The organism is Streptomyces exfoliatus (assembly GCF_000725545.1).
In the GTDB taxonomy this organism is placed as follows: Bacteria; Actinomycetota; Actinomycetes; order Streptomycetales; family Streptomycetaceae; genus Streptomyces; species Streptomyces exfoliatus.
The window spans coordinates 113,317-340,253 of the sequence record NZ_JNZP01000002.1 but is presented as its reverse complement, the minus strand read 5'-3'; the positions used below and the strand labels follow the sequence as shown (position 1 = coordinate 340,253).

The 226,937-nt window shown below is 73.0% G+C and carries 201 protein-coding genes, 5 pseudogenes and 1 riboswitch (2 of these 207 only partly in view); of the genes and pseudogenes, 93 read left to right on the top strand and 113 right to left on the bottom strand.

Annotated elements, in window-relative coordinates; translation table 11 throughout:
- The 4 genes in view from IO20_RS0104705 to IO20_RS0104690 are tightly spaced (at most 17 nt apart) and all read left to right on the top strand, a layout consistent with a single transcriptional unit that may run on beyond the window.
- Positions 1-360 carry the 3' end of an ABC transporter substrate-binding protein gene (locus IO20_RS0104705; RefSeq protein ID WP_030545807.1) on the top strand. It extends 948 nt beyond the left edge of the window, so only the last 360 of its 1,308 coding nucleotides appear in the window; the start codon falls outside the window, past its left edge; its stop codon occupies positions 358-360.
- A gap of 17 nt (positions 361-377) precedes the next feature.
- Positions 378-1,328 carry a carbohydrate ABC transporter permease gene (locus IO20_RS0104700; protein WP_030545809.1) on the top strand — a complete coding sequence of 317 codons (951 nt, stop codon included), beginning with the start codon at positions 378-380 and terminating at the stop codon, positions 1,326-1,328.
- Positions 1,328-2,146 (top strand): carbohydrate ABC transporter permease, encoded by an 819-nt coding sequence (locus IO20_RS0104695; protein WP_030545811.1) that lies wholly within the window; start codon positions 1,328-1,330, stop codon positions 2,144-2,146. The genes IO20_RS0104700 and IO20_RS0104695 overlap by 1 nt, the downstream gene beginning before the upstream one ends.
- Before the next feature lie 8 nt (positions 2,147-2,154).
- A complete protein-coding gene (locus tag IO20_RS0104690) occupies positions 2,155-4,533 on the top strand; it encodes a beta-xylosidase/alpha-l-arabinosidase (RefSeq protein WP_425423697.1) in 2,379 nt (792 codons plus the stop codon).
- A 103-nt stretch (positions 4,534-4,636) separates the two neighbouring features.
- On the opposite strand, the gene IO20_RS0104685 is transcribed toward IO20_RS0104690, so the two are convergent.
- On the bottom strand, positions 4,637-5,608 hold the full coding sequence (locus tag IO20_RS0104685) for a polysaccharide deacetylase family protein (RefSeq protein ID WP_030545816.1): 972 nt from the start codon (positions 5,606-5,608) through the stop codon (positions 4,637-4,639).
- Positions 5,609-6,071: 463 nt separating this feature from the next.
- On the opposite strand from IO20_RS0104685, the gene IO20_RS0104680 reads away from it, so the two are divergent.
- A complete protein-coding gene (locus tag IO20_RS0104680) occupies positions 6,072-7,655 on the top strand; it encodes a cellulase family glycosylhydrolase (RefSeq protein ID WP_245684868.1) in 1,584 nt (527 codons plus the stop codon).
- Between the two features lie 159 nt (positions 7,656-7,814).
- Positions 7,815-8,027 carry a hypothetical protein gene (locus tag IO20_RS0104675; protein ID WP_030545820.1) on the top strand — a complete coding sequence of 71 codons (213 nt, stop codon included), beginning with the start codon at positions 7,815-7,817 and terminating at the stop codon, positions 8,025-8,027.
- Positions 8,028-8,174: 147 nt separating this feature from the next.
- Here the strand turns inward: IO20_RS0104675 and IO20_RS0104670 are convergent, their stop codons facing one another.
- A complete protein-coding gene (locus tag IO20_RS0104670) occupies positions 8,175-9,056 on the bottom strand; it encodes an alpha/beta hydrolase (RefSeq protein WP_030545822.1) in 882 nt (293 codons plus the stop codon).
- A 157-nt stretch (positions 9,057-9,213) separates the two neighbouring features.
- Here IO20_RS0104670 and IO20_RS0104665 point away from each other — a divergent pair, with 157 nt between their 5' ends.
- Entirely contained in the window at positions 9,214-11,202 is a 1,989-nt protein-coding gene (locus IO20_RS0104665) for an AfsR/SARP family transcriptional regulator (protein ID WP_030545824.1), read from the top strand.
- A 350-nt stretch (positions 11,203-11,552) separates the two neighbouring features.
- The gene (locus IO20_RS0104660) at positions 11,553-12,884 is read left to right on the top strand and encodes a DUF1254 domain-containing protein (RefSeq protein ID WP_030545827.1); all 1,332 of its coding nucleotides are present in this window, start codon (positions 11,553-11,555) and stop codon (positions 12,882-12,884) included.
- Between the two features lie 91 nt (positions 12,885-12,975).
- On the opposite strand, the gene IO20_RS0104655 is transcribed toward IO20_RS0104660, so the two are convergent.
- The 5 genes from IO20_RS0104655 to IO20_RS0104635 form a co-directional block, all read right to left on the bottom strand.
- Positions 12,976-13,620 (bottom strand): GAP family protein, encoded by a 645-nt coding sequence (locus IO20_RS0104655; RefSeq protein ID WP_030545829.1) that lies wholly within the window; start codon positions 13,618-13,620, stop codon positions 12,976-12,978.
- A 560-nt stretch (positions 13,621-14,180) separates the two neighbouring features.
- Entirely contained in the window at positions 14,181-15,632 is a 1,452-nt protein-coding gene (locus IO20_RS0104650; protein WP_030545831.1) for a cellulose binding domain-containing protein, read from the bottom strand.
- Between the two features lie 171 nt (positions 15,633-15,803).
- Positions 15,804-16,703, bottom strand: a complete 900-nt coding sequence (locus IO20_RS0104645) for an alpha/beta hydrolase fold domain-containing protein (protein ID WP_030545834.1) — start codon at positions 16,701-16,703, stop codon at positions 15,804-15,806.
- A gap of 47 nt (positions 16,704-16,750) precedes the next feature.
- Positions 16,751-18,097 (bottom strand): MFS transporter, encoded by a 1,347-nt coding sequence (locus tag IO20_RS0104640; RefSeq protein WP_078945811.1) that lies wholly within the window; start codon positions 18,095-18,097, stop codon positions 16,751-16,753.
- A 66-nt stretch (positions 18,098-18,163) separates the two neighbouring features.
- Positions 18,164-19,375 (bottom strand): M20 metallopeptidase family protein, encoded by a 1,212-nt coding sequence (locus IO20_RS0104635; RefSeq protein ID WP_030545838.1) that lies wholly within the window; start codon positions 19,373-19,375, stop codon positions 18,164-18,166.
- A gap of 101 nt (positions 19,376-19,476) precedes the next feature.
- On the opposite strand from IO20_RS0104635, the gene IO20_RS0104630 reads away from it, so the two are divergent.
- Positions 19,477-20,517: an Lrp/AsnC family transcriptional regulator gene (locus tag IO20_RS0104630; protein ID WP_030545839.1), complete on the top strand. Its 1,041-nt coding sequence runs from the start codon at positions 19,477-19,479 to the stop codon at positions 20,515-20,517.
- A gap of 9 nt (positions 20,518-20,526) precedes the next feature.
- On the opposite strand, the gene IO20_RS0104625 is transcribed toward IO20_RS0104630, so the two are convergent.
- The 4 genes from IO20_RS0104625 to IO20_RS0104610 all read right to left on the bottom strand — a co-directional run bounded on the left by IO20_RS0104625 (position 20,527) and on the right by IO20_RS0104610 (position 26,255).
- The gene (locus tag IO20_RS0104625; RefSeq protein ID WP_030545841.1) at positions 20,527-21,315 is read right to left on the bottom strand and encodes an alpha/beta fold hydrolase; all 789 of its coding nucleotides are present in this window, start codon (positions 21,313-21,315) and stop codon (positions 20,527-20,529) included.
- 107 nt (positions 21,316-21,422) lie between these two features.
- Positions 21,423-22,769, bottom strand: coding sequence for an MFS transporter (locus tag IO20_RS38275; RefSeq protein WP_157850725.1), 1,347 nt, complete (start codon positions 22,767-22,769; stop codon positions 21,423-21,425).
- 115 nt (positions 22,770-22,884) lie between these two features.
- Positions 22,885-24,639: a sulfatase gene (locus IO20_RS0104615; protein ID WP_342668737.1), complete on the bottom strand. Its 1,755-nt coding sequence runs from the start codon at positions 24,637-24,639 to the stop codon at positions 22,885-22,887.
- A gap of 8 nt (positions 24,640-24,647) precedes the next feature.
- The gene (locus tag IO20_RS0104610) at positions 24,648-26,255 is read right to left on the bottom strand and encodes a sulfatase family protein (protein ID WP_078945812.1); all 1,608 of its coding nucleotides are present in this window, start codon (positions 26,253-26,255) and stop codon (positions 24,648-24,650) included.
- A 246-nt stretch (positions 26,256-26,501) separates the two neighbouring features.
- Here IO20_RS0104610 and IO20_RS0104605 point away from each other — a divergent pair, with 246 nt between their 5' ends.
- Both IO20_RS0104605 and IO20_RS37435 read left to right on the top strand, forming a co-directional pair.
- A complete protein-coding gene (locus IO20_RS0104605; RefSeq protein WP_425423696.1) occupies positions 26,502-27,569 on the top strand; it encodes a formylglycine-generating enzyme family protein in 1,068 nt (355 codons plus the stop codon).
- A 37-nt stretch (positions 27,570-27,606) separates the two neighbouring features.
- Positions 27,607-28,218 carry a PadR family transcriptional regulator gene (locus tag IO20_RS37435; protein WP_051874240.1) on the top strand — a complete coding sequence of 204 codons (612 nt, stop codon included), beginning with the start codon at positions 27,607-27,609 and terminating at the stop codon, positions 28,216-28,218.
- 145 nt (positions 28,219-28,363) lie between these two features.
- On the opposite strand, the gene IO20_RS0104595 is transcribed toward IO20_RS37435, so the two are convergent.
- Entirely contained in the window at positions 28,364-29,626 is a 1,263-nt protein-coding gene (locus tag IO20_RS0104595; protein ID WP_030545854.1) for a PP2C family protein-serine/threonine phosphatase, read from the bottom strand.
- A gap of 464 nt (positions 29,627-30,090) precedes the next feature.
- Here IO20_RS0104595 and IO20_RS0104590 point away from each other — a divergent pair, with 464 nt between their 5' ends.
- A complete protein-coding gene (locus IO20_RS0104590; protein ID WP_030545856.1) occupies positions 30,091-31,137 on the top strand; it encodes a fatty acid desaturase family protein in 1,047 nt (348 codons plus the stop codon).
- Positions 31,138-31,236: 99 nt separating this feature from the next.
- Here IO20_RS0104590 and IO20_RS0104585 read toward each other — a convergent pair whose 3' ends face one another.
- The gene (locus IO20_RS0104585; protein ID WP_030545858.1) at positions 31,237-31,611 is read right to left on the bottom strand and encodes a PxKF domain-containing protein; all 375 of its coding nucleotides are present in this window, start codon (positions 31,609-31,611) and stop codon (positions 31,237-31,239) included.
- A 7-nt stretch (positions 31,612-31,618) separates the two neighbouring features.
- Positions 31,619-31,959, bottom strand: a pseudogene (locus IO20_RS41200) (transposase family protein); the annotation flags it as partial.
- Between the two features lie 350 nt (positions 31,960-32,309).
- On the opposite strand from IO20_RS41200, the gene IO20_RS41195 reads away from it, so the two are divergent.
- The 8 genes from IO20_RS41195 to IO20_RS0104545 all read left to right on the top strand — a co-directional run bounded on the left by IO20_RS41195 (position 32,310) and on the right by IO20_RS0104545 (position 38,813).
- Complete coding sequence (locus IO20_RS41195) at positions 32,310-32,810, top strand: site-specific integrase (RefSeq protein WP_245684859.1); 501 nt, start codon at positions 32,310-32,312, stop codon at positions 32,808-32,810.
- Positions 32,804-33,649 carry a HipA family kinase gene (locus tag IO20_RS0104575; RefSeq protein WP_030545860.1) on the top strand — a complete coding sequence of 282 codons (846 nt, stop codon included), beginning with the start codon at positions 32,804-32,806 and terminating at the stop codon, positions 33,647-33,649. Before IO20_RS41195 ends, IO20_RS0104575 begins: the two co-directional genes overlap by 7 nt.
- Complete coding sequence (locus IO20_RS0104570; RefSeq protein ID WP_030545862.1) at positions 33,646-34,029, top strand: DUF3037 domain-containing protein; 384 nt, start codon at positions 33,646-33,648, stop codon at positions 34,027-34,029. The genes IO20_RS0104575 and IO20_RS0104570 overlap by 4 nt, the downstream gene beginning before the upstream one ends.
- Positions 34,030-34,210: 181 nt before the next feature.
- Positions 34,211-34,972, top strand: a complete 762-nt coding sequence (gene fabG, locus IO20_RS0104565) for a 3-oxoacyl-ACP reductase FabG (RefSeq protein WP_030545864.1) — start codon at positions 34,211-34,213, stop codon at positions 34,970-34,972.
- 28 nt (positions 34,973-35,000) lie between these two features.
- Complete coding sequence (locus IO20_RS0104560; RefSeq protein WP_030545866.1) at positions 35,001-35,768, top strand: SDR family oxidoreductase; 768 nt, start codon at positions 35,001-35,003, stop codon at positions 35,766-35,768.
- Positions 35,769-35,916: 148 nt separating this feature from the next.
- On the top strand, positions 35,917-37,494 hold the full coding sequence (locus IO20_RS0104555; RefSeq protein WP_030545868.1) for an ABC transporter substrate-binding protein: 1,578 nt from the start codon (positions 35,917-35,919) through the stop codon (positions 37,492-37,494).
- 91 nt (positions 37,495-37,585) lie between these two features.
- Positions 37,586-38,269 (top strand): uracil-DNA glycosylase, encoded by a 684-nt coding sequence (gene ung, locus IO20_RS0104550; RefSeq protein WP_030545869.1) that lies wholly within the window; start codon positions 37,586-37,588, stop codon positions 38,267-38,269.
- 70 nt (positions 38,270-38,339) lie between these two features.
- On the top strand, positions 38,340-38,813 hold the full coding sequence (locus tag IO20_RS0104545; protein WP_030545870.1) for a hypothetical protein: 474 nt from the start codon (positions 38,340-38,342) through the stop codon (positions 38,811-38,813).
- A gap of 53 nt (positions 38,814-38,866) precedes the next feature.
- On the opposite strand, the gene IO20_RS0104540 is transcribed toward IO20_RS0104545, so the two are convergent.
- From IO20_RS0104540 to IO20_RS0104530, 3 genes are all read right to left on the bottom strand, one after another.
- A complete protein-coding gene (locus tag IO20_RS0104540; RefSeq protein ID WP_030545871.1) occupies positions 38,867-39,364 on the bottom strand; it encodes a hypothetical protein in 498 nt (165 codons plus the stop codon).
- Positions 39,365-39,479: 115 nt separating this feature from the next.
- Complete coding sequence (locus IO20_RS0104535; RefSeq protein ID WP_030545872.1) at positions 39,480-40,007, bottom strand: DinB family protein; 528 nt, start codon at positions 40,005-40,007, stop codon at positions 39,480-39,482.
- Positions 40,008-40,049: 42 nt separating this feature from the next.
- Positions 40,050-40,745 carry a TetR/AcrR family transcriptional regulator gene (locus IO20_RS0104530; RefSeq protein WP_030545873.1) on the bottom strand — a complete coding sequence of 232 codons (696 nt, stop codon included), beginning with the start codon at positions 40,743-40,745 and terminating at the stop codon, positions 40,050-40,052.
- 91 nt (positions 40,746-40,836) lie between these two features.
- Here IO20_RS0104530 and IO20_RS0104525 point away from each other — a divergent pair, with 91 nt between their 5' ends.
- Positions 40,837-42,024: an FAD-dependent monooxygenase gene (locus IO20_RS0104525; protein ID WP_030545875.1), complete on the top strand. Its 1,188-nt coding sequence runs from the start codon at positions 40,837-40,839 to the stop codon at positions 42,022-42,024.
- A 59-nt stretch (positions 42,025-42,083) separates the two neighbouring features.
- A complete protein-coding gene (locus tag IO20_RS0104520; RefSeq protein ID WP_030545876.1) occupies positions 42,084-42,989 on the top strand; it encodes a Gfo/Idh/MocA family protein in 906 nt (301 codons plus the stop codon).
- Here IO20_RS0104520 and lnt read toward each other — a convergent pair.
- Both lnt and IO20_RS0104510 read right to left on the bottom strand, forming a co-directional pair.
- A complete protein-coding gene (gene lnt, locus IO20_RS0104515; protein WP_030545879.1) occupies positions 42,934-44,559 on the bottom strand; it encodes an apolipoprotein N-acyltransferase in 1,626 nt (541 codons plus the stop codon). The genes IO20_RS0104520 and lnt overlap by 56 nt on opposite strands.
- A gap of 90 nt (positions 44,560-44,649) precedes the next feature.
- The gene (locus IO20_RS0104510; RefSeq protein ID WP_030545881.1) at positions 44,650-45,096 is read right to left on the bottom strand and encodes a nuclear transport factor 2 family protein; all 447 of its coding nucleotides are present in this window, start codon (positions 45,094-45,096) and stop codon (positions 44,650-44,652) included.
- A gap of 131 nt (positions 45,097-45,227) precedes the next feature.
- On the opposite strand from IO20_RS0104510, the gene IO20_RS0104505 reads away from it, so the two are divergent.
- Complete coding sequence (locus IO20_RS0104505; protein WP_030545883.1) at positions 45,228-45,821, top strand: flavin reductase family protein; 594 nt, start codon at positions 45,228-45,230, stop codon at positions 45,819-45,821.
- A 64-nt stretch (positions 45,822-45,885) separates the two neighbouring features.
- On the opposite strand, the gene IO20_RS0104500 is transcribed toward IO20_RS0104505, so the two are convergent.
- Together IO20_RS0104500 and IO20_RS0104495 are read right to left on the bottom strand one after the other, a co-directional pair.
- Positions 45,886-46,758 carry an undecaprenyl-diphosphate phosphatase gene (locus tag IO20_RS0104500; RefSeq protein ID WP_030545884.1) on the bottom strand — a complete coding sequence of 291 codons (873 nt, stop codon included), beginning with the start codon at positions 46,756-46,758 and terminating at the stop codon, positions 45,886-45,888.
- A gap of 103 nt (positions 46,759-46,861) precedes the next feature.
- Positions 46,862-47,626 (bottom strand): TVP38/TMEM64 family protein, encoded by a 765-nt coding sequence (locus IO20_RS0104495; protein ID WP_030545886.1) that lies wholly within the window; start codon positions 47,624-47,626, stop codon positions 46,862-46,864.
- 95 nt (positions 47,627-47,721) lie between these two features.
- Here IO20_RS0104495 and IO20_RS0104490 point away from each other — a divergent pair, with 95 nt between their 5' ends.
- Complete coding sequence (locus IO20_RS0104490) at positions 47,722-48,453, top strand: DNA alkylation repair protein (RefSeq protein WP_051874241.1); 732 nt, start codon at positions 47,722-47,724, stop codon at positions 48,451-48,453.
- A gap of 36 nt (positions 48,454-48,489) precedes the next feature.
- Complete coding sequence (locus tag IO20_RS0104485; protein ID WP_030545890.1) at positions 48,490-49,335, top strand: spermidine synthase; 846 nt, start codon at positions 48,490-48,492, stop codon at positions 49,333-49,335.
- Here IO20_RS0104485 and IO20_RS0104480 read toward each other — a convergent pair.
- Entirely contained in the window at positions 49,297-50,649 is a 1,353-nt protein-coding gene (locus tag IO20_RS0104480) for an MFS transporter (protein WP_030545891.1), read from the bottom strand. The genes IO20_RS0104485 and IO20_RS0104480 overlap by 39 nt on opposite strands.
- 122 nt (positions 50,650-50,771) lie before the next feature.
- On the bottom strand, positions 50,772-51,884 hold the full coding sequence (locus tag IO20_RS0104475) for a DUF8017 domain-containing protein (protein ID WP_030545894.1): 1,113 nt from the start codon (positions 51,882-51,884) through the stop codon (positions 50,772-50,774).
- A gap of 122 nt (positions 51,885-52,006) precedes the next feature.
- On the opposite strand from IO20_RS0104475, the gene IO20_RS0104470 reads away from it, so the two are divergent.
- Both IO20_RS0104470 and IO20_RS0104465 read left to right on the top strand, forming a co-directional pair.
- Complete coding sequence (locus tag IO20_RS0104470) at positions 52,007-52,444, top strand: DUF4442 domain-containing protein (RefSeq protein WP_030209444.1); 438 nt, start codon at positions 52,007-52,009, stop codon at positions 52,442-52,444.
- Positions 52,445-52,649: 205 nt separating this feature from the next.
- Positions 52,650-53,309: a DedA family protein gene (locus IO20_RS0104465; RefSeq protein WP_030209441.1), complete on the top strand. Its 660-nt coding sequence runs from the start codon at positions 52,650-52,652 to the stop codon at positions 53,307-53,309.
- Positions 53,310-53,403: 94 nt separating this feature from the next.
- Here IO20_RS0104465 and IO20_RS0104460 read toward each other — a convergent pair whose 3' ends face one another.
- Positions 53,404-53,931 (bottom strand): gamma carbonic anhydrase family protein, encoded by a 528-nt coding sequence (locus IO20_RS0104460; RefSeq protein WP_030545896.1) that lies wholly within the window; start codon positions 53,929-53,931, stop codon positions 53,404-53,406.
- A 129-nt stretch (positions 53,932-54,060) separates the two neighbouring features.
- On the opposite strand from IO20_RS0104460, the gene IO20_RS0104455 reads away from it, so the two are divergent.
- Positions 54,061-54,828 (top strand): acyltransferase, encoded by a 768-nt coding sequence (locus IO20_RS0104455; RefSeq protein ID WP_030545897.1) that lies wholly within the window; start codon positions 54,061-54,063, stop codon positions 54,826-54,828.
- A gap of 15 nt (positions 54,829-54,843) precedes the next feature.
- Here the strand turns inward: IO20_RS0104455 and IO20_RS0104450 are convergent, their stop codons facing one another.
- Positions 54,844-55,707: a DMT family transporter gene (locus IO20_RS0104450; RefSeq protein WP_030545899.1), complete on the bottom strand. Its 864-nt coding sequence runs from the start codon at positions 55,705-55,707 to the stop codon at positions 54,844-54,846.
- Positions 55,708-55,811: 104 nt separating this feature from the next.
- Between IO20_RS0104450 and IO20_RS0104445 the strand changes: the two genes are divergently transcribed.
- Both IO20_RS0104445 and IO20_RS0104440 read left to right on the top strand, forming a co-directional pair.
- On the top strand, positions 55,812-56,384 hold the full coding sequence (locus tag IO20_RS0104445) for a helix-turn-helix domain-containing protein (RefSeq protein WP_030545901.1): 573 nt from the start codon (positions 55,812-55,814) through the stop codon (positions 56,382-56,384).
- Positions 56,385-56,427: 43 nt separating this feature from the next.
- Positions 56,428-56,991 carry a YbaK/EbsC family protein gene (locus IO20_RS0104440; RefSeq protein WP_030545903.1) on the top strand — a complete coding sequence of 188 codons (564 nt, stop codon included), beginning with the start codon at positions 56,428-56,430 and terminating at the stop codon, positions 56,989-56,991.
- Positions 56,992-57,040: 49 nt separating this feature from the next.
- On the opposite strand, the gene IO20_RS0104435 is transcribed toward IO20_RS0104440, so the two are convergent.
- From IO20_RS0104435 to IO20_RS0104420, 3 genes are all read right to left on the bottom strand, one after another.
- Positions 57,041-57,481 carry a CoA-binding protein gene (locus IO20_RS0104435; RefSeq protein WP_051874242.1) on the bottom strand — a complete coding sequence of 147 codons (441 nt, stop codon included), beginning with the start codon at positions 57,479-57,481 and terminating at the stop codon, positions 57,041-57,043.
- Between the two features lie 112 nt (positions 57,482-57,593).
- On the bottom strand, positions 57,594-59,075 hold the full coding sequence (locus tag IO20_RS0104425) for a carboxylesterase/lipase family protein (RefSeq protein ID WP_030545907.1): 1,482 nt from the start codon (positions 59,073-59,075) through the stop codon (positions 57,594-57,596).
- A gap of 28 nt (positions 59,076-59,103) precedes the next feature.
- A complete protein-coding gene (locus IO20_RS0104420; RefSeq protein ID WP_030545909.1) occupies positions 59,104-60,582 on the bottom strand; it encodes a long-chain-fatty-acid--CoA ligase in 1,479 nt (492 codons plus the stop codon).
- A 212-nt stretch (positions 60,583-60,794) separates the two neighbouring features.
- Here IO20_RS0104420 and IO20_RS0104415 point away from each other — a divergent pair, with 212 nt between their 5' ends.
- The 4 genes from IO20_RS0104415 (at position 60,795) to IO20_RS0104400 (ending at position 67,175) form a co-directional block, all read left to right on the top strand.
- Positions 60,795-62,147, top strand: a complete 1,353-nt coding sequence (locus tag IO20_RS0104415) for a PucR family transcriptional regulator (RefSeq protein WP_030545911.1) — start codon at positions 60,795-60,797, stop codon at positions 62,145-62,147.
- A gap of 9 nt (positions 62,148-62,156) precedes the next feature.
- Positions 62,157-62,783 carry a YigZ family protein gene (locus tag IO20_RS0104410; protein WP_030545913.1) on the top strand — a complete coding sequence of 209 codons (627 nt, stop codon included), beginning with the start codon at positions 62,157-62,159 and terminating at the stop codon, positions 62,781-62,783.
- 181 nt (positions 62,784-62,964) lie between these two features.
- Entirely contained in the window at positions 62,965-64,134 is a 1,170-nt protein-coding gene (locus tag IO20_RS0104405; protein ID WP_030545915.1) for an exonuclease SbcCD subunit D, read from the top strand.
- On the top strand, positions 64,131-67,175 hold the full coding sequence (locus IO20_RS0104400) for an AAA family ATPase (protein ID WP_030545916.1): 3,045 nt from the start codon (positions 64,131-64,133) through the stop codon (positions 67,173-67,175). Before IO20_RS0104405 ends, IO20_RS0104400 begins: the two co-directional genes overlap by 4 nt.
- Before the next feature lie 58 nt (positions 67,176-67,233).
- On the opposite strand, the gene IO20_RS0104395 is transcribed toward IO20_RS0104400, so the two are convergent.
- From IO20_RS0104395 to IO20_RS0104385, 3 genes are all read right to left on the bottom strand, one after another.
- Positions 67,234-67,683 carry an Lrp/AsnC family transcriptional regulator gene (locus tag IO20_RS0104395; RefSeq protein ID WP_037634568.1) on the bottom strand — a complete coding sequence of 150 codons (450 nt, stop codon included), beginning with the start codon at positions 67,681-67,683 and terminating at the stop codon, positions 67,234-67,236.
- Between the two features lie 80 nt (positions 67,684-67,763).
- Positions 67,764-69,467: a DUF885 domain-containing protein gene (locus tag IO20_RS0104390; protein ID WP_030545920.1), complete on the bottom strand. Its 1,704-nt coding sequence runs from the start codon at positions 69,465-69,467 to the stop codon at positions 67,764-67,766.
- A gap of 49 nt (positions 69,468-69,516) precedes the next feature.
- On the bottom strand, positions 69,517-70,014 hold the full coding sequence (locus tag IO20_RS0104385; RefSeq protein ID WP_030209403.1) for an Lrp/AsnC family transcriptional regulator: 498 nt from the start codon (positions 70,012-70,014) through the stop codon (positions 69,517-69,519).
- A 59-nt stretch (positions 70,015-70,073) separates the two neighbouring features.
- Between IO20_RS0104385 and IO20_RS0104380 the strand changes: the two genes are divergently transcribed.
- Positions 70,074-71,312, top strand: a complete 1,239-nt coding sequence (locus IO20_RS0104380) for a trans-sulfuration enzyme family protein (protein WP_030545922.1) — start codon at positions 70,074-70,076, stop codon at positions 71,310-71,312.
- On the opposite strand, the gene IO20_RS0104375 is transcribed toward IO20_RS0104380, so the two are convergent.
- From IO20_RS0104375 to IO20_RS0104350, 6 genes are all read right to left on the bottom strand, one after another.
- On the bottom strand, positions 71,212-72,675 hold the full coding sequence (locus tag IO20_RS0104375) for a GNAT family N-acetyltransferase (RefSeq protein WP_030545924.1): 1,464 nt from the start codon (positions 72,673-72,675) through the stop codon (positions 71,212-71,214). The genes IO20_RS0104380 and IO20_RS0104375 overlap by 101 nt on opposite strands.
- A gap of 88 nt (positions 72,676-72,763) precedes the next feature.
- On the bottom strand, positions 72,764-75,511 hold the full coding sequence (locus tag IO20_RS0104370; protein ID WP_078945815.1) for a DUF7824 domain-containing protein: 2,748 nt from the start codon (positions 75,509-75,511) through the stop codon (positions 72,764-72,766).
- Positions 75,512-75,621: 110 nt separating this feature from the next.
- The gene (locus tag IO20_RS0104365) at positions 75,622-76,998 is read right to left on the bottom strand and encodes an SWIM zinc finger domain-containing protein (protein ID WP_030545928.1); all 1,377 of its coding nucleotides are present in this window, start codon (positions 76,996-76,998) and stop codon (positions 75,622-75,624) included.
- 68 nt (positions 76,999-77,066) lie between these two features.
- A complete protein-coding gene (locus IO20_RS0104360; protein ID WP_030545929.1) occupies positions 77,067-78,659 on the bottom strand; it encodes an alkaline phosphatase D family protein in 1,593 nt (530 codons plus the stop codon).
- Positions 78,660-78,875: 216 nt separating this feature from the next.
- Complete coding sequence (pdxR, locus tag IO20_RS0104355; RefSeq protein ID WP_031126851.1) at positions 78,876-80,384, bottom strand: MocR-like pyridoxine biosynthesis transcription factor PdxR; 1,509 nt, start codon at positions 80,382-80,384, stop codon at positions 78,876-78,878.
- A 14-nt stretch (positions 80,385-80,398) separates the two neighbouring features.
- The gene (locus IO20_RS0104350) at positions 80,399-80,809 is read right to left on the bottom strand and encodes a RidA family protein (protein ID WP_030545933.1); all 411 of its coding nucleotides are present in this window, start codon (positions 80,807-80,809) and stop codon (positions 80,399-80,401) included.
- Between the two features lie 65 nt (positions 80,810-80,874).
- Between IO20_RS0104350 and IO20_RS0104345 the strand changes: the two are divergent.
- Positions 80,875-81,768: pseudogene (locus tag IO20_RS0104345) on the top strand (EamA family transporter); the annotation flags it as partial.
- Positions 81,769-81,816: 48 nt separating this feature from the next.
- Here IO20_RS0104345 and IO20_RS38260 read toward each other — a convergent pair.
- On the bottom strand, positions 81,817-82,647 hold the full coding sequence (locus IO20_RS38260) for an alpha/beta fold hydrolase (RefSeq protein ID WP_031126848.1): 831 nt from the start codon (positions 82,645-82,647) through the stop codon (positions 81,817-81,819).
- 134 nt (positions 82,648-82,781) lie between these two features.
- On the opposite strand from IO20_RS38260, the gene sigJ reads away from it, so the two are divergent.
- Entirely contained in the window at positions 82,782-83,675 is an 894-nt protein-coding gene (sigJ, locus tag IO20_RS0104335; RefSeq protein ID WP_106978514.1) for an RNA polymerase sigma factor SigJ, read from the top strand.
- Between the two features lie 279 nt (positions 83,676-83,954).
- Positions 83,955-84,695, top strand: a complete 741-nt coding sequence (locus tag IO20_RS0104330) for a GntR family transcriptional regulator (protein ID WP_030545941.1) — start codon at positions 83,955-83,957, stop codon at positions 84,693-84,695.
- 54 nt (positions 84,696-84,749) lie between these two features.
- On the opposite strand, the gene IO20_RS0104325 is transcribed toward IO20_RS0104330, so the two are convergent.
- Positions 84,750-85,907, bottom strand: a complete 1,158-nt coding sequence (locus IO20_RS0104325; RefSeq protein ID WP_030545943.1) for an ROK family transcriptional regulator — start codon at positions 85,905-85,907, stop codon at positions 84,750-84,752.
- Between the two features lie 151 nt (positions 85,908-86,058).
- Here IO20_RS0104325 and IO20_RS0104320 point away from each other — a divergent pair, with 151 nt between their 5' ends.
- Positions 86,059-86,496 (top strand): hypothetical protein, encoded by a 438-nt coding sequence (locus tag IO20_RS0104320; protein ID WP_030545945.1) that lies wholly within the window; start codon positions 86,059-86,061, stop codon positions 86,494-86,496.
- 33 nt (positions 86,497-86,529) lie between these two features.
- Here the strand turns inward: IO20_RS0104320 and mug are convergent, their stop codons facing one another.
- From mug to bioB, 11 genes are all read right to left on the bottom strand, one after another.
- Complete coding sequence (mug, locus tag IO20_RS0104315; protein ID WP_078945842.1) at positions 86,530-87,081, bottom strand: G/U mismatch-specific DNA glycosylase; 552 nt, start codon at positions 87,079-87,081, stop codon at positions 86,530-86,532.
- Complete coding sequence (gene purB / locus IO20_RS0104310; RefSeq protein ID WP_030545949.1) at positions 87,078-88,520, bottom strand: adenylosuccinate lyase; 1,443 nt, start codon at positions 88,518-88,520, stop codon at positions 87,078-87,080. The genes mug and purB overlap by 4 nt, the downstream gene beginning before the upstream one ends.
- A gap of 108 nt (positions 88,521-88,628) precedes the next feature.
- Entirely contained in the window at positions 88,629-89,411 is a 783-nt protein-coding gene (locus tag IO20_RS0104305) for an SGNH/GDSL hydrolase family protein (RefSeq protein ID WP_030545956.1), read from the bottom strand.
- A gap of 129 nt (positions 89,412-89,540) precedes the next feature.
- Positions 89,541-90,560 carry a hemolysin family protein gene (locus IO20_RS0104300; RefSeq protein WP_030545957.1) on the bottom strand — a complete coding sequence of 340 codons (1,020 nt, stop codon included), beginning with the start codon at positions 90,558-90,560 and terminating at the stop codon, positions 89,541-89,543.
- Positions 90,557-91,927 carry a hemolysin family protein gene (locus IO20_RS0104295; RefSeq protein ID WP_030545958.1) on the bottom strand — a complete coding sequence of 457 codons (1,371 nt, stop codon included), beginning with the start codon at positions 91,925-91,927 and terminating at the stop codon, positions 90,557-90,559. The genes IO20_RS0104300 and IO20_RS0104295 overlap by 4 nt, the downstream gene beginning before the upstream one ends.
- Positions 91,928-92,145: 218 nt before the next feature.
- On the bottom strand, positions 92,146-92,571 hold the full coding sequence (locus tag IO20_RS0104290) for a GNAT family N-acetyltransferase (protein ID WP_030545959.1): 426 nt from the start codon (positions 92,569-92,571) through the stop codon (positions 92,146-92,148).
- 99 nt (positions 92,572-92,670) lie between these two features.
- Positions 92,671-93,342, bottom strand: coding sequence for a class I SAM-dependent methyltransferase (locus tag IO20_RS0104285; protein WP_030545960.1), 672 nt, complete (start codon positions 93,340-93,342; stop codon positions 92,671-92,673).
- Between the two features lie 10 nt (positions 93,343-93,352).
- Positions 93,353-93,697, bottom strand: a complete 345-nt coding sequence (locus tag IO20_RS0104280) for a VOC family protein (protein WP_030545961.1) — start codon at positions 93,695-93,697, stop codon at positions 93,353-93,355.
- Positions 93,698-93,751: 54 nt separating this feature from the next.
- Positions 93,752-94,483, bottom strand: a complete 732-nt coding sequence (bioD, locus tag IO20_RS0104275; protein ID WP_030545963.1) for a dethiobiotin synthase — start codon at positions 94,481-94,483, stop codon at positions 93,752-93,754.
- Positions 94,484-94,511: 28 nt separating this feature from the next.
- On the bottom strand, positions 94,512-95,732 hold the full coding sequence (locus IO20_RS0104270) for an adenosylmethionine--8-amino-7-oxononanoate transaminase (RefSeq protein WP_245684866.1): 1,221 nt from the start codon (positions 95,730-95,732) through the stop codon (positions 94,512-94,514).
- 65 nt (positions 95,733-95,797) lie between these two features.
- The gene (gene bioB, locus IO20_RS0104265) at positions 95,798-97,081 is read right to left on the bottom strand and encodes a biotin synthase BioB (protein WP_030545966.1); all 1,284 of its coding nucleotides are present in this window, start codon (positions 97,079-97,081) and stop codon (positions 95,798-95,800) included.
- A gap of 143 nt (positions 97,082-97,224) precedes the next feature.
- Here bioB and IO20_RS0104260 point away from each other — a divergent pair, with 143 nt between their 5' ends.
- Positions 97,225-98,412 (top strand): 8-amino-7-oxononanoate synthase, encoded by a 1,188-nt coding sequence (locus tag IO20_RS0104260; protein WP_030545968.1) that lies wholly within the window; start codon positions 97,225-97,227, stop codon positions 98,410-98,412.
- A gap of 177 nt (positions 98,413-98,589) precedes the next feature.
- A complete protein-coding gene (locus IO20_RS0104255; RefSeq protein ID WP_030545970.1) occupies positions 98,590-99,027 on the top strand; it encodes an ATP-binding protein in 438 nt (145 codons plus the stop codon).
- Positions 99,028-99,112: 85 nt separating this feature from the next.
- Here IO20_RS0104255 and IO20_RS0104250 read toward each other — a convergent pair whose 3' ends face one another.
- From IO20_RS0104250 to IO20_RS0104240, 3 genes are all read right to left on the bottom strand, one after another.
- On the bottom strand, positions 99,113-99,589 hold the full coding sequence (locus tag IO20_RS0104250) for a C40 family peptidase (RefSeq protein WP_030206742.1): 477 nt from the start codon (positions 99,587-99,589) through the stop codon (positions 99,113-99,115).
- A gap of 3 nt (positions 99,590-99,592) precedes the next feature.
- Positions 99,593-99,723: riboswitch (cyclic di-AMP (ydaO/yuaA leader) on the bottom strand.
- A gap of 390 nt (positions 99,724-100,113) precedes the next feature.
- Positions 100,114-100,419 carry a hypothetical protein gene (locus IO20_RS41190; protein WP_030545972.1) on the bottom strand — a complete coding sequence of 102 codons (306 nt, stop codon included), beginning with the start codon at positions 100,417-100,419 and terminating at the stop codon, positions 100,114-100,116.
- A gap of 7 nt (positions 100,420-100,426) precedes the next feature.
- Entirely contained in the window at positions 100,427-101,068 is a 642-nt protein-coding gene (locus IO20_RS0104240; RefSeq protein WP_030545973.1) for an ATP-dependent Clp protease proteolytic subunit, read from the bottom strand.
- Positions 101,069-101,111: 43 nt separating this feature from the next.
- Between IO20_RS0104240 and IO20_RS0104235 the strand changes: the two genes are divergently transcribed.
- From IO20_RS0104235 to IO20_RS0104195, 8 genes are all read left to right on the top strand, one after another.
- The gene (locus IO20_RS0104235) at positions 101,112-101,390 is read left to right on the top strand and encodes a type II toxin-antitoxin system Phd/YefM family antitoxin (RefSeq protein WP_030545975.1); all 279 of its coding nucleotides are present in this window, start codon (positions 101,112-101,114) and stop codon (positions 101,388-101,390) included.
- 237 nt (positions 101,391-101,627) lie between these two features.
- Positions 101,628-101,930, top strand: coding sequence for an urease subunit gamma (locus IO20_RS0104225; RefSeq protein WP_030545977.1), 303 nt, complete (start codon positions 101,628-101,630; stop codon positions 101,928-101,930).
- An 11-nt stretch (positions 101,931-101,941) separates the two neighbouring features.
- Positions 101,942-102,301, top strand: a complete 360-nt coding sequence (locus tag IO20_RS0104220) for an urease subunit beta (protein ID WP_030545980.1) — start codon at positions 101,942-101,944, stop codon at positions 102,299-102,301.
- A complete protein-coding gene (locus tag IO20_RS0104215; protein WP_030545982.1) occupies positions 102,294-104,015 on the top strand; it encodes an urease subunit alpha in 1,722 nt (573 codons plus the stop codon). Before IO20_RS0104220 ends, IO20_RS0104215 begins: the two co-directional genes overlap by 8 nt.
- A 10-nt stretch (positions 104,016-104,025) precedes the next feature.
- Positions 104,026-104,691 carry an urease accessory protein UreF gene (locus IO20_RS0104210; RefSeq protein ID WP_030545984.1) on the top strand — a complete coding sequence of 222 codons (666 nt, stop codon included), beginning with the start codon at positions 104,026-104,028 and terminating at the stop codon, positions 104,689-104,691.
- Positions 104,692-104,780: 89 nt separating this feature from the next.
- Complete coding sequence (gene ureG / locus IO20_RS0104205; protein ID WP_030545986.1) at positions 104,781-105,458, top strand: urease accessory protein UreG; 678 nt, start codon at positions 104,781-104,783, stop codon at positions 105,456-105,458.
- Positions 105,455-106,198: an urease accessory protein UreD gene (locus IO20_RS0104200; RefSeq protein ID WP_030545988.1), complete on the top strand. Its 744-nt coding sequence runs from the start codon at positions 105,455-105,457 to the stop codon at positions 106,196-106,198. Before ureG ends, IO20_RS0104200 begins: the two co-directional genes overlap by 4 nt.
- Positions 106,199-106,341: 143 nt before the next feature.
- Positions 106,342-107,922: an alpha/beta hydrolase gene (locus IO20_RS0104195; RefSeq protein WP_078945818.1), complete on the top strand. Its 1,581-nt coding sequence runs from the start codon at positions 106,342-106,344 to the stop codon at positions 107,920-107,922.
- Between the two features lie 55 nt (positions 107,923-107,977).
- Here IO20_RS0104195 and IO20_RS0104190 read toward each other — a convergent pair whose 3' ends face one another.
- Positions 107,978-109,015 carry an NAD-dependent epimerase/dehydratase family protein gene (locus IO20_RS0104190; protein WP_030545992.1) on the bottom strand — a complete coding sequence of 346 codons (1,038 nt, stop codon included), beginning with the start codon at positions 109,013-109,015 and terminating at the stop codon, positions 107,978-107,980.
- A gap of 64 nt (positions 109,016-109,079) precedes the next feature.
- Positions 109,080-109,808 (bottom strand): lysophospholipid acyltransferase family protein, encoded by a 729-nt coding sequence (locus IO20_RS0104185; protein ID WP_030545994.1) that lies wholly within the window; start codon positions 109,806-109,808, stop codon positions 109,080-109,082.
- Between the two features lie 79 nt (positions 109,809-109,887).
- On the opposite strand from IO20_RS0104185, the gene IO20_RS0104180 reads away from it, so the two are divergent.
- The gene (locus IO20_RS0104180; protein ID WP_030545996.1) at positions 109,888-110,931 is read left to right on the top strand and encodes a DUF3048 domain-containing protein; all 1,044 of its coding nucleotides are present in this window, start codon (positions 109,888-109,890) and stop codon (positions 110,929-110,931) included.
- Positions 110,932-110,955: 24 nt separating this feature from the next.
- On the opposite strand, the gene IO20_RS36240 is transcribed toward IO20_RS0104180, so the two are convergent.
- The 5 genes from IO20_RS36240 to IO20_RS0104155 form a co-directional block, all read right to left on the bottom strand.
- Positions 110,956-111,162 carry a hypothetical protein gene (locus tag IO20_RS36240; protein WP_030545998.1) on the bottom strand — a complete coding sequence of 69 codons (207 nt, stop codon included), beginning with the start codon at positions 111,160-111,162 and terminating at the stop codon, positions 110,956-110,958.
- Positions 111,163-111,298: 136 nt separating this feature from the next.
- The gene (locus IO20_RS0104170; protein WP_030546000.1) at positions 111,299-112,246 is read right to left on the bottom strand and encodes a cytochrome c oxidase assembly protein; all 948 of its coding nucleotides are present in this window, start codon (positions 112,244-112,246) and stop codon (positions 111,299-111,301) included.
- Between the two features lie 104 nt (positions 112,247-112,350).
- Entirely contained in the window at positions 112,351-113,376 is a 1,026-nt protein-coding gene (locus tag IO20_RS0104165; RefSeq protein WP_030206780.1) for a 6-phosphofructokinase, read from the bottom strand.
- Between the two features lie 172 nt (positions 113,377-113,548).
- Complete coding sequence (locus IO20_RS0104160; protein ID WP_030206782.1) at positions 113,549-114,277, bottom strand: type 1 glutamine amidotransferase; 729 nt, start codon at positions 114,275-114,277, stop codon at positions 113,549-113,551.
- Between the two features lie 19 nt (positions 114,278-114,296).
- Positions 114,297-115,544 (bottom strand): Mur ligase family protein, encoded by a 1,248-nt coding sequence (locus IO20_RS0104155; RefSeq protein ID WP_030546002.1) that lies wholly within the window; start codon positions 115,542-115,544, stop codon positions 114,297-114,299.
- Between the two features lie 126 nt (positions 115,545-115,670).
- Between IO20_RS0104155 and def the strand changes: the two genes are divergently transcribed.
- Positions 115,671-116,231, top strand: a complete 561-nt coding sequence (def, locus tag IO20_RS0104150) for a peptide deformylase (RefSeq protein WP_030206786.1) — start codon at positions 115,671-115,673, stop codon at positions 116,229-116,231.
- A 215-nt stretch (positions 116,232-116,446) separates the two neighbouring features.
- Here def and IO20_RS0104145 read toward each other — a convergent pair whose 3' ends face one another.
- Positions 116,447-117,094, bottom strand: coding sequence for a TetR/AcrR family transcriptional regulator (locus IO20_RS0104145; protein WP_030546004.1), 648 nt, complete (start codon positions 117,092-117,094; stop codon positions 116,447-116,449).
- A 162-nt stretch (positions 117,095-117,256) separates the two neighbouring features.
- Here IO20_RS0104145 and IO20_RS0104140 point away from each other — a divergent pair, with 162 nt between their 5' ends.
- The gene (locus IO20_RS0104140) at positions 117,257-118,471 is read left to right on the top strand and encodes an acyl-CoA dehydrogenase family protein (RefSeq protein WP_030546006.1); all 1,215 of its coding nucleotides are present in this window, start codon (positions 117,257-117,259) and stop codon (positions 118,469-118,471) included.
- 7 nt (positions 118,472-118,478) lie between these two features.
- Here the strand turns inward: IO20_RS0104140 and IO20_RS0104135 are convergent, their stop codons facing one another.
- Positions 118,479-118,946, bottom strand: coding sequence for a VOC family protein (locus tag IO20_RS0104135; RefSeq protein ID WP_030546008.1), 468 nt, complete (start codon positions 118,944-118,946; stop codon positions 118,479-118,481).
- A 152-nt stretch (positions 118,947-119,098) separates the two neighbouring features.
- Between IO20_RS0104135 and IO20_RS0104130 the strand changes: the two genes are divergently transcribed.
- Positions 119,099-120,475 carry a cytochrome P450 gene (locus IO20_RS0104130; protein ID WP_030546010.1) on the top strand — a complete coding sequence of 459 codons (1,377 nt, stop codon included), beginning with the start codon at positions 119,099-119,101 and terminating at the stop codon, positions 120,473-120,475.
- 53 nt (positions 120,476-120,528) lie between these two features.
- On the opposite strand, the gene IO20_RS0104125 is transcribed toward IO20_RS0104130, so the two are convergent.
- On the bottom strand, positions 120,529-121,305 hold the full coding sequence (locus IO20_RS0104125) for a putative protein N(5)-glutamine methyltransferase (RefSeq protein ID WP_030546012.1): 777 nt from the start codon (positions 121,303-121,305) through the stop codon (positions 120,529-120,531).
- Complete coding sequence (locus IO20_RS0104120) at positions 121,298-121,780, bottom strand: glutathione peroxidase (protein WP_030546013.1); 483 nt, start codon at positions 121,778-121,780, stop codon at positions 121,298-121,300. Before IO20_RS0104120 ends, IO20_RS0104125 begins: the two co-directional genes overlap by 8 nt.
- Positions 121,781-121,816: 36 nt before the next feature.
- On the opposite strand from IO20_RS0104120, the gene IO20_RS0104115 reads away from it, so the two are divergent.
- Positions 121,817-122,044 (top strand): DUF6011 domain-containing protein, encoded by a 228-nt coding sequence (locus tag IO20_RS0104115; protein ID WP_030546015.1) that lies wholly within the window; start codon positions 121,817-121,819, stop codon positions 122,042-122,044.
- Between the two features lie 121 nt (positions 122,045-122,165).
- Positions 122,166-123,236 carry an RNA ligase (ATP) gene (locus IO20_RS0104110; protein ID WP_030546017.1) on the top strand — a complete coding sequence of 357 codons (1,071 nt, stop codon included), beginning with the start codon at positions 122,166-122,168 and terminating at the stop codon, positions 123,234-123,236.
- A gap of 9 nt (positions 123,237-123,245) precedes the next feature.
- Here the strand turns inward: IO20_RS0104110 and IO20_RS0104105 are convergent, their stop codons facing one another.
- Together IO20_RS0104105 and IO20_RS0104100 are read right to left on the bottom strand one after the other, a co-directional pair.
- Positions 123,246-124,109, bottom strand: coding sequence for an acyl-CoA thioesterase (locus tag IO20_RS0104105; protein WP_030206807.1), 864 nt, complete (start codon positions 124,107-124,109; stop codon positions 123,246-123,248).
- A 19-nt stretch (positions 124,110-124,128) separates the two neighbouring features.
- Positions 124,129-126,702: a DEAD/DEAH box helicase gene (locus IO20_RS0104100; protein ID WP_078945819.1), complete on the bottom strand. Its 2,574-nt coding sequence runs from the start codon at positions 126,700-126,702 to the stop codon at positions 124,129-124,131.
- A 70-nt stretch (positions 126,703-126,772) separates the two neighbouring features.
- Here IO20_RS0104100 and IO20_RS0104095 point away from each other — a divergent pair, with 70 nt between their 5' ends.
- Complete coding sequence (locus IO20_RS0104095) at positions 126,773-127,564, top strand: metal-dependent hydrolase (RefSeq protein ID WP_030546021.1); 792 nt, start codon at positions 126,773-126,775, stop codon at positions 127,562-127,564.
- Here IO20_RS0104095 and IO20_RS0104090 read toward each other — a convergent pair.
- A complete protein-coding gene (locus IO20_RS0104090) occupies positions 127,561-128,310 on the bottom strand; it encodes a TetR/AcrR family transcriptional regulator (protein ID WP_030546023.1) in 750 nt (249 codons plus the stop codon). The two genes, IO20_RS0104095 and IO20_RS0104090, sit on opposite strands and share 4 nt — an antisense overlap.
- A gap of 135 nt (positions 128,311-128,445) precedes the next feature.
- Here IO20_RS0104090 and IO20_RS0104085 point away from each other — a divergent pair, with 135 nt between their 5' ends.
- Positions 128,446-129,153, top strand: a complete 708-nt coding sequence (locus IO20_RS0104085) for an NAD(P)-dependent oxidoreductase (protein ID WP_030546025.1) — start codon at positions 128,446-128,448, stop codon at positions 129,151-129,153.
- A gap of 102 nt (positions 129,154-129,255) precedes the next feature.
- Here the strand turns inward: IO20_RS0104085 and IO20_RS0104080 are convergent, their stop codons facing one another.
- Both IO20_RS0104080 and IO20_RS0104075 read right to left on the bottom strand, forming a co-directional pair.
- On the bottom strand, positions 129,256-131,037 hold the full coding sequence (locus IO20_RS0104080) for an ABC transporter ATP-binding protein (RefSeq protein WP_030546027.1): 1,782 nt from the start codon (positions 131,035-131,037) through the stop codon (positions 129,256-129,258).
- A complete protein-coding gene (locus IO20_RS0104075) occupies positions 131,034-132,842 on the bottom strand; it encodes an ABC transporter transmembrane domain-containing protein (protein WP_030546029.1) in 1,809 nt (602 codons plus the stop codon). The genes IO20_RS0104080 and IO20_RS0104075 overlap by 4 nt, the downstream gene beginning before the upstream one ends.
- A 202-nt stretch (positions 132,843-133,044) precedes the next feature.
- Here IO20_RS0104075 and IO20_RS0104070 point away from each other — a divergent pair, with 202 nt between their 5' ends.
- Positions 133,045-134,652: a peptide-N4-asparagine amidase gene (locus IO20_RS0104070; RefSeq protein ID WP_030546031.1), complete on the top strand. Its 1,608-nt coding sequence runs from the start codon at positions 133,045-133,047 to the stop codon at positions 134,650-134,652.
- A 36-nt stretch (positions 134,653-134,688) separates the two neighbouring features.
- Here IO20_RS0104070 and IO20_RS0104065 read toward each other — a convergent pair whose 3' ends face one another.
- From IO20_RS0104065 to IO20_RS0104055, 3 genes are all read right to left on the bottom strand, one after another.
- A complete protein-coding gene (locus IO20_RS0104065; RefSeq protein ID WP_030546033.1) occupies positions 134,689-136,071 on the bottom strand; it encodes a Gfo/Idh/MocA family protein in 1,383 nt (460 codons plus the stop codon).
- A gap of 165 nt (positions 136,072-136,236) precedes the next feature.
- Positions 136,237-139,161, bottom strand: coding sequence for an FAD-binding and (Fe-S)-binding domain-containing protein (locus IO20_RS0104060; protein WP_030546035.1), 2,925 nt, complete (start codon positions 139,159-139,161; stop codon positions 136,237-136,239).
- A 39-nt stretch (positions 139,162-139,200) separates the two neighbouring features.
- Positions 139,201-139,662, bottom strand: a complete 462-nt coding sequence (locus IO20_RS0104055; RefSeq protein ID WP_030206833.1) for a MarR family winged helix-turn-helix transcriptional regulator — start codon at positions 139,660-139,662, stop codon at positions 139,201-139,203.
- An 88-nt stretch (positions 139,663-139,750) separates the two neighbouring features.
- Here IO20_RS0104055 and IO20_RS0104050 point away from each other — a divergent pair, with 88 nt between their 5' ends.
- Both IO20_RS0104050 and mltG read left to right on the top strand, forming a co-directional pair.
- Positions 139,751-141,649: an ABC transporter ATP-binding protein gene (locus IO20_RS0104050; protein ID WP_031126840.1), complete on the top strand. Its 1,899-nt coding sequence runs from the start codon at positions 139,751-139,753 to the stop codon at positions 141,647-141,649.
- 299 nt (positions 141,650-141,948) lie between these two features.
- Positions 141,949-142,848, top strand: a complete 900-nt coding sequence (gene mltG, locus IO20_RS0104045) for an endolytic transglycosylase MltG (protein WP_078945821.1) — start codon at positions 141,949-141,951, stop codon at positions 142,846-142,848.
- Between the two features lie 13 nt (positions 142,849-142,861).
- Here mltG and IO20_RS0104040 read toward each other — a convergent pair whose 3' ends face one another.
- From IO20_RS0104040 to IO20_RS0104020, 5 genes are all read right to left on the bottom strand, one after another.
- The gene (locus IO20_RS0104040; protein ID WP_030546041.1) at positions 142,862-143,935 is read right to left on the bottom strand and encodes an NAD(P)-binding domain-containing protein; all 1,074 of its coding nucleotides are present in this window, start codon (positions 143,933-143,935) and stop codon (positions 142,862-142,864) included.
- A gap of 135 nt (positions 143,936-144,070) precedes the next feature.
- Positions 144,071-145,282, bottom strand: coding sequence for an LLM class flavin-dependent oxidoreductase (locus IO20_RS0104035; protein ID WP_030546043.1), 1,212 nt, complete (start codon positions 145,280-145,282; stop codon positions 144,071-144,073).
- Positions 145,282-146,313 carry an ABC transporter substrate-binding protein gene (locus tag IO20_RS0104030; protein ID WP_030546045.1) on the bottom strand — a complete coding sequence of 344 codons (1,032 nt, stop codon included), beginning with the start codon at positions 146,311-146,313 and terminating at the stop codon, positions 145,282-145,284. Before IO20_RS0104030 ends, IO20_RS0104035 begins: the two co-directional genes overlap by 1 nt.
- A 31-nt stretch (positions 146,314-146,344) precedes the next feature.
- On the bottom strand, positions 146,345-147,082 hold the full coding sequence (locus tag IO20_RS0104025) for an ABC transporter ATP-binding protein (RefSeq protein ID WP_030546047.1): 738 nt from the start codon (positions 147,080-147,082) through the stop codon (positions 146,345-146,347).
- Positions 147,055-147,927 carry an ABC transporter permease gene (locus tag IO20_RS0104020; protein ID WP_030546049.1) on the bottom strand — a complete coding sequence of 291 codons (873 nt, stop codon included), beginning with the start codon at positions 147,925-147,927 and terminating at the stop codon, positions 147,055-147,057. The genes IO20_RS0104025 and IO20_RS0104020 overlap by 28 nt, the downstream gene beginning before the upstream one ends.
- 335 nt (positions 147,928-148,262) lie before the next feature.
- Here IO20_RS0104020 and IO20_RS0104015 point away from each other — a divergent pair, with 335 nt between their 5' ends.
- Complete coding sequence (locus IO20_RS0104015) at positions 148,263-149,255, top strand: hypothetical protein (RefSeq protein WP_169749495.1); 993 nt, start codon at positions 148,263-148,265, stop codon at positions 149,253-149,255.
- Positions 149,252-151,366 carry a prolyl oligopeptidase family serine peptidase gene (locus tag IO20_RS0104010; RefSeq protein WP_031126835.1) on the top strand — a complete coding sequence of 705 codons (2,115 nt, stop codon included), beginning with the start codon at positions 149,252-149,254 and terminating at the stop codon, positions 151,364-151,366. The genes IO20_RS0104015 and IO20_RS0104010 overlap by 4 nt, the downstream gene beginning before the upstream one ends.
- Here the strand turns inward: IO20_RS0104010 and IO20_RS0104005 are convergent.
- Positions 151,314-152,297 (bottom strand): helix-turn-helix domain-containing protein, encoded by a 984-nt coding sequence (locus IO20_RS0104005; protein WP_030546055.1) that lies wholly within the window; start codon positions 152,295-152,297, stop codon positions 151,314-151,316. The two genes, IO20_RS0104010 and IO20_RS0104005, sit on opposite strands and share 53 nt — an antisense overlap.
- A gap of 149 nt (positions 152,298-152,446) precedes the next feature.
- Here IO20_RS0104005 and IO20_RS0104000 point away from each other — a divergent pair, with 149 nt between their 5' ends.
- Both IO20_RS0104000 and IO20_RS0103995 read left to right on the top strand, forming a co-directional pair.
- Positions 152,447-153,859: an aminopeptidase P family protein gene (locus tag IO20_RS0104000; protein ID WP_030546057.1), complete on the top strand. Its 1,413-nt coding sequence runs from the start codon at positions 152,447-152,449 to the stop codon at positions 153,857-153,859.
- 202 nt (positions 153,860-154,061) lie between these two features.
- Positions 154,062-154,523, top strand: a complete 462-nt coding sequence (locus IO20_RS0103995) for an STAS domain-containing protein (RefSeq protein WP_078945843.1) — start codon at positions 154,062-154,064, stop codon at positions 154,521-154,523.
- A gap of 7 nt (positions 154,524-154,530) precedes the next feature.
- On the opposite strand, the gene IO20_RS36235 is transcribed toward IO20_RS0103995, so the two are convergent.
- Positions 154,531-154,842, bottom strand: coding sequence for an anthrone oxygenase family protein (locus tag IO20_RS36235; protein ID WP_030546061.1), 312 nt, complete (start codon positions 154,840-154,842; stop codon positions 154,531-154,533).
- Between IO20_RS36235 and IO20_RS40210 the strand changes: the two genes are divergently transcribed.
- Together IO20_RS40210 and IO20_RS0103980 are read left to right on the top strand one after the other, a co-directional pair.
- A complete protein-coding gene (locus IO20_RS40210) occupies positions 154,813-154,956 on the top strand; it encodes a hypothetical protein (protein WP_157850724.1) in 144 nt (47 codons plus the stop codon). The two genes, IO20_RS36235 and IO20_RS40210, sit on opposite strands and share 30 nt — an antisense overlap.
- A gap of 73 nt (positions 154,957-155,029) precedes the next feature.
- On the top strand, positions 155,030-155,656 hold the full coding sequence (locus IO20_RS0103980; RefSeq protein ID WP_051874244.1) for an isochorismatase family protein: 627 nt from the start codon (positions 155,030-155,032) through the stop codon (positions 155,654-155,656).
- Positions 155,657-155,717: 61 nt separating this feature from the next.
- Here the strand turns inward: IO20_RS0103980 and IO20_RS0103975 are convergent.
- Positions 155,718-156,386 (bottom strand): annotated as a pseudogene (locus IO20_RS0103975) (NADPH-dependent F420 reductase); the annotation flags it as partial.
- 182 nt (positions 156,387-156,568) lie between these two features.
- Between IO20_RS0103975 and IO20_RS0103970 the strand changes: the two are divergent.
- Together IO20_RS0103970 and IO20_RS0103965 are read left to right on the top strand one after the other, a co-directional pair.
- Positions 156,569-156,910, top strand: a complete 342-nt coding sequence (locus IO20_RS0103970; protein ID WP_030546067.1) for an ArsR/SmtB family transcription factor — start codon at positions 156,569-156,571, stop codon at positions 156,908-156,910.
- A 62-nt stretch (positions 156,911-156,972) separates the two neighbouring features.
- Positions 156,973-157,362, top strand: coding sequence for an STAS domain-containing protein (locus tag IO20_RS0103965; protein WP_037634553.1), 390 nt, complete (start codon positions 156,973-156,975; stop codon positions 157,360-157,362).
- A gap of 64 nt (positions 157,363-157,426) precedes the next feature.
- Here the strand turns inward: IO20_RS0103965 and IO20_RS0103960 are convergent, their stop codons facing one another.
- From IO20_RS0103960 to IO20_RS0103945, 4 genes are all read right to left on the bottom strand, one after another.
- Positions 157,427-157,873 (bottom strand): hypothetical protein, encoded by a 447-nt coding sequence (locus IO20_RS0103960; protein WP_030546071.1) that lies wholly within the window; start codon positions 157,871-157,873, stop codon positions 157,427-157,429.
- Complete coding sequence (locus IO20_RS0103955) at positions 157,870-158,352, bottom strand: MarR family winged helix-turn-helix transcriptional regulator (RefSeq protein ID WP_030546073.1); 483 nt, start codon at positions 158,350-158,352, stop codon at positions 157,870-157,872. Before IO20_RS0103955 ends, IO20_RS0103960 begins: the two co-directional genes overlap by 4 nt.
- 95 nt (positions 158,353-158,447) lie before the next feature.
- Positions 158,448-159,323, bottom strand: coding sequence for a carbon-nitrogen hydrolase family protein (locus IO20_RS0103950; RefSeq protein ID WP_030546075.1), 876 nt, complete (start codon positions 159,321-159,323; stop codon positions 158,448-158,450).
- A 54-nt stretch (positions 159,324-159,377) separates the two neighbouring features.
- A complete protein-coding gene (locus IO20_RS0103945; protein WP_030546076.1) occupies positions 159,378-160,853 on the bottom strand; it encodes an APC family permease in 1,476 nt (491 codons plus the stop codon).
- A gap of 125 nt (positions 160,854-160,978) precedes the next feature.
- Here IO20_RS0103945 and IO20_RS41185 point away from each other — a divergent pair, with 125 nt between their 5' ends.
- The 3 genes and pseudogenes from IO20_RS41185 to IO20_RS41960 all read left to right on the top strand — a co-directional run bounded on the left by IO20_RS41185 (position 160,979) and on the right by IO20_RS41960 (position 165,309).
- Complete coding sequence (locus IO20_RS41185) at positions 160,979-162,010, top strand: TetR/AcrR family transcriptional regulator (protein WP_245684858.1); 1,032 nt, start codon at positions 160,979-160,981, stop codon at positions 162,008-162,010.
- Positions 161,970-162,206 (top strand): annotated as a pseudogene (locus IO20_RS0103935) (DUF2000 family protein); the annotation flags it as partial. The gene IO20_RS41185 and the pseudogene IO20_RS0103935, both read left to right, overlap by 41 nt.
- A gap of 127 nt (positions 162,207-162,333) precedes the next feature.
- Positions 162,334-165,309: a helix-turn-helix transcriptional regulator gene (locus IO20_RS41960; protein WP_051874245.1), complete on the top strand. Its 2,976-nt coding sequence runs from the start codon at positions 162,334-162,336 to the stop codon at positions 165,307-165,309.
- On the opposite strand, the gene IO20_RS0103925 is transcribed toward IO20_RS41960, so the two are convergent.
- Together IO20_RS0103925 and IO20_RS0103920 are read right to left on the bottom strand one after the other, a co-directional pair.
- The gene (locus IO20_RS0103925) at positions 165,291-166,934 is read right to left on the bottom strand and encodes a serine/threonine-protein kinase (protein ID WP_245684864.1); all 1,644 of its coding nucleotides are present in this window, start codon (positions 166,932-166,934) and stop codon (positions 165,291-165,293) included. The two genes, IO20_RS41960 and IO20_RS0103925, sit on opposite strands and share 19 nt — an antisense overlap.
- A 53-nt stretch (positions 166,935-166,987) precedes the next feature.
- Positions 166,988-168,496 carry a hypothetical protein gene (locus IO20_RS0103920; RefSeq protein WP_030546085.1) on the bottom strand — a complete coding sequence of 503 codons (1,509 nt, stop codon included), beginning with the start codon at positions 168,494-168,496 and terminating at the stop codon, positions 166,988-166,990.
- 267 nt (positions 168,497-168,763) lie between these two features.
- On the opposite strand from IO20_RS0103920, the gene IO20_RS0103915 reads away from it, so the two are divergent.
- The gene (locus IO20_RS0103915; RefSeq protein ID WP_030546087.1) at positions 168,764-170,824 is read left to right on the top strand and encodes a SpoIIE family protein phosphatase; all 2,061 of its coding nucleotides are present in this window, start codon (positions 168,764-168,766) and stop codon (positions 170,822-170,824) included.
- A 27-nt stretch (positions 170,825-170,851) separates the two neighbouring features.
- On the opposite strand, the gene IO20_RS0103910 is transcribed toward IO20_RS0103915, so the two are convergent.
- The 7 genes from IO20_RS0103910 to IO20_RS0103880 all read right to left on the bottom strand — a co-directional run bounded on the left by IO20_RS0103910 (position 170,852) and on the right by IO20_RS0103880 (position 177,097).
- On the bottom strand, positions 170,852-172,837 hold the full coding sequence (locus IO20_RS0103910; protein WP_030546089.1) for an ABC transporter permease: 1,986 nt from the start codon (positions 172,835-172,837) through the stop codon (positions 170,852-170,854).
- Between the two features lie 54 nt (positions 172,838-172,891).
- Positions 172,892-173,701 (bottom strand): molybdate ABC transporter substrate-binding protein, encoded by an 810-nt coding sequence (gene modA, locus IO20_RS0103905; RefSeq protein WP_030546091.1) that lies wholly within the window; start codon positions 173,699-173,701, stop codon positions 172,892-172,894.
- Positions 173,702-173,769: 68 nt separating this feature from the next.
- Positions 173,770-174,165: a TOBE domain-containing protein gene (locus IO20_RS0103900; RefSeq protein ID WP_030546093.1), complete on the bottom strand. Its 396-nt coding sequence runs from the start codon at positions 174,163-174,165 to the stop codon at positions 173,770-173,772.
- Positions 174,166-174,261: 96 nt separating this feature from the next.
- The gene (locus IO20_RS0103895; protein ID WP_030546095.1) at positions 174,262-174,741 is read right to left on the bottom strand and encodes an Lrp/AsnC family transcriptional regulator; all 480 of its coding nucleotides are present in this window, start codon (positions 174,739-174,741) and stop codon (positions 174,262-174,264) included.
- A 108-nt stretch (positions 174,742-174,849) separates the two neighbouring features.
- Positions 174,850-175,881, bottom strand: coding sequence for an iron-containing redox enzyme family protein (locus IO20_RS0103890; protein WP_051874246.1), 1,032 nt, complete (start codon positions 175,879-175,881; stop codon positions 174,850-174,852).
- Positions 175,878-176,309 carry a CDGSH iron-sulfur domain-containing protein gene (locus tag IO20_RS41170; protein ID WP_078945823.1) on the bottom strand — a complete coding sequence of 144 codons (432 nt, stop codon included), beginning with the start codon at positions 176,307-176,309 and terminating at the stop codon, positions 175,878-175,880. Before IO20_RS41170 ends, IO20_RS0103890 begins: the two co-directional genes overlap by 4 nt.
- Positions 176,310-176,374: 65 nt before the next feature.
- The gene (locus IO20_RS0103880; protein WP_078945824.1) at positions 176,375-177,097 is read right to left on the bottom strand and encodes a HemK2/MTQ2 family protein methyltransferase; all 723 of its coding nucleotides are present in this window, start codon (positions 177,095-177,097) and stop codon (positions 176,375-176,377) included.
- A gap of 207 nt (positions 177,098-177,304) precedes the next feature.
- Here IO20_RS0103880 and IO20_RS0103875 point away from each other — a divergent pair, with 207 nt between their 5' ends.
- The 4 genes from IO20_RS0103875 to IO20_RS0103860 all read left to right on the top strand — a co-directional run bounded on the left by IO20_RS0103875 (position 177,305) and on the right by IO20_RS0103860 (position 180,699).
- The gene (locus tag IO20_RS0103875) at positions 177,305-177,976 is read left to right on the top strand and encodes an HAD family hydrolase (RefSeq protein WP_030546102.1); all 672 of its coding nucleotides are present in this window, start codon (positions 177,305-177,307) and stop codon (positions 177,974-177,976) included.
- An 88-nt stretch (positions 177,977-178,064) separates the two neighbouring features.
- Complete coding sequence (locus IO20_RS0103870; protein WP_030546104.1) at positions 178,065-179,474, top strand: FAD-dependent oxidoreductase; 1,410 nt, start codon at positions 178,065-178,067, stop codon at positions 179,472-179,474.
- 128 nt (positions 179,475-179,602) lie between these two features.
- A complete protein-coding gene (locus tag IO20_RS0103865) occupies positions 179,603-179,854 on the top strand; it encodes a BON domain-containing protein (protein ID WP_030546106.1) in 252 nt (83 codons plus the stop codon).
- 26 nt (positions 179,855-179,880) lie between these two features.
- Positions 179,881-180,699 (top strand): metallophosphoesterase family protein, encoded by an 819-nt coding sequence (locus IO20_RS0103860; protein WP_078945844.1) that lies wholly within the window; start codon positions 179,881-179,883, stop codon positions 180,697-180,699.
- Here IO20_RS0103860 and IO20_RS0103855 read toward each other — a convergent pair.
- The gene (locus IO20_RS0103855) at positions 180,668-181,591 is read right to left on the bottom strand and encodes a pirin family protein (RefSeq protein WP_030546109.1); all 924 of its coding nucleotides are present in this window, start codon (positions 181,589-181,591) and stop codon (positions 180,668-180,670) included. The genes IO20_RS0103860 and IO20_RS0103855 overlap by 32 nt on opposite strands.
- 120 nt (positions 181,592-181,711) lie before the next feature.
- Between IO20_RS0103855 and IO20_RS0103850 the strand changes: the two genes are divergently transcribed.
- On the top strand, positions 181,712-182,197 hold the full coding sequence (locus IO20_RS0103850) for a carboxymuconolactone decarboxylase family protein (protein WP_030546111.1): 486 nt from the start codon (positions 181,712-181,714) through the stop codon (positions 182,195-182,197).
- A 10-nt stretch (positions 182,198-182,207) separates the two neighbouring features.
- Here the strand turns inward: IO20_RS0103850 and IO20_RS0103845 are convergent, their stop codons facing one another.
- A complete protein-coding gene (locus IO20_RS0103845; protein WP_030546113.1) occupies positions 182,208-183,425 on the bottom strand; it encodes an MFS transporter in 1,218 nt (405 codons plus the stop codon).
- Positions 183,426-183,547: 122 nt separating this feature from the next.
- Here IO20_RS0103845 and IO20_RS0103840 point away from each other — a divergent pair, with 122 nt between their 5' ends.
- Positions 183,548-184,555: an NAD(P)/FAD-dependent oxidoreductase gene (locus IO20_RS0103840; RefSeq protein WP_031126824.1), complete on the top strand. Its 1,008-nt coding sequence runs from the start codon at positions 183,548-183,550 to the stop codon at positions 184,553-184,555.
- Between the two features lie 42 nt (positions 184,556-184,597).
- Here the strand turns inward: IO20_RS0103840 and IO20_RS0103835 are convergent, their stop codons facing one another.
- The 5 genes from IO20_RS0103835 to IO20_RS0103815 form a co-directional block, all read right to left on the bottom strand.
- Positions 184,598-185,200 (bottom strand): helix-turn-helix domain-containing protein, encoded by a 603-nt coding sequence (locus tag IO20_RS0103835; RefSeq protein ID WP_030546117.1) that lies wholly within the window; start codon positions 185,198-185,200, stop codon positions 184,598-184,600.
- Between the two features lie 154 nt (positions 185,201-185,354).
- Entirely contained in the window at positions 185,355-186,497 is a 1,143-nt protein-coding gene (locus tag IO20_RS0103830) for an acyl-CoA dehydrogenase family protein (protein ID WP_030546120.1), read from the bottom strand.
- 4 nt (positions 186,498-186,501) lie between these two features.
- The gene (locus tag IO20_RS0103825; RefSeq protein WP_051874247.1) at positions 186,502-187,251 is read right to left on the bottom strand and encodes a thioesterase II family protein; all 750 of its coding nucleotides are present in this window, start codon (positions 187,249-187,251) and stop codon (positions 186,502-186,504) included.
- Between the two features lie 2 nt (positions 187,252-187,253).
- A complete protein-coding gene (locus IO20_RS0103820; RefSeq protein ID WP_078945826.1) occupies positions 187,254-188,960 on the bottom strand; it encodes a GMC family oxidoreductase in 1,707 nt (568 codons plus the stop codon).
- On the bottom strand, positions 188,957-192,247 hold the full coding sequence (locus tag IO20_RS0103815) for a non-ribosomal peptide synthetase (RefSeq protein WP_030546126.1): 3,291 nt from the start codon (positions 192,245-192,247) through the stop codon (positions 188,957-188,959). Before IO20_RS0103815 ends, IO20_RS0103820 begins: the two co-directional genes overlap by 4 nt.
- Before the next feature lie 235 nt (positions 192,248-192,482).
- Between IO20_RS0103815 and IO20_RS0103810 the strand changes: the two genes are divergently transcribed.
- On the top strand, positions 192,483-193,067 hold the full coding sequence (locus tag IO20_RS0103810) for a flavoprotein (RefSeq protein WP_030546128.1): 585 nt from the start codon (positions 192,483-192,485) through the stop codon (positions 193,065-193,067).
- A gap of 69 nt (positions 193,068-193,136) precedes the next feature.
- Here IO20_RS0103810 and IO20_RS0103805 read toward each other — a convergent pair whose 3' ends face one another.
- The 8 genes from IO20_RS0103805 to IO20_RS0103765 form a co-directional block, all read right to left on the bottom strand.
- Positions 193,137-193,544, bottom strand: coding sequence for a RidA family protein (locus tag IO20_RS0103805; protein ID WP_030546130.1), 408 nt, complete (start codon positions 193,542-193,544; stop codon positions 193,137-193,139).
- A 39-nt stretch (positions 193,545-193,583) separates the two neighbouring features.
- Positions 193,584-195,047, bottom strand: a complete 1,464-nt coding sequence (locus IO20_RS0103800) for an NAD(P)/FAD-dependent oxidoreductase (protein WP_037634545.1) — start codon at positions 195,045-195,047, stop codon at positions 193,584-193,586.
- Positions 195,048-195,160: 113 nt separating this feature from the next.
- On the bottom strand, positions 195,161-195,910 hold the full coding sequence (locus IO20_RS0103795) for a methyltransferase (RefSeq protein WP_030546134.1): 750 nt from the start codon (positions 195,908-195,910) through the stop codon (positions 195,161-195,163).
- Between the two features lie 134 nt (positions 195,911-196,044).
- The gene (locus tag IO20_RS0103790) at positions 196,045-197,271 is read right to left on the bottom strand and encodes a Cmx/CmrA family chloramphenicol efflux MFS transporter (protein WP_031126819.1); all 1,227 of its coding nucleotides are present in this window, start codon (positions 197,269-197,271) and stop codon (positions 196,045-196,047) included.
- A 275-nt stretch (positions 197,272-197,546) separates the two neighbouring features.
- On the bottom strand, positions 197,547-198,011 hold the full coding sequence (locus IO20_RS0103780) for a group II truncated hemoglobin (protein WP_030546138.1): 465 nt from the start codon (positions 198,009-198,011) through the stop codon (positions 197,547-197,549).
- A 40-nt stretch (positions 198,012-198,051) separates the two neighbouring features.
- A complete protein-coding gene (locus IO20_RS0103775; protein ID WP_030546140.1) occupies positions 198,052-198,879 on the bottom strand; it encodes an AfsR/SARP family transcriptional regulator in 828 nt (275 codons plus the stop codon).
- Between the two features lie 290 nt (positions 198,880-199,169).
- On the bottom strand, positions 199,170-200,054 hold the full coding sequence (locus IO20_RS0103770; RefSeq protein ID WP_031126817.1) for a class I SAM-dependent methyltransferase: 885 nt from the start codon (positions 200,052-200,054) through the stop codon (positions 199,170-199,172).
- Between the two features lie 82 nt (positions 200,055-200,136).
- A complete protein-coding gene (locus IO20_RS0103765; protein WP_051874248.1) occupies positions 200,137-200,901 on the bottom strand; it encodes a thioesterase II family protein in 765 nt (254 codons plus the stop codon).
- Positions 200,902-201,394: 493 nt separating this feature from the next.
- On the opposite strand from IO20_RS0103765, the gene IO20_RS41955 reads away from it, so the two are divergent.
- Positions 201,395-204,199, top strand: coding sequence for a helix-turn-helix transcriptional regulator (locus tag IO20_RS41955; protein ID WP_051874249.1), 2,805 nt, complete (start codon positions 201,395-201,397; stop codon positions 204,197-204,199).
- Here the strand turns inward: IO20_RS41955 and IO20_RS37430 are convergent.
- Together IO20_RS37430 and IO20_RS0103750 are read right to left on the bottom strand one after the other, a co-directional pair.
- The gene (locus IO20_RS37430; protein WP_051874250.1) at positions 204,168-204,911 is read right to left on the bottom strand and encodes a TetR/AcrR family transcriptional regulator; all 744 of its coding nucleotides are present in this window, start codon (positions 204,909-204,911) and stop codon (positions 204,168-204,170) included. The two genes, IO20_RS41955 and IO20_RS37430, sit on opposite strands and share 32 nt — an antisense overlap.
- 159 nt (positions 204,912-205,070) lie before the next feature.
- Positions 205,071-206,270, bottom strand: coding sequence for a YncE family protein (locus tag IO20_RS0103750; protein WP_030546150.1), 1,200 nt, complete (start codon positions 206,268-206,270; stop codon positions 205,071-205,073).
- A 92-nt stretch (positions 206,271-206,362) separates the two neighbouring features.
- On the opposite strand from IO20_RS0103750, the gene IO20_RS0103745 reads away from it, so the two are divergent.
- The 11 genes and pseudogenes from IO20_RS0103745 (at position 206,363) to IO20_RS0103695 (ending at position 219,319) form a co-directional block, all read left to right on the top strand.
- Positions 206,363-207,340, top strand: coding sequence for an ABC transporter substrate-binding protein (locus IO20_RS0103745; protein WP_211270339.1), 978 nt, complete (start codon positions 206,363-206,365; stop codon positions 207,338-207,340).
- 128 nt (positions 207,341-207,468) lie between these two features.
- Complete coding sequence (locus IO20_RS0103740) at positions 207,469-208,437, top strand: FecCD family ABC transporter permease (RefSeq protein WP_211270342.1); 969 nt, start codon at positions 207,469-207,471, stop codon at positions 208,435-208,437.
- Positions 208,434-209,441: a FecCD family ABC transporter permease gene (locus tag IO20_RS0103735; protein WP_031126810.1), complete on the top strand. Its 1,008-nt coding sequence runs from the start codon at positions 208,434-208,436 to the stop codon at positions 209,439-209,441. Before IO20_RS0103740 ends, IO20_RS0103735 begins: the two co-directional genes overlap by 4 nt.
- A 73-nt stretch (positions 209,442-209,514) precedes the next feature.
- Positions 209,515-210,333, top strand: a complete 819-nt coding sequence (locus IO20_RS0103730; protein WP_030546158.1) for an ABC transporter ATP-binding protein — start codon at positions 209,515-209,517, stop codon at positions 210,331-210,333.
- 56 nt (positions 210,334-210,389) lie between these two features.
- Positions 210,390-210,503, top strand: a complete 114-nt coding sequence (amiA, locus tag IO20_RS41155; protein ID WP_243900507.1) for a streptamidine family RiPP — start codon at positions 210,390-210,392, stop codon at positions 210,501-210,503.
- A 92-nt stretch (positions 210,504-210,595) separates the two neighbouring features.
- Positions 210,596-211,438 (top strand): annotated as a pseudogene (locus IO20_RS0103720) (hypothetical protein); the annotation flags it as partial.
- Between the two features lie 224 nt (positions 211,439-211,662).
- Positions 211,663-213,150: a CocE/NonD family hydrolase gene (locus IO20_RS0103715; protein WP_030546162.1), complete on the top strand. Its 1,488-nt coding sequence runs from the start codon at positions 211,663-211,665 to the stop codon at positions 213,148-213,150.
- Positions 213,147-214,526: a YcaO-like family protein gene (locus IO20_RS0103710; RefSeq protein ID WP_030546164.1), complete on the top strand. Its 1,380-nt coding sequence runs from the start codon at positions 213,147-213,149 to the stop codon at positions 214,524-214,526. Before IO20_RS0103715 ends, IO20_RS0103710 begins: the two co-directional genes overlap by 4 nt.
- 8 nt (positions 214,527-214,534) lie before the next feature.
- A complete protein-coding gene (locus IO20_RS0103705; protein WP_051874270.1) occupies positions 214,535-215,695 on the top strand; it encodes a nitroreductase family protein in 1,161 nt (386 codons plus the stop codon).
- 67 nt (positions 215,696-215,762) lie between these two features.
- Positions 215,763-217,502 carry an ABC transporter ATP-binding protein/permease gene (locus IO20_RS0103700; RefSeq protein WP_030546168.1) on the top strand — a complete coding sequence of 580 codons (1,740 nt, stop codon included), beginning with the start codon at positions 215,763-215,765 and terminating at the stop codon, positions 217,500-217,502.
- On the top strand, positions 217,499-219,319 hold the full coding sequence (locus tag IO20_RS0103695; protein WP_078945829.1) for an ABC transporter ATP-binding protein: 1,821 nt from the start codon (positions 217,499-217,501) through the stop codon (positions 219,317-219,319). Before IO20_RS0103700 ends, IO20_RS0103695 begins: the two co-directional genes overlap by 4 nt.
- A gap of 3 nt (positions 219,320-219,322) precedes the next feature.
- Here IO20_RS0103695 and IO20_RS0103690 read toward each other — a convergent pair whose 3' ends face one another.
- Together IO20_RS0103690 and IO20_RS0103685 are read right to left on the bottom strand one after the other, a co-directional pair.
- A complete protein-coding gene (locus IO20_RS0103690; protein ID WP_030546172.1) occupies positions 219,323-220,522 on the bottom strand; it encodes a cysteine desulfurase-like protein in 1,200 nt (399 codons plus the stop codon).
- A 136-nt stretch (positions 220,523-220,658) separates the two neighbouring features.
- The gene (locus IO20_RS0103685; RefSeq protein WP_030546174.1) at positions 220,659-222,215 is read right to left on the bottom strand and encodes a M28 family peptidase; all 1,557 of its coding nucleotides are present in this window, start codon (positions 222,213-222,215) and stop codon (positions 220,659-220,661) included.
- Positions 222,216-223,525: 1,310 nt separating this feature from the next.
- Between IO20_RS0103685 and IO20_RS42280 the strand changes: the two genes are divergently transcribed.
- Complete coding sequence (locus tag IO20_RS42280; protein WP_425423695.1) at positions 223,526-224,518, top strand: helix-turn-helix transcriptional regulator; 993 nt, start codon at positions 223,526-223,528, stop codon at positions 224,516-224,518.
- Between the two features lie 136 nt (positions 224,519-224,654).
- On the top strand, positions 224,655-226,655 hold the full coding sequence (locus tag IO20_RS36215; RefSeq protein ID WP_078945846.1) for an AfsR/SARP family transcriptional regulator: 2,001 nt from the start codon (positions 224,655-224,657) through the stop codon (positions 226,653-226,655).
- Here the strand turns inward: IO20_RS36215 and IO20_RS0103670 are convergent.
- Positions 226,642-226,937 carry the 3' end of an MFS transporter gene (locus tag IO20_RS0103670; protein WP_030546180.1) on the bottom strand. The gene runs 1,024 nt beyond the window's last position, so the window shows 296 of its 1,320 coding nt (coding positions 1,025-1,320); its start codon lies beyond the right edge, outside the window — the gene reads right to left on this strand; it ends in the stop codon at positions 226,642-226,644. The genes IO20_RS36215 and IO20_RS0103670 overlap by 14 nt on opposite strands.

Sequence of the window (226,937 nt, the reverse complement as noted above, 5' to 3'; positions counted from 1 at the left end):
AACCTCGCGGGCAATACGAACAACTACTACTCGGTCCTGAAGAACACCGAGCACCCCGAGGCGGTGGCCGAGTTCCTGAAGCTCATGTACTCGGACGAGTTCGTGAAGGCGCAGCTCGGCATCGGCAACCTGCCCACCACCACCAACACCCCGAAGTTCCTGGACGGCTCGGCGAACCCGGCCTACTCCACGTACCAGTACGAACTCGTCAAGAAGGCCCCGGCGTTCCAGCTCTCCTGGGACCAGGCGTACCCGCCGGCCGCCACCACCACCATCCACCAGGCCGTCCAGCAGTTCTTCAACGGACAGATGGGGGCCGACGCCTTCATCGCCGCCATGCAGACCCTGCCCGCGGCCTGACCTCCGGGACGTCCGACATGACCACCGCCACAGCCCCCGCCGTGGACAGCGAGAAGACGCGACGCCGGGCGACACGGCCCGGCCGCGCCGCCGGAACCGGTGTGAGCCGCCCCGGCTTCGTCTGGGCGGCTCCCGCCGCCGTCTTCTTCGGCCTGTTCGCCATCGTGCCGCTCCTCCTCGTCGTCGTGCTCTCCTTCACGAGCTGGAACGGCCTCGGCTCACCCGAGTTCGCCGGCCTGGACAACTGGAGCAAGCTCCTCGACGACCCCGTCATGCTCAAGAGCCTCTGGCTGAGCCTGCTGCTCACCGTGCTCGGCGTCGTCGTCCAGACCCCGATCAGCATCCTGCTCGGTGTCTGGGCCGCCGGCCACCAGCGCAACCGGGCCGTCCTCTCCGCCATCTACTTCGTCCCGCTCCTGCTGTCCATCACCGCCGTCTCCGTGCTCTGGCGCGCCGTGCTCGACCCGAACTTCGGCGTGCCCTCGCAGGCCAGATGGCTGTTCGGCGACGGCAACCTCTTCGGCGTGCAGGCCGGTGCCATCGGCGTCCTCGTCTTCGTGAGCACCTGGCAGTTCACCCCGCTGCACACCCTCATCTACCAGGGCGCCGCGCGGGCCATCCCCCAGGTGCTCTACCAGGCCGCCCAGATCGACGGCGCCGGAAGGTTCCGGCAGTTCTTCCACATCACGCTGCCGCAGCTGCGGAACAGCATCGTGACCTCGATGGTCCTCATGGTGGTGGGCGGCCTCACGACCTTCGACACGGTGCTGATCCTCACCCAGGGCGGTCCGGGCACCGACACCACGAACAGTGCGTACTACATGTACCAGAAGGCCTTCAAGAGCTTCGAGTTCGGAACGGCGTCCGCGATCGCGCTGCTGCTCGTCCTCGTCGCCAGTTTCGTGTCGCTCGTCATGGTCCGTCTGACGGGCTACGACAAGATGCGCAGCACCATGGAGGGCGTGTGATGAGGCGCCGCCCCAACCACCTGGCCGGATTCGGCTCGCTGATCTGGCTGTTCGTGGTCGGCCTGCCGCTGTACGTCATGCTGGTCGCCACCTTCCAGAGCCGGGCGGACTACGCGGCGAACGGCCCGCTCGGCCTCCCCGAACGGTTCACCCTCGACAACTACGTCAACGACCTGAGCGACGGTTTCGCCCAGTACTTCCTCAACACGGTCATCGTCACGGTCTGCGTGGTGGGCATCGTCCTGCTGCTCGTACCACCGCTGGCGTACGCCATCGTCAGAAGCGACGGCAAGGCCACGGGCAGGGTCTTCCGGCTGTTCCTGCTCGGCCTGGCCATCCCCTCGCAGGCCGTCATCGTCCCGATGTTCTACCTGATCAACGAGGCCGGCCTCTACGACAACCTCATCGGCGTCATCCTGCCGACCGCCGCCTTCGCCATGCCGGTGTGCACCCTGATCCTCTCCGGCGTCATGCGGGACATCACGTCCGAGCTGTACGAGGCCATGACCGTCGACGGAGCCTCCTCCTGGCGCATCTTCCGCCAACTGGTGATGCCGCTGTCCAAGAGCGGCCTGTCGACCGTCATCGTGTTCTCCGCCCTCCAGGCCTGGAACGGCTTCCTCTTCCCGCTCGTGCTCACCCAGTCCTCCGAGAACAAGGTCATCACCATGGGTCTGTACGACTTCCAGACCGAACACGGCGTCGACATGCCGGGCCTCCTCGCGGCCGTCGTCCTGTCCATGCTCCCCATCCTGCTCGTCTACCTGTTCGCCCGTCGCGCCCTGGTCCAGGGCCTGATGGGAGTCGGAGGAAAGTGACCGACAACGTGGCCACCCAGCCCCAGACCCAGCACCCCGCCTGGCGCGACCCCGCGCTCAGCGCGCAGGCCCGGGCCGACGCCCTGATCCGCGAGATGACGCGCAAGGAGAAGATCGCCCAGCTCTTCGGCGTGTGGGTCGGAGCGTCCGCCGAAGGCGCCGAAGTCGCGCCGCACCAGCACGACATGGAAGAGCCGGTCCTCCTCGACGACCTGCTGCCCGACGGGCTCGGGCAGCTCACCCGCCCCTTCGGCACCGCCCCCGTCGACCCGGCGCTCGCCGCCCTCTCGCTCATGCGGACGCAAGGGCGCATAGCCGCCGCCAACCGCTTCGGCATCCCGGCCGTGGCACACGAGGAATGCCTCGCGGGCTTCGCCGCCTGGGGCGCCACCGCCTACCCCGTACCCCTGTCATGGGGAGCGACCTTCGACCCCGCCCTCGTACGGGAGATGGCGGCCGCCATCGGCCGCGACATGCGCGCGGTCGGCGTCCACCAGGGACTCGCACCCGTCCTCGACGTCGTACGCGACGCCCGCTGGGGACGCGTGGAGGAGACCATCGGCGAGGACCCGTACCTCGTGGGCACCATCGCCACCGCCTACGTCCAGGGCCTGGAATCCGCCGGCGTCGTCGCCACCCTCAAGCACTTCGCCGGCTACTCCGCCTCCCGCGCCGGCCGCAACCTCGCCCCCGTCGGCATGGGCGCGAGGGAGCTGGCCGACGTGATCCTGCCGCCGTTCGAGATGGCGGTCCGGGAGAGCGGCGTCCGGTCGGTGATGCACGCCTACACCGACACCGACGGCGTGCCCTCCGCCGCCGACGACGAACTGCTCACCGGACTGCTCAGGGACACCTGGGGCTTCACCGGCACCGTCGTCGCCGACTACTTCGGCATCGCGTTCCTCAAGACCCTGCACGGCGTCGTCGGCACCTTCGGCGAGGCTGCCGGGGCGGCCCTCGCCGCCGGGGTCGACGTGGAACTGCCCACCGTCAAGACCTTCGGCGAGCCCCTCCTCGACGCGATCGAGGCGGGCATCGTGCCCGAGGAACTCGTGGACCGCGCCGTACGGCGGGTCCTCGTCCAGAAGGCCGAGCTGGGCCTCCTCGACCACGACTGGACCCCCGTCCCGGCGGCCCTCGAAGGAGCCGACACCACAGCGGACCCCGCCGCCCTCCGCGGCACCATCGACCTCGACCCGGACGGCAACCGCGAGCTGGCGGGCCGCATCGCCCGGCAGGCCGTCGTCCTGCTCCGGAACGACGGCATCCTGCCGCTCGATCCGGGCGCCCCCCGCCGCATCGCCCTGATCGGCCCCAACGTCGAAGCCCCGACCGCGGTCCTCGGCTGCTACGCCTTCCCCGTCCACGTCGGAGGACAGCACCCCGACATCCCGCCGGGCATCGACCTGCCGACCCTCCGTGAGGCGCTCCAGGCGGAGTTCCCCACGGCCGAGATCGTCGTGGCGCGCGGTGCGGGCGTCGACGAGGCCGGCACCGAGGGCTTCGCCGAAGCCGTCGCACTCGCCCGGAGCGCGGACGTCGTGATCGCCGCCCTCGGCGACCGCGCCGGACTCTTCGGCCGCGGCACCAGCGGCGAGGGCTGCGACGCGGAGTCCCTCGCCCTGCCCGGCGTACAGCAGCAGCTCCTCGACGCCCTCCTCGACACCGGCACACCGGTCGTCACGACCCTGCTCGCCGGGCGGCCCTACGCGCTCGGCCGCGCGGCGGACGAGTCCGCCGCCGTCGTCCAGTCCTTCTTCCCCGGCGAGGCGGGAACGGCGGCCATCGCCGCCGTCCTGAGCGGACGGGTCAGCCCCAGCGGCCGCCTGCCCGTCAGCGTGCCCCGGCATCCCGGCGCCCAGCCCTCCACCTACCTGGCGGCCCGGCTCGGCCACGCCAGCGAGGTCTCCAGCATCGACCCGACACCCGCGTTCGGATTCGGACACGGCCTGACGTACACGACGTTCGAGTGGAGCGATCTCGTCGTCGAGACCGACAGCACCCCCACGGACGGCGCGTTCCGCCTCGCCCTCACCGTGCGGAACACCGGCGACCGCGCCGGCAGCGAACTCGTACAGCTCTATCTGCACGACCCCGTGGCGTCCGTGGTCCAGCCCCTCCAGAGGCTGATCGGCTACGTACGCCTCGACCTCGCCGCCGGACAGGAGGCCAGGATCGACGCGACCGTCCCCGCGGACCTCGCGTCCTTCACCGGACGCGACGGGACACGCGTCGTGGAACCCGGAGAGCTGGAACTGAGGTTCGGCGCGTCGAGCGCCGAGCCCCGGCTCACCGCCCGGGTCGTGCTCACCGGCTCCGCACGTCAGGTGGACCACCGTCGGCGCCTGCACGCCGACTTCGAGGTGCTCCCGCCCGCCGCCGACTGACGGGCGGGCGACTCGCGGGTACGTGCCCCCGCGGGCGTACGACACGGCCGAGCCCCGCCGCCCTGACGGGCAGCGGGGCCGGTGCCGTTCGGGGCGGCGGTGATCAGGACGGCCTGCACGTGACGGTCGGCCAGGTCCGGTTGCCGTTGTGCTGGATCGTCATGCCCCAGGTGCTGCCGCTCCCGTTCGGCCGGGCGACGAGGGTCTGGCCGTCCGGGTAGGAGGCGCTGACGTTCCAGGTGGCCAGGACCTTCGCGGGGGAGGGGACGTTCACCGTGACGGTCCAGGCCGTCGAGCCGCTGACCGCCACGCCGAGGTTGTACCGGTCGCTCCACGACTGGCCCGCCGTCAGGGTCGCCGCGCAGCTCTCCGTACCGCCGCTTCCGTCGGGGGCCACGGCGCGGCCCGTCGTCGGGGAGATCATCCCGGAGCACAGGCCCTTGGCCGCCAGTGTCCGCGCGATCCGCGGGATCGCGGCGAGGGTGTTGGCGGGCCAGTCGTGCATCAGGATGATCTGGCCGTCGGTGAGCCGGTTCGCGGCCTGGACGATCGCGTCCGTGCCGGCGTTGTTCCAGTCCTGCGAGTCGACGTCCCAGAGGACCTCCCGCAGACCGTGGGCGGCCTCGACCGCCTTCAGCGTCGCGTTCGTCTCGCCGTAGGGCGGCCGGAACAGTTTCGGCGTCCCGCCGCCGGCGGTGACGATGGCCTGCTGGGTGCGCGAGATCTCCGACTCCATCTGCGCCTGGCTCAGCTGGGTCATGTGCGGGTGGGTGTAGCTGTGGTTCGCGACCCACATGCCCGCGTCGACCTGGGCCTTGACCAGGGCGGGGTTGGCGGCGGCGTACTGCCCCTGGTTGAACATGGTGGCCCGCAGGCCGTTCTGCCGCAGGGAGTCGAGCAGGGCCCGGGTGGTGCCGGACGGGCCGTCGTCGAAGGCGAGTCCGACGTATCCGTTGGAACAGGCGGCGGCCTGCGCCGGAGCGGCGCCGGTGGTGAGGGTGGCCGCGGCAGCCAGGGCGACGGCGGCCTGGCCCACGAGCAGCGGCCGCAGGGCCGGGCGGATCTTTCGACGCATCGGGGTGGTCCTCCTCTTCGACGGGACTCGGGCGGTGCGGCGCCTCCTTGAGGTCCGCCACGGGCGAACAGTGGGCGGTTTGGTGCGCTCATGTCAATACTTTCGTCGGCCTGCGCGAAATGTTTGCGCTGCTGGATCCTCCGGGTCGGCGGCATCCTCCCTGGTGGGGCGCCCGTGGTTCGTTGGTCGCGGAGTCCAATGAGTGAACCGGTGACGCGATCGGGATGGCGCATCGCGAGTGAGGTTCGAAACTTTCGAAGGTGTGTCAATCCATGTCGTGGGGGTTGACGTGTCCTTGACGCCGATGGCTGTATGGGAGCGCTCCCACGCTCACCGGGCGGACCCCGCCCGGTTTCCGGCATGCACACCTTCTGGAGTCGAAGTGAGAACGAGAAGCACGGCACGCCCCCGCACGGCCGTCGCTCTGGTGACAGGGCTTGCGACCCTCCTCGGGCTCGCCCTCATGGGCGTCCTCGGTACGGCCACGGCGCACGCGCGGACGGCCGAGCCCCTGGCGACGGGCCTGCACGTCAGCGACGGGCGCCTGCTCGAAGCGAACGGCAACGACTTCGTGATGCGCGGCGTCAACCACGCCCACACCTGGTACCCGGGCGAGACGCAGTCACTGGCCGACGTCAAGGCACTGGGTGCCAACAGTGTCCGGGTCGTCCTCTCCGACGGTCACCGCTGGTCCGAGAACAGCCCCGCCGACGTCGCCGCCGTCGTCGCCGACTGCAAGACCCAGCGGCTGATCTGCGTCCTGGAGGTCCACGACACCACCGGCTACGGCGAGGACGCCGCCGCGGGCACCCTGGACCACGCCGCCGACTACTGGATCGGCCTCAAGGACGTAATCGCCGGGCAAGAGGACTACGTCATCGTCAACATCGGCAACGAGCCCTGGGGCAACACCGACCCCGCCGGCTGGACCGAGCCCACGACCGCCGCCGTCAAGAAGCTGAGGGCCGCCGGGTTCCAGCACACGATCATGGTCGACGCGCCCAACTGGGGCCAGGACTGGCAGGGCGTCATGAAGGCCAACGCCCGGTCCGTCTACGACGCCGACCCCACCGGCAACCTGATCTTCTCCATCCACATGTACAGCGTCTTCGACACCGCGCAGGAGATCACCGACTACCTGAACACCTTCGTCGCCGCCCGACTGCCCATCCTCATCGGCGAGTTCGGCGGCCCGGCCGACCAGTGGGGCGACCCCGACGAGGACACCATGATGGCCGCCGCCGAGCGGCTCGACCTCGGTTACCTCGCCTGGTCCTGGAGCGGCAACACCGACCCGATCCTCGACCTCGCCGTCGACTTCGACCCGAGCCGCCTCAGCGCCTGGGGCGAGCGCATCTTCCACGGCGCGAACGGAATCGCCCAGACGTCCCGGGAGGCCACGGTCTTCGGCGGCGCCCCGGGCGACACGGCACCGCCCACCGCCCCGGGCACGCCGACGGCCTCCGCGCTGACCTCCGACTCCGCGACCCTCACCTGGGCCGCCGCCACCGACGACGTCGGTGTCGCGGGATACGACGTCGTCCGCGTCAGCGGCGGCACCGACACGAAGGTCGCGTCCTCCACCACCACCCAGGTCACCGTGGCGGGGCTCGCCGCCGACACGGCGTACACCTTCGCCGTCTACGCCCGTGACGCGGCGGGCAACCGCTCGGCCCGTTCCGCGACGGTGGACGTCACCACCGAGGCGGGCGGCGGCACCCCCGGCGCCCGCTGCGCCGTCGGCTACCGCGTCGTCGGCGAATGGCCGGGCGGGTTCCAGGGCGAGATCATCATCCGCAACACCGGAACCGTTCCCGTCAACGGCTGGACGCTGGGCTTCTCCTACGGCGCGGGCCAGACCGTCGGCAGCATGTGGGGCGGCACCGCCGTCCAGACCGGCAGCACGGTCAGCGTCTCCGCCGTGCCCTACACCCACACGATCGCCCCGTCCGGCTCCGTCACGCTCGGCTTCATCGCCACCAAGGGCACGACGAACCCGGCCCCGGCATCCTTCACTCTCGACGGCGCGGCCTGCGCCACGGCCTGACCCCGCACGTGCCCGCCCTCTCCTCCGGTACGGCGTCGAGGCCCCACGCGCGACGTCGGTGCCGGCGGAGAGCGACCCGGGAGGTCATGCCTCCCGGGTCCCGGCAACGCCATCCTGGCCGGAACCGAGGGGCCGACCGAAGAGGACTCCGACCCGGCCGTGCGGCAGGTGCGCGAGCCGGCCGTACTGTCCCGCCCCGAGTTCGACTCGGCCGTACGTGACGCGCTGCGGGCCCTGCGTCGTCCCGACGCCCTCGCCGCGAGCCCGCTCAGCCGCAGCCGCCTCGTCCTGCAGAACGGCGGTGACCTCGAGGAAGTCCAGCACGAACTGAGCGGCACACCGCTTCCCGCGCGTGAGTCGACCGCGCTCTGAGCGGCACCAGGCACTCCTCGCGTGCCCCGTGCGGAGATGCCGGTCCCGTCAGTGCCTCGGGCCGTGCGTCCGGCCAGGAGGAAGTTCTTGTGAGCGGGGCTCACATCCCCCTGCCGTGCGGCGGACGGCATCTCCGCCCGCCCGCCGTCAGGAGCGGGTCAGCAGCTTCCGCAGCGCCCCGGCGATGTCCGCGGGGGCCTCCTCGGCCATGAAGTGGCCGGTGGAGACGGTGGAATGGTCCAGGTCCCGCGCCCAGGCGCCCCACAGGGCCGCGGCCTCGTAACCGAGGGCCGCCCCCCAGTCCTGCTGGAGCACCGAGACGGGCATGACGAGCTGGTGGCCCGCGGCGCGGTCGGCGCGGTCGTGGTCCACGTCGATGCCGGCGGACGCGCGGTAGTCGGCGACGATCGAGGGAACGGCGTCGCGGCACGCCGTGAGGTAGGCCTCCCGCACGTCGTCGGGCACCGCGTCCGGGTCTTCGGTCCAGACATCGAGGAAGTGGCCGAAGAACTCGTCCGAGCTCGCCCGGATCATCTTCTCGGGCAGGCCGGACGGCTGGGCCATGAGGTACAGGTGGAAGCCGACAGCCGCGGTGACGCCGTGCAGCGCCTCCCACGTGTCCAGGGTGGGCAGGACGTCCAGGCAGGCCAGGTGGCTGATGACGTCCGGGTGGTCGAGGCCGGCGCGGAAGGCGACCAGCGCGCCACGGTCGTGGCCCGCCAGGGCGAAGCTCTCGTGCCCGAGGTTCTTCGCGAGCGTGACGATGTCCCGGGCCATGGTCCGCTTGGAATAGGTGTCCGGGCCGTCCTCCAGCGGCTTGTCGCTGTCACCGTAGCCGCGGAGGTCGGGGACGATGACGGTGTGGTCGGCGGCGAGGTCGGCGGCGACGTGCCGCCACATGAGGTGGGTCTGCGGGAAACCGTGCAACAGGACGACCGGAGTGCCCGATCCGCCGACCGCCACGTGGAGGGACACGCCCTCGGCGACGGTGACGCGCCGGTACTCGAAGTCCGGAAGGGTGGGTGCCATGGTGCCGCTCGTTTCTGGGGGTCGTTTCTGATCCGTGGGGTGCGCGGCGGCCGCGGGCCGCTCGCGCCCCCGGTTCGAAGCCTGCGGGCGGCGAATGAGCAACCGATGAGCGCTGTACGTTTGAGCTGGTGGTTTCCCGGCAGAACGAACGGCGGCGATGGGGTTGAGACTGAGCGTCCTGGGACCTGTGTCCGCCTGGGACCCGCAGGGAGACCCGGTCGCGCTCAAGGGGCCCAGGCACCGCGCGGTGCTGGCCCGGCTCATCGTCGCTCGCCGCCGTGTCGTGCCCGTCGCACGGCTGGTGGAGGACCTCTGGGCGGAACCGCCCGCGGACGCGGTGAGCGCCGTACGCACCTTCGTCGCCGCACTGCGCCGCGCCCTCGAACCCGACCGGCCGCCCCGCGGCAGACCCCGGCTCCTCGTCACCGAGGGCCCTGGCTACGCCCTGAAGGCGGCGGAAGAGGACGTCGACGCCTGGCGCTTCGAGCACGCCGTCGCCTCCGCCGCCGAGCTGCCGCCCGCCGAGGCCGTCAGCCGGCTCACCCAGGCGCTCGGCTGGTGGCGGGGCCCCGCCTACGCCGGTCTCGACGAGGGCCCCTGGATCCGTACGGAGCGCTCCCGGCTGGTGGAGCTGAACTGCCAGGCCGTCGAACGCCGGGCCGCGGCACAACTGGCCCTGGGAGCCGCCGCGCAGGCGGTCCCCGACCTGGACGCGTACGTCACCGAGCACCCCTGGCGCGAGGACGCCTGGTACCTGCTGGTGCTGGCCCTCTACCGATCCGGGCGTCAGAGCGACGCGCTCTCCGTCGTACGGCGGGCCCGGCGCCTGCTCGGCGAGCAGATGGGCATCGACCCGGGACCGAGACTGCGCCGACTGGAGACCGACGTCCTGCGCCAGGCCGACCACCTCGATCCCGGCCCCGGCGGTACGGCCGCCCAGGTCTGGGCGGAGGCGACCGCGGCCTACGAGCGCGTGGTCCCCTCGTACGCGCGGGCCCGCCTGGAGTCCACTGCGGGGCTGATGCGCGACCTGGCGGTCACCGGCGGCGGAGGCCTTGAGGCGGCCCGCCGTCACCGGGTCGCCGCCGTCGCGGCCGCCGAGCAGCTCGGCGACGCGGAACTCACCGCCCGCGTCATCGGCACCTATGACGTGCCGGCGGTCTGGACCCGCTCCGACGACCCCGAGCAGGCGCGGTGGCTGGTCGACGCCGCCGAACGCACCCTGCGGCTGCTGCCCGCCGACGCCCACGACACGGCCAGGGCCCGGCTCCTCGCCACCATCGCCGTGGAGTCCCGCGGCGCGCTCCCCGTTGAACAGGCGGCCTCGGGGGAACGGGCCAGGGCCTACCAGGCGGCCCGGCAGGGCGAACAACTCGCACGCGGCCTCGGGGACGGACCGCTGCTGGCCTTCGCCCTGAACGGCGTGTTCATGCAGACCTTCCAGCGCGCGGGGCTGTCCCCCCGGCGGGACGCCATCGGCGCGGAGATCGTCTCCCTGGGGCAGCGCAACGACCTGGTGACGTACGAGGTCCTCGGGCACCTCGTCCGCCTCCAGTCGCGCTGCGCGGTGTCCGACCTCGCCGGGGCCGAGCAGCACGCGGTGGCCGCCGACCGGCTCTCCGAGCGGTACGGTCTGCCGCTCGTGGGCGTGTTCACCACGTGGTACCGCGCCCTGCGCACCGCCCTGACCCAGCCGCTCGCCGCGGCCGACGAGGCGTACCGGGAGGCCGACATCGCGCTGGAGGGCGCGGGAATGCCGGGACTGCGGCTCGGGCTGCTGCCCCTGGCCAGACTCGGGCTGCACCTCTCCCACGGCGTCGCGCCCGAGGAGGCCGAGGCCGACTGGGGACCCTACGAGAACTGGGTGCGCCCGTGGCTCCTGGTGGGCGCGGGGGACACGGAGGCCGCGCGCGCGGCGCTGAGGGACATCGCCCCGCCGCCGCGCGACCTCATGTTCGAGGCCTTGTGGTGCGTGGTGGGCAGGGCGGCCACGGCCGTCGGTGACCACGGCACGATGCGCCGGGCGCTCCGCGAACTCCAGCCGGCGGCCTCCGAGCTGGCCGGCGCGCAGAGCGGACTGATCACCTTCGGGCCGGTCTCGCGGTATCTGAGGGAGTTGTCCGACGGGCTCGGCGCCCACCCGTAGACCCTCCGCCCGACCCGGTCGGGGACATCGACGAGCGGGTGTCTCCGGCCGTTCCTCCGAGAGCCGGCGGCCCACGGGTTGTGGCCCACGACGCGGGGCGAAAGCGGGCTGCCGCAGGGGGGCGGCACGGGGGACTACGGCCGCGGGCGCGCCGGTCCGAGCCCCTGGGGAGGCGGAGCAGCCGCCGATACGGCTCCTCGGTCGTCGGCCGAGCGTGGACATGCGGCTTGCCGATCGGCTCCGCCGGTTCCGTCCGCATCACTCGTTCGGCGGACTCGCCGCGCGGGAGGCGGGCGGCACTCATAGCGTCGGGCCCGGATGGGATTCGCCGTGACACCTAGGAGAAGCTGATGACGGACGAGGCGATGGAGAAGCTGGCCACGGAGGCTTGGCTCTACGGGTATCCGCTGGTCACGGCGGCCCTGACGAAGGACTCCATGACGGCGGTCCCGGCCCGGGACGACGGGCGTCGGAAAGCCCCGGTCAACCAGTTCTGCTACTTGCGCGCCACTCCGGACGCCTCATTCACCGAGGTCGTCTCGCCGAACGCCGACACCCTGTACTCCAGTGCCTGGCTCGATCTGTCCGACCAACCTCTGGTGCTGGCCCTGCCCGACTTCGGTGACCGGTTCTGGATGGTCCCCATTCTGGACGCCTGGTCCGATGTCTGCGCGGTCGTCGGCCGGCGCGAGTACGGCCCGTCCGCCGGCCCGTTCCTGATCGTCGGGCCGTCCTGGTCAGGAGCGACCCCGCCCGGTCTGACCCTGTTGAAGTCGCCCACCGCCGTGAACTGGATCATCGCCCGTTACGCGACCAGCGGTCCGTCGGACTTCCCGGCCGTCAACAGGCTTCAGGACGCCACGCGGCTGATTCCGCTGTCGGAGTGGACCGGCAACCCGGACGACTACTCCCCTCCCACCGACGTCCCCGTCCCCGCCGGGGCCGACACCACGACGCCGCCGGTCGACCAGGCCCACGCGCTCAGCGGCCGCGACTACTTCACCCTCCTCAACCAGATGATGGTCGACAACCCTCCTGACCCCGCCGACGCACCGATCCTGGGCCGCCTCGCCAAACTCGGCATCGCACCCGGCGCGAGCCTGGACGACCTGGCCGCCGAGGAGCTCGCCGCCCTGGACGCGGGTGCACGGCGCGGCCCGGAGACCCTGCGCGATCTGCTCGCCCGGGCGGAGTCCGCGAATGCCGGTGGGTGGACCGTGCACCGAGGCTTGGGGGACTACGGCACCGACTACACCAAGCGCGCGGTCATCACCCGGTTCGGATACGGAGCCAACCTCGACGCCGACGCCCTGTACCCACACGCCACCACCGACGCCGACGGCCGGCCCCTCGACGGCGCCCACACCTACGTGCTGCACTTCGGCGCCGGTGAGACCCCGCCCGTCGACGGCTTCTGGTCCCTCACGATGATGAACGAGCGCCAGTTCTTCGCCGACAACCCGCTGAACCGGTACGCGATCGGCGACCGCAGCGGCATGCGGACCAACCCCGACGGCTCCCTGGACATCTACGTCCAGCACGACAGTCCCGGACCCGACCGCGAGAGCAACTGGCTCCCCGCACCCACGGGCAGCTTCAACGTCTTCCTGCGTCTGTACTGGCCCCAGCGGCCCGCACTCACCGGCGACTGGACCCCGCCGGCACTTCAACGCACCAGCTGAATCCCACACGCCCCGGTGCCTCCCCGAAGGGTTCCTCGTCGATCGGCGTCGAGTCGCACGAGCGCGGTGATCTCAGCGGGGGCCCGCCGTTTCAGGCGACCAACCCGTAGATGCTCGCGGCCGTCAGCCACAGGCCGGCGAGGAGGGAGAGCGTGACGATCAGCTGCTCCTGGTGCCGGCCCAGCCAGTCGCGCAGGGCGTTCAGTCGGGCTTCCGCGGCCGCAGGTGCCCAGACCGCGTACATCTCCATGACGATGAGGCTGAGGGTGGCCAGCAGGCAGTAGCCGGTCAGCGCGAGCCAGTCGTCGGCGGTGGAGAGGTTCGCCTCGAGGGCAGTCGCGGCCCCGGCGCCGACCAGTCCCCAGGGTTGCAGCAGCCACGCCAGACCGGCTGCCGTGACCCAGGAGGCGTTGTCGATCCGGGCGGCCCAGCGCGGTGGGCCGTGCGGGCGCGGCGGTCGGCGCCGCCGGTGCGCGCCGTACAGCACCAGCGCCAGACCGATGGCGAGCTTCGCAGCGAGCGCGGCGGTCGACGGCGCACTGTGCCGGGCCGGGGGCTGGCCGCCGGTCAGCAGCACCACGACGGCGATCACGGTGATCAGGTTGGCCAGCCACGACAACAGGAACGCCAGGCCCTGACGGACGCCGCGCCGCGAGGAGAGCAGCAGGATGAAGGCGCTGTTGTGCAAGGGCCCCAGGGTGATGGCCGTACCGATCACCACCAGGTCGAGGACCATCGGACCAGTCGCTCCTGGAGGTCGGTGCCGCCCGCCACCCATGGAACAGGGACAGGCCGGCAGAGGGACGCGGCGCTACCACGGTGCCGCATCCCGACTCTGCAGGCGGCGGCCTGGCCGGTCAAGCAAGCCACGCCCATGGAGCCCTGCCGGTCCGTTCGGGACATACATCGCCGGCTTACGCCTGCCCCGGCTTCGACGAGGCCCGACTACGCCGCGGTTTCGTGGTGCGTCACCCTGACGGGGTGGCCGCCCAGTGGGGCGGTGAGGCGGGCAACGCCCGGCACGGCCGACGCGACGTCGGCCAGCTCTCCGACCGGCCCCGCGGACCACGACGGCGTTCGGCCTCGCGGTGCTCGCCGTGTTCGGGGTGCCGTTCGGGGCGACGGTGCAGAGCGGCTACGAGAAGGTGTGTGATCTGCCCCGGCCCGCTGGGGGCCGGGTGGTGGCATCCCCGACGCACCGCGGGATCACACACGCCGGCACCTCAGACGGACCCTGTGGCCGGGGTCGGGCGCCGCGGGCGGTCGTACTGCCACGGCCCGCGGCGGCCGGGTCGTTCAGGAGCCGGGAACGGAGTCCTTGAAGGCCGTTCCGGATGCGCGGAAGCCGGTGACCTTCGCCGCCACTTGGGCGGGGGTGAGGACCTGGTCCTTCACGTGGAGCAGGTAGTCGATCCGCTCCTCGTAGGAGCGGGGGGTCGTGGAGGTCTGGCCGGCGAGGTCGATCAGCCACTGGTTGAAGTGGATCGACATGGGTCGCTCGGGCAGGTAGCGGGCGTCGTGCCGGGCGAACTGCTTGCCGTCGATGTAGTAGACGAGCGCCGTGTCGTCGATGGTCAGGACGAGGTCGTGCCAGCCGGCGTGGCTCGTGCGGGTCTCGGTGTGCTGGTTGACGGCCTCCCAGGGGTCGGGGCGGAAGGTCTCCCAGGAGGTGGTGTAGAGGACGTTCGCCGTCTCGCCCCAGCCGCCGTTGGGGAGGTACTCGAAGTCGTACTCGGCGTAGTCGTCCGCCATCGGCGCGGTGAGGTCGTTGATGGTGAAGAAGCTCTGGACGAGGTGGTCGCCGTCCGGGCCGCTGGTCGGGGTGTCCGCGAAGCGCACGCGGGCGGCGTAGGTGCCGTTCTTGAACTTCCGTGCCGCGGTGTGTATTTCGGTCTGCCGGGTCGACGTGCCGGTGCCCGCGGTCGACGTGCGCAGCGTCATGACGGAGTTCGTGCCCTCTTTGGCGAAGGTCACGTTCTCGGGGGCCCACGTCGCCGCGCCGACACCGGGGCCGCCTCCGCCGGAGCGGACGGTCCAGCCGTGCGCGGTGATCGCCGGATCGGTGTGGCCGGTGTAGTCGAAGTCGTCGAAGAGGACGCCCTGTTCGGCCGGGGGAGTGGTCGGAGGCGCGGGGGGCGGGTCGGTAGGTGTCGGGGTCGGCGTCGGGGTTGCCTCGTTGCCGGTGGGGGCGGTGCCCCAGACCGGGACTCCGGCGATGGTGGCGGTGACCTTGGTCCAGTTCCCGTACGTGGTCTGCGCGGGCCCGAAGGAGTAGTCGTCGGACTGGTCGAGCGGATGCCAGTCGGAGCGGTGGAAGCGCAGCTGTACGTCTCCGGTGTCGGCGCCCGGCGCCAAGGAGCCCGCCCCCGCCGTGAACCCGACCTCCAGGTACCGGTCCGCCGTGGCGGTGGGGCTGGCCGGCGTGCCGAACGTACCCGTCAGATGCGCGCAGCCCCTGACGGCCCAGTCGCACGCGTAGCTGTACGAGGCACCGGGGTCGGCCTTGAAGTAGTAGCGCAGCTTGACCTGGCTCAACAGGATGTTCGTCGTCCCGGTGTTGACCACGGTGAACCGGGGCGCCGCCTGGTCGCTGCCCGCGCCGCCCTGCCGGTAGCGGACGGCGACGCTCTCCTCCGCGGCGGCGGCAGGGACGGCGGTCAGCGTGGTGGCGCCGAGACCGATCACGGCGGTGGCGGCGGCGAGCGCGGTGCGCATGCCGCGCTTCCGGCGGCTGGTGCCGTTGCGCATGGGGTTCCTCTCGGGGAGGTGATGGGGGGAAGGCGGCATGGTGCCGAGGGTGAGGTTCGTTGCTTCAACACCCGTGTGGGGAACGGCTGATCATGCACCGAGGAGAAATTGGCATAGACCAATGCTGGCGTCAACCCCTCGCGCCGCGATCGGACACTCGCTGAGGGGGCGTCAGCTCCGCAGGGCGGTGCAGAGAGCGGCCCGGGCGGCTCTGCCCTCGGGGATCGGCAGGAGGGGGTAGACGTGCAGCATCTCCGGTGCCTCGTGGAAGTCCAGCTCGACGCCCGCGGCCGTGGCGCGGGCGGCCAGCCGTCGGGCGTCGGCGTTGACGATGTCCCGGGTTCCGCTGAACAGCGTGATCGGGTTCAGTCCGGTCAGGTCGGCGAGCAGAGGGCTGACGTGCGGGTGGTCGACGGGGAGCGTGCCGCGGTAGAGGTCCCCGGCGTAGCGCGCACCGGGGACGGCGAGCCAGGGGTCGCGGTCTTCGAGCAGGGCGATGCGCGGGTCGGTCAGGCTGATGTCGAGCCAGGGGGAGATGAGGATGGTGCGGGCGGGTGCGGGAAGTCCTCGGTCCCGCAGGTGGACGGCGACGGCGAGGGCCATTCCGCCGCCGGCGGAGTCCCCGATGAGGCTGAGGGTCGTGGTGGCCGCGTCGTCGAGCATCTCGGCGGCCAGGACGGTGACGGCCGGCACCACCTCGGACGCCGTCGCCAGGGGAGCGAGGGGGTAGATCGGCACCGTGACCCGGGTGCCGGTCTCGGCGGCCACGTGGGCGATCAGCTTCCAGTGCTGGGGTGCTATCTCGTTGATGTACGCGCCGCCGTGCAGATAGACCGCCCGCCGTCCGGCGTCGAGAGCACCGCGAGGGGTGACCGCGTAGACGGGCCATCCGGCCACCCGGCGTACGGCGAGGTCGACCGTGCGTTCCAGTCCGGCCGGTGGGGCGTATCCGGTCGGCCGCAGGGAACGGGCGAGGACCTGTTCCCGGACGGCCTCCGCCGAGCTGAACACCTTCTTGGCCCCACGGAGCCGCACCACGGTCGGCATCGCTCTGCTGGTCAGGCTCGGCACGGTACGGCTCCGTTCCCACAGTCCGTGTTCTTCGGCGTTCTCCGGTGTCACGTCAGGTCGGTGTTCTTCGTCTCCGGCATCCGGTGCACCACGGCCAGAGCGAGGAGCAGCAGGACCACCGTGTAGCCGAGGAAGAGGTCGCCGTTCCCGTTGCTGGTCAGCCATGTCTGAAGATACGGGGCGCTGCCACCACAGGCGGCCACGGCGATGGCGTAGGGAAAGCCCACCCCCGTCGTGCGCAGCCGGGTCGGGAACATCTCCGCGAACACCGCGGGGGTGATCGCCGCGCCGGCGGACATGAAGAGCATGGCCGTCGTCATGGACACGGCCAGCTGCCAGGCCTGGTCCTGGATGAACCAGTTCAGGGGGAAGGCCAGGACGGCTCCGCCGATGTAGGAGCCGTACAGGATGGGCTTGCGGCCCACGCGGTCGGAGAGGGCGCCGAACAGCGGCAGCGCCACGAGGAAGACCAGGTTGGCGAGGACTCCCGCCCACAGCGCGGAGGAGGCCTCGATGCCCTTGAGGGAGATGGCCTGGGCCGGGGCGGAGACGGCCCAGGTGTAGTAGACGACCGTGCCGCCCAGCGTGAGGCCGATCACGCGCAGGCACGCCGCCCGGTTCTCCCAGAAGCCGCGCCACACCGACGTGCCCGGTTCGGGGTCCGGGGTGTCGGCCTGCTTCTCGAACGCGTCGGTCTCCTCAAGGCGGAGCCGCATGATCAGCGCGTACAGGCCCAGAAGTCCACCGACGACGAACGGCACCCGCCAGCCCCACGCGTGGAGCTGGTCCTCGCTGAGGAAGGAGGAGAGGACCGCGGCGAGCACGGTGGCGACCATGATGCCGGAGGTGCCGGAGACGTAGATCAGGCTCGACCAGAGCCCTCGCCGTTCGCGGGGGGCCATCTCCGCCACGTACGTCTGGGCCGCGGGAAGCTCCCCGCCGTGGGCCAGGCCCTGGACGAGCCGTGCGAACACCAGCAGGGCCGAGGCGCCGACGCCGATCGTGGCGTAGGTCGGGGCGAGGCCGATCAGCAGGCTTCCGGCGGCGGCCAGCGCGATGGAGCCGACCATCGCCGCCCGCCGCCCCTTGCGGTCGCTGAGCCGCCCGAAGACCAGGCCGCCCAGGGGACGCATGAGGAAGCCCACGGCGAAGATCGCCAAGGTGCTCAGCAGGGCCGAGGTCGGATCGGCGGAGGGGAAGAACTGCGAGGCGAAGAACGGGGTGAAGATCGCGTAGACGTTCCAGTCGTACCACTCCAGGGCGTTGCCCACGCCGGTGCCGATGACGGTGCGCAGCCGGGACGGGGCGGGCGTGCCCTCCGGCGTGGCACTCGTGGCCGAGGCGTCGGGAGCGTCGGATCTGGTGGCCGGGGACGGGGATGCGTGGTCGGGCACGGGTTTCTCCTGGGGGACGGGACGCAGCCGGATGAACTGCGTCCGGCGGGGCTGCGGGCGGTGCGGTCAGGAGGCGGGGGCGGGTGTCGCCTTCGCCAGGCGGCGCAGGGCGAGTTCGGCGTAGAGCGCGGCTCCGTCACCGAGCACGCTGTCGTCGAAGACGGCCAAGGGCGAGTGGTTGTACGGGGCGCGCTGCACGTCCTGGTCCGGCGGGCAGGCACCCAGGACCACGAACGCGCCGGGGACCTCGTCCAGCACCCGGGAGAAGTCCTCCGATCCGGTGGCCGGCCGGGGCGCCCACGCGTAGCGCTCCTCTCCGTGCACCTCCGCCACCACGTCGGCGACGAACTCGGCCTCGGCCGGGTCGTTGACGGTGAGGGGGTACAGCTCGGCGAAGTCCACCTCGACGTCGAGACCATGGGCGGCCGCGATGCCCCGGCACACCTGCGCGGCGCCGTCCTTGATCCGGCCGTGCGACGAAGCGGAGAACGACCGCACGGTCGCCGTGAACCGGGCTTCGTCGGGAATGACGTTGCCCGCGGTGCCCGCGTGGAAGGCGCCCACGGTCAGCACCACGGGGTCGAAGGGATCGAACCTCCGGGTGATGAAGGTCTGCAGCGCGGTGACCATCTCGCACGCCGCCGGTACGGGGTCGTGGGCCAGGTGCGGCATCGAACCGTGGCCACCCGCACCGCGGACGGTCACGCGAAGGCTGTCGGAGGATGCCAGGACCGGGCCCCGGCGGGTCGCGAACATCCCGTTCGGATGTCCCGCCGACGTCACGTGCAGGGCGTACGCGGCCACCGGCCGTTCACCGGAGGCGTCCAGGACCCCTTCGGCGAGCATGTGGCCGGCGCCGTCCTGCCCCTCCTCGCCGGGCTGGAACATGAAGACCACATCGCCCGCGAGGTCGTCCCGGCGGGCGGAGAGGAGCTGTGCCGCGCCGGCGAGCATGGCCGTGTGCAGGTCGTGGCCGCAGGCGTGCATGATCCCGTCCGTGCGGGAGGCGTACGTGAGATCCGCGCGTTCGGTGACGGGCAGTGCGTCCATGTCGGCGCGCAGGAGCACCGTGGGGCCGGGACGAGCGCCCCGCAGGACCGCGGTGACCGAGGTCAGCCGGTTCCCCGTGGTGACCTCCAACGGCAGTCCGTCCAGGGCGGCCAGGACCTTGTCCCGCGTACGTGGCAACTCCAGGCCCAGTTCGGGCTCGGCATGCAGCGCCTGCCGCAGGCGGACCAGATCACCCTGCACGCTCCGTGCGTCCTCGCGCACCGACACCGGCATCCCCTTTCACTGACGTTCACCTCGCTGTCGCTCGGTTGCCAGTGATGATGGATACTCGGCACTCATGCCCACTGAAAACGCAGGATCTTTCTTCCATGCCTGATCGTTTGCAGGAATCTGCACACCTGGACGAGCTCGACCTCAGCCTGGTGAACACCCTGCAGATCGACCCCCGAGCCCCCTGGTCGCGCATCGGACGGGCACTCGACCTCGATCCCGTCACCGTGGCCAGGCGCTGGTCCCGGCTGACCGAAACGGGTGTCGCGTGGATCACGGCACAGCCCGGGCGCGCACAGATCTCCCAGGGCTGCCTGGCCTTCGTCGAAGTGGACTGCCAGGCCGGCCGTGCGTTCGACGTGGCCAACACCCTCGCGCAGTGGCCCCACGTCCTGACCGTGGATCACACCAGCGGCGGCCGGGACCTCCTGCTCACGGTGTCGATGCCCACGCTTCCCGCCCTCTCCGTATACGTGCTGGAACGTCTGGGAACGCTCCCCGGAATCAGCGCCACCCGCACCCAGCTCGGCACCCATGTCTTCACCCACGCCACCGACTGGCGCCTGCGCGCTCTCGACCCTCGCCAGCGGGCCCGCATCACCGCCGAGCGGCCGGTCAGGTCGCCGTCGACGCCCCAGACGCTCACCGCGAGAGACCGCCTCCTCGCCGTGCGCCTCGGGACCGAAGGACGTACCTCGCTCACGGACCTCGCGGAGGAGCTTGGCGTCGGGATCACCACCGTACGCAAGCGGCTCGCCCTCCTCATCGCCAACGAGGACCTGGAACTGCGCTGCGAGGTCGCCCAGCCTCTGTGCGGCTGGCCGATCTCCACCACGATCTGGGCCCAGGCCCAGATCGACGACCGCGACGCCCTGAACAGACTCCTGGCCGCCGTCCCCGAGATCCGGGCGTGCATCGGCCTCGCCGGAGGGAGGGCGAACCTCCTCATCAGCGTCTGGCTCCGCTCCCTTCCCGACATCCGCGGCCTCGAAGCCCGCCTCACCAGCGCACTGCCCCAGCTGAAGGTGCTCGACCAGGCGGTCTCCCTGCGCTTCGTGAAGCGCATGGGCCGCATCCTCGACCAGGCGGGCCGCAGCGTGAGCACCGTCCCCATGGACATCTGGTCCGAGCCCTCCTGAGGCGTCGGGTCAGGCGTGTGCGCGGCAGAACTCGCGGACGGCCCGGCTGAACCGCTCCGGCTGCTCCAGGTTGCTGACATGGCCTGTGCCGGGGAGCACGACGAGTGTGGCGTCCGGAATCGCCTCCTCGAAGGAGTGGGCGACGTACAGGGGTGACCGCGCGTCGAGCTCGCCCCAGACGAGCAAGGTGGGAACCGTGATCTCGGGCAGCAGGTCACGCTGGTCCGCCTCGGCCATGACGAAGAGCTGCGTCCCGAGGCTGTGCGGACGCACGTCGTCCGCCATCGCCGTGAGCAGCGGGACGAACTCGGCGGGCGGATCCCCGGCGAACAGCCCCGGCAGCGTCGGGTCGAAGTGCTCCGGGGGCGCCGCGAGCATCCGCCGTACGCCGTCGACGCGGGCCCGCACCTCCTCGGGCGGGAGCGAGCCCTTCCAACCGGCGTAGGTGTCGGTCAGGACCAGTGTCCTGACCAGCTCCGGACGGAGACGCCAGAGCTCAAGTACGACGGTCCCGCCCCAGGAGAGACCTGCGACGTGGGCGGGGCCGAGCCGCAGGTCGTCGATCACCGCCGCGAGGCACCGGGCGTAGTCCGCGAGGCCGAAACCGGAGGGCACGTCCGAGGAGCGGCCGGCGCCGGGCTCGTCCCAGGCGACCACCGTGAACTCGTCGGCCAGGCCCGCGAGCTGCGGCTGCCACATGCGACCGTCGAGACCCGCACCGTGCACGAACACCAGGGGCGGTCCCTGTCCCACCCGTTCGTAGGCGACCTCGACCCCGTTCACCCGCACCGTAGCCATACCACCACGCTAGCGCGGCCGTCGGACGTGTCGCGGCTCCCACTCCGGTCATCTCCGGAAGCGGCTCCCGCTCCGGAAGCGGACGGGAGCGTCCGCTCTGACCTGGGCTATTCGGCGAGAGCTGCCTGCCGTCGGCTCTCGAGTACCTGCTGGACGCGGGCCACATCGGTGGCGTAGGTGCGGTAGAGCAAGGTGAGGAAGGCGCCGTTGACGAGCACGAGTCCGACGAGAACCCACAGGAACACCGCGCGCAGTCCGAAGGCGTCGCCGAGGAAGCCGGCCCCGAGGCTGAACGCGGCGATGGCGACGGCCTCGAAGACGCTGAGGTAGATGGCGAAGGCCGCGCCGCGGAGTTCGGGAAGCGTCACGGCCATGATCATGGGCCGGTTGACCACCGGGTTGACGCCCTGGACGAGGCCCATGAGGGCGAAGAAGACAGCGAACACGCCGATCCCGCCCCAGTCGAGCTGGGTACCGAAGAAGGCCACGGTCGCGAAGGCGAACTGAGCGGTCTGGAGAATGACCACGAGGCCGTGGCGCGGGTTGCGGCGGACCGCCCAGTCGGCGAGGAAGCCGCCGAGCACGGTGCCGGTGAAGAAGCCGATGCCCATGGGGAAGAGGACGACGGAGGCGGCCTGGGTGCTGAATCCGTAGACGTCCACGAGGAAGATCACACCGAACATCGCGGCGAGAAGTTGCCCCGACAGGAGTCGGGAGACGAGCAGGACCACCAGGCTCGGGATCCGGAAGAGCACGGTCACCTGCTTCGCGGTGACCTTGGTGTGGGCCTCGCGGGTCCGTCGGTCGAGGCCGGCGAGCTGGTGCTCGGACGCGCCTCTGCCCGGGTCGCGCATCCAGATCAACAGGGCGACACCGCACAGGACGTTGACGGCGCCGATGCCCCACAGGCCCCAGCGCCAGCCGTCGTCGAACGCGGCGAGCTGTCCCTTGAGGGTGGCGAAGAGGGAGGCGGCGAGGTTGATGACGCCGTACAGCATGCCGACGGCGCGTCCTCGGGACTCGCTGTCGAAGAGGTCCCCCAGGATTTCCGTGGTGAGAGGTCCGGAGGCCGCGTACCCGGCGGCGAGGATGGTGATCAGGATCAGGAGCTGGGTGAAGTTCTGGGCGAAGCCGGCGGCTATGCCCCACACTCCCCAGAACCCGGTGGCCAGGACGAGGACGCCCTTGCGGGACCAGCGCTGGGCGACCCACACCCAGAACGGGCCGGCGAACACGCCGACGATCCGGCCCGCGGCGGTCAGGACGCCGAGCGCGCCGAGCGAGACTCCGAGCGAGTGGCGGATCACCGGGAACAGCCCGCTGATCAGACTCGCCTCGGTGTTCTCGACGAGCATGGTGCCGCCGAGCAGGGAAAGCTGGCGCCAGCGGCCCTTCACGGGGACGGCCCTTCTCTCCTTCGTCGTGCCGACGGGTGCCTCGGTAAGATCGGGCAAGACGCCACCTCTTCTTCGTCTCGTTCTTCGCTGGATGGGCGGGGGAGGAAAGGCGGGCCGGTGACGGGGTAGCCGCCCCGTCACCGGCGTTCATCTGTGGTCCGACGACCGGCTCTCAGAGTTTCGCGAGTTCCTCGGCGACCAGGCGCAGCCGGTGGGGCGGGATCATTCCGCCCGACATCGCGGCGATGTCGAGGAGCGGGGTCGGCCCCAGGAACTGCAGGAGTTCCGAGTCGGCGATCCCCGGCAGGTGCCGCTTGAGCACCTCCAGCGCCACCGGATCGCCGATCAGCGTCGCGACCGGCGTCCGCAGGGACAGCCGCCCCTCCGGGTAGTCCTCGGCGCGCGGCAACGGCACCGCGGCCCGCTGGGCCTGGTCGCGCTGGGCCCGTACGAGGAGGTGCGCGTCGGTCACCGGGCCCTCGGCGGGCAGGCCGAGACGTTCGTACTGACTGGGCGGAGCCTCCGTGTCCCGCATCAGATCCACCAGCAGCGTCGCGAGCCGCAGTTCCACCTCGTCGTCGACGAGCGGGTCCAGCTGCTCGGGATCGTTCTCCAGGTCGAAGAGCAGGCTGCCGTGGTGGTACGGATTGACGAAGGTGCGGCCCGGCATCCGAAGCGTGCGGACGCCTTTGGTGAAGCCGAACGGCTCGGCCAGCTCCACGTCGGCGAGTTCGGCGGGGGTGAAGCGGCCGCGCATGCGCGTCGGCATCAACGTGTGCTCGTGCAGGGGGCTGTTGCCTGGGGAGGCGGGCGCGCGCATGTAGACGTACCGGCCGTCGGTGATGTTCACGTGACCGCCGTGGATGCCGAAGAGGCCGGCCTCGCGTACGGGGTCGTCCGCGGCGGAGAGGGGCAGCGGTGCGCCCTGCATGTCGGCCGGGCGCTGGACGCCGAAGTACTCCAGGAGCGTGGGGGCGAGGTCGATGGTCTGCACGAGGGTGTCGCGCCGCTCGCCCGCGCCGCCGGAGCGCGGGTCCCAGACGAAGAGAGGCAGATGGACCAGCTCGTTGTACCAGGGCTGGACGCCCTTGCCCCACCAGCCCTTCTCGCCGAGCAGCAGACCGTGGTCGGTGTTGACGATCAGGAGCGTGTCGTCCCACAGCCCGTACTCGTCCATGGCGTCGAGGACCCGGCCCAGGGAGTGGTCGCACATGGAGAGCAGTGCGGCGTACTCGTAACCGGCGTGCGCGACCTGCTCGTCCGTCTCCACCACCTGCTTGTAGTCGGGCCAGTCGAAGTGCGGTCCGTCGTACGCGTGCGGGTAGAGGTCCTTGTAGCGCTGGTGGGAGAAGAACGGCTCGTGCGGGTCGAAGGTCTCGATCTGCACGAACCAGCGGTCCGCGTCCTTGTTGGTGCGGAGGAACTCCAGGCCGGCGTCGAAGGTGAGGGTCTGCGGATGCCGGTCCTCGGTCGCCATGTGCGGCCGGTTCACCCAGTCCTGCCGGTACGCGGCCGAGCGCATCCGCTTCAGGTCCTCGGGCATCTCCGGATCGGCCACCTGCCCCTTCCACGGATCTCCTTCCTGCCCGCGGAAGAACTCCCAGGAGTTGTAGCGGCCGTGGTAGGTGGCGCCGCCGTCCTCCCAGTAGTGCGGGTGGTCGCTGGCCAGATGGGCGTACACGCCGTTCTGCTTGAGCAGTTCGGGCATCGAGTCGTCGAAGGGCTCCAGCGGTCCCCAGCTGCGGTGCAGGAAGTTGTAGCGTCCCGTGTGCAGTTCGCGGCGGGCCGGCATGCACGGCATCGACCCCGCGTACGCCTTGTCGAAGGTCACCGTGCGCTCGGCGAGGCGCGCGAAGTTCGGGGCGTGCGCCCAGTCCCCTCCGTACGGCGGCAGCATGCGCCGGTTGAGACTGTCGAACATCACCATGATCGCCCTCATCGCACGGACTTCCCATCCGTCGTCTCTGCGGTCGCCTTCTTCGTGGCGCGTTCCTGGAAGATCTCCATCCACCGCCCGAAGAGCTCCGCGGAACGCGGTGGTGCCGGGGCGTGCCAGGGGACCGGCACCGAGGCGCGGGGTACGGCCAGACGCCGTTCCAGGTCCTCGGCCAGGTGGGACCGGCCGGTGTCGCGCAGATGCCTGGCATACCGGGTGGGGTCGGCGTAGTAGACGGGGCCGGCCTGGAGATTGCTCAGCATCGGGTCGGGCAGACAGCCGGGGCGGCCGGCGTGCTCGTGCCACCACTCGGCCAGGTGGGAGCGCATCGTCCCGGCGAGAGCGGGCTCCTCGTCCAGGAGGTCACGCGTCAGGTACGGATCGTCGGTGACGTCGTACAGCTGCTCCCAGGCCGTCCTGAAGCAGCCGGGGTGATAGGTGCGGATGTAGAGGTGGTCGCGCGTACGGACGGCCCGCTGGTAGGTGTGCGCGCCGTGGCCGAGGACCAGGTACGGGCGGGAGCCGGTCTCCTCGCCGCGTACCGCGCCCGCGAAGGAGGCGCCCTGCCAGCCCTCGGGCGCGTCGAGGCCGAGCAGGTCGCACAGGGTGGGCGCCAGGTCGATGTTGTACAGGAGATCGTCGTTGCGCCGGGCCTCGGCCGGAAGGCTGTCGGTGACCCCTGGCCAGTACACGACGAGGGGGATCCGCTGGACGGACTCCGTGGCCAGCCCGTGTTCCGCGTACATGCCGTGCTCGCCGAACGCCTCGCCGTGGTCGGCGCTGACGACGATCGCCGTCTCGTCCGCGATGCCCAGCTCCTCCAGCGTGGCCAGGAGTCGGCCGAAGTGGTGGTCCCAGTAGGCGATGGCCCCGTCGAAGCCGTTGATCAGGTGCTCGAAGTCGGCGCGGGAACGGATCGCGTCGGGCATGTTGTGCGGCACGGGCGAGGTGCCGCCGCCTCCGGTGAGCGAGTAGTGCAGGTCCAGGGCGCTGCGGGGGCCGTAGATCTCGGCGTGCTCCTGGATCGTCTGCTCGTCGGGCCAGGACTGTACGGGGGCGGAGGCCGCCATGCGTTCGGTCCACTCGGCGGGCTGGGTGTAGTCGGTGTGCGGGTCCCAGTAGGTGAGGTGGAGGTACCAGTCGTCGTCCTCGGCGTGCCTGCGGATCCAGTCGAGGGCGGCGCGGTTGACGTCGGCGGCGTCCTCGTCGCCCCAGTTGCCGGTGGCGCGGACGGACTCGCGGAAGTTGCCGTGGAACCAGTACGCGCGGTGACGTTCGGCGAAGACGGAGACGGCCGCGGTGTAGTAACCGTCGAGCTGGAGGCGTTGGCCGAGGAGCGGCCGGTCGGGCTCGGGGCCGTGGCCGGAGTCGAGCCGGAACTGGGCGTCGGCGCCGTAGTGGCCGATCACGCCGTTCGTGATCCCGAACTGTCCGCTGGTCAGGGCGGTCCGGGACGGCAGACAGGGCGAGTCGGAGCAGTAGTAGCGGTCGAAGACCACCGACTTGTCGGCGAGCTCCTGGAGGTGGGGCGTGGTGGGCCGGTGGTAGCCGTACGGCGTGGTGTGGTCGGCCCGCAGGGTGTCGACGTCCACATAGATGATGCGCAAGGGGAACTCCGGGGGACAGACGGGGCCGCAGGCGGGCGGCATTCGATGAGCGCTCAGGGCATATGTGCGTCAGCAGCTATGCGCCTCAGGTTTCAGGGCTGTTGCCGACGGTGTCAAGAGGTTGCGCATCAGTTCTCGGATTCGCAACACTCCTGCATTACTGCACTGATCGTGTCCCGTGAGGACGAGGGTGGCGACGCTCGATGATTGCCGGTCCAAGAGTTCTGGCGTACATATGAAGCCGTCTTGGAGTCACAACCGAGGAGCGAGGAGAAGTCCGCCGTGGACAGCTGTTGCACCCCGGGCCGCACGGCCGCTCGCGAGAACACGACGCTGCTGCCGGTGCCGTCCGTACCGGCCCCGCTCGCCGCGTCGCCGGATGGGCGGCCGGAGGGGCGGGACGAACCCGAGTTCGTGGACCTCCCCGGCGGCGAATTCCTGATGGGGGACCGATTCGGTGAGGGATACCCGTCGGACGGAGAGCAGCCGGTGCACCGGGTGGAACTGGCCCCCTTCGCCATCGCCACCACCACCGTCACCAACGCCCAGTTCGCCGCCTTCGCCGCCGCGACCGGCCACCGCACGGACGCCGAGCGCTACGGCTCGTCCGCCGTCTTCCACCTCGCCCTGCGCGCCCGCGCCCGGGACGTCAGAGGGCAAGCTCCCCGTACCCCCTGGTGGCTCGACGTCGCCGGCGCCGACTGGGCACACCCCGCCGGCTCCCTCTCCCACTGGGAGGAGGTTCCGGACCACCCTGTCGTGCACGTGTCCTGGGACGATGCCGTCGCCTACTGCCACTGGGCCGGCGCCCGCCTGCCCACCGAGGCCGAATGGGAGTACGCGGCCAGGGGCGGGCACCCCGGTCGCCGCTACCCCTGGGGCGACACCCTCACCCCCGACGGCGAGGACCGGTGCAACGTCTGGCACGGCACCTTCCCCACCCACAACACCCTGAGCGACGGCCATCTCACCACCGCGCCCGTACGCTCCTACCCGCCCAACGACCACGGCCTGTACGAGACCTCCGGCAACGTCTGGGAATGGTGCGCCGACTGGTTCTCCCCGGCGTACTACCGCCGCTCGCCCCGGAACAACCCGCTCGGCCCGCGCACCGGAACCGCCCGCGTCACCCGCGGAGGCTCCTACCTCTGCCACGACAGCTACTGCAACCGCTACCGGCTCGCCGCCCGCTCCGCCAACACCCCCGATTCCTCGGCCGGCAACTGCGGCTTCCGGATCGCCCGCGACCTCACCGAGGGCAAGCGGCTCGACCCGGCGGATGGACTACGGTGCCGCCCCCCGGCCGGCCCCTGAAACAATCCGTACCAACCCCGCTCTGTGAGGACCCGCCATGCGTCTGGAACACGTCATTCTCGGCCTGCTGGCCCTGCGCCCGCTCTCGGGCTACGACATGCGCAAATGGATGGACGGCCCGGGCAAGTACATCGGCTACGGCGTGCAGCTGCCCCAGATCTACCGGGTCCTGCCCCGCCTCGTCGCCAATGGCTGGGCGGAGTTCGCGGTCGATCCCCGAGACGGCAAACCCGACGCCAAGGTCTACCGGCTCACCGACGCGGGCCGCGACGAACTCCTGGCGTGGGCCCGTTCTCCGTACGAACCCTCTCCACGCCCCATGGACCCCGACTTCAGACTCCGGTTCCTCTTCGCCGGACAGCTCGGCCCCGAAGTCACCGTCCAGATCCTCCGCACCGAACTCGACTACCGAATCGCCCAACTCCACGAACCCGGCTGGATGGACTTCACCACCTTCGCGCTGGAGCCGGTCCCCGAGGTCGACCAGGCGTGGGCGCGCACCATCCAGCTCTCGGCCCACGAATTCGGCTACAGCAACACCGCCGCGTACATCGCCTGGCTCCAGCTCACCCTCGCCAAGGCAGAAGTCGCGGCAGGCCAGACCCTCGCTCACACCCCCTACCGGGGCCCCGGAACCACTGCCGACTAGGGTCACTCGGCCTGCGCGGACGACTTCGCGATCCGCTGTTCATGTGGCAGCGTGCGCGCGACCTGTCGCCGCACATGACGTCGGGCGACCACTGGTACCGGTACCACCGGGGCGCCTGAGGGCAGCTCCGCCGTGTCCCCTCCCCCTACGCTGTAGTCATCCGTCCGGGAGCAGGTGGTCCTGTGCTTGACGGCTGTGAGGCGTCGGTGAGATTGGCGCCGTGGGCGGCGTCGCGCTCGGAGTTGGCGACGCCGTGCCAGTCCAGGCACATGACGGTCGCGTCGTCGTCGAGGTGGCCGTGGCCGGCGTCGACGATCGCTTTGATGAGGGTGCGGGCGGTTTCGCGGGGGTGCAGGGCGCGGCTGCGGATGATCAGGTCCGACAGGTCGAGGTTCTCGGCGCTGCGCTCGAGCATGCCGTCGGTCAGCATGATCAGTCGGTCACCCGGGCGGAGGTCCAGCGTCTGCACGCGGTAGGTGTTGGCCCGCGATGTCTGGGTTCTGAGGCCGAAGGGGAGATCGACTTCCGGGACGATCTCCTGGACTTCTCCGTCGCGCATCCGCAGCGGCCAGGGATGCCCGGCGTTGACGAACTCCGTCTCGCCGTCGATCAGGCTGATGCGCAGCAGCTGGCCGGTGACGTAGCCAATGCGGCCGTGATCGCGCATGGCCCGGTCGGCCTGGCGGGCCTGTTCCGCGAGGTCGGCACCCGCCCGCCGCGCCCGACGTAGGGCGCCCACCACCAGGGTGGCCAGCAGCGCGGCGTCGACGTCGTGCCCCATGGCGTCGGTCACGGAGAGCTGGACCGTATCCCGGTCGATCACGTAGTCGAAGGTGTCGCCCCCCACGTGGTCGGCGGGTTCCAGAGCTCCGGCGACCGCGAACTGTGCCGCCTCGCACGCCAGCGACGCCGGGAGCAGCCGGTGCTGGATCTCCGCGGCCAGACTCAGCGGCTTGGTGCGCCGGCCCCACTGGTACACATCGGTGTGGGACCGGTTCGCGATGACGATGTACGCCAGGGCGTGCGCGGTCTCGCCGATCTCCCGCATCACCTGCGCGCTCGGTGCCCCGGGCAGGAACAGTTCGAGGAGCCCGACGGCATCCCCACGGTTGGTCACCGGGGCGACGACCCGCACCAGCTCTCTCCCGCCCCTGTCCTCCACCCTCGGCCGCTGGCTGCGGATCACGTCGTCGTACAGGGTGCCCCGCAGCGGAATGCGCTGGGCCGGCTCACCAGTCTCGACGCTGCCCGCAGCGCCCAGCCGCACGACCGAACTGCCGGAGAAGTCAGTGATCAGGAACGACACCGACGCGGCCCCGAGGCGCTCCCTGAGCATGCGCGCGACCACGTCGAGCGACTCCACAGGTGCCGCGGCCTCGGCCGCTTCCAACGCCCCCGCCAAAGTCATAGCCTCGCCCCGCTGACGTCCGCCCACGGGAGGACGAGAGGCTTGCCCGTCGTCCAGCTCTCCTGCGGTCATAGCGACCCCTTGCTGCTCGCTGCCGGCCGGGACTCCGTCCCGGACGCGAAGATCCGCGCCGACGCGGCACCGGACGAATCACATTGCACCACGCCCCCCCGGTGACTCCCAGCATGCACGGCAACAGCCCCCGGACAGGAGCCGGGTGCCGGTCAGCTGCTCGGCCGACCGCGGTGGACCCAGCCCGGTCGACCGAGCACGGCCGTGTCGGCCCGGCCGGCGTCCGGTCGCCGGGAGCGGGAGCGGGAGCGGAAAGGCGGATCGAGGCGTACGTCAATTCCGGGACTCCGGGTATGGGCAGTACTGGGAGTTCACCCACATGCCAAGTGAAGTCCGGATAGGGCATGCGTCATATCGTGCCGCCTGACGATTACGGAAAGCGACTTCTGATCATGAATTCCACGCAGACGGTGCGACCCCCTCCCGTACGGGCGAGTGCGGGCAGCGACTTCGCCCGGCTCTCCCGGAAGATCCAGGAGGCCGGGCTCATGGCCCGGCGCCCCGGATACTACGCACTGCGCATCGCGGCCGTGACGGCCCTGTACGCCGCCGGGTGGACGGCGTTCGTTTTGATCGGGGACAGCTGGTGGGCGCTGCTGTCAGCCGGTTTTCTGGCCTTCGTGTTCGGGCAGGTGGCGCTGCTCGCGCACGACCTGGCCCACCGGCAGGTCTTCCGGCTGCGCAAGGGCAGCGAGGTGTCGGGGCGCGTCGCCGGAAACCTTGGCATCGGCATGGGGTACGGCTGGTGGCAGGACAAGCACACCCGCCACCACGCCAATCCCAACCACGAGGACCTCGATCCCGACCTCGACCCGGACATCCTCGTCTGGACGCAGGACCAGGCCCGTGCGGCCAGGGGACTGCCGCGGCTGCTCGGCCGCTCGCAGGCGTTCCTCTTCTTCCCGCTGCTCACGTTGGAGGGGTTCAACCTGCACGTGTCCGGGGTGCGATCGCTGTTCGACCGCTCGCTCAAGCACCGCATGGGGGAAGGAGCCCTGCTACTTGCGCACCTCGCCGCCTACCTCGGCGCTCTGTTCCTGGTACTACCGCCCGGCAAGGCGGTCGTCTTCCTCCTCGTTCACCAGGGACTCTTCGGCGTCTACCTCGGCTCGATCTTCGCCCCGAACCACAAAGGCATGCCGATCCTGCGAGGCGCCGACCGTCCCGACTTCCTGAGGCGCCAGGTCCTGACTTCCCGCAACGTGCGCGGAGGCCGGTTGACCGACATCGTCCTCGGCGGTCTCAACTACCAGATCGAGCACCATCTCTTCCCGAGCATGCCCAGCCCGCACCTGCGCAGAGCCCGGACCATCGTCCGCGAGTACTGCCAGGAGATCGGGGTCGGCTACCTGGAGACCAGCCTTGTCGAGTCCTACCGGCAGACCCTCGCCAGTCTCCACACGGCGGGAGCCCCCCTGAGGAGGCCGAGCACCACCTGACGCCACGCCCGGCGGCCGCCACGCGGACGGTCCATCGGTACTCGGACACCGGCCCGCCTCATCGCGCCCGCAGGGGTGGTGGGCAGGCCGGGGGCGGTGTCAGCGGAACTGGAAGTGGGCGACGTGGTCGGTGCCGTCGCTCAGTTCCAGGTGGAAGGTGCGGCAGGTGCCGGCCCATGCCCTGTCGGTCTTCCAGACGTAGGTGTAGGTGTCGGTGGCCGCGTCGTAGGTCAGGCCGGAGGTGCTGACGGCGCCGGTGTCGACCGGGTCCGTGGCGGTGCCGTCACAGGCGGTCTGCCGGGACGACGGGGAGCCGTCTGCGAGGACGTCCAGGCCCTTGTCGCCGCCGAGGGAGAACTTGACGGGGATGCTGCGGCCGGCGTTGACCGAGTTGACGGCCGGTGCGTTGTGCACGGGCGCGTGGAAGCCGGTGAAGGGGAAGGCCGGGGTCGGGTTCTCGACCTGGGTGCTCACCTGGCGCGGGCTGTTCGCGCTGTTGGTAGTAGGGGGTTCGGGTGGTGGCGCCGGCGACCTGGTAGGCGCGGTCGGCGAGGACGAGGGTCTGTCGAGTGAGGCAGGCCTGGACGACGGCGGGGGACGCGGGCTGCTGTCAGGTCGTGGGTGCGGCCGGGTGTCGCGCGGGAGAACCACAGCGGTGTGCCTCGGGGCCGGCGATGACCTGCACGTCATGCCGTGCTTGCGGTGCTTCATCGAGTGGTACGGCTCGTCCGCACGGATCCCGTCGACGGGGATCAGGGCGCCGTCGACGATGACGTGGTCGCCTTCGCCGAGGTCAGCGAGAGCTTCGTGGGGACCGGGTGCCCGGCAGCGCCTCGCGCGCAACGCACATGCACGCGAGATCTGTGCGGTGGCCCAGTCGTCACGGGAGCGGCGCGACGCGTGGCCGATGGGTACGGCACTGCGGGTCCGCGATGATGCCATCAGAGAGCGGTGCGGTCTCCGTCAGGGTGAGGTGTTCGGGCTGAGTCCGGAGTGCATCGACTGTGAGCGCGGCACGCTTCACGTTCGGCGCCAAGTGCAGGCGCTTCACGGAAGGCTGTACTTCGCCCTGCCGAAGGGGAGGAAGGTCCGCACGGTGGATCTGCCCCCTCGGTAGCCGAGGGGCTGAAACGTCACATCGAAGCGTTCCCGCCGGTAGAGGTGGAGCCGCCGTGGGGGAAGCCGGAGGGGAGAGGAAGAAGTTCTCGCTGTTGCTCACCACGCGATTCGGCAACGCCCTCGCGGTGAACACATGGACACCTCCACCTGGGAAGCCGGCCTTGGCCAAGGCCGGCGTCATCCCGCCACGTGCCGAGGGGTCGAAAGCCCGGCAGTGGGCGGCGGCCCCGAAGGACGGTTTCCACGTGCTTCGGCACACCTACGCCTCGATCATGTCGGAAGCCGGAGAGGCTGTCGTGACCCTGGTTCGGTGGCTCGGACACTCCTCTCCGGCGATCACTCTCGGTTACTATGCTCACTTCATGCCGGAGGCTGGCAGCAAGGGGCGCGGCACCATCGACGGTCTGCTGGGGGAGCGCGGGGGATCGGCTGCCGGCCGACTCTCCCCGGATTCTCCCCAGCGCCGTCGACCGGTGATTCCCGCCCTCTACGCCCCGAAGGGGACCTCCGTTGATTGTAAGGCTGAAGAGATGGGTGGCCTGGGAAAGTGCTAAAAGAGGTTGTAGCGACCCGCTATGTCACGCCTCTGCGTGAGGGCGGCTCGCTCCCCGGGATCGTCGAGGCCGACGATCTCGGCACGTACGTCATGAAATTCACCGGCGCCGGCCAGGGCCGCAAGACCCTGGTCGCCGAGGTCATCTGCGGACAGCTCGCCCGCAGGCTCGGGCTGCGGGTGCCGGAACTCGTCTCCATCCAGCTCGACCCGGTCATCGGGCTCTCGGAACCCGACCAGGAGGTGCAGGAGCTGCTGAAGGCGAGCGGCGGGCTCAACCTGGGCATGGACTTCCTGCCGGGTTCCCTCGGCTTCGACCCATTGGCGTACGAGGTGGATCCGGCCGAGGCCGGGAAGGTCGTCTGGTTCGACGCGGTGATCAACAACGTCGACCGGTCCTGGCGCAACCCGAACATGCTGGTCTGGCACGGCGACCTGTGGCTCATCGACCACGGCGCCACCATGATCTGGCACCACAACTGGCCCGGCGCGCAGGCCTCCGCGGCCAAGCCGTACGACGCCTCCGACCACGCGCTCGCCCCCTTCGCGCCGGACGTCGCCGCCGCGGCCGCCGAGTTGGCGCCGCTCGTCACCCGTGAACTGCTCGACGAGGTCGCCGCCGACGTCCCCGACGAGTGGCTCGTCGACGAGCCCGGCTTCGACAGTACGGACGAGGTGCGCGCCGCGTACGTGGAGGCGCTCCTGCCGCGCGCCGCCACCATCCACGAGCGGATCACGCTCGGCCCGCGCAGCGAGAACCGGCCGCAGCAGCCGCCCGGCTGGCTGGCCGAACGTCTCGCACCCAGGCCGCACTCCACCGAGAAGGACAGCACCCCGTGACCGACCGCGATGTCTTCGAGTACGCGCTGCTGCGCGTGGTGCCGCGGGTCGAGCGCGGCGAGTGCTTCAACGCCGGGGTGGTCGTCTACTGCCGTGCCCGGTCCTTCGTGGCCGCCCGTACCCATCTGGACGAGGCGAAGCTGGCGGCGCTCGACCCGGCGGCGGACCTCGCCGGTGTCCGGGCGGCGCTGCGCGCGGTCGAGGGGGTCTGCCTCGGGGGTGACGCGGCGGGTCAGGCCGCGCGGGACGACGCCGGGCGGCGCTTCCGCTGGCTGATCGCGCCGCGCTCGACGGTCGTCCAGCCGGGGCCCGTGCACACGGGCCTCACGGCGGACCCCGAGGCCGAGGTGGGGCGGCTGCTCGACCTGCTCGTGCGCTGAGCGCGGCCAGCCGTGGACAGGGAGTGACCCGGCGCACCCGGTGGGCCGTTGACACCGGGTGCCAGGGCTTCTAGCGTCTCGTCTGCGGACGATACTAAGCGGTCGCTCATGTGCGGGACGCAGGAGCGCGCGACCGGTTCGGCCGCGACCATGGACGATCCAAGGGCGAGGAGAACCAAGCATGTCCACCACCGAGCAGCGCGTAGCCGTCGTCACGGGTGCCGCACGGGGCATCGGGGCCGCCACCGCGCTCCGCCTGGCGGCCGAGGGCCGCGCCGTCGCCGTACTCGACCTCGACGAGGCTGCCTGCAAGGACACCGTCGAGAAGATCACCGCCGCGGGCGGCACGGCCCTCGCGGTCGGCTGCGACGTCTCGGACAGCGCCCAGGTGGAGGCCGCCGTGGCGCGCGTCGCCGCCGAGCTCGGCCCGCCGACGATCCTCGTCAACAACGCGGGCGTGCTCCGCGACAACCTGCTCTTCAAGATGTCCGAGTCGGACTGGGACCTCGTCATGAACGTGCACCTCAAGGGTGCCTTCCTGATGGCGAAGGCCTGTCAGAAGCACATGGTGGACGCGGGCTTCGGCCGGATCGTCTCCCTCTCCTCCTCCTCGGCCCTCGGCAACCGCGGCCAGGCCAACTACGCGGCCGTGAAGGCCGGTCTGCAGGGCTTCACCAAGACCCTCGCCAAGGAGCTCGGCAAGTTCGGCATCACCGCGAACGCCGTCGCCCCCGGCTTCATCGTCACCGAGATGACCGCCCAGACCGCCGAGCGCGTCGGCATGGGCTTCGAGGACTTCCAGGCCGCCGCCGCGTCCATGATCCCGGTGCAGCGGGTCGGCCGCCCGGAGGACGTCGCCAACGCGATCGCGTTCTTCGCGGGTGACGACGCCGGCTTCGTCTCCGGCCAGGTCATGTACGTGGCCGGCGGCCCGCTCAACTGACGTCCGCAGCGAGAGGAGCGAGGCACACATGACCGCACAGGAACGGCCGGAGCTGTCCGGCAAGGTCGCCCTCGTCACCGGCGCGAGCCGGGGCATCGGGTACGGCGTCGCCGAGGCGCTCGTCGCCCGCGGCGACCGGGTCGTCATCACCGGACGCGGTGAGGAGGCCCTCAAGGAGGCCGTCGAGCGGCTCGGGGCCGACCGGGCCATCGGCGTCGCGGGCAAGGCCCACGACGAGGTCCACCAGGCCGCCGCCGTCGAGGCGGCGATGGACGGCTTCGGCCGGCTGGACTTTTTGATCAACAACGCAGGTACGAATCCTGTGTTCGGGCCGATCGCCGATCTTGACCTCGGGGTGGCCCGCAAGGTCTTCGAGACGAACGTGGTTTCCGCCCTCGGCTTCGCCCAGCGGAGCTGGCACGCCTGGCAGAAGGATCACGGCGGCGCGATCGTGAATATCGCGTCGGTCGCCGGAGTCTCCGCCTCGCCGTTTATCGGCGCGTACGGAATGAGCAAGGCGGCGATGATCAACCTGACCCTTCAGCTGGCGCATGAATTCGCGCCGCTCGTGCGGGTCAACGCCATCGCCCCTGCCGTCGTGAAGACGAAATTCGCGCAGGCGCTGTACGAGGGCCGGGAGGCGGAGGCGGCCGCCGCCTACCCGCTCGGCGTGCTCGGCGAGCCGGAGGACATCGGAGGAGCGGCAGCCTTCCTGACCTCGTCACAGTCCGAGTGGATCACTGGTCAGACGCTCGTCGTCGACGGCGGGATTTTTCTGAACGCCGGAGTCGGGTGACCGATATCCGGACACTTTCCGTAATCGGTGTCCGGATTGCGCCCGATTGTATGTCGAATGCCTCAAGTGCCCCGTCAGGCTCGAAGATTGACCTGACGGGGTGCTGCGGTATCGTCGGCCGACCCCTGGCTGAACGAGGAGCGTGCACGTGTTCAACCGGACCAGTCTGCAGGCGGCTGCAGCCCTTGTGTCCATATCCCTGGTATCCGGATGCAGTGTCTTCTCCGACAGTGAATCCCCCGGGGATCAGAGAATTGTCGTCGGTACGACGAGTTCTCCCACCACGCTTGATCCGGCCGCGGCCTGGGACAACTCCTGGGAGCTCTTCCGGAATGTATTCCAGACCCTGGTGAGTTTTCCGACGGGCAGCACGACGCCGAATTCCGATGCGGCCGACTGCAAGTTCACGGACACGTCCAGCCGGGTCTTCGAGTGCAAGCTCGTGGAGGGCCTCACGTTCTCCAACGGGCACAAGCTCGACGCGAAGGCCGTGCAGTACTCGATCGAGCGCATCCGCACGATCAACCACAAGGGCGGCCCCAACGGGATGCTCGGCTCGCTCGACAAGATCGAGACCGTCGGCGACCGGACCGTCGTCTTCCGGCTCAACAAGTCGGACGCCACCTTCCCGTTCGTCCTCGCCACCCCGGCGATGTCCCTCGTGGACCCGGCCGAGTACCCGGCCGACCAGCTTCGCAAGGACGGCAAGCTCGTCGGCTCGGGACCGTACGTCCTCGACTCGTACACCGAGCGCCAGACGGCGGAGCTGACCAAGAACCCCACCTACAAGGGCTTCGCCGACCGCAAGAACGGCGGCGTGACCATCCGGTACTTCGACCGGTCGGACGCGATGGTCGAGGCGCTCAAGAAGCACGAGATCGACGCCACCTACCGCGGCCTCACCGCCGAGGAGGTCGTCGCCTTCCAGGAGGACAAGCCCGAGAACCAGGGCCTCCAGCTCGTCGAGTCCACCGGCGCCGACATCCGCTACCTGGTCTTCAACACCCAGGACGCCTCGGTCGCCAAGCTCCCCGTCCGCAAGGCCATCGCCCAGCTCGTCGACCGCGACGAACTGGTCAACAGGGTCTACCAGGGCACCGCCGAGCCCCTGTACTCGATGGTTCCCAAGGGCATCGGGGCCCACACCACCAAGTTCTTCGACCGCTTCGGCACGCCGAGCGCCGCCAAGGCCAAGAAGATCCTCCGCGACGCCGGCATCACCGAGCCCGTCGGGCTGACCTTCTGGTACACGACGGACCGGTACGGCTCCTCCACGGCCGCCGAGTTCAACGAGCTCAAGCGGCAGCTGGAGAAGTCCGGCCTCTTCGAGGTCTCCGTCCAGGGCAAGCCCTGGAAGGAGTTCCAGGCGGGCTACCAGAAGGGCGAGTACCCGGTCTTCGGGCGCGGCTGGTTCCCCGACTTCCCGGACCCGGACAACTTCGTCGCGCCCTTCGTCGGTGAGGAGAACGTCCTCGGCACGCCCTACGTGAGCCCGAGGATCACCGGCGAGCTGCTCCCGAAGTCCCGCCGCGAGAGCGACCGCGCGACCGTCACGGCGGAGTTCGAGGAGGCCCAGGAGATCATGGTCCAGGACGTCCGGCTGCTCCCGCTGTGGCAGGGCAAGCTGTACATCGCGGCCCGTGAGGACATCGGCGGCGGCGAGGTCGCCCTCGACCCGCAGACGGTCATGCAGCTGTGGGAGCTGCACCGCCGGGCCAGCTGGTAGCAGAGCGCCGGAGGCCTGCGGGGGGCCACTGTCAGTGGCCCCCGGTAGGTTCGGGGACGTAGACAGGAACGTCCACCGGAGGTTGTAGACCGTGACCGACACCAGCATGCTGCCCGAGTCCTGGCGGGGTGTCCTCGGCGAGGAGCTGCGCAAGCCGTACTTCGCCCAGCTCACCGAGTTCGTCGAGGAGGAGCGCGCCAGGGGACCGGTCTTCCCGCCGAAGGACGAGGTCTTCGCCGCCCTCGACGCCACCCCGTACGACAAGGTGAAGGTCCTGATCCTCGGTCAGGACCCGTACCACGGCGAGGGGCAGGGCCACGGCCTCTGCTTCTCCGTCCGGCCCGGGGTGAAGACCCCGCCCTCCCTGCGGAACATCTACAAGGAGATGCAGGCCGAGCTCGGCCACCCGGTCCCGGACAACGGTTATCTGATGCCGTGGGCCGAGCAGGGCGTCCTCCTGCTCAACGCGGTCCTGACGGTCCGCTCCGGCGAGGCGAACTCGCACAAGGGCAAGGGCTGGGAGAAGTTCACGGACGCGGTGATCACCGCGGTCGCCTCGCGGCCCGACCCCGCCGTTTTCGTCCTCTGGGGCAACTACGCCCAGAAGAAGCTGCCGCTCATCGACGAGGAGAGGCACGTCGTGGTGAAGGGCGCCCACCCCTCGCCCCTCTCGGCGAAGAAGTTCTTCGGATCGCGGCCCTTCACCCAGATCGACGCGGCCGTCGCGGCCCAGGGACACGAGCCGATCGACTGGCGCATCCCCGACCTCGGCTGAGCCTCGGCCCGATCCGGGCCGGGTGCGGCTAGCGTCGGCTCTCCCAGTGGGTGAGCGGGTGGAGGTCGCGGTGACCGAGCAGCAGCAGGTGTCGGACGACGGGGTCATGACGAGGATCGGGCAGGCCATGATGCTGCTCCACGGCGGTGACCGCGAGGAGGCCCGCAATCGCTTCGGGGTGCTGTGGCAGCAGATCGGTCCCGACGGGGACCCCCTGCACCGCTGCACCCTGGCGCACTACATGGCGGACGCCCAGGACGACCCCGACACCGAGCTGGCCTGGGACCTCCGCGCGCTGAACGCGGCGGAGGGTCTCGCAGACGAGCGCCTCGCCGAGCACGGCTCCGCGGTGGCCCTCCGCGCGCTGTACCCCTCGCTCCACCTCAACCTGGCCGCGGACTACGTCAAGCTCCAGCAGCCCGACGCCGCGCGGGTCCATCTGGACCGGGCCCGCGCGGCGTCGGACCACCTCGACGACGACGGCTACGGGAACGGGGTGCGGGCCGCGATCGAGCGCCTGGAGGTACGGCTCCGCGCGGAGTGACCGACGCGGAGGGACGGAACCGGGGCGACGTGGGCGGCCGTGACCCGCGCCGGTCAGCGGCCCGACGCGCCGCGACAGATCCTGGACGGCTCGCTGCCGGGGGCCCAGCCGCCGTACCGCTCGCCCAGCTCGCACACGTCCGCCCGGGACACCGGAACCTTCGTCGGCACCCCGGTCGGTCTCGGCAGCTCCGGCATCTCGGGGAGCTCCCGCCGGGGCGCCGGGCGCGGTCGTTCACGCTGTTGCGGTACGGCCTCGGGGCGTCGTGTCTCCGGGCGGGGCGGGGTCACCGCCCGGCGGCGTACCTCGGACGACGGGGTGGTGCGGGGCTCGGCGGACGGCGGGGGAGCCGGCAGGGCCGCTTCGAGGGCCTCGCGGGCCGGGCCCTCGACGATCTGCGGGGCCACGTCCTGGCCGGGGCGTACGGTCTCCGCGACGGGCGCGGGCGCGGGGGCGGGCGCCGTCGGCGGGGTGTCCACCGAGACGCAGCCCGCGAGGGCGGCCACGGCCGCCCCGACCAGGATCTTCGCTGTGGTTCGGGTTCCATGCACCCGCGCAACTCTGCTGGTCCGGCGACGATCTTCGCGCCCCTACCCGTGGGGAATGCCCCGCACGGGTGAGCCGCTGCGGCGCCTGCCTTGACCCGGCTGAGTGCCCGGGACGCGCTCAGTCCCCGGTCGCGCCGTCGACGCGCTCCCGGAGGAGGTCCGCGTGGCCGTTGTGGCGGGCGTACTCCTCGATCATGTGGAGGTAGATCCAGCGGAGGTTGAAGGTCCGTCCGCTGCGGTGCTCGCCCACGCCGAGGTCGTCCAGTCCGCGCGTGGCGGCCAGGGTGCGGGCACGGGCGATCTCCGCCTGCCAGGTGGCGTGGGCCTCGTCGTAGGTGTCCTCGTCCGTGACGTGGATGTCCCCGTCGCGGTCCTCGTCGGTGCTGTAGATCCAGCCGACGTCCTCACCGGCGAGGACGCGGCGGAACCAGCCGCGCTCGACCTCGGCCATGTGCCGGACGAGACCCATCAGGTTGAGGTCGGACGGAGGGGCGGAGAGGGTGCGCAGCTGGGCGTCGTCCAGCCCCTCGCACTTCCTCGCGAGGGTCGCGCGGTGGAAGTCGAGCCACTGCTCCAGCGCCTCCCGCTCGCCCGAGGTGGTGGACGGGTCGACGCGGAGAGCGGCTTCAGTACGTTCGGTCGTCATGCGCGGCATCGTCCCCCATGATCATCGAGTGCGCCAGCGCTTTCACTCCCCGGGGGGAGGGTCGGCGAGCATGCCCCGCATCAACTCCTCGACTCCCGTGCGCAGTTCCGCGCGGCCGGGCACGGAGGCGTGGAAGGAACCGACGGCGCAGGAGAACAGCAGCCCCTCGCACCAGGCGACGAGGGAGAGCGCGTGACGCTCGGGCTCCGGTGAGCCGGCCGCCGCCATCGCCGCGATCAGCGGGCCGCGGAACACGGAGCCCGCGGCGTCGAAGAACGAGCGGAGCTCGGGGCGGCGGGTGGCCTCCAGGGCCAGTTCGTAGCGGGAGACGAGCAGCGCGCGGTGGTGGGTGAGGTAGCGGTGCACGGCGAGGGCGAGCATGTCGACGAGCTCGTCAGGGACGGCACCCGAGCCGCCGTCCCTGAGCGCGTGGGTGTCGACGGTCGAACCGCTTTCCCCGCCCGCGCCCGGCAGCTCGGCCGGGGTCAGGACCCGCGCCTCCAGCTCGACCTGCCGCCGCACGGCCGTCTCCAGGAGCGCCTGGCGTGTGCGCGCGTGGTTGGACGTCGATCCCTGCGGCAGCCCGGCCCGTTCGTCCACGGCGCGGTGCGTCAGGCCCCGCATGCCGCGCTCGACGAGAAGGTCGAGCGCCGCGTCCCCGATCCGCTCGGCGCGGGAGGCGCGGGCCTCCGGATCCGGGGCGGTGGCGGAGGCGGTGACGGGGTTCGATGCGGTCATGGGGACAACCTACTACCCGGCCGACTACACCTGTAGTACGGTGGCGGAACGGGAGGCACTACATCTGTAGTACCCGATCCGAGGAGCAGTCATGGAACAGCACCGGGCCATCGTCGTCGGAGGCGGAATCGGCGGACTCACCGCCGCCGTCGCCCTCCACCGCAACGGCTGGCAGGTCACCGTCCTGGAGCGGGCCGCGGACCTCGCCCCCGTCGGAGCGGGCATCGGCCTCGCCCCCAACGCCCAGCGCGCCCTCGACGTCCTCGGCCTCGGCGACCGCGTCCGCGAACTCGCCGCCTGGCAGGGCGACGGCGGCATGCGCGCACCCGACGGCCGCTGGCTCGCCCGCACGAACGCCGGTGCGGCCGCCGCCCGCTTCGGCGGGCCGCTCGTCCTCCTCCACCGGGCCACCCTCGTGGAGATCCTCACCTCCGCCCTCCCGGACGGAGCCGTCCGCACCGGCACGGCCGCCTCCCTCGCCGACCCCGGCGACGACCACCGCCCCGCCCGCCTCACCACCCCGCACGGCGAGACCGAGGCCGAACTCGTCGTGGCCGCCGACGGCATCCGCTCCGCGACGAGGCACGCGCTCTTCCCCGCGCACCCCGGCCTCCGGTACGCGGGCTGCACCACCTGGCGGGTCGTGATCCCCGCACCCGCGACGCCCTTCGCGCCCCACGAGACCTGGGGAGCCGGACGGCTCTGGGGCACCCAGCCCCTCAAGGACGGCCGGATCTACGCGTACGCCATGGCCACCGCTCCCGCCGGCGGCCGGGCGCCCGACGACGAGAAGGCCGAACTCCTGCGCCTCTTCGGCGGCTGGCACCACCCCGTCCCCGAGATCCTCGCCGCCGTCGACCCCGCCCAGGTCATGCGCCACGACGTCCACCACCTGTACGACCCGCTGCCCGCGTTCCACCAGGGCCGGGTCGCCCTCCTCGGCGACGCCGCGCACGCGATGATGCCGAGCCTCGGCCAGGGCGGGAACCAGGCCATCGAGGACGCCGTCGTCCTCGCCCACCACGCCCGCTCCGCGCCCGGCTTCCTCCCGGGCCGCGACCTGGCCGCGTACACCGCGGACCGCCTGCCGCGCACCACCGCCATCGTCCGCAAGGCCGCCCGTACCGGAGCGCTCACGATGCTCTCCGCCCGTCCCGCCGTCGCCCTGCGCTCCACGCTCGTCGGCGCCGTCTCCCGCTTCGGGCCCGGCCTCGTCCTGCGCGGCTTCGACGGCATCACCGACTGGCACCCCCCGGTGGCCCCGGCCCCGCCCGCGTAAGCTGACCCGCGCGAACGGCCCGGACGACCAGGGCGCGCGGACACGACAAGGGAGACCCCGTGAAGGTTGGCTGCATCGGACTCGGCGACATCGCGCAGAAGGCGTACCTCCCCGTCCTCGCCACCCTCCCCGGGGTCGAACTCCACCTCCAGACCCGCACCGCCGCCACCCTCGACCGGGTCGCCGACACCCTCCACCTGCCGGCCGCGCAGCGCCACCGCGACCTCGACTCGCTCCTCGCCGCCGGGCTCGACGCGGCCTTCGTCCACGCACCGACCTCCGTCCACGCCGAGATCGTCGGCCGTCTCCTCGAAGCGGGCGTCCCCACGTACGTCGACAAGCCCCTCGCGTACGAGTACGCCGACTCCGAGCGGCTCGTGGAACTCGCCGAGAAGCGTGCCGTCAGCCTCGCCGTCGGCTTCAACCGGCGGCTCGCGCCCTCCTACGCCCAGTGCGTCGAGCACCCGCGCGACCTGATCGTCCTGCAGAAGAACCGCGTGGGCCTGCCCGAGGACCCCCGCACGCTCGTCCTCGACGACTTCATCCACGTCGTGGACACCCTGCGGTTCCTGCTCCCCGGCGAGGTCGACCACGTCGACGTGAGGGCCAGGATCCGCGACGGCCTCATGCACCACGTCGTGCTCCAGCTCTCCGGCGACGGCTTCACCGCCATCGGCATGATGAACCGGATGAACGGTTCCACCGAGGAGATCCTCGAGGTGTCGGGGCAGGACACCAAGCGCCAGGTCCTCAACCTCTCCGACGTCGTCGACCACAAGGGCCAGCCGACCCTGCGCCGCCGCGGCGACTGGGTGCCGGTGGCCCGTCAGCGCGGGATCGAGCAGGCCGTGCTCGTCTTCCTCGACGCCGTACGCGACGGGCGGCTGCTCAGCGCCCGCGACGCCCTGCTCACCCACGAACTGTGCGAGCGCGTGGTCCGCGAGGCGCTGGCCCAGGCCTCCTGAGGGCTCCCGCGCCCTCGGCGGCGCACACCAGGCCCACCACGGCGAGCGCCGCGTACAGCGGCCAGTCGCCCCAGCGGACATAGGCCGTCGTCGTCGCGGAGAGCGGCAGCTCGCGGACGGCGACGGCGCTCGCGTCCGTGCCGAGGACGGGCCCGATCCGTCGCCCGTCGGGGCCGTACGCCGCACTGACCCCGGTGAGCGTCGCGTGCACGACAGGCCGGCCCGTCTCCGCCGCCCGCAGCGCGGCGAGGGACGCGTGCTGGGCCGGCGCCCAGCTCTCCTGGAAGGTGCTCGTCGCCGACTGCACCACCAGGAGCCCGGCACCGTCCCTGACGAGGCGCCGGCTCATGTCGGGGAAGGCGGACTCGAAGCAGATCAGCGGCCCGACCCGCGGCTCCCGGCCACCGTCCTGGCCGCTGTCGGGCAGCGTCATCACGACCGGCGCCGTACCCCGCCGCCGGTCCTCCTGGGCCGCCTTGCCGACGGACGTCACCCAGCCGAGCAGGTCGCGCGCGGGGATGTACTCGCCGAACGGCACGAGCCGCATCTTGTCGTAGCGGTCACCCGTGAGCCCGGCCGGACCGACGAGGACGGCGCTCTTGTAGATGCCGGGGCGGTCGGTCCGGCGCGCGTCCACGTTCACCAGGAGCGGCGCGTCGACCGCTCGGGCCAGAGCGGTGAGCCGGGCCGCGAGTTCGGGTCGGCCCGCAGGGTCGACGCCCACGCCGCTCTCGCCCCAGACCACCAGGTCGAGGTGCTGCCCGGCGAGCGAGCGGGTCAGCCGCTCGGCCGTGTCGAAGCGCCGCTGGGGCCCGTCGGGCCCACCGAACACCCCCGGCTGGACGAGCGCCACCCGCACGGTCCCGCGCTCGTCCGGTGCCCCGACGCCCCAGGCCGCCGTGCCCGCCACGAGGGCGCAGGCCGCGATCCCGGCGACACCGACGGTACGCAGTCCCGGCCCCGCCACCAGCAGGACGACGGCCGTGTTCGCCGCGACCACGAGCAGGGTCACCAGCCAGACCCCGCCGACCGAGGCGAGCCGCAGCGCCGCCGGAACCTCCCACTGGCTCGCCCCGAGCAGCCCCCACGGGCCGCCGAGCCCCTCCCAGGAGCGGACCGACTCGATGAGGAGCCAGCCGGAGGGGACGGCGAGGAGCGCCGCGCCGGCTCGGGCCGCTGACGGCGGCGCACCGCCGAGCAGCGACCGTACGAGCCACCCCCAGGGCAGCCACAGCAGGCCGAGCAGCGCGGCCACCGGCAGGAGGAACACATGCAGGCTGGGCAGCAGCCAGTGATGCACGGCGAGCACGAAACCGATGCCGCCCAGCCAGCCGTCCAGAGCGGCGCGGCGCGCCCCCGGAGCCGTACGGAGCAGGAGCAGCCAGGGGACGAGCGCCAGATACGCCCACCACCACAGGCCGGGTGCGGGGAAGGACAGCGCGGGCAGTGCCCCGCAGCAGACGGCGAGCAGCGAACGGACGGCACCGCGCCGCCGCGGCGCACCCCGGTCCTGGCCGGGGCCCCCGGCCTCGGCCCGGGGCCGCTCCCGTCTCGCGAACGCCCTCCGCATGGCATGCCTCCCGCCCTCGCCTTCAGTGTCGGGCGTGTCGGCTCCCGGCGCGGCCCGGCGGGCCGTCCGGGCCGGGGACCGTACGCCTTCTCACCGGTGCCGCCGCCACCGCTCGTCGACGACGACCGACCGCAGCCGCCAGCCCTCGGCGGTCCGTACGGCCGCGAACGCGTACCGGCCCCCGCAGACGAAGTCCTCGCCGGAGGCGAACCGCATCGGGTTGACGTAGTCGGCGCGTACGTCCGCCGTGTCGCCCGGTTCCGGATACCCCTCCCGCTCCCGGAAGAGGACCCGCCGGTTCACGATGAGGTGCTGGCGTACGGGGAAGAGCGTCATCGTCTCGGCGAGCCAGTCGGCCACTTCGGCCGCCGGGCCCTCGACGCCGCCCGCGCCCCGGTAGTCGGCCCGGCCCTCCGGCGCGAACAGGGCCAGGTAGGCGGCCCAGTCGGCGTCGTCCACGGCCGCCGCGTACCCGGTGATCAGGTCGTCGACGGCGAGTCGGTCCATCACGGTCGCGAGGTCCACGCGCTGCGTCATCGGATCAGTGTCGGGGCAGGCCAGGTCATGGGCCAAGGGGTGTGCGCGGGCGGAGTTCGGGGGCGCACCCGGGGAGTCGGCCGAGAGGCGTGCGCACGGAGAGTTCCGGCGAGGCGGTCATACTGTCCGGCATGCGCGTGAACATCGATCCCGAACTGAGCGACCGCACCTCCTTCTACCGGTTGCTCACCGCCACCGTCGTGCCCCGGCCGATCGCCTGGGTCTCCACGTCGTCGGCCGACGGGACGGACAACCTCGCCCCGCACTCCTTCTTCACCATCGCCTCGGTCTCGCCCCCGGTCGTGCAGTTCACGTCCGTCGGACGCAAGGACTCGCTGCGGAACGTCGAGGAGACGGGCGAGTTCGTGGTCAACCTCGCCCCCGAGGGCCTCTTCGAGCAGATCAACGCCACGGCGACCGACTTCCCGCGCGGGGTGAGCGAGTTCGAGGCCTGCGGCGTCGAGCGCGAGCCGAGCCTGCGGGTGAAGCCGCCGAGGGTGGCGCAGTCGCCGGTGGCGCTCGAGTGCGAGCTGCACAGCACGCTGCGGATCGGCGACTCGACGGTCGTCTTCGGCCGCGTCGTGCACGCCGCCGTCGACGAGTCCGTCATGGTCGAGGGCCACCCCGAGATGGCGCTGATGCGACCGCTGACCCGGCTCGGCAAGAACGAGTGGGGCACCCTGGGCGGCATCAAGGAGATCGCCCGCGTGCCCTACCAGGGCTGACCCGCACGACGAAGGGCGGGCCGGAGGTTCCGGCCCGCCCTTCGTCATGCGTCGTGCGCGGGCGTCAGTGCCCGGACTCGCCCGCGTGGGGGCTCAGTACGTCCGTGCCGACCAGGATGAACAGCAGGATGCCGAGCAGGATGCGGTAGATCACGAACGGCATGAACGACTTCGTGGTGATGAACTTCATGAACCAGGCGATCACCGCGTAGCCGACGATGAAGGCGATGATCGTGGCGAAGATCGTCGGACCCCAGGAGACGTGTCCCTCGCCCGCGTCCTTCAGCTCGTACGCGCCAGAGGCGAGCACGGCCGGGATGGCGAGGAGGAAGGAGTAGCGCGCGGCCGCCTCGCGGGTGTAGCCCATGAGCAGACCGCCGGAGATCGTCGCGCCCGAGCGGGAGACGCCCGGGATGAGGGCCATCGCCTGGCAGACGCCGAAGATCAGGCCGTCCTTCACGCCGAGGTCCTTGAGCGTCTTGCGGACGCGGACCGACCGGTGACGGCCGCCGATCTCGTCGCGGGCGGCCAGCCGGTCCGCGATGCCGAGGACGATGCCCATCACGATCAGGGTCGTGGCGATCAGCCGCAGGTCGCGGAACGGGCCCTCGATCTGGTCCTTGAGCGTGATGCCGAGGACACCGATCGGGATCGAGCCGACGATCACCAGCCAGCCCATCTGGGCGTCGTGGTCGGAGCGCATCGACTTGTCGGTGAGGGAACGGAACCACGCCGAGACGATCCGGGCGATGTCCTTGCGGAAGTAGATCAGGACCGCGGTCTCCGTGCCGATCTGGGTGATCGCGGTGAAGGCCGCACCCGGGTCTTCCCAGCCGGCGAACGCCGCCGTGAGACGGAGATGCGCGCTGGAGGAGATGGGAAGGAACTCCGTCAGCCCCTGGACGAGTCCGAGGATGAACGATTCAAACCAACTCATGGGGCTAGGGCCGTCCCGTATGTACGTGTGCGGTCAGAAGATCGTGCGCAGCGTACCGTCCCAAGATGACGGGCCCGTGCTCAGGCCTCCCACGGGACCTGCCCTAGGGGGTGCCCACCGGCTCCGGCTCCGGGGTGCTGTCCGGTGTGTTCTCCACGGCGGGAGCGGGGGCCCGCAGGCCGTGTCGTTTGCGCCAGGCCACCACCGCCGCGGCCAGGCCCGACAGGACGATGAACCCGGCCGAGAAGAGGAAGGCCGGCGAACCCGGCGAACCGGCCTGGGCGCCCGCCACGACGTACGCCGCCGTGTTGGGCACCGAGCCGAGCGCCGTCGCCAGGAGGAACGGCGCGTACCCCATCCGGGAGACCGCGGCGCAGTAGTTGGCCGCGGCGAACGGCACCCCGGGGAACAGCCGGATCGCCAGCATCGAACGGAACCCGTGCCGGCTCAGCTGCCCGTCCGCCGCCGTCAGCCAGCGCCCCCGCAGCAGCGGCCGCAGCGCGTCCTGCCCCAGGAACCGGCCGAGGGTGAAGGCGATCCCGGCTCCCAGGACCGTCCCCGCCACCGCCGCCGTCAGACCGGCGGCGGAACCGAACAGCGCGCCCGCCGCCAGATTGAGCACCGGCCGCGGTACGAACGCCGCCGTGCACACCCCGTACGCGAGACCGAAGAGCAGTACCGCCCCGGCGCCGCCCGTCTGCGGCGGCCAGCCGGACGAGAGCAGCCGCTGCGGCTCGTAGAGGAGTACGAGGGCCGCCGCCGTGGCCAGCAGGAGCGCGAGGAGCGAGAGCCGCGCGCGGGGCGCGAGCAGGGCCCGGGAGCAGCGGAAGGCGAGGGAGCCCGGCGGCCGGGGCGCGGGAGCGAGCATTCGGGGAGAGTAACGGACGCGTCCGTATGATCGCCGTAATGTGCGTCATGTCCGCCGGGGCCGGATCCAGGAGCCCCCCGCATCGGGAGGGCTCCTTGAACGACGTCGTACGGCCGGCCGGTGGCCCCGTTCAGGGCTCCCTCCCCGCCGGCGCCCTCGCCGACACCGTCCTCGACCGGCTCACCACGATCTACCCGGCCGCGGGGAACCCCTTCCGCGCCCAGGAGATGGTCGCGTACATGAAGGGCGTCGCCCCCTTCCTCGGCGTGCGCGCCCCGGAGCGCCGCGCCCTCTCCCGTACCGTCCTCGACGGCACGCCGCGCCCCACCGAGGCCGACTGCGTCGCCATCGCCCTGCGCTGCTTCGACCTGCCCGAGCGCGAGTACCACTACTTCGCCGTCGACTACCTCCGCCGCCATGTGAGGCGCTGCTCCTCCGGCTTCCTGCCCGTCGCCCGTCGGCTCGTCACCACCGTCCCGTGGTGGGACACCGTCGACCACCTCGCCGCCCATGTCGTCGGCGCCCTCGTCGCGGCCGATCCCTCCCTCGGCGACGAGATGGACCGGTGGATCGAGGACGAGGACCTGTGGGTGGCCCGCACCGCGCTCCTCCACCAGCTCCGCTTCAAGGAGGCCACGGACGCCGACCGGCTCTTCGCCCACTGCCTGCGCCGCGCTCCCGACACCGACTTCTTCCTCCGCAAGGCCATCGGCTGGGCCCTGCGCGAGTACGCCAGGACAGCTCCCGCCGAGGTACGGGCCTTCGTCGCCGCGAACTCCGGCCGCCTCTCGCCGCTCTCCGTCCGTGAGGCCCTCAAGCACCTCTGAGTCCGCTCCATGGCCCCGCCCCGGCACAATGAGCACGTGAACGAGCACATTCCCGTCCTCCGCGAGGTCGACCAGGGCACCGCGCGCCTCATGCCCGACGTGGACCGGGAGCGGGCCTGGCTCCTGACGGTCGACGGCGCGCCCCAGTCGTACGTCGACCTCGACGACCCGGCGTACCTGGAGTTCGAGTACGCGCGCCGGCTCGCCCACGTCGTCGACGGCGCGGCCGACGACGGCGAACCGCTGGACGTCCTGCACCTGGGCGGCGGCGCGCTCTCCCTGCCCCGGTACGTCGCCGTCACCCGGCCCGACTCGCGCCAGGACGTGGTCGAGGCGGACCGCGGGCTGCTCGCCCTGGTCACGGAGCACCTGCCGCTGCCCGACGACTCGGGGATCACCGTGCACGCCGCGGACGCCCGGCGGTGGCTGGAGGCGGCGCCCGACGCCTCGGCCGATCTCGTCGTCGGCGACGTCTTCGGCGGCTCGCGCGTGCCCGCCCACCTCACCTCCGTGGAGTACGCGCGCGAGGTCCGGCGCGTTCTGCGGCCCGACGGGATCTACGCCGCCAACCTGGCCGACGGGGCACCCTTCACCTTCCTCCGCTCCCAGCTCGCCACCCTCGCGACCGTCTTCCCCGAACTGGCGCTGATCGCCGAACCGCCCGTACTGCGCGGCCGCCGCTTCGGGAACGCCGTCCTGGTCGCCTCCGGCCGTGAGATCGACACCGCCCACCTCGCGCGACGGGCCGCGGCGGACGCCTTCCCCGCGCGCGTGGAGCACGGGGAGGCGCTCGACCGGTTCACCGGGAACGCGGAACCGGTCCTCGACGCCGGGGCCGTCCCCTCACCCGTTCCGCCGGACGGCGCCTTCGGCATCGGCTGAGGCCGGGCCGGCCGCGGTCGCCGGCGCCGGTACGGGCGCCGGGTCAGCGCCGCCCGCGATCTCCTTCGTGTGCGCACGCCGGGTCAGATTCCGTACGTCCGGCACCAGCAGGACGAGGGCGGTGACGAGCACCATGAGCGCCGCCGCGCCCCACAGCGCCTCGCTCCGGCCGAACGCGCTCTCCGTGGGGCCCGCGAGCGCCGTCGTCAGCGGCAGCAGGGCCGTCGAGCCGAACCAGTCGTAGGCCGAGACCCGGGACAGCTTCTCCTCCGGGATCTCCTGGTGCATGGCCGTCATCCAGGAGACGCCGAAGACCTCGATGGCCACGCCGCTCACGAACATCGCGGCCGTGAGCCCCACGGCGTCGAGGGGGACGGCGAGCGCGGCCGACGGCAGCGCGATCGGGAACACGAACAGGGTGCCGACGAACAGCATCCGGCGCGGTTTCCACCGGGTCATCAGGACGGCGCCCGCGAGCGTTCCCACGCCGTACGCGGCGAGCGCGATGCCCCAGGGGCGCGCGCCTCCCAGCTCGGCGCGGGCGACCAGCGGTCCGTACACCGACTCGACCGCGCCGATCAGGCCCACCACAACGGAGAACTGGGCGACGATCGACCACAGCCAGGGCCGGCCGACGAATTCGTGCCAGCCCTCCCGCAGATCGGCGAACAGGCCGCCGCCGGGGCCGCGTTCGGGGATACCGCTGACGTCGAGGAAGGCGCGCATCCCTCCCGCGACGGCGAAGGCGACCGCGTCGATCAGGAGCACCCAGCCCGGCCCGACGAAGGCCACCAGAGCGCCGCCGAGGGCGGCGCCGCCGATGGTCGCGCCGTGCATGGCCATCCGGTAGACGGCGAAGGCGCGGCTCGCCTGCTCGCCGCTGACGCTGGCCATCAGCATGCCCTCGGCCGCCGGGTTGAAGAAGGCCTGGCCGGTGCCGCAGAGCGCGGTGAGCACCATCATCTGCCAGATGCGGGGCTCTCCGGCGAGGACGAGGGCGGCGAACACGGCCTGCGAGACGCAGTTGAGCGTGTTGGCGGCGACCATCACCCGGTGCCGGGGCACCCGGTCGGCCAGGGCGCCGCCGATCAGCAGGAAGAGCACGAGCGGCAGGAAGCGCGCCATGGCCACGAGCCCGACGTCGCCCGCGTCGCCCCCGGCCTCGAACACGGCCCAGGTCGTGGCGATCAGGGCGCCGTGCGTGCCGAGGTTGGTCACGACCGTGGCGGCGGTGAGGAGGACGTAGTTGCGTCCGGCCCAGTCGGGGCGGCGGGAACCGAGCGGGGTGCGGAGGGCGGCGGCGGGTCTGGTCACCCCGGGACTATCCCTGTCGGCCCGCCCGGATGCCAAACCGATATCCGGACGGTCTGATCACGCGGCCGGAAGAGGCGGTGGCGGAGGGGGCGGGCCGAGACCGGCCCGTCCCCTCCGGGCCGTCAGGACTTCGGTACGAGGCGGACCGTGGAGAGGATCTGACGGATGGTGGCGTCCGGCAGCTCGTCGGCCACGCCGTCGGCCCCGTAGAGCACGAAGGTCGAGAAGTCGCCGGCGTTGTTCTTGAAGGTGAAGGCGATGGACTTGCCGTCCGACTCGCACTTGTTGCGCTTCTTCACGCCCGGCGCCGTGGCGGTCGCCATGCTCCCGGTGAGGCCGGACTTCGTCGTGTACGGCACGGGCTTGGAGATCTTGATGGTGCTCTGCGGCATGTGCTGCGCGTAGCCGCCCCACACCCAGGTACCCGCCTCGCCGCGCGCGGCGGACGCGGTGTCCTTGGCGCCCTGGCCGCCCTTGGTGCCGGCGGTGGCCAGGCCCCAGGTCTCCGCGGTGCCGTTCTTGTCGGTGTCGTAGGTGCACCACTCGCTCTTGAGGCGCGTCGGCCCCGACATCGTCACGAGGGCGCTGCCGTCGTTCTTCTTCTCGTCCTCGAAGAAGGTGATCGTGCCGGGCTTCAGCACCTGCCACTCCGGCGGTACGTCGAAGAGGGTGCCGTACTTCGGGTTGTGGACGACCTTCCAGCCGGGGATCGTCGGCTGCTGGGCCGCGCCGTCGCGCGGGTTGGCGAGCGACGGCGAGCTGCTGGGGTCCGTCGTCGGCGTCGCGGGTGCCGAGGCGGACCCCGTCGGCTTGCCGTCGGCGAGCGGCTTCTCGTCGTCGTCCCCGCCGAGCACCAGATAGCCGGTGACGCCCGCCGCGGCGACCACGGCGATCGCGGCGACGATCGCCACGAGGGTCGTCTGCTTCTTCTTGCCGCCGCCGGGGCCGCCGGGCTGCCCCGGGCCCGGCACCGCGTACTGCTGCGGCATGGTCGGCTGCTGGTACGGGTTCGGCTGGCCGTAACCGGGCTGCTGGGCGTACCCCTGCTGGGGGTATCCGGGCTGCGTGGGCGGCTGCTGCGGGTAGCCGGGCTGCGTCGGCGGCTGCGGGTACCCGGGCTGGGTCGGCGGCTGCTGATACGGGTTCGGCTGCTGGTACCCCGACTGCTGGTAGGGATTCTGACTCTGGTCCTGCGGGTTCTGCTCGCCCCCGGGCGGCTGCTGTCCTGGCCACATGGCCAGTAACCATAGAGGTGCGGAGGCGGCTCGACCACGCCCGCCCCCGGACCGCGGACGCGCGAGGGATGGCCAAGCTCGGCTACTCGTGGGTAACATCGCGGTCCATGAGCGCAGACCAGATGACCGTCGGCGAGATGCTCGCCGCCACGGTGCCCATGGCCGGAACCCTGAACCTGGAGTTCCTGGAGACCACCGCCGAGCGCGCCGTCGTGCGCCTGCCGGACCAGCCCGCCTACCACAACCACCTCGGCGGCCCCCACGCCGGAGCGATGTTCACGCTCGCCGAGTCCGCCAGCGGCGCCATCGTGCTCGCCGCCTTCGGCGACCAGCTGAGCCGCGCCGTACCGCTCGCCGTCAAGGCCGAGATCGGCTACAAGAAGCTCGCCATGGGCGTCGTCACGGCCACCGCCACGCTCGGCCGCCCGGCCGCCGAGATCGTCGCCGAACTCGACGCCGGGGAGCGGCCGGAGTTCCCGGTGCGGATCGACATCACCCGCGAGGACGGCGCCGTGACCGGCGAGATGACCGTCGTCTGGACCCTGCGTCCGAACAGCTGACCCTCGGACGCCACGGCCGCCCCCGCATCTCCTGGAGGACCTCCCGAAGGTGCGGGGGCGGCCGTGCTCCCGGGTGGCCGGCGGCGGGGCGCGTTCGCTGCGACCGGGTAGGCTGCCCCGGCGTGCCCGCCGCGGTGCGCGCCCGCGCCACGGCCCTCGACCAGGGGCCCGCGCGGCATCGCAGTCGAAACGGGAGGAAGCCGCGTTGCACGTCCAGGAGTGGCTGGAGACGATCCCGGCGGTCGCCGTCTACGTTCTCGTGGGAGTGGTGATCGGGCTGGAGAGCCTGGGCATCCCGCTCCCCGGCGAGATCGTGCTCGTGAGTTCGGCGCTGCTCGCCTCGCAGCACGGTGACATCAACCCGTGGGTGCTCGGTGGCTGCGCCACCGCCGGCGCGATCATCGGCGACTCGATCGGCTACGCGATCGGCCGCAAGGGCGGCCGGCCGCTGCTCGCCTGGCTGGGCAAGAAGTTCCCCAAGCACTTCAGCGAGGCGAACATCGGCCTCGCCGAGAGGTCCTTCGAGAAGTGGGGCATGTGGGCGGTCTTCTTCGGCCGTTTCATCGCCCTGCTCCGCATCTTCGCCGGGCCGCTCGCGGGCGTGCTGCACATGCCGTACTGGAAGTTCCTCATCGCCAACGTCTTCGGCGGCATCCTCTGGGCCGGCGGCACGACGGCCGTCATCTACTCGGTCGGCATCGTCGCCGAGGCATGGCTGAAGCGCTTCTCCTGGCTCGGCCTGGTCCTCGCCGTCCTGATCGGTCTCGCCTCCATGCTGATCATCAGGAACCGCGCCAAGAAGGCCGCGGCGGAGCGGGCCGACGCGCCCGAGCCGGAGCGGGAGCCGGTCGCGGTCGCGGACTGAGCCCCCTGCGTACGAGAAGAAGGGCGGCACCCTCCAGCGGGTGCCGCCCTTCTCCGTCCGCGTACGGGGCCGCTCGGTTCGCGTCCGGAGCCCGTCAGTCCGAGAAGGCCTCGGCGTGGCCCTTGGCGAGCAGCAGGTACATCTCGGCGTTGAGCTTGATGCCCGCCTGCTCCTCCTCGGTCAGCGGGCGGCGCACCTTCGCCGGGACGCCCGCCACGAGCGAGCCCGGCGGGATCTCCATCCCCTGCGGGACGAGCGCCTGCGCGGCGACGAGCGACCCGGCGCCGATCCGCGCCCCGTTGAGGACGGTCGCCCCCATGCCGACGAGGACGTCGTCCTCGATGACGCAGCCGTGCACGGTCGCGTTGTGACCGACGGTCACGCGGGCCCCGATCGAGACGGGGAAGCCCGGGTCGACGTGGACCGTGCTGTTGTCCTGGATGTTGGAGTCCTCGCCGATCGCGATGGGACCGCAGTCCGCGCGCAGCACCGTGTGGTACCAGACGCTGGCCCGGGCACCGAGCGTCACCTCGCCGAGGACCACGGAGGTCGGGGCGGTGAAGGCGGTCGGATCGATCCGCGGCTCCTTGCCGCCCACACCCTTGATCAACGCCTCTGTCATGGTTCGCTCCTGATCGTCAGCCGTCGTGTCGCGCCCGGGGGTTCCCCGGCGCACCCTATGCCGCGTCCATGACGGACATCACAGCGCACCGCACCGATCAGGCACGACGGCGCCGACTACGGTGTCCGGGTGCCCAGGAACAGAAACACGTTCTCATCCCTCGCCGCCTGGCGGCGCCGGGTCCTCGCCCGTGCCGTGCAGGGCGGCTGGCGCTGGGTGCAGGAGACCGGATCCGTCACCGCCGAGCACCCCGGCAGGCTGCGCTTCCGCCGTCTCGGCGCGGGCACCCGGCTGGCCTTCCCGCAGGGCACGGTCTTCGGCGAGCCGTGGATCGAGATCGGCGAGTGCTGCATCGTCGCCGAGCAGGTCACGCTGACGGCGGGGATGCTGCCGGGCCTCGACCTGGGACCGGACACCGTTCTGACGCTCGGTGACGGGGTCGTCCTCGGCCGGGGCAGCCACGTGATCGCCGACGCCAGGGTGACCATCGGCTCGGACACGTACTGCGGCCCGTACGTCTACATCACCTCGACCAATCACAGCTACGACGACCCGGACGAGCCGGTGGGCCGCCAGTGGCCCCGCTCGGAGCCGGTCACCATCGGCCCCGGCTGCTGGCTGGGCACCGGCGCCGTGATCCTTCCCGGTGCGAGGCTCGGCCGGAACGTGGTGGTCGCGGCGGGCGCGGTGGTACGCGGCGAGGTGCCGGACCACTCGGTCGTGGCGGGCGCCCCCGCGAAGGTCGTCCGCGGCTGGGACCCGGAGAAGGGCTGGCAGCCGCCGCTGCGGACCCCGGCCCCCGTCCCGATCCCGGAGCACGTCACCGCCGCGCAGCTCGCGGCCCTCGCGGCCTGGGAGGCCGGCCGCGCCGGCAGCTCCGAGGCCGTGCCTTCCTGATCGCCGCGACGGACTTCAGCCGGTGGCGAGCAGGACCGTGCCCACCAGGGCGAGGCCCGCGCCCGCGGCCTGGATCGCGCGGAGGCGTTCCTTGAGGAAGCCGCGGGCCGCGAGGGCCGTCACCACCGGGTAGAGGCTGGCCAGTACGGCGGCGACGGTGACCGGGCCCTGTTGGGCGGCGATCGCGTACGTGCCGTTGGCCGCGACGTCGGCGAGGCCGACGAAGGCCAGGGCCGGGAGCGCCGCGCGGATGACCTGGGGGCCGCCCTCGGGGAGGGCGCGGCCGCCGCGCCGCACCGAGGCGTACAGGGCTCCGCCGCCCACCAGGACGTTGGTGACGCGCTGGACGAAGAGGGCGAGGAACAGGCCGGTGATCGTGGTGGAGGCCTCGGCGATGAGCGCCATCACCGAGCCGAAGCCGAAGGCCGCGACGACGGTCAGGAGCACCGCCTGCCGCTGCACGGGTGCCCCGCGCAGCTCCGGTCCGCCGGCGAGGAGCACGCCGACGATCGCCACCGCGATCCCGGCGAACTGGAGCAGCCCCGGCCGGTCGCCCACGAGGAGGCCGACCGACACCGGGACGATGACACCGAGCGAGCCGAGCGGGGAGACGACGCCCATGGGGCCGAGGGCGAGCGCCTTGTAGAAGGCGAGCATGGCGGCCGGGCCGACGACGCCCGCCCCGACCGCGTACCAGAGCTCGGGTCCCGCCTCGGTCCACGCGCTGGTCGCGAGGACGACGGCGCCCAGGACGAGGACCGCGAGGATCTGCGAGACCACGACGACCGTGAGGGCCGGTATCCGGCGCGTGAGGAGCCCGCCGCCGAAGTCGGCGAAGCCCCACAGGACGCTGGTGGCCAGGGCGAACAGCACGGTCATGAGGCCTCGCAGTCAGGGACGGCAGTACAGTGCAGTGAACATTCGGGTGCACCTCACCGTAGTTCAGTACCTTGAACTCTGTCATGCAAAATATTGGACGGAATGTGTCGGACCTCGATCAGCTCACGCAGTCGCTCGCCCGGAACCTGAAGCGCTGGCGCAAGGAACGGGGCTTCACCCTGGACGCGCTCGCCGCACGGGCCGGAGTCAGCCGCGGCATGATCATCCAGATCGAGCAGGCCAGGACGAACCCCAGCGTCGGCACGACCGTGAAGCTGGCCGACGCCCTCGGCGTCTCCATCACGACCCTCCTCGACTACGAGCAGGGCCCCCAGGTCCGTCTCGTCCCGCCGGAGCAGGCCGTCCGCATGTGGTCCACCTCCACCGGCAGCCACACCACACTCCTCGTCGGCACCGAGGCCCGCGGTCCCCTGGAGCTCTGGGCGTGGACCCTCATGCCGGGCGACGGCAGCGCCTCGGACCCGCACCCGGAGGGCACGGTCGAGCTGCTCCACGTCACCTCGGGCGAGCTCACCCTCGTCGTGGACGGCGAGGAGCACCCGCTGCCCGCCGGCAGCTCCGCCGTCTTCGAGGCCCACAAGGCGCACGCGTACCGCAACGACGGAGCCGAGCCGGTCGAGATGACCATGGCGGTCTCCATCCCGCCCGTACGCTGAGACGAGCCGCCGGGCGCCGTACGGCGGTTGTTACCGTGCGGCCATGCGCGCACCCATCGGAGACTTCGACGACGCCACGCCCGCCCCCGACTGCCTCGACCTGCTGACCGGCCCCGTCGCCGCCGCCGTCCGCGCCTGGACCGGGCCCGTCCCGGCCGACCGGCTGCTGTACGTGGACACCGACCCGGCCATCGCCGACACCGCCGTCTTCGTGGAGCACTACGGGCCCGCGCTGCTGGACGAGTCCGCCAACTGCGTGGTCGTCGCGGGCAGGCGCGGCGAGACGACGACCCTGGCCGCGTGCGTGGTGAAGTCGGCGACCCGGGTCGACGTCAACGGCGTCGTACGCAAGCACCTCGGCGCCCGCAAGGCCTCGTTCGCGCCGATGGACACCGCGACCGGCGAGACCGGCATGGAGTACGGCGGCATCACCCCCGTCGGTCTGCCCGCCGCCTGGCCGCTCCTCGTGGACGCCGCCGTGGTGGACACCGAGTGGGTCCTGGTCGGCAGCGGCCGTCGCCGCGGCAAGCTGATCCTGCCGGGCAAGGCCTTCGCCCAGCTCCCGGGCGCGGTCGTGCTGGAAGGACTGGGCGTACCGCTCGGCTGAGCGCGGTGCGGTACGGCGTGAGCGGTACGCCGCACGCGGTGTGCAGGCGTCAGCCCAGCCGCGGGAACTCGATCGCGGGGCAGCGGTCCATGACCATGTCCAGGCCGGCCTCACGGGTACGGGCGAAGGCCGCCTCGTCGATCACGTCCAGCTGGAACCAGACCGCTTTGGCGCCGATGGCGACGGCCTCGTCGGCGATCCCGCCCGCCTGCTCGCTGTTGACGAACACGTCGACGACGTCGACGGGGAAGGGGATGTCGGCAAGGGAGGCGTAACCCCGCTCGCCGTGGACCGTCTCCGCCTTCGGGTGGACCGGGACGATCCGCTTGCCGTGGCGCTGGAGGACGGCAGCCACCGCGTACGCGGCCCGTGACCGGTTCGAGGAGAGCCCGACCACCGCCCAGGTGTCGCCCGTGGACGTCAGGATCCGCCGTACCGTCTCGGACGCGGAGTACCCGGTCGCTTCGGTGGTCGTGGTGTCGACGCTCATCTCGTCTGCTGCCTCTCCTCGGCGCGGTCCCGCTCCTTGTCCTCCGCGTCAACCAGCCGCCCCATGGCCTGATTCCCGTGCGGGAGGCCGTGCGCGAGGCCGCCCCGGAAGGTCAGCCGTCCCACGCCCGCCGTTCGGCCTCCCGCGGGGCCTCCACCACGGTGGGGGCGTCCGGGCCGAAGGTCATCACCGGGCGGGCCGGGTCCCACCGGCGCCAGCCCGGCTCGCCCGTCCTCGCGAAGGCCACCCAGGCCGCGTGCATCGCCGCCGCCAGGTCGCGGGGCGCGTCCGGGCCCGTCAGGGCACGGGTCTCCGGCAGGTCGAGCGTGTCGAAGACGAAGCCGAGTTCCAGCGCGTGACAGGCGCCGAGGCCGAGGACCGGCGAGCGCCAGCCGAACTCGTACAGATACGTTCCGCCCGGCGCGCCGGAGGCCAGACGGCTGTCCGCGAGCCTGTTCAGCGGGATCCGCAGCAGCTTGTCCGTGGCGAGCGCGCCCAGGACCTCGCCCGGCTTCTCCGACGGGCGGCCCGCCCGGTACACCCGGGCCGCCCGGGACGGCACCTTCGTCTTCCACAGCAGGATCCGCTGGAGCAGCGGGCCCACCCGGTCGACGACCCCGCCCGGCACGAACCACAGCCGGTACTCCTCCGTGGTGGTGCCCATCAGGAGGTCCACCCCGGCCGACGCCCCGTCCGCGAGCGCCTCCGCCGGATCGCGCGGCAGCACCTCACCGTCCACGACGATCTGGAACGCGTGCCCGCCGCTCAGGGGCGACCCCTTGCCGGTCACCTCCGTCTGCGCCGCGAGCAGCCGCTCCCGGTCCACGCGCGCGAACGCCTCCGCCGTGGCCGGCACCTTCAGCCGCGCGGCCACCGCCTCCGTGGTCGTCCGGGCCTCGGCGAGCGGCCGGGCGATCGGGGCGCCGCTCTGCACCACCGCCCGCCGGAACAGGCCCCGCGCGAGCGGCGAGGCGAGCAGCGCGGCGATCGAGATCGCGCCCGCCGACTCGCCGAACACCGTCACCCGGTCCGGGTCCCCGCCGAAGGCCGTGATGTTCTCCCGCACCCAGGTCAGCGCGGCGATCTGGTCGCGGAGGCCGAGGTTCGCGGGAGCGTCGGGGAAGACCCCGAAGCCCTCCACGCCGAGCCGGTAGTTGACCGAGACGAGGACCACCCCGTCCCGGGCGAAGGCGGTGCCGTCGTAGACCGGGACCGCCGAGGAGCCGTGGATCAGCGACCCGCCGTGGATCCAGACCATGACCGGGAGCCCACCCTCCGCAGGGTCCGGCGCGAGCGGCGCCGAACCCGCCCACGGCGCCCACACGTTCAGGTTCAGGCAGTCGTCACCCGCGATGTCCGGGTCCGGAAGGAGCGCGTCGAGCGGCGGGGCGTACGGGCGCTTCGGCGCCGTCGGGCCGAAGGCCCCGGCCTCCCGCACCCCGTGCCACGGTACGGCCGGTTCCGGCGCCCGGAACCTCAGCGGGCCCACCGGCGCCCCCGCGTAGGGCACTCCGAGGAAGGCGGCCACGCCGTCCTTCAGGACACCCCGCAGCGCCCCGGACCGGGTGCCGACCTCGGGAACCTGCTCAGCCATCGTTTCCGTCCCTCCCGCCGTCGTCGCTTCAGACCAGAGCCCGCTTCAGGACCTTGCCCGTCGGGCCCAGCGGCAGCTCCTCGACGAAGCGCACGAGCCGCGGGTACTTGTGGCGGCCGAGGCGCTCCCGTGACCAGTCCACGAGCTCCTCCGCGGAGAGGGGGGCCGCGCCCTCCCGGCGTACCACCACCGCGCACACCTCCTCGCCCTTCGCCTCGTCGGGGACGCCGATCACGGCGACCTCCGAGACCGAGGGGTGGCGCACCAGCACCTCCTCCACCTCGCGCGGGTAGATGTTGAAGCCGCCCCGGATGACCAGGTCCTTCTTCCGGTCGACGATCCGCAGGAAGCCGTCCTCGTCCCGTACGCCCAGGTCACCGGTACGGAACCAGCCGTCCACGACCGCCGCCGCCGTCGCCTCCGGGTCGTCGAGGTACCCGGCGAAGACGTTGTGCCCGCGCACCACGACCTCGCCGACCTCGCCGTCCGCGAGCAGCACGACCCGCCGGTCGACGGCCGCGTCGGCGACGCCCACCTCGACACCCCAGACCGGATGCCCGACCGTCCCCGGCCTGCGGCCCAGGTGCGGCTGGTTGAAGGTGGCGACCGGCGAGGTCTCCGTCAGGCCGTACCCCTCCAGGACCTGGGTGTCGAACGTCTCCTCGAAGCGCTCCAGGACCGCGACCGGCAGCGCCGCCCCGCCCGACACGGCGGCGCGCAGGGCCGCGGGACGCACCTCGGAGCCGGCCGCCGCCTCCACCAGGGCGTGGTACATCGTCGGCACCCCCATGAAGACGGTGACGCCCTCGTCGGCGAGCACCTGAAGGGCCGCGGGGCCGCTGAACCGGGGCATCAGGACCAGCGTCGCCCCCTTGCGGAGCGTCCCGTTCATCGCGCAGGTCTGGCCGTAGCTGTGGAAGAGCGGCAGACAGCCGAGGACCACGTCGCCCGTGCCGAGCCCGAGCAGGTCCTGCGCGGTCACGGAGGCGTTCATGACGATGTTGAGATGGGTGAGCAGGGCGCCCTTAGGACGGCCCGTCGTCCCGCTCGTGTAGAGGATCACCGCAGTGTCGGAGGGCTCGGCCGGCTCGGCCGCGGCCAGCGGCTCCCGCGCCGGGGGCGCCCCCTGGAACGCCCGCACGCCGGCCGCCCGGGCCGCCTCGTCGGCGACCGCCCACAGCGGTCCGCCGCTCACGATGCCCACCGCGCCGCTGTGCTCCAGGACGTACCGCACCTCGTCGGCGACGAGCAGGGCGTGAACGGGGACGACGGTCGCACCTGCCGCGAGCGCCCCGTAGTACACGCGCAGGAACTCGATCGTGTTCGGCAGCAGGACGGCCAGCCGGTCGCCCGGCTTCACCCCCGCCTCGCGCAGCCCCGCGGCGCAGCGCAGCGCCTCCGCCCACAGCTCCCCGTAGGTGAGCCGGGTGCCGCCCTCGACGACCGCGATCCGGTCGGGGAAGTGGCGGGCGGACTCGCCCAGCACGCCGGCGACGCTCAGTGACATGACACGCTCCAGGGACGCGGAGTCAACAGCTCTGTTGACGATCGGTGACACGGCACAGAATCCGTCGAGGCGCCGCCCGGATGCCATGTGCAGACGCCCACCATGTGGCCCGCCGAGGTGGGCAGCGGCCCCGCCCGCCCGTCCGTCCCGTGGCATTCGCCAAAATCCGGCGCTACGGTGCCAGCCATGACGCACAACCCGGGAGCCCGGCCATGACGCACCACCCGGCGGTGCCCGGTGGGCCCGCCGGGGCGCGCTCCGGCGCGAGCGGGAGGACCCGCACCCCCCTGGGCGGCGCAGGCGCCGGCGCGCTCCGCCGCTCCCTCGCCACGACGATGCTCGCCGACATCGACCGGCTCACCGACCGCGCCGTCGACGACATCCGCGCCCACTCCGGTACGTACGCCTCCGGCGCTCCCGTCACCCGCGACGACCTCTGGGAGATCTGCCGCGACAACCTGCTGCGCGCCCTGGAGGACTTCGGCGGCCTCGAAGCGACCGGCGGCGACTTCGAGTGGGCCGCCCGCGAGACCGGCCGCCGCCGTGCCGATCAGGGCGTGCCGCTCGACACCGTGCTGCAGGCCTACCGGCGCGGCGGCCGGGTGCTCTGGCAGGTCATGGCCGAGCACCTCCGGGTACGGGCGGGGCGGGAGTCGGACAGCCGGGACGTCGAACTGGACATGGCGAGCGGCGTCTGGGAGACCATCGACCGCTACTCGGTCGCGATGGCCGACGCGTACCGGATCGCCCAGCTGGAACTCCAGAGCCGCCAGGACACCCGGCGCGTCGCCCTCTTCGAGGCGCTGCTCGACGGCCGCGCCGACGACCCCGCCGTCGCCTCGGCAGCCGCCGCCGCGCTCGGCGTCCCCGCGGTCGACCGGTACGTCGTCGTGGTCGCCGCCCAGGACCCGGCCGCGCCGCCGCACCCCTCGCCCGTCCTGGAGGCCCAGGGCATGTGGTCGTTCTGGCGGCCCCGCTCGGGCCGGTACGCCGGCATCGTCCGGCTGCCCCGCCGCGACGCGCCCGCCGCCCCCGGCCGGGGAGACGACCCCGCCACGCGCGCGCTCCTCGCCGCCCTGCGCGAGCGGACCGGGGCCACCGCCGGGATCTCCCCGGAGTTCGAACGGCTCTCCCAGGCGGGGCGCGCCCTGCGGCTCGCCGAGCAGACCCTGCGTACCCTCCGCGCGGGCAGCGGCGAGGTCGCCGTCTTCGACGACCGGCTCGCGCAGGTGCTGCTCAGCGGGCGCACCGACATCGCCGAGCGGATCGTCACCGTCCACCTCGGGCCCGTGCTCGCGACCGGCGGCGAACGCGCCGCGCTCCTCACCACCCTCCGGGTCTGGCTGGATCACGGCTGCTCGGCCTCCCGGGCAGCCGAACAGCTCTACTGCCACCGCAACACCGTCCTCAACCGCATCGGCCGCATCGCCGAGCTCACCGGCCGCTCCAGCGAGTCGGGCGAGGCCCGCCTCGGCTGGGCCCTGGCCCTGCGCGCCCTCCCGTACGCCGGGCTCACGCACGCGGCGGAACCGGCCGCCGGGGAGCGCGAGGCGGCGGGAACGTAGGCTGGCCGGATGCAGGAGCAGTACCGAACGCCGGCCCGCGAGGGTGTGCACGAGACGGAGATCAACCGCTCGCGCTTCCTCTGCACGCTCGCGCCCGTCGCCGACGAGCGGGAGGCGCAGGAGTTCGTCGCGCGCGTCCGCCGGGAACACCCGACCGCCACCCACAACTGCTTCGCGTACGTCCTCGGCGCCGACGCCTCCGTCCAGCGGGCGAGCGACGACGGCGAACCCGGGGGCACGGCGGGCGCCCCGATGCTGCAGATGCTGCTGCGCCGCGAGATGCGGTACGTCGCCGCCGTCGTCACCCGCTACTACGGCGGTGTGAAGCTCGGCGCGGGCGGCCTCATCCGCGCGTACGGCGGTGTGGTCGGCGAGGCGCTCGACGCGCTCGGCACGGTGACCAGGCAGCGCTTCCGGCTCGCCACCCTGACCGTCGACCACCAGCGGGCGGGCAAGCTGGAGAACGACCTGCGGGCGACCGGCCGCGCCGTCCGTGACGTGCGGTACACCGACGCCGTCACGATCGAGATCGGCCTCCCGGACTCGGACGTCCCCGCCTTCCGCGCCTGGCTGGCCGACGCCACGGCGGGCACGGCCGCGTTCGAACTGGGCGGCGAGGCGTACGGCGACGCGTGAGGCGTGACACCCGACACCCCGCCCCGGCGCCCGACCGCCCGGCGCCCGAGGCCTGAACCCCCCGCGCCCGGACCGCATACCCGTACGGCCCCGACCACGCCCCCCGGCGGGATAGCGTGGAGGCCGCACACGACGGGAACCGGCGGCGAGGAGCGGCGCACATGCGGGGTGGGACGGCATCGTGAGGCTCCTGCACACCTCGGACTGGCATCTCGGCCGGTCCTTCCACCGCGTCGGCCTCCTCGACGCCCAGGCCGCCTTCCTCGAACACCTGGTGGCCACCGTCCACGAGCACCGCGTGGACGCCGTCCTCGTCGCAGGCGACGTCTACGACCGGGCCGTCCCCCCGCTGCCCGCCGTCGAACTCTTCGACACCGCGCTGCACCGCCTCGCCGACGCCGGCGTGCCCACCGTCATGATCTCCGGCAACCACGACTCGGCCCGCCGCCTCGGCGTCGGCGCCGGACTCATCGAGCGGGCCGGCATCCACCTCCGTACCGACCCCGCGGGCATCGGCACCCCCGTCGTCCTCACCGACGCCCACGGAGAGGTCGCCCTCTACGGCCTCCCCTACCTGGAACCCGCCCTCGTCCGGGACCAGCTCGGCGCCGCGAAGGCCGGCCACGAGGCCGTGCTCACTGCCGCCATGGACCGGGTGCGCGCCGACCTCGCCCGCCGGCCCGCCGGCACCCGGTCCGTCGTCCTCGCCCACGCCTTCGTCGCCGGCGGCGCGCCCAGCGACAGCGAGCGGGACATCACCGTCGGAGGTGTCGCCGCCGTCCCCACCGGGATCTTCGACGGCGTCGACTACGTCGCCCTCGGTCACCTGCACGGCAGCCAGACCCTCACCCCGCGCGTCCGCTACTCCGGATCACCCCTCGCGTACTCCTTCTCCGAGGCCGACCACCGCAAGACCATGTGGCTGATCGACCTGGGCCCCGACGGAGCCGTCGACACCGCCGAACGGCTCGACTGCCCCGTCCCGCGGCCCCTCGTCCGGATCAGGGGACGGCTCGACGACCTCCTCGACGACGCGGCGCTCACCCCCCACGAACAGTCCTGGGTCGAGGCCACGCTCACCGACCCGGTGCGCCCCGCCGAACCGATGGCCCGGCTCACCGCACGCTTCCCGCACGCCCTGAACCTGGTCTTCGACCCCGAGCGGACCGGCACCGACCCGGGCGCCTCCTACGCCCAGCGGCTCCGCAACCGCACCGACCAGCAGATCGCGGAGGACTTCGTGGCCCACGTACGCGGCGGAGCCACCCTCGACGGGCCCGAGCGGACGGTCCTGTACGGCGCCTTCGACGACGTACGCGTCGACACGGCCGAGCGGGAGGTGGGCCGGTGAGGCTGCACCGCCTGGAGATCACCGCCTTCGGCCCCTTCGGCGGCACGCAGACCGTCGACTTCGACGCCCTGTCCTCCGCCGGACTCTTCCTCCTCCACGGACCGACCGGCGCCGGCAAGACCTCCGTCCTCGACGCCGTCTGCTTCGCCCTGTACGGGAGCGTGCCCGGCGCCCGCCAGACCCCCGGCGCCTCCCTGCGCAGCGACCACGCCCCCGTCGGCACCACCACCGAGGTCGTCCTCGACCTGACCGTGGGGGAGCGGCGCCTGGAGATCACCCGGCGCCCCGCCCAGCAGCGCCCCAAGAAGCGCGGCGGCGGCTTCACCACCGAGAAGGCCCAGACCTGGCTGCGCGAGTACGACTCCGCCACCGGCACCTGGGCCGGCCTCAGCCGCTCCCACCAGGAGACGGGCGAGGAGATCACCCAGCTCGTCGGCATGAGCCGTGAGCAGTTCTGCCAGGTCGTCCTCCTCCCGCAGGGCGACTTCGCCCGCTTCCTGCGGGCCGACGCCGAGGCCCGGGGCAGGCTCCTCGGCCGCCTCTTCGACACCCGCCGCTTCGCCGCCGTCGAGGACCGCCTCGCCGAACTCCGGCGCACCGCACAGCAGCAGGTCGAGGAGGGGGACGAGCGGCTCCTCGCCCTCGCCCACCGGATGGGCCAGGCCGCCGGAGGCCTCGGCGTCGCCCGTACCTCCGTCGAGGGCAGGCCCGGCGATCCCGGGCTCGCCGAGGAGGTCCTGACCTGGGCCGCCATCGCCCGTACGGAGGCGCGAGAGGTCCTCGACATCGCGCGCGTACGGCTCGACGCCGCCGAGGCCCGACAGGGCGCCGCCCGCGCCGCCCTCGACGCAGAGAACGACCTCGCAGCCCGCCAGGCCCGGCACGCCGACGCGCTCCTGCGCCGCGAGCGGCTCGACGCCCGCGCCCCCGAGCGCGACCGGCTGCAGACCGCCCTCGACCGCAGCCTCAAGGCGGACCGGGTGGCGCCCGCGCTCGGGCTGCGCCAGGACGCCGAGCGCGAGCACGCCGCCGCGCGCACCGCCCGGGAACGCGCCCGCGCCCTGCTGCCGCCCGACCTCGCCGACGCCGGGGCCGAACAGCTCTCCGCCCGCGAGCACCGGTTCCGTGAGGAGCTCGGCGGCCTTGAGGCGGCCCGTCGCGCCGAGCATCGCGCCGTCGTGCTCACCGAGGAGCGTGCCGTCCTCGCGCGCGAGGCGCGCGCCGACGACGACGTCCTGCGCGACGCGGCCGACTGGCTCGCCGACTGGGAACCGCGCCGGGCCGCGCTCACCGAGCGCGTCGAAGCCGCCAGGGACGCCGCCGCCCGCGCCGAACACCTCGCGGGCCGCCTGGAGCCCGCCCGCCGTCGACTCGCGGCGGCCCGCCGCCGTGACGCCCTCGCCCAGGACACCGAGGCCGCCGAGGCGCGCCTCGCGGACGCCCGCGAGCGCCGGAACACCGCCCACGAGAGCTGGCTCGACGTCAAGTCCCGCCGCCTGGAGGGCATCGCCGCCGAACTGGCGGTCACCCTGAGCGCGGGCGACCCGTGCCAGGTCTGCGGCTCGACCGACCACCCGGCCCCCGCCCGTACCACCGCCGACCACGTCGACCGCGCCACCGAGGAAGCGGCCTACGCGGCCTACACCCGCGCGGAGGAGACCCGTACGGCCGCCGAACGCGAACTGGCCGTCACCCGCGAGTCCTGGTCCACGGCTCGCGCGGAGGTCCGCGCGGGCACGGCCGCGGAGGGCCCCACGGACGAGCCCTCCGTGCCGGCACTCACCCACGAAGTGGCGGAGTTGACCCGCCTTCACGCCGAGGCCCATGCCCTCGCCGGGCAGAACCACAGCGCGCGGGAGGCCCTCGCGCGGGCCGAGCGGGAGCACGAGGAGCGCGTCGGCGCCCAGCGCGAGGCCGAGCGGCGGGTCGCCGCGCGCACCTCCCGGCGCGAGGCCCTCGACCGGGAACAGGCCGCGCTCGACGAGGAGGTCGCCCGGGGCCGCGGCGCGTTCGCCAGCGTGGCCGAGCACGCCACCCGCCTGGAACGGCGGATCGCCCTCCTGGTCGACGCCCACGGCGCCGTACGCTCCGCCGAACTCGCCGCCCAGCGCCTCAAGGAGGCCGACGACCGGCTCGCCGACGCCGCCTACCGCGCCGGTTTCGCCACCCCGGCCGAGGCCGCCGCCGCGCTCCTCCGCGAGAGCGAACGCCGGGACCACCAGCACCGCGTGGACGCCTGGCAGGCCGAGTCCGCCGCCGTGGCCGACCGGCTCGCCGAGCCCGGAACCGCGGCCGCCGCCGCGCTCCCGCCCGCCGACCCCACCGCCGCCGCGGCCGCCCACACGGCGGCCGAACGCGCCCTCCGCGAGGCCGCCTCCGTCCTGGCCGCCGCCAGGGAACGCGTGACCGACCTCGCCGCGCTGTCCCGGCAGGCCGCGACCGAGGTGCGCCGCCTGGGTCCGCTCCGAGAGGAGTACGACCGGGTGGCCCGCCTCGCCGCCCTCACCGCCGGCACCTCCGCCGAGAACGAGCGCCGAATGCGCCTGGAGTCGTACGTCCTCGCGGCCCGCCTCGAACAGGTCGCCGCCGCCGCGACCGCCCGCCTCCAGCGGATGTCCTCCGGCCGCTACACCCTCGTCCACTCCGACGCGCGCGCCGGCGGCAAGCGGGCCGGGCTCGGTCTGCACGTCGTCGACGCCTGGACCGGCAGCGAGCGCGACACCGCCACCCTCTCCGGCGGCGAGACCTTCTTCGTCTCGCTCGCGCTCGCCCTCGGCCTCGCCGACGTCGTCACGGACGAGGCGGGCGGTGTACGGCTCGACACCCTGTTCATCGACGAGGGCTTCGGCAGCCTCGACGAGCAGACGCTCGACGAGGTCCTCGACGTCCTGGACTCGCTGCGCGAGCGCGACCGCAGCGTCGGCATCGTCAGCCACGTCGGCGACCTGCGCCGGCGCATCCCGGCCCAGCTGGAGGTCGTCAAGGCGCGGCACGGCTCGGCGGTGCGGCTGCGTACCGGCGCCGACGCGCTCAGCGGCTGACACCCACCGGCTCACTCCCACCGGCTGATCACCTGCGGCTGACTCCCGGCGGCTGACCTCAGCGGCCGAGCGAACGCCGGGGCAGCGGCGAGGAGTAGACGACGCTGGTGGTCACCGCGCCGAGCGTGGAGATCTTCCCGGTGATCTCCTCCAGGTGCCGCATGGAACGGGCGGCGACCTTCAGGACGAAGCAGTCGTCACCGGTGACGTGGTGCGCCTCCAGGACCTCCGGCGTCGTGTCGATCAGGTCGTGGAACGGCTTGTAGTTGCCGTGCGGGTAGCGCAGCCGTACGAAGGCGAGGATGGGCAGGCCCAGCCGGTCCTGGTCGACGATCGCCGTGTACCCGGTGATCACCCCGGCCTCCTCCAGGCGCCGCACCCGCTCGGTCACCGCGGACGGCGACATCGACACCGTACGGGCGAGCTCGGCGAAGCTGGCACGGCCCTCGGACTGGAGGGCCTCGATGATGCGCCAGTCGGTGGCGTCCGGGGTGTAGTCGGTGGTCATGGACGAGGAATAGCAGGGGATTCCCCGGTCGATCAAGTGATCGACCCGGGAATCCCGCCGAGGGTGCCCTGGGTCCCGTCTCAGAGGCGGGCGAGTTCCTCCACGAGGTCGTCGAGGCCCAGCGGGCCCTGCGAGAGGGCCGCCATGTGCCAGGCCTTCGCGTCGAAGGCGTCGCCGTGCGCCGCCCGCGCCTTGGTGCGGCCGAGCAGCCAGGCACGCTCGCCCAGCTTGTAGCCGATCGCCTGGCCCGGCATCGACAGGTAGCGGGTCATCTCGCTCTCCACGAAGGACGGCGGACGGCTGCTGTGCCGCTGGAAGAACTCCTGGGCGAGCTCCGGAGTCCACCGCTCGCCCGGGTGGAACGGCGATTCCGCCGGGATCTCCAGGCCCAGGTGCATGCCGATGTCCACGATCACCCGGCAGGCGCGCATCATCTGGCCGTCCAGGTAGCCGAGGCGCCGCTCGGCGTCGGGCAGGAAGCCGAGTTCGTCCATCAGGCGCTCCGCGTAGAGCGCCCAGCCCTCCATGTTGGCGCTGATCTTGCCGATGGTCGCCTGGTAGCGGGAGAGCCGGTCGGCGACGTGCACCCACTGGGCCATCTGGAGGTGATGCCCCGGAACACCCTCGTGGTACCAGGTCGACACCAGGTCGTACACCGGGAAACGGGTCGTGCCGTCCACCGGCAGCCAGGTCCGGCCGGGGCGCGCGAAGTCCTCGGACGGGCCGGTGTAGTACGGGGCCGCGGCGCCGCCCGGCGGGGCGATCCGGGATTCCACCCGACGTACCCGGCCGGCGAGTTCGAAGTGGGTGCCGTCGAGGGCCTCGATGGCCTCGTCCATCAGCTCCTGGAGCCAGACCCTGACCTCCTCGACGCCCTCGATGTGCGTGCCGTGCTCGTCGAGGTGGGCGAGCGCCTCCCAGGGGTCGGCGCCCGGCAGGATCCGCTCGGCCTCGGTCCGCATCTCGCCGAGCAGCCGGTGGTACTCGGTCCAGCCGTACGCGTACGCCTGGTCGAGGTCCAGATCGGTGCCGTTGAAGAAGCGGGTCCAGCGCTGGTAGCGCTCACGGCCGACCGTGTTCGGGGCGTCGGCGACGGCCGGGGCGTACACGTCCCGCATCCAGTCCCGCAGCGCCGTGACGGCTTCGGTGGCGTCCCGGCCCGCCTCCGCCAGTTCGACGCGCAGCTTCTCGGGCAGCGTGGCGGGCCCGGCGGCGGCGAACTCCTCGAACCAGCCCGGCCCTCCGCTCTCCGCGCCCGCCCACTCGGTGAGCTGGTCGACGAACGTGGCGGTGGGGCGCGGCCCGGCGAACAGCTTGCGCTCCAGGCCGAGGGTGAGCGACGCGCGGTAGCCCTCCAGGGCCGCCGGGACCGCCCGCAGCCGCGCGGCGACCGCCGTCCAGTCCTCCTCGGTCTCCGTCGGCATCACGGTGAAGACGATGCGGACGCTGTGCGCGGGCGACCGCATGTTGCTGACCGCGCACAGGCCCTCCTCCGCCTCGTGCACGGCGAGTTCCGCCGTCAGGCGCTCCCGCAACAGCCGGGCGCACCGCCGCTCCGCCTCGCTGTCCGCGCCCGGGGCGCGCTCCGCCACGTCGAGCCGGGCGAGCGTACGGCGGGCCAGGTCGGCCACGGCCCGCTGGCCGGCCGGCGAGAAGTCCGGCAGCAGTCCGGCACTCTCCTTGACTCCCAGATACGTACCGGTGATCGGGTCGAGGGCGATGAGTGCGTCGACGTGGTCGTCGGCGACCTGGCGGGGCAGCGGGCTGCTGGAAATCTCTGGCATGCGGGTCATCCTGGCGTCTCCGGAGGGGCCGCGTCACCCTCGTCAGGCCTCAGTCGGCTGACAAGGAAGGGCCCGCCGAGGGCGGCAGGAGAGGGCCGCACTCCCACTCCTGGAAGATCAGCCGGGTCTCGACGCGGGCCACCTCGCGGCGCGAGGTGAACTCGTCGAGGACGAGTCGCTGCAGGTCGGAGGGGTCCGCCACGGCCACGTGCACCAGGTAGTCGTCCGGTCCCGTCAGATGGAACAGTGCGCGGGACTCCGGCAGGGCGCGGATCCGGTCGACGAACGGACCGATCAGTTCACGCCGGTGCGGACGGACCTGGACGAGAAGGAGCGCTTCGAGACCACGGCCGAGTTTGGCCGGATCTAGTCGTAGCTGGTGTCCGAGGATCACACCGGTGCGGCGCAGTCGCGCCACCCGGTCGAGGCAGGTGGACGGCGCCACTCCGACCTCGGCGGCAAGCTCACGGTAGGTGGTCCGGGCGTCGTTCTGCAGGAGGCGAAGAATGTGCAGATCGACCGCGTCCAGTACGACAGAATCGGCCATCAGCCGAACGTAGCACGGCCGATTCCCCCTACTTCCCGGTATCCGTTCACAGTGCCGCCATGGACGCCATGGACTACGGCTCCTCGGTCACCCCGAGGGCCCTTGCCACCGAAGCCGTGCACGCCGGCCGCGAAGACCTCGCCTCGCTCGGGCTGCACGCCCCGCCGCTCGACCTGTCCACCACCTACCCCTCGTACGACGCGCGTGCCGAGGCCGCCCGGATCGACGAGTTCGCCACCACCGGCGCCCGGCTCGACGGGCCGCCCGTCTACGCCCGGCTCGACAACCCCACCGTCGCGCGCTTCGAGGAGGCCCTCGCCCGTCTGGAGGGCGCCGAGGCGGCCGTCGCCTTCGCCAGCGGCATGGCGGCCCTCACCGCCGTCCTCCTCGCCCGGGCGAGCCAGGGCCTGCGCCATGTGGTCGCGGTCCGCCCGCTGTACGGGTGCAGCGACCACCTGCTCGACGCGGGACTGCTCGGCACCGAGGTGACCTGGACCGATCCCGCGGGTGTCGCGGACGCGATCCGTCCCGACACCGGCCTGGTCATGGTGGAGTCACCCGCCAACCCGACCCTCGCAGAGGCGGACATCCGCGCCCTGGCGCACTCCTGCGGCTCCGTGCCGCTCCTGGTCGACAACACCTTCGCCACCCCGGTGCTCCAGCGGCCCGTGGCCCAGGGCGCCCGCATCGTGCTGCACAGCGCCACCAAGTACCTGGGCGGGCACGGGGACGTCATGGGCGGTGTCGTCGCGTGCGACGAGGAGTTCGCCCGTACGCTCCGCCAGGTGCGCTTCGCCACCGGCGGGGTGCTGCACCCGCTCGCCGGCTACCTGCTGCTGCGGGGTCTGTCCACCCTGCCGGTACGGGTGCGGGCGGCCTCCACGACCGCGGCCGAGCTGGTACGCCGACTGGCCACCGACCCCCGGATCGCGCGAGTCCACTATCCGCGGATCGGCGGCGCAATGATCGCCTTCGAGGTCTACGGCGAACCGCACGACGTCATCGCCGGCGTCCGGCTGATCACGCCGGCCGTCAGCCTCGGCAGCGTCGACACCCTCATCCAGCACCCGGCCTCCATCAGCCACCGCATCGTGGCCGAGGGAGACCGGCGCTCGTCGGGCGTCAGCGACCGGCTCCTTCGGATGTCGGTCGGCCTCGAGGACGTCGAGGACCTGTGGCGGGATCTGACCCAGGCGCTCAGCGCTCCGCCCGCCGCACCTCCTCGTGCCGCTGCTCCTGCGGGTGTCCCTGCTGCGGTCGGCCGGCCGGTCGCGGCGTCGAGGCCAAGCGGGCGGTGATCACCAGGGTGCCCTCCTCGATCTGGTAGTCGAGGGGCAGGTTCAGCGCCCGCATCGCGGCCACCATCCCGGTGTTGGACGACTGGGTCACGGCGTACACGCTCGCGCAGCCGGCCTCCTCGGCCATCGCCACCAGCCTGCCGAGGAGCTCGGAGCCGATGCCGCGCCGCTGCCAGTCGTCCTCCACCATCAGCGCGACCTCCGTCTCGTCGCCGTCCCAGAGCAGATGCCCGAGGGCGACCAGACGACCGGACGTCGTCTGCACGGCGAGGGTGCGCCCGAAGCGGGGGCTGAGCAGATGGTCGAGGTAGCGGTCGGCGTCGCCGACCGGGCCGTGGTAGCGCAGGCCCAGCGTGCGGGCCGAGCAGCGGTCGTGCATGGCGCGCGCGGCGGTCAGATCGCGCTGGTCGGCGCGGCGGACGGTGATCTCGTTGCCCTCGGGCAGGGTCAGGACGTCCTGGCTGCGCGGGACGCGCGGGCCGAGACGCGCGTCGAGCTCCACGAGGGCGCGGGCCCTGGCGAACTCGGTCGGGGTGAAGGGGAGGTAGGGCCGCTCCACGATGAGCGTGCCGCCGTCGGGGTCACGGAGCCGCATCACGGTCTCTTCCAGGACGCCTTCGACCGGGGCGTGTTCGCCGGTCGGACGGCCCGTGAGCGAGACGGCGGGCACGGTGTGGAGCGTGCAGCGGCCGAGGAGCTGGCGCAGCGCGAGCGGCAGTTCGGCCGCGTCGAGCGCGGTACGGGTGGCGAGGCCGAGGACCCGGGTGGGCGTGTCCACCAGGTCGTGGGCGTCGGCCCGCTCGGTCCAGGTGTCACGGCCGCCGGCGGCCGAGGTCTCACGGGCGAGCGCCTGGGCGGAGAGGTCGGCGGGCGCGCGCAGCAGGAACTCGTCGACCGTGCCGTCGGCGAGCGGATGCGTCTGGAGCGTGAGGATGTCCACGCCCAGGCGGGCCAGGACCGTGCACAGGGCGGCGAGGCTGCCCGGCGTGTCCGCGACCGTGGTCCGCATCCGCCACAGGGTGGTCTCGACGGGGACCCCGTTCTCCTCCTCGTGCTCCTGCCGCTCGCCCGTGGCGGCGGCCCCGGCCAGGGCCGCCGGGGCGGGGTGCCCGCCGGGATGGCCTGAGGGCGGGGCATGGCTCGCATGACTGTGCCTCCGTGCCCACCAGGTGTGGAAGGCGGCGGTGGCGACCAGCGCGATCGCCGAGAACACCAGCAGCGAGGGGCCCTCGGGTCCCTTGGCGATGGTCTTGGCGATCGTGTCGGCCACCACCACGGCGGTGAACAGGGCGGCGAGCTCGATCAGGTCGTGCCGCCAGTGGTGCGGACGGCGGGTGCTCTTCGAAGACGTCACATCGGTCATGACCTCACTGTGACCCAGTGGTGTTGCGTGATCACGAACGCTTTGTGACTGACGGGTTAAGCGCCCATCTAGCGGCTTAAAGAGCGATTCAGACCGTTTCTGTCATGCTCCGATCGGTCCCCTGACGCAGTGCGTTCAGCAGGCGTCCGGCCTGCACGACCAGCTGCGTGGACCCCCGCTTCGCGGCCAGTGGCGCGAGCCCGACGACGTCGCCGCCCGCCCCGCACCGCTCCACACAGTCGGCCGCGACCGCCAGCACCTCGCCGAGCCCCCGCACCGGCTTGGCGGCGGAGAGCAGGTCCGGCAGCATCGCCGACAGGACCGCCCACACCGTCCCGTACGCCCCGGTGAGCGCCGCCGTCCGGGCCGCGTCCGCCAGCCGGTTCGGCTTGACCGAGCCCTCCGCGACCAGCCAGGCCAGCTCGCTGCCGACCTGCCGGGCGTCCAACTCGCCCCGCGACGCCAGGACGAGCAGGGCGTCCACCGCGCGCAGCCGGTCGTCGGCGTCCGCGCAGCCGAGCCCGAACGCCAGGGTCAGCAGGACCGCCCGGCCCACCGGCCCCTGGGCCTCGGCCAGCGCCGTCAGAGGCTCGGTCGCCCCGCGTGAGTCCCCCTCGACGCAGTACGCCAGGGTCGGCAGGAGACAGGCCGCGAGGACCTCACGGTCGGTCGGCAGGACGGCGGCCCACTGCGCGCGGCCGTCCACCCAGTGGTAGCAGCGGCGTGGCGTCGCCTCCAGAGTGCCGCCCAACCAGTGGAAGGCGGGAGGGAACTCCTCCCGCACCGCCGGACGGTCGGCGACGTCGACCACGATCCGGTCGAACAGCCACCACCGCACCGTGGACCGGTCCTCGCCCCGCACGAGGAACCGCACGGACGCCGCCACGGCGTCCGCCTCCCGCAGCCACGCGGCGAGCCGGCGGCCGGGCGGCGTGCCGAGCGCCGCCGCCTCCTCGGCGGCCCGCCCCACCGACGGGTCGTCACGCAGCACCCGGAGCAGGGCCTGGGCGAGATCGGCCGGAGCGGGCTCCGCTCCCGCGTCCCGGTACTCCCGCAGCCGCGCCACCAGCACCAGCGGGTCGATCGCGCCGGTGTGCCAGGTCGGGGCGGCGAGGAGGAACGGAAGCGCGCCCGTGCCGACCAGGGCGGCCGCCTCCCACAGCCGGGCGTCGAGGATCCCCGAAAGCGCCTGGTGCAAACAGGAGTCCGAGCCGGTCTCCGTCGTCCGGCCGAGGTCGACCCGCGCCCGGTCGAGCAGACCGAGCAGCCCCGCGAGCACCACCTCGATCCCCTGGGTGTGGTGGGTGAAGTAGTGGGTCTCCCGCCATCCCGTCCGGGGGAACGCCTCCCGTACCGCCTCCACGACGGCCGCCCGGTCCCGGTGCGCGAGCCGCACGAGGCCGTCGAGCGCACGCTCGAACGCCACGGGCTCCTCCGAGAGCCCCTTCGTCACCAGCTCCGCCACCAGCGCCTCGACCGTCGACGCCGGAGGCGCGACGAGCAGCCGCTCGGGCACCGGCGGCAGGATCTCCTCGTACGGCGCCCCGGCCGGCTCCTCCAGCGCGCTGCCGAACAGCGCCTCGGCGGCCTGCCGGTGCATCGGGCTCAGCAGTCCGGCGGCCTCGGCCAGCTCATCCCGCACCCCCGGCCCGACCGCCGCCAGGTGACGGCCCACCAGCTTGAGAGCCCGCTCCTGGACGCTGGTGTCCTCGTTCCCGAAGGCCTCCGTCACGGCCGGCAGCAGCTCGCCCGCCGCGCCGGGCTCCCGCGCCAGCACCTTGCCGACCAGCGCCAACTGGGCCCGTACGAGCTTCTTCTCGGTCCGGAAGAGGACCCCGGCCGTCATCTCGGCGAGCGCTCCGACCGGCAGCGTCCCCGCCGACGCCAGCTCCGTCAGGACGTCCTGGGCGTATCCGGCGACGAGCGACGGCGCGTCGGCCGCGATTCCGACCCAGTCGGGGATCCGCTCCGCCAGCTCCTCCGTGTCCGGTTCGAGCAACCGCACCATCTCCAGCGGGAAACGCAGGTTCCGGATGGGGCCGCCGCGCAGCAGCCGGGAGACACACAGGTCCAGGACCTGGGCCCGGTCCAGGAGCCCCTCCGCGACGAGCGTCCGCAGCGCCGTGGGCCAGTGCCTCGGGGACCCGGGACGCAGCGTCGTCCGGGCGAACCGCTCGGGGGTCTCGGCCATCGCGAGCGCGTGGGCCACCAGGGTGGGCGTCTGGGGATCCTCACGGAGCCGCTCCAGGAGCCGGTCGTCGGTGATGTGCCAGACCCAGCCGTTGACGTAGCCGTCCGTCGGGGCGACCTTGTACCCGGAGCGGACCACGAGACCGTGCAGCAGCGGGTAGCTGTTCTCCGCCACGGCCTGCCGCTTGGCCAGCCGCCCCGCCAGGTCCGCCGCCCACTCCGGATCGCGCTCGCCGAGCGCGGCGAGAGCCATCGGGCCGTCCGTGTCCCACATCAGCAGATCGCGCGCGCCGAGCCAGCTCGCGGTCTCGGCGGCACCCGTCAGACACCCGGCGCCCGCCACGTACAGCGCGCTGCGGATGCGGTTCGCCAGGTACGGGGGCGACGCCCACTGCCCGGCGCGCACCTCGGCACGCAGCACCTTCAGCCGCGCGAGGGCCGCCTTGCGCTCGGCGGCGTCCAGCGGTTCCAGCAGCGCCGGCACGTCGGCGGTCACGCCCGCGCGTACCGCCGCGAGCAGCTTGTCGACCCCGGATTCGTCCCCGGATTCGCCCCTGGGTTCGTCCCCGGATTCGACCTCGGAGGCGTCCCCGACGCCGGCCCCCGTCACGCCCGCCTCGGCGGCACCCGTCCCACCGTCGCCCATTCCGCTCCCCACACCCTCACCCATCCCGGTCCCCACACCCTCACCCGTTCCGTTCTCCACGCCGGCCCCCATGGTGCCCGCCTCGTCCGGTCGCTCCGGCCGGGGTGTCGTCATCGCCCGGCCCCGACGGTGACCCCGGCGCCGCGCCGGACCATCCGCACCGCGAGCGCGTGCTTGCACGGGCCCCGGCGCCCCTGGTGGTCCGCCCACCACTGACAGGTGCAGCCGAGCACCCCGTCCGACCCCCGTACCCGGTAGCGCCGTTCGCCCGAGGCCACCGTCGCCAGATCCCCTTCGACCGTCACCGCCCCCTCCGCGACCAGCCGGCGGGCGCTCACCAGGCGCGGATTGTGCCGTTCGGCCCGGTCCGTGTCGTACGGCAGCTCCCGGTGGAAGTAACCCGCGTCCGCCACGTCGTACCCCACCCGGCCCGCCGTGCCGAGCCGGGTCAGTGCCGCCCGGACCCGGTCGACCGTCAGACCGGCCTGCGCCGCGAGGTCGGCCAGGTCGATCCGGGGCTCCCAGGCCAGCAGGACCGCGACCAGCTCCGCGTCCTGCGCGGCCTCCTCCGTCGCGAGCGCTTCCAGGACCCCGCCCTCACCGGAGAAGCCCCGCGCGGGATCGGGCGACAGCGTCAGCGTGAGCCGCATGCCCGGCAGGGTCAGCTCCCAGGCACTCGCCGTGGCCACACCCCCGTCCGGCACCGGCCCGTACACCCGCAGGCCCGTCGCGTGCCGCAGCACCCGCTCCAGGGCGACCAGCCGGTCAGGACCCGGCAGGCACACCGATCCGGCGCCCGGCCGGGTCGCCGGACGCAGCGACCGGCCGGACGGGGAGATCCACAAGGGCCCGCGCCCGCGGGCCTGCCCGCGCGGCAGGGACCGGAGGAAGCGGACGGCCTCCGCCCCGCTCACCTCGGCCCGCAGATCGAACCGGGCCGAGGCGACCTGCGCCTCGGCGAAGCCGCGCAGCCATCGGTCCGGCAGCGGGACCTTCTTCTCGACGACCGCCCCCGCGAGCGTGGTCACGGCCATCTCCTCCGGGCCCACCCGCAGATGCAGCGGATCGTCCCCGGTCATCCGGGACAGCGCCTCCCGCAGCGGGTCGTTGACGTCGACGTTGGTGGTGCCGTGCCCCGTCTGCGTGCCCCCGAGCCCCTCGTCGAGCACGTCCAGGCGCGCGTACACCCCGCCGCAGCCCGAGAACGACTCGAACCGCAGCCTGTCCCCGTTCCCCGTCACCACCGGATCCAGCGACCCGTTCCTCGTCCGCTGGTGGTAACGGGCCGCGGCCACGTCGGCGACCGCGAGCAGCCCTCGGGCGGCGACCTGCGGGGAGGCCAGGAAGCCGGAGAAGAAACGGGGATGGGCCTCGGCCCCCCGGGGCGTGAGGCCCCCCGCCGTCTCCAGACCGAGCCGCCGGCCGGAGCCCGTGGACTCCAGCGCGGACGGGCGGACGTAGGCGATTGCCTGCACGGATCGCGTCATGGGTACGACGGTAGGTCCCGCCACTGACAATCACCGCGCCAGGCCTCCGTCCCCGGCCTGACCAGGTGTTACTGCCCCACCCGCCCCGGCCGCAGGACCTTGCTGAACAGCACCGTCCCGCCCTCGGCGCGCAGCCGCACCGTCAGGTCCCCGCTGTGGCCGTCGATGTCGACCTCGCCGAAGTACTGGGGGCTCTCCATCGGCGACAGGTTCGCCCGCTCCGGAGCCCGTACGAACACCCGCTCGGGACCGAAGGTGGCGTCGAGGGCGTTCGCCGGGAAACCGCCGGCGGCCAGCGGCCCCGACACGAACTCCCAGAACGGCGCGAAGTCCGTGAACGCCGCCCGCTCCGGCGTGTAGTGCTGCGCCGAGGTGTAGTGCACGTCCGCCGTCAGCCACACCGTGCCGGTGATCCGCCGGTGCTTGACGAACCGCAGCAGCTCGGCGATCTGGAGCTCACGGCCGAGCGGCGCGCCCGGGTCGCCCTGCGCGATCGCCTCGAAGTTCGCCGAGCCGTCCGGGACGACCAGGCCGAGGGGCATGTCCGCCGCGAGCACCTTCCACACCGCCGTGGAGGCGGCCAGCTCCCGCTTGAGCCAGGCGAGCTGCTCGGCGCCGAGGATGCCGGTGGTGTCGTCGGCCTGCCTGCCGGGGGAGTTGGCGTTCCGGTACGAGCGCATGTCGAGCACGAACACGTCGAGCAGCGGCCCGTACCGCACCACCCGGTGCATCCGGCTCCCGCGCCCACCGCGCGCGTGGAGCGTGGAGACCGGCGTGTACTCGCCGAAGGCCCGCAGGGCCCGCGCGGCGAGGACGTCCACGTCCTTCTCCGTGTAGCGGGCGTCGTCCAGGATCTGGCCCGGGTACCAGTTGTTGCGCACTTCGTGGTCGTCCCACTGCACCACCGACGGCACCTGCGCGTTGAAGGCCCGGACGTTGTGGTCGAGCAGGTTGTAGCGGAAGTTGCCGCGGTACTCGTCGAGCGTCTCCGCGACCTTGGACTTCTCAGGGGTGGTGACGTTCCGCCAGATCCGGCCGTCGGGCAGCGTCACGCTGGGCTGGATCACCCCGTCGGCGTAGATCGAGTCGCCGCTGCACAGGAAGAAGTCGGGGTCGAGACGGCGCATCTCCTCGTAGGCGCGGAAGCCGCCGATGTCAGGGTTGATGCCCCAGCCCTGCCCGGCGATGTCCCCCGACCACAGGAAGCGGACCCCGTCACGGCGCCGCTCCGGGGCCGTACGGAAGGTCCCGGTGACCGGCTCGCCCGTCCGGCGCGGATCGTCCGGGTCGGCGAGGGTGACCCGGTAGTGGATCTGCTCGCCCGCCGGCAGACCGCGCAGCGCCGTGGTGCCGGTGAAGTCCGTGCCCGCGCCGATCAGCGGCCCCTGGTGGCGGCGGACCCGGCGGAACGACTCGCTCGCCGACGTCTCGACGAGCATCCGCGCAGGCCGGTCCGAGCGGACCCACACCAGACCGGAGGAGGCCGTGACGTCGCCCGTCTGGACGCCCCACCCGGCACCGGGCCGGCCCGACAGCGCGAACGCGGGGGCGGCGGCGAGACCGGTACCGCCGAGGGTCAGCGCCGCCGAGGCGGCCAGCGACCCGCGCAGCACGCTGCGACGGGCGGGGGAGGGGGAACTGCCGGGTACGGGCTGGGACATGGAAGGGCCTCCGAGGCGGGTCCGGGCGGGGGCGGTGCGTCGCCCCATGCCTAACGGCCGGGGACGGCGCCCACACGAACCCCGCGTGAACAGATCATCGGGCCCCGGCGCGCCCGTCGCCCGACCCGGCTCGCCCGTCGCCCGCGAAGCCTCGCCCGTCGCCTGCGAAGACGGGCGGCGCGGGCGCCCTCGACGGCCTCACTCCCGGCCATGGCCTCACCCCCGGCCGACCGCCTCCGCCACCAGCCGGATCCCGGCCGTCACGGCCGACGGCGCCAGGTGCGCGTACCCGATGACGAGCCGCACGTCCCCGTCGGCGGGCCGGGCGGTGCCGTAGTCCTCCAGGGGCCGCAGCGCCACCCCGGCCTCCGCCGCACGTGCGAGGAACCGTTCCGGCGGCCCGAAATCCGCCGGTACGCGCGCGATGACATGGAGCCCGGCCGCGATGCCGCTCACCCGCGTCCCGGGCAGGTGCTCGGCGAGAGCGCCGAGCAGCGCGTCCCGCCGCTCCCGGTAGGCGCGTTGGCAGCGGCGCAACTGCCGGTCGTACCCGCCCCGCGTCACGAACTCCGCCAGCACGGCCTGGTCGAGTACGGGGTTGCCGAGGTCCATCGTGCGCTTGCGCTCGACCACTTCGCCCAGCAGCGCCTCCGGGACGAGCGTCCAGCCGAGCCGCAGTCCGGGCGCCAGCGACTTGCTGACCGAGCCCGCGTAGACCACCCGCTCCGGGTCGAGCCCCTGAAGCGCGCCGACGGGCGCCCGGTCGTACCGGAAGTCACCGTCGTAGTCGTCCTCCAGGACGTAGCCGTCCACCGCACGCGCCCAGTCGAGGAGCGCGGCACGGCGCCGGGCCGACCAGCTGATCCCGGACGGGAACTGGTGCGAGGGGGTCACGACCACGGCCCGCACGCCCGATGCGGTGAGCGGCCCGGGCCGCAGTCCCTCCTCGTCCAGGGGCAGCCACACCGTGTCCAGGCCGGTCGAGGCGAACAGACGTCCGTGTTCGGGACTGCCGGGATCCTCGATGCCGACCGCGTCGAGCCCACGCGCCCGCAGGACGAAGCCGAGCAGCGTCGAGGCCTGCGCCACGCCCGAACAGACCACGAGCCGCTCCGGATCGGCCACCACGCCCCGCCGCCTGGCCAGCATCCCGGCCAGTGCCTCCCGCAGTTCGGGCAGCCCGCGCGGGTCCGGGTACCCGAGTGCCGGGTGGGGCAGCCGGGTGAGCACGGCACGCTGGGCGGCCGCCCACGCGGCCCTGGGGAAGAGCGACAGGTCGGGCGTCCCCGGACGGAAGTCCACGAGGACGCGGGCGGCCCCGCCGTCCGGGACCGGGTCCGGGGCACGCACCCCGCGCACCGGCGCGCCGCCGTCCGCCCCCGGCCCGAGGCGACCGGCCTGCGTCGACCCGAGGCCCCCGTCCACCGCTCCTGAGTGGCCCGTCCGCCGGGCCCTGGCCGCCTCACCGACCCAGGTGCCCGCGCCCCGGCCGCTGCGCAGGTACCCCTCGGCGGTGAGCTGCTCGTACGCCTCGGTGACGAGGCCCCGCGAGACGCCCAGGTCGGCCGCGAGCTCGCGCGTCGACGGCAGCCGGGTCCCGGCCGCGAGCCGCCCCGAGCGCACCGCCTCGCGCAGCGCCTCCTGCAGGGCGCGCCCCCGCTGCCGCGCCGGTGCGTCGACGAAGGGCAGGAGCAGCTCCCAGGCCGCCTGTCCGTGGCTCCTCATCCCTTGTACCCCCTTCAGCCGGGCAGGGCCACCGTGAGGTCCACCTCGATGAGCTGACCCGGGTAGCCGAGCTGCGCGACGCCCAGGAGCGTACTCGCCGTGGTGAACGCCGGTCCGAGGCCGGATTCGGTGAGCCGGCGCCACGCCGTCACCAGGGCGTCCCTGTCCTCGCTCCGCACGTAGATCACCGAGCGGACCACGTGCTGCGGCTCGGCGTCCACCGCCGTCAAGGCGGCGAGAGCGTTCTCGACGACCTGGTCGACCTGCGCCTCGAGGTTCCCCGGGCCGACCAGGGAACCGCTCCGGTCGAGCGGGCACTGCCCCGCCAGGTAGGCGGTGCGGCCGGCCTCCACCACGGTGACGTGGTGGTATCCGGGCGTCGGGTGCGACCCGTCGGGATTGATCCGGGTGATCCTCGTAGTCATGGCGGGAGTCTGACCGGCGGGCCGCAGACGCGCACGGGGTTTTCCCCGCCCCGAAGTGGTCCCCGATGACGCGAGGAAAGTGGACCTCAACAGGGGCCGCCCCGCTGCCTAGCGTCGGGGGCATGAACGCGAACGCCCTGCGCGGGGTCCTCCTGGTCACCCTCGCCTACGCCCTCGTCGGAGCCTCCTTCACCGCGAACAGCCTGCTCGGCGCCTACCCGTACGCGGGCGGCCAGGCACTGCGCTACGGAGCCGCCTGTCTGCTTCTGCTCCCGCTCCTCGGACGCGGCGGGCTCGCCCCGCTGCGCGAGCTGACCGCCCGTCACTGGCTGAGGCTCGCCGCCCTCGCGGGCGTCGGCATGGTCGGCTTCAACCTGGCGGTCCTCGCCGCCGAGCGGACGGCCGAGCCCGCCGTGCCCGGTGTGCTCGTCGGCTGCGCCCCGGTCGTCGTCGCCGTCCTGGTCCCGCTGATCGAGGGCCGCAGGCCCGCCCCCGCCGTGCTGTACGGGGCGCTGCTCGTCGCCGCGGGCGCCTTCACCGTGCAGGGCTGGGGGCGGACGGACCTGGCCGGGATCGGCTGGTCGGTGGCGGCGCTCGCGGGCGAGGTGGGGTTCACGGTCCTCGCCGTCCCGGTGCTCCGGCTGCTCGGGCCGAAACTGCTCACGGCCGCCGTCTGCGGGGTCGGCGCGGCCGAGGCGACGCTCATCGGCCTGCTGGTGGACGGCCCCGACTTCGTACGCCTGCCGACGGGCGTCGAGACGGGGGCCCTGATCTGGCAGGCGGCGCTCGCCACGGTGGTCGGATTCGTCCTCTTCTACATGGGCGTCCAGCGGGTCGGCATGGAGCGCGCCACCCTCTTCACCGGCGCGATCCCGGTCGCCGCCGCGCTGAGCGCCGCGCTGGTCGCGGGCGCCGCCTTCGGCCTCCCGCAGGCGGTCGGCGGTCTGCTCGTCGGGGCCGGCGCCGCCGTGGGCACCGGCCTGTTCACGCGGACGCGGCGGCGGACCTCAGCGGCTGCCGTCCAGGACGACGCGCGCGACGAGAGCCGGGTCGTCGCTCATGGGTACGTGGCCGCAGCCGGGCAGGCGGACGAGCCGCGCGCCGGGCAGGGTGTGCTTGGCCCGGAGGCCCTGGCGGGGAAGGAGCAGCCGGTCGCGGGTGCCCCAGGCGACGGTGACGGGCACCTCGGGCACGTCCTCGCGGAAGCGCACGGATCCGCCGGCCGCCAGGGTCTGCCGGAAACCGGTGGCGCCGCGCAGCGCGAGCGTCTCGGCGTAGACCGCCTCGGGTGAACGGCGGCCGGGGCGCGCGTAGATGCTGCTGGTGAGCGCGGTGCGCCCGACGGGCGTACGGGAGAGGCGCTCGATCAGCGGCAGGGGCATCGACCGGGCGGCGCCCCGCATCGCCCGGAGCGTCACGAAGGCGTACCGCCGCTCCCCCTCCGACCAGAACCCGGCGGGGGAGAGCGCGGTGACCGAGCGCACCCGCTTCTCCCGGCCGAGCTCCAGGGCGAGCAGTCCGCCGAGCGAGTTCCCCGCCACGTGCGGCCGTTCGACGCCGAGGGCCGCGCAGAAGCCGTCGAGCACGGCAGTGACGGTGGCCAGGTCGTAGGGACAGCCGTCGGGCAGCTCGTCGGAGGCGCCGAAGCCGGGCAGGTCGACGGCGATCACGTCCCGCTCGGTGGCCAGGACGTCGAGGACGGGCTCCCAGGCCTGCCAGTGGTGTCCGATGCCGTGCAGGAGCAGCAGCGGTTCGCCCGAGCCCCGGCGTTCGTACGTGAGGGACGCCGTGCGGGGCCCCGCCGGGGTCTGAAACGTGAACGCGATCCGTTCGGGCATGCGGACTCCCTGTCCTGAAGCTTCTTAGACGTCCCGTCAGGGAGAATTACCGATGAGTAGCCAGGAGTTCAAGACCCTGTCCGAAACTGGACAGGCCGACGCCGGTGGGCTGGGATGGAGAGGTGCCCACCGACATCGCGACCGACACCCTGACCGAACTCTTCGAGGAGCACCGCCCGATGCTCCTCGGCGTCGCCTACCGGATGCTCGGCCGAGCCGCCGACGCCGAGGACGTCGTCCAGGAGGCCTGGCTGCGCTGGACCGCCGAGGACCGGGCCGCCGTCCGCGAGCCCCGCGCCTTCCTCGTGCGGATCACGACGCGCCTCGCCATCGACCGCCTCCGGCAGGCCCAGTCGCGCCGAGAGGCCTACGTCGGCCCGTGGCTGCCCGAGCCCGTCGTCACCGACTTCGGCCCGGCCGCCCCCGACACTGCCGAGCGCGCCCTGCTCGCCGACTCCGTCTCCCTCGCCGTCCTGGTCGTCCTCGAGTCCCTCTCCCCGCTGGAGCGGGCCGTCTTCGTGCTGCGCGAGGCCTTCGGCTTCCCGTTCGGGGAGATCGCCACCGCCCTCGACCGCTCCGAGGCGGCCGTGCGCCAGCTCGCCGGGCGCGCCCGGCGCCATGTCGACGAGGGCAAGCCGCGCTACGACGTGGACCCGGTCGAGCGCCGCGACCTCACCGAGCGCTTCCTCGCCGCCGCGGCGGGCGGCGACCTCGGCGGACTCCTCGCCCTGCTCGCACCCGACGCGCGACTCGTCGGCGACAGCGGCGGCAAGGCCAAGACGCCACGCCGGATCCTCGAGAGCGCCGACAAGGTCGGGCGCTTCCTCGCCGCCGTGGCCCGGGACGCGGACACCCTGTACGAGATCCGCTTCGTCGAGATCAACGGCGCCCCCGCGGTCCTCACCCTCGCCGACGGGCGGCCCGACACCGTCACCCAGATCGAGGTGCGCGACGGGCGCGTCCAGTGCGTCTACGTCATCCGCAACCCCGACAAGCTCCAGGGCCTCGCCGACACCGGCGAGCACTGAGCCGCACCACGGCGCCGGAAACACGCGAGCGCGCCCTGACCGGAATCCGCCCCGTCTCCCATCCCGGGAGGCGGGGCCTCTTGCTGCGCGGGGCTCACGGGGGCGCGAACGTCCTGTGAACGATCTAGGTCAGAGGGTCACATTCGGGGGCGTTCGACGGAGGATTGGTCTTGACCAAGGGGGAGGCTCGCCTTATGGTCGCAGAGATAGTGCAGGAACCTTTAATAAACAAGGGCGCGGAAAACCGCCGCGGGACACGGCGAATTGCGGAGGATCAGGGTGGGGACCACGCAGCTGGCATCGGTACCGGAGCCGAAGTACCAGCACCTCAAGACGGTGATCGGCGAAGCACTCGACTCGGACTTCGCGGTCGGGGAGATCCTTCCCAACGAGCGCGAGCTCGCGGCCCGCTTCGGCGTCGCCCGGGCCACGCTCCGACAGGCCCTGGAACAGCTGGAGCTGGAGGGCCGGCTGCAGCGCCGCCGCGGCGTCGGCACCACGGTCGCCCCGCCGCGCGTGGGCGTCGACGTCTCCACCACCCAGCACACCTGGCCCGGTGTCGGCGACGAGGCCTGGCAGTCCCTGGACTCCGCCTCCGACGTGGCACCGGCCGCCGTCGCACGCCTCCTGGAGAGCGGCGCCGAGGAGCGGCTGCACATCGTCCGCCGCCTCCGCGTCAGCCAGGACCAGCCCGTCGCCGCCGAGCTGCTGTACGTGCCGGCCGGCTCCGTCCCGAATCTCAGTGCCGCCGACGCGCCCGCGGGACCTGCCCGCGCCGGCGAGGTGCTGCGGGAACTCCAGCACCTCGCCCTCGACGGCCAGGACCGCTCCGTGGAGCTCGGCTCCGCCCGCGCCGACGACGCCAAGGAGCTCGACCGCCTGCCGGGCGCGCCCGTCCTGGTGGTGACGACCCGCTACCTCTCCGGAGGACGTACCGCCGCCGTCTCCGTGGCCACCTACCGTGCCGACACCTGCCGGCTGACCTTCGGCGACTCCGTCGACCTGGTCATGGCCTCGTAACACGACACGCCCGTCCCACCCACGGCCCGTCGCCGGTCCCTCCTCGGACAGACCCTAGCGGCGGGCCGTCACCGTGCCCTCGACCGCGAACAGCTGCTCCTCGACGTGGTCGAGGGCCAGCCGCAGCGCGCCCGTCCCCACCGCGGCCTCGCCGAGCAGCGACAGCACAACCCGCGGCGGCCGCAGGCAGAACCGCGCCAGCTCGTCCCGGAGCGGCTGCAGTACGCCGTCCAGGCCGGCCGCCCAGCCGCCGACCACCACCAGCTCGGGGTCGATCGCGAGGACCAGCGCCGCCACGTCGTGCACCAGCCGCTGGATGAACCGCTCCTCCGCCGCCTGCGCCCGCGCGTCGCCCTTGCGGGCCAGCGCGAAGACCTCGGCGACCGCCTGCTCGTCCAGCGGGTGCAGCGGCTCGTCCGTGGTCGAGAGCAGGTGCTCGGGGGTGACGCCCTGGCCCAGCAGGTGCAGTGCGCCGATCTCCCCGGCCGCGCCGCCGAAACCCCGGTGCAGCCGGCCGCCGATCAGCGAACCGGCTCCCGGGCTCAGCCCGGCCAGGACGAACACGATGTCGTCGGAGTCGGTCGCGGCACCCTTCCAGTGCTCGGCGACGGCCGCCGCGTTCGCGTCGTTCTCCACGATCACCGGGCACCGGAACGACCGCCGCAGCCGCTCGCCGAGCGCGAGACCCGTCCAGCCCGGCAGGGCGGTGCCCAGGCGGACGGTCCCGTCGGCCTCCACGATGCCCGGGGTACCGACGCCGACCGCCCGCAGATTGGACCGGGCGACCCCGGCCCTGCGCAGCACGTCCGCCACGACCGTACGCACCCGGTCGAGGCGCTCGTCCTCGGGAGCCGTCTCCGCGACCTCGCGCGATCCGGCGCCGATGATCCGTCCGTCCAGACCGGACAGCAGCGCGGCCACCCGGTGCGGACCGATCTCGATGCCGAGCAGATGACCGGCCTCCGCGCGGAAGCGGAACCTCCGCGCCGGCCGCCCCTGCCGCCGGGTCTCGCGCTCCTCGGGTGCGGCCTCGACGACGAGACCGCCCTCCATGAGGCCCTCGACGACCCCTTCGACCGTGGGCCGCGAGAGGCCCGTGATCCGGGTCAGATCCGTGAGCGTGGGCGCGTCGGCGCCACGCAGCGCATGGAGTACCACCGCGGAGTTGATCCGCCGCAGCAGAGACGGATCCCCGCCGGTCAGCCGCCCCACAGTGTGTCCTCCCAGCTCGTGCACCTCTTCGGCGGATGGTACTCAATGGGTCGGGCCGCGGCGAGGGCCGCCCCCGGGGCCGGCCCGCGCCGGCCCCGGCCCGCCTTCTGACGGAACGCCAACTGTCAGTGCGGGCCGCTTTACTGGACTCATGACCACGGCACGGCACCTGGCGACGATCGACTTACTCCGCTCCCGCGATTTCCCCGCGCGACCGGAGCGGTCCGGACCCCTCGACAGCGGTCCGGGCTTCCATGTGGCGGAGCTCGCGACGAGCGAGGAGTTCTGGGAGGACGACGGCACGCGCCGCGTGCTCGTCGAGGAGCAGTACGAGGCGGAGCGGGACGGGCTCGCCGTCCTGCTCACCGCCCGCTGGGGGCCACCGGATGAGGTGGTCCTGTGGTCCGTCCTGGAGCGGAGCATGGAGGGCGAGGAGCTGCCCGAGCCGTGGTCCAGCCTCAGCTCGCACACCCCGAGCGTGCGGCTGTGGCGGGCGGACGGGCGGTGGATAGGGCTCGGCGTCTCCCAGTGGGACAAGGAGCTGCCCTTCCAGCTCCTCGCCGTGATCACCGACGTCGATCTGCCGTGAGGACCGGAAGACCGGCGGACCGGCGTCGATGCCCTACGGAGTCCTGGTCGCCGCCTCCCGGAGCCGGGCGTACTCCTCCGCCATCGTCGCCGCCGTCCAATGCGCGTTGAGGCCGCTCGGGTTGGGCAGCGCCCAGACCCGGGTGGATCCGATCACGCGCTCCTGCGGCCCGATCGCCGCCTTGGGCTCGTCGAAGGCCGTGCGGTACGCGGTGACGCCGACGATCGCGAGCCAGCGCGGCGCGAGCCGCTCCACCTTCTCGACGAGCAGCCGCCCGCCCGTCCGGTACTCCTCGCGGCTCAGCTCGTCGGCCCGCGCGGTCGGCCGCGCCACCACGTTCGTGATCCCCAGACCGTACGAGAGGAGTTCGCCCTGCTCGTCCGGCCGCAGCAGCCGCGGGGTGAACCCGGACAGATGGAGCACCGGCCAGAACCGGTTGCCGGGGCGGGCGAAGTGATGTCCCGTGGCAGCCGTCATCAGCCCCGGGTTGATCCCGCAGAACAGCACGGAAAGGCCGCCCGCCACCACGTCGGGAACGACGCGGTCGCGGGCGGCCTCCAGCTGCTCCGGGGTGAACCGGGTCAGAGGATCGCTCCGGGGGCGTAGGCGGCGGCCTCCGGGTGCTGCTTGAGGATCTCCTCGATGCGGGAGACCACGGAGGCGACCTGGTCGGCGGCGGCGCCGGTGAAGGACAGCTTGTCCGCCATCAGCTCGTCGAGCTGCGCCCGGTCCAGCGGGATGCGCTCGTCGGCGGCCAGCTTGTCGAGCAGCTCGTTGCGCTCGGCGCCCTGCTCGCGCATGGCGAGGGCGGAGGCGACGGCGTTCTCCTTGATGGCCTCGTGGGCGACCTCGCGGCCCACCCCGGCGCGCACGGCGCCCATGAGGACCTTGGTGGTCGCCAGGAAGGGCAGGTAGCGGTCGAGCTCGCGGGCGACGACGGCCGGGAAGGCGCCGAACTCGTCGAGCACGGTGAGGAAGGTCTCCAGGAGACCGTCGAGGGCGAAGAAGGCGTCCGGCAGCGCGACCCGGCGGACCACGGAGCAGGAGACGTCGCCCTCGTTCCACTGGTCGCCGGCCAGCTCGCCGGTCATCGAGGCGTAGCCGCGCAGGATGACCATGAGGCCGTTGACGCGCTCGCAGGAGCGGGTGTTCATCTTGTGCGGCATCGCCGAGGAGCCGACCTGGCCGGGCTTGAAGCCCTCGGTGACCAGCTCGTGGCCCGCCATCAGGCGGATCGTCTTGGCGATCGACGACGGCGCGGCGGCCAGCTGCACCAGCGAGGTGACCACGTCGTAGTCGAGCGAGCGCGGGTAGACCTGGCCGACCGAGGTGAAGGCGTGGGCGAAGCCGAGGTGACCGGCGATCCGCTGCTCCAGGTCGGCCAGCTTGCCGGCGTCACCGCCGAGCAGGTCCAGCATGTCCTGAGCGGTGCCGACCGGGCCCTTGATGCCGCGCAGCGGGTAGCGGCCGAGCAGCTCCTCCAGACGCGCGTAGGCCACGAGCAGCTCGTCGGCCGCGGTCGCGAAACGCTTGCCGAGGGTGGTCGCCTGGGCGGCCACGTTGTGCGAGCGGCCCGCCATGACCAGCTCCGCGTACTCGGCGGAGAGCTTGCCGAGACGGCCCAGGACGGCGACCGTACGGTCCCGCATCAGCTCCAGGGAGAGCCGGATCTGCAGCTGCTCGACGTTCTCGGTGAGGTCGCGCGAGGTCATGCCCTTGTGGACGTGCTCGTGGCCGGCGAGGGCGTTGAACTCCTCGATCCGGGCCTTCACGTCGTGCCGGGTGACCTTCTCGCGCTCGGCGATGGAACCGAGGTCGACCTGGTCGAGCACGCGCTCGTAGTCGGCGAGGGCGGCCTCCGGAACCTCGATCCCGAGGTCCTTCTGCGCACGGAGCACGGCGAGCCACAGCTGACGCTCCAGCTTCACCTTCTGCTCGGGGGACCAGAGGACGGCGAGCTCCGCGGAGGCGTAGCGGCCGGCCAGAACGTTGGGGATGCGGGGCTTCGCAGTCACAGCAGTCACGTGGACAGATTCTACTGGCGGTTTCTGCAGGCCAGCGCCACGGCCCCATGTGGAGCTTGCTACGAGACGCAGCTCACGCGCGGAGGGGTCGCGCGCCCGGAGCGCGGTTCACGGACCCGTCGGCGGTTCGTGGGGCGCCAGGTCGGGGCGCTTCGGCGCGCGGCCGTCGCCGGAGGAGCGGCCGGTCAGCCGACGGCCGATCCAGGGGCCCAGATGCTGCCGGGCGAAGCGGGCGTCGGCGAGCCGGCGGCTCGTCCAGCCCGGCGGCAGGGACGGCGGCAGCGGCGTCCGCCAGTCCTCCTCGGGGGCCAGGCCGAGGGCCTGCCACACGGCTTCGGCGACCCTTCGGTGCCCGTCGGCGGTGAGGTGGAGCCGGTCCACGTCCCACAGCCGGGGGTCACCGAGCGAGGGGGCGCCGTACAGGTCGACGACCAGGGCGCCGTGCCGGGCGGCCAGTTCGTCGATGTGGGTGAAGAGCTCCTCCATGCGGGGGCGGAAGCGCTCCATGACCGGGCCGTTCCGGCCGGGGCTGCGCATCAGGACCAGCTGCCCGCAGGAGGGCGCGAGCCGTTCGACGGCCTCGGTGAGCAGCCCGCGCACCCGCCCCATGTCGACCTTGGGGCGCAGGGTGTCGTTGAGTCCGCCGACGAGGGTCACGAGGTCCGCCTTCATGGCGGCGGCCGTGTCGACCTGCTCGTCGACGATCTGGCCGATGAGCTTGCCGCGGACGGCGAGGTTGGCGTACCGGAAGCCGGGGGTGCGGGTGGCCAGGCGGTCCGCGAGGACGTCGGCCCAGCCCCGGTAGGAACCGTCGGGCCTGAGGTCCGACATGCCCTCGGTGAAACTGTCGCCGAGCGCGACAAAACTGTTGTACGTGGCATTGATCTCCATGGCGGGAGAGATCATACCGCGCGGTATGCGAGGGGTGCCGACAGGAAGGGAGGGCCCCGGGAACACCCAGGACCCTCCCTCACGTACGACGCTGCCGTACGAGCCTGCCGTACGAGGTCCTCCAAACCGCTACGACGACGCCGGGCGGCCCACCAGCTCCCGCAGCACGTCCTCCATCGCCACGAGCCCGGACGGCTTGTCGTCCTCGTCGAGTACCGCCGCCAGGTGCGTCCGGCTGCGGCGCATCGCGGTCAGGACGTCGTCCAGCGGCGTGGCCGCCCGCACCCTGGCGATCGGCCGCAGCGCGGACACCGGGAACGGCACGTCGCGCGGCGAGACGTCCAGGGCGTCCTTGACGTGCAGATAGCCGAGGATCCGGCGCTCCGCGTCGAGCACGGGGAAACGCGAGAAGCCCGTCCGCGCCGACAGCGCCTCCAGCTCCTCGGGAGTGGTGCCCACCTGCGCGTACACCACCTTCTCCGCCGGCATCACGACGTCCCGTACGGGACGGCGGCCCAACTCCAGGGCGTCGTGCAGCCGCTCGGCCGCCCGGTCGTCCAGGAGTCCGGCGTCGCCCGCGTCGGTGACCATCCGGGCCAGCTCGTCGTCGGAGAAGGTCGCCGAGACCTCGTCCTTGACCTCCACCCGCAACAGCTTGAGCAGGGCGTTGGCGAAGGCGTTGATCGTGAAGATCACCGGCCGCAGCGCCCGCGCGAGCGTCACCAGGGGCGGGCCGAGCAGCAGCGCGGTGCGCGTCGGCTCGGCGAGCGCGATGTTCTTCGGCACCATCTCGCCGAGCAGCATGTGCAGGTACGTGGCCACGCTCAGCGCGATCACGAACGAGATCGGGTGGACCAGACCGTGCGGCACGCCGATCGCGTCGAAGACCGGCTCGAGCAGGTGCGCGATGGCCGGCTCGGCGACGATGCCGAGGACCAGGGTGCAGAGCGTGATGCCGAGCTGCGCCGCGGCGAGCAGCGCGGACACGTGCTCCAGGCCCCATATGACGCTGCGGGCCCGCCGGTCGCCGGACTCGGCCAGCGGCTCGATCTGGCTGCGGCGGACCGAGATCAGGGCGAACTCGGCGCCGACGAAGAAGGCGTTGACGATCAGGGTGAGAAAGCCGATCAACAGCTGGATCGCGGTCATCGGCCCGCCTGCCCGGTCTCGTCGGTCCCGGCGGTCCCGCCGGTCCCGTCATCGGTCTGGTGCGTCGCGGGGGCGTGCAGCAGCACGCGCGCGGCGCGCCGGCCCGAGGCGTCCACGACGTCGAGCCGCCAGTCGCCGAGCTCCACCCGGTCGCCGACGCCCGGGATGCGGCCCAGCTCATGGGCGACGACGCCCGCGAGCGTCTCGTACGGGCCGTCAGGCACCCGGAGGCCGATCACCTCGACCTGGTCGGTACGGGCCGCGCCGTCCGCGGACCAGAGCTCACGCCCGTCCGCGTCCTCGCCCGCCCGCGCCAGGTCCGGCGTCTCGTGCGGGTCGTGCTCGTCGCGTACCTCGCCGACGACCTCCTCCACGATGTCCTCCAGGGTGGCGACACCTGCGGTGCCGCCGTACTCGTCGATGACGACGGCCATCGTCTGCTTCCCGGACAGGCGGTCCAGGAGGCGGTCCACGGTCAGCGTCTCGGGGACGAGCAGGGGCTCGCGCAGCAGCTCGCCGATCCGGCGGTACGGTCGCTCGGCGGCCGGTATGGCGAGCACGTCCTTGATGTGCGCGATGCCGACGACCGCGTCGAGGCTGCCCCGGTAGACGGGGAAGCGGGACAGGCCGGTCGCGCGGGTCGCGTTGGCGACGTCCTCGGCGGTGGCCTGCACGTCGAGGGCGGTCACCTGCACGCGGGGCGTCATCACGTTCTCGGCGGTCAGCTCGGCCAGGTTGAGGGTACGGACGAACAGCTCCGCCGTGTCCGCGGGCAGCGCGCCCTCCTTCGCGGAGTGCCGGGCGAGCGCCACGAGCTCCTGGGGGGAACGCGCGGACGCCAGCTCTTCGGTCGGCTCCATGCCGATGCGGCGCAGGATCCGGTTCGCCGTGTTGTTGAGGTGGCTGATCAGCGGCTTGAAAGCGGCCGTGAAGATCCGCTGCGGGGTGGCGACGACCTTCGCGACGGCGAGCGGCGAGGAGATCGCCCAGTTCTTGGGGACCAGCTCGCCGACCACCATCAGGACCACGGTCGACAGGGCGGTGCCCAGGACGAGCGCCACCGAGGAGGCGACCGCGGGGGAGAGGCCGATGGCCTCGGCCGGGCCCCGGATCAGCTTGGCGATCGACGGCTCGGCGAGCATGCCGACCACCAGGTTGGTGACGGTGATGCCCAGCTGGGCGCCGGAGAGCTGGAAGGTCAGCGACCTGACGGCCTTGAGCGCCCCCGCCGCGCCGCGCTCGCCGCGCTCCACGGCGGCTTCGAGCTCGCCGCGCTCGACGGTGGTCAGCGAGAACTCGGCCGCGACGAAGGCGCCGCAGGCGACGGAGAGGAGGAGCGCAAGGAGGAGCAGAAGCACTTCGGTCATCGGTTCACCTCCGTCCCATGATCAGTCAGGGGATGGAGGACCGCTCGATGTCGGTCTGCGGAGCGGGTGCTGTCGGAACCAGTGCTACTGGGAGGCTCGCCCATGGGCGGACGCTCACACCTTTCGATCGTCGTGACGTAGGACATGATGGTGCGCAACCATGGTAAAGGACGGGCAAAGGGGCCTGGTGATCACCTTGCCGCCCGGCTCGCCGGGGCTCACTCCCCGAGCGGCTTCACCCAGCGCCGCCAGTGGTCCTGACGCCGGTAGCCGGCCGCCGTCCACAGGTGGTGCCCGGTTTCGTTCTCCTCCAGGACCATGGCGTCCACCCGCCGTCCGCCGAGCGCGGCGAAACGTTCCTCGGCCGCTCGCAGGAGGGCGGTGGAGATGCCCCGCCGACGGTGCGAGGGCAGCACGGCGAGCCGGTAGAGGGAGGCGCGCCAACCGTCCCAGCCCGCGATCACGGACCCCACGATCCGGTCGTCAGCCACGGCGAGGATGAGCGCTTCCGGGTCACGCTCGACGAGCCGGGTCACCCCCCGCACGTCGTCGGAGACGGACGTCCCCTTCGCGGACTCCTTCCAGAAGGCCAGCACGGCCTCGGCCTCGTCGGGGGCGGCGGTACGTATCTGAAGATCGCTCATGGCCGGATCCCACCATGGGGCGCCGGACCGTCGCCAGGCAGTTCCGGCTGACGGACGCCGCCGTACGCGAAGGGGTCCTGCCGATCGGCAGGACATCCCCTACCGCCGGGCCACGCCCAGCACACAGGGCGACGACGGCAGGCGCGGGCCCTTCTCCGGGACGTCGAAGGAGCGGTACGGGCCGAGGGTGAATCCGGCCGCCTCGATCGCCGCGAGCGGGGCGCGCGCGGTGTGGCAGCCGCCGAAGAGCAGCGGCCAGACCGTCCGGTCGAGCCCCCGCTGCACCCGGGCCAGACCGGGCGTCCCGGCCGCACCGTGCTCGAAGAAGCGGAGTTCGCCGCCCGGGCGCAGCACCCGGTGCAGCTCCGCGAGGACCTGTGGCACGCTCCGTACCGTGCACAGCACGAGCGAGGCCACCGCCGCGTCGAAGGAGGCGTCCTCGAGCGGCAGCGCCTCGGCCGTGTCCGGCAGTACGGCCACGGGGACGCCGGCCCGCCGGGCGTTCTCCTGGGCCAGCCGGCGCAGCCGGGGCTCCGGTTCGACGGCCACCACCTCGGTGACCCCGGCCGGGTAGTGCGCGAAGTTCAGCCCGTTCCCCGCCCCGATCTCCAGGACCCGGCCCGAGAGCCCGGCGAGCAGCTCCCGGCGCAGGTCCCCGAGCCCGCCCCTGGTGTCGGCGGACACGCTGAACCGGGCGTAGAAGCGGGCGAACAGCGGATGGTGGACGCGGGGAGAGACGTTTCCCGGCCCGACCGGGGGTGGCGGTGTCATGGGAACCACCTCAGCCCGTCACGAAGCAGAACTCGTTGCCCTCCGGGTCCCGCATCACCTGGAAGGCGCCCTGCTCGTCCTTCATCAGGTCACCGACCCGGGCCGCGCCGAGCGGCAGGGTCTCCTCGGCCGCCCGGTGCGGATCCTCCACCTGGAGGTCGAGATGGAGCCGGTTCTTCACCGACTTGCCCTCCGGCACCCGCTGGAAGGCGAGCCGCGTGAACCCCGGCGGGTCCACGTACGACCAGTCGCCGCTCCGGTCGACCGGAGCACCGCCGAGGAGCTCCGCCCAGAAGCGGACGAGTACGGCGGGGTCGGCACAATCGAAGACGATCTCCTGCACGGAAGCACGCATGCTTCCAGCCTACGGAGTCGCCACCCCGGGGACCACGGTTCCGGGCGCGACGCCTCAGGGGGCCACGGGCCCGGGTGCGAACCGCCCCCCGAACTCCGCCGCGTCCCAGGTACCGCCGAGCGCGGGACCCAGCCAGCCGCCCGCCGCCGCCCGGAACTCCGCCGGGTCGAGCGCCCCCGACCCCTCCGGTACGGCGCCGAGAAGCGGCGCGCCCGCCGCCTCCGGCAGATCGGCCAGATTGCAGCGCGCCGCCAGGTCCGGCGCCGTCGGCCAGCTGCCGACCACGACACCCAGCTGCTCGATACCGCGCGCCCGCAGCGCCTCGGCCGTCAGGGCCGTCGCGTTGAGCGTCCCGAGCCCGGCGGGGGCCACTACCAGGACCGGTGCGCCGAGCAGCGCGGCCGCGTCCGCGAGCGTGCCGCCCTCCGCGTCGAAGCGGACGAGCAGCCCGCCCGCGCCCTCCACGAGGACCAGGTCGTGCGAGGCGGCCAGCTTGCGCGCGGCCTCGGCGACCTCCAGGGCCCCGACCGGGGCGAGCCCTGCCCGCCGGGCGGCCGTCCCCGGAGCCAGCGGCTCCGGGAATCGGCCCAGCTCGGTGGAGGCCACGGCGCCCGAGAGCCGCACGACCTCGTCCGCGTCGCCGCGCTCGTCGGGACCGATCCCCGTCTGCGCGGGCTTCAGGACGGCGACCGACCGGCCCGCGGCGGTGGCCACGGCGGCCACCGCCGCCGTCACCACCGTCTTGCCGATCTCCGTGCCCGTCCCGCTGACGACGACGATTCCCACTGCCCTGCCCGTCCTTCCGTTCACATGGTCATCCCGCCGCTGCCGCCGCGTGTACCGCGGCGCAGATCCGGGCCAGGTCCTCGTCGCCCGTCACGTACGGCGGCATCGTGTAGATCAGGTCCCGGAACGGGCGCAGCCACACGCCCTCCCGGACCGCCGCGCGCGTCGCCGCGGCCATGTCGACCTCGTGGTCGAGCTGGACGACCCCGATCGCCCCGAGCACCCGCACCTCGCGGACCCCCGGCAGCTCGGCGGCGGGCGCGAGGCCCGCCCGCAGTCCGGCCTCGATCCGCTTGACCTCGACCTGCCAGTCCTGGGAGAGCAGCAGGTCGATCGAGGCGAGGGCCACCGCCGACGCCAGCGGGTTGCCCATGAAGGTCGGCCCGTGCGCCAGTACGGGGACCTCGCCCCGCGAGATCCCGTCGGCGACGCGGCTCGTGCAGAGCGTCGCGGCCATCGACAGATAGCCGCCGGTCAGGGCCTTGCCCAGGCACATCACATCGGGGGAGATCCCCACCTGGTCGGCGGCGAACAGCGTGCCCGTGCGCCCGAAGCCGGTGGCGATCTCGTCGAGGACGAGCAGGACGTCGTGCGCGTCGCAGGCCTCCCGCAGCACCCGCAGATACTCCGGGTCGTGGAAGCGCATCCCGCCCGCGCCCTGCACCACCGGCTCCACGATCACCGCGGCCACTTCGTGCGCGTGCTTCCCGATCTCGGTCCGAAGCAGCTCGGCGTACGACTCCTCGTACGCGGCGGGCGGGGCGTCCACGAAGACCTGCCGCTGGAGCACCCCCGTCCACAGCTCGTGCATTCCGCCGTCCGGGTCGCACACGGCCATCGGCTGCCAGGTGTCCCCGTGGTAGCCGCCGCGCCAGGTGAGCAGCCGCCGCTTCTCGGGGCGGCCGAGCGAACGCCAGTACTGCAGGCACATCTTGACCGCGACCTCGACGGACACGGAGCCCGAGTCGCTGAGGAAGACATGCCGCAGCGGCTCGGGGGTGATCTCGACGAGCCGGGCGGCGAGCCGCACGGCCGGCTCGTGCGTGAGCCCGCCGAACATGACGTGGCTCATGCGCTCCAGCTGGTCGCGCACCGCCGCGTTGAGCACCGGGTGGTTGTAGCCGTGGACGGCCGACCACCAGGAGGACATGCCGTCGACCAACTCGTCCCGGCCCTCGGAGGGTTCGGCGAGCCGGAGGCGTACCCCGGACGCGGACGCCACGACCAGCGGGTCCGTACGTCCCGGCATCGGTCCGTACGGGTGCCAGACGTGCGCCCGGTCCAGGGCGATGAGTTCGTCGTTGCGCACGGCCGTCACGCGTTCGGCGCGAGGTCCGTACCGGCGCCCCGGCGACGCACCGCGACCAGGTCGGTCCTGGCGCCGTTCGTGGCCGGCGCGCTCTCCGCCGCCCCGTTGGACGCGGGCGTGGTGGACGCGGGCTCGGCGTGCCCGCCGCAGGGACCGCAGCCGCCGCCGGAGTGCGAGCCGCAGCCCGCGCCCTCCTCCGTCTTCTCCGCGGCCGGGCCGCAGCCCGCGGCCCCGGCGGAACCGCAGCCGCCGGCCGCCGCGGCACCGGCCTCGGCGAGGGCGTCCGCGCGGTGCTTCGGCAGCGTGGTCGTGCCCGCGCCCTCCACCTCGAGGCCCGCGTCCGCGATCATGTCCAGGTCGGCCTGGCCGGCCTGGCCCTCGCTCGTCAGGTAGTCGCCGAGGAAGATCGAGTTCGCGATGTTGAGTGCCAGCGGCTGCATCGAGCGCAGGTGCACCTCACGGCCGCCCGCGATCCGGACCTCGACGTCGGGGCAGACGAACCGCACCATCGCGAGGATCCGCAGACAGCGCTGCGGCGTCAGGTTCCACTCCTTGGCGAGCGGCGTCCCCTCGAAGGGGATGAGGAAGTTGACCGGCACCGAGTCGGAGTCCAGCTCGCGCAGCGCGTACACGACGTCGACGAGGTCCTCGTCGCTCTCGCCCATGCCCGCGATCAGACCCGAGCAGGCCGACAGACCGGCGGCGTGCGCCTTCTGCACGGTGTCCACGCGGTCCGCGTAGGTGTGGGTCTTGGTGATGCCGCCGTACGTCGCCTCGGACGTGTTCAGGTTGTGGTTGTACGCGTCGGCGCCTGCGTCCTTCAGCCGCTCCGCCTGTCCGTCCGAGAGCAGACCGAGGCAGGCGCACACCTCGACGCCCTCGTTCTGCTCCTTGATCGCCTCGATGGTCCTGCCGACCCGCTCGACGTCCCGGTCCGTCGGACCGCGGCCGCTCGCCACCAGGCAGACGCGCTTGGCGCCGCCGGCGACCCCCGCCGCGGCGGCCTGGGACGCCTCGTCCGGCTTCAGCCACGTGTACTTGAGGATCTCGGCCTTGGAGCCGAGCCGCTGCGAACAGTACGAGCAGTCCTCGGGGCACAGGCCGGACTTCAGGTTCACCAGGTAGTTGAGCTTCACCCGGCGCCCGAACCACTGACGGCGCACCTTGCCGGCCGCCGCCACCACATCGAGCAGTTCGTCGTCGGAGGTCGCCAGGACGGCGAGCGCTTCTTCACGGGTCGGCAGCTCGCGCCGCAGCCCCTTCTCCACCAGCGTGTTCAGCAGGTCCATAAGGGTTGATCCTTGCCTACCGCCCACCCCCGGGCCAAGGAGGATCCGAACAAACGCCCCCGAACGAGGTGTGTGGATGACCACATCCCGGCCGCGGCATCCTGCGGTTAGGGTCTGTGCGCTGCCTACAAAAGGATCGCCGCATGCCACAGGCCGACGACGCACGGGCCGCGGGCCCGCGCCGTACCGCGTTCGACTGGACCGACGCCGAGGCGCGCCGCCGGGCCGACGCCGGTCTCGTCCGTACGCTGCGGCCCCGGGCGGCCGAATCCGACCTCCTCGACCTGGCGAGCAACGACTACCTCGGCCTCACCCGCAGGACCGAGGTCACCGAGGCCGCGGCGGAGGCCGCCAGGCGCTGGGGCGCCGGCTCGACCGGCTCGCGGCTCGTCACCGGCACGACCCGGCTGCACACCCGTCTGGAGCGCGAACTCGCCGACTTCTGCGGTTTCGAGGCGGCCCTCGTCTTCTCCTCCGGCTACACGGCCAACCTGGCCGCCCTGACCGCCCTCGGCGGCCGGGACTCCCTGATCGTCTCCGACGCCTCCAACCACGCCTCGATCGTGGACGGCTGTCGCCTCGCGCGCGCCGAGACGGCCGTCGTCCCGCACACCGACCCCGAGGCCGTCGCCAAGACCCTGGACGCGCACCCGGGGCGGCGTGCCCTGGTGGTCAGCGACTCCGTCTTCTCCGTCGACGGCGACAAGGCTCCGCTGACGCGGCTCGCCGCGGCCTGCCGGGAACACGGCGCGGGGCTCGTGGTGGACGACGCCCACGGCCTCGGCGTCCTCGGCGAAGGGGGCAGGGGCGCCCTGCACGAGGCCGGGCTCGCGGGCGACGAGGACGTCGTCGCCACCCTGACCCTCTCCAAGTCCCTCGGCAGCCAGGGTGGAGCCGTCCTCGGCCCGGCCCGGGTGATCGAGCACCTGGTGAACACGGCCCGTACCTTCATCTTCGACACCGGGCTCGCCCCGGCCGCCGCGGGCGGCGCGCTCGCCGGCCTCCGGCTGCTGGTCGCGGAGCCGGTCCTCGCCGGGCGGGCCCGTACCGTCGCCACCACGCTGTACCGGCTGCTCACGGAGGCGGGCCTCACCGCGGCCCGGCCCGACGCGGCCGTCGTCTCGGTGCGCGCCCCCTCCCCGGAGGCGGCGCTGCGTTGGGCGGCGGACTGCCGCGAACAGGGCCTGGTCGTCGGCTGCTTCCGCCCTCCCTCCGTACCAGACGGCATCTCGCGGCTGCGCCTCACGGCCCGCGCCGATCTGACGGACGCGCAGATCGAGCGCGCGGTGGCGACGATCCTGCGCACGGCGCCCGCGGTCCCGGAGGCCTGACGGCGGGCGATCCGGGAGAAGGCCCAAAAGCGTTCCGAGGCAGCAGAGTTCACCGCTTCGGGCGACAGATGGGGACATATCTTGGTGGAACGCGGCCCGGCGCGGCACGATCGGTGGCACTCTGACGCGAAGCGCGATCCGGGGCAGCGGCCCCGGCGGGAAAGGGACAGCGTCGCCATGGCAGATCACCAGGAAGCATCCGTCACGCTGCCGAGCGACCCCGCCTCGGTCCCCACGGCCCGGAGATACGTCGCGGACGTCCTCACCGGCTGGGGCCTCGACGGCGCCGCGGATCTCGCGGACTCGGTCCGTCTGATCGTCTCCGAACTCGCCACCAACGCCGTTCTGCACACCCTCGGCCAGTCGCCGACCTTCACGGTCGAGGTCCGCCTGGAGCGCGAGGAACGGCTCCACATCGGCGTCACCGACAGCCACCCCCGCCGTCCCAGGCGGCTTCCGGCGGCGGTCCAGCAGGACAACGGCCGGGGCCTGGTCATCATCCGTGTCCTCGCGGCGGAGGCGGGCGGCCGGCTCTCGGTCACGCCGACCGAGGACGGCGGCAAGACGGTCTGGATCACGGTCCCGTGGACCGTGTCGCCCGTCGCGAGGTGTTGACGGTTTTTCGTATACGGATCTCTCCCGCGAGGGGGTACGGCGGCGCCACCGCACCCCTCACGAACGGACCGCTATCGGCGCCGGATCACCGGACGCGGCCGTAGTAGACCTTCGACGACCAGATCTTGTCGAGCTTCACCCAGGAGCCCGTCTTGGGCGAGTGCCAGATCTTGCCGCTGCCGGCGTAGATGCCCACGTGGTACACCCTCCCGCCGGAGTGGAAGAAGACCAGGTCCCCCTGCTGCCTGCTGGAGGCGGAGATGTGCCGGGTGGTGTTGTACTGCTGCTGCGCGGTGCGGGGCAGCGACTTGCCCGCCTTCTTGTACGCGTAGAGCGTCAGCCCGGAGCAGTCGAACCTGGTGGGTCCGGTGCTCCCGTACCGGTACGGGGCTCCCTTCTTGGACGCGGCGACGCTCAGTGCCTTGTTCGCGTGCGTGGTGGCTGCCTGGGCCTCCGATGCCGCACCTGGTGCGAGCAGCGTGCCGCCGACGGCGGCGAGGGTGAGAGCCGAGACGGCTCCGGCCCGGGACAGCAGGGACGGGACGTGCATCTGCGCGGTCATGCGCAACCCTTCGTCAGCCGCCTGCGAAGGATGACCTGTCGGGTTCGGGCTGGCGAAGATGCCCGGCCGCTGACGCGGCTTCACCCCAAGGGACGGCCCCGCTGCCGGAACAGCGCGTACGCCCCGTAAAAATCGGGTCCTCCACTCCTGCCGATCCACTCCTGTCGACCAGACGTCCGGGACAGCGGCAGGACTCGGCGTCCGCCCGGACCGCCCCGCCGCGGTGGCGGGGGCTTGTCGTCGTCAGGGATCTTGACCCACACAGAGGTCGAAATCCGAGCTGAAACGGCGATATGTGAGGCTCCTCACGACTGATCCATACGGGTGGACAGGATGGTTTCGTGATCGTCGGAGGTTTGGCCGACGAGCCCCGCACCAGGGGTGGAACGCCCCGTTCGGCCAGATGCGTGCACGTGATGTGCAAGTCACCCGGCACATATGTCGACTCGTCGACTACGCCGAACGGGGGAGCGATTCTGCGGTGCGCGTCGGCCGTACGGCCCTCGACACGACGCGCCGGAATGTCAACTCGCCTGCGAGTCGCGGACAGTGACGCGGCCGGTCCTCCGCTCCCCGTCCAACACCCGCAGGGCGCGCGCCAATGTGTCCGCGTGAACCTCGTGCTCCCCTCGCATATGCATGAGCGTCAGAGCCTCGCGCAGAGCCTCCGCCCTTCCCACCAGGGCTTGCGCCGCTCGCAGCGCTCCATAGGTATGCGTACCCCTGGATGGATTGATCTTCCCGAGGAGGTCGGCGACTTCGAGGTACGCGTCGACGAGTTCCCCCTCGGCCCGCGTCAGGGCGGGCAGGGGCGGCAGTTCCGGAACCACGGCCGCCTCACCGCGCCGTGGCGCCGGCGGATGCCGCCCGCCTGCTGGTGACCACGTGGTCGACCAGGCCGTACGCGACCGCCGCCGGCGCGTCGAGGACGGTGAGGCGGTCGAGGTCGGCGTCGATCCGCCCCCGGTCCTGCCCCGTGTGCTCGGCGAGCATCCCGGCCATCAGCGAGCGCAGTCGGAGCAGTTCGCGCGCGTGGATGTCGAGGTCGCTGAGCTGCCCCCGCAGCGGCTCCTCCACGGCGGGCTGCCGGAGGGTGGCGCGGGCGCCCGCGAGCATCAGACGCCTGCCCGGAGTGCCGGCGGCGAGCAGGACCGCGGCGGTGGACTCGACCTGGCCGAGGCAGGTGGTCTCCACCTCGCAGTGCAGCGAGCGCATGGTGTCGTAGACCGCCGTCATGGCGCTGACGGAGCCGCCGGGGGAGTTGAGGTAGAGCGAGACGGCCTGGTCGGGCGCCGCGTGGTCCAGATGGAGGAGCTGGGCGATGACGTCGTTGGCCGCTGTCTCGTCGATCGGTGTGCCGAGGAAGACGATCCGGGACTCGAGGAGCTTGGAGTAGGGGTCGAGGGTCCGGGTGCCGTGGGCGGTCCGCTCCGTGAATTCGGGCAGGACGTGGCGGGCGTGCATGACGGGTACCTCCATCTGTAAAAAATGTACAGGACGTACAGACCGTAAGATGGGGAGCATGACCTACGAGATCCCGGTGACGCAAGCGCGGGCTGAGCTGGCCGACCTCATCAACCGCGTCGTGTACGGCGGTGAGCGCGTCGTCGTCACCCGCCACGGGAAGCCGCTCGTCGCCCTGGTCTCAGCCGCTGACCTGGAGGAACTCGAAGCGGCGGAGAAGCCGGCCGGCGAGCAGGTGGTCAGCTCGGTCTCCGGCCTCCACCCGGTCGACTCCGCCGCCGGCGAACAGCGCCGCTTCGGCATCGCCGCCCACCACCGCGAGCCGGGCTCCTCGTAACGACCGGTGATGGCCCATGGCAGCCATGGCCGCCATGGCGACCAAGGCGACCCGTGCGATCCGGACGGGTCCGATGATCATGGAAATGCAAAGCCGCAGTTAACGAGCCGGAAAAACTTCCGCCCTAACGTGCAATGTCTGACCGTGTGCCGCATCTCGGCACCTCAACGCCTTGTTGACGGTCGGTAGGGTCCACGGCTGTCCGGGTGTCCCGGTCGACGACTGTGAGGTGGAAGAGTGCAACTGAGCCCGCACGAGCAGGAACGCCTGCTCATCCATGTGGCGGCGGACGTGGCCGAGAAGCGCCGGGCCAGGGGAGTGCGGCTCAACCACCCCGAGGCCGTCGCGCTCCTCACCTCCCACATCCTGGAAGGCGCCCGCGACGGCCGTACCGTCGCCGAGCTGATGGCCTCCGGACGCAAGGTGCTCTCCCGCGAGGAGGTCATGGACGGCATCCCCGAGATGATCCACGACGTCCAGGTCGAGGCCACCTTCCCCGACGGCACCAAACTCGTCACCGTCCACGACCCCATCGTCTGAACGGGCCGCCGATGATCCCCGGAGAGATCCTGTACGCGGACGGCCCCGTCGCCCTCAACGAGGGACGCCCCGTCACCCGCCTGACCGTGCTCAATGCCGCCGACCGGCCCGTCCAGGTCGGCTCGCACTACCACTTCGCCGAGGTCAACCCCGGCCTGGAGTTCGACCGGGCCGCCGCGCGCGGGCAACGGCTCCACATCGCCGCCGGGACCGCCGTCCGCTTCGAACCCGGCATCCCCGTCGAGGTCGAGCTCGTCCCGATCGCCGGCCGCCGGGTCGTCCCGGGCCTGCGCGGCGAGACCGCGGGCCCCCTCGACCCCGACGCCACCGCCGCCGGGGTCACCGGTGCGAACGGAGAGTCCCGTGCCTGAGCTGCACCGTGCCGTCTACGCCGACCTCTTCGGCCCCACCACCGGCGACCGCGTCCGGCTCGCCGACACCGACCTCCTCGTCGAGATCGAGGAGGACCGCAGCGGCGGCCCCGGCCGGGCCGGTGACGAGGCCGTCTTCGGCGGCGGCAAGGTCATCCGCGAGTCGATGGGCCAGGCCCGCACCACCCGCGCCGAGGGCGCGCCCGACACCGTGATCACCGGCGCCCTGGTCATCGACCACTGGGGGATCGTCAAGGCCGACATCGGCATCAGGGACGGCCGGATCACCGCGCTCGGCAAGGCGGGGAACCCCGACACCATGGACGGCGTCCACCCCGACCTCGTCATCGGCCCCGAGACCGAGATCATCGTCGGCAACGGCAGGATCGTCACCGCGGGCGCCGTCGACGCCCACGTCCACTTCATCTCGCCCACCGTCGTCGAACAGGCCCTCGCCACCGGCGTCACCACCCTCGTCGGCGGCGGTACGGGACCGGCCGAGGGCACCAAGGCGACCACGGTCACGCCCGGCCCCTGGCACACGGCCCGGATGTTCGAGGCCCTCGACACCTTCCCCGTCAACATCGGCCTGCTCGGCAAGGGCAACACCACGTCCCGGGAGGCCATGCGCTCCCAACTCCGTGGCGGAGCACTCGGGTTCAAGATCCACGAGGACTGGGGAGCCACCCCCGCCGTCATCGACGCCTGCCTCAGCGTGTGCGAGGAGACCGGCGCCCAGCTCGCCATCCACACCGACACCCTCAACGAGGCGGGCTTCGTCGGCGACACCCTCGCCGCCATCGCCGGTCGCACCGTCCACGCGTACCACACCGAGGGAGCCGGCGGCGGGCACGCCCCCGACATCATCACGGTGGTCTCCGAGCCGTACATCCTGCCCAGCTCCACCAACCCGACCCGGCCGCACACCGTCAACACCATCGAGGAACACCTCGACATGCTGATGGTCTGCCACCACCTCAACCCGGCCGTCCCCGAGGACCTCGCCTTCGCGGAGTCCCGCATCCGGCCCTCCACCATCGCCGCGGAGGACGTCCTCCACGACCTGGGCGCCATCTCGATCATCTCCTCCGACTCCCAGGCCATGGGCAGGATCGGCGAGGTGATCATGCGGACCTGGCAGACCGCCCACGTCATGAAGAAGCGCCGCGGCGCCCTGCCGGGGGACGGTCGCGCCGACAACCACCGGGTGCGCCGGTACGTCGCCAAGTACACGATCAACCCGGCCGTCGCCCAGGGCATGGACCACCTCATCGGCTCGGTCGAACCCGGCAAGCTCGCCGACCTGGTCCTCTGGGAACCCGCCTTCTTCGGAGTGAAGCCGCTCGTCGTCATCAAGGGCGGCCAGATCGCGTACGCGCAGATGGGCGACGCCAACGCCTCCATCCCCACCCCCCAGCCGGTCCTGCCCCGCCCGATGTTCGGCGCCCTCGGCAAGGCCGCGGCGGCCGGTTCGGTCAACTTCGTCGCAGAGGCGGCGATCGAGGACGACCTGCCCCGAAGGCTGGGCGTGCACAAGGAGTTCGCCGCCATCGCCTCCACCCGGCGGGTCACCAAGGCCGACATGCGGGAGAACGACGCCCTGCCCCGGGTCGAGGTCGACGCCGACACCTTCTCCGTGACCATCGACGGCGAGCCGGTCGAACCCGCGCCCGCCGCCGAACTGCCCATGGCCCAGCGCTACTTCCTCTTCTGACAGAGATCCGATGACCTCACGCTCAGCCCTTCTCGTGCTCGCCGACGGACGCTTTCCCGCCGGCGGGCACGCTCACTCCGGCGGCGCCGAGGCCGCCGTCCGGGCCGGCCGCGTCAAGGACGCCGCCGGGCTCGAATCCTTCTGCCGGGGCCGGCTGCACACCACCGGCCTCACCTCCGCCGCGCTCGCCGCCGCGGCCGCGTACGGACTCGACCCGGCCGCACTCGACGCGGCGGCCGACGCCCGCACCCCCTCACCCGCCCTGCGCGCGGTCGCCCGCAGACTCGGCCGCCAGCTGATGCGGGCCGCCCGCGCCACCTGGCCGAGCGCGCGGCTCGACGCGCTTGCCGCGATGTACCCGCGCGGTGCCCACCAGCCCGTCGTCCTCGGCACCACCGCCCTGGCCGCCGGCCTCGACGCCGAGGACGCCGCGTACTGCGTCGCCTACGAGACGGTCGGCGGCCCCGCCACCGCGGTCGTACGCCTCCTCGGCCTCGACCCCTACCAGGCCACCGCCGTCCTCGCCCGCCTCGTACCCGAGATGGACCAGGTGGCCGAGCGGGCCGCGGCCGCCGCCCGCCAGGGGATCGACGCCCTGCCCGCCGCCTCCGCGCCGCTGCTCGACCTCACGGCCGAACAGCACGCTGCCTGGCCCGTCCGCCTCTTCGCCTCGTAGACCCCCCAGAACCCCCAGAACCGCCGGACCGCCGGAGCCGTCGGCCCGCAAGAACCGTCGGACCGTCAGAACCCGCTAGGAGCCGCCCCATGCATCTCGACCACGGCCACACCTCCCACGGCGCCATCTCCGCCGACGCCCGCCGCCCCGACGGCACCCGCCGCGCCCTGCGCATCGGACTCGGCGGCCCCGTCGGCTCAGGCAAGACCGCCACCGTCGCCGCGCTCTGCCGGGTCCTGCGCGACACGCTCTCCCTGGCCGTCGTCACCAACGACATCTACACCCGCGAGGACGCCGAGTTCCTGCTGCGCAACGCCGTCCTGCCGCCCGAGCGCATCCAGGCCGTGGAGACGGGCGCCTGCCCGCACACCGCCATCCGCGACGACATCTCCGCCAACCTCGAAGCGGTCGAGGACCTTGAGGACACGGTCGGACCGCTCGACCTGATCCTCGTCGAGTCCGGCGGCGACAACCTCACCGCCACCTTCTCCAAGGGGCTCGTCGACGCCCAGATCTTCGTCATCGACGTCGCCGGCGGCGACGACATCCCGCGCAAGGGCGGCCCAGGTGTCACCACGGCCGACCTGCTCGTGATCAACAAGACCGACCTCGCGCCGCACGTCGGCTCCGACCTGGCGCGGATGGCCCGCGACGCCGGAGAGCAGCGCGGCGAACTCCCCGTCGCCTTCACCTCGCTGCGCGCCGAGGACGGCATCGCCCCCGTCGCCGACTGGGTCCGCGCCCAGCTCGGGGCATGGACCGCGTGAGCCTGCGCGCCACGGCCCGGATCGTCGCCGACGCCGACGGCGGACTGCCGCTCCTGGTGAGCGACGGGCCCCTCGCCCTGCGTCGCACCAGGGCGTCAGGGCCGTACACCCGGGTCACCGTCGTCGGGGCGATGAGCGCCCCGCTCGGCGGCGACCGGCTCGCCGTCGAGACCGAGGTACGGGACGGGGCCCGGCTCCTGGTCGACTCGGCCGCCGCCACCCTCGCCCTGCCGGGGCGGAGCGCAGAGCCCGCCGCGTACGACGTCCGGATCACCGTCGGCGAGGCGGGCGTCCTGCGCTGGCTGCCCGAACAGCTGGTCTCCGTCCAGGGCTCTGACCTGCGGATGCGTACGGTCGTCGAACTCGCCCCCACCGCACGCCTGGTGCTCCGCGAGGAACAGATCCTCGGCCGCCACGGCGAACCGCCCGGCACCCTGGTCACCCGCCTCACCGTCCGCCGCGCCGGATGCCCCCTCCTCGACCAGGAGCTCGCCTTCGGTCCCGGCGCTCCCGGCGGCTGGGACGGTGGCGCCGTCCTCGGCGGCCACCGCGCCACCGGTCAACTCCTGGTCGTGGAGCCCGGGTTCGCGGAGAAGCCGGTGGAGCCCCGGCTGCTCGGCGAGAACGGCGCCGTCAGCCCGCTCGCCGGACCCGCCGCCCTCGTCTCCGCCGTCGCCCCCGACGCCCTCGCCGTGCGTCGCCTGCTCGACACCGCCCTCGCCGAACTCGCCCCGCTCTGACCGGACCCTCACGAGCGCACCGCTCAGCGGTGCACGGGCACCGGTTATGGGTTCGGCAAAGAAACACCTGTACGGGCTTACGCCGGACGGCCCCCTGACGAAAGGATCCCCCGGACAGAACGACACCTACAGGGGGAGGACTTGTGGCACGCACGGCAGTGCTCGGTTCGGCCGGCACTCTGATGGCCGGCGCGCTCGTCGTGGGCGCGCTCGCGGCCCCGGCGGCGAACGCCGACAGCGACCGGCAGCTGCGCGACGTGGAGGCGATCGGCGTCACCGTCGCCGCCGCGCGGGCGGCTCAGGCGGGCATCGACTGGCAGGACTGTCCGACCGGCTGGGGTCTGGAGAAGCCGATCCAGTGCGGCTGGGTCACCGTCCCGGTCGACTACGCCAGGCCCGACGGCAAGAAGATCAAGATAGCCGTGGACCGGATCAAGGCCACCGGTACCCCCTCCGAGCACCAGGGCGCGCTCCTCTACAACCCGGGCGGCCCCGGCGGCTCCGGCCTGCGTTTCCCGCGCCGGGTCACCACGAAGAACGCGATCTGGGCGAACACCGCCAAGGCCTACGACTTCGTGGGCTTCGACCCGCGCGGCGTCGGCAAGTCCGCGCCCATCTCCTGCGTCGACCCGGCCGAGTTCGTCAAGGGCCCCAAGGCCGACCCGGTCCCCGACAGCGAGGCCGACAAGCTCGCGCAGCGCAAGCTGGCCGCCGAGTACGCCGAGGGCTGCGCCGAGAAGAGCGGCGACCTGCTGCCCTTCATCAACACGCGCAACACCGCCCGCGACCTCGACGTCGTCCGCGCCGCACTCGGCGAGAAGAAGCTGAACTTCGTCGGCGTCTCGTACGGCACCTACCTCGGCGCGGTCTACGGCACCCTCTTCCCGACCCACGTCCGCCGCATGGTCCTCGACAGCGTCGTCAACCCGTCGAAGCAGAAGATCTGGTACGAGGCCAACCTCGACCAGGACATCGCCTTCGAGGGCAGGCTGAAGGACTGGATGACCTGGGTCGCCCGGCACGACGCCGCCTACCACCTCGGCGACACCTACGAGGAGGTCCGGCAGCAGTGGGAGACCCTGCGCGCCGCCGCCAAGAAGGCGCCCCTCGGCGGGAAGGTCGGCCCGGCCGAGCTCATCGGCTTCTTCCAGAACGCCCCCTACTACGACTCCATGTGGGCCCCGGTCGCCGAGGCCTGGAGCGCGTACGCGGCGGGCGACCCGCAGCCGCTGATCGACTCGGCCGCATCGGACCCGGCCGACACGGCCGGCAACGCGGCCTCGGAGAACGGCAACGCCGTCTACACCGCGGTCGAGTGCGCCGACGCGCCCTGGCCGACCAGCTGGAAGAAGTGGGACCGGGACAACAGCCGGCTCCACGAGCAGCACCCGTTCATGACCTGGGCCAACGCGTGGATGAACCTGCCCTGCGCCACCTGGTCCGCCCCGCGCCAGCGCCCGACCGAGGTGAGGACCGGCAAGGGCCTGCCGCCGGTGCTCATCACCCAGTCCGAGCGCGACGCCGCCACCCCGTACGCGGGCGCCGTCGAACTGCACAAGCGGTTCAAGGGCTCGCGCCTGATCACGGAGCGGGACGCCGGCTCGCACGGCATCACCAACGCCGTCAACCCGTGCGTCAACACCAGGGTCGAGGCCTATCTGCTGACCGGGAAGCTGGACGCCACGGACCAGACCTGCGCCCCGCACGCCACGCCGCAGCCGTGACGGCCCGCACCGCGTGACGAAGGAAGGGGCGGCCGTCCGACGGCCGCCCCTTCCTTCATGCCCGTGACGCCGACCAGGCGTCCTCCGCCGCGTAGTCGAAGAAGTCGACCCCGTACTTGGCGAGACCGGGGAAGGCCTCCCGCCAGTCCCGTCCCGACAGGTGCCCGGTCAGCCACGCCACCGTCTCCGGCAGCGATCCGGAGTACGACACCACGGGCCGGTACCCCAACTCCCTCTCGGCCGCCGTCATGTCGTAGACGATGGGGTGCGGGGCGGTCCACGGGGTGAGCCCGACGACGCCCTCCGGCGGCGCCCCCTCGATGAGCACCGTCTCGCTCTCGACGCCCATGACCGCGTCGATCGCCGCCCCGATCTCGGCCACCGTCGGCGCCTCCGGATCGGCGCCGTTGAGCACCCGGCTGCCCGGGTTCGCCGCCGCGAGCCGGACCAGCTCCGCGAGGTTGTCCACGTGCGCCGGGTGGAACCGTGACCTGCCGGCGTACGCGAGCGGACGCACCCTCCGGCCGTCGAGCACCCGCTTCACGAACCACAGCTCGCGCGGACCCGGACAGTACGGGCCGTGGATGGCGCCCGCCCGCAGCAGCGTCGTCGGCAGCGCGTCGCCCGCCGCGAGCAACTCCCGCTCCAGGGCCACCTTCCGGGTGCCGTACGTGGCGTCGCCCGGTGCGACCGTCCGCCAGTCCTCCGCGACCGGAACCGGGAAGGCGGGAAAGCCGTCCTGCTCGTCCTGGGTGTCGAAGCTGCGGCCCCGCTCGTCCTCGTAGACGGCGCCGCTCGACACCACCACCGCCGAACCGATCCGGTCGACGAGTCCGGTCAGCTGCCTGCCGTGCCCGCCGTCGAAGGCGACGATGTCCACGAGCACGTCACAGCTGTCGCCGAGCCCCGCCGCGAGCGCCCCCTCCTCGGTACGGTCGAGCCGCACCGACCGCACCTCCTCGGGCCACCTCTCGTCCCTGACACCGCCCCGCGAGGCGGCCGTCACCTCCCAGCCGTCCGCGAGGAGGGCCCGCACGGACGCCCGCCCCACCTGTCCCGACGCACCCAGCACGAACGCGTTTCCCTTGGTCATGGAGGCGACGGTACGGATGTCCGGAGGCCGGCCCCAGGGGATTGCGCCGTGCGCGGATCCGCCCTCAGCGTTCCCGGCCGGGGAACTTTCGCGGGGGCGCCCCGCCCGGGGCCTCCGATGCCTCCGCGGCCTTCACGACCGCCGCGTACTCGTCCACGTACTCCTGCCCGGACAGCCGCAGGATCTCGTACATGATCTCGTCGGTCACCGCGCGGACCACCGTCCTCTCACCCGCCGAGCCCGCGAACCGCGAGAAATCCAGCGGCTCCCCGAACCGGATGGTGACCCGCCGGATCCTCGGCACGACCTTCCCCGGCGGCTGGATCTCGAAGGTCCCCACCATCGCGCAGGGCACCACCGGCACCCCGGCCGTCAGCGCCATCACCGCCACGCCCACCTTCCCCTTGTAGAGCCGCCCGTCGTGCGACCGCGTCCCCTCCGGATAGATGCCGAGCAGCTCGCCCCGGTCGAGGACGCCGAGCCCCTCGCGGATCGCCGCCTTCCCGGCCTCCTTCCCCGACCGGTCGACCGGGATCTGCCCGGCCGCCCGGAAGAAGGCGGCCGTCAGCCGGCCCTTGATGCCCGGCCCGGTGAAGTACTCCTGCTTCGCGAGGAAGGTGATCCGCCGGTCGAGGACCGCCGGCATCAGGAAGTGGTCGGAGAAGGACAGGTGATTGCCCGCGACGATCGCCGCGCCCTCCTCCGGGATGTGTTCGAGCCCCTCGATCCGCGGCCGGAACAGCAGCCTCAGGAGCGGTCCGAGCAGTACGTGCTTCATCAGGTGGTAGAACACCAGCGACCCCCGTTTCGTCGTCCGTCAAGCCCGTTGTATCCGTGCGCGGGCCCGTGGTCCACTGATGGGGGAGCGTCACATGACGAGCGAGCGGCGAACCAGACGCCCCGGCCGCGTCCTCACCGCGCTGCTGTGCGCGCTGACGGCGGCCGGTCTGTACGGCTGCTCCGATCAGGGCAGGCCCGAACCCACACCGAGTCCCGCTACCACGGCACCCCCGCCCACCACGCCCGCTCCCACGACCCCGGCCCCCACGACGGCTGCGCCGACCGGGCGCTCACCCTTCACCGGGCTTCCCGCCCGCCCCGCACCGGTGCTCGCCGTCAAGATCGACAACGTGGGTCCCGCCCGTCCCCACACCGGCCTCGCCGCGGCCGACCTGGTCTACGTCGAACAGGTCGAGGCCGGCCAGACCCGACTCCTCGCCGTCTTCTCCTCCCGGCTCCCCGACCGGACGGGCCCCGTCCGCAGCGCCCGTGAGTCCGACGTCGAGCTGCTCGCGCAGTTCGACGACCCCGCGCTGGCCTACTCCGGCTCCCAGACCGCCCTGAAACCGCTGCTCAAGGCCGCTCCCCTGCACGCGCTGCCGCCGGAGGACGCCCCCCGGGCCTTCGTCCGCGGTGCGAGCCGGCCCGCGCCCCACAACCTGTACCTGCTGCCGGGCCGGGCCCTGGCGGCGGCCCCCGGCACCGGGCTCGCCCAGGACATCGGCTTCCGCTTCGGTACGGCTCCCGAGGGCGGCACCCCGGTCCGCGAGCGCACCGTGCGTTACCCCGCCGCCCGGTACACCTTCACGTGGTCCGCCCCCGACAAGGCCTGGCGGGTCGCGATGGACGGCAGGACCGCCGTGACCACGGACGCCGGACCGCTGAAACCGGCGACCGTCGTGGTCCAGTACGTCGACATCCGCCCGTCGCGCTTCCACGACTTCCTCGGCAGCGTCTCCCCGTACACCGAGACCGTCGGCAGCGGCACCGCGCTCGTCCTGCGCGACGGACGCGCCCACGAGGCCCGCTGGTCCCGTCCCACGGCGACGGCCGGCACCGCCTTCACCACTCCGGACGGACAGCGACTCGCCTTCGCACCGGGCCAGGTCTGGGTGGTCCTGGCCCCGAGGGGCTAGGGTCACCGTTCGGATCAGGCCGTGCTAGGGACGCGACGGGCCGGGCGGGGGTCGGCGGCGGGGGGCGGACGGGGGCGCGCTGTCCGAGGCGGCGAGGCCGATCGTCGCCACTCCGAGCACGATCCAGGCGAACCAGAGCCAGCCGCTGCTGCCGAGTGCCACCGTGTACGCCGTCGTCAGCACCAGCGCGGCACAGGTGAGCACCGTCATCGTCTTCGTGGAACCGGACATCAGTCCGCCCTCCTCCAGCCGAGGACACGGAAGCCGTCCAGGCCATGGTGACCCCCCGGGAGGGGCGCGCGCTACTCCCCGGACGCTCCGGCGTGCGCCGGGAACGCCGCAGGGTCCCTAGATCCGGCGAGGAGCGTCACCGCCGGGTCTGGAGGGAGGCCAGGTACGCGTTGTACGCCTCCAGCTCCTTGTCCCCGTTCCGGTCGGCGGCCCGGTCCTGGCGGACCGCCTGTCGCTGCTCGGAGTGGTACCACTGGTAGACCAGCGCGATCAGCACGAGCACGGACGGGATCTCGCTGAACGCCCACGCGATGCCGCCCGCCGCGTTCTGGTCGGTGAGCACGTCGATGCCCAGCGACGCCGGCGGATTCTCGTACGCCTTGACCATCGGCTCCGACGCCATCATCAGCGCGATGCCGAAGAAGGCGTGGAACGGCATGCCCGCGAACAGCTCCAGCATCCGCATCACATAGCCCGGCCGGTGCGGACCCGGGTCGACGCCCATGATCGGCCAGAAGAAGACCACGCCCACCATCAGGAAGTGCACCATCATCCCGATGTGCCCCGGCTTCGAGCCCATCAGGAAGTCGAAGAGCGGCGTGAAGTACAGCGCGTACAGGCTCGCGATGAACATCGGGATCGTGAAGCCGGGGTGCGTGATCACCTTGATGTACCGGCTGTGCAGCAGCTTCAGGAGCAGTTCGCGCGGCCCCGTCGACCCGCGGCCCGCCACCGGGAGCGCCCGCAGCGCCAGCGTCACCGGCGCGCCGAGCAGCAGCAGGATCGGCGACAGCATGGAGATCACCATGTGCTGCACCATGTGCACGCTGAACATGACCATGCCGTAGTCGTTGAGCTTGGTGCAGGTCACGAGCGCGACGGTCAGCACGCCGACCGTGAAGAACACCGTCCGGCTCACCGGCCACGCGTCCCCGCGCCGCCGCAGCCGCACCACGCCCACGCCGTACAGACCGAGCGCCGCGAGGCAGCCGATCAGGAAGAAGAGGTCGGGAGAGAACTCCAGGCCCCGCCCCAGCGTGAACGGCGGCAGATCCGTGGTCATGCCGTGCCCGCTGTGATCCATCGTGTGCACTCCTGGAGCCCGATTCGCGCTTGTTGTCCGCACCAGACTAGAACCGCCCCCGGCCGCGACTGCGACCGGGGGCGGATGTCACGTACGAGCACCGCTCAGAGCACGCACTCGGCCTCGGCGTACCGGTCGGCCGGGACCGTCTTGAGGGTCTCCACGGCCTGGGCCAGCGGAACCATCGTGATCTCGGTGCCGCGCAGCGCGGTCAGCATGCCGAACTCGCCGCGGTGCGCGGCCTCGACCGCGTGCCAGCCGAAGCGGGTGGCGAGGACCCGGTCGTACGCGGTCGGGGTGCCGCCGCGCTGGACGTGGCCCAGGATCACCGGGCGGGCCTCCTTGCCGAGCCGCCGCTCCAGCTCCACGGAGAGCTGGTTGGCGATCCCGGTGAAGCGCTCGTGACCGTAGATGTCGGTGCCGGCGGTCTTGAACTCCATCGAGCCCTCGCGCGGCTTCGCGCCCTCCGCCACGACCACGATCGCGAACCGCTTGCCGGCCTCGAAGCGCTCGCCGACCCGGGCGGTCAGCTCGTCCATGTCGAAGGGGCGCTCGGGGACGACCACGGCGTGCGCGCCGGCGGCCATGCCGGAGTGCAGCGCTATCCAGCCGGTGTGGCGGCCCATGACCTCGACGACGAGGACCCGCTGGTGGGACTCGGCGGTGGTCTTCAGCCGGTCGAGGGCCTCGGTGGCGACGGTCACGGCCGTGTCGAAGCCGAACGTGACGTCGGTGGAGGCGATGTCGTTGTCGATGGTCTTCGGGACACCGACGATGGGCAGACCCGCCTCGGAGAGCAGGTTCGCCGCCTTCAGGGTGCCTTCGCCACCGATCGGGATGATGGCGTCGAGGCCCAGGTCGGCAACGTGGCCGCGGGCGCGCTCGACGCCGCCGACCAGGTGCGCGGGCTGGACCCGCGAGGAGCCGAGGATGGTGCCGCCCCGGGCCAGGATGCCGCCCACCGCTTCGAGGTCGAGCTTGCGGTAGTCGCACTCCAGGAGGCCCTTCCACCCGTCGTGGAAGCCGATGACCTCGTCGCCGTGGTCGACGACGGCGCGGTGCACGACGGAACGGATGACAGCGTTCAGACCGGGGCAGTCTCCGCCGGAGGTGAGCACGCCAATGCGCATAGCCCAAAAACCTTTGCAACGTGGGCCGACTCCCGGACCACGTCGTCCGGCTGGATCCCCGCCACCCTATCGCCGCAGGGTGGCGGGGCCGAACCGGATGTCCGCACAGTGGACAACGTACGTTCGTACGAGGGGCCGACAGCGGCGCGCCGGCTGACTCGGGCGGGCTGACTCAGGCGGGCTGCGAGGCCGCCGTGATGCGCTCGGCGCGCAGCGCCTCGTACCAGCGGTCGTCGGTCGGCGGGAGCGCGTTCACGTCGAGGGCCAGCTTCAGGAGCAGGTCCGCGATCTGCGGGTTCCGGGCCATGACGGGGCCGTGCATGTACGTACCGAAGACGGTGTCGTTGTACGCGCCCTCGGTGCCGTCGCCGGTCCCGTTGCCGTTGCCGAAGACGGTCCGGGCGAACGGCCGGGCCGTCGGGCCGAGATGGGTGATGCCCTGGTGGTTCTCGAAGCCCGTCAGCTGGGGGAGGCCGAGCCGCGGGTCGATGTCCGCGAGGACGTCGCCGACGCACCGCGCGCCCTCGCCGCGGGTCGAGATCACGTCGATCAGACCCAGGCCGGCCTCGCGCTCGCCGAGGTCGTTGATGAACTCGTGGCCCAGGATCTGGTAGCCGGCGCAGACCGAGAAGATGATCGCGCCGTTGGACGCGGCCCGGCTCAGGCCGCCGTCCCGCCGGAGCCGCTCGGACGCGAGCCGCTGCGGCCGGTCCTCACCGCCGCCGATCAGGTAGATGTCGCCGGAGGTCGGCACCGGCTGGTCGCTGCGGACGTCGACGCGCTCGACGTGGAGGCCGCGCTGCTCCGCGCGGCGCTGGACGACGAGGACGTTGCCCTGGTCGCCGTAGGTGCTGAGCAGGTCCGGGTAGACCCAGACCAGGCGCAGGCTGCTGTCACTCATGCTGCAAGTCCTCTACGGGTCAGTTGCCGACGCGGCGGCGGACGTCCTGGAAGGCGGTGTAGTTGGCGATCAGCTCGATCTGCCCGGGAGGGGCCATCGCGACGGCCTCGTCGATCGTCTCGCAGACGCGGAAGTCCACGCCCGCGACCTCCAGGCGGACCGCGAGGTCCAGCTTCCGGTCGCCGATCACCATGATCGGGTGGCCGGCGAGCCGGCCGTAGTCCACGTCCCACAGCCAGGAGGTGTCCGTGCCGTCGGCGCCGCGCGCGTTGACGGAGAGGATCACCGGGGTCGGCGGCTGGTCGATGAGGGAAAACGTTTCGAGCCAGCCTGCCGGGTTCTTCGCGAGCAGCAGTCGCAGGTCGCGGCCCTGGAAGGAGACGACGTCGTAGCGTCCGGCGACGGCCTGCACCTGGTACATGCGCTCCAGGGCGACCTGCGGCGGCACGCCGAAGACGGCGGCGACGGCGGCCGAGGTGGCGGCGTTCGCCTTGTTGGCGCGGCCGGGCAGCTGGAGGCGGATCGGCCAGGCCGAACCGTGCGGGTCGAGCACGTGGTCGCCGCTGAGCGCCCAGCTCGGCGCGGGACGGCGGAAGCCGCACTCGCCGCAGAACCAGTCGTCGCCCGGACGCTGCATCACACCGCCGCAGGCGGGGCACGACCAGGCGTCGTCCTTCCACTCCTGGCCCGCGGCCACCCACACCACGTTGGGCGAGGAGGAGGCGGCCCAGACGATGAGCGGGTCGTCGGCGTTGGCGACGACGACGGCCTTGGTGCCGTTGAGCCCCTCGCGCCACTTCTCGGCGAGCATCCGGGTCTCGGCGGCGCGGTCGAGCTGGTCGCGGGAGAGGTTGAGCAGCGCGATCACCTTGGGCGTGGTGTCGCGGGCGACGCCGGCGAGGTACTTCTCGTCGACCTCGATGACGCCGTACTTGGAGTCCGAGCCGCCGGCGAGCGCCGAGGTGATGCCGGCGGGCATGTTGGCGCCGAGCGCGTTCGAGACGACGGGGCCCGCCGCACGCAGGGCCTCCGCGATGAGCCGGGTCGTCGTCGTCTTGCCGTTGGTCGCCGACACCAGGACGACGTCCAGGTGCTGTGCGAGCCGACCGAGGAGGTCCGGGTCGAGCCGCAGCGCCACCTTGCCGCCGATCACGGATCCACTGCCGCGCCCCGCCGCACGCGACACCGCGGCCGCGGCCTTGCCCGCCGTCACGGCCAGCTTGGCGCGCGGCGACAGCGGCTCTGGATTACCGGGGTGTCCTGACATCGTTCTTGTTCCTCCTTGCGTCGGTCCGGGCTCAGCCTATCGAGATCCGGCCAGGAGCCCGAACAGCGGCACCGTCTGCCGGCCGCGGGAAACAGCCAGGTCACGGCGGACCGTACCCTTACGGCCATGCGAAACCGCCCCATCCCCGGCAGTTCCGGCCTCGTCCGAGCGATGACTCTGCTCGGCGACCCCGTGCTGCACAGCCCCTGTGAGCCCGTCACCGACTTCGGGCCCGAACTGGCCCGGCTCGTCGAGGACATGTTCGCCACGATGTACGCGGCGAACGGCGTCGGCCTCGCGGCCAACCAGGTCGGCGTGGGCCTGCGTGTCTTCGTGTACGACTGCCCCGACGACGAGGAGATCCGTCACCTGGGCCATGTGGTGAACCCGCGCCTGGTGGAGGCGGACGGCGACGTGATCCGGGGCCCCGAGGGCTGTCTCTCGCTGCCGGGCCTGGAAGCCCCGACGCCCCGTTACGACCGCGCCGTGGTCGAGGGCGTACGGATCGACGGGACTCCGATACGCGTGGAGGGCACGGGGTTCTTCGCCCGCTGCCTCCAGCACGAGGCCGATCACCTGGAGGGCGGGGTCTACGCGGACCGGGTCACGGGGTGGCGCAAGTCACGTCTGATCCGGGCCGTCCGCAAGGAGCCGTGGGGGAGCGGGGCAGGGGTGCTGGAGGCGTAACGGCGCCCCGTGCTCCCAGGGACTGTCTTCCGGATCATGCCGGGCTCGCGGGGCCTGGCACGCACGCTCGCCGCGTTGTCGTCGGTCTCCCCCGAGCTCTCGGCTTCGCTCGAGCAGGGCGGTACCCCCACCGCTCCGCGTCGACTCCCTCCTCCGCCTTGCGATCGCACGCACCAGGCCCGCTCCCTGATCCGGCCTGATCCGGAAGGCAGGCCCTAGAAGCCGGGTCCGTCGGGGCGGTCGTCGGCCTCCGCGAGCCGGCCCCACAGCAGGTCGGCCAGGCTGCGGACGAGTTCCTCGCGGGAGCAGGGGCGCTCGCCGAGCCACCAGTCGCCGGCCGCGTGCATCATGCCGACGATGCCGTGGCCCCAGATCCGGGCCTGGGCCTCGGCGGACGGGCCCAGGTCGACGCGCTCGGCGATGACCTGGCCGAGCTCCTCGCCCATGCGGCGGAGCAGCGGCGCGGAGTGGCGGCCGACGTCGAAGCCCTGCTCGGTCTGGTGCGGTTCCTCCGCGGGGTGCATGAGGAAGCGGTAGACCTGCGGCATCGCCTCGATCGAGGCGAGGTAGGTGTCGAGGGTGGCCTCGACGCGGCGGCGCCGGTCGGCGGGCGCGTCGAGCGCGGCCCGCAGGGAGGAGAGGAGGGCGTCCGTGTGCCGGATGGCGAGGGCGCGGTACAGGCCGCCCTTGTCCCCGAAGTGGCGGTAGAGGATCGGCTTGGTGATGCCGGCCTCGGCCGCGATCGCGTTCATGGAAGCCTGGGGGCCGTCCCGGAGCACCACCCGGTCCGCCGCCTCCAGCAGTTCGCGGCGCCGCTGTTCGGCGGGCGTCTGCCGGTCGGTGGTCCGGTGTGCGATGTCCATAGCGTGTCTCCCCGCCCGTGCGATTCCGTGAGGCTGTCGCAACGTAACACCCGGCCGGTGCCCGGTGCTGGTCGGCCCGAACCGCTTCGCCGCTGGTTGACAGCCCGTACCAGCCGGTAACAGACTGGTGTTACCGCAAGTAACTTACCGCTGGGAGGGCACATGGGCGAGTTCACGCTCGAACTCAACGATGACCAGAAGCAGGTCCGCGACTGGCTCCACGGTTTCGCCGCCGACGTCATGCGCCCCGCGGCCGCCGAATGGGACGAGCGTGAGGAGACGCCCTGGCCGATCATCCAGGAAGCGGCCAAGATCGGCATCTACTCCCTCGACTTCTACGCCCAGCAGTTCTTCGACCCCACCGGTCTCGGCATCCCGGTGGCGATGGAGGAGCTCTTCTGGGGCGACGCCGGCATCGCCCTCTCCATCGTCGGCACGGGTCTCGCCGCCGTCGGCGTCCTCGCCAACGGCACCGAGGAGCAGATCGGCACCTGGGTCCCGCAGATGTACGGCGACGCGACCGACGTCAAGCTCGCCGCGTTCTGCTCCTCCGAGCCCGACGCCGGCTCGGACGTCGCCTCCATGCGCACCCGGGCCGTGTACGACGAGGCCAAGGACGAGTGGGTGCTCAACGGCACCAAGACCTGGGCGACCAACGGCGGCATCGCCAACGTCCACGTCGTCGTCGCCGTCGTCGACGCCGAACTCGGGTCCAAGGGCCACGCCTCCTTCATCGTCCCGCCGAACACGCACGGCCTCTCCCAGGGTCAGAAGTTCCAGAAGCACGGCATCCGCGCCTCCCACACCGCCGAGGTCGTCCTGGAGGACGTCCGGATCCCCGGCCACTGCCTCCTCGGCGGCAAGGAGAAGCTGGACGAGCGCCTCGCCCGCGCCCGGGAAAAGGCGAAGGCGGGCGGCGAGCGCGTGAAGAACGCGGCCATGGCCACCTTCGAGGCCTCCCGCCCGGCGGTCGGCGCCATGGCCGTCGGCACCGCCCGCGCCGCGTACGAGGTGGCCCTCGACTACGCGAAGACCCGCGTCCAGTTCGGCCGCCCGATCATCGAGAACCAGGGCGTCGCCTTCCAGCTCGCCGACATGGCCACCCAGATCGACGCGGCCCGCCTCCTCGTCTGGCGCGCCTCCTGGATGGCCACGGCGGGCAAGCCGTTCACGGCGGCCGAGGGGTCCATGTCCAAGCTGTACGCCAGCGAGGTCGCCAAGCAGGTCACCGCCCAGGCCATCCAGATCCTCGGCGGCAACGGCTACACCCGCGAGTACCCGGTGGAGCGCATGCACCGCGACGCCGCCATCTACACCATCTTCGAGGGCACCAGCGAGATCCAGCGCATGGTGATCAGCCGGGCGCTGGCGAAGTAGCGGCCCCTCACACCACGCAGAACTCGTTGCCCTCCGGGTCCTGGAGGACCACCGCGTAGTAGTCCATGCCGTTCGGCTCGTCCATCGCGTACAGGATCGTGGCGCCGATCGCCGTCAGCCGGGCCACCTCGCCGTCCACCCGCTCGCGGCGGAGGGCGAGGGGGACCTCGCGGCCGCCGCCGACCTTGAGGTCCAGGTGCACCCGGTTCTTGACGGTCTTCGGCTCCGGGACGCGCTGGAACCAGACCCGGGGGCCGACGCCCCTCGGGTCGACGATGGACTCCGGGAGCTCCCCGGCGTCCTCCTCCAGCTCCTCCTCGGGGACGCCGATCGCCTCCCAGTACGCCCGCCACGTGGGGTGTCCGCCGGGCGGCGGATCGGGAACGTAGCGCAGGGCCTCCAGCCAGAAGGGCACCAGGCGCTGGGGGTCGGCGCAGTCGATCGTCAGTTGAAGGGTCAGCTCGGGTCGCTCCATGGGACGAGCCTCCCAGACGCCACCGACAACGACGGGGCGCGGCGACATCAGGCCAACCGGCTCGATTCAGACGGGTGTTCGGCGGTTACTACCCGTGGGTCACGTCCTGGGGGACAATCACTCCGCAGGTGACGATCGAGGGGGAACCGTTCATGGCCATCACCACCGGTACCGAAGCGCCCGAACTCGCGGGACTTCCGCTGCTCGGCTCCATGTTCGACCTCAAGAACGACTCCCTGGGCACCTTCCTGAGGGCCCAGCGCGAGCACGGCGACGTCGTACGGATCACCGCGGGACCGCCCGGCATGCGCGCCGTCGTCTACGGCGTCTTCTCCGCCGAGGGCGCACAGCAGGTCCTCGCCGGGGAATCCGCCAACTTCCGCAAGGACAACCGGTTCTACCGGGAGCTGCGCGAGTCCTTCGGCAACGGACTCCTCACGAGCCAGGACGACGACTACCTCCGTCAGCGCCGGCTCGTCCAGCCCCTCTTCACCCGCCGCCGTGTCGACTCCTACGCCTCGGCCGTCGCCGCCGAGGTCACCACCCTCCTCGGCGAGTGGCAGGACGGCGGCGACTCCGTCGACGTCCTCCAGGAGATGACCCGCTTCGCCATGCGGGCCGTCGCCCGCATCCTCTTCGGCACGGACGTCGACGCCGCCGTCGAGATCGTCGAGCGCAGCTTCCCCGAACTCGGCGCCTACGTGCTGCGCCGCGGCTTCTCCCCGGTCAACGTCCCCCGCGAGTGGCCCACCCCGGGCAACCGCAAGGCCGCCGCCGTCCACCGGGCGCTGTACGAGGTCTGCGACCGCATCATCGCCGAACGCCGCGGCTCCGGGGCGGCCCCCGGCGACGGGCAGGACCTGCTCAGCCTCCTCGTCGAGACCGAGAGCGCGGAGGGCGACAGCTTCGACGCGACCGAACTCCGCGAGCAGGTCCTCGTGTTCCTGCTCGCCGGCCACGAGACGACCGCCAGCTCCCTCGGCTTCGCCCTGCACCTCCTCGCCCTCCACCCGGAGGCGCAGAAGCGCGCCCACGAGGAGGTCGACCGGGTCCTCGCCGGCCGTACCCCCGGGGCCGCCGACCTCGACGCGCTGCCGTACGTCACCCAGGTCCTCAAGGAGGCCATGCGGCTCTTCCCGGCCGCCGCGGCCATCGGCCGCCGTGCCGTCGCCGCCACCGAGATCGGCGGCGTCACCATCCCGGCGGGCTCGGACGTCATCGTCGCCCCCTGGGTCACCCACCGCCACCCGGACTACTGGGAGGACGCGGAGCGCTTCGACCCGGACCGCTTCACGCCCGAGGCGGAGGCCGCCCGCCCCCGGTACGCCTGGTTCCCCTTCGGCGGCGGCCCGCGCGCCTGCATAGGCCAGCACTTCTCGATGCTGGAGTCGGTGATCGCCCTGGCGATGTTCCTCCAGCGGTACGGCTTCGAGGCCGTGGACACCGAGGTCCCCGTCACGGCCGCGATCACCCTCCAGGCGGAGGGCCCGGCCCGCTGCCGCCTCAAGCCCAGGACGACGACGGAGTAGGGCGCCCCCGGGACACCGGCCCAGGCGTGAGCGCCTGTCCTTCGGGTCAGGTCCTAACGCCGGGTCGCGACCACGACCGTCGCCCACCACTCCTCCGAGGTGATCACCTCGGGGACCAGCAGATCGCCCGAGACCTTCCTGACGGTCTCAGCGGCCAGTTCGGCCTGCCGTTCGCTCGTCTCCACGAGGAGGTGCCCGCCCGGTGCCAGCCACTCCGGCGCCTCGGCGGCGACCCGCCGCAGCACGTCGAGACCGTCCGGGCCGCCGTCGAGCGTGACGTGCGGCTCGTGGTCCCGTGCCTCGGGCGGCAGCAGCCCGATCTCCTCGGTCGGCACGTAGGGCACGTTCGCGACGAGGATCTCGACCCGGCCCCGCAGCTCCGCCGGGAGCGGCGCGAACAGGTCGCCCTCGTACACCCGGCCGCCGCGCGGCTCGACGTTCCGCCGGGCGCAGCGCACCGCCGCCGGCTCGATGTCCGAGGCGTGCACCTCCGCGCCACGGACCCGTTCGCGCAGCACCGCGCCCGCCGCGCCGGAACCGCAGCACAGATCGACGCAGACGGCGCCCGGCCGGGCCAGCTCCACCGCGTGCCCGACCAGGAACTCCGTACGCCGCCGGGGCACGAACACCCCGCCGTCGACCTCGATCCGCAGCCCGTCGAACTCGGCCCAGCCCACGATGTGCTCCAGGGGCAGTCCCGCGGCCCGCCGCTCGACCATGAGGTCGAGCTCGGCGGCTCCGCTCGCCGCGGCGAGCAGCATCTCCGCCTCCTCCTCGGCGAAGACGCACCCGGCGGCCCGCAGCCGTTCGATGACGCTCGCGTCAGACAAGCTGCGCCTCGATCTCCGCGATGATCTCGGGGGCGTCGGGCTCGGTGCGCGGACGGAAGCGGGTCACCCGGCCGTCGCGGCCGATGAGGAACTTCTCGAAGTTCCACTGGACGTCGCCGGCCTCCCCGTCGGCGTCGGCGACCTTCACCAGCTCCGCGTAGAGCGGGTGGCGGGCCTCGCCGTTGACGTCCGTCTTCTCCAGGAGCGGGAAGGACACCCCGTACGAGGTCGAACAGAAGGTCTGGATCTCCTCGGCGCTGCCGGGCTCCTGGCCCGCGAACTGGTTGCAGGGCACGCCGAGCACGGTGAAGCCGCGGTCCCCGTACTCCTTCTGCAGCCGCTCCAGACCCGCGTACTGCGGGGTCAGACCGCACTTGGAGGCCACGTTCACGACCAGGACGGGGCGGTCCCGGTAGTCGGCGAGGGAGACCGGGTCGCCGGTCAGTGTCTTCAGCGGAATGTCGTACAGGCTCATGGACTGCTCCTCGTGGAAATAGGGTTTGATCACAGCATGGGAGACGAACCACTGGCAATCGCGATCGTTTCCGCCCCGGAGGAAGGACCGCGTCGGGTGCGCTGCCGACTCTGCGGCCGCCCCCTGACCGGCGCGGACTCGCGACGCACAGGCCTCGGCCCGACGTGCGACGCCAAACTCCACCCCCCGGCCCCCGACATCCGCACCCGCCGCCACGAGGTGGACCAGGACACCCTGCCGGGTCTGGACGCGCCGGCGGAGTGAGGCGATCGGCCGGAGCGAACCGCACGACGCTACCAGCCGTCAAAACCGCTGGCCCACGGGTTTCCCGCCCGGCAAGGTGTTCCGCGATGAGAGCGAAACCCGAGCGACCGGAGTCCTGAACATGTCGACCCTGCGCGTCACCGCCGAAGTCCTGACCGTCCATCCGCATCCCAACGCCGACGCCCTGGAACTCGCCCAGGTCGGGCTGTACCGGGCCGTCGTCGCCAAGGGTGCCTATCGGACCGGCGACGCCGCCGTGTACATCCCCGAGCAGGCGGTGCTGCCCGCCGCGCTCGTCGACGAGCTCGGGCTGACCGGGCGGCTCGCCGGGAAGGGATCGGACCGGGTCAAGGCGGTGCGGCTGCGCGGGGAGTTGTCGCAGGGGATCGTGTGCCGGCCCGGCGCCCTCGCGGACACCGACCTGATACAGGCGGCGGCCGACGGCACCGACTTCGCGGAGGCCCTGGGCATCACCAAGTGGGCACCGCCGGTCCCCACGACCATGGACGGCGACGTCGAGTCCGCCCCCGACCTGCTGCCCTGGGTCGACATCGAGAACCTCCAGCGCTATCCCGGCATCTTCGAGCCCGGCGAGCCCGTCGTCCTGACGGAGAAGCTCCACGGCACGGCCTGCCTGCTGACCCTGCATGCCGAGGACGGGCGCGCGCAGGTCTCCTCCAAGGGGTACGGGGCCAAGGGCCTCGCCCTCAAGGAGGACCCGCGCAACCTGTACTGGCGCGCCGTCCACGGCCACGGACTGCCCGCCGTCGCCGAGCGGCTCGCGAAGCGGCTCGGCGCCCGGCGCGTCGGGCTCTTCGGCGAGGTGTACGGCGCCGGGGTGCAGGACCTCGCGTACGGCGCCGACGGCCGGAGCGAGACGGTCGGGTACGCCCTGTTCGACGTGTCGGCCGACATCGACGGTCAGATCCACTGGCTGGACCCGGCCGAGGTCCTGGAACCCGGCGAGGTACCGCTCGTCCCGCGCTTGTACGCCGGCCCGTACGACCTGGACACCGTCCTCGCGCACGCGAGCGGCCGCGAGACCGTGTCCGGCCGCCAGACGCACCTGCGGGAGGGCGTCGTCATCAGGCCCGCGACCGAGCGGTACAGCCCGGTCGTCGGCGGCCGGGCCATCGCCAAGGCGGTCAGCCCGGCCTATCTGACCCGCAAGGGCGGCACCGAGTACGAGTGACCGGGAGGGTCACAGCTTCCTGAACAGGCCCTCCTGGACCACCGACACCAGGAGCCGGCCCTCGCGGTCGTAGATCCTGCCCCGGGCCAGGCCCCGGCCGCCCGTGGCGATCGGGGACTCCTGGTCGTACAGGAACCACTCGTCCGCGCGGAACGGCCGGTGGAACCACATCGCGTGGTCCAGCGACGCCATGTCGAAGCCGCGCGGGCCCCAGAGCGGCTCGACCGGGATGCGGACCGCGTCCAGGAGCGTCATGTCCGAGGCGTACGTCAGGGCGCAGGTGTGGACCAGCGGGTCGTCGCCCAGCGGGCCGACGGCCCGCATCCACACCGCGCTGCGCGGGTCCGCGTCGGTGATCTCCTCCTTGGTCCAGCGCAGCCGGTCCACGTACCGGATGTCGAACGGCTGCCGGCGGGCCATCCGCTCCAGGGCCTCCGGCAGCGCGCCCAGGTGCTGGCGGATCTCGTCCGCGAGGTTCGGCAGGGTCTCCGGGTCGGTCAGGTGCCTCGGCGGCAGCTGGTGCTCGAACGCGCCTTCCTCCGGCCGGTGGAAGGAGGCCGTCAGATTGAAGATCGTCCGCCCCTCCTGGATCGCCGTGACCCGGCGGGTCGTGAACGAGCGTCCGTCCCGCACCCGCTCCACCTGGTACACGATCGGCACGCCCGGCCGCCCCGGCCGCAGGAAGTAGGCGTGCAGCGAGTGCACCGGCCGGTCGCCCTCGGTGGTGCGGCCGGCCGCCACCAGGGCCTGCCCGGCGACCTGCCCGCCGAAGACCCGTTGCAGCGACTCCTGCGGGCTGCGCCCACGGAAGATGTTGATCTCGATCTGCTCCAGGTCGAGCAGATCCACGAGCCTCTCGGCGGGATTCGTCACCACGGGACTGAACTCTCCTCTACAGCTGTCCGACGGACGTGACACGGACGACCGCGCGGCCCTCCTCGTCGGAGGCCGCGAGATCCACCTCCGCGCCGATGCCCCAGTCATGGTCGCCGTTCGGGTCGGCGAAGGTCTGCCGGACGCGCCACAGGCCGTGCGCCGCGTCCTCCTCGATGGCGAGCAGCTTCGGGCCGCGCGCGTCCGGGCCCGTACCGAGGTCGTCGTACTCGTCCCAGTACGCGTCCATCGCCTCGCCCCAGGCGTCCGCGTCCCAGCCGGACTCGGCGTCGAGCTCGCCGAGCGCGGCCACGTTGTCGAGCGCGGCCAGCTCCACCCGGCGGAACATCGCGTTGCGCACCAGGACCCGGAAGGCGCGGGCGTTGGCCGTGACCGGCTTGACCTGGTCGGCCTTCTCCTGGGCCTCCTCGGCCGTCTGCACCTCGGGGTTGGCCAGCTGCTCCCACTCGTCGAGCAGCGAGGAGTCCACCTGGCGCACCATCTCGCCCAGCCAGGCGATCAGGTCCTCCAGGTCCTCGGTCTTCAGGTCGTCCGGGATGGTGTGGTCGAGCGCCTTGTACGCGCTCGCGAGGTAGCGCAGGACGATGCCCTCGGTCCGCGCCAGCTCGTACCAGGAGGTGAACTCGGTGAAGGTCAGGGCCCGTTCGTACATGTCACGGATGACCGACTTCGGCGACACCGGGTGGTCGCCGACCCACGGGTGCGACTTCCGGTAGACGTTGTACGCGTGCCAGAGGAGCTCCTCCAGCGGCTTCGGGTACGAGATGTCCTGGAGCCGCTCCATCCGCTCCTCGTACTCGACGCCGTCCGCCTTCATCTGCCCGACCGCCTCGCCGCGCGCCTTGTTCTGCATGGCGTGGAGGATCTGGCGGGGGTCGTCGAGCGTCGACTCCAGGACGGACACCATGTCCAGGGCGTACGAGGGGGACTCCGGGTCGAGCAGGTCGAAGGCGGCGAGCGCGAACGTCGACAGCGGCTGGTTGAGCGCGAAGTCCTGCTGGAGGTCGACCGTCAGCCGGATCGTGCGGCCTTCGGCGTCCGGCTCGGAGAGCTGCTCCACCACCCCGCCGTCCAGCAGCGAGCGGTAGATCGCGATGGCGCGCCGGATGTGTCGCAGCTGGGCCTTGCGCGGCTCGTGGTTGTCCTCCAGGAGCTTGCGCATCGCCTCGAAGGCGTTGCCCGGCCGGGCGATCACCGAGAGGAGCATGATGTTGGTGACCTTGAAGCGGGAGGTCAGCGGCTCGGGCTCGGCGGCGATCAGCTTCTCGAAGGTGGTGTCGCTCCAGGCGACGAAGCCCTCGGGGGCCTTCTTGCGGACCACCTTGCGGCGCTTCTTCGGGTCGTCGCCGGCCTTGGCGAGCGCCTTCTCGTTCTCGATGACGTGCTCGGGGGCCTGGGCGACCACGTAACCGGCCGTGTCGAAGCCGGCCCGGCCGGCCCGGCCCGCGATCTGGTGGAACTCACGGGCGCGCAGGGTGCGCACCCGGGTGCCGTCGTACTTGGTCAGGGCCGTGAAGAGCACGGTGCGGATCGGCACGTTCACGCCGACGCCGAGGGTGTCCGTCCCGCAGATCACCTTCAGGAGGCCCGCCTGGGCGAGCTTCTCGACGAGCCGCCGGTACTTCGGCAGCATGCCCGCGTGGTGCACGCCGATGCCGTGGCGGACGTAACGCGAGAGGTTCTGGCCGAATTTGGTGGTGAAGCGGAAGTTGCCGATCAGCTCGGCGATCTTGTCCTTCTCCTCGCGCGTGCACATGTTGATGCTCATCAGCGACTGCGCGCGCTCGACGGCCTGCGCCTGCGTGAAGTGCACGATGTAGACCGGCGCCTGCTTGGTCTCGAGCAGCTCGGTGAGGGTGTCCGTGATGGGCGTGAGCCGGTACTCGTACGAGAGCGGCACCGGCCGGGTCGCCGAGCGGACCACCGAGGTCGGCCGGCCCGTGCGCCGGGTCAGGTCCTTCTCGAACATCGACATGTCGCCGAGCGTCGCGGACATGAGCACGAACTGCGCCTGGGGGAGTTCCAGGAGCGGGATCTGCCAGGCCCAGCCGCGGTCCTGCTCGGCGTAGAAGTGGAACTCGTCCATCACGACCTGGCCGATGTCCGCGTACTTGCCGTCCCGCAGCGCGATCGAGGCCAGCACCTCCGCCGTGCAGCAGATGATCGGCGCGTCCGCGTTCACGGAGGCGTCGCCGGTCAGCATGCCGACGTTCTCGGTGCCGAAGAGCTTGCACAGGTCGAAGAACTTCTCCGACACCAGCGCCTTGATCGGCGCCGTGTAGAAGGTCACCTGGTCGTTCGCGAGCGCGGTGAAGTGCGCCCCGGCCGCGACCAGCGACTTTCCGGAGCCGGTGGGTGTGGACAAGATCACGTTGGCCCCGGAGACGACCTCGATCAGCGCCTCTTCCTGGGCCGGGTAGAGCGTGATGCCCCGGTCCTCGGCCCAGGAGGAGAAGGCCTCGAAGAGGGCGTCGGGGTCGGCGGTCGGCGGCAGCTGATCGATAAGGGTCACGCCCCCATCTTGCCTGGATTCCGCTCGGATGAGGGAACCGGCCACCGGAATGAAGATCACGAACGATAGGCTCGTCCGTCGACCGTGCGTCAACTGAGCGCCGGCAGGGGAGAAACGGGGCGGGTCAACCATGATGGGACCGGCGCACTCGCTGTCCGGAGCCTCGGCCTGGCTGGGGGTCGGAGCGGTCGCTGCGGCCTACGACCGGCCGATGCCGTGGCCGGTTCTCCTCGTCGGCGCGCTCATTTGCGCGGGCGCGGCCCTCGCCCCCGACCTCGACCACAAGTCCGCGACCATCTCGCGGGCCTTCGGACCGCTCTCCAAGGGCCTGTGCGAGATCGTCGACAAGCTGTCGTACGCGGTCTACAAGGCGACGCGTTCCTCCGCCGACCCGCGCAGGTCCGGCGGCCACCGGACCCTCACCCACACCTGGCTCTGGGCGGTCCTGACCGGCGGCGGCGCCTCCGTCGCGGCGGTCACCGGCGGCCGCTGGGCGGTCCTCGCCATCCTCTTCGTTCATCTGGTGCTCGCCGTGGAAGGCCTGCTGTGGCGGGCCGCCCGGATGTCCAGCGACGTCCTGGTGTGGCTGCTCGGCGCGACCAGCGCCTGGATCCTGGCGGGCGTGCTCGACAAGCCGGGCAACGGCTCGGACTGGTTCTTCACCGGCCCCGGCCAGGAGTACCTGTGGCTCGGCCTGCCCATCGTGCTGGGCGCCCTCGTCCACGACATCGGGGACGCCCTGACCGTCTCGGGCTGCCCGATCCTGTGGCCCATCCCGGTCGGCCGCAAGCGCTGGTACCCGATCGGCCCGCCGAAGGTCATGCGCTTCCGCGCCGGCAGCTGGGTCGAACTGAAGGTTCTGATGCCCGCCTTCATGCTCCTCGGGGGAGTGGGCGGGGCGTCGGCGCTCGGCTTCCTCTAGGAACCCGTACGGGGGAGGGGGACGCCCAGCGTCCTCACCAGCTGGGCCAGTTCCTCCTGGAAGAGCTTGTCCGGGCTCGCCGTCTGGCGCCCGAGATGGCCGTACACCTCCAGGGCCACCAGGCCGTGCAGGTGCCCCCAGATGCGCAGCGCGAGCGCGACGGCGGCGGGCGGCAGCTCGGGGAAGGCCGGGCGCACCTTGTCGAGCAGCCCGGCGTCGAAGTCGGACCAGGTGAACGCGGAGTCCCGGTAGAGGGCCTCGGCGTGCGGCCAGGCGGCCGCCGCGAGCGCGGTGAGCCCGGTGCACACCCGGCGGGCGGCGTCGGGCGCGGGGCCGCCGTCGGGGGCGCGGTAGCCGGGGACGGGGTCGCCGTAGACCAGCCGGAAGCCCTCGGGGTTGGCCAGGGCCCAGGCGCGGAAGGCGCGGGCCCAGGCCAGGACGCGGGCGGCGGGGTCTCCGGCGGGGGCCTTTGCCCAGGCCGCGTCCACGTCGTCGGCGAGCGCGGAGTAGACGTCGTCGATGAGTGTGGTGACCAGGTCGTCACGGGTGGCGAAGTAGCCGTAGATGGCGTTGGCCGTCATGCCCATCTCGCGGGCGATGGCCCGCAGGGTGATCGCGTCGGGCCCGCCCGAGGCCATCAGCCGCAGGGCGGTGTCCTTGATCTCGGCCGTCGTCTCGGCCCGTAGCCGCTCGCGGCGTCCCCGGCCGGCCGGCGGCGTTGTGCGTGCTTCCGATGTCCCGGTCATCCGTGAACCCTACCGCTCAGCTGCCTGGCGTACGGAAACTGCACGCCGTGCACTTCACGGCGTATAGTTTTCTCACGGCGTCACTCTCGTGATGTCGCGCTCACGTGTCGCAGCAGTGATCACAGGGGGAGAGCCATGCGCATCGGAGTCATCGGAGCCACCGGCACCATCGGCAGCCGCGTCGTCGCGGAGGGCCTGGCGCGCGGGCACCTCATCGACGCCTTCAGCCGCGACGCCGGCGAGGCGGCGGCGCGGGAGGGCCGCGCGAACATCACCTGGGCGAACCTCGACGTCCTCGACCCCGCGTCCATCGCCGCCGCCCTGCCCGGACTGGACGTCCTGATCAGCGCCTTCCAGCCCGGAAACGCGGCCCGGGACCTGGCGGACACCGTGCGGCGCTCCATCGCCGACGCCGGCGTGTACGCCACCGCGGCGCGGGCCCTGCTCAAGGCGCTGGAGAGCCACCCCAGGACGCGGCTGATCGTCATCGGCGGCGCCGGCAGCCTGGAGGTCGAGCCCGGGGTGGTGCTCGCCGACGCGGAGGAACGGCTCCACGCCACCCTCGACGGCGTCGGTCTTCCCCGTGCCTACGCGGCGGCGGTACGCGGCCACCGCGACGCCCTGAACGTGCTGCGCACCTCGAACCGGCGGTGGACCTACTTCAGCCCCGCCGAGGACATCACGCCCGGGGAGCGCACCGGCCGCTTCCGCATCGGCGAGGACCAGCCGGTCAGGGACGCCGAGGGGCGCAGCCGCGTCTCGGCGGAGGACGCGGCCGTGGCACTGATCGACGAGGCGGAGCTGCCCCGCTTCGTCCAGCGCCGCTTCACGGTCGGCTACTGAGCCGGGCCGGCGGGGGCCGTCGAGCGACGGCCGGGCCGGGCAAGGTGGTTCAACGACAGCCGGACAGGGCGGGGCCGTCGAACGACAGCCCCGCCCTGTCGGTCAGCCGTGCCAGGACCGCCACAGCGCCGCGTACGCCCCATTCGCCGCGACCAGTTCCGTGTGGCTGCCGAGTTCGCTGATCCGGCCCGACTCGACCACCGCGATCAGATCGGCGTCGTGCGCGGTGTGCAGCCGGTGCGCGATGGCCACGACCGTGCGGCCGTCCAGGACGCGGCCGAGGGAGCGCTCCAGGTGCCGGGCCGCCCGCGGGTCGAGCAGCGAGGTCGCCTCGTCGAGGACCAGCGTGTGCGGGTCCGCGAGGACGAGGCGGGCGAGGGCGATCTGCTGCGCCTGCGCGGGGGACAGGGACCTGCCTCCCGAGCCGACCTCGGTGTCCAGGCCCTCGTCGAGACCGCGCGCCCAGACCTCCGCGTCCACCGCCGTGAGCGCGGCCCACAGCTCGGTGTCCGACGCCCCCGTCCTGGCCAGCAGCAGATTGTCCCGGAGCGTGCCCACGAAGACGTGGTGCTCCTGGTTGACCAGGGCCACGTGCTCCCTGACCCGCTCGGCCGGCATCCGGGCCAGCTCGGCGGCGCCGAGCGTGACCGAGCCGGTCCGCGGGGCGTAGATCCCCGCGAGCAGCCGGCCGAGGGTGGACTTGCCCGCGCCCGACGGGCCCACCAGCGCGATCCGGGTGCCGGGGGCCACCGTCAGGGACACCTCGTGCAGCACGTCGACGCCCTCGCGGTAGCCGAAGCGGACCTCGTCGGCCCGGACGGCCCGGCCCTCCGGCCGTACCTCCTTGTCGCCCGCGTCCGGCTCGATGTCCCGGACGCCGACGAGCCGCGCCAGGGACACCTGCGCGACCTGGAGTTCGTCGTACCAGCGGAGCACCAGCCCGATCGGGTCCACCAGCATCTGCGCGAGCAGGGCGCCCGTCGTCAGCTGGCCCACGTCGATCCAGCCCTGCAGCACGAACACCCCGCCGAGCAGGAGCACGGAACAGAGCACCGTCATGTGGGTGACGTTGACGACGGGGAAGAGCACCGAACGCAGGAAGAGGGTGTACCGCTCCCACGCGACCCACTCGGTGATGCGCCGGTTCGACAGGGCGATCCGGCGGTCGCCGAGGCGGTGCGCCTCGACCGTGCGGCCCGCGTCGACCGTCTCGGCGAGGGCGGCGGCCACCGCCGCGTACCCCGCGGACTCCGAGCGGTACGCCGAGGGCGCCCGCTTGAAGTACCAGCGGCCGCCCACGACGAGCAGCGGCGCCGCGAGCAGCGCGGCCAGCGCGAGCGGCGGCGAGGTCACCGCGAGGCCGCCGAGCAGCAGCCCCGCCCACACGACGCCGATGGCCAGCTGGGGGACGGCCTCGCGCATCGCGTTGGAGAGCCGGTCGACGTCGGTGGTGATCCGGGACAGCAGGTCGCCGGTGCCGGCCCGTTCGAGCACGCCGGGCGGCAGGCCGACCGCGCGGACGAGGAAGTCCTCCCGGAGGTCGGCCAGCATCTCCTCGCCGAGCATCGCCCCGCGCAGCCGGACGAGCCGTACGAAGAACGTCTGGACGAGCAGCGCGACCGCGAACAGCGCGACCGTGCGCTCCAGATGCAGTTCGCGGGCTCCCGAGGCGAGCGCGTCCACCACCGAACCGAGCAGGTACGGGCCGGCCATCGAGGCGATCACGGCGACCGCGTTCACCCCGATGAGGAGCGCGAAGGCCCGGCGGTGACGGCGCAGCAGCTCGCGGACGTAGGTGCGGACGGTCGCGGTCGCGGCGACGGGCAGCGTCGTCGCCGTCGTCGGGGCCGCCGGGTCGTACTCCGGTGGCGCCAGGCCGATCATGCCGTTTCCCCTTCCAGTGCTTCGATGCCGTCGGGGCGGTGGACCGCCTCGGCGATCTCCTCTTCGGTCTCGCGGGTGACGACCGCGCGGTAGCGGGGCTCCCGCGCGAGCAGCTCGCGGTGGGTGCCGACGGCGACCGCCTGGCCGTCGTCGACCAGGACGACCCGGTCGGCGCGGTCCAGGAGCAGCGGCGAGGAGGCGAGGACCACGGTGGTCCCGCCCGCGCGCAGCCGGGCGATCCCGTCGGCCACCCGTGACTCGGTGTGCGAGTCGACCGCCGAGGTCGGCTCGTCCAGGACGAGCACCTCCGGGTCGGTCACCAGGGACCGGGCGAGCGCCAGCCGCTGCCGCTGGCCGCCGGAGAGCGACCGGCCCCGCTCGGTGATCCGGGTGCGCATCGGGTCCCCTTCGGTGTCCACGGAGGCCTGCGCGAGGGCGTCGAGGACGTCGCCGCACTGGGCGGCGGCGAGGGCGTCCTCGGGCAGGACCGCTCCCGACGAGGGCACGTCGAGGAGTTCTCTGAGGGTGCCCGACAGCAGCACCGGGTCCTTGTCCTGGACGAGGACGACCGTACGGGCGGTGGCGAGCGGCAGTTCGTCGAGCGGGACCCCGCCGAGCAGGACCGAGGTGTGCCGTTCGTCGGGTTCGGCCGGGTGTCCGCCGAGCCGGTCCGCGAGCCGTCCGGCCACGTCCGGGTCGCCGCAGACGACGGCGGTGAGGAGGCCCGCCGGGGCGCGCAGCCCCGTGAGCGGGTCGTACAGGTCACCGGTCGCCTTGCGGTCCTCGTCCCGCGCGGCGGTCGTGGTGGTCGTACGGGCCAGGGCGAGGACCCGGGCGGCCCGTTTCGCGGACGGCCGGGAGAAGGAGAAGGCCATGGCGATCTCCTCGAAGTTGCGCAGCGGGTGGTACGTGAGGGCGACGGCGCTGTACACGGTGACGAGTGCGCCGACCGTGATCCGCCCCTCGGACGCGAGCCGCGTCCCGTACGCCACCACGACGATGAGCAGGATGCCGGGCAGCACGACCTGGGTCGCCGAGATCAGCGCCCACATCCGCGCGCTGCGCACGGCGGCCTCGCGGACCTCCTGGGAGGCGGCCCGGTAGCGGCCGAGGAACAGGTCCTCGCCGCCGATGCCGCGCAGCACGCGGAGCCCGGCGACGGTGTCGGAGGCCAGCTCGGTGGCCTTGCCCGCCTTCTCGCGCTGGATGTCCGCCCGGCGCGTCGCGCGGGGGAGGAGCGGCAGCACGGACAGGGCGAGGACGGGGATGCCGACGGCCACCACGACGCCCAGGGAGGGCTCGTAGAAGAGGAGGCCGGCGCAGATGACGACCAGCACGACGGCGCCCGCGAGGAACCGGGAGAGGGCCTCGACGAACCAGCCGATCTTCTCGACGTCGCCGGTGGAGACGGCGACGACCTCGCCCGCGGCGACCCGCCGGGTCAGGACGGAGCCCAGTTCGGCGGTCTTGCGGGAGAGGAGCTGCTGGACCCGGGCACTGGCCGTGATCCAGTTGGTGACGGCGGTGCGGTGCAGCATCACGTCGCCGACCGCGATGGCGGCCCCGCAGAGCGCGAGCAGCGCACCGGCGAGAGCGAGCCGCCCGCCGTCGCGGTCCACGACGGACTGCACGGCGAGGCCGACACCGAACGGGAGACCGGCGATGCCGAGGTGGTGCAGGAGTCCCCAGAGCGTGGACCTCACCTGACCGCCGAGCTGTTGACGGCCGAGCCAGACGAGGAACCGGGTGCCCGAGCGGACATCGGGTACCCCTGGGTCGGCGTGGGGAAGATCTCGAATCTGCATGGCGTCCCAGGGTCTCCGGGTCTGTCTGGGGGGAAGAATGCCGGACGTGTTCGATCGGTCGTGCCCGGCTGCGGGAAACCGTGCAAGGTTCGCTTTTTCCCCGCCGGGGGGCAATCGATTTTCCCCAAGACGGAACAGATCGCGCCATGTCCGCTCATCGTCTTCTGGACGCACGGCGCTGACCACGCTTCACTTCCGCCTCATGAGATCACTCAAGATCATGAGCATGCTCAGCGGTCTGGTGCTCGCCGCCGGAGCCCTCCTCACCGCCCAGCCGGCCGCCGCCGACGGCCCGAACGGCCCGACGCCCCCCGCCGAGTTCACCAGCGACTGGCACGACCCGGTCACCGCCGCCCCGCCCGTCGACACCCCCGGCACCCGCAGCTGCGAGGTGACCCTCGCCGCCGCCCAGTTCCGGGACTTCACCCCCTACCAGGGGAGTTACGTTCCGCCGAAAGAGTGCGGCACCCGCTGGAACAAGGTCGTCCTGCGCCTCGATGGCAACGTGAAGGGCCGCCAGTACGACCGCCTCGGCCACCTCACCCTCGGCGGCGTGGAGATCTTCCGCACCTCCACGCCCCAGCCCTCGCCCGACGGCATCACCTGGTCCGTCGAGAAGGACGTCACCCGCTACCGGGACGTCCTCAGCCGCCCGGGGCCCGTCGAGATGCTCATCGGCAATGTCGTGAACGAGACGTACACCGGCGTCCTCGACGTCCGCGTCACCCTCACCTTCCACACCGCCGAGGGCCGTGTGAAGCCGGCCGCCGGAACGCCCGACCGGGTCCTCCCGCTCAACGGAGCCACCCTCACCACCCCGCGCAACACCGAACGCGTCCTCGCCGAGGTGTACGCCACCGGCTCCGGCGGCGGCTGCGAGGAGTACTGGTACCTCTCCGTCCCCGACGCCGCCCCCTACTCCTGCCGGGCGCCCGAAGGCCCGCACCGGGAGGTGCGCGTCTCCGTCGACGGACGCCTCGCGGGCATCGCCGCCCCCTTCCCCACGGTCTGGACCGGCGGCTGGTCCAACCCCTTCCTCTGGTACGTCACGCCCGCACCGCGCGCCTTCGACGTCCAGCCGGTCGTCTACGACCTGACGCCCTTCGCCGCCCTCCTCAACGACGGCCGCGCCCACCGCGTCGACGTCACGGTCGCCGGGGTACCGGCCGGGCAGGCGGGCTGGTCCGTCCCCACCAACGTGCTGCTCTGGCAGGACGAGGGCAGCCGGGTCGTCACCGGCGGCCTCGACCGCCACGAGGAGACCGCCCCGCGCAACTCCTCGGTCTACAGCGCCGCTTCCCCCCACCGCCTGGACACGGAGGCCGGCCACCGGCTCACCGTCGCCGGCCACCTGAACACCTCGCACGGCCGCGTCGACACCACCGTCACCCGGAGCGTCGCCCACACCTCCACCCACCGATGGGGCGAGGGGGAGAACCCGGACGCGCTCACCGCGCGCTGGACCGACCGGGAGACCGTCACCACCGGCGGGACCGCCACCCGCACCGACCGGACGTACACCATGGACGGGGAGACGACCGTCGGCGCGGGCGACCGGCTGCGCACGGTCCTCACCCTCGGGGACCGCGCCGACACGAGCGTGGTCCGCGACGGGCGGCGCCTGTCCTGGTCGCGGCTCGACGACACGTACACCGGGGACGCCACGTACACCACCGGCGTCCCGCGCGACCAGCGGCACGCGGTCGGCACCACGCACGAGCGCTACCGGCTGTACGGCTCCGCAGGCTGCTACGACCGCGGCCTGACCACCGTCCAGGGCACGCTCACCGAGGACCTGCGGCGCTGCTGAGCTCGGCGGTGCCCGGCCCCGCCGGGCACCGCGCCCTCACGCGGGCTTCACCGAGTCCACGCCCGGGCGGGCCCGCCGCCACTCGCCGCGGGTGAAGTCGGGGACCTCCTGCGGCACGCCCCCGGCCTTGATCGAGGCGTGGCTCAGTGGCAGCGGCGCCGTCCACGTGGCGGCGTCGTACACGTCGAAGTCCGGCGGCAGGCCGAGGCGCATGCACTGCATCAGGCGGTAGACCATCAGGTAGTCCATGCCGCCGTGGCCGCCCGGCGGGTTGGCGTGCTCCTTCCAGAGCCAGTGGTCGAACTCGGCCGCGTACGCCGAGAAGTCGCCCCACTCGTCGTCCTTGTGGTCCGGCTCCAGGTAGATCCGGGCCGGATAGTCCTCGAAGACCCCCCGCGTACCGCCCAGGCTGTTGATCCGGCTGTACGGGTGCGGGGTCGAGACGTCGTGCTCCAGGCGGATCACCCGGCCCAGGGCCGTCTGGAGCAGACTGACGGTCCGGTCGCTCGCGACGTACGACTCCTTCCAGCTCGGGTCGCCGGCCGGCACGTTCTCCTCGCGGTACTCGGCGAGACCGAGCGCCGGAGTGCCGAAGCTGCTGATGCTCACCACCCGGTCGCCCCGGTTGACGTCCAGGTAGTTCGCGACCGGGCCGATGCCGTGGTTCGGGTAGAGGTCGCCCTTCAGCCGGGTGTGCCAGAGCCGGCGCCAGGGGCCCTCGTAGTACGTGGGGGAGAACATCAGGCCGCGCAGGTCGTGGTTGTACGCCCCCGCGCCGTGCAGGAGACGGCCGAACTTGCCGGCGTGCGCCATCCGCAGCACCCGCATCTCGTTCCGGCCGTAACAGCAGTTCTCCAGCTGCATGCAGTGCCGGCGGGTCCGCTCCGACAGGTCGACGAGTTCCCACAGCTCGTCGAGCCGCATCGCGACCGGACACTCCACACCGACGTGCTTGCCGTTCAGGAGCGCCGCGCGGGCGATGGCGAAGTGGCTGTCCCAGGGGGTGGCCACGTACACGAGGTCGACGTCCGAACGGGCGCAGAGGTTCGCGTAGTCGTCCTCGCCGTTCGCGTACACGGCGGGGGCGGGCCGGCCGGCGGCGACGACCTTCGCGGCCGCCCGCTCGGCCTTGGCGCGTACCGGGTCGCAGACGGCGGTCACCCGGACCCAGGGGTGCGCGAGGAAGTGGGCGATCATGCCGCTGCCCCGGTTGCCGAAGCCGACGACGCCGACCCGGACCGTGGAGCGGCGCTCGAAGGGGACCCCGGCCATGGTCGACCCTTGCCGGCGCGGTGCGGTCCCGGGCCCGGCGGCCTGCGCGGGCGGGACGCCGACGGCGCCGACTCCCAGGACCGCCCCGGCGGCGGCGGTTCCGAGGACCTGGCGGCGGCTCGGGGCGTGCGGCGTCTGCTCGTTCATGGAACCTCCCGGGCCGCGTGCACGGCCGTCCCGACGGATGATCGGACATTACTGTTCCGGCTCTCGCGCCGAGCGGCACGGAACACCCGCCGTCACCCGAACATACGAAGGGCCCCTCACCGCTCGGGGTGAAGGGCCGTCCGGACGCGTGGCACTGACGGGCGGTCAGGGGCGTGTCGCGCGCTCCAGGGCCAGGAGCACCGAGCCGTATCCGCGGCCCGTCGCCCGGTCCATGCCGATCTCGCACATCCGGTTCGCCGAGAGGTGCGCGTCGAAGGGCCGCGCCGTCACCTCGGCCGCCTCACGGGCGGTCGCCGCGGCCGTCAGCTCCGGATGCAGCATGCCCCGGTCGCCCGCGAAGGCGCAGCAGCCCGCGTCGGCGGGGACGACGACCTCCTCCGCACAGGCCCGGGCGAGTTCCGTCAGTTTCTCCTCGTCGCCCAGGTGTCGCATCGAACACGTCGGATGCACCACGGCCGAGCCCACCCGGCGGCGCACGTCGAGCCGGGGGAGCAACTCGTCCGCCGCCCACACCAGGGAGTCGAGCACGGTCAGCTCCGCGTGCAGCGCCCGGTTGTCCTCCGTCAGGTACGGCACCACCTCCCGCGCGATGCCGAGCGTGCACGACGAGGCGTCCACCACCAGCGGCAGCGTCCCGCCCGCCGTCCACCCCCAGGCCGCCTCGACGATCCGGTTCGCCATCACCTCGTTGCCCCGCTCGTACCCCTTGGAGTGCCAGATCGTCGCGCAGCACGTACCCGCCACGTCGTCCGGGATCCACACCGGCCTCCCCGCCCGCGCGGACACCGCGACCACCGCCTCCGGCAGCGAGGGCCCCCGGTCCCCGTCCGGGTCGCCGAAGATCCGGTTCACACAGGCCGGGTAGTAGACGGCGACCGCCGCGGGACGGTGGGTGCGGGGCAGCCGCCGCGCCGCCGCGCCCGGGAGCTCCGGCAGCCACTCCGGCACGAGGTCGGTGCTGACCGCCCGGCGCGCCAGGCCCGTCACCGACGCGAGGACCCGGTCGCCGATCCGGTCCGCCGCGGCGACGGCGAGCCGCGCGGAGGCCTCCACCGCGCGGAAGTCCTTCGCGGCCAGGGCGGCGATCCGCTCCTCGCGCGGCGAGTGCCGCTCGTGCCGGAACTCCTTCATCAGGGCGCCCGTGTCGATGCCGACCGGGCAGGCCAGCTTGCAGGTGGAGTCCCCCGCGCACGTGTCGACGGCGTCGTAGCCGTACGACTCCAGGAGTCGGGTCTCGACCGGGGACCCGTCGGCCTGGCGCATCATCTCGCGGCGCAGCACGATCCGCTGGCGCGGAGTGGTCGTCAGGTCGTGACTGGGGCAGGTCGGTTCGCAGAAGCCGCACTCGATGCACGGATCGGCGATCCGCTCCACGGACGGGATCGTCTTGAGGCCGCGCAGATGGGCGTGCGGGTCGCGGTCCAGGACGATCCTCGGGGCCAGGACCCCGTCGGGGTCGACGGCCTCCTTGATCCGCCACATCAGGTCCGTCGCCTTCGTGCCCCACTCCAGTTCGAGGAAGGGCGCGATGTTGCGGCCGGTGGCGTGCTCCGCCTTCAGGGATCCGTCGAAGCGCTCCACGGTCAGCTTGCAGAACTCGGCCATGAAGCCCGCGTACCGCTCGACGTCGGAGGGGTCGGCCGCGTCGAAGGCGAGCAGGAAGTGGAGGTTGCCGTGGGCCGCGTGACCCGCGACGGCCGCGTCGAAACCGTGCCGGGCCTGGAGGTCGAGGAGCGCCGCGCAGGCCTCCGCGAGCCGGGACGGCGGCACCGCGAAGTCCTCGGTGATCAGGGTCGTGCCGGAGGGGCGTGAGCCGCCGACGGCCGTCACGAAGGCCTTGCGGGCCTTCCAGTAGCCGGAGATCCGCCCCGGGTCGCGGGTGAACGCGTTCGCCACGGAGGCCACAGGGGCCACCAGGTCGAGCCCGGCGAGCACCTCGCCCGCCGCCCGCTCGTACGCGTCGAGGGCCGCCGCGTCCGGCGCCCGGAACTCCACGAGGAGCGCCGCCGTCTCCCTGGGCAGTTCCGCCCAGTCGGCGGGGACGCCCGCCACGCTCACCGAGGCCCGCAGCGTGTTGCCGTCCATCAGCTCGACGGCCAGGGCCCCGGCCTCGGTGAACCGGGGCACGGCGGCGGCCGCCGCCGGCAGCGAGGGGAAGAAGAGCAGCGCCGTCGACACCGCGCGGTCCAGCGGAAGCGTGTCGAAGACGACCTCGGAGATGAAGCCGAACGTGCCCTCGGAACCGACCATGAGGCCCCGCAGGATCCGCACCGGGGTGTCGCCGTCGAGGAAGGCGTCGAGCCGGTAGCCGTTGGTGTTCTTGATGGCGTACTTGGCCCTGATCCGGGCCGTCAGCTCGGGGTCCGCCTCGATCTCGGCCTTGAGCGCGAGCAGTTCCGCGCAGAGCCGCGGCTCGGCGCGCGCCAGCTCCGCGTCGGCGTCCGGGTCGGCCGTGTCGACCACGGTCCCGCTCGGCAGCACGAAGGTGAGCGACGAGACGGTCCGGTACGAGTTCCGGGTCGTCCCGGCCGTCATGCCCGAGGCGTTGTTGGCGACGACCCCGCCGATCGTGCAGGCGATGGCACTGGCCGGGTCGGGCCCGAGGACCCGCCCGTGCGGGGCGAGCGCGGCATTGGCCCGTACGACGGTGGTGCCGGGGCGGATCCTGGCGCGGGCGCCGCCGTCGAGGACCTCCACGCCCGCCCAGTGGCGGCGCACGTCGACCAGGATGTCCTCGCCCTGGGCCTGGCCGTTGAGGCTGGTCCCGGCGGCCCGGAAGACCACCTCGCGGCCCTTGCCGTGGGCGTACGACAGGATCGTGGAGATGTCGTCGATGTCCTCGGCGACCACGACGACCTGCGGGACGAAGCGGTACGGGCTGGCGTCCGAGGCGTACCGCACCAGGTCGGAGATCTTCCACAGGACCTTCTCCGCGCCGAGCAGCTCGGTCAGCTCCTCGCGCAGCAGTCGTGGCGTGCCCTTGGCGTGGAGCGACGGGACGCGGTCCGGGGCCGGACTCCGCTTCGTACCGGGACGAAGGGCCTGCGGGTTCGGCTCGAACAGCGGCATGGCACGGCTCCCCTTCGGCGCGGCCCCGTGCCCGAGGGGTCAGCAGCCGCCCTCCGGGCCGGGGTCGACCAGGGCGGTCAGCAGACCTCCGAGCACCTCGCGCTGTGCGGCGGTCAATGGAGCAAGGATGTCCTCTGCGGCGGCCCGGCGCGCGCTGCGCAGCTCGCGGAGCGTGGCGCGGCCCGCGTCGGTGAGCTCGATCCGCACGACCCGCCGGTTGCTCGGATCGGGCACCCGGCGCACCCGGTCGACGGCCTCCAGACCGTCGACGAGACTGGTCACGGCGCGCGGGACCACTTCGAGCCGGGCAGCGAGATCGGCCATCCGGGGTGGCTCCCCGAAGTGCGCGACCGTGCGGAGCAGCCTGGACTGGGCGGGGGTGATGCCGACCGGCTCCAGGTGGCGCTTCTGGATGCGGTGCAGGCGCCGGGTGAGCCGGAGGAGCTGCTCGGCGAGGAGCCCGTCGGCGTCGGTCCTGGTCAGCGGGTCGGAGGTGGTCATACGGGAACAATATCAGGACCATGTTCATTGTGAGTATAGGTAACGATGAGCTAGGGTCTTCTCCGACCCCGAACCCTCGAAGGAGCCCATGCGCCCCCACGACCAGTCCGACTGGACGCCCCCGCCCCGCGCCTCGGGCCGGCCCCAGGAGCCCGCGCAGCTGCGGCGCATCCTGCGGCTCTTCCGCCCTTACCGCGCGCGCCTGCTGATCGTCGGCCTGCTGGTCGGCGCCGCCTCGCTCGTCTCGGTCGCCTCGCCCTTCCTCCTGAAGGAGATCCTGGACACCGCGATCCCGCAGGGCCGTACGGGGCTGCTCAGCCTGCTCGCCCTCGGCATGATCGCCACCGCCGTCCTGACCGGCGTCTTCGGCGTGCTCCAGACCCTCATCTCCACCACCGTCGGGCAGCGCGTCATGCACGACCTGCGCACCGGGGTCTACGAGCAGCTCCAGCGGATGCCGCTCGCCTTCTTCACGCGCACCCGCACCGGAGAGGTCCAGTCCCGCATCGCCAACGACATCGGCGGTATGCAGGCGACCGTGACCTCCACGGCCACCTCCCTCGTCTCCAACCTCACCGCCGTCATCGCGACCGTCGTCGCCATGCTGGCCCTGGACTGGCGCCTCACGCTGGTCTCGCTGCTCCTGCTGCCGGTCTTCGTCTGGATCAGCCGGCGCGTGGGCCGCGAGCGCAAGCGGATCACCACCCAGCGGCAGAAGCAGATGGCCGCCATGGCCGCGACCGTCACCGAGTCCCTCTCGGTCAGCGGCATCCTGCTGGGCCGCACCATGGGCCGCGCCGACTCGCTGAGCAAGTCCTTCGCCGAGGAGTCCGAGCGCCTCGTCGATCTCGAAGTGCGCTCCTCCATGGCCGGACGGTGGCGGATGTCCACCATCGGCATCGTCATGGCCGCCATGCCCGCCCTGATCTACTGGGCCGCCGGCATCGCGCTCGGCTCGGGCGGGGCCCAGATCTCGCTGGGAACGCTCGTCGCCTTCGTCTCGCTGCAGCAGGGCCTGTTCCGCCCGGCCGTCAGCCTGCTCTCCACCGGCGTGCAGATACAGACCTCCCTCGCCCTCTTCCATCGCATCTTCGAGTACCTCGACCTGCCGGTGGACATCACCGAACCCGCCGAGCCGGTCCGCCTCCGCGAGGTCCGCGGCGAGGTCGCGTTCGAGAAGGTCGAGTTCCGTTACGACTCCCCGGGCGCCGGGCGTCCGACCCTCGACGCCATCGATCTGGCCGTCCCCGCCGGGGGCAGCCTGGCCGTCGTGGGGCCCACCGGCTCCGGCAAGTCGACCCTCAGCTACCTCGTGCCGCGGCTCTACGACGTCACCGGCGGTCGCGTCACCCTCGACGGCGTCGACGTACGGGACCTGGACTTCGACACCCTGGCCCGCGCGGTCGGCGTCGTCTCCCAGGAGACGTACCTCTTCCACGCCTCCGTCGCCGACAACCTCCGCTTCGCCAAGCCGGACGCCACCGACGAGGAGATCGAGGCCGCCGCGCGCGCCGCCCAGATCCACGAGCACATCGCCTCGCTCCCCGAGGGGTACGACACCCTCGTCGGCGAGCGCGGCTACCGCTTCTCGGGCGGCGAGAAGCAGCGCCTCGCCATCGCCCGCACCATCCTGCGCGACCCGCCCGTCCTGATCCTCGACGAGGCGACCAGTGCCCTGGACACCCGTACGGAACTCGCGGTGCAGCGGGCCATCGACGCCCTCTCCGCGGGCCGCACCACCATCACCATCGCCCACCGGCTCTCCACCGTCCGCGACGCCGACCAGATCGTCGTCCTGGACGCGGGGCGGATCGCCGAGCGCGGGACGCACGAGGAGCTGCTCGCCCGGGACGGGCGGTACGCGGCCCTGCTCCGTAGGGACGCCCACGGCGCCGTGACCGGGACCGACACCGCGGCCGACGCGGCCGATGGCTCCACCTCCGCCGAACAAGCGAACGTGGGAGCGGTTGTTCCCCAGAACGTGTGATCGTGCTCGGAATCGTTGCCCCGCTCCCGGACGGCGTCAGAAGATTGCGGTGCGCGATCGACGGGCTGCAGACCGTGACCGCGCGGTCCCACAGCAGTCCCACTGATGTACCTGTACGAGGAGAAGCACCACCATGAACGTCATCACCGATCTGCTCGCCGGCGTCCTCCACTTCCTGGGATGGCTCGTCTGACGATCGCAGTGCCCGGCGCCGTCGGTTCCCCGTCCCAGGGAGCCGGCGGCGCCGCCGCGTGCGCGGGTTCCCCGGATTCCCGTACGAGCCGGGTTAGCGTGCGGCCATGACGCACCGGCCGCCGTCACCGTACGCACCCCCACGCCGCCCCCGACGCCTGACCCTTCCCAGGTCGCCCCGGCCTCCCCGCCGGCACCGTCTGACCCGGCGCGGTCGGCTCGCGCTCCTCCTCGGAGCGGTGCTCGCCGTGGCGGCGGGAATCACCGTCCCCCTGCTCCTGACCCGCGACGAACCCGCCGTCGAGCAGCCCCGCACCCTGCTCGTCCCCGAGGGGTGGCGGGCCGGGCAGGTCTACACGGCCGTCGACCGGATGCTCGGTCTCCCCGAGGGCACCGCGCGCAAGGCCGTCAGCGCACCCGGAACCGCCCTTCCGCTGCCCAAGGCGGCCGGCGGAAACCCGGAGGGCTATCTCTTCCCCGCCACCTATCCGGTGCTGCGGGCCACCACCCCCGAGGGGCTGCTGCGGTTCATGGTGGACACCGCGGGCAAGCGCTTCGGGACCGGTCGGATCACCGAGGGGGCGAAGGCGTACGGCATGAGCGTGTACGAGGCGGTGATCGCGGCCAGCATCGTGCAGGCAGAGGCCGACAACCCGGAGGACATGGCCAAGGTCGCCCGGGTCGTCCACAACCGGCTCGCCCGGGGCATGGCCCTCCAGATGGACTCGACCCTCAACTACGCGCTCGGCCGCAGCACCGTGGACACCACGTACGAGGACACCCGGACCGCGAGCCCGTACAACACCTACGAGCGCAAGGGTCTGCCCCCGACACCCATCGGCAACCCGGGCGACCAGGCCCTCGACGCGGTGATCCGCCCGGCGGACGGCGACTGGCTCTACTTCGTCACGGTGGCCCCGGGGGACACCCGCTTCACGGCCGACTACGCGGCCCACCAGGTGAACGTGGCCGAGTTCAACGCCAACCGGGGCGGCGCACGAAGCTGAGCCCCGCGCCGCTTCACAGGGTGACGGCGGTGTTGGCCGCCGGTGCGTCGCGCAGCAGGCGGCGGATGTCGGAGACGGCGGCGCGGCCGGCCCGGTTGGCACCGATCGTCGAGGCCGAGGGGCCGTAGCCGACGAGGTGGACCCGCTCGTCCCGGACCGCACGCGTCCCCTCGACCCGGATGCCGCCACCCGGCTCGCGCAGCCGCAGCGGGGTGAGATGGTCGATCGCCGCCCGGAAGCCCGTCGCCCAGAGGATCACGTCCACGTCGAGCGTCCGGCCGTCGTCCCAGGCCACCCCCGTGGGGGTGATCCGGTCGAACATCGGGAGCCGGTCCAGGATCCCGCGCGCCTGTGCCGAGCGGATCGCGTCGTTGAGCGGGAGCCCGGTGACGGAGACGACGCTCTGAGGGGGCAGCCCCCGCCGCACCCGCTCCTCGACGAGCGCCACGGCGGCCCGTCCCTCCGCCTCCCCGAAGGGACCCTCACGGAAGACGGGCTCGCGCCGGGTCACCCAGAAGGTCTCGGCGGCGACGTCCGCGATCTCCATCAGGTGCTGGGTGCCGGAGGCGCCGCCGCCGACGACGAGCACCCGCTTCCCGGCGAACGGCTCGGGGCCGGGGTATCCGGCCGTGTGCAGCTGGTGGCCCCGGAAGGTCTCCTGGCCGGGGTAGCGCGGCCAGAACGGCCGGTCCCAGGTGCCGGTGGCGTTGATCAGGGCGCGGGTGGCGTACGCGCCTTCCGACGTCTCGACGAGAAGCCGCCCGTCCTCGCCCTCGCGGACGGCGGTGACGTCGACGGGGCGGTGGATCCGCAGGTCGAAGGTGTGCTCGTACGTGTCGAAGTACGCGCCGATCACCTCCGACGAGGGACGCGCGGGATCGGCGCCGGTCAGCTCCATGCCGGGCAGCGCGTGCATCCCGTGGACCTTGCCGTACGTGAGCGAGGGCCAGCGGAACTGCCAGGCGCCGCCCGGCCGGGGTGCGTGGTCGAGGACGACGAAGTCCCGTTCCGGTTCGAGACCGGCGCGGCGCAGATGGAAGGCGGCGGACAGGCCCGCCTGCCCCGCGCCGATGACGACGACGTCCACCGATGCGGCCCGCTCCCCGGCCGGTGCGGGGCCTTCTGTCGCGCCGCCGTCTTCCACCACGAAATCGTTCACGGTTCTACCAACCGGGCAGGGGGCGCGGATCTTCCCGCGCCCCCTGGCGGAATGCCGAAGGGCCTATCGCCCGCCGGGCACCAGGAGCGGCGCTCCACCGGGCGCCGAGGCCGGACGGCCGTTGGCAGCCGGCACACCGAGCAGTGGGTCGGCCACGACCGACGGCAGCAGCCCGCGTGAGGCGAGGACCGGCCGCACCCCCTCGCCGAACCAGTACGCCTCCTCCAGATGGGGGTAGCCGGACAGGACGAAGTGCTCCACGCCCAGGTCGTGGTACTCCTCGATCCGGTCCGCGACCTCGGCGTGGCTGCCGACCAGCGCCGTGCCCGCACCACCCCGTACCAGACCCACGCCCGCCCACAGGTTCGGCGAGATCTCCAGCTGGTCGCGGCCGAGCGAGCCGCTCCCGTGCAGCGCCAGCATCCGCTGCTGGCCGACCGACTCGCTCCGGCCGAGGACCGCCTGCGCGGCCGAGACCGTCTCGGCGTCGAGATCGGAGAGGAGCCGGTCCGCCGTCGCCCAGGCCTCGCGCGTCGAGTCACGGGAGATCGTGTGCAGCCGGATGCCGAAGCGGACCGTCCGGCCGCGCTCCTCCGCGAGACCCCGGATCCAGTCGATCTTCTCCTTGACCTGCCACGGCGGCTCGCCCCAGGTCAGATAGACGTCCGCGTGCTCGGCGGCCACCGGACCGGCCGCGGCGGACGAGCCGCCGAAGAAGACCTGCGGCAGCGGGTCGGGCGGCAGCGCGGTCAGCCCGCCGTCGATCCGGAAGTGTTCGCCCTCGAAGTCGAACGCCCGGCCGCTCCACGCGCCCCGCACCACCGAGAGGAACTCGGCCGTGCGCGCGTACCGCCGGTCGTGGTCGAGATGGTCGCCGAAGCGGCGCTGCTCGGCAGAGTCGCCCCCCGTCACGACGTTGAGGAGCAGTCGGCCCCGGGTGATCCGCTGGTACGTGGCCGCCATCTGGGCGGCGAGCACCGGCGAGATCACCCCCGGCCGGAACGCCACCAGGAACTTGAGCCGTTCCGTGTGCTGGGAGAGGGCGACCGTGGTCAGCCAGGCGTCCTCGCACCACGTCCCCGTCGGGGTCAGCACGGCTTCGAAGCCCAGCTGCTCGGCGGCCTTGGCGATCTGGATCAGGTAGTCGATGTCCGGGGCCCGCACCCCGGACACGGTCCGGTCGCGGGTGATGCCGCCGTCCGTGTAGGCGTGCCGGTCGACCAGGGTCCGGCCGTCGCCGCCGGTCGGCAGGAACCAGTGCAGGTGGACGGTCATCAGGAGGCCTTTCCGTAGCTGCGCGCCGGCGTGGTCGACGGCGGCAGGTCCTTGTTGAAACGGGTGTCGACGAAGTCGGCGAAGCGGAACCTGCGCGGGATGAGCCCGAGGGCGGCGAAGGTGTCCGCGATCTTCTGCTCGGAGGCGACGGCCGCGTCGTCGAGGGCGACCGGGATACGGGTCCCGTTGCTGCGCTTCACGGCCGCGAGGGCCACCTCGTACGGGAGACCGGTCTCCTTCGCCCACACCCGGGCCCAGTCCTCGGGGTGGTCGAACACCCAGCCCTGGGCGCGCCGGAAGCGTTCGACGAAGTCGCCGATCGCCTTCGCCTTCGCGGGGTCGGCGAGGGCCGAGGGCGAGGCGACCTGGAAGCCGAGGCCGTTGACGAGGCCGCGCCCGTCGGCGAGGACCCGGCCCTTGCCGCTCAGCAGCACCTGCGAGGTGTACGGGTCCCAGACCGCCCACGCGTCCACCTTGCCGCTGCTGAACGCGGCCAGGGCGTCGGCCGGCTGCAGCAGCGTCACCCGGACGTCGCCCGGCTTCAGCCCGGCGTCGCCGAGGGAGGCGATCAGCTGGAAGTGGGCGGAGCTGCCCTGCGCGACGGCGACCTTCTTCCCCTTCAGGTCCCGCACGGACCGGACGGGCGAGCCCGTGGGGACGAGGATCGCCTCGCCCGCGGAGTCGCCGTGCGTCGCGGCGACGACGGTGATCTTCGAGTCGGCGCCCGCGGCGAAGACGGGCGGGGTGTTGCCGACGGAACCGATGTCGACGGCCTTGGCGTTCACCGCTTCGAGCAGGGGTGGACCGGAGCTGAACGTCGACCAGGTGATCCGGTAGGGGAGGTCGTCGAGTTCGCCGGCGGCCCGCAGGAGGGCTTCGGCGCCGCCCTTCTGGTCGCCGACGTTCAGGACGAGGGACCCCTCGCCGTCGGTGTTCGAGCCCTGGCCGGCGGCGGAGGCGCCGGAGCAGGCGGATGCGAGCAGGGCGAGCGGCACGAGCAGGGCCGCGGCGGACAGGCGGAAGGACTTCACGGGTATCTCTCCTCGGGGTGCGGAAGGGTGGTCATCGGCCGGCCGCCTGTGCGGCCGACTCGTGCTCTGCCACGCCGAGTTCGGCGAGCAGACGGGTGCGGAGCGCGGCGAGCGCGGGATCGCCGGGGGAGCGGGGGCGGTCGAGGTCGACGGCGGTGTCGTACGCGATGACGCCGTCCCGCATGACGAGCGCGCGGTCGGCGAGCAGCAGTGCCTCGTCGACGTCGTGGGTGACGAGCAGGACCGTGCAGCCGCGCCGCTGCCACAGTTCGGCCACCAGCCGCTGGGCCTTGATCCGGGTCAGCGCGTCGAGGGCGCCGAACGGTTCGTCGAGCAACAGCAGGTCAGGGTCCCGTACCAACGCCCGTGCCAGGGAGGCGCGTTGTGCCTCGCCGCCGGAGAGGGTCTTCGGCCAGGCACCCGAGCGGTGGCCGAGTCCCACCTCCGCCAACGCCTTCTCGGCGACCGCTCGGCCCGGTTTCCCCGGCAGTCCGAGCAGGACGTTGCGCCAGACCCGCTTCCACGGCATGAGGCGAGGCGCCTGGAAGGCGACGGCCCGGCGGCGCGGGACGAGGACGGTGCCGGAGATCTCGCGGTCGAGCCCCGCGAGGACCCGCAGAAGGGTGGACTTGCCGCAGCCGCTGTGTCCGAGGAGGGCGGTGAACTGGCCGGCCGCGAGCCGCAGGTCGAGGCCGTCGACGACCGGCCGCCCGTCGAAGGAGCGGGTCAGACCCTGGACGGTCACTGCCCGGTGAAGGTCGGTCGCCATTGCAGCAGCAGCCTTTCGAGAGTACGGACGACGGCGTCGGCGAGCAGGCCGAGGAAGGCGTAGACGACCAGGCAGACGACGATCACGTCCGTGCGGAAGAACTCCCGCGCCTGGTTCATGAGGAAGCCGATGCCCGCGTCGGCGTTGATGGACTCGCCGAAGACCAGGGCGAGCCAGGCCGTGGCCAGGGAGTAGCGCAGCCCGGTCATGGCCCCGGGCAGCGCGCCCGGCAGGACGACATGGCGGACAAGCCCCCATCGTCCGAGGCCCAGGGACTGGCCGGCCTCGACCAGTTGGGCGTCCACGCCGCGGATCCCGGCGTGCACGTTCAGATAGAGGTGGAAGGCGACGCCGAGCGCGATGAGCGCCACCTTGGGCGCCTCCCCGATCCCCAGCCAGATGATGAGCAGCGGGATGAGCCCGACCCAGGGCACCGTCCGCAGCATCTGGACCGGGGCGTCGACGAGGTCCTCCCCGAGCCGGGAGAGCCCGGACAGCAGGGCGAGCGCGATGCCGACGACGCCGCCGATCAGCAGGCCCGCGGCGACCCGGCGCAGCGAGACCCCCATGGCGGAGGGCAGGGTTCCGTCGCCGATCAGCTCGCCGGCGGCGCGGGCGACGGTCCCGGGCGAGGCGAGCGCGTCGGGCGACAGCACCCCCGTCGAGCTGAGGGTCTGCCACAGGGCGAGGAGCAGGACGGGTCCGACGGTGCGGCGCAGCCAGCGGGGGACGGCGGGGCGGCGGCCGGGGCGCCGATCGGGAGCGAGGGCCTCGACATCGGGTGAGGGCGATATGCCGGATGTGGGGGCGGGCGCGGAGGGGGGCGGGGCATGACTGACCGTCATGGCGGCACTCCTGGGGGAGAACGGGGAGAGAGGAGAGAGGGGTACGCGTCAGCGCCCGTGGGCGCGGGGCGCACGCACGGAGGGCGGGGCGTCAGAAGGGTGACCGGACACGCCTCGGGCGAGGCGGTGTCGAACGGTGAAAGGGCGTCAGCGACCGCGGCGACACGCGGCGGAGGCCACCCGCAGCAGGTCGATGTGACCGCGCGTGGTGAGCAGGGCTGTACGCAACATGGCGTGAACGTAGCGGTGGGAGCGCGCGGGGTCAACGGCCGTCTCGGGGCGTGGACGCCGCCGGCCTCCGCGCGATGTCAGTGGCCTCCGCTTCAATGCCTGCCATGGACGAACAGGAAATCCTCGCGGCCGTGCACCGGCTGACCTGGCCGGGCACGGGCGATCTGGACTGCGAAGAGGAGGGACACCCCGCGGGACACCTGTGCCTGACGCCCTCGGACGGGGTGAACGAGCTTCTCTCGCTCCAGCGGGCGCTCGGCGGACGGTACGGGCAACCGCGCAATCTCGCCATGGGCGGGTACGCCGATCCGACCGTGACCGCCACGACCGGACTCCCGCTCCTGACCCCGTTCGGTGACCGGATCGTGGAGATGCGCGCCTGGCCGTACGCGGGCAGGTGGATCGGCTGCGGCACGGTCCGCTCCGGCGAGGGCGTACGGCTCGTGGTGCTGGTCGCCGAGCGGGAGGACCCCGCGGCGGACCTGGCGGAGGACCTGGCGGAGGACCTGGCGGAGGACCCGGCGGCGGGCCAGGTGACGTCCTGGGTGGACAGGGTCGTGGCCGTCACGGGAGGGGACCCGGCACGCGCGCGTACGGTCGACTGGGCGGCAGTCGAGGCCCGCGTCGGGACCGCTCTGCCCGGCGACTACAAGCGGCTCGCCGAGATCTTCGGGCGCGGCGCCTTCGACGGCTTCCTCCGGCTCCACGTACCCGGCGGCGCCTTCGTGAGCGACGACTTCGTCCGGCACACCGAGTGGCTGGGCGAATGGGCCAGGACGCACCCGAGCGGGCTGTGGGATCCGTACGAGGTGTATCCGGCCCCCGGCGGACTCCTCGAATGGGCGAACTCCGAGCAGGCCCACCAGTTCTACTGGCTCACCGAGGGCCCGGACCCCGACAGATGGCCCATCCTCGCGAAGGAGGACGTTCCCGACTCGTGGAAACGGTTCGACGGGACGACCGCCGAATTCGTCTACCGCCTGCTCACCGACAAGCAGCACCCGTTCTCGACGGCCCGCTACTTCGACACCCACTGGTTCGAGAGCCACGGCTGGATCGAGGGCCGCGGCGACGACTACGAGAGGATGGGGGAGTGAACGATGACGATCCGTACCTGTGGCTCGAAGACATCTCGGGTGAGGCCGCGCTCGCGTGGGTGGCCGAGCGCAACGCCGAGACGGCGGACGAGGTGGCCGGCGACGCCGGATTCGGGGCGCTGAAGGCGCGCCTGCGGGAGGTGCTCGACGCCTCCGACCGGATCCCCTACACCGTGCGGCGCGGTGCGTACCTCTACAACTTCTGGCGGGACGCGGAGCACCTGCGCGGGGTGTGGCGGCGTACGACCCTGGAGCGGTACCGGCGGGACGAGCCCGAGTGGGAGGTCCTGCTCGACGTCGACGCGCTCGCCGCCGCCGAGGGCGAGAAGTGGGTGTGGGACGGGGCGCGGGTCCGCCGGCCCGACTACGACCGGGCCCTGGTGCGGCTCTCGCGCGACGGCGGCGACGCCGTCGTCGTCCGCGAGTTCGACCTCGGCACGAGGGAGTTCGTCGACGGCGGATTCCGGCTGCCGGAGGCGAAGACGCGCATCGGATGGGTCGACGCCGACACCGTCTTCGTCGGTACGGATCTCGGTCCCGGCTCGCTCACCGACTCCGGCTACCCGCGCACCGTCCGCAGGTGGCGCCGCGGGACGCCGGTGGAGGAGGCCGAGACCGTCTTCGAGGCCGAGAGCGGGGACGTGTCGGCCTGGGGCCGGCGGGACACCACGCCCGGCTTCGAGCGGGAGTTCGTCGGGCGTTCCCTCGACTTCTTCCGGAGCGAGACGTACCTCCTGCGGCCCGACGGCACGCGCGTTCGGATCGACGTGCCCGACGACGCCCTCGCCTACGCCCACCGGCAGCATCTGATCGTCACCCTGAAGTCCCCGTGGCTCGGGCAGCCGACGGGGTCCCTCCTCGCGTTCGGCTTCGACGCCTTCATGGCGGGCGACCGCACGCCCGAGGTGCTGTTCACCCCGGACCGGCGGACCGCGCTCGCCGGACACAGCTGGACCCGCAACCACCTGATCCTGGAGACGATGCGGGACGTCAGCACCCGGATCGAGGTCCTCACCCCGACCCCCGGCGGCTGGACGCGCGAGCCGCTCGTGGGCGTTCCGCCGCTGTCCGCCGTCGGCGTCGTCGACACGGACCCTGACGAGTCCGACGAGTACTTCCTCGACGTGTCCGGGTTCCTGCAGCCCTCCACCCTCCGGCTCGGCCGGATCGGAGCCGGCTCGGAAGTGCTCAAGCAGGCCCCGCACCGCTTCGACTCCACAGGGCTCACGGTCGCCCAGCACTTCGCGACCTCCGGGGACGGCACCAGCGTGCCGTACTTCGTCATCGGCCCCGACCGCGCCGCCACCGGCCCGGGACCCACCCTCCTCTACGGCTACGGCGGCTTCGAGGTCTCCCTCACGCCGTACTACGGCGCGGTGACGGGCCGGGCGTGGCTGGAGCGCGGCGGCACCTACGTCATCGCGAACATCCGCGGCGGCGGCGAGTACGGCCCCGACTGGCACCAGGCCGCGCTCGGCGCGCGGCGGCCCCGTGCCTTCGAGGACTTCGCGGCGGTCGCCCAGGACCTGATCGCCCGGGGCATCACCACCCCGGACATGCTGGGCGCGTCCGGCGGCAGCAACGGCGGACTCCTCATGGGCGCGATGCTCACCCGCCACCCGGAGCTGTTCGGCGCGATCGTCGCCCAGGTGCCGCTCCTCGACATGACCCGCTTCCACAAGCTGCTCGCGGGCGCGTCCTGGATCGCCGAGTACGGCGACCCGGACGACGAGGCCGACCTCCCCCACCTCCGCGCGATCTCCCCGTACCACGGGCTCGACGCGGACCGGGACCGTCCGCCGGTCCTCCTCATGACCTCGACGCGTGACGACCGCGTCCACCCCGGCCACGCCCGCAAGATGGCGGCCCGGCTGCGGGAACTCGGCCACCCGGTCCTCTTCCACGAGAACACCGGAGGGGGCCACGCGGGCGCGGGGGACAACGAACAGGCCGCCCACAACAGCGCCCTCGTGTACACCTACCTGTGGCAGCGGCTCAACCGCACCGGGGCGGCGGCCACGGAGGCCAGGGTCCCGGTCGGCCGTGCCGAGGCGACGGTCACAGCCATCCCGAGCGCTGTGCCTGCAGAGCCATCTGGAACCGGCTCGTAGCGCCGAGCCTGGCCATCAGGACCTGCACCCGGCGGAAGAGCGTGCGGCGGCTGACGCCGATCTCCCGGGCGATGACGTCGTCGGCCGCTCCGGCCGCGAGGAGCCGGAGCAGCCGCCGGTCCGCCGGCAGCAGGCCGGCGGGCCGCGGGGTGCGGCCGTGGAAGGGCAGCGCGTTCTGCCAGGCCTGCTCGAAGAGGGCCACGAGGGCGGAAAGGAGCCCGCACGGCTGCACGACCAGCATCGTGTTGTACACGTCCGTCTCCTTGATCGACAGGGAGACCAGCGCGTACGAGTCGTCGATGATCACGAGCTTGACCGGCACGGAAGGCAGCACCCGGGCCTGTTCGCCCGCCTCGACGCAGGGTTCGATGGAGTTCTCCAGCTGTCCCGGATGTTCGAGCGACTCCCGGGAGTACACGACCCGCTGGGTCACCCCTCGCGCGAGGGTGGCGAGCGCGTCGTCGGTGGCGCCCTCCAGGGGGAAGTAGGGCGGTGAGTCGAACTGGCGGATCTGCTCACGGGCACTGGCCCAGGCCTGCCGCATCCGGAGGCCGATCGCGTCCCCGGTGACCACCTCCACGAGCCGGTCGTCGTACGCGGCGAGCCGCTGCCGCCGGAACGAGTCGAACGCGCCCCCGACGGCGATGCGGGAGGCGTCGATCTCGGCCGCCCGGTGCCGGCCGAGGATCTCCAGGCCCGCGGCCGGCGGAACCGGCGCCACCACGTCCGTGGCCTCCTCCGCCGCGCTCGCCAGACCCGAGTCGATCAGCTCGCCGTAGGCCGCCGTGAACTCCGCGCCGTCCAGACCGGCCGCCGAGCCGATCGCGGCGAGCGGCGCGGGGCCGCGTTCCAGGAGGGTCAGATAGACCCGTACGGCCTCCGGGCCGATCCCCAGCACCCGCAGGGCATCGCTGAGCTTGTCGTTCGCCATGCCTCGCATTATCGACCCGGCGACCCCACCGGTGTGGCCGATCTGTGCCAGTGGCCGATCCGGGCACCCGGGAGGCGTCCGGGGGAGTACCTTCCGGAGGCCGCCGATGACCGGCGGACGAGCAACTCACCCGGAAGAAGGTGCAGGACGTGGCGAAGGGTCGCAAGAACGGCCTCTACGGAGGCGTCTCCGAGGAACTCTCCGCGCTCATGAGGACGGGGTGGGCGGACACCGAGCGGCAGGGACTCGAGCCCGCAGAGCAGGCGCCGTACGCGGCCCTCCGCCGTGCCGCCCTCTCCGCGCGCTTCCCCGGCGAACGCCTCGTGGTCCCCTCCGGCAACCTCAAGACCCGCTCCAACGACGACACCTACCCCTTCCGCCCGTACAGCGGCTACGTGCACATGACGGGCGACCAGGCCCGCGACGGCGCCCTCGTGCTCGAACCCCGCGCGGACGGCGGCCACGACGCGTACTGCTACCAGCTGCCCCGCGACAGCCGCGACGACGACGAGTTCTGGATCGGCTACACCGCCGAACTGTGGATGGGACGCCGCCGCTCCCTCGCGGAGTCCGAGGTCGTCCTCGGGCTGCCCTGCCGCGACGTCCGCACCGCCGCCGGCGACCTGGCCGCGGGAGCGGGCGTGCCGACCCGGATCGTCCGCGGCGTCGACCCGGCCCTCGAAGCCGCCGTCATCAGCGACGAGGAGCGCGACGACGAGCTGGAGGAGGCTCTGTCCGGGCTCCGGCTCGTCAAGGACGCCTGGGAGATCGGCGAGATGCGCAAGGCCGTCGACTCCACGGTCCGCGGCTTCACCGACTGCGTCGGCGAACTCTCGCGGGCGATCGCCTCGTCCGAGCGGTGGATCGAGGGCACCTTCTTCCGCCGGGCCCGCCTGGAGGGCAACCACGTCGGCTACGGCACCATCTGCGCCTCCGGCGAGCACGCCACGATCATGCACTGGACGGACAACGACGGCCCCGTCCGCCCCGGTGACCTGCTGCTGCTCGACGCCGGCGTGGAGACCCACTCCCTCTACACCGCCGACGTCACCCGCACGCTCCCCGTCAGCGGCACCTTCACCCCGGTCCAGCGCCAGGTGTACGACGCGGTGTACGAGGCCCAGGAGGCCGGCATGGCGGCGGTCAAGCCGGGGGCCCCGTTCCGCGACTTCCACGAGGCCGCCCAGCGGCACCTGGCGGCGCGGCTCGTCGAATGGGGCTTCATCGAGGGCCCCGTCGACCGCGCGTACGAGCTCGGTCTCCAGCGCCGCTTCACCATGGCCGGTACCGGGCACATGCTCGGCCTGGACGTCCACGACTGCGCGCAGGCCCGCAACGGAGAGCACGTCGACGGCCTCCTCGAACCCGGCATGGTGCTCACCGTCGAGCCGGGCCTGTACTTCCAGCCCGACGACCTGACCGTGCCCGAGGAGTGGCGGGGCATCGGCGTCCGCATCGAGGACGACCTCCTCGTCACCGACGTCGGCCACGAGAACCTGTCGGGGGACCTGCCCCGCTCCTCGGCCGAGGTCGAGGCCTGGATGGCGCGCGTCGCGGGCTGAGACCGCCGCCCCGCGGAACGTCCGAGGGGTACGGGTGCGGGTGCCGCACTCGTACCCCTGTACGGATTTCGGGCGTGCGGACGAGATCGGGAGGCCCGTACGTTCACCGATTCAGGTGACAGCGGTCGAGGCGAAACGTCCCTCCCCGGAGGGGGGCGGCCACGCTCGAAGCGACACATGGAGCCACCCTGTGGAGCGTCCGATGCAGCTGATCCCCCGTCATGACCCGCACCTCGTCGTCCGCTCGACCGGCGGTCTCACCGTCGCCGCCCTGCGCGGCGAACTCGACCTCGTCCTCGTCCGGCATCTGAGACCCGAGCTCGACGCCCTCGTCCGGGAGTGCGACGCCCTCGCCGTCGACATCCGGCGCCTCACCTTCTGCGACGCCACCGGGCTCGGCCTCCTCGCCCACTGCGCCGGGCGCACGCGCGGGCGCGGTGCGCGCTGGAGCCTCGTCTGCGACCAGCCCTGGATCCTCCGGCTCATCCGCCTGACGGCCCTCGGCGACCTGCTGTGCCCGGAGCCGGGACTGCCGGATCAGCAGGATCGGCTGGGCCCGCCGGATCAGCTGGACCCCTCGGATCAGCTGGACCCGTCGGATCAGCTGGACCCGTCGGATCGGCCGGGCCCGTCGGATCCCGGGGTGACGAGTCCCGTCTCGTAGGCGGCGATCACCGCCTGGACGTGGGGTGCCGGACCGGCTCGTCCCGGCGCAGGGTGAGGAGGATCAGCAGGGCGAAGGCGGCGAACGCGGCGGCCGTGCGCGTGTAATTGAACGCCTCCCAGCGGTTCAGGATCCCGGCGTGGTCGGCGGGGGCCGAGGTGACCGCCCATTCCTTGATGCGTCCGTTGATGGGGACGTTCCCGAGACGGGTGATGCGGCCCGGCTCACCCGGCTCGTCGAACAGGGCCAGGCGTCGGGCGAGTTCGACCCCGCGCCCCCCGCCGGCTGGTTGGTCGCCGCGATCATCGCCCTCGGCCACGCGGCGGGCGACGAGGTCGGGGCGGGCCGCATGCCGGTGCGGGAGGCGGCGGAGTGGCTGCGGGTCGCCACCCTCGCCCTCCTGGGGGCCGGGCGTCGCGACCCGGCGTCCTGACCGGGAGCGCGGCTGGCCCTCCGGTCGGCGAAATGCCCTGGCAGCGGGGGGCCTTGGCCGTGATGATGGCCGGATGGATCACTACGCCGGGCCCGCCCCGCAGACACCGACAGGGAGCGTCGCGCCGGCGCTGCCCGTGGACGCCCTGATCGTCGTGGACGTGCAGTCGGCCTTCGTCACCGGTGACGGGGCCGTGCCCGCGGCCGCCCGGCTCGTCGACCGTACGACCGACCTGATCGCGCGGGCCCGCAGGGGCGGCGCGCTCGTCGTCCACCTCCAGAACGACGGACCGCCCGGCGCGGAGGACGAACCCCACACCCCCGGCTGGCGGCTCCATCACCCCGTCGAGGCAGGGCCCTTGGAGGTGGTCGTCCGCAAGCCGCACGACGACGGTTTCCGGGAGACGCCACTGGGCGGCCTGCTCGCCGAGGCGGGGGTGCGGGCCGTCGCCGTCTGCGGGGTGATGTCCGAGATGTGCGTCCAGGCGACGGCCCGTACGGCCCTGGCGCGCGGCTATCGCGTCGTCGTGCCGCACGACGCCCACGCGACCCAGGACGTCCCGGCCGCGCCCGGCATCAGTGCGGCGATACCGGCCGCGACGGTGTCCCGGGTCGCGGCGTACGCGCTCGGGAGCGACGCGGAGGTCACGGTGGCCGCCGCCGACGTCACGTTCACGGCGCCAGGGCCGACGGCGGCCTGAGGCCCGACACCCGACCACGGCCTGAGGCCGGCCCGGTCCCGATCGGGACCGGGCCGGAAGGTCAGCCCTTGAAGGCCTCCGTGCGCTCGGGGGAGGCCTCGTAGAGGGCCCTCTTCACGGAGTCGACGCCTTCCCGGAGGCCGTACACCGGAGTGCCCGGCTGCTGGCGCCATGAGTCGTCGATCCCACCCGCGTCCACGGTGTCGAAGCCCAGCTCGTCGATGAGGAGCCGTACCTTCTCCTTCGCCGCCGCGTCGTCCCCCGCCACGGGCAGGGCGAGGCGCTCGGGGTCGCCCGCGGGCAGCGGCCGGTCCAGGATGTCCTGCGCGTAGGTCCCGTTGAACGCCTTGACGACCGGGTGGCCGATCTGCAGCTCGGTCCAGCGGCTCTCCGTCAGGCCGCCGTCCTCGATGGCGTCGATGCGGCCGTCGCGCTCCCGGGGGTAGTAATTGCCGGTGTCGAGGACGGCGAGGCCGTCGGCCGCGCCGTCGAAGAGTCCGGCCGGAAGGTCCGGGACGTTCTTCAGGGGGATGGTGACGACGACGACCTCGGCGCCCCGCGCGGCCTCCGGGACGGTGACGGCGGTGGCGCCGGTCTCCTCGGTGAGCGCGGTGAGGGTCTCCGGGCCGCGAGAGTTGGCAACGGACACGTCGTGGCCGAGGGCCGTGAGGCGGCGGGTGAGGTTGCCGCCGATGTTGCCGGCGCCGATGATGCCGATCTTCATGCCGTTTCCTTCTCTGCTGGTCTGAACCGATCAGGGACTACAGCGGGCGGCCTCCGTCACGTGCCCGGAGGCCGACGGGGAAGACAACGAATTGCACAAGTCTGCAATTCCCTCCATGCTGGGCGGGCCGCGCGTCCGGAGACACCCCGGGTGCGGCACTCGCCCCCGCCACCCCCGGAGGACAGACCGTGCCGGTCCCGCTCTACCAGGCCAAGGCCGACTTCTTCCGGATGCTGGGTCATCCGGTACGCATCCGGGTCCTGGAGCTCCTCCAGGACGGGCCCCTCCCGGTACGGGAGTTGCTCGCCCGGATCGAGGTCGAACCCGCGGCGCTCTCGCAGCAGCTCGCCGTCCTGCGCCGATCCGGGATCGTGACGTCCGCGCGCGAGGGGGCGACCGTCGTCTACACGCTCGCCGGTGGAGACGTGGCTCAGCTGATGCAGGCCGCCCGGCGCATCCTCACCGAGATGCTCACCGGGCAGGGCCGGCTCCTCGCGGAACTCCGTGAGAGCGAGGCCGCCACCCGATGACCATCCGGGGGCGGCCCCGGTGCTTCCGCGGTGCTCCCCGTACGAGAAGGATGACGACGCACATGACCATCGAATGGCGCTACACCGTCCAGCGTGACCTGGGTGTCCTGTCCCTCGCCGGGTTCCTCGGAGCCGACGCCGTGGGACGGTTCACCGGGGCCGTGGGGTGGGCGGTCGCGCGCGGCACGGGGCCGGTCGTCCTCGACCTGACCCGGCTGCGCGGCTGGTCGGCGGGCGGACAGCTCGCCGTCGCGGATGCGGCGGCGAGGCTCCGGGCCGAGGGCCGGGGTCTCGAACTGGCCGCGATACCCGCCGACGGCACGCTGGTGCCCACGGGTGACGGGCCCGCCGTCCCGATCCACCGCGACCTGGCCGCCGCGCTCGCCGCGCACCGGGACGCGGGTGCGGAGCAGCGGGCGTGGCGCAGCGACGCCTGGCCGAGCGAGGCGTAGCCGGGCGCGTGAACCGTCGGCGGGGCGCTTCGGCTCCGGTCGGCTCCGGACCGGAGCCGGAAGCTCAGGTGCGGGCCAGCTCGGCGTTCGCGCGGTCCGTGATCAGGGTGAGTACGCGTCCCGCGACCGCGAGGTCCTCGGCCGGAATGCCGGCGTACAGCCGTGCGGAGATCTCGGCGGTCTCGGTCCCCGTGGTCTCGTGCAGTTCGCGTCCGGTGTCCGTGAGGAGCAGCCGGGACGCCTCCGCCGGGTCCTCCTCCAGCAGTTTCGCGGCCGTCAGTTCGTCGACGACGACGCGGACGGCCGGTTCGCCGATCTTCAGCGAACCGGCCACGTCACGGACGAGCTGGTCCCGGTCGATGGAACCGCCCGCGTGGACGACGGCCCGGAGCGTCACGCCGTGGTGGAAGGTGGCGCCGTGCCGGGTCAGCACGCCCTCCAGGAGGGCGCGTGAGGCGTAGTGCGCCAGGGCGATGACCCGGCCGTCGGTGGTCGGTGCGGTGGTGGTCATGACTGCTCCTCGTCGTTCTCGGTGTGCGGATCAAGAGGTGCGTCGAGCAGGGTCGCCAGTTCGCGGGTGAACCGGCGGGTCCGTGGGTCGTCCTGTCCCCCGAGCGGTTCGAGGAGCTGGTCCAGGAGTCCCTGGACCACCGTGATCGCGCGGCGCGTGACGTCGCGCCCCTGCTCGGTGAGCGACAGCTGCATGGCGCGCGGGTCGTCCGGGTCCCGGGTGCGGGCGACGAGTCCGGCGGTCTCCAGGGCTCGGGCGAGCTTGGAGACGTACAGCGCTTCGAGCCCCGTGTGTTCGGCGAGCCGGCGCTGGCTGGGCCGCAGCCCGGAGCGCGACATGCCGTACAACGACGCCACCACCACGTACTGGGCGTGGGTCAGGCCCAGCGGTGCGACCGCCCGGTCGACGGCGACCCGCCACTTCATGGACAGGCGCCAGACCAGGAATCCCGCCGTGGCGCCTTCGTTCGATGAACTCACAGGGGATACGGTACATGGCTACTATATCCATGGCTACTATTTTCGGGCGGCGCCCGGACCGGCCGACCGGCAGGTCCGGACGCCGCCCCCTCGCCCTACGCGGGCCGGTCCGCCCACTCGGGGGTGCGGAACGTCCCGCCGTACATGGGGAGGTGGATGCCCTCGCCGCACCGGGCCAGTTGGCTCCAGGGGCGGTTGAGTCCGGCGGAACCGTGCTCCCGCACCCGGGTCACCGTGTCGAGGTCCAGGACGTCGACGAGGATCTCCTCGCCGCCACCGGCCTGCTGGCGGACGATCCCCTCGGGGTCGACGATCGCGCTGCCGCCGACGCCGGCGGGGTCGGCCGCGTTGACGTTCAGCACGTAGACCTGGTTCGTCCACGCGTTGGCGCGGGCGCACACCAGCTCCATCTCCCGGTCGCGGGTCGTGGTGAGGGTCGGCTGCACCACGATCTCGGCTCCCAGCCAGGCGAGTTGGCGGACGGTCTCGGGGAACGAGCCGTCGTAGCAGATCGCGAGGCCGATCCGGCCGGTGCCGGGGATGTCGAAGACGGTGAACTCGTTCCCGGGCGCGGTCCGTTCGTACGGCTGCCAGGGGAAGATCTTGCGGTAGCGGGCGACGATCTCGCCCTCGGGGGAGACGGCCACGGCGGTGTTGAAGATCCGGCCGTCCTCGGCACGTTCGAAGAGGCTGCCCGGGATCAGCCACAGGCCGGTCTCCCGCGCGAGCGCGCACACCCGGTCGGTCGTCGGGCCCGGTATGGGTTCGGCGGTCCGCTCCATCCAGTCCTCGGGGGAGGGTCCGAGCATCGGCCCCTCGGCGGCGAGCAGCAGCTCGGGCACGACGACGAGCCCGACGTGGGGGAAGAGGGACCGGGTGGCCCGGACCTGGTCGGCGTACCGCTGCCAGGTCGTTTCGAGGTCGTACGGGACGGGCGAGGTCTGCAGGGCGGCGACGGCGAGGGTGCGCATGGGGATTCGGTCCTTGGTGAGGTGGGAGGTGAGCGGTGGGTGGCTCTGGGGGGCTCAGTCCTCGACGGTGACGAGGTGGGCGGCGACGGTCGTGCGTCCGGTGCGGAAGAAGCGCGGGAAGCGGGAGCGGGCGGTGAGGACGGCGAGCAATCCGGCGGTGAGCGAGCCGGTGCCGAGCAGGAAGACGCCGCCGATGCCGTGGAACGACGTGCTGCCGTAGGCGGGGTCGAACATGTCGTACGCGCTGCGGGCGAAGGCCGCGAGCATCAGCAGGCCTCCGGTGAGCGGCAGCACGCCCCGCAGGAGCAGGGAGCGCGGCGAGTCGCGCAGGCGCTTGCGGAAGTACCAGACGCAGGCCAGGGCGGTGATGCCGTAGTAGCAGGCGATGAGCAGCCCGACACAGAGGATGGCGTCGCCGAGGAACGCGCGGGAGACCAGCGAGAGGGTCACGAGCAGGATCGCCGCGGCGGCGCCGAAGAACACCGTGCCGAAGACGGGGGTGCGGTACCGGGGGTGGACGCGGGCGAAGGCGGCGGGCAACGCGCCGTGCGCGGCCATGGACAGGGTGCCGCGAGGGCTGCTGACGAGACACGTGAGCAGGGCGGAGGCGGCCGACACGCAGACGGCCAGCTCCAGCACCTTCGCCACGGCGGGGCCGAGGACCGGCGGGCCGAGGGAGGCCAGGACGTCGGTGGCGTTGTCGGGGTTGCCGAGACCGATGCCGCCGGTGCCGGTGCCGGCGAAGGAGAGCGCGGCGAAGGCGATGAAGAGGTACGTGCCCAGCAGGACCAGGGTGGAGATGACGGCGGCCCGGCCGGGCACGCGGTCGCTGTCGCGCGTCTCCTCGTTGGTGGTGATCAGGGCGTCCCAGCCCCAGTAGATGAAGAGGCAGAGCAGGACGGCCTGAGCGAAGGGGCCGAAGCCGTCGACGGCTAGGGGGTTGAGCCAGCTCGGGGACGGGTCCGCGGCTCCCGGGCGGGCGAGGGCGGCGACCCCGAAACCGACGAGGGCGAACAGCTGGAGCCCGAGCAGCACGTACTGCACTCCGGCCGCGACGCGCAGGCCCCGGCGGGCGACCGCGGTGAGGGCGGCGATGAGCAGGACGGCGACTGTGGTGACGGCGGCGGCGTCGTCCGCCGCGCCGTCGAGTCCGAGGAGGCCGAGCAGATAGCCGGCGCTCACCTGGGCCAGGGCGGTCATGGCGATGAGGGTGGCGGTCAGCGGAACCCAGCCGCCGGCGAGCCAGCCGGGCCCGGGGCCGAAGGCGCGGGTGTTCCAGACGAAGGTCGTGCCGCAGTCGGGCATCTCGCGATTGAGCTCGCGGAAGGCGAAGGCGGTGAGAAGGATCGGCACGAAGCCGAGGAGGAGCGCGGCCGGAGCGAGCTCGCCGACGACCAGGGCGACGAAGCCGAGGGTGACGGTGATGCTGTAGGCCGGGGCGACGGAGGACAGGCCGAGTGCGACGGAGGCGAGCAGGCCGAGGGAGCCGCTGCGCAGCCCCTTGTCCGTCCCGCCGGGGGGCGTCGTCATGACGTACTCCTGGAGAGGGGGAGTTTTGTTAAACGCAGATTTAAGAGATGAGGGTTATGTCAGTCAAGGCCTGGGGGATATTCTCTGAATCTGCGTATAGGAACACGGGAGAGGTGAGGGGCGCGGTGGCGACGAAGCCCACGAAGTCCACGAGGGCGAAGAAGGCCGGTGGCGGCGGGAAGGAGGCCCGCAGGGCCGAGCTCGCCGAGGCGGTGCAGCGCGCGCTGCTCACCCGCGGCCTGGAGGGGTTGCGGCTGCGCGACGTCGCCGACGAGGCCGGGGTCACCCCCGCCGCGGTGCTGTACTACGGAGACCTCGACGCCCTCGTCCACGAGACCTACCAGCAGGCCATCACCCGCTACAGCCAGGACCGCGAGGCCGCGGCGGACGGCTTCGCCGACGCCCGGCTCAAGCTCAGGGCCTGCATCGACAAGGGCGTGGCGGCAGGCCCGGACGACGCGCTCACCCGGCTGCTCTTCGAGTACTGGCCGCGCTGTCTGCGCGACGCCAAGGCGGCGGCCCTCGACAGCGCGCTGACGGAGCGGCAGATCTCCGTCTACGCCGAGATCCTCGTCCTGGGCGGGGCGCAGGGGCACTTCGTTCTCCAGGACCCTCCGCGTCTGATCGCCGCCAACTTCGTGGCCATGGAGGACGGCTACCAGATGGAGGTCCTGGCCGGGCGGCGGAGCCGCGCCGAGGTGATCGCGGCCCTCTCGTCGTACGCGCGCGCCGTCACGGGGTACGACCCGGGTGCCGCTGACGGCGAGGCCGACCTTCGGGACGCCCGCTCGGACGCCTGGGTCCTCAGGGCGGCGGCCGGAAGGCGACTGGCCGCCTCGGCCGAGGACCCCGCGGCGGCCGAGGTGCTGCGGCGGCTGCTGCTGGACGGTCAGGACACCGGTGTCACCCGGGAGACGGCGGAAGCCCTGCTCGAACGGTGGGACGTGCATGGTCTGCGCCTGGTCCTTGCGGCGTTCGTCGACGCGGACGACAACACCGCCGACCACCTCGACGGTGCGATCAACGACGTGTGCTGCCAGTCCGACGAGGACTTCGAGCGGCTCCGGGAGCTGGTCTCGACGCTGGCGGCGGACACCGACGCCGTGATCGAGAGGCAGGCGGCCAGGATCCTCGGCGGAGGGGGTACGCGCCGCTGACCACGGCGGGCGGCCGTGCCCCTCCGTTCCGCGCGCGGTCTTCACCACCGACCTCTTCGCCACCGGCAACGACCGGGACAACCGGGCCGCGGTACGGGCGGTGGGGAAGGACCGGCTGGATCTGGCTGGCATCGCCGTGTACGGACCGCGCAACGCGGTCGACAAGGTGCTCAAGGGGGCGCGGAAGCATCCCTGACGACGGGCGCGCGCGGCGCGGGTCTGACGACGAGGGGCGCCGTTGTCGGTGGCGTGCCGTACAACTGGGAGTCGGGGAAGAGGCGGGGGCCGAAGGACCGACCGCAGGGCGTACGAGGGGGTTGCCGGTGGGCACGTTCATGGACCTGGCATGCGGCGACCGCGCGCCGCTCGTCGGGCGAGCCCGGGAACTGGACCGCCTTGACGCGTCGCTGCGCCGCCGCACGGCGGGATCCGGCCCGATGGCCGTGGACGTCACGGGGGAGCCGGGCATCGGCAAGACCCGGCTCCTCGCCGAGTTCACGGCGCGGGCGCGCCGGCAGGGCGCGACCGTTCTGTGCGGCCGCGCGAGCCCCGGCGACGGGGACCACGGCACCCCCTTCCAGGCCTTCGCCGACGCCTTCGCCGACCTGGACCGGGGAGACCGTACGGACTGCCCGGCCCTGGCCGCACTCGCGGAACTCCTCGAACCGGCGCCAGCGTCCTGCCCCATGGGGCCGGGGACCGGTGCCGCGTGCGATGACCGGGTGCGGCGGATCGCGGCGGCGCTCGGCCGGATCCCGGGCCCCGGACTCGTGCTCGTCCTCGACGACCTCCACCGCGCCGACCCTGTCTCCGTCGCGCTCGTCGACCATCTCCTCCGGCATCCGCCCCGGGCCCTCGTCCTGCTCGTGCTCGCCCGCCGCGAGCGGCAGACCGCGCCCGGCCTCGGCTCCGTCCTCTCCCGGGCCGCCGACTCGGGGGACCTCACCCGGCTCGCCCTGGGGCCGTTGACGGCGGAGGAGTGTGCCGAGGGCCTCGTCGCCGGGCTGCCGCCCGGCCTCGCCCGGGAGATCCACGCGGCCGCGCTCGGCAATCCGCTCTACCACCGGGCCCTCGCGTACGCGCGTACGCGAGGGGGAGCGGCGTCCCGCACCGGGCCCGTCGCGGTGTTCCTCGATGAACTCACCCCGCTCGGCGGGCCGGAGCGGGCGCTCGTCGAGGCACTCGCCGTGCTCGACGGGCGTGCGACGGCCGAGCTCCTCACCGCTGTCACCTCGCGGGGCTCCGTCGACCGGGCGGGGATCGACGAGGCCTTGCGCGAGCTGAACCGCCGTGACCTCGTCCGGCCCGACACCGAAGGACGCCTCCTCGCCCTGCGCCACCCGGCCCTCGCGGAACTCGTCCGGGGCACGCTCGACCCGTGGCGCCGCACGGAACTGCACCGGCGGGCGGCCGACGCCCTCGCCCGGACCGGGGCTCCCGTCACCGAGCGCGCCCCGCACCTCGTCCGCGCCGCGACCGTCTGGGACCCGGCCGTCGCCGCCGAACTGGTCGAGGCCGCCGAGCGGATCGGGGCGGCCGACCCCGCCCGCGCCGCCCACTGGCTCGCGGCCGTCCTCGTGCTGCTCCCCGACACCCCCGACCACCGCGTCGGCCGGTGGCACCTGATGCTCCGTCGGGCCGACGCCCTCGGGTCGGCCGGCCGGGTGGCGGAGAGCCGGGACCTCCTGCACCACCTCATCGACGCCTGCGGACCGGAAGACCGGGGCGAGGACAACGACGGCGACGGCTTCCGCGACGGCTTCCGCGTGGGTTTCCGCGTGGGCTTCCGCGACGGCGGGATGGATACGTCCGAGCTGCGGACCTCCGCCGTGCTGCTCTGCGCCTTCATGGAGCGCCACCTCGGCCGCTACCCCGAGGCGGACGCCCTGCTTCGCGCCGAACTGGCACGAACCCCCGGGCCACGCCCCGCCCTCCGGACCCGGCTCGTCGTCGAGTGGGGCTGCCGGGCCCTCTTCGCCGCCCGGTACCCCGACGTCCGCCCGGTCCTCGCCCCGACCCTCGACGACGCCCGGCGGCGCCGCGACGACGCGGGCGCCGCCGAGGTCCTGACCCTGGCCGCGCTCGGCGAGGCGTACACCGGCGAGACCGCCGCCGCCCGCGCCCACGCGGCGGAGGCCGCAGCCCTCACCGATGCCTTCACGGACGGGCGCCTGGCGGACCAGGCCGAATCGCTGGTGCGCCTCTGCTGGACCGAGGTCTTCCTGGAGGAGTACGGGACCGCCGAGCGGCACGCCACCCGGGGCATCGCGATGGCCCGCCGCGCCGGACGGCCCTTCGCGCTCTCGCAGCTCCTCCTCTGCTCGGCGTACGTCCACCTCCTGACCGGCAGGGTCGGCACCGCCCTCGACCTGGCCGACGAGTCCCTCGCCGTCGCCCGCACCCTGGGCGGCCCCGAACTCGTCGGCTTCAGCGGGGCGCTGCGGGCCACCGTCCTCCTCCACGCCCGGCCGCTCGGCGACCCGGAGGCGCTGACGGCCGCCGAGGACGCCGCGGCCACCGTGGGCACCGCCGAAGGCTGGTGGGCCACCCAGGCCCGCTGCCTCCTCGGCTACTCGGTACCGCTCTCACGGGACCCGCACCGGGTGCGGGAGGTGCTCCTGCGGGCGGGCGGCGACCGGGACCTCTCCCTGCTCCAGGCCTCGCTGCGCCCCGGATACCTCGAACTCCTCGCCGGCGCGGCCCTCGCCACCGGAGACCCGGCGGAGGCCGAGCGAGTGGCACGCCGGGCCCTCGCGGAGGCCGAGCGGCTCGGGCTGCCCGTCCAGCTCGCCGCCGCGCGGCGCGCCTGGGGCCAGGTCCTCGCCCGGCGGGGTGAACCGGCGGCGGCGGCCGAGGCGTTCGCCGACGCGGCCCGTCAGAGCGCGCGCTCCGGCGCGATCCTCCGCGAGGCCCACAGCCTGCTTCTGGCCGCCCCCTGGACCCAGGCGGCGGGCGACGGGCCCCGGGCCGCCGCGCAGTGGCGCAGGGGCCGCCGCCTTGCCGCCGAGGGCGGCGCCCGGATGCTGGTGGACCTGGCCGACCGCACCAGGCCTGTTCCGGCGGAGGGCGTGGCCGGAGGACGGCTCGCCGAACTCACCCCGCGCGAGCGCGAGATCTCCGTCCTGGTCGCCGAAGGGCTCACCAACCAGGCCGTCGCCGACCGGCTCTCCCTGAGCCCCCGCACGGTCGAGAGCCATGTCGCCCGCGTCTACCGCAAGACGGGCGTGGAGACGCGGGCCGGACTCGCCTCCCTGGTGGTCAGACAGAGCGTGGGAGAAGGTCAGTCCTTGCGGGGGTAAGTGGCCGTCACCCGGCCCTTCGCGTCGGCGTTCAGATAGCCGGTGCCGTAGGCGTCGGTCAGATAGATGCTCAGTCCCGCCTCGCTGCCGAGCAGGGTCGAGCCCGGCACGAGAACGAGATAGCGGCTGGTCGGCTGATCGACCCCCAGCTCTTTGTCGGCGCGCTTGACCAGTCCGGGCAGGGCGTCCCAGTCGAAGGCGTTCAGGTCGGCCGGGACCGCGCCCGGGAAGGAGGTGCCGGATCCCTGGCGCACGGCCACGTCCCCGTTCCGGTAGACGTAGCGGTCGTACCGCTTCGAACTGCCCTTGACCAGCGACTCGGCGACCGCGTAGTCCGGGTACACGACGAAGCCGGTGACCCTGGTGCTGCCCGAGGCCGCCTTGACGGCGGCGATGGCGGTCCTGACTCCGGCGGGCGTCAGCAGGTCGCGCGCCACCCGATCCGGCTCCTGAGTGGGAGTCGGGGCCTTGGACGCCGGAGGCTGCTGTGCGGCCGGGCCCTGCCGGGAAGGCGGAGCACTGCTCGGGCCGCTGCCCGGGTCGGACGGCCGCCAGTCCCAGGTCATGGCGGCGACGGGGATGCCGACGGCGAGCACCACCACGGCGGCGGAGCCCAGGAACCGTCCGGTACGGCTCCGCCGACGCGGTGCGGGGCCGGCCGGAGTAGAGCCCCCGGAGGGAGCGGTCGCCGGAACCGCCGCCGAAGGACCCGGCGAGGAAGTGTCCGAAGGAGCAGCGCCCGAAGGAGCGGTGGACGGGGACGTGGACGGGGACGGGGGAGTCAGCCGGAACGAGGTCGCCTCGTCCTCGTCGGGCGCCGCGCCCGCGTCCTGGCCGGGGGCGGGGGCCCCGGCCGGGCCCGTCGTCGTGACGGCGGCGAGCGCGCGGTCGAGCTCTTCCGCGTCCGGCCGCTCGGCCGGGTCCCGTACGAGGAGCCGGGTGAGTACGCCGGTCAGCGCACCCGCCCGCCGCGGCGGCGGCACGTCGTCGGACAGGACGGCCGCGAGCGTCGCGAGGGTGTTCTCCCGGCGCAGCGGATGGTGGCCCTCGACCGCCACGTACAGCAGCATGCCGAGGGACCACAGGTCGGCGGCCGGACCGCTGCCGACTCCGCGGATCCGCTCGGGCGCCATGTAGTCAGGCGAGCCGATGATGGAACCCGAGGCCGTCAGCACGGTGGACTCGCGGATCGCCGCGATGCCGAAGTCGGTGAGCACCGGCCGCCCGTCGGGGCGCAGCAGGACGTTGGGGGGCTTCACGTCACGGTGTTCGATGTCGCGCGCGTGGGCGGCCCGCAGGGCCGAGAGCAGCTCGCGGCCGAGCCCGGCGGCCTCGACGGGCGTCATCGTGCCCCGGTCGAGCCGGTCCTGGAGCGACCCGCCGGTGACCAGCTCCATCACGAGCCAGGGATAGGTCCCCTCGCCCGCGTCGACGATGTGATGGATCGTCACCACGTTCGGGTGGTCGATCCGGGCCAGCGCGCGTGCCTCGCGCAGGACGCGGGCGCGCAGCGTCCTTGCCCCCTCGACGTCGTGCTCGGCGAGCGCGGGATCCGGCGGACGCACCTCCTTGAGCGCCACGTCCCGGTGGAGGACCAGGTCGCGGGCGCGCCAGACCGTGCCCATCCCGCCCCCGCCCAGCCGCTCCACCAGCTCGAAGCGGCCGTCGATCACTCTGCTCACACACACCCCTGTACTCGGTTCGCCGGAGTGCCGCCGGGCCGTGGCCCGGGTCCGCCCACTTCGCCGTACACGTTCACCTGGTAGGGCCCCTGCGGTCCGCACGGCTCCGGGAGCGCGCGCAGCCAGGACCACACGTCACCCGGGCCCGGGCCCGCGGCGGGATCCGCGCCCCCGGCCGCCCGTGCGGGGACGCCGGCCGCCTCCTCGGGCGAACCGGCCACGCCGAGCGCGTACGCCGCCCGACCGCTCAGAGCGGCGGCGTGACTCCCGTCGTCCCACGACCGGGCCTCCGCCGCGGCGCGCGCGTACTCCCGTGCCGCCAGGTCCGGTTCGCCCAGGCGCAGCGCGCACTCGGCGAGCCAGGCCCTGGCCCGTACACGCGCCGCCCCGTCCCCGTCCTCCGCGAATCCGGTCAGGGCCTCGTCCAGGAGGGCCGACGCCTCGCGGCAGCGGCCGCGCTCGGCGTGCGCGACCCCGAGCCGTAGCCGTGCCACCGCACCCACGTGCACGTCCTGGGCGGGCCCGTCGGCCTGCCCGGCGGCCTCGGCGAGGAGGGACAGCTCCTCGTCCTCCGCCCCGGGCCCTCCGGCCGCGGGCCCCCGCCCGCCCGGCTCGGCGACCGCACGCGCCAGGGCGAGGCAGAGCCGGGCCCGGTCGGAGGCCTGGAGCGGCGAGTCCGGCGTCACGGGGCCGAGGGCTGCCCTGAGCAGCGCGGCGGCCTCTTCGGGGGCGCCGGTGGCCCGCAGCAGGGCCGCGAGCACGAGCTCGTGCTCCGCGGCCAGCCAGGGGCGGCCCCCGGCACGGTGCTCCTCCGCCGCGGCCCGCAGATGGGTCAGCGCGGCGGCCGGGTCGTCGGGTGCGGAGATCCGGCCGAGCAGCGCACGGGTGTCGGCGCGCACACCGGGGACGGCGTCGTCCGCACCGTGTCGTCCGGTGAAGGCGATCAGACGGGCGAGCTCCTCGCGCAGCGCCGCCGCCTCGGCCGCCGGGTCGGGCGCGGTGTGCAGGAGGTCGGCGCGGGCCCGGCCGCGCAGCAGGCGGACCGTCGCCGTCTCCGCGGCGCCGGCCTGCCCGAGCGCGTGGAGGACCCCGGCCCGTTCGGACAGTTCCGTGAGCCGGGCGAGCGCCGTCGCGCCCGGCTCGGGGCCGGCGAGGACCGCCCGCGCCCGCGAGACCAGCGCCTTGCCGCGCTGCCCGGCCCGCTCGTGCAGGTCGGCGGCGCGGAAGAAGAGCGGTTGCGCGGCCGGCTGCGCCGCGCCCCTGCAGTCGAGGGCGGTCGAGTCCAGGGCGTCGGCGTGGTCCCCGGGGGTGAGCGTCCCGCCGGCGCGTACCAGGGCCGTCGCGGCCCGCTCCCAGGCACTTCCGGCCCGGGGGTTCCGGTGCGCGGTGAGCCGACGGGCCCGGTGGAGCAGCTCGTGCGGATCCGCAGGTTCTGGGCGACCGCCGGGCTCGGGGCCGTACGCACGCGCACCGGTGTGGATCTCGTCGGGGGAGCGGCTGCTCATGCGGGGTGCTCCGGGGAGTGGGGGCGCGGGGAGTGGCGGGTGGGGAGGGCTGCGGACACAGGGGACGGGTGCGAGCGCAGAGGTCGGACCGACTTTCGCAGTTCCGCGCCGCCCGCACATCCGTAGAACTACGGAACCTCCCCGCGAACCCGGTGCCCCGGAGCCTCATCGAACGGCCGACGGCGAAGGGCCCGCCGTCAGGTACTCGGCTAGGGTGATGCGATAGGGAATGCCCCCCGGGGCCGGGCCGATGCGTAGGTCGATGCGTTGGAGACTCACCAGTCGTCGAGCAGGGTTCCGCAGCCGCCCCGGGCGGCCGTCGGGGACGCGGGCGTGCTCCGCGAGCTGCTTCCGATCGCCCTGTGGCGGGAGGACGCCGAGGGCCGCATCGTCGAGTGGTCGCTCGCCGCCCAGGACCTGCTCGGCCACCGCCCCGAGCACGTGCTCGGACGACTCGCCACCCCGCTGCTCGTCCCCGACGCCAACCGCGAACTCGCCGACCGGCTCACCCACCGCGTCCAGAACGGCGAGACCATGGTCGGCACGCTGCCCGTCCGCCACCGGGACGGCCACTTGGTCGCGATGGAGATGTGGATCGTGCCGGCCGCCGACCCGCAGGGCCGGCCGGGGGCGATGCTCATCGCCGTGGAGACCTCCGAGGTCCTGCGCATGCGCGAGAACCTGGCGGCGATGGAGAGCCTCTTCACCCAGTCGCCGATCGGTCTCGCCCTGCTCGGCCCCGACCTGCGGTTCCTGCGCGTCAACGACACCCTGGCCCGGATGAACGGCGTCCCGGCGGCCGAGCACGTGGGGCGCCGACTCACCGAGGTCGTGCCCGGCGTGAACGCCACCTCGCTCGAATCGCTGATGCGCCAGGTCCTGGAGAGCGGGACCGCCGTCGTCGACGCCCGCAGGGTCGGCCGTACCCCCGCGGACCCCGAGCGCGACCGCATCTGGTCCTGCTCGTACGCACCCCTCGTCGACCGCACCGACCGGCGGTCCCTGGGACTGATCGCCTCCCTCGTCGACATCACCGAGAGCCAGGAGGCGCACAGCGAGGTCGAGCGGGCCCGGCACCGCTTCGCCCTGCTCGCCGAGGCCGGTGCCAAGATCGGCACGACCCTGGACCTGAAGCAGACGGCCGAGGAGGCGGTACGTTTCCTCGTGCCCCAGCTCGCGGACTCGGCGGACGTGCAGATGCTGGAGGCCGTCCTCGAACCGGACGACCCGGCGGCCTCCACCCGCGGGGTGCTGCGCCGGCTCGCGGCCCGCTTCCCCGACCCCACCGCGCCCACGTCGGTGCTCACCGCCGGGCAGACCTTCCAGATCCCGCTCGACTCCGTGTACGAACAGGTCGTCTCCCGGGGCCGGCCCTTCAACCTCTACACCTCCGACGTCCAGGCACTCTTCACCGGTCCGCGCACCGAGGCGCTCCGCACCTACTTCTCCACCCGCATCGGTTCGGCGCGGCTCGTCCCGCTGGTCGCCCGGGGCCAGGTGCTCGGCGCGGTCGCGGTGACACGGCTGCGGACCCGCGAGCCCTTCGACGCGCAGGACTGCGTCCTCATCGACGAGGTCGTGGCCCGCGCCGCCCTCAACATCGACAACGCGCGTCTCTACACCACCCAGCGGGAGGCCGCCCTCACCCTCCAGCGGAGCCTGACCAACAGCGCGCTGCCCGCCGTCACCGGACTCGAACTCACCGGCCGCTACCTGCCGGCCAGCGCCCATGACGTCGGCGGCGACTGGTTCGACGTCATCGCCCTGCCCGGCGGCAGGACCGGGCTCGTCATCGGCGACGTGATGGGGCACGGCATCCACGCGGCGGCCGTCATGGGCCAGCTGCGCACGGCGGTGCGGACCCTGGCCCGCCACGACATTCCGCCGGCGTCGATGCTCAGCTCCCTCGACGCCGTCGTGGCGGACCTCGGCGAGGACACGATGGCGACCTGTGTGTACGCCGTCCACGACCCGGCCACCGGCGGCTGGGGCATCGCCCGTGCCGGCCATCCGCCGCCGGCCGTGGCCACCCCCGACGGCACCATCACCTTCCTCGACGGGCCGCCGGGCACCCCGCTGGGCACCGGCGCCCACGACTTCGGCACGGAGGAGGTCGCGCTGCCCGCGGGTGGGCTGCTCGTCCTCTACACCGACGGCCTCATCGAGGCCCGCGACCGCGACCTCGACGAGGGGATGCGGCAGCTCGCCCAGGCCCTGCTGCCCCTCGACCGTCCGCTGGACACGCTGTGCGACGAGGTCCTGGGCCGACTCCTCGCGGGAGCCGCCCAGGATGACGTGGCGATGCTGCTCGCCCGTACCACCCGCTGACGAAGAGGCGCCCGTCACCCACGGGGTTCACAGGGGTACGACGGTCACCTCGGTCGCCTTGACCCCCGTCCAGACCGGCACCCCGTCCGCGAGGCCCAGCTCGGCGGCGGCCTGCGGGGTGATCTCGGCGACGAGCGACGGGGCAAGGTCCGAGGTGACGAGGATCCGGAGCCGGCTGCCGCTCGCGGTGATCTCGCGTACGGTCCCGGGCCAGACGTTACGGGGGCTGCCGCCGGGCCGCTCGCGGTGCACGGCCACCGCCTCGGGCGCGATGATCGCGAGGGCCGGGGTGCCGACGGGCGGCTGCTCGGCGGTGATGAGGGCGCCTCCCCCGTCCAGGTCCAGGCCGTCGGGGGTGGCCGTGCCGGGCCAGGCGTTGCTGCCGAGCATGCGGGCGACCCACGGTGAACGGGGATGACGGGTGACCTCGGCCGGCGGCGCGTCCTGGAGCGCCCGGCCGTCCTGGAGGACGAGGACGCGGTCGGCCAGGGACACGGCCTCGACCGGGTCGTGGGTGACCATCAGACAGACGCCGCCGAAACCGGCGAGGTGGCTGCGCAGGGTGTGCCGGACATGGGCTCGGGTGGTCTGGTCGAGGGCGGCGAGCGGCTCGTCGAGCAGCAGCAGCCGTGGCCGGGCGGCCAGCGCGCGGGCCAGGGCGACCCGTTGGGCCTGGCCGCCGGAGAGCTGGGCGGGGCGCCGGTCGGCGAGGTGGCCGACGCCGAGGCGGTCGAGCCAGCGCAGGGCCTCGCGCCGGGCCCGCGCACGCGGTACGCCGTGCGCCCGCAGCCCGTACGCGGTGTTGGCGAGCGCGGTCAGATGGGGGAACAGGGCGCCGTCCTGCGGGACCCACGCCACCTGACGGCGGTGCGGCGGCAGGCCGGTGACGTCGGCGTCGCCGAGCCGGAGGGCGGCGTGGGCCCGGGGGGTGAGGCCCAGGAGGGCGCGGAGCAGAGTCGTCTTGCCCGCGCCGTTGGGCCCGACGACGGCGATGGTGGTGCCGGGCGCGGCGTCCAGGGTCAGCCGGGTGAAGCCGTCGACGTCGGCGTGCAGCGCCCAGCGTCCTTCGGCGTCGGGGTCGCCCGCCTCGTCCTCGACGCGGTCCGCCGCCGCCCCGCCGAACGGCGGCACCGGCCCGGTCGCCGGATCGGTGGTTCCCCCGGGGCCCAGGGCATCCGCGACGGCAGGCGTGCGGCGGGGGGACGGCGCTCCGCTCCAGCGCCCGCGCAGGGCCAGGAGGACGGCCATGGCGACGGCGAGCAGCAGCAGCGAGACGGAGGTGGCGGCCTCCGGTTCCTCCTGGAGCAGCAGGTACACCTGGAGCGGCAGGGTCTGGGTGGTGCCCGGCAGGTTCCCGGCGAAGGTGATCGTGGCACCGAACTCGCCCAGGGCCCGCGCCCAGGTCAGCGCCGCGCCGGCGAGCAGCCCCGGAGCCACCATCGGCAGGGTGACGGTGAAGAACACCCGGACCGGTGACGCGCCGAGAGAGGCCGCCGTCTCCTCGTACCGGGGGCGCAGACCGGCGAGTGCCCCCTCCAGGCTGATGACCAGGAACGGCATGGACACGAAGGTCGCGGCGACCACCGCGCCCGAGGTGTGGAACGGCAGCGTCACCCCGAAGGTGCTCTCCAGCCAGGGGCCGATCAGGCCGCGGCGTCCGAAGGCGAGCAGCAGGGCCACGCCGCCGACCGTCGGCGGCAGCACCATGGGCAGCAGGACGAGCGAACGGACGATCGCCTTCCCGCGGAACGGCACCCGGGCGAGCAGCCAGGCCAGCGGCACGCCGAGCAGCAGAGAGAGGCCGAGCGCCCAGAAGGAGACGATCAGTGACAGCCTGAGGGCCTCGACGGTGCCGGGGCTCGTCAGATGCGCGCCGAACGCCCCCCACTCGGTGCGGGCCAGGACCCCGGCGAGCGGCAGCAGCAGGAACGCCACGGCGAGCAGCGCGGGCACGGCGAGGAGGAGCGGGGTGCGGGTCCCTCGCCCGGTGGGTCGGCCGTGGAAGGTTTTCATCGTTCGTTCCAGGCGTCGAAGGTGCGGAGGGAAACGGGGCCTTCCTCGGCCGGACTACGGCTGCTGGAAGCCCGCGTCCAGGAGGATCTTCCGCGCCTCGGGGGAGGACAGCCAGGCGACGAAGGCGGCGGCCGCCTCGGCGTTCTCGGACTGCTTGACCGTGGCGGCGGGGTAGGAGGCGACGGCGTTCTGCGCGTCGGGGATGTCGACGGCGTCGACCTTGTCCTTCGCGCTCTCGGCGTCCGTCCGGTAGACGAGCCCCGCGTCGGCCTCGCCCAGCTCGACCTTGCTGAGCACGGCGCGGACGTTCGGCTCCTGGGAGACCGGCTTCACCGTGAGGCCCTGGGCGTCGAGGATCTTCCTGCTGTACTTGCCGGCCGGCACCTCGGGGGCCGCGAGGACGACCTTGAGTCCGGTGTCCGCGAGGTCCTCCAGGCCGTCGATCTTGTACGGGTTGCCCTCGCCGGTGGCGATGACGAGCCGGTTCCTGGCGATGACGAGGGGGGCGCCGGTGTCGGCGCGGACCTTGTCCATGCTCTTCGCGTCGGCGGTGACGAGGACGTCGGCGGGCGAGCCCTGGGCGATCTGGGCGACGAGTTCCTGCGAGCCGGCGAAGGAGAAGGTGATCTCCGTCCCGGGGTGGGACTTCTCGTACGCGGCGCCGGCGGTCTCGAACACGTCGGTCAGGGACGCGGCCGCGAGCACCGTCAGACGGGCGGCGGGCACCCCGGACGCCCCGGTGGACTTCGCGGCGCCGTCCTGCGGGGCGCCGTCGCCGCCGCAGGCGGTGAGCGGCAGCAGCAGACCGGCCGTCAGGGCGGCGACCAGGGCCCGGCGGCCGGTGCGCGTGCGGGGGAGGGGCATGGGGGTGGGGCTCCTTGAGCGTGGGGCGGCGAGGCCGCCCGGACGGATGAGGAACCGGTCCGCTGGGGTCAGGTCCGGTCGATGTGCACGCTGGTCGACTTCACGCGGGCGGTGGCCCGCATGCCGACCTCGAGGCCCAGCTCCTCCACGGCCTCGCGGGTGAGGAGCGACACGAGCCGGTGCGGCCCCGCCTGGATCTCCACCTGCGCGGCGACGTCGCCGAGCTTCACCGCCGTGACGATGCCGGCGAAGGCGTTGCGCGCCGAGGTGTACGGCACGTCCTCGTCGCCCGCGGCGCTCTGCGCGATCTCCACGGAGAAGGCGGCCAGGTCGCGGCCGTCGATGAGACGCCGGCCGCCTTCGTCGCGATGGGTCGCGACCCGGCCCGCGTCGGCCCAGCGGCGCACGGTGTCGGAGCTGACGCCGAGCAGGCGCGCCGCCTGTCCGATGGTGTAGGACTGCATGTGCGTCACGCTAGGCCGTGCGGGCTCTCATCTGCAACGGAAACCGGCTGATCTCGTCGCATCCGCCCTTCTCGTTGGAGGAAGCGACGAAGAGGCTCACGCGGGGCCCCGGCGCCGTCCCACCGCCTCGACCAGCGGCAGCAGCCGGTGCGCCACGCGTTCCCGCAGCGCGATCTCGGTACGGGTGCGGACGACCCCGGGCAGCTGGATCAGCCGTTGGATGACGTCCTCCAGGTGCCCGGCGTCACGGGCCACCACCCGGGTCAGCAGATCGCCGCCGCCGGTGATGGAGAAGGCCTCCACGATCTCCGGCACGGCCGCGAGCGCGTCACCGACCTCGTTCAGACGCCCCTGCGTCACCTCGACGTGCACGAACGCGAGCACCGGATGCCCCAGGGCGGCGGGGGAGAGCACGGGGCCGGTCGCGGTGATCACCCCGTCCCGCTCCAGGCGGTCGATCCTGGCCTGCACGGTGCCCCGCGCCACCCCCAGGATCCGCGCGTACTCCCGCACGCTCGTCCGGGGCTGCTCGATGAGCAGCCGCAGGATCCTGGTGTCGAGCTCGTCCACCGCCATGGTCCGTCGTCCTCCTCGGGCCCGGACCCCCGTCCGTACCACCCCATTCTGGTACGGAACCCGGTCTTCCCGGTGGTCGGGCGGGCCGGCGGTGGACCGGGCACGGGGTTACCGCAGGGAGCCGTCCCCGTCGGAGGGAGTCCGCAGCGCGCTCTCGCCCTTCGACCAGGCGTCCAGCAGGTGGCCGCCGAAGCGGTCGTCGAGGAGGCAGGTCGCGGCGATGCCGAAGGAGACGTCGGGCGCGAGGTCCGGCTCGTCCTCCAGGAGACCGCTCACGACGTCCCGGCGTACCACCTGCTCGTGGACGGCGTCCGCCTCCACGTGCTCGTCGTAGTACCGCTCCGCGGCAGGCCCCGCCCCGGACTTGCGCAGCGCGGCGGAGAGCCGGGAAGAGGCGGGCGACGAGGTGATCTCCACGACGGCGACGTGCCCCACGAGCGCCCCGCGCAGCCTCCGGTGCAGTCCGAACAGCGACATCAGGTTCGAGACGGCGAGGGTCTCGGCTCCGGCCACGTCCACGAAACGCCCGTAGGACGGGTCGAGATCCAGATCGGCCATCAGGTCCGCGTAGAGCTGGGAGTGCATGCGCTCGGGCCGCCCGCAGCCGTACTCGTCGTAGGAGATCGCCACCATCGCGGCCTTGGCCCGCCCGCGCAGCCGGGGCACCACCCACTGGTACGGGTCGGCCTCCCGCAGCTGCGACACCGACCGCAGCGCCGCGTGCTCGCGCAGCTGCCACATCTCCCCGTCGGAGAGCAGGAACCGGGTGACGCCGGTGCCTCCGGCCGGCTCGGTGAGGAGGGCGGCGAGGGCCTCGTCCACGTCCGGCCGGTCGCGGCAGTCGTGCCGCAGCGCGCTCTCGAACCGGTGCTCCAGAAGGGCCCGCACCCCGAGCAGCCCCGCGTCCCATTCGAGACTGTCGGGAACCCCCTCGAAGCCCTGGTAGTGCGGCGCGTAACAGAGGTGGAGGGCCAGCTGCAGATCCTCGCCGTACGGGGAGCAGCGCGCGATCTCCGCCTCCCGGGGCAGCTCTCCCGCGCCGCCGCCGAGCAGACGCCTCCGTACGGCGTGCGAGACGTCCCCGCGTGCCTCGGGCAGGGGAGGGGCCGTGGTCCTCGTGAGGGAGTGCAGGACGCTCATGATGCCCGGGCCTCCTCGGTCGTGCCGTCCGCCATCGCGTTCTCCTCCTCGGCCGCCTCGTCCGGCGGCTCATCGGCCGTGTCGTCGGGCGCGCCCACCCGTCGCCGTGGCGCGCCGGAGCTGGGCGCGCGCCGGAGACGGGGACGGTGGCTCGTGTCGCAGAACGGTGCCCGCAGGCTCCGGCGGCAGGTGCACAGGGCTATCACGGGACGCTCGCAGTGGACCACCGACCCGTCGGGCATGACGATGTCCGCGGGTCCCTCCATGAGCAGCGGCCCTTCGAGGAGGGGCTGCACCCGAGGGGCTGACGTGCGGGACCTGGTGCCTTCCCGGCTCGTGCCGGTGTCCCGGCCCGCGCCCCGCGGCTCCGGAGGAGCGGCGACCCGTGTCCTCGCGTGCGGGGCGTTCCCGCCCGGAGAAGCAGACATGACACACCACCGATCGGAGACGACTGCTCTGACATCGCGCGACTGCCCGGAGCAACGCTTCCCAATCACGGCCGGAACGCGCGGATGACCACGAGCTCCTCCACGCGCGTGCCGGGAGCGGTCAGCCCCCGGGCCGCGAACCAGCCCGCTCGCGCGGACATCACAGGCCCGAACGCCTGGGTACGCCGCTCCACCACCCGGGCCGTGAGGCCGCGTCGCCCGAGGGCCTCCAGGGTGGCGTCGACACCCGCGAGCGACGACTGGACGAGCAGCAGGACGCCGGAGGACGTCAGCAGCCGGGGAGCGCGGGCACAGACCCGGTCGAGCAGCAGCCGGCCGTCGGTTCCGGCGTCCCAGCTCCTGCGCGCGCCACGGACAGGCGCCGCCTCGTCCTCGCTCGGCACGTACGGCGGGTTGACCGTGACCAGGTCGAAGCGCTCGTCCGGCACCGGCGCGTCCAGGTCGCCGCGCAGCACCCGGATCCGGCAGCGGTGCACCAGGGCGTTGAACCGCGCGGCGGTGGTCGCCGTACGCGAGATGTCGACGGCGGTGGCCCGCGCACCGCGCCGGGCGGCGACGACCGCCAGGACACCGGTGCCGGTGCACAGGTCGAGCGAGCGTGCCCCCGGCGGAAGCTCCTCGCGCCGTACGGTGTCCGCCAGCAGGCCGGTGTCCGTCTGGGGCGCGTACACCCCGGGCAGGCGGTACACCCGGGGGACGCACGGGCCGCCCGTCCTCCGGTCCTTCGCCGCCGCCCGTTCCCCGACATCCGTCGTCAGGCTCTTCATCTCACACCCCTCACTGTCGGCGCGCGTCTACCCGTGACCCGCTCCGACATGCCGGGCTCCCGGTGCCGTGCCCCGAACCGGTGGCGACGCCCGACTGCCGCCCTTGTCCGGCGCCGAAGCGGGTAGAGGCGTCACGAGAGAGATCCACTGACCGGCGGCGGGATCCGCCGGACCACCGACCCGCATCCCGGAGGGGAGCCCCGGAACATGGACCGCGCCGCGCTCTTCGACGTCGACGGAACCCTGGTCGACTCCAACCCGCTGCACGTCGTCGCCTGGTGGGAGGCCCTGCGCCAAGGCGGGCACACCGTGCCCACCCGCGCCGTGCACCACGCGATCGGCCTGCCGGGCGAGGACCTCCTGGAGCACCTGCTCGGATCCGACCGTGACCGGTCGGGGGACGACCGCCTCAGCGGCGCCCACGACGCCCTGTACGGCACCTGGTTCGAACGGCTCCAGGCCTTCGACGGCGCGGCTGACCTGCTGCGGGCCCTCGCGCGGCGCGGCTGGAAGGTCGTCCTGGTGACCTCGGCGAAGGAACGGGAGCTGGAGGCGCTGCGCGCCGCCGTGGACGCCGACGACGCGATCACGGCCACCGCCACGTCCGACGACGTCGAGGAGGGCAAGCCCGCCCCGGACCCGATCGAGCACGCGCTCTCCCTGGTGGACGTCGCCCCGGACCGGGCCGTCTTCGTCGGCGACAGCGTCTGGGACATGAAGGCCGCGCGCCGCGCCGGCCTCGCCACCGTCGGCCTGCTCTGCGGAGGAATCCCCGAAGCGGACCTGACGGAGGCGGGCGCCGAAGCCGTGTACGACGACGTGGCCGGTCTCCTCGACGGACTGGACACCGGCCCGTTCTCGACAGGTCCCGGGGAATAGGGGAGTGCGGGAACCACCGGACGCGGGCGGATGGGAAGCGGCGCCTCCGGGTAGTCGCCGGAGCACCTGACCGCCGAGAGGAGCGATCATGCGCCCGGACAGCTCGTACAGCTCGTACTGGATGGAGTCCGCACCACCCGGCAGCGCGTACCCGCCGCTGGACCGCGACCTGCGCGCCGACGTCGTCGTGGTGGGCGCCGGGATCGCCGGGCTCTGCACCGCGCGCGAGCTGGCCCGCGCCGGCCGCGAGGTGACGGTGCTCGAAGCCGGCCGGATCGCCGCCGGGGTCACCGGACACACCACCGGCAAGCTGACGTCCCTGCACGGCCTGTGCTACGAACGCCTCCGCCACCGCCAGGGCGCCGGGGCGGCGACCCTGTACGCCGACGCCCAGCAGAGCGCCCTCGGCGACGTGACGCGGCTCTGCGCGGAGCTGGGCGTCGACGCGGAGATCGAACACCGGCCCGCCTACACGTACGCGCTCGACGAGGAGGGGGCGGCCAAGGTGCGGGCGGAGGCGGCGGCCGCCGCGGCGGCCGGCCTGCCGGCCACCGCCGTGACCGACACGGGGCTTCCCTACCCCGTCGCCGCGGCCGTCCGGGTGGAGGACCAACTGCAGTTCCATCCGCGCCGGTTCCTGCTGGGCGTCGTGGACGACCTCGTCGCGCACGGCGGCCGCGTCCACGAGGGCACCCGCGTCACCGAGCTGCACGAGGGCACGGACTGCCGGCTCACGGTGGAGGGCGGGCACACCGTCCACGCCGCTGACGTCGTCCTCGCCACCCACTTCCCGCTCCGCTGTCACACCACCCTCCTGATGCGGCTCTCGCTCCGCCGCGAGCTGGTCGTCGCCGCCCCCGTCGAGGAGCGCCACATCCCGTACGGCATGTACCTGACGCCCGAGCAGGGCACCCGGTCCGTGCGCAGCGCCCCACTCGACGGGGACCGGCGGCTGCTGATCGTCGCGGGCGAGGCGTTCGAGCCGGGGAGCGGCGGCGTACGCGAGCGGTACGAGCGCCTGGAGGCATGGGCGCGCGACCACCTTCCGGGCTTCGCCGAGGCGCCGGCCGTCCAGCGCTGGGCGGCGCAGGACGTCCACACCTCCGACGGGCTCCCCTGCATCGGCCACGAGCACCCCGACACCGAGCACGTCTACGTGGCCACCGGCTTCGGCGGCTGGGGTCTCAGCAACGGCGTCGCCGCGGCCCGGTTGCTCACCGCGCATCTGACCGGCGCGCCGCGCCCGGCCTGGACGGAACTCGTCGACCCGCGCCGGAGGCTGCCCGCCCGCGAGGTCCCGGGGGTCGCCGGGCACCAGGCCGGCGTGGCGCGCCACTTCGTGGCCGGTCTGCGGACCGGCCGGCGCTGCACGCACATGGGCTGCGAGCTGGGCTTCAACGACGCCGAGCAGACGTGGGAGTGCCCCTGCCACGGCTCGCGCTTCGCGGCCGACGGCTCGGTGCTCCAAGGCCCGGCGACCAGCCCGCTGGAGAGCTGATCGCCGCCGGGCGGACGGATCTTTTCGCGCCGCGCGGGTAGCCGCCGCTGCGGTGGGACAGGTCGACGGCGCCGCACGGCACGGCTCGGCGCTGCGGTACGCACGGCGGCACAGGACGGAGGCACGCGATGAACAGCGGAGAGAGCGAGTACCGGATCGCCCGGCTGCGGGACCGGCTCGCGCGCGAGGAGGTGGCCGAGCTCGGGGTGCGGATCGAGGTGCGCGGCGCGGTCGTCCTCCTGACCGGCACCGTCCCGACGGCCGACCGCCGGGACGAGATCCTCCGGATCGCCGAGGCGGAGCTGGTCGACTTCCCGGTCCGCGCCGACCTCCAGGTCGTCTGCGCGGATCCCCCGGACCGGCCCGAGGAGCTGCTGTGACCTCCGCCGGACGGCAGAACGGAGCCGTGGCCCGGGTGGCCGCGGTGGGTGACATCCATCTGGGCCCGGACTGCCGGGGTCTGCTGCGTCCCTCCTTCGAGACCCTGCACGAGAGCGCGGACGTCCTCCTCCTCGCCGGCGACCTCACCCGCCACGGCACGGTCGAGGAGGCGGAGGTCGTCGCGGACGAGGTACGCGACCTGGGCGTCCCCGTGGTCGCCGTGCTCGGCAACCACGACTACCACTCCGAGCGGGAGACGGACGTCGCCCGCGTCCTCACCGACGCCGGGGTCACCGTCCTTGAGGGTGACAGCGTGGTCCTGCCGGTGGCGGGCGAGAAGGTGGGCATCGCGGGGACGAAGGGGTTCTGCGGCGGGTTCGCGGGCCGCAGCGCCGGGGAGTTCGGCGAACGCGAGATGAAGGAGTTCGTGCGCACCACGCGCCGGGGCGCCGACGGACTGCGCCGGGCCCTGACCGAGCTGTCCGCCGACGGCTGCGGGGCCCGGATCGCCCTCACCCATTTCGCGCCCGTGCCCGACACGCTGGCCGGGGAACCGGTGGAGATCTACCCCTTCCTGGGCAGCTACCTCCTCGCGGAGGCCATCGACGAGTCCGGCGCCGACCTCGCCGTGCACGGCCACGCCCATCTGGGCACGGAGCACGGCATGACGGCCGCCGGCGTCCGCGTCCGCAATGTCGCCCAGCCCGTCATCCGCAGGGCCTTCGCCCTCTACCACCTGCCCCTGGCCCACCCGCGGACCGACCGGGACCCGACCCTGCTCGCACCCGAGAGGGCGGCCCAGACACCGGGACTCAGCGGTGCGCGGGGTTCACGCGGGGAGTGATCCTGGCGTTCGGCAGCGCGGGCGCGGGAAGGCGGTCGCCGGGGTAGCCGTCGACGGTCCCGAAGCGGTCGGACGCCTCTTCCCACGCCGCGCGGGCCTCGACGACGTCCTCGTGGCTGCGGCCGATGAAGTTCCACCACATGACGATCTCCTCCTGGAACGGGGGACCGCCCAACAGCACGGTACGGGCGGGGCGTTCCGACGCGTTGGTGAGGGTCAGGCTGTGGCCGCCGGGGCCGAGGTAGGCCAGTTCGGCCGGCTTGAGCGGTGTTCCCTCGACCCGTACGTCGCCCTCGTCGACGAGCAGACCGTGCTCGAACGCCGGGTCCACGGACAGGGTGACGCTCGCCCCCGCGTCGAGGAGGAGTTCGGCGCCGAGAAGGGGCGTGAAGGTCCGCACCGGCGAGGTCTCACCGGCCAGTGTCCCCAGGAACACCCTGATGTCGGCTCCGTCGACGCGGACGGTCCCCGGGGCGTGGTGCTGGAAGTCGCGGCCGGTGTCGCGGTGTTCCTCGGGAAGCGCCACCCACAGCTGCACGCCGTGCAGGCGCGTGGTCCGGCCGGTGGACACCTCGGAGTGGCTGATGCCGTGACCGCTCGTCATGAGGTTGAGTTCTCCGGGCCGTACGAGCGCGTGACTGCCCAGGCTGTCGCGGTGCTCGATCTCACCTTCGAACAGCCAGCTCACGGTCTGGAGGCCGATGTGCGGGTGGGGCGCCACGTCCATCCCGCCGGTCGTCGCCACCTCGTCGGGGCCGTAGTGGTCGATGAAGCACCACGCCCCGATCAGCGTGCGGGCGCGCTGCGGGAGGGTGCGCCGCACGGTCATGGCCCGCGGCCCTCCCAGTGGTACGTCCCGTGCGGACAGGACCTCGACCCCGGCACCGTTCATGACCGACCCCTTCGAACAAGGTAGTTTTATCTTCAACAATCATGCATCATGAGGGCGGCGCCTGTCACGCGGACGGGCCGCGAACGAGCCGCCCGGCGGCGGCCGGTGAAGGAGCGCAAGGTGAGCGAGCGAGCGGCGGACCACGGGTCCCGGCGGGTCTACGTCGACAAGCAGAGTCCCAAGCCCTATCACGCCCTGGTCCAGACGGCCGAAGCGGTCCGCGCCACCGCTGCCGAGGCGGGCCTCGACCGCCTCCTCGTCGAACTCGTCAACCTCCGCGTCTCCCAGATCAACGGCTGCGCCTCCTGCCTCGACGTGCACACCAGGGCGGCGCTCCGCGCCGGCGAGACCACCCGGCGCCTGGGCGTCCTCGCCGCCTGGCGCGACACCGAACTCTTCACGGCGCGCGAGCGCGCCGCCCTCGACCTGGCCGAAGCGACCACCCACCCCGCGAACGCCCTCCTCCAGGAGAAGGCCTACGAAGCCGCCCGCGAGGTCCTGGACGACGACCAGATCTCCGCGGTGATCTGGGTCGCGGTCACCATCAACGCGTTCAACCGGGTCTCGATCATGAGCAAGCACCCCGTACGGGATCCCCGGCCGTAGGGAGCCCCGCTCAGGCCCGGGCCCGGCCCTTGTCGGCCCCGCCCCGCACCGGCCGCCGGAGCAGGTAGATCCCGGCGGAGGCGACCAGGGCGAGCATGACGCCGGTGAACACCAGGCCCGCCCGTTCCAGACCGAGCGGATCGCTCAGCAGGCCGACACCGATCACCGGGACCGAGATCCCCGTGTAGGCGACCACGAACAGCGTCGAGATCACCGCCGCACGCCGGTCCACCGGTGTCGCCCCGGCGACGGCGGACAGCGCCGCGCGGAACGCGAGCCCCTGCCCCACTCCGCCGACCACGGCGGACAGCACGACCAGTACGAGCAGGTCGGTCGCGAGCGCCCCCGCCAGGAGGGCGAGACCGACGAAGAGCACGGCGCAGCCCAGCGGCAGCGACCGCGCCACTCCGACCTTGCCGACGGCGAGCTGACCCGCGGTCGACGCGAAGAAGGCCAGGGCGACGACCAGTCCGGTCACGGCGTGGTTGTCCACGTGCAGGAACCGGGCCAGGAAGGCAGGGCTGACCGAGGTGAACACCCCGAACAGGGCGAAGCCCACGAAGGACGCGAGCGCCGCCGGCACGAACACCGGGCGGACCTGGGCGGGCAGCGCGGGCCGCTGCGGCCGTACGGCGGTCAGCGGCCGGCGCTCCCGCACGGTCTCCGGCAGCCGCAGGAGGACGACGGCCGCCAGGACCGTCAGGACGAGGTGTACGGCGAACGGGAGCAGCAGCGGCTCGGGGGCGTACTCCGCGAGCAGGCCGGCGAGCAGCGGACCGCACCCGAGCCCGCCCATGTTGGCGGCCGTCGCCACGAGCGTCGCCCGGGACTCACCGCCCGGCGGGGCGAGGTCCATGACGTACGCGGTGGCGGCGCCCGTGAACAGGCCTGCCGAGAACCCGGACAGGAGCCGGCCCGCGTACAACCAGCCGAGGCCGTCGGCGCACAGGAAGCAGACGGCGCTCGCCGCCGCGAACCCGAGGCCCCACAACAGCGTCGGCCGTCTGCCGACCGTGTCCGACGCGTCGCCCGCGAGGAGCAGCACCCCGATGACCCCGAAGGCGTACACGGCGTACACGACCGTCACCGTCAGCTCGGAGAAGCCGAACTCCTCCTGGTAGAGCGGGTAGAGCGGGGTCGGCAGCGTGGTGCCGGTCATCCCGACGACGAACACGGCCCCGGCGAGCAGACACCGGAGCCACCCCTGACGATCACCGACACCGACCATGGCACCGACGGTATCCCCGCCGGAGGACCGGACCGGGCCTCCCACCGGCCGTGTCCCGGAAACGGCAACAAAGATTGCCCGGGTGTGCCCCGCCCCGCACCCTGACGGCGGAGGTGATCGCCATGACCGGCGCCAACAACACCACGAACACCACGGACACCACGGACTCCCGGGGTGCGTACGACGTCATCGTGATAGGCGGCGGGGCGGGCGGGCTGAACGCCGCGCTCGTGCTCGCCCGGGCCCGTCGCACCGTAGCCGTCGTCGACGCAGGGGCGCCCCGCAACGCTCCCTCGGCCCACATGCACAGCTTCCTCTCCCGTGACGGTGTCCCCCCGCTCACCGTGCTCGAGGTCGGCCGCGCGGAGATCGCGCGCTACGGCGCGGTCCGGATCGACGGCAGGGTGGACCAGGTGGAGCCCGCGGAGACCGGCGGGTACGTGGTGCGCCTCGACGGAGGCGCGACGCTTGACGCCCGGCACGTCGTGCTCGCCACCGGGCTGCACGACGAACTGCCCGACATCCCCGGCGTGCGCGCGATGTGGGGACAGGACGTGCACTTCTGCCCGTACTGCCACGGCTACGAGGTCCGCGACCAGCCGATCGTCGTCCTCGGGGTCCACCCCGCCTCGCCGGGACAGGCCCTGCTGCTGCGCCAGTGGTCGAGCCGCGTCACCTACGTCCCGCACGACCGGCCGCTCACCGAGGAGGAGCGGGAGCGCATGGACGCGCGGGGCGTCGAGGTGGCCGAGGGGACGGTGTCCGCCCTGCTCGCCAAGGACGGCCGGCTCCACGCGGTGGAGCTCGCCGACGGGCGCTCGCTGGAGTGCGCCGGAGTGTTCCTCTTCCCGAAGATGACCCCGAACGACGGGGCCTTCGCGGGACTCGGCTGCGAGAAGGACGAGCAGGGCTGGCTGGTCACCGACCGGGCGGGCCGCACGAGCCGCCCCGGCCTGTGGGCCGTCGGCAACGTGATCGACCCGCGCGCCCAGGCCGTCACGGCGGCCGGCATGGGAGCCGCGGCCGCCTTCGCCCTCAACCACGACCTCGTGGACGAGGAGATCGAACGCGACCTCGCCGCCCACCGGGCCGCCGGCCGGCCGGCAGCGGCGCCCGTCGCCGCGTCCTGAGCGGCCGCGTCACCGCTGCCGCAGAGCGCGCCCGCCCCCGGCTCACGAGTCGGAGGCGGGCGCCCGGCGTGTCGGCCGGGCGCGTACGTGCATCCGCTCGCCCTGCCGGCCGAAGAGACTCAGGACCTCGACCGGGCCGTCCCCCGCGCTGCCGAACCAGTGCGGCAGACGCGTCTCGAACTCGGCGACCTCGCCGGGGTCGAGGACGATGTCGTGGTCGGCCAGGACGAGGCGCAGCCGCCCGGAGAGCACGTACAGCCACTCGTACCCCTCGTGGGTGCACAGCTCCGGGGTGTCGCGGCTCGCCGGCAGGACCATCTTGTAGCTCTGCAGCGGACCGGGCTGGCGGGTCAGCGGCAGGACGGTGTTGCCGTTCACCGCGTGCGGCTTGAGTCGGACGCGCGGATCGCCCACCTCCGGAGCGCCGACCAGTTCGTCGAGCGGGACCTGGTGGGCCTGGGCGATGGGCAGCAGGAGTTCGAGGCTGGGACGGCGCTGCCCCGCCTCCAGGCGGGACAGCGTGCTCTTGGAGATGCCGGTGGCCTCCGAAAGGGCGGCGAGGGTGACACCGCGCGCGGTGCGCACCCGCTTGAGCCGGGGACCGACCGCGGACAGGGCCTGGGTGATGGTCGAGGACTGCTCCACGCCGTCATTAGACCGAGTGCGTCCCGAAGTCGCAACCAGAGGTGCCGATTTGGCAACATCCCGCTCCCCGCAGGGCCCGGCCCGCCCCCGGCCTGCCTCTGGACCGCCCGGGGTCCGCCTCTGGACCGCCCCCGGCCCGGCTCCGGAGCCGGGCCTAGAGCCCGAGGGACCGCCCGATCAGCTCCTTCATCACCTCCGTCGTCCCGCCGTAGATCGTCTGCACCCGGCTGTTGGCCCACTCCCGGGAGATCGCGCTCTCCTTCAGATAGCCGAAGCCGCCGTGGATCTGGAGGCAGCGGTGGGCGATGTCGACCTGGAGCTCCGTCGTCCACCACTTCACCTTCGCCGCGTCCGTCACCGAGAGCCGTCCCGCGTTGAGTTCGGCGACGCAGTGGTCGAGGAACACCCGGGCGACCGTCAGTTCGGTGTCCATCGTGGCCAGCTGGAAGCGGTTGTGCTGGAAGGTGCCGATGGCCTGGCCGAAAGCCTCGCGGGTCTTGGCGTACTCCAGGGTGTCCGCGAGCATCCGCTCGATCGCCCCCACCGCCACGGTGGCGATGCTCAGTCGCTCGCGGGGCAGCCCGGCCATCATGTACGCGAGCCCGGCGTTCTCCCTGCCGATCAGATTCCCGGCCGGCACCCGGCAGCCGTCGAAGAACAGCTCGCAGGTGTCGCTGGCGTGCCAGCCCAGCTTCTCCATGCGCCGCCCACGGGTGAACCCGGGCGCGCCGCGCTCCACCACGAGCAGGCTGATGCCCTGCGCGCCGCGCTCGGGGGCGGTCTTGGCGGCGACCACGACGACGTCCGCGTTCTCGCCGTTGGTGATGAACGTCTTCTGCCCGTCGAGGACATAGGAGTCACCGTCGCGGACCGCCGTGGTGCGGATGTCGGCCACGTTGGAGCCGGCGTCGGGCTCGCTCATCGCGATCGCCGCGATCAGCTCACCCGAGCAGAGCCCCGGCAGCCAGCGCTTGCGCTGCTCCTCGGTGGTGCGGTCGGCGAGATAGGTGGCGATGACGTCGTTGTGCGCCACGAACCCCGGCGCCGTCGCGCGGGCCCACATGATCTCCTGCGAGAAGACCGCGGGGAAGCGGAAGTCGGGCTCGCCGCCCCCGCCGTACGCGGGGTCCACACCGATGCCGAGGAGCCCCGCCCGCCCGGCCTTGCGCCACACCTCGCGGTCGACGATGCCGTCCCGCTCCCACCGGGCGTGGTGCGGCACGACCTCGCGGTGGAGGAACTCCCGGCACGTCATCCGGAACTGCTCGTGCTCCGCCTCGTACCTGCTGGGTGCCACGCGGTCACCCCTTCCCGGGGTCGGTGTCGTCGACGATGGTGGTCAGGGTGTCCCCAGGGCGCCGCACGGCGGCGAAGTGACCGCCGTCGATCTCGACCCGGCGGACCGGGGCCGAGCTGTGCGGCGACCACTGCCAGACCTTCTCCGGCGGGGCGTGCACGTCCTCCCGGGCGGCGATCAGGGTGAGCGGGAAGTCCACCCGCAGCCCCGACGCCTCCCGGGCGAACTCGGCCCGGACCGTGTCGTCCTCCCGGAGCATCCGCAGCAGGATCCGGCTCATCGTCGGGTCGGCGAGCACGGCCTGCGGCGTTCCCCCGTCGGCGGCGGTCCTGGCGAGCAGCTCCTCGTCGGTGACGGAGTCGAGCAGCGGCCCCGGCCGCTGGAGCCGGGGCGGAACGGCCCCGGACAGCACGGCCCGCTCCGGCGGCACGCCGACCCGGCGGGTCACCTCCGCGGCCACCGCGAGGCTCGTCGTCGCACCGAAGCTGTGCCCGAAGGTGGCCCAGCGCGGGCCGGGGGTCCGGTCCCGTTCGGCGAACAGATCGGCGACGACCTGTTCGGCCATGGACCGCACCAGGGCCTGGAAGCCGGCCGCCCTCCGCTCCCGGCGGCGGGTGCCCCGGCCCGGCGCGTCCACGCCACGGACCAGGAGGCGCGGCTCGCCCAGGGCCTGCCAGCCCCGGTAGACCAGCGAGGTCGCCCCGGCGTGCGGAAAGCAGTAGAGCCGTACGGGGGGACTGGGCGCAGACGGCACGTTCACTCCTTCGTGTTCCGGGCCAGCTTCTCGGCCAGCATCAGGGTGGTCAGGTTGGTGGGCGCGCTGGGGATGGTCGGGAAGAGCGAGGCGTCGGCGATCCGCAGGTTCCGGGTGCCGCGCACCCGGCCTTCCTGGTCGGCGACCGCCCACGGGTCGCCGTCCGGCCCCATCCGGCAGGAACCGGCCGCGTGCCAGCCGGGGTTCATGATGTGGCGGACGCCGCTGCGCAGCACGCCGTCGTTGGCGACCATCCGGTCGCTCCAGAACTGGGTACGGGTCAGGCGGCCCGACAGGCCGGGGGAGCGCAGGAAGCCCCACGCCCGGCGGACGCCGTGGCAGAGGCGTTCCACGTCCTCGGGGTCGGTGCCGAGGCCCAGCTCGATGACGGGCGCCGCCCGCGGGTCGGCGCTGTCGAGGAAGACCCGCCCGCGGGAGCGCGGGCGCAGCAGCATCACCGAGATGCCGACGACCAGCGGCCAGCCGAGGCGGTCGACGAAGCCGGGGATGGTGTGGCTCTCCACGTTGTTGAGGAGCCCCGCCTGGATGTCCACGTCGTCGTCGAAGCCGCTGCTCATCCGGGCCGCGACCTGCCGCCAGGGCAGGCCGGGCGTGCAGACCCCGTCGGCGGGCTTGGACCAGATGACCACCGAGGGGTGGTCCACCAGGTCACGGCCCACCCCGGGGAGGTCCGCCACGGGCGTGACGCCGAGGGACCTGAGCAGTCCCGCGGGGCCGACGCCGGAGCGCTGGAGGATGACCGGCGTGCCCACGGCCCCGGCGCTCAGGACGACGTGCCGGGCCCGGATCGTGGTGAGCGTGCCGTCGAGCTCGGCCTCGACACCGACGGCCCGGTCCTTCTCGAACAGCACCCGGGTGACCCGGACGCCGGTGCGCAGCCTGAGGTTGGGCAGGTCGCGGACGCCTTCGAGGAAGGCGGTGGAGGCGTCGATGCGTTCGCCGTCGACGGCGTTGCCGGGGATCGGGCCGACCCCGGCCTCCAGGCCGGCGTTGAGGTCCGGCAGATCGGCGACGCCCTGCCGGTTGCACTCCTCCCAGAACGCCGCGTCCAGCTCGTGCACCTGACCGCGCGGGGTGCGGCGGATCGGCAGCGGCCCGCCGTCCCCGTGCAGACGGCCGGGGAAGTCGGCGTCGTCCTCGATGTCCTTGTAGTACGGCAGCACCTGCTCCCACGACCAGTCCGGGTTGCCGTGCGCCTCCCAGGCGGCGAAGTCGCGGGGCAGCCCGCGCAGGGCGATGGCGCCGTTGACGGCGGAGCCGCCGCCGACGACCTTGCCGAGCTGGTACGGGAATCGCTCCCACAGGGCGCGGGCACCCGCCCGGCCGCCCGGGGCGGTGGCGGGCGCGTCGGTACGCCCCTGGATCAGCATCTCCCAAGGGGCCCCGCTGGTACGGAGGTTGGCCCGGTAGTCCCAGTTGTGGCCGGCCAGGACGAGCCGCCCGGCGTCGGCCAGCGGATGGGACCGGCCCCGGGGGCGCGGCTGGTCCTCGCCTGCCTCCAGGAGCAGGACGTTCCCGGAGTCGCGGGCGGCGAGCCGGGCGGCGGTCACGGCTCCGGCGGAGCCCGCTCCGACGATCACGTACTCCCACTCGCGGACCGCGGCGACGGGCTCGGACGCGACGGGCTCGGGGGTGGGGTGTACGGGGGTGGCGTGTACGGAGGCGACGGGCTCGGGGGCGGCGGTCACGCGGCGGACTCCTCGACGGATGCGATCAGTTCGGCGAACGAGGCGATCGACGCGTTCATGAACAGGCCCTCGACCATCTCCTGCTCCATGTCGGCCCCGATCCCGAACTCCGTACGCAGCAGCGCGAGGAGACCGACGGCGTGCAGGGAGTCCCCGCCGATGTCGAAGAAGCCCTCCTCCACACCGAAGTCGTCGTGACCGAGCTGCTGGGACCAGAGCGCGAAGAGACGCTCCTCGACCCGGCCGCGGGGCGCCACGTGCGCGGAGGCGGTGGCGGGCTCCTCGTTCCACGGCGTGGGAAGCGCCCGGTGGTCGATCTTGCCGTTCGTCGTCACGGGAAGGGTGTCCAGGGTCAGGAAGCGGCTGGGCACCATGTAGCCGGGCAGCAGCGCGGTCAGCGCCTCGCGCAGCTCGGCCGGGTCCGGGTCCGTGCCGGGCTCGGGCACCACGTACGCGACGATCTGCCGCTGCCCGGTACGGGCGTGGGCGGGCGCGGTGACGAGCGCGGTGCGCACCTCCGGCCGGCGCAGCAGGGCGGCCTCGATCTCGCCCAGCTCGACCCGGTAGCCGTTGATCTTCACCTGGAAGTCCTCGCGGCCGAGGATCTCGATGTCGCCGCCCGGCAGATAGCGGCCGAGGTCGCCGGTGCGGTAGACGCGCTCCCCGGTGACCGGGTGGACGGGGAAGCGTTCGGCGGTGCGCTCGGGGTCGCCCAGATAGCCCTGGGCCACGCCGACGCCGCCGATGTGGATCTCGCCGGTGACGCCCACGGGGGACGGCTCCAGCCACTGGTTGAACACGTGCATGGTCTGGTTGGCCAGCGGCTTCCCGTAGGGGATGCTCGACCACTCGGGCCGGACGGTGTCGACCGGGTGGTGGATCGACCAGATCGAACCCTCCGTGGCGCCGCCGAGGCTGATCACCCGCATCGCCGGGATCTTCTCCCGGATGCGGTTCGGGAGGTCCACCGGGATCCAGTCGCCGCTCAGCAGGGCGAGCCGCAGCCGGCAGCCGCGCGGGACGCCCCCTTCGCCGAGCGAGTCGATCCACATCCGCATCGGGGCGGGCACGCTGTTCCAGATCGTCACGCCGTAGCGGCCGACGAGCTGCGACCAGTGGGCGATGTCGCTGCCGCGCGCCGGGTCGGGCACGACGACGGTGCCGCCGGCGCCCAGGACGCCGAAGACGTCGTACACCGACAGGTCGAAGCCGGCAGGGGCGAGCGCCATCACCCGGTCCTCCTCGCCCACGGAGAAGCGCCGGTTGACGTCCTGCACGGTGTTGGCGGCGCTCCGGTGGGTGATCATCACGCCCTTGGGCTCGCCGGTGGAGCCCGAGGTGAAGATGACGTACGCCAGGTCGTCGGGGCCCTGCCGGCGCTCCGGCGCCTCTGCGGGACACGCGAGGGTGGCGGCGTCCTCCGAGGTCACCACCGTCACGCCCGGCGGCCAGGCCAGCTTGTCCCGCAGCTCCGGATCGGTCACCACGGCCCGCACCGAACATCGGGCGAGCAGCTTCAGGCGCCGCTCCTCGGGCAGTTCCGGGTCGATCGCCACGTACGCCGCGCCGGTGTGCAGTACGCCGAGCAGCGCCGAGAACTGGGCGGCGCCCGGCCGCATCGACACCGCGACGATCTCGTCCGGCCCGGCGCCCGGGTCCGTGAGCAGGCGGTGCGCGATCCGGTGGGCGTCCTCGGTGAGCCGGCGGTACGTGGTCTCCGCGCCGGGCGTGATCACCGCGACCGCGTCGGGGCGCCGCGCCGCCGCCTCGGCGACCAGCTCGTGGAGGAGTGCCGGCGGAATGTCCTCGGCGGTGGCGTTGGCCCGCTCGCGCTCCTCGGCGTCCGTGGCGGGCAGCGGCACGATCCCCCGGGTGGCCTCCCACACCGCCGCGTCGTCGGCCAGCCGGTCGAGCAGCGTCACGTACGCCTCGAACATGGCCTCGAGCGTGCCCTCGGGGAACAGGCCCTCGACCGCGTTCCAGTTCACCGAGAGGCGGTCGTCCAGCTCCAGGATCTGGTTCTCCAGCCACACCTGAGGGGTCCGGCTGTGGTCGTGGACCAGCTCCCCGAAGGCCTCCAGGCTCCGGGACCGCGGCGCGCCGTCGCCGTCGTCCTCCCCGGCGCCGAGCGTGCTGGAGAAGACCACGGGCATGGACGCGCGGCCGTCGTCCCGGCGGCGGGCGAGGTCGCGCAGCACCCGGATGCCGCCGTGCGCGGAGTGCGCGAGGTCGTCGAGAGCCCGCCGCTGCAGGTCCCGGGCCCGCTGCCCGAAGGTCTCCTCGGGCCGACCGCCGACGGCGAGCAGGCTGGGGGAGAGGAAGTCGCCCATGATGCGGCCGAGTTGAGGGTGGCTGCCGAGCCGGTGGAACTGGGTGACGGTCAGGGTGAACTCCTGCCGCCGCGACCACGTCCGCACCACCTCGGCGTACGCGGCGAGCAGCACGCCCGACGCGGTGAGACCGTTCCGGTCGGCCGCCGCCCGCAGCGCCTCCCATCGCTCCGGCGCGAGGACCGCCCGATGCCGGACGAAGCGCGGGACGCCGAGCTGTTCGGGCGCCGTGGCCAGCGGCAGCTCGGGCGCGGGGGGCAGGGCGTCCAGGTGGTCCGCCCAGTACGCGGCGGCCTCCTTGCCCGGGGTGTCGGCGCGCAGCTCCTCCTGCGCGAGCACGTGGTCGCGGAACGAGAGCTCAAGGGGCTCGGGAAGCCACGCGGGGTCGTCGTAGAACCGGCGCCACTCGTCGAGCAGCAGGTAGAGGCCGCGCATGTCGAGGAAGAGCAGGTCCACCGCCAGGTGGAGCCGCACCCGGTCGCCGTCGAGCAGCGTGGCCCGGGCGTCGAGCAGCGGCGCCCGGTCCACCGGCAGCACCTGCTCCGTCAACTCGGCGCGTATGCGCTCCACTTCGGCCGACTGCTCGGCTGCGGTCCGGCCGCGCAGGTCCGTGCCGCGCACGAGGCACGGCTCGGCCTCGCCGGCGGGCAGGACGCGCTGCGTCTGGTCCGGCCCCACCACGGTGCGCAGCGCGTCGTGCCGGTCGACGACCCTCCCGAGGGCCTCGGTCAGCCGGTCCACGTCGAGACCGGGACAGTCGAACTCCAGGTAGTACTGGCTGGAGATGCCGCCGAGTTCCAGGCTTTTGTGGCGGCCGATCAGATAGGCCTGCTGAATGTCGGTGAGCGGGAACGGTTCATGACGGTGCTCGGGCCGGGGTGTGAGATCCGGCAGCCGGACTTCCTCGGGACCGGGGTGGCCCGCACCGCCGCGCAGCTTCGCGAAAAGATCCTCCATCGACGTCCGCCTCTTTTCATCGGATGCCCTGGCGGGCTTTCGAATTCGTGTACGGAAAACGACATTAGGCAGCGGGCGTAAACGGCCTCAATACGGTCGGACCGTAGGGACGACCGTAGGATTTGGCCCGTGCCCGACCTGCACGGGACCGCCGCTGGACCGGCGCTGGACCGCCCCGGTCGAGCCCGGTGGGCGGCATTGACCAGGGGTGGTGACCCGGCGACATCATCGGGGCATGGAAATTCAGGAAACCCCGGGGACGGCCGGGAAACGCATACTCGTCGGTGCCACAGGATCCATTGCGGTGACCCGGCTTCCTTCGTACATCGAGGCGATGCGCCGACAGATCGCGGGCAGCACGTTCACGGTTCTGCTGACGCACACCGCGACCTCCTTCCTTTCCCCCGAGAGCCTGGCGCTCTTCGCCGAGCGGGTGGTGAGCGGGGAATCCCCGGCGGACTGGCCGACCGACAAGCCGTCCCGGCTCGCCGCCGACCACGACGTGCTCGCGGTCCTGCCGGCCACCGCCCACACGCTCGCCGCCGCGGCGGGCGGCGCGGCGCCCAACCGGCTGATGACGGTCGCGCTTTCGGTGGACTGTCCCGTCGTGTACTTCCCGGTGATGGGTGCCCGGATGTGGCACAAGCCGGCCGTCCGGCGGAACATCGCCCGGATCCGCGAGGACGGGGCCCTCGTCAACGAGCCGGAGTGGCACGACGCCTTCGACCCGACCACGGGGACCGCGAGCCACCACCCCGGCCTGCCGTCACCGGAGGCGGTGGCCGTGGTGATCGACGACCTCCTCGCCAAGCGGCACTGACCTCCTCCGACGACGAGTGGGGCCCCGCCGGATCCGGTCCGGCGGGGCCCCACTCGTCGTCGGAGGAGGTCAGGCGGCTATGGCGGTCGCCTCGACCTCGATGAGGAAGTCGGGTTCGGCGAGCGTGGCGACCCCGACCAGGGTGGTGGGCCGGATGACGTCGGCGCCGAGCTGCGCCGCCGCGCGCTCCGCGCCCGCCATGATCGCGTCCCACTTGTCGAGCGACCAGTCCACGACGTACATGGTCAGGCGCAGGACGTCGTCGAAGGTGGCTCCGGCCGCGGCGAGTCCGGTGGCGATGTTGAGGTAGACCTGCTCGGTCTGTGCCGCGAGGTCGCCCATGCCCACCGGCTCACCGTCGGCGGTACGCGGCGTCTGGCCGCTGAGGAACACCACCCGGCTGCCGGTGCCGACGGCCAGCTGCCGCCAGCCGTAGGGCTTGGGGAGGCCGGACGGGTCGATCGCCTCTACTGCCATTGCATGTCCTCTCTCAGGGTGCGGAAGGGCGGGACGGGGTCAGCTGTTCTCGCGGCAGGTCGCGTAGTACTTGCGCAGCAGGCTGACGAGCTCGGGGTCGAAGCGGGAGGCGAAGAGCAGTTCGGCCGGCGGGGTGAACTCCGGGTCCAGCTCGTCGGCCCAGGCGAGGGTGGCCGGCCGCAGGTCCATCTCGATCCACTGGTGCCACTCGACGGGGATCGTCCAGTCCTGCTCGTAGCCGATGCCCATCTGGTGGTCGATGAGGAGGTCCACGATCTCCTGACGGCTGCCCGCCCTGATGGGCTGCCGGAGCGGGCCGAACCGGTCCAGGTCGGCCTGGGGCCGCTCGCCCAGGATCCGGGCGGCGAAGTCCCGGGCGAGCAACGGGGAGAGGTGCAGCCCGTCGCGGTAGGTGCCGGTCATGATCCACAGGCCTTGCATGCCGCCCTCGCCGAGCAGCGGGAACCCGTCCATGGACACGGGTCGGTTGCCGACCTGGACCTTGGTGACGTCGCTGTTCCAGAGGCTGCGGCGGACCTGGCGGTGGGCGCACTGGAGGAGGAAGACCAGGTCGCGCATCTCGGCGGTGTCGCGCGGCTCCACGGAGATGACGTTGGTGGCGCCGAGGTAGACGTGTCCGTCGCCGCGGGGGACGACGTGGAGCCCGCAGGCGAAGGAGCGGTTCGGGGTCCGGATGACGCTGTCGGGAGTGGTTCCGTCCACGGACTTGACCAGGGCGGACACGCCGTAGCCGCTGACGAGACGGGGGATGCGGGGGCCGACGGGCAGGCTGTCGAGGAGTTCCTGCGTGCGGGCTCCCGCGGCAAGCGTCACCTGGTCGGCGGCGATCGTCCGCCCGGAGGCCGTGACGACTCCGCTCACCCGCTCGCCCTGGTACGCGACCCGCGCGGCGAACTCGGGGACGAGGACGGCGCCGGCCCGGACGGCCGCCGACTCCAGGCGTTCCAGGAGGGCGGAGGCGTCGACCGCGTGCTCCCCCGGTATGTGGAAGGCCTTCAGCGGGCGGGAGATCGGCTCCGCGTCCACCCAGTCGAGGTCGGAGGGCTCGACGTCCTCGAACGGCTCCTCGTAGCGGGTGAGTTCGGCTCGGATCGCGTTGTAGTTGGCGTCGTCGATCTCGGCGGTGCCGATGGTGTTGAGGACGACGGTGGTGCCCTCGGCGGTCTTGATGTCGGCGCCTTCGGTGCCGTCCTCGAGCTCCGCCAGCCACTGGGGCCACAGGTCCTTGGCGTGGATGCCGAGTTCCAGCTTGGCCCGGCCGTGCTCGGTGGCGAGCAGCGAGGTGGTGACCTCGCCGAAACAGCCGAGCATGGCACCGGCCGCGGCCGAGCCGGCCCAGGGCCGGTGCGGCAGGCCGAGCACGGCCACGCGCTGTCCCCGCTGTGCCAGGACCCAGGCGAGCGAGAGCCCGAGGACTCCGTTGCCGGCGATGACGACGTCGAAACCGGTTGCCGTGCCGTGTGTGTTCCCGTTGGCGCTCATGACATTCCCATCTTCCGGGGCGGTTCGTGTCGCCCAGTCGTGAATCGGATGGTCCGAACTGACGGCCCGCGGGGTGATCCGGGGAATTCTCGGGCGGGCCGGGGAATCGGAGATCAGCGGCGGAGGAACTCGTACATCGTGAAGTCCATGTGCACGATTCCGCGCTCGTCGGTGTGGGCGGCGATCACCGGGGAGTCGCCGAATTCGGCGGCGGGCAGCTCGACGGACTCGCTGCGGTAGCGGTGGCCTTCGAAGCCCGCTTCCGCGGCCGCCCGCAGCATCTTGTCCCTGTTGCCCATCGCCTCGCTGGTGCCCAGGTAGACCCGCCCGTCCGCCGCCAGGCGGGGCACCACGTCACGGAAGAACCTGCGGACCATCTCGTACCCGGGGTCGAAGACCGCGCGTTCGATCTGCCCGGCGTACGGGCGGCTCGCGGGCGCCTCGATGAACGGGGTGTTCCAGAAGACGAGGTCGAACGCCTCGCCGGGCTCCAGGGCGTCGAACAGATCGCTGGTCAGGGCCGTGACCCGGTCGGACACCCCGTGCCGCTCGGCGTTGCGCCGGGTGTTCTCCGCCGCCGCCGGGTTGATGTCCAGGGCCACCACGTGCTCGCTGCCGCGCCGGGCCGCGAGCACCGCGGCGACGCCCGCGCCGCACCCCATCTCCAGGAAGCGGCCGCCCTTCTCGTACGGCACCCAGGAGGCGAAGAGACCGGGCCCCGGATCCGTGTACGGGGGAAAGACCTCGGGAAGCAGATCCCATTCCATGTCGAGCAGCGAGAAGGTCAGCTGCGTCGGACGGTCCGGGCTCTGGATCTGCGACACCACCCAATTGCCGAGTTCGTAACCGAGTTCGTTGTCCATGAGAACCTCCCTCAGGGGAGCCGCGGAGAAAGACCCTTCGGGTCTTTCTCCGCGGCTCCGGGCGATGGAATGTTTCCGGCGGAGATGACGGAGGACGCGAAGCCGGACGGAGAGGCGACGAGCGCGCGGCGCCGTCAGTTCTCGCCGGCCGGGGCACTCCGGGCCCGGTTGCGGGCCATCGTCCGGTCGATCAGGACGACCGGGATGGTGAGGACGGCCAGGCCGGCGCCCAGCCAGGGGATCGACGTCAGACCGGCACCGGCGCCGAGCGCGATGCCCGCGAGCACGGGGACGATGCTGATGCCGAGCTGGAACATGGAGACGGCGGTGGCTCCGGCAAGGGTCGGCGCCTCTGCCGCCACGGTGAACACCCGCCCGTAGATGGCCGGGTTGAGGATGAATCCGGCGACGCCCAGGAGCAGGACGAGGACGACGACGGCGACGGCTGACTCGGCGAGCAGCGCGAGCAGGACGGACGTGACCAGGATGCCGCCGGCCCCGATGAGGAGCGCGTGATGGGGCCGCCCGTCGGCGATCCTGCCGCCGATGGACAGACCGACGAAGGCACCGACGCCGAACAGGACCAGGATCGGCGGCACCCAGACGGAGTCGATGCCGGTGGTGTCCGTAAGGAACGCCGCCAGGTAGTTGTACGAGATCATGTAGGCGGCCGTGCTCAGCAGGGTCGCCGCGTACACCACCCACAGCTGCGGCTGCCGCATCGTGCGCAGCTCCCGCCGCACGCTGGGCTCCTGGGCGGCCCGGGTCGCGGGCACGGCGACCGCCGTCGAGACCGCGCCGAGGACGGTCAGCGCGACCACCGCCCAGAACCCGCCCCGCCAGCCGGTGAAGTGGCTGAGCAGCGCGCCGGCCGGACCGCCGCCGACCATGGCGATGCTCAGTCCGCTGACGACCACGCCGGACGCCCGCGCGGTGCGGTCCGGGGTGACGAGACCGATCGCGGTGACCGCGGCGACCGCCCAGAACCCGGCGTAGGCGAGACCGGCCAGGAAGCGGGTGACGAGGAGCACGGTGAAGTTGTCCGTCACGATGCCGACGGCCACGCTGACGGCGAACACGACCTGCGAGACGACCAGGGTGGTCCGCCGCGGCCAGCGGAGCGTCAGTACGGCGAGCGGCGGACCGCCGATCACCACGCCGATGGCGAACGCCGAGATCAGCGCGCCCGCGGACGACAGGGAGATCTTCAGGTCGTCGGCGATGTCCGGCAGGACGCCGGCGAGCAGGAACTCGGCGCTGCCCATCGCGAACAGGCTGAACGCCAGCAGGTACACGGCGAACGGCAGCCCGTCGCCCGCCTTGCCGGACGCGGTCGGCTGGACCTCGGCCTCGACGCTCATCGGCCGCCACCTCCCGGCACCTCGATGACCGACTGCCGGACGACCGGCACGTGGGTGACGCCGGGCACCGGCCCGGAACTGGTCGGACGCATGGGTGAACTCCTTGCTCGGATGGTTCGGGGGACGGATCAGGGCGGGTGCGCGCCGGCTGATCGTGGTGATCACCAGTGGTCCCCATGCTGGAACCGAGCGTGGCGGACGGACAACATTTGTTGCCGATACCGGGACGCGGGAACGGGCTCCGGCGGGGCTTCCCCCGCGGTCCTGCCCTCCGGTCAGTCGTCACCGGGCAGGGCCTCGCCCCAGCCCCACTTCTTGATGGTGGTGCGGCTCGTCGGACCCACCCCCGGCTGCGAGTTGGCCATCGCGCGCCGCGAGCCGAACTCGATGTAGCCGACGAACGCCGAGCGGAACTCCGCGTCCTCGGGAAGGCCCACGGCGTCCATGGCCTCCAGCATCAGTTCCACCCAGCGCGCCCGCTGCTCCGGCCTGACGGCTCGGCCGCGGTGCCGGGAGACCATGTGCGGGTAGCCGCCGTGGTCCTCCGTGTAGCGCTCGGGCCCGCCGAGGACCTCCCCGATGAAGGTCGCGACGTGCTGCGGGTGGTCGTCCGTCATGTGCTGGAAGAGCGGGGCGAGCAGCTCGTCCTTGCGGACGCGCCGGTAGAAGTCCTCGGTGAGCCGTTCAAGGGCTTCGGCGCCGCCGGCCCATTCGTAGAGGGTGGGGGTCTTGTCGTTCACGGTGTGACCTTTCGCTCGGCCGTCCTGGGTCGGGGTGTGCTCAGCACGCGTACAGGTCGAACGTCGGTGTGGGCCGGCCGCCCTGGGCTACCGAGTCGAGCCGGGGATCGACCGAGAGCATCGCCTGGTGCAGCCGCTGGAGTCGCGGAGCGGGTTCGAGGCCCAGCTGCTCGATCAGTCGCCGGCGCAGCCCGCGGTACAGGTCCAGCGCGGCGGACTGCCGCCCCGAGCGGTAGAACGCGACCATGGCCTGGGCGTGCAGCCGCTCGTCATATGGGTGATGTGTCGTCAGCTGCACGAGCTCGGGCAGGAGTTCGCCGTGCAGGCCGAGGCTCAGCTCGGCGTCGATGCGGCGCTCGGTCGCGAGCAGCCGGTGCTCTTCGAGGCCGGCGGCCTCGGTCCGCAGCGCGGCCCCGGCCCGTACGTCCACGAGCGCGGCTCCCCGCCACAGCGCCAGGGCCTGGCGCAGCAGCCGGGACGCCAGCTCGTTGTCGCCGTCCGCGAAGGCCGCGTGGCCGGCCTGGGCGGTCCGCCGGAACGCGAAGGCGTCCACGTCCTCCTCGGCGATCCGCAGCTGGTAGCCGCCGTGCGCGGTGACCAGCAGCTCCCGGGCGCCGGCCGGGCCGTCAGGACCGCCGAGGGCGGCGGCCAGGAGCCGGCGCAGCCTCAGGATGTACGTCTGGAAGGTGGCGTGCGCGCTGTACGGGGGCACGGTCCCCCACAGCTCCTCCCGCAGCGCGGTCACCGGGACGAACTGCCCCGGGCGGAGAGCGAGGAGCGCCAGAATCTGCCGCTGCTTCGCCGCCGAGGGGACGATCGGAAATCCGCCCGTCTCCGCGTGCAGCGGGCCAAGAACCTGAATTCTCACGCGTCCTCCGTCAGTCGCATATGCCCTCTCCGGATTCTCGGTCTCGGCCGAGCGGCTGCTCCGGGAAGGAACGTAGGAGTGCGGGGGTGAGGCCCTCAATACGGTCCGACCGTAGGGCTGACCGAAGAATCTGCGGCCTTGCTCGTCCTACGGTCGTGCGGCCCCCGGACATGACGGAACGGCCCGCGGCGGAAACTCCGCGGGCCGTTCGGACTTCGGGGCATTGCGAGAGGAAGGCGGGCCGGGGCGTTTCGTGGATCACGCCCGGCGCGCCGGAGTAATCGCGCCGGTCAGGCCCGGCACAGGCGGGCGGTGTGCACGGTGACCGCCGTGAGGTAGAAGACGTCGGGACGCCACAGGACGCCGGTGCAGGCGTCGCCGTCCACCAGTTGCTCCAGGGTCAGCCGGTCGACGAGGTCGAGCCGCTCGCCGAGCTCGTCGAGCGCGCGCCGCAGCCGGGCGTGCAGGTGCCGGCGCGGGGCCAGGTCCAGCGGAGCGGGGAAGTCGACCAGGAAGGTACGGGTGCCGGCCGGGACGAGCCCGGCGGAGGCCAGCAGGCACGGCCAGTCCTCGACCACGGAGGTGGACCCGGGCAGCCGGGCCCGCGTGGCGGCGAACCGCGCTTCGAGAGCGGCGTCCAGGCGGGCCTGGAGGCCGGGCCGTCCGATGCCGATGTCCCGGGGCAGGAAGCGGGGCGGCAGCCCGCGTTCGGCGACGGCGAGCATCCCGCCGGGCCGCAGCGCGGACGCCAGGCTCCGCAGCGCCTGCTGCTGGTCGCCCAGATGACGGCAGACGTTGCCGGTCCAGATCAGGTCGGCGGGTCCCAGCCGGCCGAACTCGTCGGGCCGCTCGGCCCGCACGGTGGTGACCCGTCCGCTCAGCCCGCTCTCCGCGGCGCGGACCAGAGCCCGGTCGAGGAGCGCGGGGGACCGGTCCACCGCGACGACGTCCGCCTCGGCGAAGACCTCGGCCAGGACGCAGGAGGCCACGCCCGGCCCGCTGCCCACGTCGAGGACCCGGCGGACCGGCGCCGTGCCTTGGCGCCCGGGGCCGAGCAGGCCGCGCAGCCAGTGCGCCGCGTCCGTCAGGAAACCGGAGTGCGGTTCCGCCTCTTGCTCCGGCCCGGCGCCGAGATCCTCGTCGTCGAGGCCCTCGGCGGGGTGTGTGGATGTCATACGGTCACCTCCGGCGGTCAGGATGGGGGCGCCCCGCGTCCCGGACAACTCTTGTTGCCGATTCCGGAACCGGCCCCGCCGGTCAGTACGTGGCCGCCGCGGACAGCATGCGGCGCAGGGCCCGCGGCCGGATCAGATCCCCCGTGAAGGTGTCCAGGAGCTCCGCCCGGGCGGTCAGCGGGAAGTAGTGGTCACCCGGGAACACCGCCGTACGCAGGGCGCGCCGGGTGCACCGGTGCCAGCCGGCCAGGTCCGCCGCCGTGACGCTCCGGTCCCGCAGTCCGCGCATCGCCGTGACCGGGCAGTGCACGACATGGCGCGGGTCCCGGCGGTACGCCTCCATGACGGTGAGGTCCGCGCGCAGCGCGGCGAGCTCCCGGGCCGCGCGCCGCGGGTCCGGGTCGACCGGAGGCATCCGGCCCCGCTCCCTGAGCCCGCGGACCATGGCCGCGTCCGGCAGACGGCCGAGCGCCCGCTCGGGCGCGAGCCGGTGCGGCACGCCGGAGCCGGACACGTACAGCCGGTCGGCCACCGCGTCGTGCTCCCATTCGAGCCGGGCCGCGATCTCGTACGCGAGGAGGGCGCCGAAGCCGTGCCCGTACAGCGCGAACGGACGGTCGCACATGCGGGCCACGTACGGCATGACCTCGGCGAGGAGCGGTTCGATTCCGTCGTACGGGCGGGTGCGCGGATGGCGGCCGCGGCCGGGCAGCTCCACCGGCGTGACGACCACCGAGGGGCCGAGGGCCTCGGCCCAGGGCAGGTACACGCCCGCCGACACCCCCTCGAACGGGAGGCAGAACAGCCGGACCGAGTTGTCGGCGCCCGCGGCGCCGGAACCGCTCATCGGCCCGCCCCCGCCCACCACGCGCCGGCGCGCCCGACGGTCGCCCCCGACGGACGACGCTCCTCACTGATCACGGTCACGCGGGCACCGGTCCCTCCATCAGATTCTCGCCATTAGGTCGCGGGCGAATATGTCAGAACGCGCGGGGAGTGCTTTCCGCATCGCTCACTGGTCACCGCGAGATGCCTGGGAAACGTACCCGTGCGGTACCCGCACCCATCAATACGGGAGGACCGAAGTAATGGCCGAAGGAACATGCCTCGAATCCTTCGGGAGGAACCGGTCATACAAATTCGGCGCACGCCCGTGCTAGCGTCGGAGCGCATCAGAGGTGTACGCCGTTCACCGGTGATCGGGGGGCCGAAGTGGAGGCTCGGACTCTTCTCCACACCGTCGGAAGAAGCCCTTTCTGCCAGGGAGTCGACGGCCCGGTCATGACCGGATAACGACCCTGACGACGCGCATTCACTCTTCAGGCAGGAGGCGCAGGACCGTGCCCCAGGAACTGTTCGGCAGGAGCGAGGAATCGAAGGTCATCACCGGGATGCTCCACGCCGCGAGAGGTGGCGCGGGCTCGGTGGCGCTGGTGGAGGGGATCATCGGCACGGGCAAGACCTCCCTCCTGCGCTGGGCCGAGGAGACCGCCCGAGAACAGGGCATGGTCGTACTCTCCGCCACGGCGTCCCCCGCCGAACAGCGCTTCTCGCTCGGCGTCGTGCACCAGCTCCTCGGGACGCTCCCCGAGACCGCCCACGGCTGGGAACGCGCCTTCGCGTCGGGCGGAGCCCCGCCGGGCGGCGGACCCGACGAACCCGACTACCCGCTGCTCGCGGAACTGTGCGCCGCGGTGGGCAGGGCCGCCCGGCGCACCCCCATCCTCCTGACGGTCGACTGCGTCCACCACGCCGACAGCAGGTCCCTGCTCTGGCTGGGCTTCCTCAGCCGCCGCCTGGACAACCTCCCCGTCGTCCTGCTCGCCACCAAACGCTGCGGCGAACCGGCGAGCGACCAGCACCTCCTCGTCGAACTCATGGAGGGCGTCCGCGCCGACCGGCACATCCACCTGCACGACCTCAGCCCCAGCGCCGCCTTCGACCTGGCCGCCGCCCTCCAGGGCCACGACCACGAGTCCGTGGACGCGCTCGTCGCGGGAACGGGCGGCAACCCCTACCTGCTCACCGAGCGGTTACGGACCGCGCCGACCGGCCCCGCCGGCAGGGGGCCGGCGGACGCGCCGGACGAGGGGCTGCGCCTCCAGGCCGTCAAGGAACGCATCCTGTGCATGCTCAGACGGCTCGACCCGCACGGCCTCGACGTCGCCAGGGCCGCCAGCATCCTGGGCGCCCCCCTCGACCCCTCCATCCTCGCCGCCCTCTGCGGCGTGTCCACCGAAGACGCCTGCCGCACCCTCGGCCGGCTCACCGAGTCGGGACTGCTCTGCTCCCACGACATGACGTTCCGTCACCCCGTGCTCGCGGAACTCCTCTACGAGGACATCCCCTGCGCCGACCGCGCCGAACTCCACCGCCTCGCCGCCTGCTTCATGCGACGCCGCAGCGCCTCCTGCGAGGACGTCGCCGCCCACCTGCTGCGCTCCCACCGCCTGGACGAGCCGTGGATGGCACGGCTGCTGCTCGACGTCGCCCAGGGCATGGTCGGCCGCGACCCCGCGGGCGCCCGGCGGCTGATCGAGAAGGCCGTCCTGCACGGCCTGCCGGAGGACCAGTCAGCCCGCGCCGAGGGACTGCGGATCCAGGCGCTCACCGCCCTGGACCTGCCCGCCTCCGCCCGCGCGCTCACCGCCCACGCCGCCGGGGCCTGCGGCCCCGCCGAACGGCTCCGGGAGGCCCTGCGGCTCTCCGACATCCTCCTCAGGCTCGACGACCCCGCCTGCGCCCGCCAGGTCCTGGAGCACGCCAGGAGCGAGAGCGGCACCCCGGACCCCGCCACCGCCGCGCGACTGCGCGAACGGCTCACCCACATCCGGCTCCACGAGGGCACCTACCGGCCCGGCGACCGGGACGAGGACCGGCTCGAGCGCGTCCTGCTGCTGCGTACCGCCGCCGGGGACTCGGCCGCGGCGGTACGGAGGATCGCCGACCGCGTCCTCACCGTGCCCCGCGCCCCCTACGGTTCGACCACCTGGTACCACGCGCTCCTCGCCCTGCTCTGGGCGGGCGACGTCGACGAGGCCAGGCGCCACATCGACACCGAGGTACGGCTCGCGCACACCGAGGGCACCGTGACCCGGATCGCCGAGGCCCTGGCCGTACGCGGCCTGGTACAGCTCCACCGCGGCCTCCTCGCGGAGGCCGGGAGCGACGCCCGCACGGCACTCGACCTGCTCACCCGGATCGACGCCGACAAGTTCCACGTGGGGGCGCTCGCCCGCAGCGTCCTCATCGACGTGGCCCTGGAGAAGGACGACATCGCCGCGGCCGGCGCCCTGCTCGAAGAGGCCCCGCCCCTGCCCGGGGAGCAGCCCGTCACCTGGTGGCGGCTGCACCTCCTGCACAGCGCCGGACGGGCCCTGGGCCGGATGGGCCAGGCACAGCGCGGCCTCGCGCTGATCGCCCACTGCGGGGACGAGCTGACCCGCCGCGGCGTCGACAACCCGGCGATCCTGCCCTGGCTCTCCACCCGGTCCGCCCTCCAATCGGCCCTCGGGGACGGGGCGGCCGCCCGATGCGCCGCCAGGGAGGAGACCGAACGCGCCCGCCGCTGGGGCGCCCCCTTCGCCCTGGGCAGGGCCCTCGTCGCCCAGGCCTCGGCAGGCTCGGGACGCGAGGCGCTCCAGTTCGCCGAACAGGCCGCCGAAGTCCTCGAACCGGCCTCCGCGCCCCTGCTCTTCGCCCACGCCCTGTACGCGGCGGGGCGCGCCCACCGGCAGAGCGGCAGGGCCCGGCGCACCCGCGAACTGCTCCACCGCGCCAACGAGGTCGGCATCTCGCTCGGCGCCGACGGCCTGGTGGAGGCGGTGCAGCGGGAGCTGCGGGACGCGGGCGGGCGGCCCGACCCGCGCAAGGACTCCACCGAGTCGCTGCTCACCCCTACCGAACGGCAGGTATCCGAACTGGCGGCCCGCGGAATGAGCAACCGGGGCATAGCTCAGCTCCTGAAGGTGAGCCTGCGGAACGTCGAGTCCCATCTCACCCACTCGTACCGGAAGTTGCGCATCAGCGGCCGGCACGAGCTGACCCGGTACTTCCCGGCGGACGAGACCCCCGCCCCGGCGGCGGTGCTGCTCTACCAGCCCCGGCCGGCGCTCACTCCACCGCGTCGGCTCCGGACGGGCTGAGGGACGGGCTGACGGACGGAGCCTCGCGGGTGGCCACGTCGTCGTGCCCGGCCGTGCCGCCGTGCCCGGCCGTGTCGTCGCGTGCTGCCCGCGGCTCCGCGAACGCCCCGTCGAGCAGGACGACCAGCCCGGCGGTGAACCGCTCGTGGTCGCTCATCGACGCCACGAGCGGGGCGACCCTGCGTACCGTCGGGTAGTCCTCGTCCCCGCCCGGCACCGGCGGGTACGGGGCGGCCCGTACGGCCACCAGATGCCCCACCAGGTACTGCCAGATCGCCACGTCCAGGCGGGCGGCCTGCGCGTCGCTCATCCCGTCGCGGACGAGCGCGTCCAGGATGAACTCGGAGAGCCGCATCGAGGTGGCGCCGAGCAGCGCCCCGTCGAGCATCCCGGTGGCGATCCACCCGTGCTCCTCCATCACGCGGTGCGCGCTCTGCGCCGCCTCCAGGACGGCCGCCCTGGGATCGTCCCCCACCTCCGGGAGCACGATCCGCCGGGACACCTCGTCGAAGAGCAGGGACATCAGCTCCCGCTTGTCACTGACGTGCCGGTAGACGGCCGCCGGGGCCTTCCCCAGCTCGCCGGCGAGCTTGCGCATGCTGAGACCGGCCGCGCCCTCCCGCTCGAGCAGCCGCAGTCCCGCCGCCACGATGTGCGGACGGGTCAGCGGCTGCGTCGGACGCTCCGGCGCCGGTGTCTCACCGTGTCTCACCTGGCTCCTGCTCCACACCGCCGAACGCGGCGTTCACCGTAGGGGGCCTCGGGAGCGACATCGTCTCGTACCGCGACCGCCCGCGGTACGGGATCGGCCCTACCGAAACACGACTGTCGTGATTCCGCCACGCCGGTGGGCCCGCCGGGGCTCCTCCCGTCAGCGCCCCACGGGGTCGCCGTGAGCGCCGTCGTTCCGTCCGAGCAGCATCATGTGGCCGCCGTGACGCAACGGTGTGCCCACGTGGGGACGGGCCACCTCGTCGCCCGTCCGGGCGTCGACGAGATGCACCTCGCCATGGCCGCCGCGGGTCACGGCCACCCAGTCGGCGCCGGGCGAGGCGGCCACCGCGCGGCGCTCGACACCCTCCCAGGGAGTGCCGCCGCGCCGCGGCGCGCCGTCCATGGCGGGGAGGGGGACGCGGCGAAGCGTGTCGTCGGCACCGAGGAGCACCAGTTCGTCGCCGTCGGGGTGGATACGGGTGAAGGCGGTGTGGTCGCGAGCGAGGGCCAGCCGGAAGACCAGGCCGGTGCCGAGTTCGGTGCGGCGCGTGCGGCCCGTCTCCAGGTCGTGGCGCCAGGCCTGGTTGGTCCACTCCGGCCACCGCAGCGGGTCAGGAGCGCCGCCGCGCAGCGTGGTCCACAGGGCCCGCCGACGGGTGTCGAGACGGAGGTACCAGCCGCGGGCGGACGACTCCCAGGGGATCACAGGACCCGCCACGAGCGTGTCACCCTCCCTGCGGGCCGTGTGCACCCCCTCGCCCGTGGCCGCGAACACCCGCCCCGTGGCGGGGTCGTACGCGTCACCGTGCCCGTCGTCCGGCAGCGTCAGGAGCGCGTGGGGTCCGACCACGGGGCAGCCGGGCGGAGCCGCGAGGAGATCCGCGAAGCGGTGGACGGCGAGGGCGCCGGGCTCCCTGTGCCGCAGGACGACCAGCGGGTCGCCGCCGGCCGGCACCGTCACGCCCGGTTCGCCGACGCGCGTGCGCACCCGGTTGGCCTCGCCTGTGGACAGGTCGACGACCGTCAGAAGGTCGGACCAGGGCCCGGTGTTCTTGCCCAGGCCGGTCGTGACGGCCAGCAGGCGGCCGGACGGATCGCAGGCGAGATGCTCGGCGGGCACGGCGACCGGGACGCTCTGCCGCACCAGCTCCTCGCCGAAGGGGTCGAGCACCAGGAGCTCTCCCCGGCGGTCGTCGACGCAGGCGACCCGTCCTCCCGGCAGCGCCAGGAGGCCCGCGTGTTCGGAGAGATGACGTCCGGTGAGGCGGCCTATGACGCTGCCGTCCGGCACGGACAGGACGTGCACGGATCCGTCCACGTGGTCGGAGACGAGCAGGGCGGCGGCACGGGTGGTCATGGATCCTCCTGGAAGCCGGGCAGGTGAAAGTGAAAACGATTATCATGTATGTTCGTCGCGTTCCGGGTTCCTGCCGAGAAGCGAGGGCATCGATGCTGCACGCACCGTCCAGATTCGTCCGTAGTTGTCTCACCGCGGCGGTGGTGGGCTCCGTCCTGGTCGGCTGCGGCTCGACCGGGGGCGAGCCCGCGAACGACAAGGCGCGGCCCACCGCGAAGACCGAGGTCACCGTCGAACCGATCAAGGCGGCCACCGAGTTGACCGACGTGAAGGGCGTCAAGGTGTCCCTGGCGAAGGCGCCGGAACGGATCGTCTGCCTCTTCGCGCTCTGCGACGACATCCTGACCGAACTCGGCATCGTCCCGGCGGCCACCAACGGCGCCCTGCTCGCCCACCCCGCCTTCCTCGGGGAGGCCAAGGCCAAGCAGGTCGACGTCATCCCCGGCGGATTCATCGCCCCGGAGGTGGAGGCGATCCTCTCCCACAAGCCGGACCTCGTGATCGGCCTCGGTGACACCCACGGCAAGCTCGCCCCCGCGCTCAAGGGCGCCACGACGTTCTGGGCCATGCAGCCCGAGACGTGGGAGGACAGCGTGGGTTACCTGCGCGACGCCGCCGCCCTCACGGGCCGCACCGCGGAGGGGGAGAAGGCCGAGCGGGCCTTCCGGGCCAAGCTCGCCAAGGCCGAGAAGGCCCCGAGCGACAGGACCGCCCTCATCATCTACGGCAGCGACGAGAACTTCGGCGTCGCCACCCCGGAGGGCGACGTGACCGCCAGTCTCTTCCCCAAGATCGCCGACTACCCGTGGAAGTCGCGCGGGGTGGACGGAAGTTACAGCCTCGAAGAGATCCTCGCCCAGGACGTCGACGTGCTGTTCGTCGAGACGATGAGCTTCGGCGACGCGAACGGCAAGCTCTCGGAGAAGCTGGCGAAGAACCCCCTCTGGAGCAAGATCCCGGCCGTGAGGAACGGCGACGTCCACGAGGTGGACTCAGAAGTGTGGGCCAAGGGGCGCGGGACCCGTTCGCTGGGCATCGTCCTCGACGAGGCCACGGCCGCGCTGCGGTGAGGACGCCCTCCTCGGCGGCCGCCCCGGCGGATGCCACGGCCCTCCACGCGGAGGGCCGTACGGCGGGCGCGGCTCCGTCGCCCCCGCCCCGCGTCCGGGCGTGGCAACCCCTCCTGGTGATCCTGACGCTGACCGCCGCGTCGCTCTGCGCGCTGTGCCTCGGCACCCCGTACGTCCCACCGCACCAGCTCGTCGGTGCGGTGCTCGACGGGGACACCACGCTCGCCGGCGTCGTCGTCACCGAACTCCGCCTCCCCCGCCTGGTGCTGGCACTTGTCGCCGGAGCCTGCCTGGGCGCGGCGGGGCTCGTCCTCCAGGAGGCGCTCCGCAATCCCCTCGCGGTGCCGGAGATGCTCGGCGTCTCGTCCGGGGCGGCGCTGGGGGTGGCCGCGCCGCTGGTCCTGGCCCTCTCCCTGCCCGCCGTGGTCCAGCCCCTGCTGGCGCTCGGTGGGGCCGCGCTCGGCGGCGGGCTCACCCTGCTCGCCGCGGGCCTCGGACGCGGCCCGTCCGCCGTGCTGCTGACCGGTGCCGCCGTCGCGGCCGCCCTGCAGGCCGCGCTGCTCGTCCTGATGGTCATGGCGGACCAGCTCGACCTCCAGCTCATCTACCGCTACCTGCTGGGCTCGCTCTCCGCCAGGACCTGGGACGACGTCGCGGGACTCTGGCCCTGGCTGCTGATCGCGGCCCCCGCCCTCGTGCTCTGCGCTCCGGTGCTCTCGGTGATGCGGCTGGGCGACGAGGACGCCGAGGCCCTGGGGGTGCGGGCCCAGCGGGCACGGCTGGCCGCGCTGGCCGTCGCCGTCGTCCTGATCGCGCCCGTCACGGCCGTCTGCGGCCCGGTCGCGTGGGTGGGGTTCCTCGCCCCGCACCTGGCGCGACGGTTCGCCCCCACGTCGGGTGCGGTGCGCTGGCTGCCGTGGTCCGCCGCCTGGGGCGCCGTCGTCGTGACGGTCGCCGATGTCCCCGCCCGGCTGGCCCTCGCACCCGTGGAGACCCCGGTCGGTGCCTGGACGGCCTTGCTGGGAGTACCGGCCGGGGTCGCCCTGATGCGGTCGGGCCGCCGTGGCCGGACGGCCGGGACGGAGGAAGCCCGGTGAAGCGACGCTTCGTGTTGCTCGCGGTCCTGGCCGCCGTGTGCGCGGGGTTGGAACTCGTCGCCGGGCGTGGCATGACCCCAGGTGCGGTCTGGGACGTCCTCGGCGGGGGTGGTGACGCGACGGAGCGTCACATCCTGCTCCGGCTGCGGCTGCCCAGGATGCTGGTGGCCCTCGGTGCGGGCGCGTCCCTCGCCGTGGCCGGGCTCGTCCTGCAGTCCGCGCTGCGCAACCCCCTCGCGGGACCGGAGGTGACGGGCGTGACGCCGGGGGCGGTCCTCGGTGCCGTGACCGCGACGGCCCTCGGGCTCGCCGGATGGGACTCGCCCCTGGCCGTGGTGCTCGCCGCCTGTGCCGGCGGCTGCGCCGGGGCGCTGCTGCTGTGGCTGCTCGTGGGCCGTGGGGGCGGCGACCCGGCGCGGACCGCCGTGCACGGCGTGCTGGTGTCGGCGGTGCTCGGCGGGTTCACCGCCATGGTGCTGCTCGTGAAGCCGGGCGAACTCGGCAGCGTCGTGCAGTGGCTGGTGGGCACGACGGAGGGTCGCGTGTGGGAGCACTGGCATCTGCTGTGGCCCTGGGCGCTCGTCTGGGGGGTCGCCGCGTGGCTGCTCGCCGGGCCGTTGACCCTGCTGCGCTGCGGTGACGACATCGCCCTGGCCGCCGGCCTCTCCGCGGGGAGGGCCCGCTCCCTCGCCCTGCTGTGCGCGGTGGCGCTGACGGCGGGTGCCGTGGCGGCCGTCGGAGCGCTCGGCTTCGTGGGTCTGCTCGTGCCGCATCTGGCCGTGGCCCTCTTCGGCGCGGACCTGCGGGTGACCCTTCCCGGCGCCGCCCTGACGGGCGCTGTCGTGGTGTGCGGGGCGGACGCCGCGGCGCAGCTGTCCTCGCGGCTGCTGGCGGTGGCGCTCGATTCCGGACGGCTCACGCTGCCGGTGGGAGCACTCACCGCCTGCCTCGGGGCGGCCCTGCTGCTGGTCGTCGTGCGCCGTGTGCCGGGCCGAACGTTCTGAAGTCGACGGAGGACAGAGCATGACCCATTCCCACTCCCAGCCCCGGTCCCACTCCCAGCCCCAGGCGCAGTCCATGGGCATCCAGGTCGAGGGGGTCCACTTCGGCTACCCCGCGCGGCCCGTCCTGCGGGGCGTCGACCTGACCGTGAGACCGGGCGAACTGACCGCCCTGATCGGCCTCAACGGTTGCGGGAAGTCGACCCTGTTGCGGCTGGCCGCCGGACTGCTCCGGCCGGGCCGGGGGCGGGTGCTGCTCGGCGGGGACGACCTCGCCGGACTCTCCCGGCGTGCCACAGCGGCCAGAGTGGCCCTGCTGCACCAGTCCGCCCCGGCCGTACCGGGGTTGACGGTCCGCCATCTGGTGCGGCAGGGGCGATACGCGGCGCGGGGCCCGCTGGGCATGCTGCGCGAGGGCGACGACCCCGTGGTGCACCGGGCGCTGCGTGACGTCGGCGTGGAGCAGTGGGCCGACCGGGACGTGGACGCGCTGTCCGGGGGAGAGCGGCAGCGGGTGCGGCTCGCGATGGCGCTCGCCCAGGACACCCGGGTCCTGCTGCTCGACGAGCCGACCACCTATCTGGACCTGCACCACCAGCTCGACGTGCTGCAGACGGTGGTCCGGCTGCGCGAGGAGCGCGGCCTCACCGTGGTGATGGTGCTGCACGACCTGGCCCACGCCGCCCGGTTCGCCGAACGCGTCGTCGCCCTGCGCGAGGGCCGCGTGGTGGCCGACGGAACGCCGAAGGAGGTCGTCACACCGGCGCTGCTTGCGGACGTCCTGAAGGTGGCCGGCCGGGTCGGCGTGGACCCCGAGGGCGGCTGGCCCGTGTGTTACCCAGATCACCCTCTGGCCACCTTCGCCGCTATAGAAAATGAAAATCACATCCATTAGTGTCGATCACGGCGCTCGACCGAACGCCGCATCTCCCTTACGAACAAGGAGAGTTCATGGACAACGAGCAGATCTTCGCCCCGATCGCCGACCCGGGTCAGCTGGCCCACGACTCGGCTTCCCACTCCAACGCGCTCGTCGAGAACCCCTTCGAGGACACCGAGGAGTAAGCGAGGGGCTCACCACCCTCGACCGTGGGCCCGCCCGTCGCCTTTCGGGCGGGCCCACGCCCATCCCAAGCCCCGCCGTCAGGAGGATCGTCGTGCCCCGCAACCGGCTCGTCCCCGGAGTCGAAGTCGTCACCGTTCCCGGGCGCGGCCTCGCCGTCCGCACCGCCGAGGGGGAGTTCCTCAGCGTCAGGACCGGGGCGGCGGACGAGAGCGCCCTGCTCGCCCTGCTCTCCGGCACAGGCGCGACCCATACGGACGAGGAACTGCACCGCGTCGTAAGGGCCTTCGAGGAGGCCGGATACCTCGCGGAGGAGCCGCGGTGCACGCCGTGGCCCGCCGGCCGCCGGGACATCAGGCTCCTCGGCGACCCCGTACTCACCCGGCCGCTGGCCTCGCACCTCGCCGCCCTGGGCGCCGAGCCCCGTACCACCCCCGCCGTGACCGCACCCGAGGGGGCACCGGCACGGATGGACGACCTGCTCGACGGAGACCCCGCCGCCGTCGTGTGGTGCCTCGACGGACCCGTACCCGACGGGCTGTGGGAGGCCGCCGACCGGCTGCCCGCGCACGGAGTGGCCTGGCTGCGCTGCCACCGCGAAGGCTGGCAGGCGTACGTCGAACCCCTCGCCGCCGCTCCCGGCGACGTCACCTCGGCCCACGTCAGGGCCCGCCGGCTCGCCGCCACCCCCGCCCACCGCGAACTCGCGGCCTACTGGGACGGGCCCCGTACGACGGGCGCGCCCGTCCCGCTCGGCGTACCCGAGGCCGCGCTGCTCGCGGCCCTGCTCGCCGACGACCTCGGCCGGTGGGCCACCGGAACCCCGGACGCGGCCGGGCTCCCGGCCCGGCGCCGGCTCCGGCAGGTGGACCTGCGCACGCTGACCGTCACCGCACACCCGGTCCTACCGGTCCCCGCCGTCGCGCCGACGCCGAAGCCGGCGCCGCTGTCCGGCGGTTCACCGACGTCGAAGCAGGCGCCGCTGTCCGGCGGTTCACCGACGTCGAAGCAGGCGCCGCTGTCCGGCGGTTCACCGACGCCGAAGCCGGCGCCGCTGTCCGGCGGTTCACCGACGCCGAAGCCGACGCCGCTGTCCGGCGGTTCACCGACGTCGAAGTCAGCGCCGCCGTCCGACGGCTCACCGACGCCGAAGACGGACGGATGACGTCCTTCCGTACGGCCCCGGTCGCCGAAGACCTCGCCACGGACCTGCGACTCCCCGAAGGCGCGGGGCCCTTCCCCGCCGTCCTCATCCGCACCCCCTACCACCGTGCCCGGCACCTGGCGGAAGCGCGCGGCTGGGCCCGCCGGGGCTTCGCCGCCGTCGTCCAGGACGTACGCGGCCGGTTCGCCTCGCCGGGGGAGTGGCGGCCGTACGAGAACGAGGCCGCCGACGGTGCCGTGACCGCCCGATGGATCCGCCGGCAGCCGTGGAGCGACGGACGGTTCGTCGCCGTCGGCGCCTCCTACGCCGCGCACTGCGCCCTCACCCTCGCCCTCGACGCGGACCGGGAGGCGCGGCCCGACGCCGTCATCGCCGCCGTGCCCGCGCTCGGCGCCGCGGAGACCGCCCGCGAACCCTCAGGTGTGGAAAGACTGTTGAGCCGCGTCGGATGGTGGGCCGCCCACGGCGACCGCCGGGACTCCGACGACGGCGCGCTCGCCGAGGCCCTGGCGGCGGACCCCGGCCTGCTCGCCCACCTGCCGCTCACCGGCCTCCCCGAGCGGCTGGGCCGAAGCCTGCCCTCCTGGGCGGAGCTGTGGCGGCACGACGACCGCGGCCGTCTCACGGCGGGGGCCGCGCGGGCCGGCATGCCGCTGCTCGCGGTCGGCGGCCACCACGACCACTTCACCGAGGACACCCTCGCCCTGTGGCACACCTGGGGCGGTCCCTCGGCACGACTGCTCCTCGGCCCCTGGGGGCACGGACTCGTCGCCGCGCCCGGCCCCGGCGCGGGCCCGGCCCACCGGCTGGGCCTCGGCGAGCTGTACGTGCGATGGGCCCGCCGCGCCCTGACCGGCGACCTCACCTCCGGCCGCCACGGGGCGGTGGCGCTCGGCGGCGCGGACCTGTGGCTGCCCGCCGCCGCCGAGGGCGAACCGCGCACCCAGCGGCTGCGGCTGCTGCGCGGCGCCGCATTCACCGCCGATCCCGACCGCCCGGTCCGCTCCGACGACCTCGCCGTACCCACCGGGGGACCGTCCGACCGCTGCCTGCTCGCCACCGCGCCGCTGCCGCGTCCGCTCGACGCCGTCGGGCCGGTACGGGTACGGCTGCGGGCCACGGCTGACACGCCGTCCGCCGACTGGGCCGTCCGCCTCGTCGCCCTCACACCGGAGGGAACGGCCGAGCGCCTCGCCCTCGGTGTCCTGCGGCGCCAGGAACCGGCCGGCCGCGAAGCCGGGTTCACGGTCGAGCTCGGCCGGATCGCGCGGCGGCTGCGGGCCGGCACCCGACTCCGCCTCGAGATCGCCGGACACCATTTCCCGGCCCACGCCCGTAACCCCCACAGCGGGGACGACCCGGTGACGGCCGACCGGCTGCTCGCCTCCGGGCGGAAAGTCGACCCCGAGAGCGTGGCGCTGAGCCTGCACGTCCTCCCGTCCCGCCCCGCCCCCACCGACCCCGCCAAGGAGATCCTGCGATGACGGCGCTGCCGTTGGAAGCACTCGTCGACCCCGTCTGCGGCATCGTCCGCAAGGTCAAGCCCGTCGAGCACCCCGCGGGCGCCCCACCCCGCTACACCGCGCTCACCGCCGAGATATCCGACGCCCGCAGACTGGGCCTGTGGCCCGCCGACCGGGTGTCACTCGGCACCACCTTCGGCGACCCCGAACAGGCCCGTGTCGCCGCGATAGCCGAGGGGATCGAGCGGTACTGCGGCAACCGCGTGCCGCCGGCCGGTCACCCCGACGCCCCCCTGCGCGCCACCGCCGCCGAGCTGGCCGACAAGGGCCTGCGGCTCTACGGCCCGGACGACCTGCCCGCGTACGCGCCATGGCAGTACACCCGCGAGAAGTTCCCCTACCGCCGCCTGACCGCCGACACCCCGTCCCTGTGGACACGCGGCACCGAACGGCTGCCCGACGGGCGGACGGCGGAGGTCTGGGCACCCGTCGCCCTCACCCATCTCAACTGGCGCCAGGGCGAGCTGCGGGAGCTGCCCCGCACCCACCACCTCAACTACGCGGGCATCGCCACCGGGCAGGGACTCGACGACGCCGTCGAGCGCGGCCTCCTGGAGGTCGTCGAACGCGACGCCCTGGAACTGTGGTGGCACCTCGACGGGCCGACCCGCGGCATCGACCCGGCCAGTGTCCCCGGCCTCCTCGACGACCTGGCCGGATCCGCGCTCGACGTCCACCTCGTGGAGATGCCCTCCGAGTTCGCCCCGTGCATGGCCGCGCTCGTCCACGACCCTCGACTCGGCCTGTACGCGGCCGGGTTCGCCTGCAAGTACGACCCCGCGGAGGCCGCCCGCAAGGCGGTGCTCGAAGCCGTCCACACCTGGGTCTTCACCCAGGGCCTGACCGACCCCGACGGCTGGGTCTTCCAAGCCGTCGAGGCCGGCCTGCTGGCCCGCGGGCTCTACCTGGAGCACCGCGCCGACGGCCGCTACCTCGACGCCTGCGGCGAGCGGTTCGAGCACGTACGGGACCTGGGCGCGCACGTACAGGTGTGGCTGGACGGGCGGATGGCCGCCGAGGCCCGGCGGTTCACCGCACCCGCCCACGGAACCGTTCCCGTCGACGCGGTGGAACCCGGCAGCCGCGAACGCCTCGAGCGCGCGCTGCGCACCGGGGGCCACCGCCTCATGACCTTCGACCTGACCACCGAGGACGTGGCCGAGACGTCCCTGCGGGTGGCCCGGGTCCTCGTCTCAGGACTCCTCCCCAACGCCCCCGCCGCCTTCGGCTACTTCGGCTGCCCCAGGCTCGCGGTCGAAGCCGTCCGGCGCGGCTGGCGGCCGACCGCGCCGCACGCGCCCGAGGACTTCACCCTCGCGCCTCCGCCGCACATGTGAGGACCACCGTGGAACACCCCGACGTGCGCCGCCCGGTGGCCGCCCATCGCCCCGACCCGTACCCCGAGAACCTCACCGCCGCCCTCGCCCTCGCCCGCTCCCCGCGCCGCCCCGGCCCCGACACACCCGCGGGACCGGCCGTCCCCGCCTGGCCGGGGCCACCGCTGACGATCCCGGAGGGCGGCCCGGCGGAGCTCGATGTGCGGGCCCTGCTGCGGCTCTCCCTGGCCGCGTCGGACGACTCGGGAAGGCTGCGGCCGGCAGCCTCCGCAGGCGCCCTGCACCCGGTGGACACCGCACTCGTCGTGGGCGCCGGCTGCTCGCTGCCCCCCGGCCGCTACGGCTACGACCCACTGCGCCACCGCGTCCACCGCCTCGGCGAGGAGCCCGACGGCACGCCGCCGGGCCTGACCGCCGAACTCTCCGTCACCGCACGGCGCACGGCCTCCCACTACGGCCACCGCGCCATGCCGCTCCTCCTCCTCGACACCGGACACGCCGCCGCGGCGCTGCTCCTCGCGGCCCGGGCGCTGGGGACGGCGGAGCCCGGACTCCGGCTCGACGGACACACGACGAGCCCCCTCGCCGCCGTACGCGTTCCCCCGCCGGGCCCGGCCCGCCGGCCCGACCGCCCGCCGTACGGCGCGCCCACGTCCGAGGAGCTGCTCGCCCGCCGGAGCGACCCGCCGCCGCTCAGCGGCACCCCGAGCCCCGAGGCGCTGCGGGCGGTCCTCGCCACCGCCGTCCGGTCGGGCGGCGGCGACCTGCGCTGGTGCGCCGCCGTCGGCGGCCCCGAGCCCGGCCTGATGGAACCGGCCCCCGACGGCGCGGCACCACGGCGGTGCGCCGCAGGCGAGGCCCGCCCGACGCTCGCGGCCTGGGCGGCGGGCCAGGCCTGGATCGCGGACGCGGGCGCCGTCCTGCTCGCCCGCGGCTGCCCCGCGGACTCCGACGACGCGCACATCCGCCGCACCCACCTGCGGGCCGGACTCGCCGTCCACCTCGCCCATGTCACCGCCAGGCGCCACGGCCTCGCCGCCCGGCCCGTGGGTTCCTGGCAGCAGGCCGACCTCGGCGCGGCGCTCGGCGCCCCACCCGGCCAGGACTGGATCGTCCACGGCCTGGCCCTGGGGTCGTCCCGCCGGTCGGACCGGGCTCGCGGCCGCTGATCCGACGACCCGACTGATCGACAAGACACCACTCGGGCACCCTCCACGCCGACGAGGAGAACACCGCATGATCGTCCACCCCGAGCTGCGCCGCGCCGCCCTCCGCGCCCGGCGCCCGCTGCTCACCGCCACCCTCCTGCAAGGTGCCGTGACCCTCACCCACCTGGGACAGGCGGTCCTGCTGGCCGTCGCACTCGCCCACCTCGCCCGCGGTCACACCGGACAAGTCCCCTGGCTGCTGGCCGGGGTGCTCGCCGTCGTCACCGCCCGCGCGGGGCTCGGCACCTGGCAGCGGCGCACCGCCACCCGCGCCGGGGCAGAGGTCCGGGTGGCCCTGCGGGACGAACTCCTCGCCCACCTGGGCCGCCTGGGCCCCGCCCACCTGACCACCGCGCGGGCCGGAGCCGTCCGCACCACCCTCGTCGACGGCGTCGAGGGCGTCGACGCCTACGTCTCCCGCTACCTGCCCCAGCTCCTCATCACCCTGACCGTGCCACCCCTGGTGCTCGTCGCCCTGGCCGCCGTGGAACCGACGGCGCTGCTCGGTCTCGTCCCCGCCCTGCTGCTCGCCCTGGCCGGTCCCCGCGCCTGGGACCGCCTCCTCGCCGCCCGCGGCAAGGAGCACTGGGACACATACGAAGGGCTGGGCGCCGACTACCTGGAAGCCCTGCAGGGCATGCCCGCCCTGCGGGCCGCGGGCGCGGTCGGCCGCACCCGCGAACGACTGGAGAAGCGCTCGGCGGCACTGCACCGGGCGACCGTCGCCAAACTGCGCGTCTCCCTGGTCGACACCGGCATCACCGACCTCGCCATCCAGGGCGGCACCGCGGCCGCCGCGCTCCTCGCCTGCTGGTCGGCCGTCAGCGGATCGACCACCGCGACCGGCACCTACCTGGTGCTGCTCCTCGCCTCCGAATGCTTCCGGCCGGTCCGGGACCTCGCGCGCGAATGGCACGCCGGATACCTGGGCGCGTCGGCCGCCGACGGGATCGCGGCGCTGCGCACCGCCGAACCCGCCGTCCACGACACCGGGACCGCCTCCGGGCAGTGGCAGGCACCCCCGGAACTCCGCTTCGACAGCGTCCGGTTCAGCTACGAAGGCGCACCGGAACCCGCCCTCCACGGAGTCTCCTTCACCGCACCGGCGGGACGCACCACCGCGATCGTCGGCCCGTCCGGCGCCGGGAAGTCCACCCTGCTCGCCCTGCTCCTGCGCCACCACGACCCGCACGAAGGCCGGATCACGCTCGACGGGCGCCGCACCGACGAGTACTCCCTGGACGCGCTACGGCAGGGCGTCGCCGTGGTGTCGCAGGACACGTACCTCTTCCACGCCACGATCGCCGACAACCTGCGCATGGCCCGGCCGGACGCCGCGGACGAGGACCTGACGGCGGCGGCGCGCGTGGCGGGCGTCCACGACGAGATCGCCGCCCTCCCCGACGGCTACGCCACCGTCCTCGGCGAGCGCGGCGCCACCCTGTCCGGCGGGCAGCGACAGCGGCTCGCCCTCGCGCGGGCCCTCCTCGCGGACGCCCCCGTGCTCGTCCTCGACGAGGCGACCAGCTCGGTCGACGAACGCCGCGAGGCGGACATCGTCCGGGAACTGCTGAACGCCGTCGGCGACCGCACCGTCCTGGTGATCGCCCACCGGCTCGCCGCCGTCCGCCACGCCGACCACATCGTCGTCCTCGACGCGGGACGGGTCGACGCCGTCGGCGACCACACGGGCCTGGTCGCGGCCGGCGGCGTCTACGCGCGCCTCGTCGAGGCCGGCCGCACCCACCCGGGAGAACTCGCCGCATGAACGACATCACCGCGACCGCCACCGAGGCCGGAACCGCCCCCGAGGCCGGAGGCGCCACCGCGACCGCCACCGAGGCTGGAACCGCCCCCGACGCGGTCGTGCCCGAGCGCGGCTCCCTGCGCGCGCTGCTCCCCGCCCTCGCCGAGCACCGGGCCATGACGGCCCGCACCTGCGCCGCCGCCCTCCTCGAGCAGGCCTCCCTCGTCACCCTCCTCACCCTGGCGGCCCACACCGTGGGAACGGCCGTCATCGAAGGCCGGGCCCCCTCGTCCGGCACCGTCACCGCGCTCGCCGCCCTCGTGCTCGTACGGGCCCTGATGACCTGGCGCGAGATGGACCTCTCGCACGACCTGGCCTACCGGGTCCTCGCCGCGCTGCGCGTACGCGTCTTCGACGGGCTCGCCCGCAGCGCGCCCGCCCGCGTCGCCGGCCGGCGCAGCGGCGACCTCGCCGCCACCGCCATGGCCGACGTCGAGGCACTGGAGTTCCTCTACGCCCACACCACCGCACAGCTCCTCGCCGCGGGTACGGTCTTCACCGGCGGCGCGGCGGTCCTCGCCACGGTGGAGCCCTGGCTGCTCGCGGCCGTCCTGCCGGTCGCGGCGCTGCTCACCGCGGCCCCCTTCGCCGAGGCCCGCGGGCGCGCGGCACGCGGCGCCCGCACCCGGACGGCCGTCGCCGGTCTCTCGGCCGACACGGTGGAGATCGTCGACGGCCTGCGCGAGCTGCTCGCCTTCGGCGCCCTCACCGGACGCCGCCGCCGACTGGCGGTCCGCGGACGGCAGGTCGGCGACGCCCAGCGCGCCGAGGCCACCTGGGAGGCCGGCGCCGCCGCGGTCCGCGATCTCCTCATCGTGGGGGCGCTCCTCGGAGTGGTGGCCGCCGCGGCACACGCCATGACCTCGGGACGGCTGCACGGCGCCTGGGCACCGGCGGCGATGGCGCTCTCCCTCGCCGTGCTCGGGCCCGTCGCGGAGTCGGCCAGGTCCCTCAGCCAGGCCGTGGCCCTGCGTGCCGCCGCCGCCCGCGTCGGCGCGGCCGTCAAGGCCCCCGCACTCGCCCCGCCGCCCGCCGTTCCCCGCGCGCTTCCCCCCGGCCCGCTGGGCGTCCGACTGCACCGGGTGCGGTTCGACTACGGCGGCGGCCCCGTACTCGACGGCGTCGAGCTGACCGTCCCCGCGGGGCAGACCCTCGCCCTGGTCGGCGCCTCGGGTGCGGGCAAGTCCACCTGTGCCCACCTCCTGGCCCGCTTCTGGGACCCGTCAGCCGGGGCGGTCCAGCTGATCCCCGCCGACGGGCCGCCCGTCGACGTACGGGAGGTGGGCGACGCCGACCTGCGGCGGGCCGTCGCGCTGGTGGGCCAGGAGACGCCCCTCTTCCACGGCACCCTCGCCGACAACCTGCGGCTCGCCGCCCCCGAGGCCGACGACGACCTCCTCGCCGAGACGGCCCGCCGGTGCGGCGTCGACCGGATCGCCCCCCTGAGCACCCCGGTCGGCGAGCGCGGCGCCACCCTCTCCGGAGGCCAGCGGGCCCGGATGGCCCTGGCCCGCGCGCTCCTGGCGCGGCCGAGAGTCCTGGTACTGGACGAGTCCACCGCCCACCTGGACAACGCGAGCGACGCCGAACTCGCCACCGCGCTCCGTGAGGAAGGACGGACGACCCTCGTCATCGCCCACCGCCGCGCCACCATCCGCCGCGCGGACCGCATCGCCGTCCTCGAAGCCGGACGGGTCGCCGAGGAGGGCACGTGGGAGGAGCTCACCGGCCGCCCCGACAGTGCCCTCAACCGCACCCTCGCCGACATCCCCTTCTGAACGTCAGAGGAACTCGGCGAGGCCCGCGAGGAGCCGGTCGATGTCGTCGGTCGTGTTGTAGGGCGCCAGACCGACCCGCAGGGCGGGGCCCTCCAGCTTCAGCGCGGCGAACGGCTCGTGCGCGTAGAACTGGCCGGCGGTGGCGAGGACGTCGCGGGCGGCCAGGTGGAGCTGGGCCTCGCGCGGGTCGCGGCCTTCGAGGGTCATCAGGAACGTCGGGGTGCGGTCCTGGGCCTTCGAGTGCAGCGTGACGGCGTCGCCGAGGTCCCTGAGGCCCTCCTCCAGCCTCGTACGCAGCGTCATTTCGTGTGCGTGCAGGGAGGCCAGGGACCGCGTCAGCCGCTCCCGGCGCGTGACGCCGGGGCCGGGGTCCATCGCGGCGAGGAAGTCCACGGCGGCGCGGGCGCCCGCGAGGATCTCGTACGGCAGGGTGCCGAACTCGAAGCGTTCGGGGACGGCGTCCGAGGACGGCAGGAGCTTGTCCGGGCGGAGGGTCTCGAGGAGTTCCGGCGCTCCGGCGAGCACGCCGCAGTGCGGGCCGAGGAACTTGTACGGCGAGCACACGAACAGGTCCGCGCCCAGCGCGGGCACGTCCACGAGGTGGTGTGCCGCGTAGTGCACCCCGTCCACGTACACGAGGGCGCCCGCCTCGTGGGCCAGGTCGGCGATCCGGCGGACGGGCGGCTTGGTGCCCAGGACGTTCGAGGCCGCGGTGACCGCCACCACCCGGGTCCGGGACGAGAGGGCCCGCTCGTACGACCTGAGGTCGAGCTCCGCCGTCTCCGGGTCGACGTCGATCCAGCGGACCGTCGCTCCCGTGTGCTCGGCCGCCTGGACCCAGGGACGGACGTTGGTGTCGTGGTCGAGGCGGCTCACGATGATCTCGTCCCCCGGCCGCCAGCCCTTGGCCAGGGTGCGGGAGAAGTCGTACGTGAGCTGGGTGGCGCTGCGCCCGTGGACGATGCCGCTCGCGGGCATGTGGAGCAGGTCGGCGTAGGCGGCGCGGAAGTCGGTGACGGACTGCTCGGCGTTGCGCTCGGACGGGCTGACCGTGCCCCGGTTGGAGAGGGGGCCGGTGAGCGTCGCGGCGATGGCCTCGGCGACGGGGCGCGGGGTCTGGGTGCCGCCCGGCCCGTCGAAGAAGGCGAGCCCGTGGTCGAGGGAGGGGAAGTGGGCCCGGAGTGCGGTGACGTCGATGGGCATGGCCTCGGCTTTCTGTCGGACGGCTCGTCTGGGGCGGTGCGTCTGGGTCGCGGGATGCCGTGGGACGGTGCACGACCACCGGTGCCGGGCCGTCGGACGGGGCGCCGGCACCGGGAGTACGGGGGTGGGGGCCGTCCTACTCGGTCACGCCGGGGCCGACGCCCTCGGGTGCGTCGCCGGTCGGCCGGATGTCGGACCGCCCGGCGGCGGACGGCTGCCGCAGGCTGCCGAGGTCGTGCGCGTAGGTGCCGACGGCGTTCGCGATGACGTCGATGTTGCGCTCGAACGCCGTCATGCTGATGTTGCCGAGGGTGTCCCCGGCGGCGTGGTAGTTCGGGTCGAACGCGACCCCAGCCGTCCCGCCGAACTTCTGCGCCTCGGCAGGCGACTTGAGGCCCTCCGCGCCGGCGAACGTACCGCCGGAGGGGATGCCTGCGGTGACGAACGGGCCGTAGTCGAAGCGGGCGACGAACGGCGTGCCGGCGTGCGGCAGCCCCTTCGTGCCGAGGAACGCGGTGATGTCGCGCTCGAGCCGGTCGGAGCCCGCCGGGGCGGTCTGCGTGTTGGCGCCGTCCGAGTTGTCGCCGTCGTACACGAACAGGCCGTGGTTCGCGGAGGCGATCAGCTCGAAGTTCAGGTAGAGCTTGATCTCCTGCATGGCGGGCGGCGTGAGGTTCGCGACGTAGTGGTGGGAGCCGAGCAGGCCGCTCTCCGCGGCCGACCACCAGGCGAAGCGCACCTTGTTCCGCGGGTGCTTCTCCTTCTTGGCCAGCTTGAGCGCGACGTCGAGCAGTCCGGCGGCGCCGGAGCCGTTGTCGTTGATGCCCGGACCCGCGAGCACCGAGTCGAGCGAGGCCCCGAGCATCACGGTGTCGGCGGCGTCGCCGTTCTTCGTCTCGGCGATCACGTTGTTGGTGGAACGCTTCTCCTGGAGCTGGCGGATCTCGAAGGAGAGGGTCACCGGGCCCTGGGCGAGGTCGGCGGCGAGCTTCTCGCCCTCGGCCTTGCTCATCCCGCCGGTGGGTATCTTCGCGGCGGCCGGGTCGCCGAGGGTGCCCGAGAGCGGACCGTATCCGGCGTCGATGTTGTTGTAGATGAGGGCGCCGGTGGCGCCCGCGGCGGCGGCCTGCTGCTGCTTGGCGGCGAAGGAGCAGCCGCCGCGCCTGATCAGCGCGATCCTGCCGGTGTAGGTGCCCGTGGTGTAGTCGCCGGGCTCGCAGCCGGTGGTGCCGTCGGCGTCGACCGGGACGGCCGCCACCTCGGCCGTCACCCCGCCCACCGGCGTCGACGGGGTGTACGTCAGGGCCCTGATCTCGATGTCGCGTGGGGCCGGGGTGATGGTGGAGAGCTTCTCGGCCAGCGTCTGCGTGTAGATGAAGTCGAACCGCTGGTACGAGACGTCGTACCCGGCCCTCTTCAGCTGCTGGTAGACGTGCGCGGCCGAGGCGTCGTGCCCCAGCGAGCCGGCGACGCGGTGGCCGCCCGCCGAGTCGGCTATCGCCTGGAACCTCTGGAGGTGCTTGAAGGCGTCCTCGGCGGACGCCTCGCGAACGAGCGCCTTCGAGAGCGCGGCGGCTTCCCGGCCTGCCCTGTCCTGCTCGGAGGAGGCGGGTGAGGCGGAGGCCAGGAGGAGCGGGGTCGCCAGAGCGGCTGCGGCGAGGGTGGCCGTGGCTCTGCGAGAGGATGCGTTCACGAGGTCCTTCCCGGGGCGAACGAGGTTGAGGGGAAGTTAGCGATCTCTGGGGGGTTCTGTGAACACACGAGCCACAACTCGCTGCATTCCAGCCATAGTTATGGCGTCCCTGTGAAGGCCTCGTGAGGGGGTGGGAGGCAGGGGCGCGTGGCGGACCGGCGTCGCACCGTCCGGCCTCGGCGCCGGCTGACGACATCCCGTCGACCCGTGGGGGACTGCGGGAGTTCCGCGCCGCTCTCTCCCGCCGACAGGAAATGCCCGGGGCGGAATCGGCATGACGCGGACATGGCGAGTCGTCCCGGGGCGGGATGAAGGCGGCCGGACGTGTCGAGCCACTCCCAGGAGCATGCCGTTCCTTGAGGATTTGCATCCCCGTCCGGGCAATCCGCTTCGGTCGTTCGGTATACGACAGGAACGGCCGCAGAATGTCGTGGCGTTCGAGCGATGTACGGGCGATGGTGACCCGGCGGGGCGTCTGCCGGGCGGGGCTGTCGGCGCTCAGCGGCCAGCCGAGGCCCCCGGATCGGCGCGGACCGGCCGAAGCCCGGCCGCCGGTGGCCGTTCTTCTTCGGTTCGGCATACGAGCCCCCGCCCCCGGGCGTGCGGGAGCCCCCGATATGCGGGAGTGCCTTTACCAGTGCAACCCGTGCGCCCGTGTGGTGCATTGTTTTCCGGAGGGATCGGAATGGTCCGAAAGGATTTCGGGCCCTCTGGGAGGACGCGGTATTCGGCCGGGGGTATTGGTCCCGGGGTTGTGGACGGGCAGCCGTTTCGTATTCCGTAGGATTTCACTCGGATGGTCATGGTGGCGTGCGTCGCGACTTGGCAGGGAATTCAAGTCCATGGTGACCTGATACGACATGAATGCGGCGATGTGGGATGTGTCCGTCGTGCGCCCGGAGGGCGGTGCCCAGTCGGCCGGAAACAGACGTTCGCGTCAGCGCCGCATTGACGGGTGGTGGGGGATCGGCTGGTGGTGTCGGGCCGCCCCTGTCACAGTGTTCCGTTGGTGTTCGCCCGTGACACCACGGGTGTTCGGCGGTCCTTCGGTGGCCCTTGGGCGGTCCCTGTGGTGACCCTCGGGCGGACCGGAAGTCGACGGGTCGGACGTTCGTCGCCGTCCGAGTTCTTTCGGAGGACTGGTGTCTTCGTCAATGGCGTATGAACATGTTGATTCCATGGGCACGCCCACTTGACGTCCTTTTGGTGGTACGGCAAGATCATGGCGATCTCCGGCATTTCTCTCCGTTTTGCACCGTCCGTGTGTCGAGGGAACCGGCGGAGGGATGGGCATCGGGGAAGGGGGAGACGTGTCCGACACATCGGCGCGGGGAAAGTCACGGCGAGGTCCTTGTGTCGAAGACGAGGAGTCGGCCGCGCATTTACTCTCCTGCGAGGCCGGGTTGCTCGACGCCTATCGGAGCAGGCTCGTCGAAGAACGCAATCCGCTCGGGCTGGACATGGAAGCCTGGGATTCCGTATGTGATCGGGTTCATGGAATTTTGAACGAGTGCTGGGCCACGCCGGGCACCGGTGCCGGGGCATCGGGCGAGCCGCGATCCGTGCGGCTCACGGGCCCGCGGGGTGCCGGCCGGATCGCCCGGGGAGGAGCCGTGTCGGTCCACGCCGTGCGTGCGGGATCCTTGCTGGTCGAGGTCGTCGCGGAGTACCTGGAGCGCTCCCTGACCCTGCGGTCGTCCGGCGCACCGAGCGCTGTACGGCTGCCGGCACGGGTTCAGGCGGCGGTCACGCGCTCACTGACGGACGGCGCGGAAGGCGCTGACGCCCCTGGCCGCACTGACGCCGATGACCGCGCGTGCGGGGCGGACCGCGCGGACGAATGCGACCACCAGCTGCTCGATGTCGTACGGGACTCCACCCGGCGCAGCCGCGAGGCGATGGCGCGGGAGATCCACGACCGCGTCGGCAGCGCGGCCGGCCTCGCCCTGCGCCGCCTCGAGCTCCACGAACTCACTCGCGGCGACTCCTCGGCGGTCATGATCGCCCTGCCGTGCGGCGCGACGTCGGGAACCGCGTTCCGCGGTGCCGCCCGGCAGCCCCTCTCGCCCCGCGAACGAGAGGTCCTCATGCGTGTCGCCGAAGCGCTGAGCAATCGTCAGATCGCCGTCCTCCTCGGCATCACCGAGGCGACGGTGAAGCGGCACCTGCGGAACATCTTCGAGAAGCTGGGCGCGGCCTCGCGCATCGGGGCCGTCAACAAGGCGCTGGAGGCGCGGCTCATCGACCCTGCGGGGAAGGGCGAGCGGCAGTACGCCTTTCGGAGCATGCCCGATGCTCCCTGAAGGGCCTGGTGCCGCCCTGGTGTCCGGATCTACATTCGCGGCCATGCCTCGAGTGACGACCCTTCCGGCACGCTGCGCAGTCGCATATGTCATGACCACTTCAATGCTCGGTGATTCCTGAGGGGTGAACGGCACGATGATCTGCACGGGGGCATCTCTTCGCATCCAGCTTCTGGGACCGATACGTGCCTGGCGGGACGGTGAGGAAGTCCCGCTGGGCTCACCCAAACAGCGCGCGGTCCTGAGCCTGCTCGCCAGCCGGGCCGGCGAGGTGGTGAGCGGACAGACCATCACCAGCGCCCTCTGGGGCAGCGACACACCGGAGACGGCGGCCAACGGCGTCCACACCTACGTGGCCCGGCTGCGCCGCGCGCTGGAGCCCGCACGCGGCAGCAGGGCCGCCAGCGCCGTGCTCTCCTCGGCGTCGGGGGGCTACTGCCTGCGGCTCGACCCGGTGGACGTCGACGCCACGCTCTTCGTCCAGCGGCACGGCCACGCCCGCAGGTCACGCGAGGGCGGCAGCGCCGAAACGACCTTACGGCTGTACGAGGACGCCCTGGCGCTCTGGAGGGGCGAGGCCTACGCAGGGGTCCCGGGACCCTTCGCCGCCATGGAGGGCGTCCGGCTGCGGAACCTGCGCCTGACCGCGGTCGAGGAGTGGGCCGCGGTCATGCTGGAGGCCGGCGAATACGCCGAGGCGGTCGACCAGCTCTCACGCGCCGTGGCCGACGAACCCTTGCGCGAGAAGCTCCGCTGGCTGCTCATGCTGGCGCTCTACCACGCCGGCCGCCAGGCGCACGCCCTCACCGTGTACACGGAGACCCGCCGGCTGTTGCGCCGCGAGCTGGGCATCGAGCCGGGGACCGAGCTCCAGGACCTCCACCGGCGGATCCTCGCCGGACAGCGCGAGTTACGGCTCCCCGCGGGGAACCTGGCCCCCAGGCCCCGTGACGGACGGGGCGCCGGACTGCCCGTACCCGCACAACTCCCTCCGGTGGCACGCGGCTTCACCGGACGCGAGACGGAGCTGAAGGAGCTGGAGGCACTCGTCGACGACGAGTTCGCCCAGCGCAGCACCCCGGTGATCGTCGTCGACGGCCCCGCGGGCGTCGGCAAGTCCGCACTCGTGCTGGAACTCGCGCACCGGCTCGCGGACCGCTTCCCGGACGGCCAGCTCTATGTCGACCTCTGCGGCAACGGGCTGCGCGGCAGGCCGCTGACCGCGTCGGACGCGCTGCTGCATCTGCTCACCAGTCTCGGAGCCGACAGCACGCGCATCCCACGGGACCTCGCGGGCCGCGCCACCCTCTACCGCAGCCTGCTGTACGGCAAACGCACGCTGATCGTCCTGGACGACGCCCTCAGCGCGGACCAGCTGAGGCCCCTGATCCCGCGCGGCGCGTCCTGCGTCGTGGCCACGAGCCGCCAGCGGTTCGGCGGCCTGGCCGCCAGGGACGGCGCGCGCACGGTCGCCGTCCGGCCACTGGCCGCCGACGAGGCCGCCGAGCTGCTCACCACCTTGTCCGGCGGGCGGCTCACGGACCACGGGGAAGCGGCCCGGCGCCTCGCCGCCCTCTGCGGCGGGCTGCCGCTCGCGCTCCGCATCACCGCCGAAGCACTCACCGCGAACCCCGGCGTCCCGCTGGCGACGCTCGTGGAGCAGTACACGAGGGAGAGCGGCCGGCTCGACCGCCTCACCGTCGCCGACGACGCCCTCGCGAGCGTGCGCGACGCGTTCGAGACGTCGTACCGGGCCCTGCCCGCGGAAGCGGCACGGATGTTCCGCTTCCTCGGCCTGCGCAAGGACGGTCCGATCACGGTCTCCGCCGCCGCGTCGCTCGCGGACACGGACCGCGACACCGCCCGGCGGCTGCTCGGCCAGCTCGTCGCCCACCACCTCCTGGAGGACCACGGGCAGCGCTACCGCCTCCACGACCTCCTGGGGATCTACGCGGCCGAGTGCGCCCAGCAGGAGCCGATGCTGAACCGGAGGGCGGCCCTGGCACGGCTCGACGCGGCGGACCCGGACGAGGGCGAACCCTACGCCGTCGTACTGCGGCGCGCCGCGGTCCTCCGGAGGGCCGCCTTCCGCCAGCGTGAGGACGTCACGCGGGCGACGGACCTCACCGTGAGATGAACGCCTCGTCCTCCGGCCCGGTGGGCATGGCGCGCAGCCTGCCGACCGGGGACAGGAAGATCGGGACCAGCATCGCCGCGGACAGCAGGCCCGCGATCCACAGGGCACCGTGCAGACCGGCGAGCGCCGCGAGCAGGCCGCCGACGGGCCCGCCGAGCGCCCCGCCGCCGTACAGCAGCATGCGCATCGCGGCCGTCATCCGGCCCATCAGATGCTGCGGGGTGATGGTCTGACGCAGGCTCACGATGAGCACGTTCGAGACGCTCGCGCCCACGTACTCCA

What these genes read in the sequence shown, in the direction of transcription:
- IO20_RS0104700 (WP_030545809.1), top strand. Translation starts at nt 378, where the DNA reads ATGACCACCGCCACAGCCCCCGCCGTGGACAGCGAGAAGACGCGACGC.
- IO20_RS0104695 (WP_030545811.1), top strand. Translation starts at nt 1,328, where the DNA reads ATGAGGCGCCGCCCCAACCACCTGGCCGGATTCGGCTCGCTGATCTGG.
- IO20_RS0104685 (WP_030545816.1), bottom strand. Translation starts at nt 5,608, where the DNA reads ATGCGTCGAAAGATCCGCCCGGCCCTGCGGCCGCTGCTCGTGGGCCAG.
- IO20_RS0104680 (WP_245684868.1), top strand. Translation starts at nt 6,072, where the DNA reads ATGGGCGTCCTCGGTACGGCCACGGCGCACGCGCGGACGGCCGAGCCC.
- IO20_RS0104670 (WP_030545822.1), bottom strand. Translation starts at nt 9,056, where the DNA reads ATGGCACCCACCCTTCCGGACTTCGAGTACCGGCGCGTCACCGTCGCC.
- IO20_RS0104665 (WP_030545824.1), top strand. Translation starts at nt 9,214, where the DNA reads ATGGGGTTGAGACTGAGCGTCCTGGGACCTGTGTCCGCCTGGGACCCG.
- IO20_RS0104660 (WP_030545827.1), top strand. Translation starts at nt 11,553, where the DNA reads ATGACGGACGAGGCGATGGAGAAGCTGGCCACGGAGGCTTGGCTCTAC.
- IO20_RS0104655 (WP_030545829.1), bottom strand. Translation starts at nt 13,620, where the DNA reads ATGGTCCTCGACCTGGTGGTGATCGGTACGGCCATCACCCTGGGGCCC.
- IO20_RS0104650 (WP_030545831.1), bottom strand. Translation starts at nt 15,632, where the DNA reads ATGCGCAACGGCACCAGCCGCCGGAAGCGCGGCATGCGCACCGCGCTC.
- IO20_RS0104630 (WP_030545839.1), top strand. Translation starts at nt 19,477, where the DNA reads ATGCCTGATCGTTTGCAGGAATCTGCACACCTGGACGAGCTCGACCTC.
- IO20_RS0104625 (WP_030545841.1), bottom strand. Translation starts at nt 21,315, where the DNA reads ATGGCTACGGTGCGGGTGAACGGGGTCGAGGTCGCCTACGAACGGGTG.
- IO20_RS0104615 (WP_342668737.1), bottom strand. Translation starts at nt 24,639, where the DNA reads ATGGTGATGTTCGACAGTCTCAACCGGCGCATGCTGCCGCCGTACGGA.
- IO20_RS37435 (WP_051874240.1), top strand. Translation starts at nt 27,607, where the DNA reads ATGCGTCTGGAACACGTCATTCTCGGCCTGCTGGCCCTGCGCCCGCTC.
- IO20_RS0104595 (WP_030545854.1), bottom strand. Translation starts at nt 29,626, where the DNA reads ATGACTTTGGCGGGGGCGTTGGAAGCGGCCGAGGCCGCGGCACCTGTG.
- IO20_RS0104590 (WP_030545856.1), top strand. Translation starts at nt 30,091, where the DNA reads ATGAATTCCACGCAGACGGTGCGACCCCCTCCCGTACGGGCGAGTGCG.
- fabG (WP_030545864.1), top strand. Translation starts at nt 34,211, where the DNA reads ATGTCCACCACCGAGCAGCGCGTAGCCGTCGTCACGGGTGCCGCACGG.
- IO20_RS0104560 (WP_030545866.1), top strand. Translation starts at nt 35,001, where the DNA reads ATGACCGCACAGGAACGGCCGGAGCTGTCCGGCAAGGTCGCCCTCGTC.
- IO20_RS0104535 (WP_030545872.1), bottom strand. Translation starts at nt 40,007, where the DNA reads ATGACGACCGAACGTACTGAAGCCGCTCTCCGCGTCGACCCGTCCACC.
- IO20_RS0104530 (WP_030545873.1), bottom strand. Translation starts at nt 40,745, where the DNA reads ATGACCGCATCGAACCCCGTCACCGCCTCCGCCACCGCCCCGGATCCG.
- IO20_RS0104525 (WP_030545875.1), top strand. Translation starts at nt 40,837, where the DNA reads ATGGAACAGCACCGGGCCATCGTCGTCGGAGGCGGAATCGGCGGACTC.
- lnt (WP_030545879.1), bottom strand. Translation starts at nt 44,559, where the DNA reads ATGCGGAGGGCGTTCGCGAGACGGGAGCGGCCCCGGGCCGAGGCCGGG.
- IO20_RS0104510 (WP_030545881.1), bottom strand. Translation starts at nt 45,096, where the DNA reads ATGACGCAGCGCGTGGACCTCGCGACCGTGATGGACCGACTCGCCGTC.
- IO20_RS0104505 (WP_030545883.1), top strand. Translation starts at nt 45,228, where the DNA reads ATGCGCGTGAACATCGATCCCGAACTGAGCGACCGCACCTCCTTCTAC.
- IO20_RS0104500 (WP_030545884.1), bottom strand. Translation starts at nt 46,758, where the DNA reads ATGAGTTGGTTTGAATCGTTCATCCTCGGACTCGTCCAGGGGCTGACG.
- IO20_RS0104495 (WP_030545886.1), bottom strand. Translation starts at nt 47,626, where the DNA reads ATGCTCGCTCCCGCGCCCCGGCCGCCGGGCTCCCTCGCCTTCCGCTGC.
- IO20_RS0104475 (WP_030545894.1), bottom strand. Translation starts at nt 51,884, where the DNA reads ATGTGGCCAGGACAGCAGCCGCCCGGGGGCGAGCAGAACCCGCAGGAC.
- IO20_RS0104470 (WP_030209444.1), top strand. Translation starts at nt 52,007, where the DNA reads ATGACCGTCGGCGAGATGCTCGCCGCCACGGTGCCCATGGCCGGAACC.
- IO20_RS0104460 (WP_030545896.1), bottom strand. Translation starts at nt 53,931, where the DNA reads ATGACAGAGGCGTTGATCAAGGGTGTGGGCGGCAAGGAGCCGCGGATC.
- IO20_RS0104450 (WP_030545899.1), bottom strand. Translation starts at nt 55,707, where the DNA reads ATGACCGTGCTGTTCGCCCTGGCCACCAGCGTCCTGTGGGGCTTCGCC.
- IO20_RS0104440 (WP_030545903.1), top strand. Translation starts at nt 56,428, where the DNA reads ATGCGCGCACCCATCGGAGACTTCGACGACGCCACGCCCGCCCCCGAC.
- IO20_RS0104435 (WP_051874242.1), bottom strand. Translation starts at nt 57,481, where the DNA reads ATGAGCGTCGACACCACGACCACCGAAGCGACCGGGTACTCCGCGTCC.
- IO20_RS0104425 (WP_030545907.1), bottom strand. Translation starts at nt 59,075, where the DNA reads ATGGCTGAGCAGGTTCCCGAGGTCGGCACCCGGTCCGGGGCGCTGCGG.
- IO20_RS0104420 (WP_030545909.1), bottom strand. Translation starts at nt 60,582, where the DNA reads ATGTCACTGAGCGTCGCCGGCGTGCTGGGCGAGTCCGCCCGCCACTTC.
- IO20_RS0104415 (WP_030545911.1), top strand. Translation starts at nt 60,795, where the DNA reads ATGACGCACCACCCGGCGGTGCCCGGTGGGCCCGCCGGGGCGCGCTCC.
- IO20_RS0104410 (WP_030545913.1), top strand. Translation starts at nt 62,157, where the DNA reads ATGCAGGAGCAGTACCGAACGCCGGCCCGCGAGGGTGTGCACGAGACG.
- IO20_RS0104395 (WP_037634568.1), bottom strand. Translation starts at nt 67,683, where the DNA reads ATGACCACCGACTACACCCCGGACGCCACCGACTGGCGCATCATCGAG.
- IO20_RS0104390 (WP_030545920.1), bottom strand. Translation starts at nt 69,467, where the DNA reads ATGCCAGAGATTTCCAGCAGCCCGCTGCCCCGCCAGGTCGCCGACGAC.
- IO20_RS0104385 (WP_030209403.1), bottom strand. Translation starts at nt 70,014, where the DNA reads ATGGCCGATTCTGTCGTACTGGACGCGGTCGATCTGCACATTCTTCGC.
- IO20_RS0104380 (WP_030545922.1), top strand. Translation starts at nt 70,074, where the DNA reads ATGGACGCCATGGACTACGGCTCCTCGGTCACCCCGAGGGCCCTTGCC.
- IO20_RS0104375 (WP_030545924.1), bottom strand. Translation starts at nt 72,675, where the DNA reads ATGACCGATGTGACGTCTTCGAAGAGCACCCGCCGTCCGCACCACTGG.
- IO20_RS0104370 (WP_078945815.1), bottom strand. Translation starts at nt 75,511, where the DNA reads ATGGGCGACGGTGGGACGGGTGCCGCCGAGGCGGGCGTGACGGGGGCC.
- IO20_RS0104365 (WP_030545928.1), bottom strand. Translation starts at nt 76,998, where the DNA reads ATGACGCGATCCGTGCAGGCAATCGCCTACGTCCGCCCGTCCGCGCTG.
- IO20_RS0104360 (WP_030545929.1), bottom strand. Translation starts at nt 78,659, where the DNA reads ATGTCCCAGCCCGTACCCGGCAGTTCCCCCTCCCCCGCCCGTCGCAGC.
- pdxR (WP_031126851.1), bottom strand. Translation starts at nt 80,384, where the DNA reads ATGAGGAGCCACGGACAGGCGGCCTGGGAGCTGCTCCTGCCCTTCGTC.
- IO20_RS0104350 (WP_030545933.1), bottom strand. Translation starts at nt 80,809, where the DNA reads ATGACTACGAGGATCACCCGGATCAATCCCGACGGGTCGCACCCGACG.
- IO20_RS38260 (WP_031126848.1), bottom strand. Translation starts at nt 82,647, where the DNA reads ATGCCCGAACGGATCGCGTTCACGTTTCAGACCCCGGCGGGGCCCCGC.
- IO20_RS0104320 (WP_030545945.1), top strand. Translation starts at nt 86,059, where the DNA reads ATGACCACGGCACGGCACCTGGCGACGATCGACTTACTCCGCTCCCGC.
- IO20_RS0104305 (WP_030545956.1), bottom strand. Translation starts at nt 89,411, where the DNA reads ATGGAGATCAATGCCACGTACAACAGTTTTGTCGCGCTCGGCGACAGT.
- IO20_RS0104300 (WP_030545957.1), bottom strand. Translation starts at nt 90,560, where the DNA reads ATGACCGCGATCCAGCTGTTGATCGGCTTTCTCACCCTGATCGTCAAC.
- IO20_RS0104295 (WP_030545958.1), bottom strand. Translation starts at nt 91,927, where the DNA reads ATGACCGAAGTGCTTCTGCTCCTCCTTGCGCTCCTCCTCTCCGTCGCC.
- IO20_RS0104290 (WP_030545959.1), bottom strand. Translation starts at nt 92,571, where the DNA reads ATGAGCGATCTTCAGATACGTACCGCCGCCCCCGACGAGGCCGAGGCC.
- IO20_RS0104285 (WP_030545960.1), bottom strand. Translation starts at nt 93,342, where the DNA reads ATGACACCGCCACCCCCGGTCGGGCCGGGAAACGTCTCTCCCCGCGTC.
- IO20_RS0104280 (WP_030545961.1), bottom strand. Translation starts at nt 93,697, where the DNA reads ATGCGTGCTTCCGTGCAGGAGATCGTCTTCGATTGTGCCGACCCCGCC.
- IO20_RS0104270 (WP_245684866.1), bottom strand. Translation starts at nt 95,732, where the DNA reads ATGCCGGGACGTACGGACCCGCTGGTCGTGGCGTCCGCGTCCGGGGTA.
- bioB (WP_030545966.1), bottom strand. Translation starts at nt 97,081, where the DNA reads ATGGACCTGCTGAACACGCTGGTGGAGAAGGGGCTGCGGCGCGAGCTG.
- IO20_RS0104260 (WP_030545968.1), top strand. Translation starts at nt 97,225, where the DNA reads ATGCCACAGGCCGACGACGCACGGGCCGCGGGCCCGCGCCGTACCGCG.
- IO20_RS0104255 (WP_030545970.1), top strand. Translation starts at nt 98,590, where the DNA reads ATGGCAGATCACCAGGAAGCATCCGTCACGCTGCCGAGCGACCCCGCC.
- IO20_RS0104250 (WP_030206742.1), bottom strand. Translation starts at nt 99,589, where the DNA reads ATGACCGCGCAGATGCACGTCCCGTCCCTGCTGTCCCGGGCCGGAGCC.
- IO20_RS0104240 (WP_030545973.1), bottom strand. Translation starts at nt 101,068, where the DNA reads ATGGAGGTACCCGTCATGCACGCCCGCCACGTCCTGCCCGAATTCACG.
- IO20_RS0104235 (WP_030545975.1), top strand. Translation starts at nt 101,112, where the DNA reads ATGACCTACGAGATCCCGGTGACGCAAGCGCGGGCTGAGCTGGCCGAC.
- IO20_RS0104220 (WP_030545980.1), top strand. Translation starts at nt 101,942, where the DNA reads ATGATCCCCGGAGAGATCCTGTACGCGGACGGCCCCGTCGCCCTCAAC.
- IO20_RS0104210 (WP_030545984.1), top strand. Translation starts at nt 104,026, where the DNA reads ATGACCTCACGCTCAGCCCTTCTCGTGCTCGCCGACGGACGCTTTCCC.
- ureG (WP_030545986.1), top strand. Translation starts at nt 104,781, where the DNA reads ATGCATCTCGACCACGGCCACACCTCCCACGGCGCCATCTCCGCCGAC.
- IO20_RS0104190 (WP_030545992.1), bottom strand. Translation starts at nt 109,015, where the DNA reads ATGACCAAGGGAAACGCGTTCGTGCTGGGTGCGTCGGGACAGGTGGGG.
- IO20_RS0104180 (WP_030545996.1), top strand. Translation starts at nt 109,888, where the DNA reads ATGACGAGCGAGCGGCGAACCAGACGCCCCGGCCGCGTCCTCACCGCG.
- IO20_RS36240 (WP_030545998.1), bottom strand. Translation starts at nt 111,162, where the DNA reads ATGTCCGGTTCCACGAAGACGATGACGGTGCTCACCTGTGCCGCGCTG.
- IO20_RS0104170 (WP_030546000.1), bottom strand. Translation starts at nt 112,246, where the DNA reads ATGGATCACAGCGGGCACGGCATGACCACGGATCTGCCGCCGTTCACG.
- IO20_RS0104165 (WP_030206780.1), bottom strand. Translation starts at nt 113,376, where the DNA reads ATGCGCATTGGCGTGCTCACCTCCGGCGGAGACTGCCCCGGTCTGAAC.
- IO20_RS0104160 (WP_030206782.1), bottom strand. Translation starts at nt 114,277, where the DNA reads ATGAGTGACAGCAGCCTGCGCCTGGTCTGGGTCTACCCGGACCTGCTC.
- IO20_RS0104155 (WP_030546002.1), bottom strand. Translation starts at nt 115,544, where the DNA reads ATGTCAGGACACCCCGGTAATCCAGAGCCGCTGTCGCCGCGCGCCAAG.
- def (WP_030206786.1), top strand. Translation starts at nt 115,671, where the DNA reads ATGCGAAACCGCCCCATCCCCGGCAGTTCCGGCCTCGTCCGAGCGATG.
- IO20_RS0104145 (WP_030546004.1), bottom strand. Translation starts at nt 117,094, where the DNA reads ATGGACATCGCACACCGGACCACCGACCGGCAGACGCCCGCCGAACAG.
- IO20_RS0104140 (WP_030546006.1), top strand. Translation starts at nt 117,257, where the DNA reads ATGGGCGAGTTCACGCTCGAACTCAACGATGACCAGAAGCAGGTCCGC.
- IO20_RS0104135 (WP_030546008.1), bottom strand. Translation starts at nt 118,946, where the DNA reads ATGGAGCGACCCGAGCTGACCCTTCAACTGACGATCGACTGCGCCGAC.
- IO20_RS0104130 (WP_030546010.1), top strand. Translation starts at nt 119,099, where the DNA reads ATGGCCATCACCACCGGTACCGAAGCGCCCGAACTCGCGGGACTTCCG.
- IO20_RS0104120 (WP_030546013.1), bottom strand. Translation starts at nt 121,780, where the DNA reads ATGAGCCTGTACGACATTCCGCTGAAGACACTGACCGGCGACCCGGTC.
- IO20_RS0104115 (WP_030546015.1), top strand. Translation starts at nt 121,817, where the DNA reads ATGGGAGACGAACCACTGGCAATCGCGATCGTTTCCGCCCCGGAGGAA.
- IO20_RS0104110 (WP_030546017.1), top strand. Translation starts at nt 122,166, where the DNA reads ATGTCGACCCTGCGCGTCACCGCCGAAGTCCTGACCGTCCATCCGCAT.
- IO20_RS0104095 (WP_030546021.1), top strand. Translation starts at nt 126,773, where the DNA reads ATGATGGGACCGGCGCACTCGCTGTCCGGAGCCTCGGCCTGGCTGGGG.
- IO20_RS0104090 (WP_030546023.1), bottom strand. Translation starts at nt 128,310, where the DNA reads ATGACCGGGACATCGGAAGCACGCACAACGCCGCCGGCCGGCCGGGGA.
- IO20_RS0104085 (WP_030546025.1), top strand. Translation starts at nt 128,446, where the DNA reads ATGCGCATCGGAGTCATCGGAGCCACCGGCACCATCGGCAGCCGCGTC.
- IO20_RS0104080 (WP_030546027.1), bottom strand. Translation starts at nt 131,037, where the DNA reads ATGATCGGCCTGGCGCCACCGGAGTACGACCCGGCGGCCCCGACGACG.
- IO20_RS0104075 (WP_030546029.1), bottom strand. Translation starts at nt 132,842, where the DNA reads ATGCAGATTCGAGATCTTCCCCACGCCGACCCAGGGGTACCCGATGTC.
- IO20_RS0104070 (WP_030546031.1), top strand. Translation starts at nt 133,045, where the DNA reads ATGAGATCACTCAAGATCATGAGCATGCTCAGCGGTCTGGTGCTCGCC.
- IO20_RS0104065 (WP_030546033.1), bottom strand. Translation starts at nt 136,071, where the DNA reads ATGAACGAGCAGACGCCGCACGCCCCGAGCCGCCGCCAGGTCCTCGGA.
- IO20_RS0104060 (WP_030546035.1), bottom strand. Translation starts at nt 139,161, where the DNA reads ATGCCGCTGTTCGAGCCGAACCCGCAGGCCCTTCGTCCCGGTACGAAG.
- IO20_RS0104055 (WP_030206833.1), bottom strand. Translation starts at nt 139,662, where the DNA reads ATGACCACCTCCGACCCGCTGACCAGGACCGACGCCGACGGGCTCCTC.
- IO20_RS0104050 (WP_031126840.1), top strand. Translation starts at nt 139,751, where the DNA reads ATGCGCCCCCACGACCAGTCCGACTGGACGCCCCCGCCCCGCGCCTCG.
- mltG (WP_078945821.1), top strand. Translation starts at nt 141,949, where the DNA reads ATGACGCACCGGCCGCCGTCACCGTACGCACCCCCACGCCGCCCCCGA.
- IO20_RS0104035 (WP_030546043.1), bottom strand. Translation starts at nt 145,282, where the DNA reads ATGACCGTCCACCTGCACTGGTTCCTGCCGACCGGCGGCGACGGCCGG.
- IO20_RS0104025 (WP_030546047.1), bottom strand. Translation starts at nt 147,082, where the DNA reads ATGGCGACCGACCTTCACCGGGCAGTGACCGTCCAGGGTCTGACCCGC.
- IO20_RS0104020 (WP_030546049.1), bottom strand. Translation starts at nt 147,927, where the DNA reads ATGACGGTCAGTCATGCCCCGCCCCCCTCCGCGCCCGCCCCCACATCC.
- IO20_RS0104015 (WP_169749495.1), top strand. Translation starts at nt 148,263, where the DNA reads ATGGACGAACAGGAAATCCTCGCGGCCGTGCACCGGCTGACCTGGCCG.
- IO20_RS0104005 (WP_030546055.1), bottom strand. Translation starts at nt 152,297, where the DNA reads ATGGCGAACGACAAGCTCAGCGATGCCCTGCGGGTGCTGGGGATCGGC.
- IO20_RS0103995 (WP_078945843.1), top strand. Translation starts at nt 154,062, where the DNA reads ATGCAGCTGATCCCCCGTCATGACCCGCACCTCGTCGTCCGCTCGACC.
- IO20_RS0103980 (WP_051874244.1), top strand. Translation starts at nt 155,030, where the DNA reads ATGGATCACTACGCCGGGCCCGCCCCGCAGACACCGACAGGGAGCGTC.
- IO20_RS0103965 (WP_037634553.1), top strand. Translation starts at nt 156,973, where the DNA reads ATGACCATCGAATGGCGCTACACCGTCCAGCGTGACCTGGGTGTCCTG.
- IO20_RS0103960 (WP_030546071.1), bottom strand. Translation starts at nt 157,873, where the DNA reads ATGACCACCACCGCACCGACCACCGACGGCCGGGTCATCGCCCTGGCG.
- IO20_RS0103950 (WP_030546075.1), bottom strand. Translation starts at nt 159,323, where the DNA reads ATGCGCACCCTCGCCGTCGCCGCCCTGCAGACCTCGCCCGTCCCGTAC.
- IO20_RS0103945 (WP_030546076.1), bottom strand. Translation starts at nt 160,853, where the DNA reads ATGACGACGCCCCCCGGCGGGACGGACAAGGGGCTGCGCAGCGGCTCC.
- IO20_RS0103925 (WP_245684864.1), bottom strand. Translation starts at nt 166,934, where the DNA reads ATGGGCACGGTCTGGCGCGCCCGCGACCTGGTCCTCCACCGGGACGTG.
- IO20_RS0103920 (WP_030546085.1), bottom strand. Translation starts at nt 168,496, where the DNA reads ATGAGCAGCCGCTCCCCCGACGAGATCCACACCGGTGCGCGTGCGTAC.
- IO20_RS0103910 (WP_030546089.1), bottom strand. Translation starts at nt 172,837, where the DNA reads ATGAAAACCTTCCACGGCCGACCCACCGGGCGAGGGACCCGCACCCCG.
- modA (WP_030546091.1), bottom strand. Translation starts at nt 173,701, where the DNA reads ATGCCCCTCCCCCGCACGCGCACCGGCCGCCGGGCCCTGGTCGCCGCC.
- IO20_RS0103900 (WP_030546093.1), bottom strand. Translation starts at nt 174,165, where the DNA reads ATGCAGTCCTACACCATCGGACAGGCGGCGCGCCTGCTCGGCGTCAGC.
- IO20_RS0103895 (WP_030546095.1), bottom strand. Translation starts at nt 174,741, where the DNA reads ATGGCGGTGGACGAGCTCGACACCAGGATCCTGCGGCTGCTCATCGAG.
- IO20_RS0103890 (WP_051874246.1), bottom strand. Translation starts at nt 175,881, where the DNA reads ATGAGCGTCCTGCACTCCCTCACGAGGACCACGGCCCCTCCCCTGCCC.
- IO20_RS41170 (WP_078945823.1), bottom strand. Translation starts at nt 176,309, where the DNA reads ATGTCTGCTTCTCCGGGCGGGAACGCCCCGCACGCGAGGACACGGGTC.
- IO20_RS0103880 (WP_078945824.1), bottom strand. Translation starts at nt 177,097, where the DNA reads ATGAAGAGCCTGACGACGGATGTCGGGGAACGGGCGGCGGCGAAGGAC.
- IO20_RS0103875 (WP_030546102.1), top strand. Translation starts at nt 177,305, where the DNA reads ATGGACCGCGCCGCGCTCTTCGACGTCGACGGAACCCTGGTCGACTCC.
- IO20_RS0103870 (WP_030546104.1), top strand. Translation starts at nt 178,065, where the DNA reads ATGCGCCCGGACAGCTCGTACAGCTCGTACTGGATGGAGTCCGCACCA.
- IO20_RS0103865 (WP_030546106.1), top strand. Translation starts at nt 179,603, where the DNA reads ATGAACAGCGGAGAGAGCGAGTACCGGATCGCCCGGCTGCGGGACCGG.
- IO20_RS0103855 (WP_030546109.1), bottom strand. Translation starts at nt 181,591, where the DNA reads ATGAACGGTGCCGGGGTCGAGGTCCTGTCCGCACGGGACGTACCACTG.
- IO20_RS0103845 (WP_030546113.1), bottom strand. Translation starts at nt 183,425, where the DNA reads ATGGTCGGTGTCGGTGATCGTCAGGGGTGGCTCCGGTGTCTGCTCGCC.
- IO20_RS0103840 (WP_031126824.1), top strand. Translation starts at nt 183,548, where the DNA reads ATGACCGGCGCCAACAACACCACGAACACCACGGACACCACGGACTCC.
- IO20_RS0103815 (WP_030546126.1), bottom strand. Translation starts at nt 192,247, where the DNA reads ATGGAGGATCTTTTCGCGAAGCTGCGCGGCGGTGCGGGCCACCCCGGT.
- IO20_RS0103810 (WP_030546128.1), top strand. Translation starts at nt 192,483, where the DNA reads ATGGAAATTCAGGAAACCCCGGGGACGGCCGGGAAACGCATACTCGTC.
- IO20_RS0103805 (WP_030546130.1), bottom strand. Translation starts at nt 193,544, where the DNA reads ATGGCAGTAGAGGCGATCGACCCGTCCGGCCTCCCCAAGCCCTACGGC.
- IO20_RS0103800 (WP_037634545.1), bottom strand. Translation starts at nt 195,047, where the DNA reads ATGAGCGCCAACGGGAACACACACGGCACGGCAACCGGTTTCGACGTC.
- IO20_RS0103795 (WP_030546134.1), bottom strand. Translation starts at nt 195,910, where the DNA reads ATGGACAACGAACTCGGTTACGAACTCGGCAATTGGGTGGTGTCGCAG.
- IO20_RS0103790 (WP_031126819.1), bottom strand. Translation starts at nt 197,271, where the DNA reads ATGAGCGTCGAGGCCGAGGTCCAGCCGACCGCGTCCGGCAAGGCGGGC.
- IO20_RS0103770 (WP_031126817.1), bottom strand. Translation starts at nt 200,054, where the DNA reads ATGACATCCACACACCCCGCCGAGGGCCTCGACGACGAGGATCTCGGC.
- IO20_RS0103765 (WP_051874248.1), bottom strand. Translation starts at nt 200,901, where the DNA reads ATGAGCGGTTCCGGCGCCGCGGGCGCCGACAACTCGGTCCGGCTGTTC.
- IO20_RS0103750 (WP_030546150.1), bottom strand. Translation starts at nt 206,270, where the DNA reads ATGACCACCCGTGCCGCCGCCCTGCTCGTCTCCGACCACGTGGACGGA.
- IO20_RS0103745 (WP_211270339.1), top strand. Translation starts at nt 206,363, where the DNA reads ATGCTGCACGCACCGTCCAGATTCGTCCGTAGTTGTCTCACCGCGGCG.
- IO20_RS0103730 (WP_030546158.1), top strand. Translation starts at nt 209,515, where the DNA reads ATGGGCATCCAGGTCGAGGGGGTCCACTTCGGCTACCCCGCGCGGCCC.
- amiA (WP_243900507.1), top strand. Translation starts at nt 210,390, where the DNA reads ATGGACAACGAGCAGATCTTCGCCCCGATCGCCGACCCGGGTCAGCTG.
- IO20_RS0103715 (WP_030546162.1), top strand. Translation starts at nt 211,663, where the DNA reads ATGACGTCCTTCCGTACGGCCCCGGTCGCCGAAGACCTCGCCACGGAC.
- IO20_RS0103710 (WP_030546164.1), top strand. Translation starts at nt 213,147, where the DNA reads ATGACGGCGCTGCCGTTGGAAGCACTCGTCGACCCCGTCTGCGGCATC.
- IO20_RS0103700 (WP_030546168.1), top strand. Translation starts at nt 215,763, where the DNA reads ATGATCGTCCACCCCGAGCTGCGCCGCGCCGCCCTCCGCGCCCGGCGC.
- IO20_RS0103695 (WP_078945829.1), top strand. Translation starts at nt 217,499, where the DNA reads ATGAACGACATCACCGCGACCGCCACCGAGGCCGGAACCGCCCCCGAG.
- IO20_RS0103690 (WP_030546172.1), bottom strand. Translation starts at nt 220,522, where the DNA reads ATGCCCATCGACGTCACCGCACTCCGGGCCCACTTCCCCTCCCTCGAC.
- IO20_RS36215 (WP_078945846.1), top strand. Translation starts at nt 224,655, where the DNA reads ATGATCTGCACGGGGGCATCTCTTCGCATCCAGCTTCTGGGACCGATA.